Source organism: Microbacterium pratiae (assembly GCF_047302165.1).
Lineage (GTDB): Bacteria > Actinomycetota > Actinomycetes > Actinomycetales > Microbacteriaceae > Microbacterium.
In genome coordinates this window covers 2,210,218-2,437,189 of record NZ_CP154843.1, presented here as the reverse complement: position 1 = coordinate 2,437,189, position 226,972 = coordinate 2,210,218, and the positions used below count along the sequence as shown (strand labels likewise).

At 69.4% G+C, this 226,972-nt stretch carries 210 protein-coding genes, 7 tRNA genes and 1 pseudogene (2 of these 218 running past the window's edge); 97 read left to right on the top strand and 121 right to left on the bottom strand.

The features are described from left to right. Both AA0Y20_RS11565 and AA0Y20_RS11560 read left to right on the top strand, forming a co-directional pair. Positions 1-1,680, top strand: the 3' portion of a protein-coding gene (locus AA0Y20_RS11565; protein ID WP_412939345.1) for an ATP-dependent helicase. It extends 1,392 nt beyond the left edge of the window; only the last 1,680 of its 3,072 coding nucleotides appear in the window; its start codon lies beyond the left edge, outside the window; it ends in the stop codon at positions 1,678-1,680. Beyond that, positions 1,677-4,964, top strand: coding sequence for a UvrD-helicase domain-containing protein (locus tag AA0Y20_RS11560; protein WP_412939344.1), 3,288 nt, complete (start codon positions 1,677-1,679; stop codon positions 4,962-4,964). Before AA0Y20_RS11565 ends, AA0Y20_RS11560 begins: the two co-directional genes overlap by 4 nt. 28 nt (positions 4,965-4,992) lie before the next feature. On the opposite strand, the gene AA0Y20_RS11555 is transcribed toward AA0Y20_RS11560, so the two are convergent. Continuing rightward, a complete protein-coding gene (locus tag AA0Y20_RS11555) occupies positions 4,993-6,150 on the bottom strand; it encodes an aminoglycoside phosphotransferase (protein WP_413331544.1) in 1,158 nt (385 codons plus the stop codon). Positions 6,151-6,332: 182 nt separating this feature from the next. Here AA0Y20_RS11555 and nudC point away from each other — a divergent pair, with 182 nt between their 5' ends. Together nudC and AA0Y20_RS11545 are read left to right on the top strand one after the other, a co-directional pair. Beyond that, on the top strand, positions 6,333-7,235 hold the full coding sequence (nudC, locus tag AA0Y20_RS11550) for an NAD(+) diphosphatase (protein ID WP_413331542.1): 903 nt from the start codon (positions 6,333-6,335) through the stop codon (positions 7,233-7,235). After that, a complete protein-coding gene (locus AA0Y20_RS11545; protein ID WP_412939341.1) occupies positions 7,232-8,986 on the top strand; it encodes an ATP-dependent helicase in 1,755 nt (584 codons plus the stop codon). The genes nudC and AA0Y20_RS11545 overlap by 4 nt, the downstream gene beginning before the upstream one ends. Positions 8,987-9,017: 31 nt before the next feature. Here AA0Y20_RS11545 and AA0Y20_RS11540 read toward each other — a convergent pair. Next, positions 9,018-9,143 (bottom strand): annotated as a pseudogene (locus AA0Y20_RS11540) (hypothetical protein); the annotation flags it as partial. On the opposite strand from AA0Y20_RS11540, the gene AA0Y20_RS11535 reads away from it, so the two are divergent. Further along, the gene (locus AA0Y20_RS11535) at positions 9,102-9,296 is read left to right on the top strand and encodes a hypothetical protein (protein WP_413332504.1); all 195 of its coding nucleotides are present in this window, start codon (positions 9,102-9,104) and stop codon (positions 9,294-9,296) included. The pseudogene AA0Y20_RS11540 and the gene AA0Y20_RS11535 overlap by 42 nt on opposite strands. Positions 9,297-9,768: 472 nt before the next feature. Here the strand turns inward: AA0Y20_RS11535 and AA0Y20_RS11530 are convergent, their stop codons facing one another. Then, the gene (locus AA0Y20_RS11530; protein WP_412939340.1) at positions 9,769-11,193 is read right to left on the bottom strand and encodes a zinc-dependent metalloprotease; all 1,425 of its coding nucleotides are present in this window, start codon (positions 11,191-11,193) and stop codon (positions 9,769-9,771) included. Between the two features lie 125 nt (positions 11,194-11,318). Here AA0Y20_RS11530 and AA0Y20_RS11525 point away from each other — a divergent pair, with 125 nt between their 5' ends. After that, entirely contained in the window at positions 11,319-12,440 is a 1,122-nt protein-coding gene (locus tag AA0Y20_RS11525) for a PDZ domain-containing protein (RefSeq protein WP_412939339.1), read from the top strand. A gap of 41 nt (positions 12,441-12,481) precedes the next feature. Continuing rightward, complete coding sequence (locus AA0Y20_RS11520; protein WP_412939338.1) at positions 12,482-15,388, top strand: UPF0182 family protein; 2,907 nt, start codon at positions 12,482-12,484, stop codon at positions 15,386-15,388. 147 nt (positions 15,389-15,535) lie between these two features. On the opposite strand, the gene AA0Y20_RS11515 is transcribed toward AA0Y20_RS11520, so the two are convergent. Genes AA0Y20_RS11515 through mvk form a run of 6 tightly spaced genes read right to left on the bottom strand, consistent with a single transcriptional unit; the run spans position 15,536 to position 21,910 of the window. After that, positions 15,536-16,690: a hydroxymethylglutaryl-CoA synthase gene (locus AA0Y20_RS11515; RefSeq protein ID WP_412939337.1), complete on the bottom strand. Its 1,155-nt coding sequence runs from the start codon at positions 16,688-16,690 to the stop codon at positions 15,536-15,538. Then, positions 16,687-17,733, bottom strand: coding sequence for a hydroxymethylglutaryl-CoA reductase (locus AA0Y20_RS11510; protein WP_412939336.1), 1,047 nt, complete (start codon positions 17,731-17,733; stop codon positions 16,687-16,689). The genes AA0Y20_RS11515 and AA0Y20_RS11510 overlap by 4 nt, the downstream gene beginning before the upstream one ends. Beyond that, complete coding sequence (gene fni / locus AA0Y20_RS11505) at positions 17,730-18,809, bottom strand: type 2 isopentenyl-diphosphate Delta-isomerase (RefSeq protein WP_412939335.1); 1,080 nt, start codon at positions 18,807-18,809, stop codon at positions 17,730-17,732. Before fni ends, AA0Y20_RS11510 begins: the two co-directional genes overlap by 4 nt. Beyond that, positions 18,799-19,944, bottom strand: coding sequence for a phosphomevalonate kinase (locus tag AA0Y20_RS11500; protein ID WP_412939334.1), 1,146 nt, complete (start codon positions 19,942-19,944; stop codon positions 18,799-18,801). The genes fni and AA0Y20_RS11500 overlap by 11 nt, the downstream gene beginning before the upstream one ends. Next, positions 19,941-20,909 carry a diphosphomevalonate decarboxylase gene (gene mvaD / locus AA0Y20_RS11495; RefSeq protein WP_412939333.1) on the bottom strand — a complete coding sequence of 323 codons (969 nt, stop codon included), beginning with the start codon at positions 20,907-20,909 and terminating at the stop codon, positions 19,941-19,943. Before mvaD ends, AA0Y20_RS11500 begins: the two co-directional genes overlap by 4 nt. Then, on the bottom strand, positions 20,906-21,910 hold the full coding sequence (mvk, locus tag AA0Y20_RS11490; protein WP_412939332.1) for a mevalonate kinase: 1,005 nt from the start codon (positions 21,908-21,910) through the stop codon (positions 20,906-20,908). Before mvk ends, mvaD begins: the two co-directional genes overlap by 4 nt. Positions 21,911-22,054: 144 nt before the next feature. Here mvk and pyrR point away from each other — a divergent pair, with 144 nt between their 5' ends. The 27 genes from pyrR (at position 22,055) to pyk (ending at position 52,770) form a co-directional block, all read left to right on the top strand. After that, on the top strand, positions 22,055-22,585 hold the full coding sequence (gene pyrR, locus AA0Y20_RS11485) for a bifunctional pyr operon transcriptional regulator/uracil phosphoribosyltransferase PyrR (protein WP_412939331.1): 531 nt from the start codon (positions 22,055-22,057) through the stop codon (positions 22,583-22,585). Continuing rightward, positions 22,582-23,547: an aspartate carbamoyltransferase catalytic subunit gene (locus tag AA0Y20_RS11480; protein ID WP_412939330.1), complete on the top strand. Its 966-nt coding sequence runs from the start codon at positions 22,582-22,584 to the stop codon at positions 23,545-23,547. The genes pyrR and AA0Y20_RS11480 overlap by 4 nt, the downstream gene beginning before the upstream one ends. Further along, positions 23,544-24,854 (top strand): dihydroorotase, encoded by a 1,311-nt coding sequence (locus tag AA0Y20_RS11475; protein WP_412939329.1) that lies wholly within the window; start codon positions 23,544-23,546, stop codon positions 24,852-24,854. Before AA0Y20_RS11480 ends, AA0Y20_RS11475 begins: the two co-directional genes overlap by 4 nt. Beyond that, positions 24,851-25,375 (top strand): hypothetical protein, encoded by a 525-nt coding sequence (locus AA0Y20_RS11470; RefSeq protein WP_412939328.1) that lies wholly within the window; start codon positions 24,851-24,853, stop codon positions 25,373-25,375. The genes AA0Y20_RS11475 and AA0Y20_RS11470 overlap by 4 nt, the downstream gene beginning before the upstream one ends. Continuing rightward, positions 25,372-26,520 (top strand): glutamine-hydrolyzing carbamoyl-phosphate synthase small subunit, encoded by a 1,149-nt coding sequence (gene carA, locus AA0Y20_RS11465; protein ID WP_412939327.1) that lies wholly within the window; start codon positions 25,372-25,374, stop codon positions 26,518-26,520. Before AA0Y20_RS11470 ends, carA begins: the two co-directional genes overlap by 4 nt. Then, positions 26,520-29,807, top strand: coding sequence for a carbamoyl-phosphate synthase large subunit (carB, locus tag AA0Y20_RS11460; protein WP_412939326.1), 3,288 nt, complete (start codon positions 26,520-26,522; stop codon positions 29,805-29,807). Before carA ends, carB begins: the two co-directional genes overlap by 1 nt. Further along, a complete protein-coding gene (gene pyrF / locus AA0Y20_RS11455; RefSeq protein ID WP_412939325.1) occupies positions 29,804-30,673 on the top strand; it encodes an orotidine-5'-phosphate decarboxylase in 870 nt (289 codons plus the stop codon). The genes carB and pyrF overlap by 4 nt, the downstream gene beginning before the upstream one ends. Beyond that, entirely contained in the window at positions 30,666-31,562 is an 897-nt protein-coding gene (gene gmk / locus AA0Y20_RS11450) for a guanylate kinase (protein ID WP_412939324.1), read from the top strand. Before pyrF ends, gmk begins: the two co-directional genes overlap by 8 nt. A gap of 79 nt (positions 31,563-31,641) precedes the next feature. Further along, positions 31,642-31,896, top strand: a complete 255-nt coding sequence (rpoZ, locus tag AA0Y20_RS11445) for a DNA-directed RNA polymerase subunit omega (RefSeq protein WP_023950606.1) — start codon at positions 31,642-31,644, stop codon at positions 31,894-31,896. A 126-nt stretch (positions 31,897-32,022) separates the two neighbouring features. Beyond that, positions 32,023-33,216, top strand: a complete 1,194-nt coding sequence (gene metK / locus AA0Y20_RS11440; protein WP_412939323.1) for a methionine adenosyltransferase — start codon at positions 32,023-32,025, stop codon at positions 33,214-33,216. Continuing rightward, positions 33,213-35,177 (top strand): primosomal protein N', encoded by a 1,965-nt coding sequence (locus tag AA0Y20_RS11435; RefSeq protein WP_412939322.1) that lies wholly within the window; start codon positions 33,213-33,215, stop codon positions 35,175-35,177. The genes metK and AA0Y20_RS11435 overlap by 4 nt, the downstream gene beginning before the upstream one ends. Positions 35,178-35,185: 8 nt before the next feature. Then, positions 35,186-36,103 carry a methionyl-tRNA formyltransferase gene (gene fmt, locus AA0Y20_RS11430; protein ID WP_412939321.1) on the top strand — a complete coding sequence of 306 codons (918 nt, stop codon included), beginning with the start codon at positions 35,186-35,188 and terminating at the stop codon, positions 36,101-36,103. Beyond that, positions 36,100-37,452, top strand: a complete 1,353-nt coding sequence (locus tag AA0Y20_RS11425; protein WP_412939320.1) for an RsmB/NOP family class I SAM-dependent RNA methyltransferase — start codon at positions 36,100-36,102, stop codon at positions 37,450-37,452. The genes fmt and AA0Y20_RS11425 overlap by 4 nt, the downstream gene beginning before the upstream one ends. A gap of 17 nt (positions 37,453-37,469) precedes the next feature. After that, a complete protein-coding gene (rpe, locus tag AA0Y20_RS11420) occupies positions 37,470-38,147 on the top strand; it encodes a ribulose-phosphate 3-epimerase (protein ID WP_412939319.1) in 678 nt (225 codons plus the stop codon). A gap of 52 nt (positions 38,148-38,199) precedes the next feature. Then, positions 38,200-38,463, top strand: a complete 264-nt coding sequence (locus AA0Y20_RS11415; RefSeq protein ID WP_023950618.1) for a phosphoribosyl-ATP diphosphatase — start codon at positions 38,200-38,202, stop codon at positions 38,461-38,463. A gap of 40 nt (positions 38,464-38,503) precedes the next feature. Next, on the top strand, positions 38,504-39,346 hold the full coding sequence (hisG, locus tag AA0Y20_RS11410; RefSeq protein WP_412939318.1) for an ATP phosphoribosyltransferase: 843 nt from the start codon (positions 38,504-38,506) through the stop codon (positions 39,344-39,346). A gap of 1 nt (position 39,347) precedes the next feature. Further along, positions 39,348-40,112 (top strand): imidazole glycerol phosphate synthase subunit HisF, encoded by a 765-nt coding sequence (gene hisF / locus AA0Y20_RS11405; protein ID WP_412939317.1) that lies wholly within the window; start codon positions 39,348-39,350, stop codon positions 40,110-40,112. Then, positions 40,109-40,465 (top strand): phosphoribosyl-AMP cyclohydrolase, encoded by a 357-nt coding sequence (gene hisI, locus AA0Y20_RS11400; protein ID WP_412939316.1) that lies wholly within the window; start codon positions 40,109-40,111, stop codon positions 40,463-40,465. Before hisF ends, hisI begins: the two co-directional genes overlap by 4 nt. Beyond that, positions 40,462-41,067, top strand: coding sequence for a Trp biosynthesis-associated membrane protein (locus AA0Y20_RS11395; RefSeq protein WP_412939315.1), 606 nt, complete (start codon positions 40,462-40,464; stop codon positions 41,065-41,067). Before hisI ends, AA0Y20_RS11395 begins: the two co-directional genes overlap by 4 nt. Positions 41,068-41,114: 47 nt before the next feature. Beyond that, positions 41,115-41,342, top strand: a complete 228-nt coding sequence (locus AA0Y20_RS11390; RefSeq protein WP_023950623.1) for a DUF6704 family protein — start codon at positions 41,115-41,117, stop codon at positions 41,340-41,342. A gap of 1 nt (position 41,343) precedes the next feature. Then, on the top strand, positions 41,344-42,120 hold the full coding sequence (gene trpC, locus AA0Y20_RS11385) for an indole-3-glycerol phosphate synthase TrpC (protein WP_412939314.1): 777 nt from the start codon (positions 41,344-41,346) through the stop codon (positions 42,118-42,120). Next, complete coding sequence (gene trpB, locus AA0Y20_RS11380) at positions 42,117-43,376, top strand: tryptophan synthase subunit beta (RefSeq protein ID WP_412939313.1); 1,260 nt, start codon at positions 42,117-42,119, stop codon at positions 43,374-43,376. Before trpC ends, trpB begins: the two co-directional genes overlap by 4 nt. Next, positions 43,373-44,167 carry a tryptophan synthase subunit alpha gene (gene trpA / locus AA0Y20_RS11375; RefSeq protein ID WP_412939312.1) on the top strand — a complete coding sequence of 265 codons (795 nt, stop codon included), beginning with the start codon at positions 43,373-43,375 and terminating at the stop codon, positions 44,165-44,167. The genes trpB and trpA overlap by 4 nt, the downstream gene beginning before the upstream one ends. Before the next feature lie 43 nt (positions 44,168-44,210). After that, a complete protein-coding gene (lgt, locus tag AA0Y20_RS11370; RefSeq protein ID WP_412939311.1) occupies positions 44,211-45,185 on the top strand; it encodes a prolipoprotein diacylglyceryl transferase in 975 nt (324 codons plus the stop codon). Positions 45,186-45,238: 53 nt separating this feature from the next. After that, positions 45,239-49,819, top strand: coding sequence for a glutamate synthase large subunit (gene gltB, locus AA0Y20_RS11365; protein WP_412939310.1), 4,581 nt, complete (start codon positions 45,239-45,241; stop codon positions 49,817-49,819). Then, a complete protein-coding gene (locus AA0Y20_RS11360; RefSeq protein WP_412939309.1) occupies positions 49,812-51,278 on the top strand; it encodes a glutamate synthase subunit beta in 1,467 nt (488 codons plus the stop codon). Before gltB ends, AA0Y20_RS11360 begins: the two co-directional genes overlap by 8 nt. Before the next feature lie 43 nt (positions 51,279-51,321). Continuing rightward, positions 51,322-52,770: a pyruvate kinase gene (pyk, locus tag AA0Y20_RS11355; RefSeq protein ID WP_412939308.1), complete on the top strand. Its 1,449-nt coding sequence runs from the start codon at positions 51,322-51,324 to the stop codon at positions 52,768-52,770. Positions 52,771-52,828: 58 nt separating this feature from the next. Here the strand turns inward: pyk and AA0Y20_RS11350 are convergent. Further along, positions 52,829-52,909 (bottom strand) — tRNA-Leu (locus tag AA0Y20_RS11350). Positions 52,910-52,989: 80 nt separating this feature from the next. On the opposite strand from AA0Y20_RS11350, the gene AA0Y20_RS11345 reads away from it, so the two are divergent. Further along, entirely contained in the window at positions 52,990-53,607 is a 618-nt protein-coding gene (locus AA0Y20_RS11345) for an ANTAR domain-containing response regulator (protein ID WP_023950638.1), read from the top strand. Positions 53,608-53,669: 62 nt separating this feature from the next. On the opposite strand, the gene AA0Y20_RS11340 is transcribed toward AA0Y20_RS11345, so the two are convergent. Continuing rightward, positions 53,670-54,101 (bottom strand): hotdog fold thioesterase, encoded by a 432-nt coding sequence (locus AA0Y20_RS11340; protein ID WP_412939307.1) that lies wholly within the window; start codon positions 54,099-54,101, stop codon positions 53,670-53,672. A gap of 58 nt (positions 54,102-54,159) precedes the next feature. On the opposite strand from AA0Y20_RS11340, the gene polA reads away from it, so the two are divergent. The 6 genes from polA (at position 54,160) to AA0Y20_RS11310 (ending at position 62,126) form a co-directional block, all read left to right on the top strand. Beyond that, the gene (gene polA, locus AA0Y20_RS11335) at positions 54,160-56,799 is read left to right on the top strand and encodes a DNA polymerase I (RefSeq protein WP_412939306.1); all 2,640 of its coding nucleotides are present in this window, start codon (positions 54,160-54,162) and stop codon (positions 56,797-56,799) included. Between the two features lie 36 nt (positions 56,800-56,835). Then, complete coding sequence (locus AA0Y20_RS11330; protein WP_412939305.1) at positions 56,836-58,512, top strand: DUF885 domain-containing protein; 1,677 nt, start codon at positions 56,836-56,838, stop codon at positions 58,510-58,512. Positions 58,513-58,583: 71 nt separating this feature from the next. Further along, the gene (locus AA0Y20_RS11325; RefSeq protein WP_412939304.1) at positions 58,584-59,624 is read left to right on the top strand and encodes an LLM class flavin-dependent oxidoreductase; all 1,041 of its coding nucleotides are present in this window, start codon (positions 58,584-58,586) and stop codon (positions 59,622-59,624) included. A gap of 43 nt (positions 59,625-59,667) precedes the next feature. Then, positions 59,668-61,017, top strand: a complete 1,350-nt coding sequence (locus AA0Y20_RS11320; protein ID WP_412939303.1) for an MFS transporter — start codon at positions 59,668-59,670, stop codon at positions 61,015-61,017. Then, on the top strand, positions 61,007-61,777 hold the full coding sequence (locus AA0Y20_RS11315) for an SGNH/GDSL hydrolase family protein (RefSeq protein ID WP_412939302.1): 771 nt from the start codon (positions 61,007-61,009) through the stop codon (positions 61,775-61,777). Before AA0Y20_RS11320 ends, AA0Y20_RS11315 begins: the two co-directional genes overlap by 11 nt. An 88-nt stretch (positions 61,778-61,865) precedes the next feature. Continuing rightward, positions 61,866-62,126, top strand: a complete 261-nt coding sequence (locus AA0Y20_RS11310; protein WP_412939301.1) for a DUF6458 family protein — start codon at positions 61,866-61,868, stop codon at positions 62,124-62,126. Positions 62,127-62,155: 29 nt separating this feature from the next. Here the strand turns inward: AA0Y20_RS11310 and AA0Y20_RS11305 are convergent, their stop codons facing one another. The 4 genes from AA0Y20_RS11305 to AA0Y20_RS11290 all read right to left on the bottom strand — a co-directional run bounded on the left by AA0Y20_RS11305 (position 62,156) and on the right by AA0Y20_RS11290 (position 65,339). Beyond that, the gene (locus tag AA0Y20_RS11305) at positions 62,156-63,484 is read right to left on the bottom strand and encodes an MFS transporter (protein ID WP_412939300.1); all 1,329 of its coding nucleotides are present in this window, start codon (positions 63,482-63,484) and stop codon (positions 62,156-62,158) included. Positions 63,485-63,560: 76 nt separating this feature from the next. Next, positions 63,561-64,028: a hypothetical protein gene (locus tag AA0Y20_RS11300; protein WP_412939299.1), complete on the bottom strand. Its 468-nt coding sequence runs from the start codon at positions 64,026-64,028 to the stop codon at positions 63,561-63,563. A gap of 90 nt (positions 64,029-64,118) precedes the next feature. Continuing rightward, positions 64,119-64,424, bottom strand: a complete 306-nt coding sequence (locus AA0Y20_RS11295; RefSeq protein WP_412939298.1) for a hypothetical protein — start codon at positions 64,422-64,424, stop codon at positions 64,119-64,121. A 63-nt stretch (positions 64,425-64,487) separates the two neighbouring features. Further along, on the bottom strand, positions 64,488-65,339 hold the full coding sequence (locus AA0Y20_RS11290) for a phosphatase PAP2 family protein (protein ID WP_412939297.1): 852 nt from the start codon (positions 65,337-65,339) through the stop codon (positions 64,488-64,490). 88 nt (positions 65,340-65,427) lie between these two features. Here AA0Y20_RS11290 and AA0Y20_RS11285 point away from each other — a divergent pair, with 88 nt between their 5' ends. Next, positions 65,428-66,345, top strand: coding sequence for an AEC family transporter (locus AA0Y20_RS11285; RefSeq protein WP_412939296.1), 918 nt, complete (start codon positions 65,428-65,430; stop codon positions 66,343-66,345). A gap of 113 nt (positions 66,346-66,458) precedes the next feature. After that, positions 66,459-67,010 (top strand): HdeD family acid-resistance protein, encoded by a 552-nt coding sequence (locus tag AA0Y20_RS11280; RefSeq protein ID WP_412939295.1) that lies wholly within the window; start codon positions 66,459-66,461, stop codon positions 67,008-67,010. Positions 67,011-67,022: 12 nt separating this feature from the next. Here the strand turns inward: AA0Y20_RS11280 and AA0Y20_RS11275 are convergent, their stop codons facing one another. Beyond that, positions 67,023-69,005 carry a prolyl oligopeptidase family serine peptidase gene (locus AA0Y20_RS11275; RefSeq protein ID WP_412939294.1) on the bottom strand — a complete coding sequence of 661 codons (1,983 nt, stop codon included), beginning with the start codon at positions 69,003-69,005 and terminating at the stop codon, positions 67,023-67,025. Positions 69,006-69,007: 2 nt separating this feature from the next. Further along, positions 69,008-69,772, bottom strand: coding sequence for an SDR family oxidoreductase (locus AA0Y20_RS11270; protein ID WP_412939293.1), 765 nt, complete (start codon positions 69,770-69,772; stop codon positions 69,008-69,010). Positions 69,773-69,895: 123 nt separating this feature from the next. Here AA0Y20_RS11270 and AA0Y20_RS11265 point away from each other — a divergent pair, with 123 nt between their 5' ends. The 4 genes from AA0Y20_RS11265 to AA0Y20_RS11250 all read left to right on the top strand — a co-directional run bounded on the left by AA0Y20_RS11265 (position 69,896) and on the right by AA0Y20_RS11250 (position 72,540). After that, on the top strand, positions 69,896-70,381 hold the full coding sequence (locus AA0Y20_RS11265; RefSeq protein ID WP_412939292.1) for an NfeD family protein: 486 nt from the start codon (positions 69,896-69,898) through the stop codon (positions 70,379-70,381). Further along, positions 70,374-71,300 carry an SPFH domain-containing protein gene (locus tag AA0Y20_RS11260; protein ID WP_412939291.1) on the top strand — a complete coding sequence of 309 codons (927 nt, stop codon included), beginning with the start codon at positions 70,374-70,376 and terminating at the stop codon, positions 71,298-71,300. The genes AA0Y20_RS11265 and AA0Y20_RS11260 overlap by 8 nt, the downstream gene beginning before the upstream one ends. After that, positions 71,297-72,067, top strand: a complete 771-nt coding sequence (locus AA0Y20_RS11255) for a glycerophosphodiester phosphodiesterase family protein (protein WP_412939290.1) — start codon at positions 71,297-71,299, stop codon at positions 72,065-72,067. The genes AA0Y20_RS11260 and AA0Y20_RS11255 overlap by 4 nt, the downstream gene beginning before the upstream one ends. Before the next feature lie 110 nt (positions 72,068-72,177). Next, positions 72,178-72,540 (top strand): RNA polymerase-binding protein RbpA, encoded by a 363-nt coding sequence (locus tag AA0Y20_RS11250; RefSeq protein ID WP_412939289.1) that lies wholly within the window; start codon positions 72,178-72,180, stop codon positions 72,538-72,540. A 51-nt stretch (positions 72,541-72,591) separates the two neighbouring features. On the opposite strand, the gene lnt is transcribed toward AA0Y20_RS11250, so the two are convergent. The 9 genes from lnt to AA0Y20_RS11205 form a co-directional block, all read right to left on the bottom strand. Continuing rightward, a complete protein-coding gene (lnt, locus tag AA0Y20_RS11245; protein WP_412939288.1) occupies positions 72,592-74,151 on the bottom strand; it encodes an apolipoprotein N-acyltransferase in 1,560 nt (519 codons plus the stop codon). Between the two features lie 10 nt (positions 74,152-74,161). After that, entirely contained in the window at positions 74,162-76,636 is a 2,475-nt protein-coding gene (locus AA0Y20_RS11240; RefSeq protein ID WP_413331524.1) for a DEAD/DEAH box helicase, read from the bottom strand. Then, positions 76,633-77,412 carry a twin-arginine translocase subunit TatC gene (gene tatC, locus AA0Y20_RS11235; RefSeq protein ID WP_412939286.1) on the bottom strand — a complete coding sequence of 260 codons (780 nt, stop codon included), beginning with the start codon at positions 77,410-77,412 and terminating at the stop codon, positions 76,633-76,635. Before tatC ends, AA0Y20_RS11240 begins: the two co-directional genes overlap by 4 nt. A gap of 66 nt (positions 77,413-77,478) precedes the next feature. Continuing rightward, the gene (locus AA0Y20_RS11230; RefSeq protein ID WP_412939285.1) at positions 77,479-77,742 is read right to left on the bottom strand and encodes a twin-arginine translocase TatA/TatE family subunit; all 264 of its coding nucleotides are present in this window, start codon (positions 77,740-77,742) and stop codon (positions 77,479-77,481) included. A gap of 61 nt (positions 77,743-77,803) precedes the next feature. Continuing rightward, complete coding sequence (locus tag AA0Y20_RS11225; protein ID WP_412939284.1) at positions 77,804-78,763, bottom strand: helix-turn-helix transcriptional regulator; 960 nt, start codon at positions 78,761-78,763, stop codon at positions 77,804-77,806. Continuing rightward, positions 78,760-79,761 carry a helix-turn-helix transcriptional regulator gene (locus AA0Y20_RS11220; protein WP_412939283.1) on the bottom strand — a complete coding sequence of 334 codons (1,002 nt, stop codon included), beginning with the start codon at positions 79,759-79,761 and terminating at the stop codon, positions 78,760-78,762. The genes AA0Y20_RS11225 and AA0Y20_RS11220 overlap by 4 nt, the downstream gene beginning before the upstream one ends. Positions 79,762-79,796: 35 nt before the next feature. Further along, entirely contained in the window at positions 79,797-80,762 is a 966-nt protein-coding gene (locus tag AA0Y20_RS11215; RefSeq protein WP_412939282.1) for an FKBP-type peptidyl-prolyl cis-trans isomerase, read from the bottom strand. A 9-nt stretch (positions 80,763-80,771) separates the two neighbouring features. Next, complete coding sequence (locus AA0Y20_RS11210) at positions 80,772-81,782, bottom strand: tRNA (adenine-N1)-methyltransferase (protein ID WP_412939281.1); 1,011 nt, start codon at positions 81,780-81,782, stop codon at positions 80,772-80,774. Beyond that, positions 81,779-82,459, bottom strand: a complete 681-nt coding sequence (locus AA0Y20_RS11205) for an HAD family hydrolase (protein ID WP_412939280.1) — start codon at positions 82,457-82,459, stop codon at positions 81,779-81,781. The genes AA0Y20_RS11210 and AA0Y20_RS11205 overlap by 4 nt, the downstream gene beginning before the upstream one ends. 121 nt (positions 82,460-82,580) lie before the next feature. Between AA0Y20_RS11205 and AA0Y20_RS11200 the strand changes: the two genes are divergently transcribed. Next, positions 82,581-83,447, top strand: coding sequence for a PAC2 family protein (locus tag AA0Y20_RS11200; protein WP_412939279.1), 867 nt, complete (start codon positions 82,581-82,583; stop codon positions 83,445-83,447). Positions 83,448-83,477: 30 nt separating this feature from the next. Here the strand turns inward: AA0Y20_RS11200 and AA0Y20_RS11195 are convergent, their stop codons facing one another. From AA0Y20_RS11195 to AA0Y20_RS11180, 4 genes are all read right to left on the bottom strand, one after another. Then, positions 83,478-84,311: an undecaprenyl-diphosphate phosphatase gene (locus AA0Y20_RS11195; RefSeq protein WP_412939278.1), complete on the bottom strand. Its 834-nt coding sequence runs from the start codon at positions 84,309-84,311 to the stop codon at positions 83,478-83,480. Positions 84,312-84,321: 10 nt separating this feature from the next. Continuing rightward, on the bottom strand, positions 84,322-85,620 hold the full coding sequence (locus AA0Y20_RS11190; RefSeq protein ID WP_412939277.1) for a M20/M25/M40 family metallo-hydrolase: 1,299 nt from the start codon (positions 85,618-85,620) through the stop codon (positions 84,322-84,324). A 72-nt stretch (positions 85,621-85,692) separates the two neighbouring features. Further along, positions 85,693-85,777: transfer RNA gene (locus AA0Y20_RS11185), tRNA-Leu, on the bottom strand. Positions 85,778-85,873: 96 nt separating this feature from the next. Further along, on the bottom strand, positions 85,874-87,718 hold the full coding sequence (locus tag AA0Y20_RS11180) for a DEAD/DEAH box helicase (RefSeq protein WP_412939758.1): 1,845 nt from the start codon (positions 87,716-87,718) through the stop codon (positions 85,874-85,876). 78 nt (positions 87,719-87,796) lie between these two features. Here AA0Y20_RS11180 and AA0Y20_RS11175 point away from each other — a divergent pair, with 78 nt between their 5' ends. After that, positions 87,797-88,642 carry an SGNH/GDSL hydrolase family protein gene (locus AA0Y20_RS11175; RefSeq protein ID WP_412939276.1) on the top strand — a complete coding sequence of 282 codons (846 nt, stop codon included), beginning with the start codon at positions 87,797-87,799 and terminating at the stop codon, positions 88,640-88,642. Here AA0Y20_RS11175 and AA0Y20_RS11170 read toward each other — a convergent pair whose 3' ends face one another. Then, a complete protein-coding gene (locus AA0Y20_RS11170) occupies positions 88,643-89,434 on the bottom strand; it encodes a TrmH family RNA methyltransferase (protein WP_412939275.1) in 792 nt (263 codons plus the stop codon). It abuts the gene before it with no gap. A 55-nt stretch (positions 89,435-89,489) separates the two neighbouring features. Here AA0Y20_RS11170 and AA0Y20_RS11165 point away from each other — a divergent pair, with 55 nt between their 5' ends. The 3 genes from AA0Y20_RS11165 to AA0Y20_RS11155 all read left to right on the top strand — a co-directional run bounded on the left by AA0Y20_RS11165 (position 89,490) and on the right by AA0Y20_RS11155 (position 91,515). Continuing rightward, positions 89,490-90,338, top strand: a complete 849-nt coding sequence (locus AA0Y20_RS11165; protein WP_412939274.1) for a Sir2 family NAD-dependent protein deacetylase — start codon at positions 89,490-89,492, stop codon at positions 90,336-90,338. Between the two features lie 37 nt (positions 90,339-90,375). After that, positions 90,376-90,978, top strand: coding sequence for a histidine phosphatase family protein (locus AA0Y20_RS11160; protein ID WP_412939273.1), 603 nt, complete (start codon positions 90,376-90,378; stop codon positions 90,976-90,978). A gap of 66 nt (positions 90,979-91,044) precedes the next feature. Then, a complete protein-coding gene (locus AA0Y20_RS11155) occupies positions 91,045-91,515 on the top strand; it encodes an Lrp/AsnC family transcriptional regulator (protein ID WP_412939272.1) in 471 nt (156 codons plus the stop codon). Here AA0Y20_RS11155 and AA0Y20_RS11150 read toward each other — a convergent pair. Beyond that, positions 91,454-92,488 (bottom strand): DMT family transporter, encoded by a 1,035-nt coding sequence (locus AA0Y20_RS11150; protein WP_412939271.1) that lies wholly within the window; start codon positions 92,486-92,488, stop codon positions 91,454-91,456. The two genes, AA0Y20_RS11155 and AA0Y20_RS11150, sit on opposite strands and share 62 nt — an antisense overlap. A 74-nt stretch (positions 92,489-92,562) precedes the next feature. Between AA0Y20_RS11150 and AA0Y20_RS11145 the strand changes: the two genes are divergently transcribed. Continuing rightward, a complete protein-coding gene (locus AA0Y20_RS11145) occupies positions 92,563-93,123 on the top strand; it encodes a CGNR zinc finger domain-containing protein (RefSeq protein WP_412939270.1) in 561 nt (186 codons plus the stop codon). Here AA0Y20_RS11145 and AA0Y20_RS11140 read toward each other — a convergent pair. Then, the gene (locus AA0Y20_RS11140) at positions 93,083-93,982 is read right to left on the bottom strand and encodes an alpha/beta fold hydrolase (protein ID WP_412939269.1); all 900 of its coding nucleotides are present in this window, start codon (positions 93,980-93,982) and stop codon (positions 93,083-93,085) included. The genes AA0Y20_RS11145 and AA0Y20_RS11140 overlap by 41 nt on opposite strands. A 111-nt stretch (positions 93,983-94,093) precedes the next feature. On the opposite strand from AA0Y20_RS11140, the gene AA0Y20_RS11135 reads away from it, so the two are divergent. Beyond that, positions 94,094-94,795 carry a 3'-5' exonuclease gene (locus AA0Y20_RS11135; protein ID WP_412939757.1) on the top strand — a complete coding sequence of 234 codons (702 nt, stop codon included), beginning with the start codon at positions 94,094-94,096 and terminating at the stop codon, positions 94,793-94,795. Positions 94,796-94,879: 84 nt separating this feature from the next. On the opposite strand, the gene leuA is transcribed toward AA0Y20_RS11135, so the two are convergent. Next, positions 94,880-96,640: a 2-isopropylmalate synthase gene (leuA, locus tag AA0Y20_RS11130; protein ID WP_412939756.1), complete on the bottom strand. Its 1,761-nt coding sequence runs from the start codon at positions 96,638-96,640 to the stop codon at positions 94,880-94,882. Between the two features lie 205 nt (positions 96,641-96,845). Here leuA and AA0Y20_RS11125 point away from each other — a divergent pair, with 205 nt between their 5' ends. Then, entirely contained in the window at positions 96,846-97,448 is a 603-nt protein-coding gene (locus AA0Y20_RS11125) for a hypothetical protein (RefSeq protein WP_412939268.1), read from the top strand. Here the strand turns inward: AA0Y20_RS11125 and era are convergent. The 11 genes from era to lepA form a co-directional block, all read right to left on the bottom strand. Next, the gene (era, locus tag AA0Y20_RS11120; protein WP_412939267.1) at positions 97,445-98,344 is read right to left on the bottom strand and encodes a GTPase Era; all 900 of its coding nucleotides are present in this window, start codon (positions 98,342-98,344) and stop codon (positions 97,445-97,447) included. The genes AA0Y20_RS11125 and era overlap by 4 nt on opposite strands. Next, a complete protein-coding gene (locus AA0Y20_RS11115; protein WP_412939266.1) occupies positions 98,341-99,669 on the bottom strand; it encodes a hemolysin family protein in 1,329 nt (442 codons plus the stop codon). Before AA0Y20_RS11115 ends, era begins: the two co-directional genes overlap by 4 nt. Then, positions 99,666-100,130, bottom strand: coding sequence for an rRNA maturation RNase YbeY (gene ybeY, locus AA0Y20_RS11110; protein ID WP_413331517.1), 465 nt, complete (start codon positions 100,128-100,130; stop codon positions 99,666-99,668). The genes AA0Y20_RS11115 and ybeY overlap by 4 nt, the downstream gene beginning before the upstream one ends. Continuing rightward, positions 100,127-101,164 (bottom strand): PhoH family protein, encoded by a 1,038-nt coding sequence (locus AA0Y20_RS11105; RefSeq protein WP_412939754.1) that lies wholly within the window; start codon positions 101,162-101,164, stop codon positions 100,127-100,129. The genes ybeY and AA0Y20_RS11105 overlap by 4 nt, the downstream gene beginning before the upstream one ends. Positions 101,165-101,210: 46 nt before the next feature. Further along, positions 101,211-101,558 (bottom strand): HIT domain-containing protein, encoded by a 348-nt coding sequence (locus AA0Y20_RS11100; RefSeq protein ID WP_412939264.1) that lies wholly within the window; start codon positions 101,556-101,558, stop codon positions 101,211-101,213. Positions 101,559-101,602: 44 nt separating this feature from the next. Further along, entirely contained in the window at positions 101,603-102,331 is a 729-nt protein-coding gene (locus AA0Y20_RS11095) for a 16S rRNA (uracil(1498)-N(3))-methyltransferase (RefSeq protein WP_412939263.1), read from the bottom strand. A gap of 4 nt (positions 102,332-102,335) precedes the next feature. Further along, positions 102,336-103,457 (bottom strand): molecular chaperone DnaJ, encoded by a 1,122-nt coding sequence (gene dnaJ, locus AA0Y20_RS11090; protein WP_412939262.1) that lies wholly within the window; start codon positions 103,455-103,457, stop codon positions 102,336-102,338. A gap of 39 nt (positions 103,458-103,496) precedes the next feature. Next, the gene (gene hrcA, locus AA0Y20_RS11085) at positions 103,497-104,534 is read right to left on the bottom strand and encodes a heat-inducible transcriptional repressor HrcA (protein WP_412939261.1); all 1,038 of its coding nucleotides are present in this window, start codon (positions 104,532-104,534) and stop codon (positions 103,497-103,499) included. 80 nt (positions 104,535-104,614) lie between these two features. After that, on the bottom strand, positions 104,615-105,832 hold the full coding sequence (hemW, locus tag AA0Y20_RS11080; RefSeq protein WP_412939260.1) for a radical SAM family heme chaperone HemW: 1,218 nt from the start codon (positions 105,830-105,832) through the stop codon (positions 104,615-104,617). Next, the gene (locus AA0Y20_RS11075) at positions 105,832-106,491 is read right to left on the bottom strand and encodes a DUF1990 family protein (protein ID WP_412939259.1); all 660 of its coding nucleotides are present in this window, start codon (positions 106,489-106,491) and stop codon (positions 105,832-105,834) included. The genes hemW and AA0Y20_RS11075 overlap by 1 nt, the downstream gene beginning before the upstream one ends. Before the next feature lie 26 nt (positions 106,492-106,517). Beyond that, on the bottom strand, positions 106,518-108,368 hold the full coding sequence (gene lepA / locus AA0Y20_RS11070; protein ID WP_412939258.1) for a translation elongation factor 4: 1,851 nt from the start codon (positions 108,366-108,368) through the stop codon (positions 106,518-106,520). Between the two features lie 271 nt (positions 108,369-108,639). Here lepA and AA0Y20_RS11065 point away from each other — a divergent pair, with 271 nt between their 5' ends. From AA0Y20_RS11065 to rpsT, 3 genes are all read left to right on the top strand, one after another. Then, positions 108,640-113,529 carry an ExeM/NucH family extracellular endonuclease gene (locus AA0Y20_RS11065; protein WP_412939257.1) on the top strand — a complete coding sequence of 1,630 codons (4,890 nt, stop codon included), beginning with the start codon at positions 108,640-108,642 and terminating at the stop codon, positions 113,527-113,529. 114 nt (positions 113,530-113,643) lie between these two features. Next, on the top strand, positions 113,644-114,381 hold the full coding sequence (locus tag AA0Y20_RS11060; protein WP_412939256.1) for an alpha/beta fold hydrolase: 738 nt from the start codon (positions 113,644-113,646) through the stop codon (positions 114,379-114,381). 116 nt (positions 114,382-114,497) lie between these two features. Continuing rightward, positions 114,498-114,758, top strand: a complete 261-nt coding sequence (gene rpsT, locus AA0Y20_RS11055; protein ID WP_112614742.1) for a 30S ribosomal protein S20 — start codon at positions 114,498-114,500, stop codon at positions 114,756-114,758. Between the two features lie 62 nt (positions 114,759-114,820). Here rpsT and holA read toward each other — a convergent pair whose 3' ends face one another. After that, positions 114,821-115,861, bottom strand: a complete 1,041-nt coding sequence (gene holA, locus AA0Y20_RS11050) for a DNA polymerase III subunit delta (protein ID WP_412939255.1) — start codon at positions 115,859-115,861, stop codon at positions 114,821-114,823. Positions 115,862-115,903: 42 nt separating this feature from the next. Beyond that, on the bottom strand, positions 115,904-117,019 hold the full coding sequence (locus AA0Y20_RS11045; RefSeq protein ID WP_071918104.1) for a zinc-binding alcohol dehydrogenase family protein: 1,116 nt from the start codon (positions 117,017-117,019) through the stop codon (positions 115,904-115,906). A 92-nt stretch (positions 117,020-117,111) separates the two neighbouring features. On the opposite strand from AA0Y20_RS11045, the gene AA0Y20_RS11040 reads away from it, so the two are divergent. Further along, entirely contained in the window at positions 117,112-117,681 is a 570-nt protein-coding gene (locus AA0Y20_RS11040; RefSeq protein ID WP_137750341.1) for a TetR/AcrR family transcriptional regulator, read from the top strand. Between the two features lie 35 nt (positions 117,682-117,716). On the opposite strand, the gene AA0Y20_RS11035 is transcribed toward AA0Y20_RS11040, so the two are convergent. The 8 genes from AA0Y20_RS11035 to AA0Y20_RS11000 all read right to left on the bottom strand — a co-directional run bounded on the left by AA0Y20_RS11035 (position 117,717) and on the right by AA0Y20_RS11000 (position 128,859). Next, positions 117,717-120,044 carry a ComEC/Rec2 family competence protein gene (locus AA0Y20_RS11035; RefSeq protein ID WP_412939254.1) on the bottom strand — a complete coding sequence of 776 codons (2,328 nt, stop codon included), beginning with the start codon at positions 120,042-120,044 and terminating at the stop codon, positions 117,717-117,719. Continuing rightward, positions 120,041-120,655, bottom strand: a complete 615-nt coding sequence (locus AA0Y20_RS11030) for a helix-hairpin-helix domain-containing protein (protein WP_412939253.1) — start codon at positions 120,653-120,655, stop codon at positions 120,041-120,043. The genes AA0Y20_RS11035 and AA0Y20_RS11030 overlap by 4 nt, the downstream gene beginning before the upstream one ends. Before the next feature lie 68 nt (positions 120,656-120,723). Continuing rightward, positions 120,724-122,283 carry an amino acid permease gene (locus AA0Y20_RS11025; RefSeq protein WP_412939252.1) on the bottom strand — a complete coding sequence of 520 codons (1,560 nt, stop codon included), beginning with the start codon at positions 122,281-122,283 and terminating at the stop codon, positions 120,724-120,726. A gap of 11 nt (positions 122,284-122,294) precedes the next feature. Next, positions 122,295-123,668, bottom strand: coding sequence for a glutamate decarboxylase (locus AA0Y20_RS11020; protein WP_088379951.1), 1,374 nt, complete (start codon positions 123,666-123,668; stop codon positions 122,295-122,297). Positions 123,669-123,873: 205 nt separating this feature from the next. Continuing rightward, a complete protein-coding gene (locus tag AA0Y20_RS11015) occupies positions 123,874-124,389 on the bottom strand; it encodes a DUF4395 domain-containing protein (protein ID WP_412939251.1) in 516 nt (171 codons plus the stop codon). Position 124,390: 1 nt separating this feature from the next. Then, the gene (locus AA0Y20_RS11010) at positions 124,391-124,819 is read right to left on the bottom strand and encodes a TlpA family protein disulfide reductase (RefSeq protein WP_036304871.1); all 429 of its coding nucleotides are present in this window, start codon (positions 124,817-124,819) and stop codon (positions 124,391-124,393) included. A 73-nt stretch (positions 124,820-124,892) separates the two neighbouring features. Continuing rightward, the gene (leuS, locus tag AA0Y20_RS11005) at positions 124,893-127,520 is read right to left on the bottom strand and encodes a leucine--tRNA ligase (protein ID WP_412939250.1); all 2,628 of its coding nucleotides are present in this window, start codon (positions 127,518-127,520) and stop codon (positions 124,893-124,895) included. Between the two features lie 7 nt (positions 127,521-127,527). Further along, on the bottom strand, positions 127,528-128,859 hold the full coding sequence (locus tag AA0Y20_RS11000; protein WP_412939249.1) for an anthranilate synthase component I family protein: 1,332 nt from the start codon (positions 128,857-128,859) through the stop codon (positions 127,528-127,530). Positions 128,860-128,901: 42 nt separating this feature from the next. On the opposite strand from AA0Y20_RS11000, the gene AA0Y20_RS10995 reads away from it, so the two are divergent. The 4 genes from AA0Y20_RS10995 to AA0Y20_RS10980 are packed head-to-tail and all read left to right on the top strand — an operon-like array spanning position 128,902 to position 132,304. After that, positions 128,902-129,582: a DedA family protein gene (locus AA0Y20_RS10995; protein ID WP_412939248.1), complete on the top strand. Its 681-nt coding sequence runs from the start codon at positions 128,902-128,904 to the stop codon at positions 129,580-129,582. Between the two features lie 4 nt (positions 129,583-129,586). Further along, entirely contained in the window at positions 129,587-130,621 is a 1,035-nt protein-coding gene (locus AA0Y20_RS10990) for an App1 family protein (RefSeq protein ID WP_412939247.1), read from the top strand. Positions 130,622-130,677: 56 nt separating this feature from the next. Further along, entirely contained in the window at positions 130,678-131,385 is a 708-nt protein-coding gene (locus AA0Y20_RS10985; protein ID WP_412939246.1) for an SOS response-associated peptidase, read from the top strand. A gap of 37 nt (positions 131,386-131,422) precedes the next feature. Next, positions 131,423-132,304 carry a 3-methyladenine DNA glycosylase gene (locus tag AA0Y20_RS10980; RefSeq protein WP_412939245.1) on the top strand — a complete coding sequence of 294 codons (882 nt, stop codon included), beginning with the start codon at positions 131,423-131,425 and terminating at the stop codon, positions 132,302-132,304. 79 nt (positions 132,305-132,383) lie between these two features. Here AA0Y20_RS10980 and AA0Y20_RS10975 read toward each other — a convergent pair whose 3' ends face one another. The 11 genes from AA0Y20_RS10975 to rplU form a co-directional block, all read right to left on the bottom strand. After that, positions 132,384-132,836, bottom strand: coding sequence for a peptidoglycan-binding domain-containing protein (locus AA0Y20_RS10975; protein WP_412939244.1), 453 nt, complete (start codon positions 132,834-132,836; stop codon positions 132,384-132,386). 186 nt (positions 132,837-133,022) lie between these two features. Next, a tRNA-Ala gene (locus tag AA0Y20_RS10970) sits at positions 133,023-133,095 on the bottom strand. 27 nt (positions 133,096-133,122) lie between these two features. Beyond that, positions 133,123-133,512 carry a ribosome silencing factor gene (gene rsfS / locus AA0Y20_RS10965; RefSeq protein WP_412939243.1) on the bottom strand — a complete coding sequence of 130 codons (390 nt, stop codon included), beginning with the start codon at positions 133,510-133,512 and terminating at the stop codon, positions 133,123-133,125. Then, on the bottom strand, positions 133,509-134,783 hold the full coding sequence (locus AA0Y20_RS10960) for a hypothetical protein (protein WP_412939242.1): 1,275 nt from the start codon (positions 134,781-134,783) through the stop codon (positions 133,509-133,511). The genes rsfS and AA0Y20_RS10960 overlap by 4 nt, the downstream gene beginning before the upstream one ends. Next, complete coding sequence (gene nadD, locus AA0Y20_RS10955) at positions 134,780-135,376, bottom strand: nicotinate-nucleotide adenylyltransferase (RefSeq protein WP_094261568.1); 597 nt, start codon at positions 135,374-135,376, stop codon at positions 134,780-134,782. The genes AA0Y20_RS10960 and nadD overlap by 4 nt, the downstream gene beginning before the upstream one ends. Before the next feature lie 10 nt (positions 135,377-135,386). Continuing rightward, positions 135,387-135,614 carry a hypothetical protein gene (locus AA0Y20_RS10950; protein WP_412939241.1) on the bottom strand — a complete coding sequence of 76 codons (228 nt, stop codon included), beginning with the start codon at positions 135,612-135,614 and terminating at the stop codon, positions 135,387-135,389. Positions 135,615-135,661: 47 nt separating this feature from the next. After that, positions 135,662-136,924, bottom strand: coding sequence for a glutamate-5-semialdehyde dehydrogenase (locus AA0Y20_RS10945; RefSeq protein WP_412939240.1), 1,263 nt, complete (start codon positions 136,922-136,924; stop codon positions 135,662-135,664). Positions 136,925-136,976: 52 nt separating this feature from the next. Further along, the gene (gene proB / locus AA0Y20_RS10940; protein WP_412939239.1) at positions 136,977-137,801 is read right to left on the bottom strand and encodes a glutamate 5-kinase; all 825 of its coding nucleotides are present in this window, start codon (positions 137,799-137,801) and stop codon (positions 136,977-136,979) included. After that, a complete protein-coding gene (gene obgE, locus AA0Y20_RS10935) occupies positions 137,798-139,309 on the bottom strand; it encodes a GTPase ObgE (protein ID WP_412939238.1) in 1,512 nt (503 codons plus the stop codon). The genes proB and obgE overlap by 4 nt, the downstream gene beginning before the upstream one ends. 72 nt (positions 139,310-139,381) lie before the next feature. After that, entirely contained in the window at positions 139,382-139,639 is a 258-nt protein-coding gene (gene rpmA, locus AA0Y20_RS10930) for a 50S ribosomal protein L27 (RefSeq protein WP_023950785.1), read from the bottom strand. Positions 139,640-139,656: 17 nt separating this feature from the next. Beyond that, on the bottom strand, positions 139,657-139,965 hold the full coding sequence (rplU, locus tag AA0Y20_RS10925) for a 50S ribosomal protein L21 (protein ID WP_023950787.1): 309 nt from the start codon (positions 139,963-139,965) through the stop codon (positions 139,657-139,659). 232 nt (positions 139,966-140,197) lie between these two features. Here rplU and AA0Y20_RS10920 point away from each other — a divergent pair, with 232 nt between their 5' ends. Then, positions 140,198-140,470 (top strand): DUF4031 domain-containing protein, encoded by a 273-nt coding sequence (locus tag AA0Y20_RS10920; RefSeq protein ID WP_412939237.1) that lies wholly within the window; start codon positions 140,198-140,200, stop codon positions 140,468-140,470. A 34-nt stretch (positions 140,471-140,504) separates the two neighbouring features. On the opposite strand, the gene AA0Y20_RS10915 is transcribed toward AA0Y20_RS10920, so the two are convergent. After that, positions 140,505-142,919, bottom strand: a complete 2,415-nt coding sequence (locus AA0Y20_RS10915; protein ID WP_412939752.1) for an Rne/Rng family ribonuclease — start codon at positions 142,917-142,919, stop codon at positions 140,505-140,507. A 278-nt stretch (positions 142,920-143,197) separates the two neighbouring features. Between AA0Y20_RS10915 and AA0Y20_RS10910 the strand changes: the two genes are divergently transcribed. Continuing rightward, positions 143,198-143,797, top strand: coding sequence for a vitamin K epoxide reductase family protein (locus tag AA0Y20_RS10910; protein ID WP_412939236.1), 600 nt, complete (start codon positions 143,198-143,200; stop codon positions 143,795-143,797). Between the two features lie 61 nt (positions 143,798-143,858). Here the strand turns inward: AA0Y20_RS10910 and ndk are convergent, their stop codons facing one another. Genes ndk through ileS form a run of 4 tightly spaced genes read right to left on the bottom strand, consistent with a single transcriptional unit; the run spans position 143,859 to position 149,392 of the window. Continuing rightward, positions 143,859-144,275, bottom strand: a complete 417-nt coding sequence (gene ndk, locus AA0Y20_RS10905) for a nucleoside-diphosphate kinase (RefSeq protein WP_289329546.1) — start codon at positions 144,273-144,275, stop codon at positions 143,859-143,861. Between the two features lies 1 nt (position 144,276). Continuing rightward, positions 144,277-144,678 carry a DUF4233 domain-containing protein gene (locus AA0Y20_RS10900; protein ID WP_412939235.1) on the bottom strand — a complete coding sequence of 134 codons (402 nt, stop codon included), beginning with the start codon at positions 144,676-144,678 and terminating at the stop codon, positions 144,277-144,279. Next, positions 144,666-146,018: a bifunctional folylpolyglutamate synthase/dihydrofolate synthase gene (locus AA0Y20_RS10895; protein WP_412939234.1), complete on the bottom strand. Its 1,353-nt coding sequence runs from the start codon at positions 146,016-146,018 to the stop codon at positions 144,666-144,668. Before AA0Y20_RS10895 ends, AA0Y20_RS10900 begins: the two co-directional genes overlap by 13 nt. Further along, the gene (gene ileS / locus AA0Y20_RS10890; protein ID WP_412939233.1) at positions 146,015-149,392 is read right to left on the bottom strand and encodes an isoleucine--tRNA ligase; all 3,378 of its coding nucleotides are present in this window, start codon (positions 149,390-149,392) and stop codon (positions 146,015-146,017) included. The genes AA0Y20_RS10895 and ileS overlap by 4 nt, the downstream gene beginning before the upstream one ends. A 212-nt stretch (positions 149,393-149,604) precedes the next feature. Here ileS and AA0Y20_RS10885 point away from each other — a divergent pair, with 212 nt between their 5' ends. Continuing rightward, positions 149,605-150,288, top strand: a complete 684-nt coding sequence (locus AA0Y20_RS10885) for a hypothetical protein (RefSeq protein ID WP_412939232.1) — start codon at positions 149,605-149,607, stop codon at positions 150,286-150,288. After that, on the top strand, positions 150,285-150,791 hold the full coding sequence (locus AA0Y20_RS10880; RefSeq protein WP_412939231.1) for a GNAT family N-acetyltransferase: 507 nt from the start codon (positions 150,285-150,287) through the stop codon (positions 150,789-150,791). Before AA0Y20_RS10885 ends, AA0Y20_RS10880 begins: the two co-directional genes overlap by 4 nt. Before the next feature lie 10 nt (positions 150,792-150,801). Here the strand turns inward: AA0Y20_RS10880 and AA0Y20_RS10875 are convergent, their stop codons facing one another. Continuing rightward, positions 150,802-151,218: an OsmC family protein gene (locus AA0Y20_RS10875; RefSeq protein WP_412939230.1), complete on the bottom strand. Its 417-nt coding sequence runs from the start codon at positions 151,216-151,218 to the stop codon at positions 150,802-150,804. 45 nt (positions 151,219-151,263) lie between these two features. On the opposite strand from AA0Y20_RS10875, the gene AA0Y20_RS10870 reads away from it, so the two are divergent. The 5 genes from AA0Y20_RS10870 (at position 151,264) to AA0Y20_RS10850 (ending at position 156,466) form a co-directional block, all read left to right on the top strand. Next, positions 151,264-152,025, top strand: coding sequence for a methionine ABC transporter ATP-binding protein (locus AA0Y20_RS10870; RefSeq protein ID WP_412939229.1), 762 nt, complete (start codon positions 151,264-151,266; stop codon positions 152,023-152,025). After that, positions 152,022-152,693 (top strand): methionine ABC transporter permease, encoded by a 672-nt coding sequence (locus AA0Y20_RS10865; RefSeq protein WP_412939228.1) that lies wholly within the window; start codon positions 152,022-152,024, stop codon positions 152,691-152,693. Before AA0Y20_RS10870 ends, AA0Y20_RS10865 begins: the two co-directional genes overlap by 4 nt. A gap of 32 nt (positions 152,694-152,725) precedes the next feature. Next, entirely contained in the window at positions 152,726-153,547 is an 822-nt protein-coding gene (locus AA0Y20_RS10860; RefSeq protein ID WP_412939227.1) for a MetQ/NlpA family ABC transporter substrate-binding protein, read from the top strand. A gap of 104 nt (positions 153,548-153,651) precedes the next feature. Continuing rightward, entirely contained in the window at positions 153,652-156,231 is a 2,580-nt protein-coding gene (gene valS, locus AA0Y20_RS10855) for a valine--tRNA ligase (protein ID WP_412939226.1), read from the top strand. A 1-nt stretch (position 156,232) separates the two neighbouring features. Next, positions 156,233-156,466 carry a hypothetical protein gene (locus AA0Y20_RS10850; protein ID WP_412939225.1) on the top strand — a complete coding sequence of 78 codons (234 nt, stop codon included), beginning with the start codon at positions 156,233-156,235 and terminating at the stop codon, positions 156,464-156,466. Positions 156,467-156,485: 19 nt separating this feature from the next. Here the strand turns inward: AA0Y20_RS10850 and AA0Y20_RS10845 are convergent, their stop codons facing one another. Further along, positions 156,486-157,808: an MFS transporter gene (locus AA0Y20_RS10845; RefSeq protein WP_412939224.1), complete on the bottom strand. Its 1,323-nt coding sequence runs from the start codon at positions 157,806-157,808 to the stop codon at positions 156,486-156,488. A 6-nt stretch (positions 157,809-157,814) separates the two neighbouring features. Further along, positions 157,815-158,438, bottom strand: coding sequence for a helix-turn-helix domain-containing protein (locus AA0Y20_RS10840; RefSeq protein WP_412939223.1), 624 nt, complete (start codon positions 158,436-158,438; stop codon positions 157,815-157,817). 69 nt (positions 158,439-158,507) lie between these two features. Between AA0Y20_RS10840 and AA0Y20_RS10835 the strand changes: the two genes are divergently transcribed. Continuing rightward, positions 158,508-160,550: a M3 family metallopeptidase gene (locus AA0Y20_RS10835; RefSeq protein ID WP_412939222.1), complete on the top strand. Its 2,043-nt coding sequence runs from the start codon at positions 158,508-158,510 to the stop codon at positions 160,548-160,550. Positions 160,551-160,560: 10 nt separating this feature from the next. On the opposite strand, the gene AA0Y20_RS10830 is transcribed toward AA0Y20_RS10835, so the two are convergent. The 6 genes from AA0Y20_RS10830 to AA0Y20_RS10805 all read right to left on the bottom strand — a co-directional run bounded on the left by AA0Y20_RS10830 (position 160,561) and on the right by AA0Y20_RS10805 (position 165,795). Next, positions 160,561-161,157: a dihydrofolate reductase family protein gene (locus tag AA0Y20_RS10830; RefSeq protein ID WP_412939221.1), complete on the bottom strand. Its 597-nt coding sequence runs from the start codon at positions 161,155-161,157 to the stop codon at positions 160,561-160,563. Between the two features lie 56 nt (positions 161,158-161,213). After that, positions 161,214-162,482 (bottom strand): ATP-dependent Clp protease ATP-binding subunit ClpX, encoded by a 1,269-nt coding sequence (gene clpX, locus AA0Y20_RS10825; RefSeq protein WP_412939220.1) that lies wholly within the window; start codon positions 162,480-162,482, stop codon positions 161,214-161,216. A 171-nt stretch (positions 162,483-162,653) separates the two neighbouring features. After that, complete coding sequence (locus AA0Y20_RS10820; protein ID WP_412939219.1) at positions 162,654-163,319, bottom strand: ATP-dependent Clp protease proteolytic subunit; 666 nt, start codon at positions 163,317-163,319, stop codon at positions 162,654-162,656. Between the two features lie 23 nt (positions 163,320-163,342). Then, positions 163,343-163,927 (bottom strand): ATP-dependent Clp protease proteolytic subunit, encoded by a 585-nt coding sequence (locus AA0Y20_RS10815; protein ID WP_023950833.1) that lies wholly within the window; start codon positions 163,925-163,927, stop codon positions 163,343-163,345. 196 nt (positions 163,928-164,123) lie between these two features. Further along, positions 164,124-165,650 carry a trigger factor gene (tig, locus tag AA0Y20_RS10810; RefSeq protein ID WP_412939218.1) on the bottom strand — a complete coding sequence of 509 codons (1,527 nt, stop codon included), beginning with the start codon at positions 165,648-165,650 and terminating at the stop codon, positions 164,124-164,126. A gap of 71 nt (positions 165,651-165,721) precedes the next feature. Further along, positions 165,722-165,795 (bottom strand) — tRNA-Pro (locus AA0Y20_RS10805). Positions 165,796-165,931: 136 nt separating this feature from the next. Here AA0Y20_RS10805 and AA0Y20_RS10800 point away from each other — a divergent pair. Further along, positions 165,932-166,005, top strand: a tRNA-Gly gene (locus tag AA0Y20_RS10800). 35 nt (positions 166,006-166,040) lie between these two features. Here the strand turns inward: AA0Y20_RS10800 and AA0Y20_RS10795 are convergent. Further along, positions 166,041-166,577 carry a gamma carbonic anhydrase family protein gene (locus tag AA0Y20_RS10795; RefSeq protein ID WP_412939217.1) on the bottom strand — a complete coding sequence of 179 codons (537 nt, stop codon included), beginning with the start codon at positions 166,575-166,577 and terminating at the stop codon, positions 166,041-166,043. 109 nt (positions 166,578-166,686) lie between these two features. Here AA0Y20_RS10795 and AA0Y20_RS10790 point away from each other — a divergent pair, with 109 nt between their 5' ends. Then, complete coding sequence (locus AA0Y20_RS10790; protein WP_412939216.1) at positions 166,687-167,172, top strand: Dps family protein; 486 nt, start codon at positions 166,687-166,689, stop codon at positions 167,170-167,172. Positions 167,173-167,281: 109 nt separating this feature from the next. Here the strand turns inward: AA0Y20_RS10790 and AA0Y20_RS10785 are convergent, their stop codons facing one another. The 4 genes from AA0Y20_RS10785 to AA0Y20_RS10770 are packed head-to-tail and all read right to left on the bottom strand — an operon-like array spanning position 167,282 to position 170,994. Continuing rightward, on the bottom strand, positions 167,282-168,784 hold the full coding sequence (locus AA0Y20_RS10785) for an amidohydrolase (RefSeq protein ID WP_412939215.1): 1,503 nt from the start codon (positions 168,782-168,784) through the stop codon (positions 167,282-167,284). Continuing rightward, complete coding sequence (locus AA0Y20_RS10780) at positions 168,781-169,434, bottom strand: FMN-binding negative transcriptional regulator (RefSeq protein WP_412939214.1); 654 nt, start codon at positions 169,432-169,434, stop codon at positions 168,781-168,783. Before AA0Y20_RS10780 ends, AA0Y20_RS10785 begins: the two co-directional genes overlap by 4 nt. A gap of 4 nt (positions 169,435-169,438) precedes the next feature. Continuing rightward, positions 169,439-170,449 carry an Fpg/Nei family DNA glycosylase gene (locus AA0Y20_RS10775; protein ID WP_412939213.1) on the bottom strand — a complete coding sequence of 337 codons (1,011 nt, stop codon included), beginning with the start codon at positions 170,447-170,449 and terminating at the stop codon, positions 169,439-169,441. Then, positions 170,449-170,994 carry a ribose-5-phosphate isomerase gene (locus AA0Y20_RS10770; RefSeq protein WP_412939212.1) on the bottom strand — a complete coding sequence of 182 codons (546 nt, stop codon included), beginning with the start codon at positions 170,992-170,994 and terminating at the stop codon, positions 170,449-170,451. The genes AA0Y20_RS10775 and AA0Y20_RS10770 overlap by 1 nt, the downstream gene beginning before the upstream one ends. Positions 170,995-171,106: 112 nt before the next feature. Between AA0Y20_RS10770 and pepN the strand changes: the two genes are divergently transcribed. From pepN to AA0Y20_RS10735, 7 genes are all read left to right on the top strand, one after another. After that, positions 171,107-173,653 (top strand): aminopeptidase N, encoded by a 2,547-nt coding sequence (gene pepN / locus AA0Y20_RS10765; RefSeq protein WP_412939211.1) that lies wholly within the window; start codon positions 171,107-171,109, stop codon positions 173,651-173,653. 107 nt (positions 173,654-173,760) lie between these two features. After that, the gene (locus tag AA0Y20_RS10760) at positions 173,761-174,675 is read left to right on the top strand and encodes an ABC transporter ATP-binding protein (RefSeq protein WP_412939210.1); all 915 of its coding nucleotides are present in this window, start codon (positions 173,761-173,763) and stop codon (positions 174,673-174,675) included. Beyond that, positions 174,672-175,481, top strand: coding sequence for an ABC transporter permease (locus AA0Y20_RS10755; RefSeq protein WP_412939209.1), 810 nt, complete (start codon positions 174,672-174,674; stop codon positions 175,479-175,481). The genes AA0Y20_RS10760 and AA0Y20_RS10755 overlap by 4 nt, the downstream gene beginning before the upstream one ends. Before the next feature lie 10 nt (positions 175,482-175,491). Further along, entirely contained in the window at positions 175,492-176,754 is a 1,263-nt protein-coding gene (locus AA0Y20_RS10750; protein ID WP_412939208.1) for a sensor histidine kinase, read from the top strand. After that, positions 176,744-177,418, top strand: a complete 675-nt coding sequence (locus tag AA0Y20_RS10745) for a response regulator (RefSeq protein WP_412939207.1) — start codon at positions 176,744-176,746, stop codon at positions 177,416-177,418. The genes AA0Y20_RS10750 and AA0Y20_RS10745 overlap by 11 nt, the downstream gene beginning before the upstream one ends. Positions 177,419-177,464: 46 nt before the next feature. Beyond that, positions 177,465-178,589 carry a mechanosensitive ion channel family protein gene (locus AA0Y20_RS10740; protein WP_412939206.1) on the top strand — a complete coding sequence of 375 codons (1,125 nt, stop codon included), beginning with the start codon at positions 177,465-177,467 and terminating at the stop codon, positions 178,587-178,589. Beyond that, positions 178,586-179,056 (top strand): globin, encoded by a 471-nt coding sequence (locus AA0Y20_RS10735; protein WP_412939205.1) that lies wholly within the window; start codon positions 178,586-178,588, stop codon positions 179,054-179,056. The genes AA0Y20_RS10740 and AA0Y20_RS10735 overlap by 4 nt, the downstream gene beginning before the upstream one ends. Before the next feature lies 1 nt (position 179,057). Here AA0Y20_RS10735 and AA0Y20_RS10730 read toward each other — a convergent pair whose 3' ends face one another. Continuing rightward, on the bottom strand, positions 179,058-179,732 hold the full coding sequence (locus AA0Y20_RS10730) for a hypothetical protein (RefSeq protein WP_412939204.1): 675 nt from the start codon (positions 179,730-179,732) through the stop codon (positions 179,058-179,060). 20 nt (positions 179,733-179,752) lie between these two features. Here AA0Y20_RS10730 and AA0Y20_RS10725 point away from each other — a divergent pair, with 20 nt between their 5' ends. Beyond that, positions 179,753-180,691, top strand: coding sequence for an acyl-CoA thioesterase (locus AA0Y20_RS10725; protein ID WP_412939203.1), 939 nt, complete (start codon positions 179,753-179,755; stop codon positions 180,689-180,691). Here AA0Y20_RS10725 and AA0Y20_RS10720 read toward each other — a convergent pair. The 5 genes from AA0Y20_RS10720 to msrA all read right to left on the bottom strand — a co-directional run bounded on the left by AA0Y20_RS10720 (position 180,679) and on the right by msrA (position 184,640). Next, entirely contained in the window at positions 180,679-181,206 is a 528-nt protein-coding gene (locus AA0Y20_RS10720; RefSeq protein ID WP_412939202.1) for an acyl-CoA thioesterase, read from the bottom strand. The two genes, AA0Y20_RS10725 and AA0Y20_RS10720, sit on opposite strands and share 13 nt — an antisense overlap. Continuing rightward, positions 181,199-182,878 carry an energy-dependent translational throttle protein EttA gene (ettA, locus tag AA0Y20_RS10715; RefSeq protein WP_412939201.1) on the bottom strand — a complete coding sequence of 560 codons (1,680 nt, stop codon included), beginning with the start codon at positions 182,876-182,878 and terminating at the stop codon, positions 181,199-181,201. Before ettA ends, AA0Y20_RS10720 begins: the two co-directional genes overlap by 8 nt. Positions 182,879-182,934: 56 nt before the next feature. Then, on the bottom strand, positions 182,935-183,426 hold the full coding sequence (locus AA0Y20_RS10710; protein WP_412939200.1) for a DUF6993 domain-containing protein: 492 nt from the start codon (positions 183,424-183,426) through the stop codon (positions 182,935-182,937). Positions 183,427-183,464: 38 nt separating this feature from the next. After that, a complete protein-coding gene (ssb, locus tag AA0Y20_RS10705) occupies positions 183,465-183,953 on the bottom strand; it encodes a single-stranded DNA-binding protein (protein WP_412939199.1) in 489 nt (162 codons plus the stop codon). A 159-nt stretch (positions 183,954-184,112) separates the two neighbouring features. Then, positions 184,113-184,640, bottom strand: a complete 528-nt coding sequence (msrA, locus tag AA0Y20_RS10700; protein ID WP_412939198.1) for a peptide-methionine (S)-S-oxide reductase MsrA — start codon at positions 184,638-184,640, stop codon at positions 184,113-184,115. A gap of 116 nt (positions 184,641-184,756) precedes the next feature. Here msrA and AA0Y20_RS10695 point away from each other — a divergent pair, with 116 nt between their 5' ends. Continuing rightward, on the top strand, positions 184,757-185,023 hold the full coding sequence (locus AA0Y20_RS10695) for a hypothetical protein (RefSeq protein WP_412939197.1): 267 nt from the start codon (positions 184,757-184,759) through the stop codon (positions 185,021-185,023). Between the two features lie 32 nt (positions 185,024-185,055). Here the strand turns inward: AA0Y20_RS10695 and AA0Y20_RS10690 are convergent, their stop codons facing one another. Further along, entirely contained in the window at positions 185,056-186,465 is a 1,410-nt protein-coding gene (locus AA0Y20_RS10690) for a PLP-dependent aminotransferase family protein (protein WP_412939196.1), read from the bottom strand. A gap of 61 nt (positions 186,466-186,526) precedes the next feature. On the opposite strand from AA0Y20_RS10690, the gene AA0Y20_RS10685 reads away from it, so the two are divergent. Continuing rightward, positions 186,527-187,189 (top strand): YczE/YyaS/YitT family protein, encoded by a 663-nt coding sequence (locus AA0Y20_RS10685; protein ID WP_412939195.1) that lies wholly within the window; start codon positions 186,527-186,529, stop codon positions 187,187-187,189. Here AA0Y20_RS10685 and AA0Y20_RS10680 read toward each other — a convergent pair. After that, on the bottom strand, positions 187,170-187,319 hold the full coding sequence (locus AA0Y20_RS10680; protein WP_412939194.1) for a hypothetical protein: 150 nt from the start codon (positions 187,317-187,319) through the stop codon (positions 187,170-187,172). The two genes, AA0Y20_RS10685 and AA0Y20_RS10680, sit on opposite strands and share 20 nt — an antisense overlap. Before the next feature lie 173 nt (positions 187,320-187,492). Here AA0Y20_RS10680 and AA0Y20_RS10675 point away from each other — a divergent pair. Next, positions 187,493-187,565, top strand: a tRNA-Arg gene (locus tag AA0Y20_RS10675). A 13-nt stretch (positions 187,566-187,578) separates the two neighbouring features. Here the strand turns inward: AA0Y20_RS10675 and AA0Y20_RS10670 are convergent. The 7 genes from AA0Y20_RS10670 to AA0Y20_RS10640 form a co-directional block, all read right to left on the bottom strand. Further along, a complete protein-coding gene (locus tag AA0Y20_RS10670) occupies positions 187,579-188,283 on the bottom strand; it encodes a hypothetical protein (RefSeq protein ID WP_412939193.1) in 705 nt (234 codons plus the stop codon). A 66-nt stretch (positions 188,284-188,349) separates the two neighbouring features. Continuing rightward, on the bottom strand, positions 188,350-190,017 hold the full coding sequence (locus AA0Y20_RS10665; protein ID WP_412939192.1) for an extracellular solute-binding protein: 1,668 nt from the start codon (positions 190,015-190,017) through the stop codon (positions 188,350-188,352). 45 nt (positions 190,018-190,062) lie between these two features. Continuing rightward, positions 190,063-190,989, bottom strand: a complete 927-nt coding sequence (locus tag AA0Y20_RS10660; RefSeq protein ID WP_412939191.1) for a carbohydrate ABC transporter permease — start codon at positions 190,987-190,989, stop codon at positions 190,063-190,065. Next, positions 190,986-192,014, bottom strand: a complete 1,029-nt coding sequence (locus AA0Y20_RS10655; RefSeq protein ID WP_412939190.1) for an ABC transporter permease — start codon at positions 192,012-192,014, stop codon at positions 190,986-190,988. Before AA0Y20_RS10655 ends, AA0Y20_RS10660 begins: the two co-directional genes overlap by 4 nt. A 42-nt stretch (positions 192,015-192,056) precedes the next feature. Continuing rightward, positions 192,057-193,145 (bottom strand): Gfo/Idh/MocA family protein, encoded by a 1,089-nt coding sequence (locus tag AA0Y20_RS10650; RefSeq protein ID WP_412939189.1) that lies wholly within the window; start codon positions 193,143-193,145, stop codon positions 192,057-192,059. Further along, positions 193,142-193,870, bottom strand: coding sequence for a cupin domain-containing protein (locus AA0Y20_RS10645; protein WP_412939188.1), 729 nt, complete (start codon positions 193,868-193,870; stop codon positions 193,142-193,144). The genes AA0Y20_RS10650 and AA0Y20_RS10645 overlap by 4 nt, the downstream gene beginning before the upstream one ends. Beyond that, positions 193,867-194,997: a Gfo/Idh/MocA family protein gene (locus AA0Y20_RS10640; RefSeq protein ID WP_412939187.1), complete on the bottom strand. Its 1,131-nt coding sequence runs from the start codon at positions 194,995-194,997 to the stop codon at positions 193,867-193,869. The genes AA0Y20_RS10645 and AA0Y20_RS10640 overlap by 4 nt, the downstream gene beginning before the upstream one ends. 178 nt (positions 194,998-195,175) lie before the next feature. Between AA0Y20_RS10640 and orn the strand changes: the two genes are divergently transcribed. From orn to AA0Y20_RS10615, 5 genes are all read left to right on the top strand, one after another. Beyond that, a complete protein-coding gene (gene orn / locus AA0Y20_RS10635) occupies positions 195,176-195,799 on the top strand; it encodes an oligoribonuclease (RefSeq protein ID WP_412939186.1) in 624 nt (207 codons plus the stop codon). Between the two features lie 38 nt (positions 195,800-195,837). Next, positions 195,838-195,913, top strand: a tRNA-His gene (locus AA0Y20_RS10630). A gap of 27 nt (positions 195,914-195,940) precedes the next feature. Next, positions 195,941-196,291: a metallopeptidase family protein gene (locus tag AA0Y20_RS10625; protein ID WP_412939185.1), complete on the top strand. Its 351-nt coding sequence runs from the start codon at positions 195,941-195,943 to the stop codon at positions 196,289-196,291. Further along, a complete protein-coding gene (gene clpS, locus AA0Y20_RS10620) occupies positions 196,282-196,581 on the top strand; it encodes an ATP-dependent Clp protease adapter ClpS (RefSeq protein WP_412939184.1) in 300 nt (99 codons plus the stop codon). Before AA0Y20_RS10625 ends, clpS begins: the two co-directional genes overlap by 10 nt. Then, on the top strand, positions 196,578-197,045 hold the full coding sequence (locus AA0Y20_RS10615) for a DUF2017 family protein (RefSeq protein WP_412939183.1): 468 nt from the start codon (positions 196,578-196,580) through the stop codon (positions 197,043-197,045). The genes clpS and AA0Y20_RS10615 overlap by 4 nt, the downstream gene beginning before the upstream one ends. Here the strand turns inward: AA0Y20_RS10615 and AA0Y20_RS10610 are convergent, their stop codons facing one another. The 6 genes from AA0Y20_RS10610 to gatC all read right to left on the bottom strand — a co-directional run bounded on the left by AA0Y20_RS10610 (position 197,046) and on the right by gatC (position 202,659). Further along, entirely contained in the window at positions 197,046-197,558 is a 513-nt protein-coding gene (locus AA0Y20_RS10610) for an AAA family ATPase (protein WP_413331490.1), read from the bottom strand. It abuts the gene before it with no gap. 40 nt (positions 197,559-197,598) lie between these two features. Next, positions 197,599-197,919, bottom strand: a complete 321-nt coding sequence (locus AA0Y20_RS10605) for a hypothetical protein (RefSeq protein ID WP_412939181.1) — start codon at positions 197,917-197,919, stop codon at positions 197,599-197,601. Positions 197,920-197,959: 40 nt separating this feature from the next. After that, entirely contained in the window at positions 197,960-199,219 is a 1,260-nt protein-coding gene (dinB, locus tag AA0Y20_RS10600; protein ID WP_412939180.1) for a DNA polymerase IV, read from the bottom strand. A 115-nt stretch (positions 199,220-199,334) separates the two neighbouring features. Further along, positions 199,335-200,852 (bottom strand): Asp-tRNA(Asn)/Glu-tRNA(Gln) amidotransferase subunit GatB, encoded by a 1,518-nt coding sequence (gatB, locus tag AA0Y20_RS10595; protein WP_412939179.1) that lies wholly within the window; start codon positions 200,850-200,852, stop codon positions 199,335-199,337. Further along, entirely contained in the window at positions 200,852-202,354 is a 1,503-nt protein-coding gene (gatA, locus tag AA0Y20_RS10590; protein WP_412939178.1) for an Asp-tRNA(Asn)/Glu-tRNA(Gln) amidotransferase subunit GatA, read from the bottom strand. Before gatA ends, gatB begins: the two co-directional genes overlap by 1 nt. Before the next feature lie 5 nt (positions 202,355-202,359). Continuing rightward, positions 202,360-202,659 carry an Asp-tRNA(Asn)/Glu-tRNA(Gln) amidotransferase subunit GatC gene (gene gatC, locus AA0Y20_RS10585; protein WP_120262676.1) on the bottom strand — a complete coding sequence of 100 codons (300 nt, stop codon included), beginning with the start codon at positions 202,657-202,659 and terminating at the stop codon, positions 202,360-202,362. Between the two features lie 52 nt (positions 202,660-202,711). Between gatC and AA0Y20_RS10580 the strand changes: the two genes are divergently transcribed. Then, positions 202,712-204,409 (top strand): long-chain-fatty-acid--CoA ligase, encoded by a 1,698-nt coding sequence (locus AA0Y20_RS10580; protein WP_412939177.1) that lies wholly within the window; start codon positions 202,712-202,714, stop codon positions 204,407-204,409. A 96-nt stretch (positions 204,410-204,505) separates the two neighbouring features. Here the strand turns inward: AA0Y20_RS10580 and ligA are convergent, their stop codons facing one another. Together ligA and AA0Y20_RS10570 are read right to left on the bottom strand one after the other, a co-directional pair. Then, entirely contained in the window at positions 204,506-206,818 is a 2,313-nt protein-coding gene (ligA, locus tag AA0Y20_RS10575) for an NAD-dependent DNA ligase LigA (protein ID WP_412939176.1), read from the bottom strand. A gap of 9 nt (positions 206,819-206,827) precedes the next feature. Then, a complete protein-coding gene (locus AA0Y20_RS10570) occupies positions 206,828-207,502 on the bottom strand; it encodes a DUF4166 domain-containing protein (protein WP_412939175.1) in 675 nt (224 codons plus the stop codon). Between the two features lie 25 nt (positions 207,503-207,527). Here AA0Y20_RS10570 and AA0Y20_RS10565 point away from each other — a divergent pair, with 25 nt between their 5' ends. After that, positions 207,528-208,544: an epimerase gene (locus AA0Y20_RS10565; RefSeq protein WP_412939174.1), complete on the top strand. Its 1,017-nt coding sequence runs from the start codon at positions 207,528-207,530 to the stop codon at positions 208,542-208,544. Here AA0Y20_RS10565 and mnmA read toward each other — a convergent pair. Next, complete coding sequence (gene mnmA, locus AA0Y20_RS10560) at positions 208,501-209,598, bottom strand: tRNA 2-thiouridine(34) synthase MnmA (protein ID WP_412939173.1); 1,098 nt, start codon at positions 209,596-209,598, stop codon at positions 208,501-208,503. The genes AA0Y20_RS10565 and mnmA overlap by 44 nt on opposite strands. A 9-nt stretch (positions 209,599-209,607) precedes the next feature. After that, the gene (locus tag AA0Y20_RS10555) at positions 209,608-210,795 is read right to left on the bottom strand and encodes a cysteine desulfurase family protein (protein ID WP_412939751.1); all 1,188 of its coding nucleotides are present in this window, start codon (positions 210,793-210,795) and stop codon (positions 209,608-209,610) included. A 43-nt stretch (positions 210,796-210,838) separates the two neighbouring features. Here AA0Y20_RS10555 and glgX point away from each other — a divergent pair, with 43 nt between their 5' ends. The 3 genes from glgX to glgB are packed head-to-tail and all read left to right on the top strand — an operon-like array spanning position 210,839 to position 217,205. Next, on the top strand, positions 210,839-212,908 hold the full coding sequence (gene glgX, locus AA0Y20_RS10550) for a glycogen debranching protein GlgX (RefSeq protein ID WP_412939172.1): 2,070 nt from the start codon (positions 210,839-210,841) through the stop codon (positions 212,906-212,908). Between the two features lie 47 nt (positions 212,909-212,955). Beyond that, a complete protein-coding gene (locus AA0Y20_RS10545) occupies positions 212,956-215,040 on the top strand; it encodes a maltotransferase domain-containing protein (protein WP_412939171.1) in 2,085 nt (694 codons plus the stop codon). After that, complete coding sequence (glgB, locus tag AA0Y20_RS10540; RefSeq protein ID WP_412939170.1) at positions 215,037-217,205, top strand: 1,4-alpha-glucan branching protein GlgB; 2,169 nt, start codon at positions 215,037-215,039, stop codon at positions 217,203-217,205. Before AA0Y20_RS10545 ends, glgB begins: the two co-directional genes overlap by 4 nt. A 60-nt stretch (positions 217,206-217,265) precedes the next feature. Here glgB and AA0Y20_RS10535 read toward each other — a convergent pair whose 3' ends face one another. Next, positions 217,266-218,210 carry a tetratricopeptide repeat protein gene (locus AA0Y20_RS10535; protein ID WP_412939169.1) on the bottom strand — a complete coding sequence of 315 codons (945 nt, stop codon included), beginning with the start codon at positions 218,208-218,210 and terminating at the stop codon, positions 217,266-217,268. Beyond that, positions 218,211-219,995 (bottom strand): glycosyl transferase, encoded by a 1,785-nt coding sequence (locus AA0Y20_RS10530; RefSeq protein ID WP_412939168.1) that lies wholly within the window; start codon positions 219,993-219,995, stop codon positions 218,211-218,213. It lies immediately after the preceding gene. 155 nt (positions 219,996-220,150) lie between these two features. On the opposite strand from AA0Y20_RS10530, the gene AA0Y20_RS10525 reads away from it, so the two are divergent. Beyond that, the gene (locus tag AA0Y20_RS10525; RefSeq protein ID WP_412939167.1) at positions 220,151-221,221 is read left to right on the top strand and encodes an AI-2E family transporter; all 1,071 of its coding nucleotides are present in this window, start codon (positions 220,151-220,153) and stop codon (positions 221,219-221,221) included. Positions 221,222-221,224: 3 nt separating this feature from the next. On the opposite strand, the gene AA0Y20_RS10520 is transcribed toward AA0Y20_RS10525, so the two are convergent. The 9 genes from AA0Y20_RS10520 to rpsB all read right to left on the bottom strand — a co-directional run. Further along, on the bottom strand, positions 221,225-221,944 hold the full coding sequence (locus AA0Y20_RS10520) for an alpha/beta hydrolase (protein ID WP_412939166.1): 720 nt from the start codon (positions 221,942-221,944) through the stop codon (positions 221,225-221,227). Then, positions 221,941-222,222 (bottom strand): hypothetical protein, encoded by a 282-nt coding sequence (locus AA0Y20_RS10515; protein WP_412939165.1) that lies wholly within the window; start codon positions 222,220-222,222, stop codon positions 221,941-221,943. Before AA0Y20_RS10515 ends, AA0Y20_RS10520 begins: the two co-directional genes overlap by 4 nt. 11 nt (positions 222,223-222,233) lie before the next feature. Beyond that, the gene (locus AA0Y20_RS10510) at positions 222,234-222,899 is read right to left on the bottom strand and encodes a transglycosylase SLT domain-containing protein (protein WP_412939164.1); all 666 of its coding nucleotides are present in this window, start codon (positions 222,897-222,899) and stop codon (positions 222,234-222,236) included. A gap of 63 nt (positions 222,900-222,962) precedes the next feature. Beyond that, the gene (locus AA0Y20_RS10505) at positions 222,963-223,544 is read right to left on the bottom strand and encodes a DivIVA domain-containing protein (RefSeq protein WP_412939163.1); all 582 of its coding nucleotides are present in this window, start codon (positions 223,542-223,544) and stop codon (positions 222,963-222,965) included. Next, the gene (locus AA0Y20_RS10500; protein ID WP_412939162.1) at positions 223,541-224,551 is read right to left on the bottom strand and encodes a phosphatidate cytidylyltransferase; all 1,011 of its coding nucleotides are present in this window, start codon (positions 224,549-224,551) and stop codon (positions 223,541-223,543) included. Before AA0Y20_RS10500 ends, AA0Y20_RS10505 begins: the two co-directional genes overlap by 4 nt. A 5-nt stretch (positions 224,552-224,556) precedes the next feature. Then, a complete protein-coding gene (gene frr, locus AA0Y20_RS10495) occupies positions 224,557-225,111 on the bottom strand; it encodes a ribosome recycling factor (RefSeq protein ID WP_412939749.1) in 555 nt (184 codons plus the stop codon). 54 nt (positions 225,112-225,165) lie between these two features. Further along, positions 225,166-225,885: a UMP kinase gene (gene pyrH / locus AA0Y20_RS10490; RefSeq protein WP_412939161.1), complete on the bottom strand. Its 720-nt coding sequence runs from the start codon at positions 225,883-225,885 to the stop codon at positions 225,166-225,168. Positions 225,886-225,972: 87 nt separating this feature from the next. Further along, positions 225,973-226,800 (bottom strand): translation elongation factor Ts, encoded by an 828-nt coding sequence (gene tsf, locus AA0Y20_RS10485; protein ID WP_023950948.1) that lies wholly within the window; start codon positions 226,798-226,800, stop codon positions 225,973-225,975. 105 nt (positions 226,801-226,905) lie between these two features. Further along, on the bottom strand, positions 226,906-226,972 hold the 3' portion of the coding sequence (gene rpsB / locus AA0Y20_RS10480; RefSeq protein ID WP_412939160.1) for a 30S ribosomal protein S2. It continues 830 nt past the right edge of the window; only the last 67 of its 897 coding nucleotides appear in the window; the start codon falls outside the window, past its right edge — the gene reads right to left on this strand; the stop codon is at positions 226,906-226,908.

The window sequence follows — 226,972 nt, the reverse complement described above, 5'->3', positions numbered from 1 at the left end:
GAACTGGTCCGCGCAGCGATGCTCCAGCCCCTCGAGCTCGCCGTGCTCGATCTGCGCGAGGCCCGACGTGCCGCTCGGGTCGCCGACACGTTGCGTGCGACCGCCGATCTCATCGCGGACGGTGCGACGGCACACGAACTGCTCTGGGCCGCATGGGAGGGCTCCGGCCGCGAGCGGGGCCTGCGCGAGGCCGCGCGTGGCAACGGGCCGCTCGCCGCGCAGGCCGATCGCGACCTCGACGCCGTGGTCGCGCTCTTCCAGGCGGCCAAGCGCCACGGCGAGCGCGAGGACGGGACCACGCCCGTGGTCTTCCTGCGTGGAATCCTCGACGCCGACGTCGGCGACGACCGCTTCGTTCCGCCGCCGGTGAGCGGCGCCGTCCGCGTGCTGACTCCCGCCGCGGCTCTCGGCACCGAGTTCGACACCGTGGTGGTCGCGGGCGTGCAGGACGGCGTCTGGCCGAACCTGCGGGTGCGCGGCGGTCTGCTCGAGACCTGGCGGCTGCCGTTCGACGACCCGGCGGTCGCGGATGCGCTCGATCGTCGCCGGGGGGTGCTCCACGACGAGCTCCGTCTGTTCGCGCGCGCCGTGTCGCGGGCGCGCGAGCTCGTGGTGGTCACGGCGGTCGACGACGACGACACCGGGCCGAGTCCGTTCTTCGAGATGCTGCCGGACGCCGAGGGTGCGCCGCCCGAAGCGGCGCATCCGCTGACCCTGCGCGGTCTCGTGGCGCGACACCGCCGGACCCTGACCGACCCGCGTTCCGCCGACCGCGACCGCAGAGACGCCGCCGGCCAGCTGGCACTGCTGGCCGATGCGGGAGTCGCGGGCGCCGATCCCGGCGAGTGGTTCGGCGTGCTGCCTCCCACGACCACCGCGCCGCTGCGCGACCGCGAGATCGAGACGATCCGTGTGTCGCCGTCGCGTCTGGAGACCCTCGAGGAGTGTCAGTTGAACTGGGTGATCGCCGATCTCGGAGGCGACGCATCGAGCACCACGGCCGGAATCGGCACGATCGTGCACAGCGCACTCGAGGTCGCATCGCCCGACGAGGAGTCACTGTGGCAGGCGGTGGCGGCGCGCTGGAACGAGCTCGAGTTCGAGTCCGCCTGGCGCGAGCGCGCGGAACGGACGCGAGCCCGCGATCTCGTCCGGCGCCTCGCGCGCTACCTGCGTGACTTCGAACGCGACGGCGGACGACTGCTGGGAGCGGAGCCGCGGTTCGAGGTGGAGCTCGCGCACGACGACGCCGACGGGCGCATCGTGCTGAGCGGAGCCGTCGACCGCGTCGAGCTGCGTGCCGACGGAAGCGTGGTGATCGTCGACCTGAAGACCGGCAAGCGCGAACCGCAGACCGATCGCGCCGTGACCCAGCACGCGCAGCTGGCCGCGTACCAGCTCGCACATGAGCACGGTGCGATCCCCGCCGCAGCGGGACGGCCACCGGGGGGCGCGATGCTCCTCGTGCTGCGCCCGACCGCCGCCACGAAGGACTACGCCGCGCCCCGGCAGCCGCCGTTCGGGGACGAGGAGCGCGAAGCGTTCCTGGGCCGGGTGCGCGGCGCGGCTCGCGTCATGGGAGGGACGACCTTCGAGGCTCCGTTCGAGGAGCATTGCCGCGACGATCACTCGTTCGGTCTCTGCCGTATCCACACGATCTCCGCGGTGAGCGCAACGTGATCGTCTCTCCTGCTGCGCTGGCGGCGGCACTCGGTCAGTTCCCGCCCACGCCCGAGCAGAGCGCGGTGATCTCGGCGCCGCTCGCTCCCGCCCTCGTCGTCGCAGGTGCCGGCAGTGGCAAGACCGAGACGATGGCGGGCCGTGTCGTGTGGCTCGTCGCGAACGGACACGTCGCCCGCTCGGGCATCCTCGGGCTGACCTTCACCCGCAAGGCGGCGGGCGAGCTGAACGAACGGATCCGGCGTCGGCTCGACCGCCTCGCCGAGTTCGAGGACGCCGGTCTGCTGCCTCACCTCGATGCGCTGCACCGGCGCGGCGCACTCGACGTCTTCGGCGAACTCGAACGCTCGGGAGACCCGGGTGGTGCCCGGCGTCACGCCGCGCAGCGTCGTCTCGTCGACGACACCGGTGCGCGCACTCTCGACGTCGTGACCGACTCCCTGCTCGAGCGTCCGACGGTGTCGACCTACAACAGCTTCGCCGACGGCATCGTCCGCGAGAATGCGGTGCGCATCGGGCGCGATCCCGAGGCCGCCGTCCTGAGCGAGTCCGCTGCGTGGCTGCTGATGCGACGTGTCGTCCTCGACTCCGACGACGAACGTCTCGAGACACGCGACAACGCGCTGCGCAGCATCATCGACGGAGCGCTCCGCATCGCGCGCGACGGCGTCGACAATCTCGTGGACTTCGACGAGCTGGCACGTTTCGGGGACGCGTTCCAGGACGTCCGGGAACGCCCCTCGACACGGAGCGGGACGACCGTCTACGCCGACGTCGCGCGGGCCGCCGAGCACGTCGCGGGTCTTCCGCTCCTCGCCGATCTCGCCGTCGAGTACCAGCGCCGCAAGCTCCGCTCCGGCGTCATCGACTTCTCCGACCAGGTGGCGGGTGCGCTGACGGTCGTCCGCGGTCATCCCGCGGTCGCAGCGGATCTCCGCACCCGGTACCCCGTTGTCCTCCTCGACGAGTATCAGGACACCTCGGTCGTCCAGACGGAGCTGCTGAGTGCCGTGTTCGCTGACACGGCCGTGATGGCCGTGGGCGATCCGCACCAGTCGATCTACGGCTGGCGCGGCGCGAGCGCCGGCAACCTCGGCGACTTCGCGTCCGCCTTCGCCCCGGCAGGCGGCGCAGGGCGGTACTCGCTCGCGACGAGCTGGCGCAACAGCGAGCGGATCCTCGACGCGGCCAACGCCGTGCTCGCGCCGCTCGCGGAACGGTCTCCGGTGCCCGTCGACCGGCTGCAGCCCCGGCCCGGGGCCCCGGGCGGCGACGTCGACATCGTGTTCGAGACCGACCTCGACGCCGAGACTGACCGTGTCGCCGAGTGGTTCGAGGGGGTGCGGGCGGACCGGGAACGGCGGGGGATGCCGACGAGCGCCGCGATCCTGTTGCGCAGCAAGAAGCACATGGTGCGTTTCGCCGACGCCCTGGCACGACGAAACATCCCGCATCGCATTCTCGGCCTCGGGGGGCTGCTCAGCACGCCCGAGGTCGTCGACGTGGTCTCCGCTCTTCGTGTCATCAGCGATCCGACGGCGGGGTCGGCGCTGCTGCGGCTGCTCGGCGGCCCGCGCTGGTCGATCGGCCTGCGCGACCTGCGCGCGCTCGCGGAGCTGGCGCGGCGGCTCGCCCGCTCGGACGTCGCCCTGCAGCCGCTATCGGCCGAGAGCTCGACGGACGAGAATGCGTCGCTGATCGACGCGCTCGACTTCTTCGTCCGCGTCGGCCCGGATCACGGCTGGCTCGAAGGCTTCAGCGTTCCCGGTCGCGAGCGGCTCCGCGACGCGGCGGCGACGTTCTCGGGTCTGCGGCGCGCGGCGTCGATGCCGATCCCCGAGCTCGTGCGTCTGATCGAGGCCGAGCTGCGCCTCGACATCGAGTTGGCCGCGAACGAGAGCCGCGGTCCCGCCCGTGTCGCGTCGGACCAGCTCCGTGCCTTCGTCGACGAGCTCCAAGGCTTCCTCGCGACCGACGAGTCGGGGTCGCTGCCGAGTCTGCTCGCCTGGCTCGACCACGCCGAGCGGCAGGACGAGTTCGCGCCGCGGACCGAGCCGCCCGAGGACGACGTCGTGCAGATCCTCACGATCCACGGGTCGAAGGGGCTCGAGTGGGATGCCGTCGCGGTCGGACGGGTCGTCGAGGACGAGCTTCCCGCGCGATCGCGCGACAAGCAGGGTTGGCTCGGTTTCGGCGTGCTGCCCTACGCCTTCCGCGGTGACGCCCGCTGGTTGCCCGACCTTGCGTGGGAAGTCCACGCGGCGCCGACCCAGCAAGACCTGAAAGCGGCGCTCGCTGACTTCACGGAGGCCAACGTCGATCGGCAGCGAGAAGAGGAGCGGCGGCTCGCGTACGTCGCCGTGACGCGTGCGCGTGATGCTCTGCTGCTGAGCGGATCGTTCTGGTCGGGCACTCGCAACCCCCGTGGTCCGAGTCCGTTCCTCCGCGAGATCGCTGCTGCGCTGGGTCGAGAGCTCACCGATGCCGAGCCGGGGGAGAACCCCTACACCGACCGACGTCAGATCATGCAGTGGCCCCTCGACCCCCTGGGGGCCCGTCGCCCCCGGGTCGAGTCGAGTGCCGAGCTCGTCCGCGACGCCCGACGCGCCCCGCACCGAGACGAGGCCGAGCGCGATCTCGCGCTGCTGCTGGCAGAACGCGACGAGCGAGCCGCGGGTACCCGCCGCGCCGCCCCCACCCGCATCCCCGCCTCACGTTTCAAAGACTTCGCCGCCGACTATGCGGCCGCCGTCGAGGCGACGCTGCGCCCGCTGCCCGAACGCCCGTATCGCGAGACGCGGCTCGGCACCCGCTTTCACGCATGGGTGGAACAGCGCTCGGGGCTCACCGCTCGGGGTCCGCAGCCGGACGCGCCGCTGTGGGACCTCGACGACCCGGCCGAGGGCGGTGCCGGGCTCGACGCAGCCGACGACGAGCTCCGACGCCTGCAGGAGATCTTCCTCCGCTCCGAGTGGGCGGAGCTGCAGCCGATCGAGGTCGAGACGGAGATCGACTTCGCCGACGACCGGATGCTCGACGACGGTCTGCCGCACGTCATCATCTGCAAGCTCGACGCGGTCTACCGTCGCGCCGACCGCGGGGGCCGAATCGAGATCGTCGACTGGAAGACCGGGCGTCCGCCGAGAACGCCGGCAGAACGCGCGGAACGGATGCTGCAGCTCGAGCTGTACCGTCGCGCCTACTCGATCCGGCACGACATCCCCGAGTCGGAGATCGACGTCGCGCTGTTCTACGTGGCCGACGACCTGGTGCTCCGCGGCTGATCAGCCGGGGCGGACCGACCTCGGTCGGTCACTCGGCCGAAGACCACCGCCGCAAGGCGTTGCGCGCGGCTTCCGCGTGCTCGGGATCGTCCTCGCGGTCCGTCGGGTCGGCGGCCGTCGCCGAAGCCGGAACGGTCGGCGCTGCGCCGGTGTCGCCCCGGCGATCGCTGGAGGCGCCCTCGGGCGTCCAGTCGGACAGGTCGATCGGGATCGTCTCGATATCGGCCTGCTCGGCGGTGTCCTGGTCGGCCAGGTAGGCGGCGAGCAGGGCGGGGTCGTAGGTATCGGTCTGCATCGAGGTGTCGCCGGCCGTCACCGCGGTGGGCGTGCGTCCGAGCAGCTCGAGTGCGTCGTCGACGGTGCTGTAGTCCTCCGGGAGCAGCGGCTCGTCGCGGACGCCCTCGTCGAGGGCGGTGAGCAGCGCGACGGCATCCTCGATCACGCGCGCGGCGCCGGTCTCGTGTCCATGGGCGAGCCAGCGGGCGAACTCCAGCTCGGCGTACAGACGCGAACGCGCAGCCAGGGCTGCGTCCGGCGTGTGGTGAGCCGCTTCCGCGTACGCGGCGAGAACGTCGTCGCGTGCATCCGGCGCCGACGCGAGCCAACGGAGGTCCTCGGCCGGGTCGCCGACGCCGAGGCCGTGCCACGCGAGCAGGCCCGTTACCGTGGGACCCGCGGCGGTGTCGGTCAGGACGAACCGTCCGGGATCGACGCCGCCGAGGGTGACGGTGGCTTCGAAGCGCCACAGCCGATCCTCGCCGAGGGCCGTGCTCCACCGACGGAGCAGGCCGAACGGGAGCGATCCTGTCGCCTCCGCGCGGTCGAGCAGTCGTTCGGCGTCTTCGCGCACGTCGGTGCTCGTGCGCGTGCGCAGACCCGCATCGCGCGCGACGGCGTGCGGGAGCGCATGGATACGGGCGATCGCTGCGCCGAGCGACCACGCGGCGCCACGTCCGCTCGGGATGTGGCCGGCTTCGACGCGATAGCCCGGAACGTACTCCTGCACGACGGCCGTGAAAGCCCCCATGCGGGCGGTGCCGAGCACGGTGGGCGCCTCGAACGGCAGCAGCCCTCGTACGCCGGGGGTGAGGGCGCGGAGCGCGCGGGTGTCGGCGACGAGCTCGAGGTCGGCATCGACGTCGACGGGGACGCGCACCACGACGCGGCGGCCGTCCTCGAGGGTCACCAGAGCGCTGTCGTAGCGGCCATCTGCTCGCTCCGTCAGCTCCGCGGCCCCCACGACGGCGGCACCGGGGAGAGCCGAACTGACGGACGCGGCTAGAGTGAAGGGAGAGCGAGCCATGCCATCAGGGTAGGTCGGGCGGCCGCGCAGGCCGACGCGCCACGCCCGCGAGAGAGGTCCCCGAGATGCGAATGCAGCCGCCGGCGCTGGCCCGGTCCGTCTTCCAGCCCTCACCGGAGGAGCGGTCCGACGAGACCCTCATCGACCGCCTGCGCTCCGACCCGTCGACCCGCGTGCTCGAGGTGCGCGGCGACCGGGCCCGGCTGCGCGGCGATCGACTCGTGTGGGCAGCGCCCGAACACGTCGACGACGCCGCCGAGCCGGCCGAATGGGCCTTCCTCGGTCGCGCGGGCGACGGCTCCGCCCGGCTCATCGCAGCGCGGACCGTCGCCCCGCAGCCGGACGAGGAGACCGACTGGGCCTCGCTTCGCATATCGGGGGGAGACCTCGTCGACGAGGACGCGGGAGCCTTCGTGACGGCTGTCGCGCTGGGACGCTGGTTCGCCGACTTCCGGTTCTGCCCGCGCTGCGGCTCACCGGCACGACTGCGGTCGGCGGGATGGTCGCGCGTGTGCACCGGGTGCGGGCGCGAGCAGTTCCCGCGGACGGATCCCGCGGTGATCGTCGCCGTCAGCGACGTCCGGAACGAGCGCCTTCTTCTCGGGCAGAACGCCGCGTGGGCCGTCGACAACCGGTTCTCGACGTTCGCCGGCTTCGTGGAGGCAGGGGAGTCGCTCGAGACGGCGATCCGTCGCGAGGTCGCCGAGGAGGCGGGGGTCGTCGTCGACGACCTCGTCTACCGCGGTTCGCAGGCGTGGCCTTATCCGCGGTCGCTCATGCTCGGATTCCACGCCGTGGCGAACGATGCGTCGCAAGCCCGCCCCGACGGTGAAGAGATCGTCGCGGTCCGCTGGTTCGATCGCGAGGAGATCCGCGCGTCGCTCGCGGGCGCGGGGCCGGTGATTCTGCCCGGCTCGGCCTCGATCGCACGTCGCCTGATCGCCGACTGGTGCGGGGACAAGGGATGAGCGACCCCCTCTCCGGACTGGACGAGCAGCAACGCGAGGCCGCCTCGGCGCTCCGCGGGCCCGTGTGCGTCCTCGCGGGCGCGGGATCGGGCAAGACCCGCGTCATCACCCACCGCATCGCGCACGGAGTCGAGACCGGCGCCTACTCGCCGAGCCGCGTCATGGCGGTCACCTTCACGGCGAAGGCGGCGGGCGAGATGCGGGGGCGACTCCGTGCTCTCGGCGTCGGCGGCGTGGCCGCGCGCACGTTCCACTCGGCTGCGCTGGCGCAGCTGAACTACTTCTGGCCCCAGCTCGCCGGTGACGCCGCGCCGACGATCCTCGGAAGCAAGGTGCGACTGCTCGCGCAGGCGGCGGATGCGATCGGCCTCGACCCCGACCCCGCTGTCCTCCGCGACGTAGCCTCCCGGATCGAGTGGCGCAAGATCACCATGCGCTCCATCGAGCGCTACGCGCTCGACAGGCCGGAGCCGGTCGGTTCGCTCTCCCTCGACGCCGTGGTGGCTCTGCAACGTTCGTACGAGCAGCTGAAGGACGAGCGGCGGCAGCTCGACTTCGAAGACGTGCTCCTCGCGTGCGCGGGGATGCTGGAGGCCGAGCCGCGCATCGTCGCAGAGGTCCGCGAGCAGTACCGTCACTTCACCGTCGACGAGTTCCAGGACGTCTCGCCCGTGCAGCACCGGCTCCTCGAGCTCTGGCTCGGCGATCGCCGTGACCTCTGCGTCGTCGGTGACGCGAGTCAGACGATCTACTCCTTCGCGGGTGCCGACCCGTCGTATCTGCTGGACTTCGGGGTGCGGCATCCCGATGCCCGGATCATGCGGCTCGAACGGAACTACCGTTCCGAGGCCGGCGTCGTCGCGGTGGCGAACGCCCTCATGCGCGGCCGGCCGGGAGCCCTCGAGCTCTCGGCTCAGCGCGCGACCCCGGACCATCCCCGCCCCACGGTCCGGGCGTTCGCCGACGACACCGCCGAGGCCGACGGCGTAGCCGCGGCAGTCGCCGAGCAGCTCGCCGACGGGATCGATCCGCGCGACATCGCGGTCCTGTACCGGGTGAACGCGCAGACGGCGCCGCTGCTGGCAGCGCTCGCGCGGCGTGGCATCGCCGCGGCGGTGCTCGGCGGGAAGCGCTTCTTCGACATCGCCGAGGTGCGCCAGGCCGTGATGGCGCTCCGGGGCGCGTCCGTCGCCCCGACGTCGGGCGACCTCGTGGCCGACGTCCGATCGATCCTGCGTTCGCTCGGGCTGACCGACGAGCCGCCGCCGGCGGGCGGTCCTCTCCGAGACGCCTGGGAGGCGCGGGCCGCGCTGCTCCGACTCGCGGAGGAGGCGCCGGCGGGCACCACCATGCGGGCATTCACGGATGAGCTCCAGGTGCGTGCGAAGGACCAGCACGAGATCGCGACACGCACGGTGACACTGTCTACGCTCCACGCCGCGAAGGGCCTCGAATGGGACCATGTTCACCTCGTGGGGCTCGCGGAGGGGCTGCTTCCGATCGCTTACGCAACGGCGTTCGAGCAGGTCGACGAGGAGCGCAGGCTCACCTACGTCGGGGTCACGCGGGCAGCGCGCACGCTGTCGATCTCGTGGGCGCGGACGTCGGGACGCTACGAGCGGCAGGTGTCGCGCTTCGTCCGGGAGATCGGCACCAGCACGCTCGATGAGGTTCGTGCTCGCGCCACGTCGGCGCGTCGTCCGACGCCTTCATCGTCATCGAGCGGGTCCGCTCCCGCACGCGCGCGCTGACCAGCTGCGACGCGATCGCGCACGCCGCGGTGATCAGGACGGGATCGGTGGAGAGCCCGCGCCGGGCCAACAGCTGGGCGGCGAGCACGGGCCACGCGGCATCCTGGTCGCGACGATGCTCGTGGAGGCACGCCAGGCAGCCGGTGCGGCCGGGCACGACCAATGGCCCGACGGTGATCCGATCGCCGGCGAGCTCGAGGGGAAGGTGCCGGACGTCGTTCGCGACGAGAGCTGCGGCACGCCGAGGCTCGACGAGGCGGGAGGCGACCAGGATGACGACGCGCTCGGCGGTCGCCGCGGGTGTATCTGACGCTGATCGTCCGACTTGCGCCCCCGCCACGGCGAGAGCCTCGAGCACGGCGGCCCGATCCGCGGAGCCGACCTCTTCGCCGAAGGACACGTCGAGGAGCGGTCGGCACCGCGGCGCCGTGAGCACCGGACCGAGCACTTCGCGCAGATGCGCGATCTGGCCGTCGGCGGCACCCGCGTCGCGCGCGATCTTCGCGAACAGCTCGTCCGGGATCCCGGCGACGAGGGCATGAACCACGCGCTCATGCCAGGGCTCCGCCGGGTCGAGAACGACCGCACCCGGCTCATCGCCGAGCTGGAGGGCCGACGGAGATCGCCAGAGCGGTGGTGCCGATGCATCGAGACGGAGCATGCTGACGATTCTCGACCGCGCCGATCAGCGGATGCCCGCCTCTCCACAGGGCGCGCGACCGCCGCGGCGGTGCGCGTCCTGTGGAGGAACGGGACGCGCGTGGGGCGGTGCGAGCCGTCGGTCAGACGGCCGCAGGACCCTCCGGTCCGCCCTCATCCCGTCGATCCCGCGATTCGTCGCGAGCCTCAGGGGGCGTATCGCCGCCCGCTGCGGCGTCGTCGGCAGCGGCAGAGGCCAGCAACGCGTCGAGCGCGTCGTCCATCTCATCCCGTTCGGGAGCCTCGCCGCGATCGCGTGCCTGCAGTCGTGCGATCAGGGCCGCCGGATCGTCGACGTCGGCGGGTGTGGGCATGAGGTCGGGGTAGTCCCAGAGGCTGTCGCGAGAGTCGGCGCCGACGGCATCCGTGATGGCACGCCACATCGCAGCCGCTTCCCGCAGTCGGCGAGGACGCAGCTCGAGTCCGACGAGCGACGCCATCGCCTGTTCGGCGGGCCCGCCGACCGCTCGGCGACGGCGAACGGCCTCGGCGATGCGATCAGCCGCCGGCAGCCGGGTCGTCGCATCAGCGGAGACGACGTCGACCCAGCCCTCGATCGTCGCGAGCAGGTGCTCGAGCCGAGCGAGCGCGGCGGCCTGAGCCTCCGAGCGCTGAGGCAGCAGCACGCCGCTCTCGAGAGCCTGTCGGAGCTCATCGGGCTGAGACGGGTCGAAGCGCGAGGCCAGCTCTTCGAGGGCGTCGGTGTCGACGTGGATGCCGCGGGCGAAATCGGTGACCTGCGAGATGACGTGCAGGCGCAGCCAGCGGGCGTGCCGGAACAAGCGCGCGTGGGCGAGCTCACGCGTCGCGAGCGAGAGCGCCAGCTGCTCGTCGTCGATGCCGAGATCGCGACCGAAGTCGGCGAAGTTCTGTGGCAGGATCGCGGCCTCGCCGTCGGGCATGACCGGGATCCCGACGTCGCCGCCCGACACGACCTCGAGCGAGAGCTTGCCCACCACGGCGCCGAGCTGCGCGGCGAAGAGCGAGCCGCCGACGGTCCGCATCAGCCGGCCGGCACCCGCGATCATGCTCTGCATCTCCTCGGGCGCCTGCGACTCGAGAGCGGCCGTCAGCGCGTCGGCCACGGACGTGGCCACCGGCTCGGCGAGCTCTTGCCAGACCGGCAGCGTCGCCTCGACCCACGCGCCGCGAGTCAACGCGCGCGGCGGGGAGGGCAGGTCGGAGATGGTCGTGGCCTCGCTGAGCCAGAGGGTCGCGAGCGCGAAGGCGTCGGAGAAGTCCTGGCGGTCTCCCGAGCTGATGCCGTGGCCATCCTTGTTGGCCAGGTGGAGGGCCTGCGTGCGGGTCGCGCTCCAGTCGACCCCGCCGTCTCCTCCGGTCGCGAACGCACCCTGCAGATGCTGCATCACCTGCTGCAGCATCGCGGGATCGACGCCCATGGCCGAGAGGCGCTCGAGCTGCTCAGGTCCGAGCGTGCCGCCCTGACCCAGCAGGTTGCGGAGCATCTCCTGGAACTCGTCCTCGGGAGAGCGGTCGTCATCAGCCATGTCAGGCGCCTTTCAGCAGGGCGGTCAGCTCGCGTTCTACGCTAGCCGCACGACCTCGTCGCACGGCGTGAATGCACCGCGTTCGCTTTCGCCGGTCGCGAACGACCGGGACCAGAAAGCAGCACGTGTCACTTTTCGACGAGAACGCCTCCGCCCCCGCGCCCCGGCGCCGTATGAGTCGGGCCGCGCTCGCAGGCCTGTGGGCGGTGTCCTTCTCGCTCGTGGCTCTCCTGATCCTCACGATCGTCCCGACCTCGTTCGTGATCCAGCGCCCCGGTCCCGTCTACGACACCCTGGGGTCGGTCTCCGCCGGCGACGGCGAGCAGCGGCCGCTGATCAGCGTCGCGGGCGCCGAGACGTACCCGACGTCCGGCACGCTCGATCTGCTCACCGTCGAGGTGCTGGGAAACCGCGAGCGCACGCCGTCATGGCTCGAGCTGGCAGCCGCCTGGTTCGACCCGGCACGCGCCGTCGTCCCTATCGACGAGATCTTCCCGGAGGGCGTCACGACCGAGCAGCGCAACGACGAGAACGCCGCGCTCATGGTCGACTCGCAGAAGGAGGCCACGGCCGCGGCGCTCGGCGAGCTCGGGTACGACGTCACCTCGCTCGTCCGGGTGTATCAGCTCGCCGACGGGTCGCCCGCGACAGGGCTCCTCGAGCCCGACGACGTGATCCGATCAGTGGACGGCGAGCCCGTGGCGACCACCTCCGCGCTGCGTGACGCCGTCAACGCCGCAGGCGGGCGCCCGTTGAGCCTCGAGGTCGACCGAGCGGGCGAGCAGCGCACCGTCGAGGTCACCCCCACGCAGATGACGACGGACGGCGAGACCCGCTGGGTCATCGGCATCACGATCGCGCAGGACTTCGACTTCCCGATCGACGTCACGCTGCAGCTCGACAACGTGGGCGGCCCCAGCGCAGGGATGATGTTCGCCCTGGGCATCATCGACACCCTCACGCCCGGTGAGCTCACCGGCGGCGAACGGTTCGCGGGAACGGGCACGATCGACGCCGAGGGCAACGTGGGACCGATCGGCGGCATCCGTCAGAAGCTGTATGGAGCGAAGGATGCCGGCGCTGACTGGTTCCTCGCGCCCGAGAGCAACTGCAACGAGGTCGTCGGCCACATCCCCGACGGCCTCCGGGTGTTCTCGGTCGCTGACCTCGACGACGCCCTCTCGGTGGTCGAGGCCGTCAGCACGGGCGGCGATCTCGACGCGCTGCCTGCCTGCGCCGCGGGGTGAGGCACGGCTTACCCCCAGCGCGCGGCGCCTAGGATGGACGGGTGACCACGACCTCAGCGCCGAACCCGGCCACACCCAGCAGATCCCGCCGCGCCGTCGGCATCACCCTCGCCGTCATCGCGGCCGTGGTGGTGGCCTTCTTCGTCTTCGCGAGCCTCTACGCCGATTGGCTGTGGTTCCGTCAGCTCGGCTTCGACGGGGTCCTGGTGACCCAGTGGACCGCGCGGGCGATCATGTTCGTCGTCGGGTTCGTCGCCATGGCGGTGCCCGTCTGGCTCTCGATCCAGCTCGCCTACCGGTTGCGGCCGGTCTACGCACGACTGAGCTCGCAGCTCGACCGCTACCAGGAGGTCGTCGAGCCCCTGCGCCGTCTGGGCATGTGGGGCATCCCGACCTTCTTCGGGTTCTTCGCCGGCTTCGCCGCCTCGGCTCAGTGGGAGACGGTGGCGCTCTGGCTCAACGGCGGAAACACCGGCACGACCGATCCGCAGTTCGGGCTCGACACCGGCTTCTACCTCTTCACGCTCCCGTTCCTCTCGGCGGCGGTGGGCTTCGTCTCGGCGATCGTCATCGTGTGCCTCCTGGTGACGGCCCTCGTGTCGTACCTCTACGGCTCCGTCCGGGTCGGTCAGCGCGAGCTGCGGATCTCGAAGTCGGCGCGCATCCAGCTCGCCGTCATCGCGGGCATCTACCTGCTGGTCCAGGGCGTGAGCATCTGGATCGATCGGTATCGCACTCTCGTCACGCCGAACGACCGCATCACGGGTGCGGGTTACGTGGACGTCAACGCCGTCATCCCCGGTCAGACGATCCTCGCGATCGCCGCCGCGATCGTGGCGGTGCTGTTCTTCGTCACCGCGATCATCGGACGTTGGCGCTTCCCGCTCATCGGCACCGGCCTCCTCATCGTGACCTCCCTCGTCGTCGGCGTCGCCTACCCGTGGTTCGTCAACAACGTGCAGGTGCGCCCGAACCAGCTCACGCTCGAATCGCAGTACTACGAGCGCAACATCGAAGGCACCAAGGCGGCCTACGGCATCTCGGGTCTCGAGAAGACCGACTTCCAGGCCGTGACCGACGTCGAGCCGGGCCAGCTGCGTGCCGACGCCGACACGACGGCTTCGATCCGCATCATGGACCCCGCCATCATCGGACCGACCGTGCGCCAGATCGAGCAGTACCGCTCGTACTACCAGTTCGCCGAGCCCCTCGACGTCGACCGCTACGAGATCGACGGACAGTCGCAGGACACGGTGGTCTCGGTCCGCGAGCTCAATGTCAACCAGCTCGGTGACGCGGCCTCGTGGTACAACACGACCCTCGTGTACACCCACGGTTACGGCATGGTCGCGGCCAAGGGCAACGAGCGCACGGCCGACGGCAACCCGGTCTTCGTCGAGCGCGGCATCCCGGCATCCGGTGAGCTGACCAACGGTCAGAAGTACGAGCCGCGCGTCTACTTCGGCGAGTTCTCGCCGACGTACTCGATCGTCGGAGCCCCCGAGGGATCGTCGCCCATCGAGCTCGACTACCCGCGTGGTCAGGAGGGCGAGAGCCAGACGAAGACGACGTTCGACGGCGACGGCGGTCCCTCGATCGGTGACGTCTTCCACCGCCTGATCTACTCGCTGAAGTTCCAGTCCACCGACATCCTGTTCTCCGACGCCATCAACGAGGACTCGCAGATCCTCTACGACCGCGACCCGGCGACCCGCGTGCAGAAGGTCGCGCCGTACCTCGAGCTCGACAACGACCCGTACCCCTCGGTCGTCGACGGGCGCATCGTCTGGATCGTCGACGGCTACACGCTGAGCGCCAACTACCCGTACTCGTCGATCGTCAGCCTCAGCGATGCGATCTCCGACTCGTCGAACCCGCAGCCTCGCGTCGCGCTGGACAACATCAACTACATCCGCAACTCGGTGAAGGCGACGGTCGACGCGTACTCGGGCGAAGTGACGCTCTACGCGTGGGACGAGACCGACCCGCTGCTGCAGGCCTGGCAGAAGGTCTACCCGAACACGCTCAAGCCGATCAGCGACATGAGCGGCGACCTCATGAGCCACGTCCGGTACCCGACCGACCTGTTCAAGGTGCAGCGCGCGATGCTCGGTACCTATCACGTCGACACGGCGCAGTCGTTCTACTCGCGTGACAACGCCTGGAAGACTCCGAACGACCCGCAGCAGGACACGCAGCTGCAGCCGCCGTACTACCTCACGATGAAGATGCCGGGCCAGGACGCCCCGTCGTACTCGATGTTCTCGTCGTTCATCCCCGGCGGTCAGGACACCCGCAACGTGCTGATGGGCTACCTGTCGGTCGACTCCGACGCCGGTTCCGAGGCGGGCGTCGTCAGCGGCGAGTACGGCAAGCTCCGGATGCTCGAGGTCAACGCCGAGACGCCTGTGCCGGGTCCCGGACAGGTGCAGAACACGTTCAACGCGGATCCCGTGGTGTCGTCGTTCTCCAACATCCTGCGTCAGGGCCAGTCGGAGGTCATCAACGGCAACCTGCTGACACTGCCCGTCGGTGGCGGTCTGCTCTACGTGCAGCCCGTGTTCGTGCAGTCCTCCGGCGCGACGAAGCTCCCCACCCTGCAGAAGGTGCTCGTGGGCTTCGGCGACCAGGTCGCGTTCGAGGACACCCTGCAGGAGGCGCTCGACAAGCTGTTCGGCGGCGACTCGGGTGCGAGCACCGGCGACACGGACGTCGTGCCCGAGCCGAGCCCCGGCGACGAGACGACTCCGGACACCGGTACCGGCGGGACCGTCCCGACGACTCCGGCCGCGGACTACCAGGCGGCGCTCGACCAGGCCCGTGATGCTCTCGCGGAGCGCAACACGGCGATGCAGAACGCCGACTGGGCCGCGTACGGCGAGGCTGACGCCAAGCTGACGGAGGCGATCTCGCGTCTGCTCGAGCTCGGCGAGCAGGGCCAGAACTGACCCCACCCCGCATGCAGAGAGCGCCCCGACGACGTCGGGGCGCTCTCTGCATGCGAGCCTCGTTCTCGCTCCGCGGCGAGGATGCACGAACGCACGGTTCCAAGGGCTGGAACCGTGCGTTCGTGCGCTCTTGCGAAGCGCTGGGCGTCAGTCGCGCGTGTAGCGGCGCGCGCGGCCCGAGAGGCCCGCGAAATGGAACGGGCCGGGCGACTCGGGGACGATCTCCACGTCGACGGTGCTGTCGCGGTGCGCCGCGTCGTGCAGCTCGCGGTAGGTCGGCACGTCGACGGGCGTCCGTGCGGCGAGGATGGCCTCGGTCTCCGCGCCACGCGTCGCATCGCGGTAGCCCGGCTGCACGACGAGGGTGAAGAACTCGCTGACCGACCCCGAGCCGTAGCTGAAGAGCCCGATGCGCGACCCCGTCAGGTCGTTCTCGCCCTCGAGCAGGGCCGCCAGCGCGATGTAGAGCGACGCGGTGTAGGAGTTGCCGATCCGGCGGTTGTATCCCGTCGTCGCCGTCACCAGCTCGGGGTCGAGCTCGACGCCCAGGTGCTGCCCGAGCGCGCGGTGCGCCTTGACGGCCATCTTGGTGAACGGCTGGTGGTGGCAGAACCAGTCGATCTGGTCGATGTCGACGCCGCCGCGCGAGCGGTAGTCGTCCCACGCACCTGCGACGCCGTCCAGATAGGCGCTGACCGAGAGCTTCCCGTCAACGACAGCCGTCACGCTGTCGTTCGGGCGCCAGAAGTCGTCGACCTCGGCGGTGTACACGCCGGCCGCGGTCTCGAGCACGGCGATGGCCGGGTCTGCGGAGACGAGGAACGCGACGGCACCGGCACCCTGCGTGGGCTCGGCGGCGGTGTCGAGCTCGTAGCGCGCGACGTCGCTCGCGATCACGAGGACGCGCTCATCGGGGTTGCGCGCGATGAGCCCTGCGGCCGCCTGCAGCGCGGCGGTCGCGGAGTAGCAGGCCTGCTTCAGCTCGACGACACGCACCGACCGCGGCAGGCCGAGAAGCTCGTGCACATGCACACCGGCCGCACGCGACTGATCGATGCCGGTCTCGGTGGCGAAGAACAGGGTCCGGATGCCGTCGACGCCGTGGCGGTCGATGATGCGCTGGGCCGCCGCAGCGCCCATCGTGACGATGTCCTCGTCGAGGCCCGGGATGCTCATCTGCTCCTGACCGAGCCCGACGCGGAACTTCGCGGGGTCGATGTCGGCGCGAGCCGCGAGGTCGTCGAGCTCGACGACGTGCGAGGCGGTGGCGACGGCGAGGTCGTGGATGCCGATGGTGGTCACTTCGTGGAATCCTTCCGGCGCTCGAGGAGCAGATGCGACTGCATGAGCTCCCCGGGGTTGGTCTGGGCGGCGAGCAGCGAGAGCTCTCCGCAGAGGACGGTGGCGGCGATCAGGCCGGCGAGACGCCGGGCGTTATCACCGGAGGGGCGCTCGTCGCGGCAGCCGAGGCGGGCGAGCGCGTCGTCGACGGCCGGCAGGTCCTTGCCGTTGCCGACGGTGCCGACGATGAGGTGGGGGAGCGTGCACGAGAAGTACAGGTCGCCGTCCCCGCGGACTTCTGCCCAGGTGAATCCCTGCGAGCCCTCGACGATGTTCGCGGCATCCTGCCCCGTCGCGAGGTAGAAGGCCAGCAGCATGTTCGCGTAGTGGGCGTTCGCCGAACGCAGCGCGCCGGCGATCGTCGAGCCCACGAGGTTCTTCTGCACGTTGAGGTCGACGATGCGCTGCGCTGTCGAGCGCAGCTGCTTGTCGACGAGCTCGGCGGGGATGAGGATCTCGGCAATGACGTTGCGGCCGCGTCCGAGGATGCCGTTGACGGCGGTGGCCTTCTTGTCGGTGCAGTAGTTGCCCGAGATCGAACCGTACGAGAGCTCGGGATGCCACGAGAGAACCCGCTCCATGAGCGTCTCGGCGGCGAACGTCACCATGTTGTGACCCGACGCGTCGCCGGTCGTCAGCGCGAAGCGGACGTAGAGGAGGTTGCCGACGATCTCGGTGTCGAGGTCGATGAGCTTCGCGTGCCGGCTGCGTTCGGAGACGGCGGCGGCGAGCTCGTCGAAACGGGCGACGATCGCGCGGGACGCCGCGACGGCCGCGGCGGCGGACTCGGCGACGAACAGCGACGAGCGCGTCATGCGCTCATCGACGACGGTCACGCGGATGCCGTCCTCGACGAGACGCGAGATACGGGCGCCTCGTCCGACGGACGGCCACAGCGGCGACTCGTAGGTGGCGAGGGGAACTTCCTGCTCGGCCTCGACGTCACCGGTCAGCCGCAGCGGGCCCACCCAGCGGAGGGGGATCGGGGTGAACTCGGCACTCATCGCGCGTCCTTCCCGCCGGCGCGGCGCGCCAGGCTGTCGATGTCGATACCGCGGGCACGGGCGAACTCGGCCGCGCGTCCGTGGATGATCAGGTCGGTGCGGCGGAGGTCGTCCGGACGGGTCGCCCCCACCAGGGAGTGCAACGCCGTGAGGTGGTCTGACCATTCCCGGATGCGCGAGACGAGCGCCTCCGCACCACCGTCGAGCACCACGGAGAGGAAGGAGCCGGACGCCCCGACCGCGCGGGCGCCGAGCGCGAGCCCACGCGCGACGTCGAGCGGCGTGCGGACTCCGCCGGAGGCGAGCAGCACCGGCGCATCCGCCGGTGCCTCCAGCAGGCACTCGACGGCGGACTGGCCCCACCCGGCGAGGTAGGCGTAGTCGCGGCCCGAGCGGCGATCGTTCTCGATGCGCATGAAGTCGGTGCCCCCGACCCCGGAGACGTCCGCGAAGCGCACACCCATGCCGCCGAGGCGGGAGAGGGTCGCGGCGCTGAGTCCGAACCCGACCTCCTTGACCACGACGGGGACGTCGACGGCTGCGACGATGGCTTCGAGGGATGCCGGCCAGCTCGAGAACGACCGGCTGCCCTCGGGCATGACGGTCTCCTGCATCGCGTTGACGTGCACCTGGAGCGCATTCGCCTCCAGCGCGTCCACGGCGCGGCGTGCGTCTTCCGGCGACCGCTCGATGCCGACGTTGGCCATGACGAAACCGTCCGGGTTCTCATCGCGGATGACGCGGAAGGTGCCCATGAGCTCGGGGTTGTCGAGCGCGATGCTCAGCGAACCCGATGCGATGGCGACACCCGTCTCGCGCGCGGCGATCGCCAGGTCGCGGTTGATGGCGCCGGTCGAGGCGCTGCCTCCCGTCATGGCGTTGACGTAGAACGGGAGAGCCCAGCGAGCGCCCGCGACCTCCACGCCGAGATCGACGCGATCGGCATCGACGCCGGCGAGGGCGTGGTGGACGAACCGCACGTCGTCCCATCCGTTGGGGCGGGGCGCCTCCTTCTGCTGCGCGGCGGCGAGCCGGACGTGGTCGTCCTTGCGCTCGGAGGCCTGTTCAGCCGGCATGGTGCTCTCCTTCCGGCGGGTGCACGCCGATCGTGAGGTGTCGGATGTCATTGGTCTCCCAGACGCGGAGCATGCCGGCGACATCGGAGTGCGCCGGTGCGAGGACGATGCCGCAGTCGCCGCCGCCGGCGCCGGACGGCTTGCCGGCGGCACCGATCGCCTCGGCGGCATCGCACAGGACGCGCAGCCGGTCCGTCTCGATCGTCACACCGGTCCGGGCGCCGAGCTCCTGAAGCAGGCGACGGTTGCGCCGAATCGCCTCGAGTGCCAGAGCATCGTCGGACACGGTGCCTCCGGGTGTCTCGACGGGGTGAGCCGCGAGAGCTCGCCAGAGATCCCCGACGCACGCGCGCGAGGCCTCGAGGAAACCGGTGTGCGCGTCGCCGGCGACGTTCGTGCCGCGCGACACGCCGCTCACGAGCCGCTCGGTGGATGCGGGGTGACCGGTCCATCCCACGAGCAGGTCGAGGCTGGACGGGGGAGTGAGCCGGATGATCTCCGTGCCCTCCCACGCGTCCGAGCCGAGCACGGCGGCGACGCCGCGTTCGCTGCGTGCCGCGCGCAGTCGCTCGCGATCGGGCGATCGGTAGCCGATCCATCCGCCGTAGGTGCTCGCGGCGACGTCGCCTCCGGAGGCGTTGGGGGCGACCGCGATGGTCGCGAGCATCGCGAGCTCGAACCGCCCGCGGGCGTCGAGACCGAAACCGTAGAACTCATCGATCGCGGCGATCGTCGCCACGGTGACGGCCGCGGATGAGCCGAGCCCGAACTTCCGTCCGCTGGGATCGTCGAGACCGCTCTCGATGAACAGATCGAAGAAGCGCGGACGGAGTCCCCGCTCGGCACGCAGCCTCTCGGAGACCTCGATCGCCGCGATGACGTAGTCGTACGGATGATGCTCGCGGTCGAGGGTGAGCCCGTCCTGACCGCGCGTCCAGCGCACCGGCATCCGGCTGTACTCCGGCGAGTGGATGCTGCCCTCGTCGACGCTCTCGGTGAGCGACACCGTCAGGTAGCGGTCGACAGCGATGAGCACGGACGGCTCGCCCGGGGACACCACGGCGTACTCGCCGGCGACGAAGAGCTTGCCGGGCGCGTGCACGACGATCGCGCCCGTCGTCTCTGCGGGTGTCATTCGCCCGCTCGCGTGACCAGAGCCGCGGCGGGACCGGGGCGCGCGACGGCGAGCTCGGCGAGCCCGGTGAGTGCGGCGGTGACGGCGGGGACCGACTCGGGCCGCGCCAGCACGACGACGTTGGGGCCCGCATCGGCGGTCGCCCAGGCCTCGACGCCCGTCTCGCGCAGCGCAGCCACGCGATCGAAGATCTCGACGCTCACGGGGCTCAGGTAGCGGATCGGCGGGTCGCACGACTGGATCAGCGCGTGCATCCGCAGGGCGTTGACCTCGGTGACGCGTCCGAGGCGTTCGACGTCGCCGGAGCGACACGCCTCCGCCGCCGCATCGAGGCTCTCCGCCGTCGAGGAGACCCACGCCGGGTAGAACGGCGACGTGAGCACCGTGCGGCGCATCGCCTCGCGACTGGAGATCGGCTTCTCGCGCTTCTCGACCATCGCGACGACCATCGCGAGATCGGGTGCCTCGACCGGCTCGGCGAACGACGTCTCGTCGCTGTCGCCCGCGTGCCAGATCGCGAAGCCCGGGACGATCGAACGCGATGCCGACCCCGACCCGCGCCGTGCGAGGCGACTGAGGGCGCGTGCGTCGAGGTCGAGACCGTAGGCGTGTGCGGCGGCGACGGCGAGCGCCGCGAATCCGGAGGCGGACGACGCGAGGCCGGCGGCCGACGGCACGGTGTTCACCGTGTCGACGTGAGCAGCGGCGGTGCTGCCGGCGAGCTCGCGGACGATGTCGAGGAACCGCGACACCCGTTCGGCGGGTCCGTCGACCCGCTCGTCGCCATTGAAGACGAGCACGTCACGCGCCGCGTGCTCGTCGAGGGTCACGGTGGTGGTGGTGGGGAAGATGTCGAGCGTCATCGACAGGCTGCCCGTGGCGGGGAGATTCAACACGCTGTCGCGCTTGCCCCAGTACTTCACGAGCGCGATGTTCGGGTGGGCGATGGCTGTCGCGGTGCTCATGCCACTCCTTCGACGGTGGTGGTCCAGACCGCGGCGGCGCCGGCGCGGGTGAGTCGTTCGCCGAGTTCGGCTGCGGAGGCGGTGTCGCGGGCGAGTGCGAGCACGCAGCCGCCGCGCCCTCCGCCCGTCAGCTTGGCGCCCAGCGCACCCCCGGCCATCGCGGTGCGGACGAGGTGGTCGAGGGCGGGGTCGCCGACGCCGAGCCCGTTCAGCAGCACGTGCGCGCGATTCATCCCGCCGCCGATGGCGACGCGATCACCCGCGGACACGTCATCGCGCAGCGTCGTCGCGAGGTCGCCGAGCTCGTCCAGCGCGGTTTCCACGCCGCGCGGATCGGCCTCGCGGCGTTCGGCAACAGCGGCGACGGCCTCTCGGGTGCGACCGCGCACTCCCGTGTCGGCGATGACGAAGACGAGGTCCGTCCCGACGGAGACGGGTTCGATGCGGCCCTGGTCGAACCACACGGCCGCGCGGGCGCGCACCGTACGGGCGTCGAGTCCGCTCGGCGCACCGTGGGCGGCGCGCTCGGCGGTCTGGATCAGCTCGTGCATCGTCTCGTCGTCGGCGGCGAGCCCGCACGCGCCGAGTACCGCCTCGATCACCGCTGCCGACACCGCGGCGCTGGATCCGAGACCGCGTTCGGCCGGGATGCTGCTGTCGATCGAGATGTCGAGTGCGGCGCCGGGCCGTCCGGCGGCTGCGAGGGCGGCTCGCATGGCGGTCAGCGTGACGTTCAACCGGTCGGGAGCCTGTGCGATCGGACCGTGATAGAGCGTGCTGGCGAGGTGCCCGCGACCGTCCGTCGGCCGCGCATGGGCCTCGACACCGAGGGCGCGGACGGGGATCGCGATCGCAGGTCGTCCGTAGACGACGGCGTGCTCACCCAGGAGGATAGCCTTCGCACCGGCGCGGCCCGTCGCTCCGGGCTCCGCGGCCGAGCCGTGCGTTGCCACGTGCAGACGGGCGTCCGGTGCGATGGGGACGTCGGTCGGTGCAGTCATGGAATTTCGTCGAGCGTAACAGTCCGCCCCCGGACGGAGCCCGAGTGTGCGTCGATGCGACGGCGGCCGGTCGCGACCGCTATCATGGGCGCCGCACCCAGCAACCTTTAACACCGTCCTGTGAGGCGGAGAAGGGAGCGGCGGATGAGCACGCGAACCGTGCTGCATGAAGCCGACATCGCCCGGGCCCTGACGCGGATCTCGCACGAGATCCTCGAATCGAACAAGGGCCCCGCCGACCTCGTCATCCTCGGCATCCCGCGGCGGGGGGTCCCCCTCGCGACACGCATCGGCTCTCTCCTCGCGGAGATCTCCGGGACGGCCGTCCCGGTCGGAGCCCTCGACGTGACGATGTACCGCGACGACCTCCACCGCAATCCGACGCGGGCGCCGCAGCCCACGGAGATCCCGGCCGGCGGCATCGACGGCAAGGTGGTCGTCCTCGTCGATGACGTGCTGTTCTCGGGGCGATCGATCCGCGCTGCCCTCGACGCGTTGCAGGACGTCGGCCGCCCGGCGGCGGTCCGGTTGGCGGCTCTCGTCGACCGAGGCCACCGTGAGCTCCCGATCCGACCCGATTTCGTCGGGAAGAACCTGCCCAGCGCCCGTGACGAGCGGGTCAACGTGCGCCTGCGCGAGGTCGACGCCGTCGAAGAGGTGACGATCGGATCATGAGGCACCTTCTCGACACCAAGGGCCTCGACCAGCTCGATGCGCTCCGCATCCTCGACGTCGCCGAGGACATGTCCGCCACGCAGCAGCGCGAGGTGCGCAAACTCCCGACGCTCCGGGGCAAGACGGTCGTGAACCTCTTCTTCGAGGACTCCACGCGCACCCGGATCTCATTCGAGGCGGCCGCCAAGCGTCTCTCCGCCGACGTGATCAACTTCTCGGCCAAGGGCTCCTCGGTCTCGAAGGGCGAATCGCTCCAGGACACCGCCCAGACGCTGCAGGCGATGGGGGCGGATGCCGTCGTGATCCGCCACGGCGCGTCCGGGGCTCCTCAGACGCTGGCGACGAGCGGCTGGATCAGCGCCGGCGTGGTCAACGCGGGCGACGGGACCCACGCGCACCCGACGCAGGCGCTGCTCGACGCCTTCACGATCCGCAAGCGCTTCTTCGGCGAAGACAGCCGCGGCCGCGATCTCTCCGGCCTGCGCGTGACCATCGTCGGCGACATCCTGCACTCGCGTGTCGCACGTTCGAACGTCTGGCTCCTGACGACGCTGGGGGCCGAGGTCACCCTCGTCGCCCCGCCGACCCTCGTGCCGCAGGACGTGTCGGCGTGGCCGGTGCGCGTGGTCTACGACCTCGACGAGGCCATCGCGGACGAGCCCGACGCGCTCATGATGCTCCGCATCCAGCTCGAGCGGATGAACGCCGCGTATTTCCCGACTGAACGGGAGTATTCACGCACGTGGGGCCTGGATGCCGCGCGACTCGCGGCGCTTCCGGCCGATAGCATTGTCCTGCACCCCGGCCCGATGAACCGGGGGATGGAGATCTCCGCCGCCGCCGCCGATTCGCCGCGCTCGACTGTGCTCGAGCAGGTCGCGAACGGCGTCTCGGTGCGGATGGCCGTGCTCTACCTGCTGCTGGCGGGCGAGCGCACCGAAGCTGAGGAGGACGGACGATGAGCGAGAGCTTCCTCATCCGCGGAGCGCGCCTGTCGGGCGGCGACGCCGTCGACATGGTGATCGCCGACGGGATGATCACCGAGGTCGGCTCGGGCCTGAGCGCCGCCGGCGCGACGGTGGTCGACGCCGACGGACTCATCGCGTTGCCCGGGCTCGTCGACCTGCACACGCATCTGCGGGAGCCCGGTTACGAGGCCTCGGAGACCATCCTCTCGGGCTCGCGTGCGGCGGCCGCCGGCGGTTTCACGACGGTCTTCGCCATGCCGAACACCTCGCCCGTGGCCGACACCGCGGGTGTCGTCGAGCAGGAGCTCGCGCTCGGCGAGGCCGCCGGGTACGTGCACGTGCAGCCGATCGGCGCGGTGACGATCGGGCAGAAGGGCGAGCGACTCGCCGAGCTCGGCGCCATGGCCGCCTCGCGCGCTCGCGTCCGCGTCTTCAGCGACGACGGGCTCTGCGTGTTCGACCCGCTGATCATGCGCCGCGCCCTGGAGTACGTGAAGTCGTTCGACGGCGTGGTGGCGCAGCATGCTCAGGATCCGCGCCTGACCGAGGGCGCCCAGATGAACGAGGGCGTCGTGTCCGCCGAACTGGGCCTGACCGGGTGGCCGGCCGTCGCCGAGGAGTCGATCATCGCGCGCGATGTGCTGCTGGCCGAGCACGTCGGCTCCCGCCTACACGTGTGTCACCTCTCGACGGCCGGTTCGGTCGACATCATCCGGTGGGCGAAGAAGCGCGGGGTCAATGTGACCGCCGAGGTCACGCCGCACCACCTGCTGCTCTCCGAGGAGCTCGTCCGCGGCTACGACGCCCGGTTCAAGGTCAACCCGCCGCTCCGACGCGATGAGGACGTCCAGGCCGTGCGGGAGGGCCTCGCCGACGGGACGATCGACATCGTCGCGACCGACCACGCCCCGCACCCCGCCGAGGCCAAGAGCTGCGAATGGGCCGCGGCCGCGAACGGCATGGTGGGTCTCGAGTCCGCTCTGCGCGTCGTGCAGCAGGCGGTCGTCGACACGGGACTTCTCGGGTGGGAGGACGTCGCGCGCGTGCTCTCGACGGCTCCCGCCCGGATCGGTCGCCTGACCGACGCGGGCACGCCGCTCGAGGCGGGCCGCCCGGCGTCGTTCACGCTGTACGACCCGCGCCCGGTCCGCACCTTCACAGATGCCGACCTGCGCGGTCGCAGTGTCAACTCGCCCTACCTCGATCGTGAGCTGCCCGGGGACGTGCGCTGGACCCTCTTCCGCGGCACGGCGACGGTCGCCGACGGTGATCTGCTCGACGAGCCGGGGGCGCGCGCATGAGCCGTGAGGGCGCCCTGCTCGTCATGGTCGCCGTCGCCCTGCTGCTGCTCGCCCTCGGGGTGTGGGCGTGGCGACGACGAACGAGGCGCGACAGCGGCCTCACGGTGCCGGTCGGCGAACTGCCGGCCGGGGCCGTTCAGACGGCGGCGATCTCGGGACTCTACGTCGCGACGACACGCCACGACGAGCCGCTCGAGCGCCTCGCCATCCGCGGGCTCGGATTCCGCTCCCGTGTCGACGTCATCGTCGCCGCGGGCGACGCGGGTGGCGGCGTGGCCCTCGACCTGACCGGTCAGCCGCGCCTGTTCATCCCCGCCGAGCGCATCGTCTCGGTCGATCAGGCAACCGTCGCGATCGACCGCGTCGTCGAGAAGCAGGGCCTGACACGCCTGAGCTGGCTGATCGACGACGAGACGATCGTCGACAGCTACTTCCGACCCCAGACCGCGTCGGCCCGTGCGCTGGCCGACGCCATCCAGACCATCGTGACCCCCACCCAGACCCCAGGAGGCGACGCGTGACACTGTTCACCCGTGACCCCGCCGTGCTCGTTCTCGAGGACGGATCCCGCCACATCGGCCGCGCCTACGGTGCGCGCGGCACCACGCTCGGAGAGGTCGTCTTCGCCACCGGCATGACCGGATACCAGGAGACCCTCACCGACCCGTCCTACGCCGGCCAGATCGTGCTGCAGACCGCACCGCACATCGGGAACACCGGCATGAACGGCGAGGACGTCGAGTCCCGCCGCATCTGGGTCGCCGGATACATCGTCCGCGACCCCTCGCGCGTCGTGTCGAACTGGCGCTCGGAGAACTCGCTCGACGAATCGCTCGAGCGAGACGGCATCGTCGGCATCAGCGGCATCGACACGCGCGCCGTGACGCGTGTCCTGCGCTCGGCGGGCTCCATGCGCGGCGGCGTCTTCAGCGGCGACGCCGCCGACATCGACCCCGAGGAGCAGCTCCGCATCGTCCGCGAGGCGCCCGAGATGACCGGTCGCAACCTCTCGGCCGAGGTGTCGGTGCCCGCAGCGGAAGTGACGCCGGCGTCGGGGGAGCGCCTCGGCAACCTCGCCGTGCTCGACCTCGGCGTCAAGCAGGCGACCGTCAACAACCTCGCCGCCCGCGGCTTCGACGTGCACGTCCTCCCGCAGGACGTCACGCTCGAGCAGCTGCGCGCGATCGACCCGATCGCGGTGTTCTACTCGAACGGCCCCGGAGACCCCGCCGCGAGCGATCACCACGTCGAGCTGCTGCGGGGAGTGCTCGCCGACAAGCTGCCGTTCTTCGGGATCTGCTTCGGCAACCAGCTCCTCGGCCGTGCGCTCGGCTTCGGCACGTACAAGCTGCCCTTCGGCCACCGCGGCATCAACCAGCCCGTGCTCGACAAGCAGACCGGCCGTGTGGAGATCACCGCGCACAACCACGGCTTCGCCGTCGACGCTCCGATCGAGGGCGTCGTCGACAGCCCCGCGGGCTTCGGCCGCGTCGAGGTCAGCCACGTCGGCCTCAACGACAACGTCGTGGAGGGCCTTCGCGCCCTCGACCTGCCGGCCTTCTCGGTGCAGTACCACCCCGAGGCCGCGGCGGGTCCGCACGACGCCAACTACCTCTTCGACCGCTTCCGCGACCTCGTGATCGCGACCCAGGAGAACAAGAACTGATGCCCAAGCGCGACGATATCCAGAGCGTTCTCGTCATCGGGTCGGGGCCGATCGTCATCGGCCAGGCCTGTGAATTCGACTACTCCGGCACCCAGGCGTGCCGGGTGCTCCGCGAGGAGGGCGTCCGCGTCATCCTCGTCAACTCGAACCCGGCGACGATCATGACCGATCCCGACTTCGCCGACGCCACGTACATCGAGCCGATCACGTGGCAGGTCATCGAGACGATCATCGCCAAGGAGCGCCCCGACGCGATCCTGCCGACCCTGGGCGGCCAGACCGCGCTCAACGCGGCGATCGACCTGCACAAGCACGGCATCCTCGAGAAGTACGACATCGAACTGATCGGCGCGAACTTCGAGGCGATCAACAAGGGCGAGGATCGGCAGATCTTCAAGCAGCTCGTCATCGACTCGGGAGCGGATGTCGCCGACAGCCGCATCTGCCACACGATGGACGAGGTGCTCGCGGGCGCAGCCGAGCTCGGCTACCCGCTCGTCGTGCGTCCCTCCTTCACGATGGGCGGTCTCGGCTCGGGCTTCGCGTACAACGAAGAGGATCTGCGCCGTATCGCGGGAGCGGGTCTGCGCGACTCGCCGACCACGGAGGTTCTGCTCGAGGAGTCGATCCTCGGGTGGAAGGAGTACGAGCTCGAGCTCATGCGCGACTCGGCCGACAACACCGTGGTCGTCTGCTCGATCGAGAACGTCGATCCCGTCGGCGTCCACACGGGCGACTCCATCACGGTCGCGCCGGCCCTGACGCTCACCGACCGCGAGTACCAGAAGATGCGCGACATCGGCATCGACATCATCCGCGCCGTCGGCGTCGACACCGGTGGCTGCAACATCCAGTTCGCCGTCGACCCGCAGACGGGGCGCATCATCGTCATCGAGATGAACCCGCGCGTGTCGCGTTCGTCCGCGCTGGCATCCAAGGCGACCGGATTCCCGATCGCGAAGATCGCCGCGAAGCTCGCGATCGGCTACCGTCTCGACGAGATCCCGAACGACATCACGAAGGTCACCCCGGCGAGCTTCGAGCCGACGCTCGACTACGTCGTCGTGAAGGTGCCGCGCTTCAACTTCGAGAAGTTCCCCGCCGCCGACACGACCCTCACGACCACCATGAAGTCGGTCGGCGAGGCGATGGCGATCGGCCGGAACTACGCCACGGCGCTCCAGAAGGCGCTGCGCTCGCTCGAGAAGCGGGGATCGAGCTTCCACTGGGGCGACGAGGAGCGCACGGTCGACGAGCTGCTCGAGATCGCGAAGACCCCGACGGACGGGCGGATCGTGGTGCTGCAGCAGGCGATGCGCAAGGGCGCCACGGTCGAGCAGGCCTTCGAGGCCACCGCGATCGACCCGTGGTTCCTCGACCAGATCGAGCTCATCAACGAGGTCGCCGCATTCGTGGCCGATTCCGGCGAGCTCGACGAGCACGTCATCCGCACGGCCAAGGACCACGGGTTCAGCGACGCGCAGATCGCGCAGCTCCGCGGCATCACCGAGGAGGAGGTGCGCGGCGTCCGCCACGCGCTCGGCCTCCGCCCCGTCTTCAAGACGGTCGACACCTGCGCCGGCGAGTTCCCTGCGCTCACGCCGTACCACTACTCGTCGTACGACTCCGAGACCGAGGTCACGCCCTCCGAGCGCACCAAGGTCGTCATCATCGGCTCGGGCCCCAACCGCATCGGTCAGGGCGTCGAGTTCGACTACTCCTGCGTGCACGCGAGCTTCGCCCTGGCGGATGCCGGGTACGAGACGATCATGGTCAACTGCAACCCCGAGACGGTCTCGACCGACTACGACACGAGCGATCGGCTCTACTTCGAGCCGCTGACGCTCGAGGACGTCCTCGAGGTGCTGCACGCCGAGTCGCAGTCCGGCACGATCCTCGGCGTCATCTGCCAGCTCGGCGGGCAGACCCCGCTCGGGCTCGCGAAGGGAATCGAGGCCGCCGGATACAGCATCCTCGGCACCCAGCCGGAGGCCATCGATCTGGCCGAGGAGCGTGAGCTGTTCTCACGTCTGCTCGACGACGCCGGTCTCGTCGCGCCGCGCAACGGCACCGCGATCGATGTCGAGGGGGCCGTCGAGGTCGCCGAGTCGATCGGCTACCCCGTGCTCGTCCGGCCGAGCTTCGTGCTGGGCGGGCGAGGCATGGAGATCGTCTACGACACCGAGAGCCTGCGCGACTACTTCGTGCGCGTCGCCGACCAGGCGATCATCGGCCCGGGCCTCCCGCTGCTCGTCGATCGCTTCCTCGATGACGCGGTCGAGCTCGACGTCGACGCGCTGTTCGACGGCGAAGAGCTGTACATCGGCGGCGTGATGGAGCACCTCGAAGAGGCCGGCATCCACTCCGGTGACTCGAGCTGCACGCTGCCCCCCATGTCGCTGGGCCGCACCGAGATCGACCGGGTCCGCGAGGCCACCCTCGCGATCGCCCGCGGAGTCGGCGTGCGCGGACTGCTCAACGTCCAGTTCGCCGTGTCGGCCGGAGTGCTCTACGTCATCGAGGCGAACCCGCGCGCCAGCCGCACCGTGCCGTTCGTGTCGAAGGCGCTCGGCATCCCGCTCGCCAAGGCCGCCTCGCGGATCATGGCCGGGTCGTCGATCGGCGAGCTCAAGGCCGAGGGGCTGCTGCCCGCCGAGGACGGCTCGCGCGTCCCGCTCGATGCTCCGGTCGCCGTGAAGGAGGCCGTGCTGCCGTTCAAGCGGTTCCGCACCGCCGACGGCCGCACCGTCGACTCCGTCCTCGGACCCGAGATGCGCTCGACCGGCGAGGTCATGGGAATGGACCGTGATTTCCCGACCGCCTTCGCCAAGAGCCAGGCGGCCGCTTACGGCGGCATGCCGACCTCGGGCACGGTGTTCCTCTCGGTCGCCGACGACGACAAGCGCGCCGTGATCCTGCCGGCCCACCGGCTGCAGGAACTCGGCTTCCGCCTGATCGCCACGGAGGGCACCGCCGAGATCCTCGCGCGCAACGGCATCCGGGTCGAGGTCGTCGGGAAGTACTCCGAGACGCAGGGCTCGGGTGAGCGCAACATCGTCGATCTGATCAACGCCGGCGAGGTCGACATGGTCGTGAACACGCCTTCCGGCGGGGTCGCGCGCGCGGACGGCTACGAGATCCGTGCCGCCGCGGTGGCGGGTGACCGTGCCCTCTTCACCACGATGGCGGTCCTGGGCGCCGCGGTGAGCGCGCTGCCCGTGCTCCGTGCCGGCTTCGAGGTGAAGAGCCTGCAGGACTACGCCCTCGAGCGGGCGGGGCGCCGGTGACCGCATTCGGGGAGCGCCTCTCCGGCGCGCTCGAGACATACGGGCCGCTCTGCGTCGGCATCGATCCGCACTCCGCGCTGCTCGCGGACTGGGGCCTTCCGGCCTCAGCCGCGGGCGTGCGGGAGTTCGGACTGCGTGTGGTCGAGGCCGCGCGCGGCCGCGTCGGCGTCGTCAAACCGCAGGTCGCGTTCTTCGAGCGTCACGGATCGGCGGGCTTCGCGGCATTGGAAGACGTCCAGGCCGCAGCTCGGGACGCGGGCCTGATCGTGATCGCCGACGCGAAGCGCGGCGATATCGGCAGCACGATGGACGGCTACGCCGCGGCTTGGCTCGAGCCGGGCGCGCCGCTCGAGGCGGATGCCGTGACGGTGAGCCCGTACCTCGGCCCGGGGTCTCTCCGCGGCACGATCACGGCTGCGGCGCGTGCTGGAAAGGGCGTCTTCGTCCTCGCCGCGACCAGCAACCCCGAGGCGTTCGGCCTGCAGTCCGCGGAGGTCACCGCGGTCGAGGCGCAGCGCGGTCAGACGGTCGCGGACTGGGTCGCAGCCGGGGTCGGATGGGCCAATCGTGCCGCCGCGGAGGCGGGCGCTCTGGGGCACGTGGGCCTCGTCGTGGGGGCGACCGTCGACCGCGACGAGCTCGGCCTGACCGACGACTCGCTCCGTGCCGCGCCGATCCTGGCCCCCGGTTTCGGCGCGCAGGGCGTGGCGCTCGGCGCGCTGCGGTCGGTCTTCGGCGCGCATGCCGCCCAGGTCATCGCGAGCGCGAGTCGCAGCGTGCTGGCCGCCGGCCCCGACGGCATCGTCGGCGCGCTCGACGCTCATCGCCGCGAGCTCGCGGAGGCAGAGGAGGAACATCGTGGCTGACCGTCCCCACCCGCCCGAGGTCGACCGCGCCGCGGCCTCGCGCCGAGCCGTCGAAGCGCGCCGCGAGCGCGCCGCGCTGAAGAAGGACGTCGCGATGCGCGTCATCTCGCCCCAGGAGCTCCTGCGGCGGGCTCTGCGCGACCCCGATTCGGCGGCCGGTGCGATGCGGGTCACCGACTTCCTGACCGCGATCCCGGCGATCGGCGAGAACAAGCGCGACCGCATCCTCGCCGACCTCGACATCTCGCCCGTCAAGCGCCTCGGCGGGCTGGGGTCGCGGCAGCGGCTCGCGTTGCAGGGATTCCTCGACGCGCGCCTGCCCGAGCCGCAGCCGCGCGCCGGCCGATCGCGGCTGCTCGTGCTCGCCGGACCCACCGCCGTGGGCAAGGGCACGGTCGCCGGCCACATCCGCGACACGCATCCCGAGATCATGCTCTCCGTCTCCGCGACGACACGGGCCCCGCGGCCCGGCGAGGTCGACGGCGAGCACTACTACTTCGTGGACGACGCCGAGTTCGACCGCCTGATCGCCGAGGGTGAGCTGCTCGAATGGGCGACGGTGCACAACCGTCACCGTTACGGCACCCCGAAGGCTCCGATCGAGGCGGCTCTGGCGCAGGGTCGCACGGTGCTCCTGGAGATCGATCTGCAGGGAGCGCGCCAGGTTCGCGCCGCCGCGCCCGACGCGACCCTCGTGTTCCTGCTGCCGCCCAGCTGGGATGAGCTGGTCGAGCGCCTGGTGGGGCGGGGCACCGAGGACGCCGAGGAGCGCGCCCGCCGCCTGCGCACGGCGCGCGTCGAGCTGGCATCGCAGAACGAGTTCGACTACCGCGTCGTCAACGACACCGTCTCGCGGGCGGCCGACGAGGTCGCCGCGCTGGCCGACTGATCGCGTAGACTGGGGGGATGCCTGCGCCTGCGGCGCGGCAGCCGACTCTCCACCGACATCGATCCCGGAAGGATCCGCCATGGCCGGAAGCAACGAAGGCATCATCGACCCGCCCATCGACGCCCTGCTCGACAAGGTCGACTCGAAGTACCAGCTGGTCATCTACGCGTCCAAGCGCGCGCGTCAGATCAACGACTACTACTCCGACCTCCACGAGGGCAACCTCTTCGACAACGTCGGCCCTCTCGTCGACTCGTCCGTCGAGGACAAGCCCCTGACGATCGCTATGCACGAGATCCACGAGGACAAGCTCCGCCTGCGTTCGCTCGACTGACTCGGCGGCAGCCCCGTCATATTTCTGCCCGCGGCAGCCGGATGTCGGCCGCCGCGGGCAGAATCGTCTCCGTCCCGATCCCGCCCCGTCCCGATCCCGCCCCGTCACGTCCCACAGGGAGTCCCGATGAGCCAGCTGCGCCTGTTCACGTCCGAGTCCGTCACCGAGGGGCATCCCGACAAGATCTGCGACCAGATCTCCGACAGCATCCTCGATGCCCTGCTGACGGAGGATCCCGGCTCGCGCGTCGCGGTGGAGACCCTCGTGACGACGGGCCTCGTGCACGTAGCCGGCGAGGTTCGGACGGACGGCTACGCCGACATCCCCGGCATCGTCCGCGGCGTCGTCAACCGCATCGGATACACCTCGAGCGAGACGGGCTTCGACGGGGACTCGTGCGGTGTCACGGTGTCGATCGGCGAGCAGTCCTCCGACATCGCCGCCGGGGTCGACAACGCCCTCGAGCATCGCGAGCAGGGGTCGATCGATCCCACCGACGCGCTCGGCGCCGGCGACCAGGGCATCATGTTCGGCTACGCGACGAACGAGACGCCGCAGCTGATGCCGATAGCGATCTGGACGGCCCATCGGATCGCCGAGCGTCTGACGTCGGCTCGTCGCACGGGCGCGCTGCCGTTCCTGCGGCCCGATGGCAAGACCCAGGTGACGCTCGGCTACGACGGCGCCGTGCCCCGCACGGTCGAGACCGTTGTGCTCTCGACGCAGCATCAGCCCGATATCTCGCTTCCTGCGCTGCGAGCGGCCGTGCAGGCGGAGGTCATCGAGCCCGTCCTCGCAGAGACCGGCCTCGACATCTCCGACGTCGAGTACGTCATCAACCCGGCCGGCCCGTTCGTCGTCGGCGGCCCGAAGGGCGATGCGGGACTGACGGGCCGCAAGATCATCATCGACACCTACGGCGGGGCCGCTCGGCACGGTGGCGGCGCCTTCAGCGGCAAGGACCCGTCCAAGGTCGACCGTTCGGCGGCCTACGCGATGCGCTGGGTCGCGAAGAACGCCGTCGCAGCGGGACTCGCGGACCGCCTCGAGGTGCAGGTGGCGTATGCCATCGGGCGAGCGGCACCCGTCGGGTTGTATGTCGAGTCCTTCGGCACCGGCCATGTCTCCGACGAGGCGATCTCGGCGGCCATCCGCGATGTGTTCGACCTCCGCCCGCAGGCGATCATCGACCGCCTCGATCTGCTCCGGCCGATCTATGCGAAGACGGCGGCGTACGGGCACTTCGGTCGCGAACTGCCCGAGTTCACCTGGGAGCGCACCGACCGCGTCGAGGAGTTGCGCACCGCAGCGGGCCTGTGAGCAGCGAGGCCCGGCGTGTTGCGCGCGTTCTGATCGACTCACCGCTGCCGCAGCTCGACCGTCTGTTCGACTACGTCGTGCCCGACGCCCTCCGCGAGTCGGCAGTGCCCGGCGTCCGTGTGAAGGTGCCGCTCCGCACCGTCGGGCGCACCGTCGAGGGCTACCTCGTCGAGCTCGGACACGAGACCGATGGCGATCGCCCCCTGTCCGAGCTCGAAGACGTCGTGTCACCCGTCGAGGTGCTGCCGGAACGGCTCTACGCGCACGCGCGCCGGGTCGCGGACCGGGCAGCGGGGTCGGCGAGCGACGTCCTGCGCCTGGTGATCCCCAAGCGGATGGTGCGGGCCGAGAAGGCGTGGGCGGCGTCCGGCCCGCCCGAGGCCCCGGTCGTGACCGCCGACGCGCTCGCCTGGGCTCGTGAGACCGTCGCGGCATACCCCGAACTCGAGGCCGCGGTCGCGGCGGGCGAGCGCGTCGCGCTCGACGCGCCACCGCGGCCCGCGGACGATGTGCCCGCCTGGGCCGAGCTGTTGGCCGCGCTGGCCGTGCTGACGCTGGGTCGGGGGAGGAGCGCGGTGGTCGTGGTCCCGGACCATCGCGACGAGGCGCACGTCCTGGCCGTCCTCGCCCGTCGGGTCGACGATGACGCCGTCGTCCGCGACGATGCGCGGCGGTCGGGGCCCGAACGCTACGCCGGGTATCTCCGTCTGTTGGCACCCGTGCCGTGCATCGTCGTGGGCAACCGGTCGAGCGTGTACGCGCCGGCCCACGATCTCGGCGCGGTGCTGCTCTGGGACGACGGCGATCCGCTGCTCGCCGAGCCGCTGAGCCCGGGCGTGCACGCACGCGACGCCGCGCTCGTCCGACAGGAGCTGCAGGAGTGCGCCCTGGTCTTCGCCGGCCTGACGCGCACGACCGACGTCGAGCGTCTCGTGGCGCTCGGCTGGGTGCGCGAGGTGCCGGCTCGCCGCCGTGAGAGCGCCCGCGTGGTCCTCTCGGCGACGCGGGAGGGCGAGTCGCGGGGAACGCGGGTGCCGTCGGCGGCCTTCGCCGCGGCGCGTGAGGCGCTCGCGGACGGACCGGTTCTGGTGCAGGTCGCCCGTCCCGGGTACGCCCCCGTCCTCGTGTGTGCCGACTGCCGCACACCGGCCCGCTGCGCGCACTGCGCCGGCCCTCTGCGCGCCCGGCGGCCGGGAGCCGTGCCCGAGTGCGCGTGGTGCGGGCGCTCGGCTCCGGCATGGGCGTGCGCGTCCTGCTCGTCGCACCGTCTGCGCATGGCGTCCTCGGGCAGCGAGCGCACCGCCGACGAGCTCGGACGCGCTTTCCCGAACACCCGCGTCATCGTCTCCGACGGCGATCACCAGGTGACCCACGTCGATGCCAAGCCCGCGCTCGTCATCGCGACGCGCGGCGCCGAGCCCTTCGCCGCCGGCGGATACCGCGCCGTGATCCTGCTCGACGGCGATCGGATGCTGATGACCGAGCAGCTCCGCATCGCCGAAGCGTGTCTGCGCTGGTGGTCGGATGCCGCGGCTCTCGCCGCACCCGGCGCCCCCGTCCACCTCGTCGGTGTGGCCGGCCCCGCTGCGCGGGCGCTCGCGACCTGGACCCAGCCCGCCTATGCGCGAGCGGAGCTCGCCGAGCGGGCGCCGCTCCAGATGCCGCCGACGGTCCGCGTCGCGGCGGTGGAGGGAACAGCCTCCGCCGTCTCCGAGGCGATCGCGCAGCTGCGAGCAGACGTGCCCGCGCTCACCGACACATCGGTTCTCGGGCCGGTGCCACGCGACGACGCCGTCCGCGCCCTCGTCCGCTTCGAGTACGCGCTCGGACGTCCCGTGGCGGAATCGCTCCGGGCGTCGGTCGTCGCGGCAGCGTTGCGCGGGCGGCGGCGGCGCGGTGCTCCGGCGGGGCCGCGCAATACACTCAGAGTACGTCTCGACGTGCCCGATCTCGATCTGTGAGGAGCGCCATGCGCATCGTCTTCGCCGGGACACCGGAACCAGCCCTGCCGTCGCTGCGGCGACTCGCCGCATCACGGCACGAGATCGTCGGGGTCGTCACGCGGCGCGACGCGCCGCTCGGACGCAAACGGGTGCTCACCCCGTCGCCGGTCGTGGCCCTCGCGGCCGAGCTCGGTCTGCCGATCCTGAAGACCGACCGCCTCGACGCCGAAGCGACGCAGACGATCACCGCGTGGGGAGCCGACCTCGGCGTCATCGTCGCGTACGGGGGGCTCGTGCGCGAGCCGCTGCTGTCGGCGCCGCCGCACGGCTGGATCAACCTGCACTTCTCGCTTCTGCCCGCCTGGCGGGGCGCCGCTCCGGTGCAGCACTCGCTGATCGCGGGCGATCGGATGAGCGGGGTCAGCGTGTTCCGCCTCGTGCCCGAGCTCGACGCCGGCGATGTCTTCGCGCAGACTCGCCACCCGGTCGACCGCGGCGCGACCGCCGGCGATCTGCTGGCGCAGCTCGCCGATGTCGGCGCTCAGACCGTCGCGGCCGTCGTCGACGGGATCGCCGACGGAACGGCGACAGCCGTCCCGCAGTCGGGCGAGCCGTCGCTCGCCCCGAAGCTGACGCTCGGCGACGGACTCCTCGACTTCGCGCTCCCCGCGGACGTCGTGCTCGACCGCTTCCGCGGGACCACCCCCGAGCCGGGAGCGCACACGACCATCGCCGGCCAGCGCCTCAAGATCCTCGCGGCTCGGCGCGGCGCGGATGCGGACCTCGCCCCGCGGGAGATCCGTCTCGTCGGCAAGGAGGTCCTCGTGGGAACGGCAGACGGCACGATCGCCCTGCAATCGGTGCAGCCGGCAGGACGTGGTGCGATGCCGGCTCCGGACTGGTGGCGCGGTCAGCGCGTCGAGAGCGTCGAGGCGGGCTCGTGAACCCCGCCCGTCGCGTCGCATTCGACGTCCTGCGCGCGGTCGCCGACTCCGACGCCTATGCGAACCTGCTCCTCCCGCAAGAGCTCCGGCGCGCCGGGCTGACGCCGGCTGACGCCGGCCTCGCGACCGAGCTCACCTACGGGACCCTGCGCCGCCAGGGCACCTACGACGCCATCATCGAGCAGGCGTCGGGCCGCCCGATCGACACGATCGACCCGCCCGTCCTCGACGCTCTCCGCCTCGGAGTCCACCAGCTGCTGGCGACGCGCGTGGCGTCGCACGCGGCTGTCAACGAGAGCGTCGAGCTCGTCCGCCGCGCGGGTGCAGCGAACGCCGCGGGCTTCGCCAACGCCGTGCTGCGTCGCATCGCGCGCGACAATCCGGGGGACTGGCTGCAGCGCGTGGATGCCGGCGCCCGGTCGGACGACGAGCGACTCGGTCTGCGATACTCGCACCCCGTATGGGTCATCCGCGCCTTCCGTCGTGCCCTCGCCGCCGAGGGGCGCGTCGACGAGCTGGAAGACCTGCTGGCGGCAGACAACGTCTCACCGACCGTCACGATGACCGCGCTACCGGGTCTGGCCGAGATCCCCGCCGACCGTACGCGGACGCCGTACTCGCCGCTCGGGTTCCGTCTCGACGGGGGAGACCCCGAACCCCTGGTGCGCGGCGCGGCGGGCCGCATCCGGGTCCAGGACGAGGGCTCTCAGCTCGCCGCGCTCGCGCTGTCGCGAGCACGTCCGGTCCGCGCGGGCGAGCGCTGGCTCGACCTGTGCGCAGCCCCCGGCGGCAAGACGGCCGTCCTGGCTGCCGAGGCGCTGGGAGGCGGAGCCGTCATCGAGGCGAACGAGATATCGCCCGCCCGCGCCCGCCTCGTACGCTCCTCCGTCGCCGGGGTGCCGCTCGAGGTTCCCGTGTCGGAGGAGGACGGCCGGGAACGAGCGGGACGCGGTCGTTACGACCGCATCCTCGTCGATGCGCCGTGCACCGGACTCGGCGCACTCCGTCGCCGGCCGGAGGCGCGGTGGCGCAAGAGCCCGGCCGATGTCCCCGACCTCAGCGCGCTGCAGCGCGAGCTTCTCGGGGCTGCTGTCGATGCCCTCGCCCCCGGCGGGATCGTGGCCTATGTGACCTGTTCTCCCCACCTCGCCGAGACCGCTGTGGTCGTGGCGGACATCCGCGCCGCTCGGCCGGACGTTCGCGAGCTCGATGCCCGCGCGGTCATTCGTGCGGTCAGCAGGGGAGGGATCGATCTGCCCGACCCGCAGGACGGTTCGGGCCGCGCGCAGCTCTGGCCGCACCGGCACGGGACCGACGCCATGTCCATCACCCTGCTGCAGAAGCCGTGACCGGCGATAATGGGGGTGTGAGCGACGCCGACGCCCTGCGCATCAACCCCAGCATCCTGGCCGCCGACTTCGTGAACATGGAGGCTGAGCTCGGCCGCATCCGGTCGGCCGACTTCGTCCACGTCGACGTCATGGACAACCACTTCGTCCCGAATCTCACCTTCGGCCCGCAGATGGTCGAGCGGATCCAGGCGACGAGCCCGGTTCCGCTGGACGTCCATCTGATGATCTCCGATGTCGACCGCTGGGGCCCCGGCTACGCCGAACTGGGCGCCGCGAGCGTCACCTTCCATCTCGAAGCGGCGACCGACCCGGTGGCGCTCGCCCGTCGGCTGCGCTCGATCGGCTCGCGCGCCGGCGTCGCCGTGAAGCCCGCAACGCCGGTGGAAGGGCTGTTCGACGTCCTCGACGAGTTCGACCAGATCCTCGTCATGACGGTCGAGCCCGGTTTCGGGGGGCAGAGCTTCATGGCCGATCAGATGCCCAAGCTCCGCCGTCTGGCCGACGAGGCGCGCCGGCGTGGTTCCTCCGTCTGGCTCCAGGTCGACGGCGGCATCTCCGAGTCGACGATCGCTCAAGCGGCCGAGGCGGGAGCCGACACGTTCGTGGCGGGCTCCGCGGTTTTCGGCGCCGACGATCCGGACTCCGCGATCGCGAGCCTCCGCGATCGGGCACAGCGGGTCCACCGGCACTGATCCGTCGGCGCGCGCGGTCGGAGCCCCCGTCGCGGGCCGGTACCCTGGCTAGGTGAAGACGTTCGACGCGCTGTTCGCAGAGCTCACCTCTATCGCCGAGACCCGGCCCGAGGGCTCGGGCACGGTCGCGCAGCTCGACCGCGGTGTGCACGCCATCGGCAAGAAGATCGTCGAAGAGGCGGCCGAGGTCTGGATGGCGGCCGAATATCAGTCCGACGCCGAGACGGCCGAGGAGATCTCGCAGCTGCTCTACCACCTGCAGGTGCTCATGATCAGCAAAGGTCTGAGCCCCGAAGACGTCTACCGACATCTCTGAGCGACGCCCCGCCCTTCCGCTCCGAGACAGAAAGACCCCCATGCTGCGCATCGCCGTCCCGAACAAGGGATCGCTCGCCGAGACCGCCGCCGAGATGCTGGCCGAGGCCGGCTACATCGGACGCCGCGACTCGAAGGACCTCCACGTCATCGACCCGGTGAACGAGGTCGAGTTCTTCTACCTGCGTCCCAAGGACATCGCCACGTACGTCGGCTCGGGTGCATTGGACGTCGGCATCACTGGCCGCGACCTGCTGCTGGACGCCCGCATGCCCGGCGCGCGCGAGATCGAACGGCTCGGCTTCGCCGGGTCGACGTTCCGCTTCGCTGCCCCGACCGGGACGTTCACCGACGTGGCCGAGCTCGCGGGCAAGCGCATCGCCACGTCGTACCCCGGACTCGTCGATGCGTTCCTCGACGAGCGGGGCATCGCCGTCGACCTCGTGCCGCTCGACGGGGCCGTGGAGTCGGCGGTTCGCCTGGGCGTCGCCGATGCGGTCGCCGACGTCGTGGAGACGGGCACGACCCTCCGTCAGGCCGGCCTCGAGGTCTTCGGCCCGGAGATCCTCCGGTCCGAGGCCGTCCTGATCGCCGGACCTCAGGACGCCGAGGGCACCGAGCGTCTGCTGCGTCGTCTTCGCGGTGTGCTCGTGGCGCGGCGTTATGTGCTCGTGGACTACGACCTGCCGGCTGCTCTGGTGGACGAGGCCGTCGCGATCGCCGGCGGCATCGAGTCGCCGACCATCTCACCGCTGCGCGACCCCGAGTGGGTGGCGGTGCGCGTGATGGTGCCGCGCGCGAGCGTCAACACGACGATGGACGACCTGTACGCCATCGGCGCGCGTGCCATCCTCGTCACCGCGATCCACAACGCGAGGCTCTGACATGACGCTGGCACGCCGCGTCATCCCGTGCCTGGACGTCGCCGCGGGGCGGGTCGTCAAAGGCGTCAACTTCGAGAACCTGCGCGACATGGGCGATCCGGTCGAGCTCGCGCGACTCTACTTCGAGCAGGGCGCGGACGAGCTGACCTTCCTCGACGTCACCGCGACCGTCGACGGCCGTGCGACGACCTACGATGTCGTGCGCCGCACGGCGGAGCAGGTCTTCATCCCGCTCACCGTCGGTGGCGGTGTCCGCTCGGTCGACGACGTCGCGCGGCTCCTCTCGGTCGGGGCCGACAAGGTCGGCGTCAATTCGGCGGCGATCGCGCGTCCCGACCTCATCGGCGAGATCGCCGATCGCTTCGGCGCGCAGGTGCTCGTTCTCTCGCTCGACGTGAAGCGCGCGCCCGGAACCGACTCGGGCTTCGTCGTCACGACCCACGGCGGCCGCACGGCGACGTCGATCGACGCGCTCGCCTGGGCTCGCGAGGCGATCGAGCGCGGTGCGGGGGAGCTGCTGGTGAACTCCATCGACGCCGACGGCACGAAGGACGGGTTCGACCTCGAGCTCATCTCCCTGATGCGCGCGGTCTCCTCCGTCCCGGTGATCGCCTCGGGCGGCGCGGGAGCGACGGAGCACTTCGTCCCCGCGATCGAGGCGGGCGCGGATGCCGTGCTCGCGGCATCCGTGTTCCACTCGGGGCAGCTCACCATCGGCGACGCCAAGGACGCGCTGACCGAGCGCGGGATCGAGGTGCGGCGATGACCGAGAGCATCGACGACCGCCTCGCGCGGGTGTCGTTCGACGCGAACGGCCTCGTCGCCTCGATCGTCCAGCAGCACGACACGCGCGAGGTGCTCATGCTGGCGTGGATGGATGCCGAGGCGCTCCGCCGGACGCTCACGAGCGGACGCGTGACCTTCTGGTCGCGCTCGCGGCAGGAGTACTGGCGCAAGGGCGACACGTCCGGCCACATCCAGCTGGTGCGCGGTGCGCGGCTCGACTGCGACGGCGACGCGGTGCTCCTGCTCGTCGAGCAGGTGGGCGCGGCGTGCCACACCGGCACGCGAACCTGCTTCGACGCCGACGATCTCGACCCGGTCGTCGAGGTCTCATGACGCGCCGCTCGCGGATGATCGCCGTGCTCGCGGCCGTCGTGGGCGGTGGCCTCGCAGTCATCGGCGCGACTCAGCCGTGGCTGGAGGCGACGCTGCGCGACGGCGCTCAGGCGGTCCTCCCGGTGCCGGGCACCGAGGCGCTCCCGCTGGTCACTCCGCTGGGGCTGGCGGCTCTCGCGCTCGGGCTCGCGCTCTCGATCGTGGGCACGGTGCTGCGCTACGCCTTCGGTGTCATCGGCGTCCTCATCGGCGCCGCGCTCCTCGCCGAGTCGCTTCGGATCGCTCTGACAGCACCCCCCGAAGCCGTCGTGGGCGTCGTCGCCGATGCGACCGGTCTCGCGGGAGTCGAGGCGGTGGGCACCCTCGTCTCGGCGATCACGGTCACCGCGTGGCCGTGGATCACGGTCGTCGGCGCCGTCTTCGTGTGCGCGGGCGGCGTGCTCACCCTCGTCACCGCGCGGTCGTGGCGCAGCACCGCGCGCCGCTACCGCACGGATGCGGCCGCGGAGGTGCGTCGCCCCGGCGGTTCGCGGCCGCACGACTCCCACGATCCGATCGATTCGTGGGACGACCTCAGCCGCGGGTCCGATCCGACCGCCTGAGCCCCGGTAGACTGACCTCAGCCCGAGAAATCCCGCGAAGGAGAACAATGAGCAACATCGGCGACCCCGGCCACGGACACTCCCCGGCGGCGTGGACCGCTGTGGTGATCATGCTCCTGGCGTTCGCGCTGGGCACCCTGTTCTTCTGGCTCGACATGCCGGTGCTCGTGTGGGCGTCCGCCGGGCTGCTCGTCGTGGGTCTCATCGTCGGCTGGGCCATGGCGAAGGCCGGGTACGGCGCGTACGGCGACAAGTACACCCCGAAAGCGCACTGACGTGCTGGCCGGTCTCACGGCCGGCGCCGTCGAGGACGCCGAGGCCCGTGCGGCCGAGCGGCCCCTCGCCGTCGTCGAGCGCGACGCGCTCGCTCAGCGCCCGGCACGCGACGCCCTCGCGGCGCTCGCGCCGGCCGAGCGGGTCAAGATCATCGCGGAGGTCAAGCGGGCGAGTCCGTCGCGCGGTGACCTGGCTGCGATCCCCGATCCCGCTCTCCAGGCGGCGCGATACCAGGAAGGCGGGGCCTCCGTCATCTCGGTGCTGACCGAGGGGCGGCGGTTCAAGGGCAGCCTGGCCGATCTCGAGGCGGTCCGCGCCGAGGTGTCGATCCCGGTGCTGCGGAAGGACTTCATCGCGAACGCGTACCAGGTCTTCGAGGCGCGGGCAGCGGGTGCCGATCTGGTGCTCCTGATCGTCGCTGCCCTCGATCAGCCGGTGCTGGCCGAGCTGCACGAGCTCGTGCTCGAGCTGGGTATGACGCCGCTCGTCGAGACGCACTCGCTCGACGAGGTGCATCGCGCCGCCGACATCGGCGCGCGTCTCGTCGGGGTCAACGCACGAAACCTCTCGACCTTCGAGCTCGACCGGGATCTCTTCGGCCGGCTGGCGGAGCACCTGTCGGCGGATGCCGTCAAGATCGCCGAATCCGCCGTGCTGACACCCGACGACGTGACCCATTACCGTCGGGCCGGTGCCGACGCCGTCCTCATCGGCGAGGCGCTCGTGACGAACGACCCTGTGACCACCCTGCACGCATTCCTGGAGGCCGGCGCGTGAGTCTGCGAGAACAGCACGGTCCTTTCTTCGGCGATTTCGGCGGACGGTTCATGCCCGAATCGCTGATCGCTGCGATCGACGAGCTGACGGCCGTCTACGAATCGGCGATGGCCGACCCGGAGTTCGCCGCCGAGCTGACGCGTACGCTCGCGACCTACGCCGGCCGCCCCTCGGCTCTGACCGAGGTCCCGCGCTTCGCCGAGCACGCGGGCGGCGCGCGCGTCTTCCTCAAGCGGGAGGACCTCAACCACACGGGCTCGCACAAGATCAACAACGTGATCGGCCAGGCGATGCTGACGAAGCGCCTGGGCAAGACCCGGGTCATCGCCGAGACCGGCGCGGGCCAGCACGGTGTCGCCACGGCCACGGCTGCCGCACTGTTCGGCTTCGAGTGCACGATCTACATGGGTGAGGTCGACACCGAGCGTCAGGCCCTCAATGTCGCACGCATGCGACTGCTCGGCGCCGAGGTCGTGCCGGTGACGACCGGCTCGCGCACGCTGAAGGATGCGATCAACGAGGCGTACCGCGACTGGGTCGCCTCGGTCGAGACCACCAACTACATCTTCGGCACCGCCGCGGGGCCGCATCCGTTCCCCGCGATGGTCCGCGATTTCCAGAAGATCATCTCGGAAGAGGCTCGCGAGCAGCTGCTCGCCGAGACCGGGCGCCTTCCCGACGCCGTCGTCGCATGCGTCGGCGGCGGCTCGAACGCGATCGGCATGTTCGACGCGTTCCTCGACGACGCGGGCGTCGCGCTCTACGGCGTGGAGGCGGCCGGTGAGGGAGTCGACACCGAGCGCCACGCCGCGTCGATCGAGCGCGGGCGCCCCGGCGTCCTGCACGGGGCGAAGACCTTCGTGCTGCAGGACGAGGACGGGCAGACCATCGAGTCGCACTCCATCTCGGCGGGGCTGGACTATCCGGGTGTGGGACCCGAGCACGCCTGGCTCGCGTCGATCGGCCGTGCCTCGTACATCCCGGCGACCGACACGGAAGCGATGGAGGCCCTCAGGCTCCTGAGCCGCACCGAGGGCATCATCCCCGCGATCGAGTCGGCGCACGCGCTGGCCGGCGCACTGCGGATCGGGCGCGAGCTCGGCCCCGACGCGATCATCGCCGTCAACCTGTCCGGTCGGGGCGACAAGGACATGGATACGGCTGCGCGCTGGTTCGAGCTGTACGACGAGGGCGCCGAGCCCGTGGTCGAACCCGAACACGACGAGGCCGCGTCGGGCGAAGGAGTCGAGCTGTGACTTCTCGTGTCGCCGCCGCGATCGATGCCGCGCACGCCGACGGTCGTGGTGCCTTCGTCGGTTACCTGCCGCTCGGATTCCCCGATCTCCAGACGAGCATCGAGGCCGCCGTGACTCTCGCCGAGGCGGGAGCCGACGTCCTCGAGCTCGGACCTCCGTACTCCGATCCCGTGATGGACGGTGTCGTGATCCAGGAGGCGACGCAGACCGCCCTGGCCGCGGGTTTCCGTCTCCGCGACACGTTCACCGCGGTCCGCGCGATCGCGGAACGGGTCGACATCCCGATCCTCGTGATGACGTACTGGAACCCCGTGCTCCAGTACGGCGTCGACCGCTTCGCCGACGATCTCGCGGCGGCCGGCGGTGCCGGCCTGATCACGCCCGACATCACCCCGGATGCAGCACCCGAGTGGCTCGCCGCATCGGAGCGCACCGGCCTCGACCGCGTGTTCCTCGCCGCGCCCACCTCGACCGACGAGCGGCTGCGGATGATCGTCGAGGCCTCGACCGGCTTCGTCTACACGGTCTCGACGATGGGGATCACGGGCGAGCGCGCCGAGCTCGACGCGGCTGCGCGCACCCTCGTCACGCGTCTCCGAGAGCTCGGAGACGTGCACGCGTGCGTCGGCATCGGCATCTCCACGCCCGATCAGGTCGCCGGAGTCGTCGACTACGCCGATGGTGCGATCGTGGGAACAGCCCTCGTGCGCGCACTGCGCGACGGGGGCGTCGCCGGGCTCTCGGGGACCGCGCGTGCTCTGGCGGCGGGCACGGCCCGCGAGCGCGTCTAGACTTTTCCGGTCGCACGACCGCCGATTTCCGAGGGACGATCCGATGATCCACGCTGCACACACGCTCGTCGCGAGCATCCCGAGCCCGTCGGTGAGCTACATCGACCTGGGCCCTCTGCGCATCCACTTCTATGCGCTGTGCATCATCGCCGGCATCATCGTCGCGACGTTGATGACCAATCACCGCCTCACGCGCCGCGGCGCCGAGCCGTGGGTCGTCATCGACATCGCCCTGCTCGCCGTGCCGCTCGCGCTGATCGGCGCGCGTGCCTTCCACGTGCTGACCCACCCGGGGTTCTACTTCGGTCCGGACAAGAACCCGTGGGCCGTGCTGTTCATCTGGGAGGGCGGCATCGCCATCTTCGGCGCGCTCATCGGCGGCGCGGTGGGCGCCTACCTCGGGTGCAAGTGGACCGGCATCCGGTTCTGGAGCTTCGCCGACGCGCTCGCTCCGGGCCTCCTGCTGGCGCAGGCGATGGGCCGCTTCGGAAACTGGTTCAACCAGGAGCTGTTCGGCCTTCCTACCGATGTTCCGTGGGGTCTCGAGATCGACAGCACCAACCCCGCGTTCCCCGCCGGGCTGGCGCCCGACACGCTGTTCCACCCGACGTTCCTGTACGAGGTCATCTGGAACGGCCTCGGCGTGCTGGTCCTGTTGTGGGTCGGCCGTAAGGCATGGGCGCAGTGGGGCAAGCTCTTCGGCCTCTACCTCGTCTGGTACGGCGCGGGCCGTGTCGTCTGGGAGTCGATCCGGATCGATCCGAGCGAGATCATCCTGGGCCTCCGCACGAACGTGTGGGCGGCGATCTTCGCCATCGCCGTCGGCATCGCGATCATCGTGGTCCAGACGCGACGCCACACGGGCGACGAGTCTTCGCCTTATCAGCGAGGTCGCGAGTGGGTGGCTCCGAGCGCGCTACAATCGCAGAGCACCGAAGACTTCGTGGATCTGAGCGCACCCCCGACGCCCGAAGCTCACGCAGACAGCGCCACAAGCGCGGTCACCTCGAAGCAGTAGTTCCCCAGGGCCGACGTCGTCCCGGTTTCAGCACCAATGTGAGGACGGTCAGTATGGCCTCGAGCCCTCGACCCCAAAAGTCCGGATTCGGTTCCTTCCCCCCCAAGCAGGGCATGTACAACCCTGCCTTCGAGAAGGACGCCTGTGGTCTGGCGATGGTCGCCACTCTGCGCGGCGAGGCCGGGCACGACATCGTCGAGCTCGCCTTGACGGCCCTGCGCAACCTCGAGCACCGCGGCGCGATCGGATCCGATGCGGGAACCGGTGACGGCGCCGGCATCCTGACGCAGATGCCCGACGACTTCCTGCGCGCCGTGGTCGACTTCGACCTGCCGCCGGTCGGCGAATACGCCGCGGGGATGGCGTTCCTGCCGCGGGACGCGGACGAGCGGCACGCACTGAAGTCCGACATCGAGAAGCTCGCGGCATCCGAGGGACTGACCGTCCTGGGCTGGCGCGAGGTCCCGACCGAGGACGAGAACCTCGGCAAGCTCGCGTTCGCCGCCCGGCCCGCGTTCGAGCAGCTGTTCGTCTCGCGGCCCGCGGTGGGCGACGCGCCCGCCTTGGCCGGCATCGAGCTCGACCGCCGCGTCTACCGGCTGCGCAAGCGTGCGCGACACGAGCACGACGCGTACTTCGTGTCGCTCTCGAGCCGGACGCTCGGCTACAAGGGCATGGTCACGACGCTCCAGCTCGAGCCCTTCTATCCCGATCTGCAGGACGAACGGTTCGCGTCCGAGCTGGCTGTCGTGCACTCGCGCTACTCGACCAACACCTTCCCGTCGTGGCCGCTCGCGCAGCCGCTGCGCATGCTCGCCCACAACGGCGAGATCAACACCGTCAAGGGCAACCGCAACTGGATGCGCGCGCGTCAGTCGCAGCTCGAGTCCGAGCTGCTCGGCGATGTGCAGCCGCTGCTTCCGATCTGCACCGACGGCGCAAGCGACTCCGCGTCCTTCGACGAGGTGCTCGAGCTCCTCACCCTGACGGGGCGCAGCCTTCCGCACGCCGTCATGATGATGGTTCCCGAGGCGTACGAGAAGCAGACCGACATCGACCCCGACCTGCGGGCGTTCTACGACTACCACTCCATCCAGATGGAGCCGTGGGACGGCCCGGCGGCGCTCATCTTCACCGACGGCACGCTGGTCGGGGCGACCCTCGACCGCAACGGACTGCGTCCCGGCCGTTGGACCGAGACCACGGACGGACTCGTCGTCATCGGCAGTGAGACCGGCGTGCTCGATTTCGCCCCGGAGCGGATCAAGCGCCGCGGGCGTCTGCAGCCCGGCCGCATGTTCGTCGTCGACACGGCCGCGGGCCGGATCGTCGAGGACGAGGAGATCAAGCGCGAGCTCGCGACCCTGCACCCGTGGCAGGAGTGGCTCGACGCGGGACGCGTCCGCCTCAAGGACCTGCCCGAGCGCGAGCACATCGTGCATCCCATCGCCTCCATCACGCGCCGCCAGCGCACCTTCGGCTACACCGAGGAGGAGGTGCGCATCCTCCTGACGCCCATGGGCCAGGTGGGCGCCGAACCGCTCGGCGCCATGGGCAGCGACACGCCGGTCGCCGTGCTCAGCGAGCGCCCCCGGCTGCTGTTCGACTACTTCACCCAGCAGTTCGCGCAGGTGACCAACCCGCCGCTCGACTCGATCCGCGAAGAGGTCGTCACGTCGCTGTCGCTCGGGCTCGGTCCCGAGGGGAACCTGCTGGCGTGGGGTCCCGGACACACGCGCACGGTGACTCTCGACTTCCCGGTCATCGACAACGACGAGCTCGCGAAGATCCAGCACATCGACACGGCGCTGAAGGGGCGGTCGTCTGTGACGATCCGCGGCCTGTACCGCGTCGAGGCCGGTCACAAGGGCATGCAGAAGCGTCTCGCGCAGATGTGCGCCGAGGCGGACCAGGCCATCGAGGACGGCGCCGAGTTCCTCGTGCTGAGCGACCGCGACTCGAACAAGGACCTCGCGCCCATCCCGTCGCTGCTGATGCTGGCTGCTGTGCATCACCACCTCATCCGTCAGCAGACGCGCATGCGTGTCGGCCTGGTGGTCGAGGCCGGTGACGTCCGCGAGGTGCACCACGTCGCGACGCTGCTCGGCTACGGCGCATCCGCGGTCAACCCCTACCTCGCCATGGAGACGGTCGAGTACCTCGTCCGTGCCGGCTACATCACGGGTGTGTCTCCCGAGAAGGCCGTGAAGAACCTGATCTACGCGCTCGGCAAGGGCGTCCTGAAGATCATGTCGAAGATGGGCATCTCGACGGTGTCGTCGTACGCGGGGGCTCAGGTCTTCGAAGCGGTCGGTCTGTCGGACGAGTTCGTCTCGAAGTACTTCACAGGAACCGAGACGAAGCTCGGCGGCATCGGCATCGAGGTCATCGCGGCCGAGAACGCCGCTCGCCACGCGTACGCCTACCCCGAGGACGCCGCTGTGCGCGCTCACGAGCGACTGTGGACCGGTGGCGAGTACCAGTGGCGCCGCGACGGTGCGCCGCACCTGTTCAACCCCGACACGGTGTTCCGGCTGCAGCACGCGACCCGCACGCGCCGGTACGACATCTTCCGCGAGTACACGAAGCTCGTCGATGACCAGGCCGCCGAGCTGAAGACCCTGCGCGGGATGTTCAAGCTGCGCACCGGCGTGCGTCAGCCCGTGCCGATCGACGAGGTCGAATCGGTGGCATCGATCGTCAAGCGCTTCTCGACGGGAGCCATGAGCTACGGGTCGATCTCGAAGGAGGCGCACGAGACGCTCGCGATCGCCATGAACCGATTGGGCGCGAAGTCCAACACGGGCGAAGGCGGAGAGGACGTCGAGCGTCTGCTCGACCCTGAGCGCCGCAGCGCCATCAAGCAGGTCGCGTCCGGACGTTTCGGCGTCACGAGCATGTATCTCACGCATGCCGACGACATCCAGATCAAGCTCGCCCAGGGCGCCAAGCCGGGCGAGGGCGGTCAGCTGCCCCCGGGCAAGGTGTATCCGTGGATCGCCCGCACCCGAGGCGGCACGCCCGGTGTCGGCCTCATCTCGCCGCCGCCGCACCACGACATCTACTCGATCGAGGACCTCAAGCAGCTGATCTTCGACCTCAAGCGCGCCAACCCGGCCGCCCGGGTCCACGTCAAGCTCGTGAGCCAGTCGGGCATCGGCGCGGTCGCGGCGGGCACCGCGAAGGCTCTCGCCGACGTCATCCTCGTCTCGGGTCATGACGGCGGCACCGGGGCCAGCCCGCTCAACTCCCTCAAGCACGCGGGCACCCCGTGGGAGCTCGGCCTGGCCGAGACCCAGCAGACGCTCATGCTCAACGACATGCGCGACCGCGTCGTCGTGCAGGCGGACGGGCAGCTCAAGACCGGGCGCGACGTGGTCATCGCCGCGCTGCTGGGAGCCGAGGAGTTCGGTTTCGCCACGTCGGCGCTCGTCGTGGAGGGCTGCATCATGATGCGGGTCTGCCACCTCGACACGTGCCCCGTCGGCGTCGCGACGCAGAACCCCGTTCTGCGCGAACGCTTCACCGGCAAGCCCGAGTTCGTCGTGAACTTCATGGAGTTCATCGCACAGGAGGTGCGCGAGTACCTCGCGGAGCTCGGCTTCCGCTCGCTCGACGAGGCCATCGGACGCAACGACGTGCTCGACGTCGACGGCGCGATCGAGCACTGGAAGGCGAGTGGCCTCGACCTCGGACCGATCCTCACCGGACCGGCATTCGCCGAGGATGCCCCGCGTCGGCACCACCGCGACCAGGACCACGAGCTCGAGGAGCACTTCGACGTCCAGCTCATCGAGCGGACCCAGGATGTCGTCGCGCACGGCGGACATGTCGAGATCGATCTGCCGATCCGCAACACCGAGCGCGCCGTGGGCACGATGCTGGGCAACCGGGTCACCCTCGCGCACGGCGAGAACGGCCTGCCGGCCGACTCGATCGTGGTCAATCTCACGGGCTCGGCCGGACAGTCGTTCGGGGCGTTCCTCCCGGCCGGCATCACGCTGCGCCTCGAGGGCGACTCGAACGACTACGTCGGCAAGGGTCTGTCGGGCGGACAGATCGTCGTGCGGCCGCCGCGCGACGCCGCCTTCGACGCCTCCGAGAACGTCATCGCGGGCAACGTCATCGGCTACGGCGCGACGCAGGGAACCATGTTCCTGCGCGGCGTCGTGGGGGAGCGGTTCCTCGTCCGCAACTCCGGCGCCACCGCGGTCGTCGAAGGTGTCGGCGACCACGCACTGGAGTACATGACGGGTGGACTCGCCGTGATCCTGGGCGCGACCGGGCGCAATCTCGGCGCCGGAATGTCGGGCGGAAACGCCTACGCCTACCGTCTCGAGACGGCCAACGTGAACCGCGAGGCCATGGCCAGCGGTGAGCTCGTGCTCGAGGAGATGGGGTCCGGCGACACCGAGATCCTGCGCGACCTGCTCGAGCGACACGTCGCCGAGACGGGGTCCGAGTTGGCAGCGCAGCTGCTCGAGGACTTCGAGACCGAGGTCGCGAACTTCGTCCGTGTGGTGCCGCGCGACTACGCCGCGGTGCTCGAAACCCGACAGACCGCGGCCGCCGAGGGGCTCGACCCCGACGGCGACGAGGTCTGGAGCCGCATCCTGGAGGTGACCCGTGGCTGATCCCAAGGGCTTCCTGAAGACCACGGAGCGCGAGCTCCCCAAGCGCCGCCCGGTGCCCGTCCGCATCATGGACTGGCGCGAGGTGTACGAGCCCGGCGACACCGCCGTGCTCCGCCGCCAGGCGGGACGTTGCATGGACTGCGGCGTGCCCTTCTGCCACCAGGGCTGCCCCCTCGGCAACCTGATCCCGGAGTGGAACGACCTCATGTGGCGGGGCGAGGGGCGATCGGCGATCGAGCGCCTGCACGCGACCAACAACTTCCCGGAGTTCACCGGGCGGCTGTGCCCCGCGCCGTGTGAGAGCGCTTGTGTCCTCGGCATCAACCAGCCGCCGGTCACGATCAAGCAGATCGAGGTCTCGACGATCGACGAGGCCTTCGCGAACGGCTGGGTCGAGGCGGAGCCCCCGGGGCGCCTGACCGGCAAGACGGTCGCCGTCGTCGGATCGGGACCGGCCGGCCTCGCCGCGGCGCAGCAGCTCACGCGTGCCGGGCACACCGTCGCCGTCTACGAGCGCGATGACCGCATCGGCGGTTTGCTGCGCTACGGCATCCCCGACTTCAAGATGGAGAAGCGCCACATCGAGGCGCGTCTGCGCCAGATGCAGGACGAGGGCACGCGTTTCCGTGCCGGTGTCGAGATCGGCAAGGACATCTCGTGGGATGCCCTGCGCGCTCGTTACGACGCGGTCGTGGTCGCGACGGGGTCGACCCTGCCGCGCGACCTCGCGATCCCGGGCCGAGACCTCGCCGGCGTGCACTACGCCATGGAGTACCTCGTCGAGTCGAACAAGGCCGTCGCGGGCGACCAGGTCGCGAACCAGATCCACGCCGAGGGCAAGCACGTCGTCGTCATCGGCGGCGGCGACACCGGCGCCGACTGCATCGGCACGGCCCACCGGCAGGGCGCGCTCAGCGTCACGAATCTCGCGATCGGCAAGCAGCCGCCGTCGGACCGACCGGACGGTCAGCCGTGGCCGATGATGCCGACGGTCTTCGAGGTCGCCTCGGCGCACGAAGAGGGCGGAGAGCGCAGCTACCTCGCGTCGACCGTCGAGTTCCTCGGAAACGACGCCGGCGAGGTCCGCGCACTGCGGGTCGCGGAGACCGAGTTCGTCGACGGCCGCCGTGTTCCCAAGAGCGGGACCGAGCGCGAGATTCCCGCCGACCTCGTGCTGATCGCGATGGGTTTCACCGGCCCGGAGCGCTCCGAGCTCGAGGCCCAGCTGGGTACCGTGTTCACCGATCGCGGCAACGTCGAACGTGCCGACGACTACCAGACGACCGCGCCGGGCGTGTTCGTGGCCGGCGATGCCGGGCGCGGGCAGTCGCTCATCGTGTGGGCGATCGCGGAGGGCCGCGCTGCGGCTGCTGCGGTCGACCGCTACCTGATGGGCGACACCGACCTGCCGGCGCCGGTGCGTCCGACCGACGTCGCGATCGGGCTCCAGCGGGCATAGGCTGGACCCAACCCCCTCCCGACCCGAGACCACCGGAGATTCAGTGAGACGCGCCAAGATCGTCGCTACCCTGGGACCGGCCACAGCCAGCTACGAGATGGTGCGAGCCATCATCGACGCCGGCGTGGACGTGACCCGATTCAACCTCAGCCACGGAGACTATTCGGAGCACGAGGTCCGCTGGGCCAACGTGCGCAAGGCCGCCGACGACGCGGGCCGCCCCGTGGCGATCCTGGTCGATCTGCAGGGCCCGAAGATCCGACTCGGCAAGTTCGAGAACGGCCCCCACCAGCTCGCGGTGGGCGACATCTTCAAGATCACCACCGACGACATCCTCGGCACCAAGGAGATCGTCTCGACGACCTTCAAGGGCCTGCCGGGCGATGTGAAGCCGGGCGACTTCCTGCTCATCGACGACGGCAAGGTCCGCGTCGAGGTCGTGTCCGTCGACGGCGCCGTGGTCACGACGAAGGTCATCGTCGCCGGCCCCGTCTCGAACAACAAGGGCATCAACCTGCCCGGCGTCGCCGTGAGCGTGCCGGCGCTGTCCGACAAGGACGAGGCCGACCTGCGCTGGGGGCTGCAGCAGGGCGCCGACATCATCGCGCTGTCGTTCGTGCGCGACGCCGCCGACGTCGACCGCGTGCACGAGATCATGGCCGAGGAGGACCGCAAGGTCCCCGTCATCGCGAAGATCGAGAAGCCGCAGGCCGTCGACAACCTCGAGGAGATCATCGACGCCTTCGACGGCATCATGGTCGCGCGTGGAGACCTCGGTGTCGAGCTCCCGCTCGAGGCGGTGCCGATCGTCCAGAAGCGGGCCGTCGAACTCTGCCGCCGCATGGCCAAGCCGGTCATCGTCGCGACGCAGATGCTCGAGTCCATGATCGAGAACCCGGTGCCCACGCGCGCCGAGACGAGCGACGTCGCCAACGCCGTCCTCGACGGTGCCGACGCGGTCATGCTGTCGGGCGAGACGAGCGTCGGCAAGTACCCGGTCGGCGTCGTCGAGACCATGGCCCGCATCGTCGACTCGACCGAGACCCACGGTCTCGACCGCATCGCACCGCTGACCGCCAAGCCCCGCACGCAGGGCGGCGCGATCACGCTCGCCGCCATGGAGGTCGCCCAGTTCATCGAGGCGAAGTTCCTCTGCATGTTCACCGAGTCCGGTGACACGGCGCGCCGCATGTCGCGCCTGCGTCCCGAGATCCCGATGATCGCGTTCGCCACGGACCCGGCGATCCGTCGTCGCATGGCCCTCACGTGGGGCATCCGTTCGAGCCTGGTCGAAGAGGTCGCGCACACCGACCTGATGTACCACCAGGTCGACGACTACTTCCTGTCGAACGGCCTCGCCGAGGTCGGCGACAAGGTCGTCGTCATCTCCGGGTCCCCTCCCGGAATCCAGGGATCGACCAACGACATCCGCATCCACAAGATCGGTGACGCCGTCAACGGGCGCGCTCCGATCTACCAGGCGATCCAGTAATCGCCGCGTGAATGCCGAAGGGCGGGCACCTCTCCACGAGGTGCCCGCCCTTTCGTCGTGCCGGTGGTGGGAGTCGAACCCACACGTCCGAAGACAACCGAGTTTGAGTCGGTCGCGTCTGCCATTCCGCCACACCGGCGCACGCACATCGACAATACCGCCTCGCGCGACGTCGCCCGACGGAGACATGGCCGGAACGCCATACCGTAGGATCGAAAGGTGACAGAGCAAGAAGAGGCCCCCACGTCGGCCGCTCCCGCACCCCGCCGTGTCGTCGTGGCCGAGGACGAGTCGCTGATCCGGCTCGACATCGTCGAGATCCTCCGCGACAACGGGTACGACGTCGTCGGTGAGGCCGGCGACGGCGAGACCGCCGTTCAGCTCGCGACCGAGCTGCGCCCCGACCTGGTGATCATGGACGTGAAGATGCCCGTCCTCGACGGCATCTCCGCGGCCGAGCGTCTCGGCAAGGCGCATATCGCGCCCGTCGTCCTGCTGACCGCGTTCAGCCAGAAGGAGCTCGTCGAGCGAGCGACGGAGGCCGGCGCGCTCGCCTACGTCGTCAAGCCCTTCACCCCGAACGATCTGTTGCCCGCCATCGAGATCGCGTTGGCCCGCTACGAGCAGATCATCACGCTCGAGGCCGAGGTCGCCGACATGGTCGAGCGCTTCGAGACCCGCAAGCTCGTGGACCGGGCCAAGGGCCTGCTCAACGAGAAGATGGGCCTGAGCGAGCCCGAGGCATTCCGATGGATCCAGAAGGCGTCGATGGACCGCCGCCTCACGATGCAGGACGTCGCGAAGGCCATCATCGAGCAGCTCGCTCCCAAGAAGTAGCCGGCACCGCTGCCGCGACGACGAAGCCCCTTCCCGGATCGGGAGGGGGCTTCGTCGTCTTCTCAGGATGCGGCCGGAGCGTCCTTGATCATGTTCGTAATGCGAATGGTCGAGCATCGTCGGCCCTGCTCGTCCGAGACCACGATCTCGTGCACCGTGATCGAACGCCCGAGGTGCAGGGGGGTGCAGACGCCCGTGACGATGCCGCTCGTGGCGGAGCGCGTGTGGGTCGCGTTGATGTCCACGCCGACGGCGAGCCGCCCGGGCCCGGCGTGCATGTTGGCGGCCATGGAGCCGAGCGATTCCCCGAGCACAACGTAGGCCCCGCCGTGGAGGAGTCCCACCGGCTGGGTGTTTCCCTCGACGGGCATCGTGGCGACGCAGCGTTCGGTCGTGAACTCGATGAAGTCGATGCCCATCCGCTCCGCGAGCGCCCCCTTGCCGCGGCCCTGGGCCCAGGCGAGGCCGGTGTCGGTGTTGGTGTTCTCGGGCATGCTCCACCCCTCGGTCGCAGCGGGTCGTGGTGTCCGCGGTCGTCGTTAGGCTGGACGGGTGACGGACTCCGCAAAGCCTACCCTTCTCGTCGTCGACGGCCACTCGCTGGCCTACCGCGCCTTCTTCGCGCTCCCGGTCGACAACTTCACGACGAAGGACGGCCAGCACACCAACGGCATCTACGGCTTCCTGTCGATGTTCGTCAACCTGATCAAGGCCGAGAAGCCGACGCATCTCGCGGTCGCATTCGACACGTCGCGCCAATCGTTCCGCACGCGCGAGTACGCCGAGTACAAGGCGAACCGCTCCGAGTCGCCGGCAGAGTTCAAGGGGCAGATCCCGCTCCTGCAGGAGTGCTTGGCCGCCATGAACGTCACCGTCCTCACGAAGGAGGACTTCGAGGCCGACGACATTCTGGCGACGCTGGCGACGCAGGGTGCCGAGGCCGGCTTCGACGTCCTCGTCTGCTCCGGTGACCGCGACACGATCCAGCTCGTCACCGACGACGTCACCCTGCTCTACCCGAGCGTGCAGGGCGTCTCGCAGCTCAAGCGCTACACGCCGGAGACGGTCGTCGAGAAGTACGGGCTCCCGCCTCACAACTACCCCGACATCGCCGCGCTCGTCGGCGAGACGAGCGACAACCTCCCCGGCGTGCCGAAGGTGGGGGAGAAGACGGCGGTGAAGTGGTTGACGCAGTGGGGGTCGCTCGATGCACTGCTCGAGAACGCCGACAAGATCGGCGGTGTCGTCGGCGGCAACCTTCGTGAGCACCTCGACGACGTGCGCCGAAACCGTGCGCTCAACCGACTGCTCCGAGATGTCGAGCTCGGCGTGACGCCGGCCGACCTCGCCGTCGGCCCGATCGACGCCGAAGCAGTGCGCGACATCTTCGCGCGCCTAGAGTTCCGCACTCTGCTTCCGCGCGTGTTCGAGGCCGCCGGCGCCGACCCGGCGATGGCGGTCGAGACCGCGGCGCCATCGGTGCCTGCGCCGACGGCCGCCGAGCTGTCCGCCCCCGATCTCGCGGCCTGGGCCGCGGCTCGCGAGGGCGAGGTCGGGGTCACGGTCATGGTGGCCGGAGGCTTCCCCCAGCGCATCGGCCTGGCCAGCGCGGACGAAGCCGTCGAAGCGACGTGGAACGACGACGTCGCCGAGGCGCTGCGATCGTGGCTCGAGTCCGATGCGCCGAAGGTGCTCTCCGACGCGAAGCTCCAGGTCAAGGCGCTGCGTCGCGGCGGCGTACGCCTCGGCGGTCTCGTTCTCGACCCGATCCTGGCGGGCTGGCTTCTGCGGCCGAGCTTCCCCGACAAGACGCTGGCCGACCTCGTGCACCGCTACCTCGATGAGAAGCTGCCGGAGGCAGACCCGACGCAGCTCGTGCCCGAGACCGAGGGGGCCACGCCGGGCCAGCTGTCATGGTTCGTGCTCCGCGTCGCCGAAGCGGTGCGAGGAGAGATGCCGGCATCCGTCCTGTCCGTGCTCGCCGACATCGAGCTGCCCACACTCGACGCCCTCGCCGACATGGAGCTGGCCGGCGTCGCGGTATCGCATGAGAAGCTCTCGTCGTTCTCGGCCGAACTCGCCGCACGAGCCGACGACATCGCGCAGCGCGCGTACGCGACGATCGACCGCGAAGTGAACCTCGGGTCTCCCAAGCAGCTCCAGGAGGTGCTGTTCGAACAGCTCCAGCTGCCGAAGACCCGCAAGACGAAGACCGGTTACTCCACGGATGCCGCTGTCCTGGCCGACCTGCAGGAGTCGAATCCGCACCCGTTCCTCGAGCTGCTGCTCCAGCACCGAGAAGCGACGAAACTGCGACAGATCATCGAGTCGCTCGATACCGCGATCGCCGCAGACGACCGCATCCACACGACCTACGTGCAGACGGGAAGTCAGACCGGTCGGCTCTCAAGCACCGATCCCAACCTGCAGAACATCCCGATCCGCAACGAGGAGAGCCGCCGCATCCGGGCTGCCTTCGAGGTCGGCGAGGGCTACGAGACTCTGCTGACCGCCGACTACTCGCAGATCGAGATGCGGATCATGGCGCATCTCTCCGAAGATCCCGGTCTCATCGAGGCGTTCGTCTCGGGTGAAGACCTGCACCGCTTCGTCGGCGCGCGCGTCTTCGGCGTCGAGCCCGCCGACGTGACGCCCGCCATGCGTACGAAGGTCAAGGCCATGTCGTACGGGCTCGTCTACGGCCTCTCGGCGTTCGGCCTGTCGAAGCAGCTGCGCATCGAGCAGTCCGAGGCCAAGCAGCTCATGCTCGAGTACTTCGCGCGATTCGGGGCGGTGCGCGACTACCTGCGTTCGAGCGTCGAGCAGGCCCGCATCGACGGCTTTACCGAGACCATCTTCGGCCGCCGCCGCCCGTTCCCCGACCTTGCGAGCCCGAACCGGGTGCTGCGCGAGAACGCGGAGCGCGCGGCGCTCAATGCTCCGATTCAGGGCAGCGCCGCCGACATCATGAAGATCGCGCTGTTCCGCATCGCTCGTGAGTTCCGGGCGGAAGGGCTCCGGTCACGCGTGCTGCTGCAGATCCACGACGAGCTCGTCGTCGAGGTCGCGCCGGGGGAGTGGGATGCCGCGGAGCGCATCGTCCGCGAGCGCATGGGCGATGCCGCGGATCTGACGGTCCCTCTCGACGTGCAGATCGGCCGCGGCGGCGACTGGGACGTCGCCGGGCACTGACCTCATCGCGCGGGGGTGCCGCAGTAGGCTCGGAGGATGACCGAAGCACAGCGCACCCCCACGCCGATCGACCGGATCGCCGATGCGTGGGTCGACACCCTGGCCGAGCTCTCACCCGGGCTCGCGACGTACATCGGCCGTTTCGAGCACAATGCACGACTCGACGACTACTCGCCGGCCGGCACCGCCCGAGCCCTCGAGGCCGCTCGCAGCACCCTCGCCGCCCTCGAGGCCGCGGAGCCGACCGACGACGTCGATGTCGTCACGAAGGCCGATCTCTCCGGCGACCTGCGTCTCCAGATCGAGCTCGCCGAGGCCGGTGCGCACCTCCGCGACGTCAACGTGATCGCCTCGCCGGCGCAGGAGATCCGCAACACCTTCGACCTCATGCCGTCGGCGACGGTGGATGACTGGAGCGTCATCGCAGCCCGGCTCGCGGCGGTGCCGAGCGCGATCGACGGCTACATCGAGACGCTCCGCGAGGGCATCGCCCGCGGCGTCGTCCCGGCGCGTCGCCAGGTCTCCGAGGTCGCCACGCAGATCGGTCGCTACACGGCGGACACCGGCTTCTTCGCGACGTTCGCGGCCGATGCTGCGCCGACCGAGGGCGGTCTGCCCGCGTCCTTGGCTCGCGACCTGGCCGACAACGCGAACGCTGCCCGCGTCGCGTACGACGCCCTCGCATCCTTCTTCACCGGGGAGCTCCTTCCCGAGGCGGGCGAGACCGACGCGGTCGGGCGTGAGCTGTACGCGCTGCACTCCCGCCGTTTCCTCGGCGCCACGATCGACCTCGACGAGACCTACGAATGGGGCCTGCAGGAGCTCGCTCGTATGGTGGCCGAACAGGAGGCGATCGCCGATGAGATCCTGCCGGGCGCAACGGTCGAGGAGGCTGTCGCACACCTCGAGAAGGACGAGTCGCGCAAGCTACACGGCACCGAGGCGCTCCAGAAGTGGATGCAGGAGACGAGCGACCGCGCCGTCGAGGAGCTCGGGCGCACGCATTTCGACATCCCCGAGCCCATCCGCACCCTCGAGTGCATGATCGCGCCCACCAACGAGGGCGGCATCTACTACACGGGTCCGACCGACGACTTCTCGCGCCCCGGCCGCATGTGGTGGTCCGTGCCGGAGGGCGTCGACTCGTTCGATACCTGGCGAGAGCTGACGACCGTCTACCACGAGGGCGTCCCGGGTCACCACCTGCAGATCGCTCAGGCGGTCTACAACCGTTCGGAGCTCAACTCTTGGCGCCGGCTGCTCGCGGGGTCGAGCGGGCACGCCGAGGGATGGGCCCTGTACGCCGAGCGCCTGATGGAGCAGCTCGGCTACCTCGACGACCCGGCCGACCGGCTGGGGATGCTCGACGGCCAGCGTATGCGCGCCGCCCGCGTCGTGCTCGACATCGGTGTTCACCTCGGCAAGGAGCGTCCCGACGGCGAGGGCGTGTGGGATGCCGACTACGCGCTCGAGTTCATGAAGCGCAACGTCAACATGCCCGAGGAATTCATCCGCTTCGAGGTCAACCGCTACCTCGGGTGGCCCGGCCAGGCGCCCTCGTACAAGGTCGGTCAGCGCATCTGGGAGCAGATCCGCGACGACTTCGCGGCGCGGGCCGGCGACGGATTCGACGTGAAGGCGTTCCACATGAAGGCCTTGCGTCTGGGTGGTGTCGGGCTCGACACGCTCCGGATGGCGCTCGCACAGGGCTGAACGCGCGAACGGCGGGGCGGGAATAGATCTCCCGCCCCGCCGTTGTATGCGCATGAATGAAAGGTGGCCCCATGACCGCGACATCCGTCCAGTTCGCCCTCGACACGTTCGGCGACGTCACCCGTGGTTCCGACGGCGAGCTGCTGTCGGACGCGCAGACCATCCGCAACGTCGTCGACCAGGCTGTGCTCGCCGACGAGGTCGGCCTGAGCTTCTTCGGCGTGGGGGAGCACCACCGGCGCGAGTTCGCCGTCTCGAGTCCCGAGATCGTCCTCGCGGCCGCAGCGGCGCGCACGAAGGACATCCGGCTCGGAACCGCGGTCACCGTGCTCTCCAGCGATGACCCGGTTCGCGTCTACGAGCGCTTCGCCACCCTTGACGCCGTCTCGAACGGCCGGGCCGAGATCATTCTCGGTCGGGGCTCGTTCACCGAGTCGTTCCCGCTGTTCGGGTTCGATCTCGCCGACTACGAGATCCTCTTCGAGGAGCGCCTCGACCTGTTCGGCCGACTTCGGTCGGAGCAGCCGGTCACCTGGCAGGGCCGGACTCGTCCGGCGCTGACGGATGCGGACGTCTTCCCGAAGACGGAGAACGGCCTCCGCGCCTGGGTCGGCGTCGGCGGCTCGCCCGAGTCGGTGTTGCGTACGGCCCACAACGGGTACGGTCTGATGCTCGCGATCATCGGCGGCGGTGCCGCGCGGTTCCGACCCTACGTCGATCTCTTCCACCGCACACGCGACGCGATGGGTGCCGACCGGTTGCCCGTGGGTGTGCACTCGCCCGGACACGTGGCCGAGACCGACGAGCAGGCCTGGGAGGAGCTGTATCCCGCGATGAAGGTCAACCGCGACGCGATCGGCGCGGAACGCGGCTGGCCGCCGTACTCGCGTCTGCAGTTCCAGCATGACCTCGGTCCCGACGGAGCCGTCTACGCCGGGTCGCCCGAGACCGTGGCGCGCAAGCTCGCAGAGACGATCCGCACGCTGGGCCTCGACCGGTTCGACCTGAAGTTCTCGCACGGCACCCTCGCGCACGAGAGCATGATGCGCTCGATCGAGCTGTACGGCACCAAGGTGGCGCCGCTCGTGCGGGAGATGCTCGCCGACGACTGACCGAGTGGCGTCCGAGGTCGTCGCGGGTCAATAGCATGGTCGAATGACCGATACCGCGACGCCCTCGGTGGCGCGCCGCCTCGACGATCTGCCTTTCGGGCGCCGGCATCTCCGCATCCTGACCGGGTCGGGACTGGGATGGGCTCTCGACGCGATGGACGTCGGGTTGATCTCATTCATCATCACGGCGCTCATCGCGCAGTGGTCGCTCGACACATCGCAGGCATCGTGGATCGCCTCCGCCGGCTTCGCCGGCATGGCCATCGGTGCGAGCCTCGGCGGGCTGCTGGCAGACCGGTTCGGTCGGCGCTCCGTATTCGCCGTCACGCTCCTCGTCTACGGAGTCGCGACCGGTGCGAGCGCGCTGGTCGGGGGGCTCGCGATGCTGCTCGTCCTTCGCTTCGTCGTGGGACTCGGACTCGGCGCCGAGCTGCCGGTCGCGAGCACGTATGTCAGCGAGTTCGCCCCTGCTCGTATCCGCGGCCGCGTCATCGTGATCCTCGAGGCCTTCTGGGCCGTGGGCTGGACGGCGGCAGCCCTCATCGGCTATTTCGTCATCCCGCACGTCGAGGACGGATGGCGCTGGGCATTCGTGGTCGGAGCGGTCCCGGCGATCTACGCGCTGATCGTGCGTTGGGGGCTTCCCGAGTCGGCGCGCTGGCTCGAGCGCCGGGGGCGACACGACGAGGCCGACGCCGTCGTGCGCAGCTTCGAGACGTCCGGTCCGGTCGAGACTGCGGGCGTGAGCCGAGTCGTGGCCGCGCCCGTCGCCCCGGCGACGGCGGTGACGTCGACCGGCAGGCTCCGCGCGCTCTGGTCCTCCGAGTTCCGTGGCCGCACCGCGAGCCTGTGGCTCGTCTGGTTCTGCGTCAACTTCTCGTACTACGGCGCCTTCATCTGGATCCCGACGATCCTCTATACGCAGGGGTACGACCTCGTGCGCTCGTTCGGATTCACCCTGATCATCACCCTCGCCCAGCTGCCGGGCTACGCCGTCTCGGCGTGGTTGATCGAGGTCTGGGGGAGGCGACTGACGCTCTCGGTCTTCCTGATCGGCTCCGCGGCGTCCGCGGTCGTGTTCGGCACAGCCGGGAGCGAGGTCGTCATCATCGGGGCCGGCATGGCGCTGTCGTTCTTCAACCTCGGTGCGTGGGGCGCACTGTACGCCGTCACCCCCGAGATGTACCCGACGTCGCTGCGCGGGACCGGGGCCGGGTGGGCCGCGGGCGTCGGCCGCATCGCGTCGATCCTGGCCCCGCTGTCGGTGCCGCCGTTGCTCCTGTGGGGCGGTGCGCCTCTGCTGTTCGTGGTCTTCGCCGTGTTCTTCGTCCTCGCCGCCGCCGGTGCGTGGGGTCTCGCCGACCGCAGAGGAGAGTCGCTCGATGACCGCTGAATCAGAGGTCCGCTTCGTCGCGATCGGCGACTCCTTCACCGAAGGTGTCGGAGACGAGCTCCCCGACGGCGCGGTGCGGGGATGGGCCGACCTCGTCGCCGCGGGCTGGGCTGACGCGACGGGGCGACCCGTGCAGTACGCCAACCTCGCGATCCGAGGGAAGCTCGTCCGGCCCATCGTCGACGAGCAGCTCGAAGCGGCCCTCGCGCTGCGTCCGACGCACCTGTCGTTCAACGGCGGCGGCAACGACATGCTCCGGCCGCGCACATCGATCGCGCATATCGTCGACGCGTTCGCGCAGGTGCTCCGGCGCTGCGACGACGAGGGCGTGCGCCTCATCCTGCTGTCGGGAGCCAACCCGTCGGCTCAGCTACCCCTGGGAGGACTGATCAATCGGCGTGGCGATGCGCTGTCGGATGCCGTCGTCGACCGCATCGCCGACCGTGGTGACGTCATCCGCGCCCTCAACTGGTACGACCGCGCCCTGACCCACCCCTCGTACTGGTCGGCAGACCGACTTCACATGAACGCGCGCGGCCACCACCGCGTCGCCGCTCGAGTACTGGATTCGCTCGGCCTCGACGCGCCGGGGGAGTGGTGGTCGCTGCCTGTCGACGACCAGCCGTCGGTGCTCGCCCGTGGCGAGTACTTCCGCGAGCATCTCGCTCCCTGGGTGCGTCGCCGGCTCACCGGACGATCGTCGGGCGACAACCGGCAGCCCAAGTTCGGCTCGTGGATCGAGGTCGCGCCGCGCGCCTGACACGCCGCGAGAACCGGTGTCAAGCCGGTGCGTGGAACCCCGCACGCGCGCCAGTATCGACGGGTCCGCACACCCGAAGGGAACTGACATGAGCATTGGTGCCGGAATCGCCCTGTTCGTCATCGGCGCGATCCTCGCGTTCGCCGTGAACGTCGAGGTCGAGTGGGTGAACCTCGACCTCATCGGTTACATCCTGATGGGTGCGGGGGCCCTCGTGTTCCTCATCGGCCTCGTCCTGATGGTGCGCCGTCGTCAGACCGAGACGGTCAGCCGTACCGCCGTCGATCCTGCGAGCGGCCAGCGCGTCACCCGCAACAGCACGAGCACGTCGGGCGACCCCACCCTCTGAGACCGCTGCTGTGAACGGCCGCGCGGGGATCACTCCCGTCGCGGCCGTTTCGGTGCGTCCATCCCGATGTGGATGCGCGTGCGCTTGCGTTCGATCGCGATGAACGTGCCACCGATGAGCCACAGCGGCACTTGAGTGAGGAAGGCGAAGCGGAACGCTTCCAGCGAGTAGGTCGCCGGCGTTCCGGCTCCCTGCAGGTCCAGCGCCAGTCCGATGGTGAACACCGCGATCAGTGCGGCGAGGAATCCGCCGGCGTTGGTCAGCCCCGTAGCCGTGCTGAGGCGATGCGAGGGGTTGTGCGTCCGGGCGTGATCGAACGCGATCATCAATGCGGGACCGCCGGTCGCGAGCGCGACGGCGAGCACGACGAGCAGCCATCCCGGTGCGGTGCCGGGCCAGAGGATCACCGCTGTCCAGGCGATGAGCTGCACGGCCACCGCCGGGAGGACGAGTGCGCGCGATCGCAGGTTGGGGATACGGCGGGACAGCTCACCCATGATGGGGCCGAGCCCCATCCCCGCGAAGACGTAGAGCGTCGTGATGAGAGTCGCTTCGGCCTGAGTCCGGCCCTCTCCTGCCGTGAGGAACGGGATGCCCCACAGCAGGATGAACGCCGTGCCGGCGAACGGGGTCGTGAAGTGCGACCAGAACGCCAGTCGCGTGCCGGGGTGCGCCCAGGCGGCACGGATGCCGACGCCTGTGTCGACGCTCGAGGTGACCACACGGATGGCGCCGGTATCGGTGTTCACGCTGACGTCGCGGTCGACCTCCGGTGGGTGGTTGCGCACCAGCAGGAAGACGAGGATCGCGAAGAGGACGCCGAGCCCCGCCACGCTGCCGAAGGCGACCGACCAGCTCGTTGCGTGCAGGAGCGCCGAGAGCGGGATGACGGCGACGAGCTGGCCGGCCTGCCCGAGGATGCCGGTCATCTGCACCATGAGCGGTCCTCGTTGCGCCGGGAACCAGGTCGCGACGAGACGGAGGACCGCGGGGAAGATGGCGGCGTCACCGGCTCCGAGGAGCATGCGCGCGACGATCGCGACGCCGACGCTGGGGGAGAGGGCCATGGTCAGCTGCCCCACCGCCATGAGGATCATGCCGATCGTCATGATGGGCCGGGACCCGTATCGGTCGAGCAGGACGCCGATGGGGATCTGCATCCCGCCGTAGACGGCCAGCTGGACGACGGCGAACATCGACAGGGTCGCGGCATCCGCTTGGAAGCGCTCGGCGGCGTCCACGCCCACGGCCGCCAGCGACGTCCGGTTCGTGATGGAGAGAACGTATGCGGCGACGCCGGTTCCCCAGACGAGCCAAGCCCGGAGCCCGGGACCGCTCATTCGCGCCGCGACACTCATCGGGTGACCCTTCCGAGCGGGCGGGTCGTCGGAGAGATCACCCGTCTACGCTACTCCGCTGCCGCGCTGCAGGCGGTCACAGGACGTCTTCGAGGATGAGGTCGCGGAGCGAGCTGCGCCGGAGATCACGCGCTAAGACGACGGTGCCATCGCCGAGGTTGCTCCGGCCGCACAGGTGCTCGGCGATGCGGCTGGCGGCAAGGGCATGATCGTTCTTGCCGTCCAGCACGATCCCGATGGCGGTGAGATCGCGGCCGAGCGAGTTGCTCGAGTGGACGCTTGCGCGGTCGACGAGCTCGCCCGCGAAGACACGCCCTTCAGGCAGCCTCCCCGCCGCCTGGATCACGGCAACGAGGAGTCGGGGGGACAGGCGGCTCAGTTCGTGCTCGAGGAGTGCGTCGATGTCGGCGACGCGTTTATCGAGAGGCTCGTGCGCGGCTTCGGGCAACGACACTCCGAGGGTGAGGGCGTCGGTTCGGTGGTCGGTCGTGGCGACCCGCGTCAGCGCGTCGATGATGTCGGCATCCCAGCCCGCGATGTGCACGGCCGTCTCCCTTCGTCACGCTCGACAAGAGCGACAATGACCAATTACTGTACCAGCTGGACGGTAAAGTTTCCGGTCGCCGCTGCGGTCTCAGCGAGACGCGACGAATACCCGGCCCGGACCGATCGGGATCAGGGGAGGCCGATAGGTGAGGTCGGTGTCGCCGGGCTGCAGCACGGCACGCGCCTCGCCGAAGCGCCACGCGCGGTTGAAGAGGAAGACGGTGATCTCGACGACGTCGTCTTCAGGAACGAGCCAGGTTCCCACGCCCCATTGCGCCGGCTGTCCGCGGCCGCCGATCACGACGGTGGGGCGAGCCGCGGGGATGAGATGGAGTGCCGGCCGGCGGAGCTCGAGAGTGACGCGGCGTCCCGGACGCGTGGTCGCCATGTTCATCAGGTCATTCAACCAAAGGGAGAGGGCTCGCTCGGTCGACCTGACATAATGTGCATTATCGGATTACGCTGATCTGGCGAACGTCCTGCTCACGTTCCGTGCTGATGGCGTCCCGCTGCTCACCGCAAGAGCTCCCAGAACCGTGGAGATGATCGTCGCCACCGTGAGAACCGCTGTCGCCAGCGTGCGTTCCGAACCCGCCGCGTACGAAGCGCTCAACGCGACGGCCGCGAACGCCGCACCGATGATCAACACGGGTGCCAGGCCGCGCAGTCGACGCTGAGCGCCGCTCAGCACGGCGGCCGCCTGCCCGCGACGGTGACGCGCCACCGTGACGATCAGCGCGGCGATGGTGCACCAGAAGCCCACCACGAGGCTTGCGGTGACGACGTCGCTGGGTCGATGCCAACCGGCCGCGATGACGCCCATGCCTGCCACGGCCGCCCACACGACCAGCACGGGCGCGAGCACGAGCTTCATCCGATGGGGTGCCGCGAACAGCGCGGCACACGCGGCCGCGATGGCGATCGTCGCGTGTCCCGACGGCAGCGAGTTCCCGTACGCGCCCCAGCCGCTCGCCAGATCGGGCCGGGCGATCACCTCGTTCTTGAGCACTTGTGTGACGACGCTGGCGCCGACGAAGACGACCGACGCCGCCGCGGCCTCCGCGAATCGCCGACGGAGAATGGCCGCGATGATGCTGACGAGCATCGTGACGGCGGCGACGATGAGGATGTAGTTGGCACTGATGTGCTGCGCAGCACGCAGAACGGGGTTGCTCGAGGCGGTCGTCGCGACCATCGCAGCTTGGTCCGCGTGCTGACCCGTTGCCGTGAACACGCACACCAGGACCGTCACCGCGATGGCTGCCAGCTGGACTCCCGCCAGCTGCAGGTAGCGCACGCTGCGCTTCATGCCGATCACCTCGCTCTCGCCGTCGATCCACCGTACGAAGTCGAGCCTGTGAGCGGGGTCAACACGCCCACTCCCCTAGGCTCGAAGGGTGCAGGTCGTGACCGGATTCGTCGTCGTCGGAGTCGCGATCGTCGTCGGCTACATCATCGGCCGCATCGATCTGCTGGGCCCGCACGGTCGCCCCGTGCTCGCACGCCTCATCTTCTTCGTCCTGTCGCCGTTCCTGATGTTCGTGGTCCTCTCGCAAGCGGACGTGTCGACGCTGTTCTCCGCGCTGCTACCCGTGTCGGCGATCGCCGCGGTGTCGATGTTCGTCGTCTACGCGTTGATCGCCCGCCTCGTGTGGCGTCGCTCGGTCGGTGAGACCCTCATCGGCATGCTCTCGGCCGGGCAGGTGAACTCGAACAACATCGGGATCCCGCTGTCGCTCTACCTGCTCGGCTCCGCGGCCCTGCCCGCGCCCGTGATCCTCATGCAGCTGATCGTGTTCACTCCCATCACGATGGCCGTACTCGAGGCCGTCACGACCGGTCAGCGTCGGCCGCTGCCGATCCTGAAGCGGACCTTCGGCAACCCCATCGTCATCGCATCCGTCGGGGGCGTGATCGTGTCGGTGACGGGGCTCGAACTGCCACCGATCGTGCTCGATCCGCTGCAGCTCATCGCCGACGCCTGCGTCCCGGTGCTGCTCATCGCGTACGGGATGTCGCTGCACGGGCAACGTGTCCTGTCGGCGTCCGGGCGGCGCCGCGACATCCTCCTGGCGTCCGGACTCAAGCTCGTCGCCATGCCTCTCGTCGCCTGGGCAGTGGCGGCCTTCGTGTTCGGCCTCTCCCCCGCCGACACGCTCGCCGTGACCGTCCTCGCCGCCCTCCCGACCGCGCAGAACGTCTTCAACTTCGCGCAGCGCTACGACATCGGCGAGACGATCTCGCGAGACACGGTCTTCCTGACCACTCTGGGATGCGTGCCGATCCTGCTGGCCGCGACCATCCTCCTCGGCTGATCCCGCCCTCGTCGGGTGTTCCGGTGCTGCCTCGACCGCCCTGACAACGCTTCCGGGCGTCCACTAGCGTTGGGCAGAACGGGAGCACGAGGCTCTCGTGGAGGAGGACTGTCATGACGAGTACGGAGAACGTCGCCGGAAGGTTCGTCAGATCGCTGCGGACGTCGTTCATCGTCGCCGGCATCCTGACGCTGATCCTCGGTCTGCTCATCCTCATCTGGCCGGGCCGCACGGCACAGGTCCTGACCGGCATCATTGCCGCCTACGCGATCATCGCGGGTGTCATCTACGCGGCGCTCGGGATCTTCTCGCGCACCAAGCGCGGTTGGGCGCGCGTGGGACACATCGCCCTCGGGGTGTTCTTCGTGATCGTCGGCATCGTGGCGTTCGCCAACCTCGCCGCCTTCACGGTGTCGTTCGCGATCTTCCTCGGTGTGCTGGTGGGGATCACCTGGATCGTCGAGGGAGCGGTCTCGCTCTCGGTCGTGAGTGAGTCGTCGTCGCGAGGCTGGACGATCGCGTTCGCGATCCTCTCGATCATCGCCGGCGTGATGCTGCTGTTCACGCCGCTGTGGGGAGTCCTCGTGCTCTGGTGGCTGCTCGGCATCTCCGCAGTGGCGCTCGGCATCGTCAACATCATCCGAGGGCTGTCGTTCCGCCCCTGACGGGCGAGGGCGTCACACCGGAAGGTGCCGCCCCCACCAGTCGAGGATGGCCTCGAACCGCTCCACGCGGTGACGGGGCCGTCCCGAGCGGGTGAGCTCGTGGTCTTCACCGGGGAACACGAGCAGCTCGGCCTCCGTGCCCTGGCGGCGCAACGCCGTGTAGTACCGCGTCGCCTGCTCCAAGGGGCATCGGTAGTCCAGCTCGGAGTGGAGCACGAGCGTGGGCGTGGTGACCCGGTCGACGACGGCCATCGGGCTCTGCGCCCGGATCGCCTCGGGATCGGTGCCGACGTACTCGTCGCCGAAGAACGATCCGATGTCGCTCGTGCCCGCGAATGTCTCGGGATCGAGGAACCCGCGCTCGACGATGGCCGCCGCGAACCGGTGGTCGTGCGCGATCGTCCAGGCGGTGAGGTAGCCGCCGTACGAGCCGCCCATGATGCCGACGCGGTCGCGGTCGAGTCGCGTGTCCGACTCCACCGCGCCGTCGAGGAATGCGAGGACGTCGACGAGGTCGTCGGTTCCCATGCGCCCCCGGATGCTGCGCCCATGGGCGCGTCCGTAGCCGGCACTCCCCCGCGGGTTGCAGTAGACGACGGCATAGCCCGCGTCGACGAGAACCTGCGTCTCGTCGAAGAGATGGATGCCGTACGAGGCGTACGGGCCGCCGTGGATCTGCAGCAGGACCGGGAACGGCCCATCACCCGCGGGCGTCGCGACCCAGCCGTGCACGGGATATCCGTCGGGCGCCGTCACCTCGAGCTCGCGCGGCAGCACCGTGCCGGCACGACTGGCGCCGTCGCCGAATGCCGTGAGCAGCCGCGCTTCCACACCCTCGGAGTCGAGGAGGAGAATCTCACCCGCCGACCGGCTGGTGGCGACAGCGCAGACGATCCGCTCGCCCGCCGCATCCGCGCCGTGGCCGACGACTTCCACGCCGCCGCGGAGACGAGCGACGTCGCCATCGCGTGAGACGCGGAGCAGGTGCACCTCGCCGCGGGCGCGGTTCTGCACCAGGAAGTCGTCACCGACAGCCGTGATGTGCGAGCCCACTTCGCCGAGGTCGATGGTCTCGGGATCGGTGAGTCGACGCGGCTCATCCCCATCGACGACCCACAGCGCCACGCCGGGCGCGACGAAGTCGATCCCGCCGGGACCGGCATCGGAGGCCAGGATGGCGATGGTGCCGTCCGGGGCGACCGCGACGTCCGAGATCGACAGGACCGGCGGGACGATCACGCGCTCCCCCGTCCCGTCGACACGCACCGCGACGAGCGGCGAGCGGAGGTCGCGGTGCTCGTGCTCGATCTCGTCGGTCGTCGTGAGGATCTCCGCACCGTCGGCGGTGAATACGACCCCGTCGTGCGAGACCGCTCCCGAGGTGAGCTGCCGTGCCTCTGCGGGGACCCGCTTCGGGTCGGCGGAAGACGAGGACTGCGGATCGGGTGCGGGAGCGTAAGCGGGCTCGGAATCGAGATCCGGTGCCGCGACCACGAAGAGATGCGCCGGACGGTCGGCGATGTACCCGAGACCGTTCGCGTGCCACCGGATGCCGGTGATGCGTCGAGGCGACTCCGCCTCGGGGCCGAGCCCGTCCACCGTGCCGTACCGGCCGTGCTCGGGAACCCGCGCGGTGTAGGCGAGGAGATCGCCCGCGGGCGACCAAGCGAATGATCCGACACCGAGGGGCGCGTCGGTGACCTGGACCGGCTCAGAGCCGGACGACGCGATCACGTGGACCTGGGGCTTGCCGTCGGCGTCGCCGCGGAGGAACGCGATGCGGAGGTCGTCCGGTGAGAGCTGCGGCGAGGTGTCCGCGGTTCCGCGGGTCAGCCGGTGGGGCTCACCCGCCGGCAGATCGATACGCCACAACTGCCCGACGTTCCGGTTGGCCGCGAGATCGGGACGCGACGTCGCGAACACGGAGAAGGACCCATCCGTTGCCACCGCGGGACGGCCGACGGAGACCAGGGCTTCGATGTCGGTGGGGCGCATGCTCACTCTCCGCCGAAGGCCGAGGTGTCTCCGACGAGACGGGTGTTGTCCGAAGGGATCGGCTCGACAGCCGCGAGTGCGATCTCCGCGGCGAACTCCGAGACGTTGTAGAGCTTCCCGGCGGACTCGCGACGGGTCTCGATCGCGCCCGGGTTCGCGCGCTCGAGCAGCGTCGCCGTGATCGTTCCCTCGATCATGTCGCCCGACACGACGACGAAACCGATCCCGCGCTCGGTGAGCTCGCCGATGCGCTCGCGCAGTGCGTCTTCGCCCGCGCGCTTGGACAGGGCGACAGCCTCGTACTCGGGCATCGTCGGCGTGGTACGGATGAAGTGAGCCTGGTGACTCGTGACGAACACGACCCGCGAGCCGTCCTCGAGCAGCGGGAGCGCCGCGTCGAGGGTGCCGATCTGCGCGTCGCGGTTGAGAGTGAGGGCGTAGTCCTCGGCCATGCCGCCCTCCATGCCGCCCGACGCGTTCAACACGAGCAGATCGAGGTGGCCGAACGTCTCGCGGACGGCCGCGAACATCTCGTCGACCGACGCGCGATCGGTGAGGTCGGCGCCCACGACGAGGACGTCGCCGCCGAGCTCCCGAAGCTCGGCGGCGAGCTTCTCGGCACGGGGCGCCTTGTTGCGGAAGTTGATGACGACGTTCGCCCCTGCCTGTGCGAGGTAGCGAGCCGTGTCCGCGCCGATGCCGCGCGATGATCCGGTCACCAGTGCCGTGCGACCGGTGAGGGTTCCGGTGGGAAGGGGCTGAGTCATGGGGCGCTCCTGCGGGGAAGAAAGGCTGTCGGCGCGGCGGACCGCCGGCACCGGACGAGCCTATCAACCGGCCCGGATCGCACCCTCGACTGCTAGGTTCGGAGGAGAGACGAAGGAGCGCCGATGTTGCCCGATCTCACGCAATACCTGTGGATCGCGTGGCTCGTCCTCGCGCTGATCTTCGTCATCGTCGAGCTGCTGACACTCGAGTTCACGTTCCTGATGCTCGCCGGGGGCACGCTGGTCGGCGGCCTCGGTACGAACCTCCTGTCTGCTCCGTGGTGGCTGCAGGTCGCTGCTGCGGCTGCCGTCTCGGCGCTGCTGCTGTTCACCATCCGGCCGCTCCTGCTGCGGGCGCTGCACCGCAGCAGTCAGCACATACCGACGAACGTCGACGCCCTGGCCGGCCTCGGCGCCCGCGTCCTCGTCCCGTTCGTCGACGGGGCGGGATCCGTCAAGCTCGACAACGGCGAGACGTGGACCGCCCGTCTCGTCGACGACCAGGCGGAGGTCTCCGTGGGCTCCCGTCTCGTGGTGCGCGCCGTCCGTGGCGCGACGGTCGAAGTCATCTCCCCCTCCCCCGATTCGAAGGAGAACACCCGTGGTTGACGTCGGCGCTTTCGTGGGGCAGATCTTCGTGATCGTGCTGCTCGTCGTTCTCGCGATCTTCGTGATCGTCGTGCTGTTCCGCTCGATCCGCATCATCCCGCAGGCGTACGCGGGCGTGGTCGAACGGCTCGGTCGCTACCAGCGCACGCTCGCCCCCGGTCTGAACCTCCTGGTGCCGTTCATCGACCGGGTCCTGCCCCTCGTCGACATGCGCGAACAGGTCGTGTCGTTCCCGCCGCAGCCGGTCATCACCGAGGACAACCTCGTGGTCTCGATCGACACCGTCGTGTACTTCCAGGTGACCGACGCCCGTGCCGCGACGTACGAGATCAACAACTACCTCGGAGCCGTCGAGCAGCTGACGACCACGACGCTGAGAAACGTCGTGGGCGGCCTGAACCTCGAGGAGGCTCTGACGAGCCGCGACAACATCAACGGGCAGCTGCGCATCGTGCTCGATGAGGCGACCGGCAAGTGGGGCATCCGTGTCTCGCGCGTCGAGCTGAAGGCGATCGATCCGCCTGTCTCGATCCAGGACTCGATGGAGAAGCAGATGCGGGCCGAGCGTGACCGCCGCGCCGCCATCCTCACGGCGGAGGGGTCGAAGCAGTCGCAGATCCTGGAGGCCGAGGGCCGTCGCCAGGCAGAGATCCTGAAGGCCGAGGGCGACAAGCAGGCACAGATCCTGCGCGCCGAGGGCGAGTCCGCAGCGATCCAGTCGGTCTTCCAGGCGATCCACGACGGCAACCCCGACGACAAGCTGCTCGCCTATCAGTACCTGCAGACTCTCCCGAAGATCAGCGACAGCGCGTCGAGCAAGCTCTGGATCATCCCCAGCGAGTTCACCGAGGCCCTCAAGAGCATGAGTGCCGGGTTCTCGGCGCGTCGTGACGACCGGCCGGCGCCGCCCGCACCGTGACGCACGCGTACTTCGAATCGGGTCGCCCCCGGATCTTCGCGCATCGCGGATTCGTGCCGCCCGATTCCGAGGGGATCGTCGAGAACACGTTCGCCGCTTTCGCGGCGGCGCACGCCCTGGGCGTCCGCTACGTCGAGTCGGACTGCCATGTGAGCGCAGACGGCACTGTGATCCTCTTTCACGACGCCGACCTCTCGCGGGTCGCCGGAGACCCGCGAGAGGTCGCGGAGGTCGGAGACCGCGAGCTCGAGGACCTCATGGCCGACCGGGGCGGTCTCGTGACGCTCGCGCAGGCGCTCGAGGCGTTCCCGTCGCTGTTCTTCAATCTCGACGTGAAAGCCGAAGCGGCGGCGGACAGGGTCGGGGCGCTCGTGGCGCCGCACGCGGATCGCGTTCTGCTCACGAGCTTCTCGGAGAAGACGCGAAAGAAGGCTCTTCGAGCCGCGCGCGCTGCCGGAGGACGGCCCGCCACATCGGCCGGAACGGTCCGGATCGCGGCCCTCGTCGTCGCCGTCGCGTCAGGTGTGCCATGGTTGATAGGTCGTGCGTTGCGCGGCATCGACGCGGTACAGGTTCCCGAGCGCCGGGGCCCGGTTCGCGTCGTCTCCCCCCGAATGATCCGCGCGGTCCACCGTGCGGGCGTCGAGATGCACGTCTGGACGATCAACGACGCAGACAGCATGAGACGCCTGCTCGCGGCCGGCGTCGACGGCATCGTCACGGATCGGGCCGACCGGGCGTTGACCGTCGCGGCGGGAGAGCGCTGAATACTCCGACACGCTGAACATCGGCTGTGAAACCCCGATGTCCAGCCGTTGTTCGGATGATGCACACAGCCGCGCACGTTACAACTGATAGCCGACGAGAGGACCACACAATGGCAGACCGCAGCTTGCGCGGCATCCGACTCGGCGCCTCGAGCCTACAGAGCGAAGAGGGCGTCGTCTTTCACGACCGGGTCAACCACACGTACGTGTGTTCGCGCTGTGAGCACGAGACCGTCATGACGTTCGCCGCCGACGCGGAAGCGCCGGAGACCTGGGAGTGCCGCGCATGCGGCGCCGAGGCTCTGCTGCGCGTGGGCGACGGTGTCGTCGAGGTCGATCACTCGGGCGACAAGGCCGCTCGCACCCACTGGGACATGCTGCTCGAGCGCCGCACGATCCCCGAGCTCGAAGAACTGCTCGAGGAGCGTCTCGCGATGCTCCGCGAGCGTCGCGGCTCCCGTTTGAGCGCCTGAGCCTCCAGCTCCGCGCGACATGCCGTCGGTCCTTCGGGACCGACGGCATTCTCATGCTCCCGGCAGAGAGCGCGACCGGCGCCGCTTGATCGCGAGAGCCACGCCGCACGCCACGAGGGCCAGCACGCTCCCCCAGCCGATCACGACCTGCACGGCACCCCCGACGAGGACCGCGGGAGTGAGGCCGGTGCGGAGCGGGACCTCGGTGATCATCGCGCCGGCCTCGGCAGCGGGCAGGCCGTCCAGCTCCGTGCCGTCGGGCGCGATGACCTGACTCGTCCCCACGGTCGAGATGTTGACGACCGCGCGGCCGGTCTCGATGGCCCGCATGCGCGCGAACGCGAGCTGCTGGAGGTTCTCGTCGGTGTCACGGAAATCCGCATTGTTCGTCTGGAAGACGTAGAGCTGGGCGCCGTCGCGCGCGCCCGCCCAGATGACGTCGTCGTACAGCACGTCGAAGCAGATCGCGAGTCCCACACCGACCCCGGACACGTCCATGAACGGCGCATTGGTGCCGGGGGTGTATTCGCGCTGGATGAGACCGATGAGATCCGGCACGATCAGCTCGAAGAACCAGCGATCGGGCACGTACTCCCCCATCGGGACCGGGCGCGACTTGTCATGGATAGCGACAGGGTTCTCGGCGCCCGCCTCCCAGAGCATCGAGGTGTTGTACACGTCTTCGCCGCGCTGCGTGGCGGCGTTGACCAGCAGCGGCGCGTCGACGCGCTGCGACAGCCGGTCGAGGGTGTCGGCGACCGATGCGTTGGAGAGCGGGTCGGCGTCGATTCCGCCTTCGGGCCACACGAGCAGGTCCATGGGCTCGTCGATGATGGGCTGCGTGGCGGCGAGCTGTGAACGCAGCACGTCGTACGGCTCGTGCGGGTCGAAGTACCCGGTGGGGCCGTTGCCCTGAACCGAACCGACCCGGTAGGTCCCGGCATCCGTCGTCGGGAAGGCGGGAACGGCGACGAGCGCGAGTGCGACGACGACCGCCGGCATCACCGTGCGCACATCGCGCAGGCGGCCGACGCGCAGCCATTCGATGACGGCCGCTGTGACGAACACCATGAGGAACGTCAGGCCCGTCACGCCCGTCCAGGAGGCGATGTGTGCCAGCGGGCTCTCGGATTGGCTCATCCCGATGCGGCCCCAGGGGAACCCGGTGTAGGGCCACGAGCCCATGAACAGCTCGCGGGCCGTCCACAGACCCGCGACGAGGGTCGGCAGCGCGATCAGGCGGGCCCCATCCCCCGGCAGCAGCCGCGGGAGCCAGCGATAGGCGAGCGCGATCGGGATAGAACCGACCGCGAAGAAGACGGTCTCGATGCCGGCGAGGCCGAACCACGGAAGCGGACCGAGGTAGCGGGTGATCCAAGAGATGTGGATGAAGTAGAACGATGCGCCGAAGACCGCCCCGACGGCGACCGCGCCCCACGCCGAGCGTCCGATGAGCCCGACGAGCGCGAACGCGACGCCGACGAACGCCAGTGGCCACCACCCGATGTCGGGGAATGCGGCATCCAGGACCGCCCCGCCGACGACGGCACCGATGAGTGCCAGCCACAGGGGAATCAGTGGCCGCGTCGCGGCCGGGGACGAGTCGGGCACGTCAACGAGCCTAAACGCCGGAATAGGCGACGATGCCTCGACGGATGGCGTCGAGTGCGGCACGTGCCGTGCGAGCCAGATCGGCGTCTGCGACGAGCGAGAGCTGATCGAGGAGGTCGATCGTCTGCTTGGTCCACCGGACGAAGTCGCCCGCGGCCATGTCGGCCTCGAGCAGGACACGGTCGAGCATGACGCCACGCGCCCAGGAGTGCATCGCCTTCGCCAGGCCCGTCGCGACGGGCTCGGTGCCCGGCAGACGGTGATCCTTCTCGAGATCGTCCAGCACGGCCCACAGCTCCTGGGTCTCGGCCAACGCGGTGCGGAAGGCTCCCCGCGGCAGGCCGTACTCGCCGGGGCCGTCGCCCTCTCGGCGCGGCTCGTAGACGAGGCTGCAGGCCAGCGCCGCGAGACCCGCGGGGTCGAGGTCGCGCCAGAGCCCCCGGCGGAGCGACTCGGCGACGAGGAGGTCGCGTTCGCCGTAGATCCGCCGCATCGTCGCACCAGCCGCGGTGAGCGACGTCGCACCGTCCGCGTCGACCACGACGTAGTCGAGTGCGGTCAGGACGTCGACCACGCGGTCGAACACGCGCGCGACGGTACCGGTGCGTGCGTCGATCTGCTGCCGCACCTTCTGCACGTCGCGTCGCAACCGCCAGTAGCGCTCGGCCCAGCGGGCGTGATGCTCGCGGTCGGGGCAGTCGTGGCAGGGATGCCGCTGCATCCGCTTCCGGAGTGCGGCCATCTGCTCCTGCCGCCGCTGGCGGATGCGGGCCGGCGCGGTCCGGTCGTTTCGATTGAGCTTCTCGAGGTCGGTGAGCTCACGTCGGATGCCCGAGTACTCCGCGAAGTCGCCGCGTTCGCAGGTCATGGAGCGGGCGTACCCGTCGAGCGTCTGCTCCTTCTCCTTCACCTGACGTGCGAGTCCGACCACCGAGCGATCGGCCTGGAACTGAGCGAACGACGACTCCAGGATCTCGCGCGCCCGATCGCGTCCGAAGCGATCGATGAGGTTCACGGCCATGTTGTACGTGGGGCGGAAGCTGGAGTTCAGCGGATAGGTGCGTCGCGACGCCAGCGAGGCGACGGCCTGAGGATCGAGACCTTCGCTCCACTGGATGACCGCATGTCCCTCGACGTCGATGCCTCGACGACCGGCACGCCCGGTCAGCTGGGTGTACTCGCCCGAGGTGATGGCGACGCGCGCCTCGCCGTTGAACTTCTCCAGCTTCTCGAGCACGACCGTTCGGGCGGGCATGTTGATGCCGAGGGCCAGCGTCTCGGTCGCGAACACCGCTTTCACCAGCTTGCGCTGGAACAGCTCCTCGACGACCTCTTTGAACGCCGGCAGCATGCCCGCATGGTGCGCCGCGATCCCCCGCTCGAGGTTGTCTCGCCATTCCGTGTATCCGAGGACGGCGAGATCCTCCTCCGTGAGGGCACGCGTGCGCCGATCGACGATCGCGCGGATCTCCGCGCGCTCCTCCGCGCTCGTCAAGCGCAGCCCGGAGCGGCGCACCTGCTGCACCGCACCGTCGCAGCCCGCCCGGCTGAAGATGAAGAAGATGGCGGGAAGCAGGTTGGCACGCCCGAGCAGCTCGACGACAGCGGGACGATCGATGCGCTCGAGGCGCTGCAGCGCCGCGGGACGAGGCGGTGCGGAGCCCCCGCGGTGCTTGCGATGGGCTTCGCGTCCTCCTCCACTGCGGTAAGCGTGCGCGCGGCGGTTGTTCTCATAGCGCTGGCCCTGCGGCGACCGCAGCCGGGTGAGCTCCTGATTGACCTGGGCCGTCGCGACCCCGGCCCGGTCGTCGAACAGCGGCAGGAGGTCGCCCCGCACCAGCACATGCTGCTCGAGGGGCACGGGGCGGATCTCGGACACGACGACCGCGGTGTCGCCGCGGACCGTGTCGAGCCAATCGCCGAACTCTTCCGCATTCGAGACCGTCGCCGAGAGCGCCACCATGCGCACCGACGGGTGGAGGTGGATGATGACCTCTTCCCACACGGCCCCGCGGAATCGGTCAGCGAGGTAGTGGACCTTGTCCATGACGACGTAACGGAGTCCCCGCAAGGCCGGCGAGTCGGCGTAGAGCATGTTGCGGAGCACCTCGGTGGTCATGACCACGATGCGCGCATTGCCGTTGATGTTGGTGTCGCCGGTCAGGAGCCCGACCTCGTCCTCGCCGTAGACGTCGACGAGCTCCCGGAACTTCTGGTTCGACAGAGCCTTCATCGGCGTCGTGTAGAAGGCCTTCGTGTCGGGTTCGAGCATCGCGAGGTGCATCGCGAACTCGCCCACGATCGTCTTGCCGGCCCCGGTCGGCGCGGCGACGAGAACACTCCTGCCGTCCTCGAGCGCGTGGCAGCCTGCGACCTGGAACGGATCGAGGTCGAAGCGCTGCATGTCGGCGAAGGCCGCGGTCAGCGGATGCGCACGCGCGGACTGAGCCGCCAGGAAGCGCTCGGCCGGGCTGATGTCGCTCACGGGAGCGGGTCGGTCGTCGGGGGCGGGCCGGGAACGGTGAGCTCGGGTGCGCGACGCGACCGTCGCAGGTCGAGCAGGAGGGAGAGACCCGCAGCGGCGAAGTACAGCACGGTCAGGATCGACGCGAGCATCAGCATGCTCACGATGTCGGCGGCGGGTGTCGCAAGGCCGGAGAAGACGACGGCGATGAGAATGGCGACGCGCCACCCCTTGAGGATCGCCTTTCCGCTCATGATCCCGGCGAAGTTCAGCGCCACGAGGAAGACGGGGATGATGAACGCGACGCCGACCACGAGCAGGAGCTTGAAGACGAAGTCGTAGTAGTACTTGCCTTCGTAGAAGTTCGCCGACGACTCCGGCGAGAACGTCGCCATGATCTCGACGATATGCGGCATCACGAGCCAGCCGGTGTAGACACCCGCGAAGAAGAGCGGCACGGCGGCCGACACGAAGCCGATCGTGTAGCGGACTTCTTTGCGCGTCAGCCCGGGCATCAGGAAGGCCCAGATCTGCCAGAGCCAGATCGGCGCGGACAGGATGATGCCGACCGAGAAGGAGATGCGCAGCCGCATGTCGAACGGGCCGGTGATGGTCGAGTACATCAGCTTGACGGCTTCGGTGTCACCGCGTTGCTCTGCGACGACCCGGATCGGCTCGGTCATCGCCCAGATGATCCAGTCGGTGAGGAAGAACGACACCACCATCGACACCACGAGCGCGAGCGCCGAGATGATCAGGCGTCGCCGAAGCTCGACGAGGTGCTGCCCGAGGGACATGCGCTTGTCGCGCCGGGGCGCACCGTCCGCCCCTGAGCGCGTGCGCTCAGCCGTCACCACGCGGGATCAGGGGGTGGGAGCTGCGGGACCGCTCTTGGGGTCCGCAGGCTTCTCGACGGGTGCGACGTCAGCGGTCGTCGAGGTGGCGGTGCCGGCGGTGGCGGTGCCGGCGGTGGCATCGTCGTCCTTCATGGCCTTCATCTCGCCCTTGAAGATGCGGGCGGACTGTCCCATGCTCTTCGCCAGTGCCGGCAGCTTCGCGGCGCCGAAGAGCAGCAGAATGACGATGAGTAGGATCCACAGGTGCGGACCTGCGAACAGATTGCTCATTGAGTCTCCTCATCGATGGTTTCGCACAGTCTAACCCCCGGGGCCAGTGCGGGAGCCCGCTTCAGCGGTACTGATCCAGCGCCGCCTGAGCCCAATCGCGAGCTGCCCGGCGGGCCTCCGGCGGGGCGACGACCTCGACGGTTCCGCCGCTGCGAGCGACCAGGCGCTTGAGTGAGCGCGGGTCGGCGACCCGGATGCGGGCGGTGCGCGTGCCGCCCTCCTCGAGCACCTGGGCGTTGGCGATGAACTCCCCGATGATCGATGTCGCATGCGCCGGATACCGGATCTCCGCGACGACCTCGTCGTCGCCCGGCTCGAACAGGCCGGGCACGGGCTCCGACGAGTGGACGGCCGGGATGTCGGTGAGCGCAGGCGCGGTGACGCGGTCGAGGTGGAAGGTGCGCATGGCGCGCCTGGTGTGACACCACCCCTGGAGATACCACTGACCGGCGGAAGTCGTCACCTTCACGGGATCCACGGTGCGCGTGGTCGGCTGCGCATCCGGCGCGGTGTAGGTGAAGGCGAGGGCGACCTGTGAGCGGAGGGCTCGCGCGACCGTCTCGCGCACATCGTCGACAGGCCCGGGTGCGACGATGACGTCCGCGGGGGTCTGCCCCGCACCGCGCGCGAGCTTCGCCAGGAGTCCCTGCACCACGCCGCTGTCGCCGACTCCCGGAACCGCGGCGGCGAGTTGGAGTCCGGCGAGCAGCGCCGCCGCCTCGCGCGCGGTGAGCCGAGGGGAACGCTCGAGGCCCACGGTGTTCGTGATCACGATCCGGTCCTCGCGGTCGAGGAGGTCCCAGTCGATGTCGAACAGATCGTTCGCCATCTGCCAGAAGCCGCCCTCGCCGGGGAGACCGATGACCGTCAGCTTCTCGACCATCGCGCGCATCTGCTGCGGTTCGACGTCGAAATCGCGCGCGGCATCGGTCACCGTCACCTCGCCCTGCGCGATGAGGTACGGGACGAGCTGGAGGATCAGGGCGGCGCGATCGGTGGCCACGACCGGCTGCGCGGTCATGACGCCACCGCTGACCGGTCACGAGCCGTGCGCAGCCTGCGCACGACGGCATCCCTCAGCTCGTCCGGTTCGAGGACCATCACCTCAGGGCCGTAGGAGGCGAGTTCGTCGGCGAAGACCTCGAGGTCGACGTAGGGCACCTCGAGGCGACGACCGCCGGCTGTGCCGGGACGAGCGCGGCGCCGAAGGCGCAACTCCGCCTCGGTCCCCGGCACGACGGTCACCGCCGCATTCTGGCGGACGGCGACGTCACGAAGGCCCGCTAGCGCCCGTTCCCCGGCGCCGGCCCGGAGCGACTCGTCGAAAACCTGTCGTGTCACGACGACCTCACCGAGGATCCGCGAGAGCAGGAAGGTCCGCTCGGCCTCGACACCGGTGTCCCACCCGAAGAGGTGCCAGCGCGCCTCGTATTCGACGAGCGCGAGCGGGCGTACTCGCCGACGCCGAGGACGCTCGGAACCGGGACGCAGATAGTCGAACTCGACCTCGCGGGCCTGCTCGATCGCTCGCTGGAGCGGGAGGAACGCCGCGTCGTGCAGATCGAGCCGCGGAGCGAACCCGATGATCGGCTCGTCCACCTCGATGCCGAGCGATCGGATCTTCCGAAGTCCCGATCGAGCCCCCGCCGACAGCGTGTGCTCGCCCCAGACTCCCCCGGCCAGAGTGAGCACGGCGAGCTCGGCCGGGGTGAAGGTGATGTCTGCCGGCAGCTCGTACTCGGTCGGGGGGATGCGGTAACGCGCCTCGCGAAGGTCGTCCGGGTCGGCGTAGTCGCCGATCGTCTCGATCGGTACGCCGAGGCCGCGCAGGTTCTCTTTGTCGCGTTCGAACATCTTCTCGAGCGCCTCGCGTCGTGCCCCGGACTCGGCCTGTTCGCGGTAGCCCGACACGGACCCGAGGATCGTGTCCTTCGTGACGCCCTGCTCGGTCGCCATGAGGGCGACGACCAGATTGACCAGGCGTTCCTCGGGCGGAACGCGATGGGGCGTGACGGACATGCGTTCGATTCTAGGCGTGCGCGCCGTGCCCCGACTCAGGACGCGGCGTCGAGGCCGAGGATGTCGACGACGAACACGAGCGTGGAGTCGGCGGGGATGCTGCCCTGCGCGGTGTCGCCGTAACCCTGGTCGGGCGGGATCACCACGAGGATCTGCGAGCCGACGGTCTGGCCCCGCAGTGCCTCGGCGAAGCCGGGGATCGTCTCGTCGAGCGTCATGGGCTGAGCGCCGCGGCCCCACGTGCTGTCGAACACCTTCTCGTCGGCCCAGGTCACACCGGTGTAGTGCACGCGGACCGGCACATCGCCCGTGACTTCTTCGCCGTCGCCCTTCTTCAGCACCTCGACCGCGAGATCGCTGGGCGGGTCGTTGTCGGGGATGAGGATGCCGGGGCGGCCGTCGGGGGCGACGACGACGGAAGGCATGCCCGCGCGGTCGTTGAACTGCTGAGCACCGTCGGCGGCCGCGAGGTAGACCTTCTGCAGGTCGAGCACGACGACGGTCGTGGCATCCTCGGCCATGCCGAATCGTGCGCGCGTGTCCGCCGTCACCTCGTCGGGTCCGAGGGCCATCACGACACGGGATCCTTCGGTGGCGCAGTGCAGAGCGTCGACGAGCCCGGGGAACGTCGCCTCCCAGCTATCGAGGGGGTACACCTCCGACAGCTGGCCCGTGTAACCCGAGGCCGCGATCGGCGCGCCCGAGGAGCCGTCGATGACGGTCAGATCGAAGACGACGTCCTGGGCGTCGCTCGTGATGGCGCGGCCGTCACCAGCGACGGTGTCACGCGCCGAGAGGCCGTCGACGTGGACGGGGGCCGACAGCGCGACGGTGGGCTTCGTGCCGACCGGGGTGTCGGAGATGTCGACTAGATCGAGAGCCGACGAAGCCGAGACGTCCCGCGCGCACGAGGCCGAGGCCGATGACGACGGCGTCGCACAGGCCGTCAAGGCGACCACGGTCAGGGAGAGAGCGCCGGCTGCGGCGATGATCCTACGCACCGCAGCAGTCTACGCGGAGTCGTCGTCGTGCCCGTCCGAGCCGGAGACCGAGCCGCGCGCCGCACGCTGAGCCTCGCGCACGCGCTTGCGCAGGTTCTTGTCGGTGATCTCGCGATCTCCGACCGCCCCCGGAGTCCAGATCTCGACGTCGGCGTCGTCGTAGGACGGCTTCTTCAGCGCGCGCTTCCGGACATCGGGCGGGATCGCACCCGGAGCGAGCCGGCGGGCCGTGATCAGGAACCCGGTGTGCGCCACCATCCGATGATCCGGGCGGACGGCGAGCCCTTCGACGTGCCATCCCCGGATCATCGTCTCCGAGGCGTCGGGGTCGGTGAACAGGCCGGTGCCGCGGAGATACTCGGCGACGCGGCTCAACTGAGTGGCCGTGGCGACGTAGCAGAGGACGACGCCTCCCGGTGCCAGCGCGTCCGCCACGACGTCGATGCACTCCCACGGGGCGAGCATGTCGAGGACCACGCGGTCGACGCTGCCGGGCTCGACGGCGGTCGGCAGGCTCTCGACGAGATCGCCCACGACCACGGACCAGTTGGCAGGAGTGCTCCCCGTGAAGGTCGCGACGTTCGCCTCGGCCACCTCGGCGAACTCGGCGCGTCGCTCGAACGACACGAGACGCCCCGTCTCGCCGATCGCGCGGAGCAGCCACAGCGAAAGCGCCCCCGAGCCCACGCCGGCCTCAACGACGGTCGCGCCGGGGAAGATGTCGGCGGCGGCGAGGATCTGCGCCGCATCCTTCGGGTAGACGATCGCCGCTCCGCGCGGCATGGACATCACGAAGTCGCGCAGCAGCGGCCGGAGCGCCAGGTACTCGTGCCCGCCGCTGTTGGTCGCGACGGAACCGTCGGGCTGACCGACGAGCACGTCGTGCCGGAGCACGCCGTGGTGGGTGTGCAGCTCGCCACCCTCGCGCAGGGTGATCGTGTGCATCCGCCCCTTGGGGCCGGTCAGCTGCACGCGATCGCCGTACCGGAACGGGCCGCGGGGCTGAAGGTCGTCGGTCATGCGGAGGCTCCGAGTCGGTGGAGGGAGAAGAGGTCGGACAGGTCGGACACGGAGCGTCCCGAAAGGGAGTCCCACAGTGCGTGGGCGCCGAGCCCGTCGAGCGGCACCATGAGCGGCACACCGAGGGCCACGGCTCCCGAGGCGACGGCGGACCGCAGTCCGTTCGGGGAATCCTCGATGGCGACGGTGTCGGCGACGTCGACGCCGAGCGCCTCGCACGCCTGCAGATACGGGTCGGGATGCGGCTTGGGGCGCGCCGCCTCGTCACCCGCTACCACGACGTCGAATGCCTCGAACGGGATCGACGACACGACGGTGTCGGCCATGCTGCGCATCGACATCGTGACGAGGGCGGTCTTGATGCCGGCCTCGCGGAGCTCGGACAGCAGCTCTCGCGCGCCCGGGCGGAACGGGGTGCCGCCGAGTCGCAGCTGGGCGGAGACGGTCGCGGTGAGGTGGGCGATGATCTCGTGCGTCTGCATCGCGACCCCGGCATCCTGCAGGATACGTGCGGAGTCCTCGAGACCGAGCCCCACGAGGCCGAGCGCCTGCTGGTGCGTCCACACTCCCCCGTAGCTCTCGACGAGCGGACCCTCTGCGGCCATCCAGTACGGTTCGGTGTCGACGAGCGTGCCGTCCATGTCCCAGAGGACCGCGGCGGGGGAACGAGAAGTCATCCGGACCATGTTACCGACGCGGGCCCGTCACGCCGCGTGGCCGACCCGCTCGCGTCGGCCTCGGCGTATCGTGGAGCAGACCCGCTCGCGCCGAGCGAGCCGGCTCGGAACGGAGGACGGGTTGAACAGTCTGGGACGCCGCGTCCTCGTGGTCGCATTCGACGGATGGAACGACGCCGGCGAGGCGGCGACGGCGGCGGCGACGCAGCTGCGCGAGTCCCGGCCCTACGACGCCGTCTATTCGGTGGATCCCGAGCTCTACTTCGACTACATGTACACCCGGCCGCACATCGAGGCCGACGCCGATGGACGGCGCTCCCTGAAGTGGCCGGACGCGACGATCTGGCGCCCGCGCGCGACGGCCCGAGGCACACGCCTGTGGATCCTGAGCGGTGCCGAGCCGGCTCGGGCGTGGAAGTCGTTCGCCGCTGAGCTCGTGGATGCCGCGCTGCGCGAGGACATCACCGGAGTCGTCGCTCTCGGCTCGATGATGAGCGACGTGCCCCACACCCGTCCGATCACCGTCTTCAGTGGGAGCGACAACGACGAGTTGCGGACAGCGCTGGGTCTCGAACGGTCGACATACGAGGGCCCGGTCGGCATCCTGTCGGTCATCGCCGCCGCAGCGGAGGAGGCCGGGATCCCCACCGCGGCGTTGTGGGCGAGCGTGCCCCACTACGTCGCCGGACACTCGCCGTCGCCCAAGGCGACGCTCGCACTGCTCGACAAGCTGGAGGGCATCACCGGCGCCAAGGTCGCCCGCGGCTCGCTGCCCGGCGACGCGCTCGCCTGGGAGGCGACGATCGACGCCGCCGCGGCCGACGACGAGGAGATGACGGAGTACATCCGTCAACTCGAGCAGACGCGAGACACGTGGGACTCCCCCGAGGCTTCCGGGGATGCCATCGCGCAGGAGTTCGAGAAGTACTTGCGGCATCGCGGCGACGGCGGTGAGGGCCGTGGCCTGGGCCGCGGCCCGCATCGCTGAGACGCGGGCCGCGACGCTCGTCCGTTCGCCTCAGTAGGCCTGGAGCACGCCCAGCGAGAGCAGGACGATGAGCACGGCTCCCAGCCCCACGCGGTAGAGCACGAAGGGCAGGAAGCTGCCGCGCTTGAGGTACTGCATCAGGAAGGCGATCACGGCGAGACCCACGCCGAATGCGACGACGGTCGCGACCGCGGTGTCGACGAGTGAGAACACCGACGCGCCCGGCTCGCGGATCGCCTGCAGCAGCTCGTAGAGACCGCTTCCGAACACCGCCGGCACGGCGAGGAGGAAGGCGACCTCCGCGGCGGCCGGGCGCGTGTATCCGAGTGCGAGCCCCATCGTGGTGGTGGCTCCCGAGCGTGACACACCGGGGATGAGGGCGAGCGCCTGCGCGAAGCCGAGGGCGAGACCGTGCCCGTATGTCAGGTCCTTCTCGGTACGGGCACGGCGGCCGAGCGCGTCGGCGGCACCGAGGATGAGTCCGAAGACGATCAGGACGATGGCGACGAGCCACAGGTTGCGGAAGGTGTCGCGGATGACGTCCTGGAAGAGGAAACCGAGGACGCCGATCGGGAGCGTTCCGATGATGACGATCCACCCGAGTCTCACGTCGGCGTCGTCGCGCGGAACGGAGCCGTTGAACGATCGGAACCACCGGCCGATGATCCGGGTGATCTTCTTCCAGAAGTAGACCAGCACGGCCAGTTCGGTGCCGATCTGAGTGATGGCGGTGAAGGTGGCGCCGGGATCCTGCGCGGACGGAAGGAACTCCCCCACGATGCGCAGGTGAGCGCTCGAGGAGATCGGCAGGAACTCGGTCAGACCCTGGACGATGCCCAGGATGATGGCCTCGAGGAGCTGCATGGGCGGCCTTTCAGTACGTGCGGATGAGATCGGTGAGCACGCGCTGTCCGAAGACGAGCGCGTCGATCGGGACGCGTTCGTCGACACCGTGGAACATACCGGTGAAGTCCATGTCGGCCGGGAGGCGCAGCGGCGCGAATCCGAATCCCGCGATGCCCAGTTCCGACAGCGCCTTGTTGTCGGTGCCGCCGCCCATCAGATAAGGGAGCACGGGCACGCCGGGATCGTGTCGGCCCAACGCGCCGACCATGGCGTCGACGAGCGAGCCCTCGAAAGGAACCTCGAGGCCGATGTCACGGTGGACGATCTCGATCCGGATGTCGTCGCCGACGATGCGCTGGATCTCGGCCAGCACGGCGTCCTCCTGGCCGGGCAACGTGCGCACGTCGATCGCGGCCGACGCGGCGTCGGGGATGACGTTGTGCTTGTAGCCCGCCGTCAGGCCCGTCGGGTTCGTCGTGGTGCGGAAGGTCGACGCGAGGAACGCGGACGTCGGGCCCGTGGCTCCGACGACGTCGTCGGGGTCGGACGCACTGCGCCCGCTGAGCGCCGACAGGTCGTCGACGAGTCGTCGCGTGGTGTCGGTGAGCTCGATCGGCCATCGCGCCCGGCCGAGTGCGGCGACGGCCTCGGCCAGTCGGGTGATCGCGTTCTCGGGGTGCAGGCGACTGCCGTGACCCGCTCGCCCGGTGGCGTGGAGCCGGAGCCAGACGAGAGCCTTCTCGCCGACCTGCAGCAGGTATGCGCGGTGCCCGTCGACGCCGATCGAGTATCCGCCGACCTCGCTGATCGCCTCGGTCGCGCCGGCGAACCACTCGGGACGGTCGCGCACGACGAGCTGCGAGCCCTCGACGCCGCCGTTCTCCTCGTCAGCGAAGAATGTGACGATGAGATCGCGCTCGGGCTGCTCGCCCGCGCGCAGGAGCTCGGCTACGGACGTGAGGATCATGGCGTCCATGTCCTTCATGTCGACGGCACCCCGGCCCCACAGCATCCCGTCGCGGACGACGCCCTCGAACGGGTCGACGCTCCAGTCCTCGGCGACCGCCGGGACGACGTCGAGGTGGCCGTGCAGGACGAGAGCGGGCTTCGAGGCGTCGCGTCCCGGGATGCGCACGGACACGTTCGTGCGCCGCGGGATCGGCTCGTAGTATTCCGGCCGCAGCCCGAGGGTCTCGAGGTAGGCGCCCACGTACTCCGCGGCCTCGCGTTCACCGCGGGATCGCCCCTCGCCGAAGTTGGTCGTGTCGAAGCGGATCAGGTCCCGCGCGACGCGGGCGACCTCGGGCAGATCGTCGTACTCGGACATGCTCTCCACGGTAGTCGGGAAACACCGCCGGAAATGACGAAGGGCTCCGTTTCCGGAGCCCTTCTCTCACTGTGCGCGAGGGGGGACTTGAACCCCCACGCCCTATACGGGCACTAGCACCTCAAGCTAGCGCGTCTACCTATTCCGCCACCCGCGCAGTGTTTTTCAGTTGTTCCCAACCGAGGAACAACACTAACACGTCGCCGGCGGGGCGAAGAATCGTCGGCACGCCGGGCGTGGCGCGGACGCGATCTCACGACCTCACGCGGGACCGCAGGACGGCGATACGTGCCTGGAGCTGTGCGACCGTCGCGTGCGATACGGCCGGCCCTCCGCACACGCGCCGCAGCTCGGCGTGGATCTGCCCGTGCGCTTCGCCGCTCTGGCGGGCGTACAGACCCACCAGGCTGTTGAGGAGTTGGCGCTGTTCCTTCAGCGAGCGATGAAGCGGCTCGGGCAGTGTCGACTCAGCCGCGGGAGCGCCGTCGCCCGGTGCGGCACCCGTCGCGCTCTCCCGTGCCTCGCGGGTGTGCCGGTGCTTCGTCTGACGTGACTGTCGCTGCATGAGCAGCTCATGGACGTGCTCGGGCTCGAGCAGCCCGGGGATGCCCAGGAACTCCTCCTCCTCGGGAGTGCCGGGAACGGCGAGCTGACCGAACTCGGCACCGTCGAAGAGCACCCGGTCGAAGTGGGCGACCGAGCCGAGCGCCTGATAGCTGAACTCCTGCGTGAGTTCGTCCGAGGCCTTGTCCTCGCTCTCGGCCTCGGCGAGCAGCGTGTCCTCGAGACCATCGTCGTCTCCCGCCTCGCGGTCGAGCGCGTGGTCGCGCTGACGCTCCATCTCGGCGGCGAGGTTGAGCAGGACGGGCACGTTCGGAAGGAACACGCTGGCGGTCTCGCCGCGGCGACGCGCTCGCACGAAACGGCCGATCGCCTGTGCGAAGAACAGCGGCGTCGAGGACGACGTGGCGTAGACGCCCACCGCGAGCCGCGGAACGTCGACACCTTCGGACACCATGCGGACCGCGACCATCCACCGGGTCGTCGACTGCGCGAAGATCTCGATGTTGCCCGACGCCGCCGTGTCGTCGGAGAGGACGACTGTCGGCGCCTCACCGGTGATCTGGTGGAGGATCTCCGCATACGCCCGCGCCGCCGTCTGATCGGTCGCGATGACGAGGCCGCCGGCGTCGGGCACGTCCTGGCGCACCTCGGTCAGCCGGCGGTCGGCCGACCTCAGGACCGCGGGGATCCAGTCGCCCTCCGGATTCAGCGCGGTGCGCCACGCCTGCGAGGTGATGTCCTTCGTGTTGTCCTGCCCGAGGTGGGCCTCGAACTCGTCACCCGTCTTCGTCCGCCACTTCATGTGGCCGGCGTAGACGAGGAACAGCACGGGGCGCACGACGCCGTCGGCGAGGGCGCGTCCGTAGCCGTAGTTGAAGTCGGTCCTGGAGAGACGGATGCCCTTCTCGTTCGGGTGGTACTCCACGAACGGGATCGGAGCCGTGTCGCTGCGGAACGGCGTTCCCGAGAGCAGCAGCCGGCGCGTCGCCCTCCCGTAGGCCTCGCGGAGCGCATCGCCCCAGCTCAGCGCATCGCCGCCGTGGTGCACCTCGTCGAGGATCACCAGGGTCCGGGCATCCATCGTCACGCGCTGGTGGACGGATGCCTTGACCGCGACCTGTGCGTACGTCACCGCGACGCCGTGATACTGCCGTGACGGCATCCCGTGGCGGTTGCTGAAACGGGGATCGAGGCGGATGCCGACTCGACCGGCGGCATCCGCCCACTGCGTCTTGAGGTGCTCGGTAGGCGCGACGACGACGATGCGGTCGACGACGTCGCGCCGCAGCAGCTCGGATGCCAGGCGGAGGGCGAACGTCGTCTTACCGGCGCCGGGGGTCGCGGCGGCGAGGAAGTCGCGCGGTCCGCGCCCGACACCCTCCGGTCCGTCGGCGCCGAAGTACTGGTCCAGCGCCTCGGCCTGCCAGGCACGCAGGCGTTGGGCGGTACCCCACGGCGCGCGCTGCGGGAACGAGGGTGACAGGTGCTCGGCGGCGAAGCTTCCGAAATGCTCCTGGGGGTCCTCTGTCACGATGGACCACCTTAAACGACCCCACCCACACGATCGCCCGGCACGAGATACCGTGGCAGGTACGGAGCTTCAGGAGGCGTCATGAGGAACAACGAGGCATCCCAGGATGCGCGTCGCACGCCGTACGTGCCGAACGAGACGGCTCACCCGTGGCGCCGCATGGTCGCGATCGGCGATTCGTTCACCGAGGGCATCGGCGATCCCGAGCCGGGAAGCCCGGGCGGGCATCGGGGGTGGGCGGACCGCGTGGCCGAGGTACTCAGCTCGCAGGTGCCCGACTTCGCGTACGCCAACCTCGCGGTCCGCGGCAAGCTCATCGGGCAGATCGTGGCCGACCAGATCGAGCCGGCCCTCGAGCTCAAGCCCGACCTGATCACCTTCTCTGCCGGCGGCAACGACGTCATCAGACCCGGATCCGACCCCGACGCCGTGGCGCAGCAGTTCGAGGATGCCGTCGTCAGGCTGTCGTCGACGGGCGCGACCCTCGTGCTCTTCACCGGCATCGACACCGAGTTCACGCCGGTCTTCCGGGGCATCCGCGGCCGGGTGGCGATCTACAACGAGAACATCCGTGCGATCGCCGATCGCTACGACGCGATCGTGGCAGACCAGTGGGCGCTGAAAGAAGTTCAGGACATGCGCTTCTTCGACGACGACCGGCTGCACTACAACTCGCTCGGACATCACGAGGTCGCACGCATGGTGCTGCGAGCCCTCAACGTGCCGAACGACCTGCAGCCGATGCAGCCCGACACGACGCCGGTGCTCACCTGGCGTGCGGCGCGCGCGAACGACCTCGTCTGGGCCCGCGAGTACCTCATGCCGTGGGTGCTGCGCCGGCTTCGGCATCAATCGTCGGGCGACCACATCACCGCCAAGCGGCCCGAGCCGCTGCCTGTTCTGCGGCGCGCGGAAGAGCCCGACTGATCAGCGCAAGGCCCACAGCGACACGGCGGCAGCCGCGGCGACGTTGAGGGAGTCCACTCCCCCGGCCATCGGGATCGTGACCACGGTGTCGGCGGCGGCGAGGGCGCGGCGAGTCAAGCCGTCACCCTCCGTCCCCATGAGCAGCGCCACCCGATCGGGCCGCGCTGCGGCGAACTCGTCGAGCGGCACGGCACCCTCCGCGAGGGCGAGGGCCGCGAGATGGAGGCCGGCATCGCGAAGCAGCGGACCCGCCTCCGGCCATGCCGGCAGCCGGGTCCACGGCACCTGGAAGACCGTCCCCATGCTGACGCGCACGCTGCGACGGTAGAGCGGGTCGGCGCAGCGCTCGCTCACGAGCACGGCGTCCGCGCCAAGCCCCGCGGCGGCCCGGAACGCCGCTCCGACGTTGGTGTGATCGACGATGTCCTCCAGCACGAGCACGAGACGCGCGCCCGCCACGACCTCGGCGACCGCTGGAGCTGCGGGGCGGTGCATCGCGGCCAGGGCGCCCCGGTGCACGGCGTAGCCGGTGACCTGCTCGGCTACCTCGTCGGAGACGACGAAGACGGGCGCCTCTCCCGCGAGGTCGACCACGTCGGGCAGCCACTTCTCCTGCACGAGGAACGAGCGCGCCCGATGTCCTGCCGCGTGGGCGCGTGCGATGACCTTCGCCGATTCGGCGATGTACAGCCCCCCGGCAGGCTCCAGCACGCGGCGCAGCGCGACGTCGGTCAGGTCGCGGTAGTCGGCGAGTCGGGGGTCGGCGGCGTCGTCGATGAGGATCACGGGCACGCCTCCAGCCTGGCACGTCGCCCGGGTGCCGGGCGGACGCTCGTAGAGTAGGACTGTGACGAAACCCGACCTCGAGACGCCCGCGGGCGACGAGATCGAGAACGCCCTGGACGTGCTCGCGGGACGCCGCATAGCGGTGCTCACCGGTGCCGGCGTATCGACCGACTCGGGTATCCCCGACTATCGCGGTGCGGGTGCGCCGGTTCGCACCCCGATGACGGCCCAGCAGTTCCTCGCGAGCCCGGATGCGCGTCGGCGCTACTGGGTCGGCAGCCATCTCGGCTGGCAGGCCTTCGCGGCGGCGCGGCCCAACGACGGCCACGCGGCGTTGGCCGATCTCGAACGGTCCGGCATCGTCGCGGGCGTCGTCACCCAGAACGTCGACGGTCTGCACCTCCGGGCCGGAAGCAGCCGGGTGGTCGAGCTGCACGGCACGATGCGGCGGGTCTTCTGCCTGCACTGCGGACAGGTTTTCGACCGGCGAGACCTGGCCGAGCGCGTCGAACGGGACAACCCGTGGATCACGGTCCCCGAGAACGTCGAGCTCGGTCCCGACGGCGACGTGCTGCCCGCCACCAGCGACGGCTTCATCGTTCCGACGTGCACCGTCTGCGAGGGGATGCTGAAGCCGGATGTCGTCTTCTTCGGCGAGTTCGTGCCACGCGAGAAGTTCGCCGAGGCCGAGCAGCTCGTGCGTACCAGCGAGGCGCTGATCGTGGCGGGATCGTCTCTCGTGGTCAACTCCGGAGTCAGGCTCGTGGAGCGCGCCCGGCGCCGCAAGCTCCCCGTCGTGATCGTCAACCGTGGAATGACACGAGCGGATTCGAAGGCGACCGTGAAGATCGACGGTGGGACCAGCCACGTCCTCCGCGTCTTCGCAGACGCACTCGCGTCTCGTCGGTGAGGTCGAGGCCGCTCGCTGGTCCGCGTAGGGTCGGAGGGTGACCATCCTGACCCTCGTGCGCCATGGTGAGACCGACTGGAACCGCGAACGGCGGATTCAGGGCTCCACCGACATCCCGCTCAACGACACCGGACGAGAGCAGGCCCGCGCGGTCGCGCTCGCTCTGCGGGAGTCCATCGCCGGCGATGCGGTGGTCGCCTCGAGCGACCTGTCGCGCGCGGCCGAGACGGCGCAGATCATCGCCGACGTGCTCGGCGCCGGCGCGCCGCCCGCGTACCCGGAGCTGCGCGAACGCAACTACGGGGATGCCGAGGGTGTCGGGGTCGAGGAGTTCCATGCGCGCTGGGGCGAGTGGGCCGTCGCCGACGTTCCGAATGCGGAGCCCTGGCCGGTGGTGCGCGAACGAGCCCTCCGCGGGCTCGACCGGGCCGTCCGCGACGCCCGTGCCACCACCGCGCCCGTCGCGGTGCCGCTCATCGTCGTCGCTCACGGTGCTCTCATCCGCGAGGTCATCCGTCATGCGACCGCCGAGGAGTTCCCGCTGCAGGGTGTTCGTCTCGCCAACGGCTCCGCTCACACCTTCGTCGTGGAGCGCGAGCGTCTGCGTCTCATCGACTCCCCCGCGCTCGCGACGATCTGACCGCGACCGTGGCGTCGCGCCGCCGTGATGCGGAGAGGGGCTCCGAGCGGTGTATCGTCCAGCATCATGACCACGCACGACCGCGTCGACCTCGCGCTGCTCGACGCCCTCGCCGATGACCCCCGCGCAACCGTGGTCGCCCTCGCCGAGCGCCTGGGCATGTCGCGCAACACGGTTCAGGCGCGTATGGCCCGGCTGGAGCAGTCGAGCGTCTTCCTCTCCTACGAGCGTTCGATCTCGATGCGCGCCCTCGGATTCCCGATCGAGGCGCTCATCAGCGTGGTGCTCCGCCAACCCGACCTTCCCCGAATCGCGCAGGAGCTCGCGACCATCCCCGAGCTGCTTCAGGCGCAAGGCCTCAGCGGTCAGGTCGATCTGATGATCCGGGTGGTCGCGCGCGACACGCAGCATCTGTTCGCCATCGACGCGCGCATCCTCGCCATCGACGGGGTCGAGCGGACCGAGACGTCGCTCATCATGGACGACGTGATCCCGCACCGGGTGAAGCCGCTGCTCGCTGAGGGGCGCGCGGGCTGACGGCGTCCGGTGCACGATCGGTGTCGAGCCGCACGAGGACGACCCCGACGAGGATGAGTGCGCCGCCGGCGAACTGGACCGGTGCCGGCGCCTCCGCCAGGAGCAGCCAGGCGAAGCCCAGTGCGAACAGCACCTCCGAGAGGCCGATGAACGACGCGAGGCGAGATCCTGTGCGCGGGACGGCGGACACTCCGAGGGCGTACGCCGTCCCCGTGGCCACGCCGACCCACAGCAGGACGACGACCGGCGGCAGCTGCATCCCGACCACGTCGGCGAGCACCCCGCTCGTGGTGAGGGGCAGGAACCCGGTCAGGAGGAGCACGCCGATGATCGCGGTTGCGACGACCATCCCTCCGGCGGCCAGCACGAGGGGCGGCAGGGTGTCGCCGGTGCGCTCCGCCATGACGAAGTAGACGCAGGTGCAGAGCGCGGCGCCGAGGGCGAGCAACGTGCCCCAGAAGTCGAAGCGGGTCCCGGCGATGTCGACGACGAGCACGAGTCCCGCCATCGCGACGACGGAACCGGCCATCACGGTCCGGGACGGCCGCCGGCGCGTGGTCATCCAGACCCACAGCACCAGCAGCACGGGCGCGAGGTACTGGATGAGGAGGGCGACGGCGACCGGCATCCGCTGCATCGCCGAGAAGTAGAACAGCTGACAGCCGACGACCGGCATCGCGCCGAATGCGATCAGGGCGAGACCGTGCCGGCGAAGGAAGCGGCGTTCGCGAGCGACCGCGCGGATGAGGAACGGCGAGAGGATGAGGGCTGCGACGCCGATCCGGATGAAGAGGGCGGCGCCCAGTGACCATCCGTTCTCGAGCAGTGGCTTCACCAGCGGTCCGCTCGACGAGAACGCCAGCGCCGAGGCGACGGCCATCGCCATACCTGCTGTCCGCCGGCCCGGCGCGCTCGCGGGCGCTGCCTCCGATACGCCTGCGATGATGGGCAGGGGCGCGGTGGGGTTCGTCATCGGCAGCCTCGGTGGTCAGGGGTGAAAGTTATCTACACTCGTGACAGTAATGCTCGCGATCGTCAGGAGTCAACGTGGTCTTCATCCATGACACCGAATTGTCGCTGCGCGCGACGGCCGCGCTCGTCAACACACTGCCGCTCACGAGCGGAGACGCCGCCGACACGCTCGCCGACGGTGACGATCTGGATGCATTCCTCGCCGAGTTCGCCTTCACCGGCGCGATCGTGCGCGACGACGCCGAACTCCAGGCGATGCGCGGCATCCGGTCCCGGCTCAGGGAGCTCTGGGAACTGGACCGGGACTCCGCCGTTCCCCACGTGAACGCGATGCTTCGGGACGGCCATGCCCAGCCCCAGCTGGTGATCCACGACGGCTACGACTGGCATATTCACGCGACTCCCGATGACGCACCCCTGGCCACGCGCGTGCTCGTCGAGGCCGGCATGGCCTTCGTCGACGTCATCCGCGCCGACGCCTACGACCGCGTGCGGGTCTGCGCCGCCGATGACTGCGCGGCGGTCTACGTCGACTTCTCGAAGAACGGATCGAAGCGCTACTGCGACACGGGCAACTGCGGCAACCGGATGAACGTCAACGCGTACCGTCGCCGGAGAGCCCGAGAAACCGCCTGATCGCGGTCGCGGCCTCGCGGGGCTTCTCGTAGTGGATGAGGTGCCCGACGCCGTCGATCTCGACGAGCTCGGCCGAAGGGAACAGCTCGCGCAGCCGCCGTTCGGCCGCGATCGGCGTGATGTCGTCCTGAACGGCAGCGACGAGCAACGTCGGCTGTGAGATCCGGGGCGCGAACGCGCGGACGTCGTTGGAGACGGACGTGACGAACGCGTCACGCAGCACATCCCGATCGGCGAAGCTCGAGAAGTACGTGTCGTGCTGCGCGTGAACGAAGCGCCGCAGCGTCCGATCGCGCGTCTTGACCATCGCGAGGCTCATCACCCGGACGATCAGCCGGTTGCGCAGCAGCGCCTCTCCCCACCGGCGGGGCAGGCGCGCGCCGACGGCGTAGTAGCCGACGGCGAGGCGAGTGAAGACTCCGCGCGGTCCCTCGAGCGCGGGCGCGCCGATGGGGTTGATGAGAATCAGCCGCGGGGTCGCGAGCCCGCCCGCCACCGCAGCGGCCGAGACGATGGAGCCGAAGGAGTGACCGACGACGACCGCGCCGGGAGCCACAGCGGCAGCGAAGGCCGAGAGCCAGTCGGCGTAGGTCTCGAGGTTGTGTTCGCGCCCCGGCAGCGCGGGAGTCTCGCCGAAGCCGGGCAGGTCGGGCATGATCACGCGCACGTCGCCGAGATGCGCGACGACGGGCTCGAGGCCGTGGTGCTCCCCCCGGAATCCGTGCACGGCCACGAGCGTTCGAGGGGCGTCATCGCGCCCATAGACCCAGTACGCGGTCGTCCCGCCGAGAACCTCGGTCTCGAAGCGGCGCACCGGGATGCGTGCGAGCAGGGAGTCGTACGGAGAGACGGTCGGCACCCGTCGAGTCTACGGAGGCGGCGCGTCGGATCCTGAGTGTCGGACCCGAGCCGTAGCCTCGATTCCGTGGAGCCGGATCGCCCCCTCGTCGTCGCAACGCCAGAACTCGACCTGTGGCCCTCCACGGCACCCGAGTGGTGCCAGGTGGTCGGGGTCTTCGATCTCGAGACGACGGGCGTCGACGTGACGTCGGACCGCATCGTGACGGCGCATGTGGGTGTCCTCGACGCCGACGGGACGCCCGTACGCGCCGACAGCTGGCTGGCCGACCCGGGCATCGACATCCCCGAGGGTGCTGCGGCGATCCACGGCATCTCGACCGATCATGCTCGCCGGCACGGACGCCCCGCCTCGGAGGTCGTCGGAGAGGTCGTCGCCGCCCTGCGCGGTCTGTTCGACGCCGGCATCCCCGTGGTGGCGTACAACGCGCCCTTCGACTTCTCGATGCTGAAGTACGAGGCCCTTCGGCACGGGCTCGATCCGATCCTCGCGCCCTCCCCCGTCATCGACCCGCTCGTCATCGACAAGCGATACGACCGTTACCGCCGCGGCAAGCGCACCCTCTCGGTCGTCGCCGAGCATTACGCCGTCACGCTCACCGGTGCACATGAGGCTTCCGCAGACGCGATCGCGGCGGGCCGCGTCGCGCAGATGCTCGGCGAGCGGTTCGCCGAAGGGCTGCCGTCGACCGCCGCTGAGCTGCACACGCGCCAGATCGGCTGGGCCCGGGCTCAGGCCGAGAGTCTCGCCGAGTACTTCGTCAGCATCGGGCGGATCGACGCCGACGTCGACGGGTCGTGGCCCATCCGCTGATCGATGCGAGCGCGTGCCGCACACCGCACGCCGACGGGGTGCGGCCCCGATGGGGAGGCCGCACCCCGACGAGTGCTAAGGCGCTCAGACCGCGGTCAGCTCCGACGAGCGCTCGCGGGTGCGGATCGCGCGGTTGACGCAGGATACGACGGCCTTGAGGCTCGCGGTCGAGATGTCGCCGTCGATGCCGACGCCCCAGAGTCGCTGGTCATCGACCTGCAGCTCGACGTAGGCCGCTGCCTGGGCGTCGCCACCCGAGCTCAGCGTGTGCTCGACATAGTCGTAGAGCGAGATGTCGAACCCGCGGTCGCGGAGCACCGCGAGGAACGCTGCAATCGGGCCGTTGCCGACACCCGATACCTCGTCGTGGGCGTCACCGTCGCGCAGCGTGACGTCGAGCCGGACGTCGCCCGACATGTCGCTCTGCGTGCGGGTGCCGAGCAGCTCGAACCGGCCCCACTTGTCGTCGTCGGCCGATGCGGGCAGGTACTCGTCGGTGAAGATCGACCAGATCTGCTCGCTCGTGACCTCGCCGCCCTCGGCATCCGTCTTCTCCTGCACGACCCCCGAGAACTCGATCTGGAGCTTGCGCGGCAGATCCAGCGCGTGGTCGGTCTTGAGCAGGTAGGCGACGCCGCCCTTGCCGGACTGCGAGTTCACCCGGATCACGGCTTCGTACGAGCGTCCGAGGTCCTTGGGATCGACGGGCAGGTAGGGCACCGCCCACTCGATCTCGTCGATCGAGACGCCGTCGGCAGCCGCACGTGCGGCCATCGCCTCGAAGCCCTTCTTGATGGCGTCCTGGTGCGAGCCGCTGAAGGCGGTGAAGACGAGGTCTCCGGCCCAGGGGCTGCGCTCGGGCACCGGCAGCTGGTTGCAGTACTCGACCGTGCGCTTGATGCCGTCGACGTCGCTGAAGTCGATCTCCGGGTCGATGCCCTGCGTGAACAGGTTGATGCCCAGCGCGACCAGATCGACGTTGCCGGTGCGCTCACCGTTGCCGAACAGGCAGCCCTCGATACGGTCGGCGCCGGCCATGTAGCCGAGCTCCGCAGCGGCGATCGCCGTGCCCCGATCGTTGTGGGGATGCAGTGAGAGCACGACGTTCTCACGATGTGCGAGGTGGCGGCTCATCCACTCGATCGAATCGGCGTACACGTTCGGCGTCGCCATCTCGACCGTCGCAGGCAGGTTGATGATGACCTTGCGGTCGGGCGTCGGCTCGAGCACCTCGATGACCTGGTTGCAGACGTCGACCGCGAACTCGAGCTCGGTACCGGTGTAGCTCTCGGGCGAGTACTCATAGTAGACCGCCGTCTCGGGGATGGTCTTCTCGTACTGCCGGCACAGACGCGCACCCTCGAGCGCGATGTCGATGATGCCCTGGCGGTCGGTACGGAAGACGACCTCCCGCTGCAGGATGCTCGTCGAGTTGTAGAGGTGCACGATGGCCTGCTTCGCGCCGGCGATCGCCTCGTACGTGCGCTTGATGAGGTGCTCGCGAGCCTGGGTGAGGACCTGGATCGTGACGTCGTCGGGGATCAGGCCGTCGTCGATCAGCTGGCGGACGAAGTCGAAGTCGGTCTGGCTCGCGCTCGGGAACCCGACCTCGATCTCCTTGTAGCCCATCTTGACGAGCAGTTCGAACATGACGCGCTTGCGCTCCGGGCTCATCGGGTCGATGAGCGCCTGGTTGCCGTCGCGCAGATCGACGGCGCACCAGCGCGGCGCTGTCTCGATGCGCTTCGCAGGCCAGGTGCGGTCGGGCAGATCGACACGGATCTGCTCGTGGAACGGCCGATACTTGTGGGTCGGCATGCCCGAAGGCTTCTGGTTGTTCTCCATGGTGGTCTCGCTCTTCCTCATCGGGTGTGGCGGGCCAACGCGAAGCTCCGCGACGAGAGAGGCCCTAGAACGAGGACTCGTCGCGGCGACTAAGGAGAAGCAGTCGGCCGAAGCGCATGCGCCCAGGTTACACCCCGCTCATCCGTCGGAAGCACACGGGCGTGCCGCCGCCGAGACGATGGCGTCGCGCGCGACACTGTCGGATATGAGAACTGCGCGCGCGGGCCTGTCCGCCCTCATCATGTGTGCGGTCGCCCTGACCGCGGGATGCGCCTCGACCCCCGCGGCCGGGCCGACCTCCCTCGACCCGGCGCCGCCGGCCGGTGATGTCGTGGCTCAGGGAACCGTGCTCGACAACGGTTCCGGCGCTCAGCTGTGTCTCGGCGCCGTCGCGGAATCGGCACCGCCGCAGTGCTCGGGCATCCCGCTCGCGGGCTGGGACTGGGCTGCTCTGAGCGACGCGACCACCATGTCGGGCTCGACGTGGGGCACCTACGCGGTACAGGGACGCTACGACGGATCGTCGCTCACGGTCACCGCGCCCGCGGTGCCGCTCGCGCTGTACGACCCGCTGCCTCTGCCCGACCCGACGGGCGGCACACCCGGCACCGTGGACGACGCGACACTGCGCGATGTCGAACAGCGGGTGCACGACACCCTCGGCGACGCGGTGCTCGCCTCGGGCGCATACGACGGCCGCCTCTGGGTCACGGTCGTCTGGGACGACGGGACGCTCCAGGATGCCGCAGACGCCGAGTTCGGTGCGGATGTGGTCGTCGTCCAGTCGGCGATGCGCGAGATCGGCTAGAACCCGAGACGTCCCAGCTGCTTCGGATCCCGCTGCCACTCCTTCGCGACGCGGACACGCAGCGAGAGGAAGACGCGGGTCCCGAGAAGGGGCTCGATCTGCGCGCGAGCGCGAGCGCCGACATCCGCGAGCCGTGAGCCCTTGCGGCCGATGATGATCGCCTTCTGGCTGTCGCGCTCGACGACGATGTTGGCGTAGACGTCGGTCAAGTCGGAGCCTTCGCGGGGCGCCACGTCCTCGACGGTGACCGCGATCGAGTGGGGCAGTTCGTCACGCACGCCTTCGAGGGCCGCCTCGCGGATGATCTCGGCGATGCGGTCCTCCGTGGACTCGTCCGTCACCACGTCGTCGGGATACAACGCGGGTCCCTCGGGCATCAGCCCGAGCAGCTCGTCCGCGAGCACGTCGAGCTGGTCGGCCGTCACGGCGGACAGCGGGATCACGGCGGCCCAGTCCTCGCGGAGGCTGTCGACCTCCATCAAGCGCTCCATGATCTCGTCGCGGCTCGCCAGGTCGGTCTTGGTCACGATGGCGACCTTCTTCGCGCGCGGGTACCCGTCGAGCGAAGCGGCGATGCGCCGGTCGCCGGGCCCGACCTTGTCGACCGCCGGCACCAGGAAGCCGATCACGTCGACGTCGCCGAGCACCTGCTCGACCAGATCGTTCAGGCGCTGACCGAGCAACGTGCGCGGCTTGTGGATCCCCGGGGTGTCGACGATGACCAGTTGACCGCCGGGCCGGTTGAGGATGCCGCGGATCGCGCGCCGGGTCGTCTGGGGCTTGTCACTCGTGATCGCGACCTTCTCCCCCACCAGGGCGTTCGTCAGAGTGGACTTCCCGACGTTGGGTCGACCGACGAAGGTCACGAACCCCGAACGGGTCTCTGCTGCGGTCATCTGCCGTCTTCTCCTCTTCGTGCCACGCGGACCTCTCCGGTGCGCGGGTGCGTCATGTCGTTCGTCTCGTCGGCGGGGGCTCGTTCGACGAAGACCGTCGCGAGGCCCCGCCCGCGTCCGCGCGAGACACCGCCGGTGATCGTGATGCCGTCGACGGTGACGGTCGCCCCGGGCATCGGGACACGACCGAGCGTCTTGCCGAGCAGCCCCCCGATGGAGTCGACGTCCTCGTCGTCGAGCTCGATTCCGAAGAGCTCGCCGACTTCGTCGAGGCCGAGACGTGCGCTCACGCGGTAGCGTCCGGGCTCGAGCTCGACGACTTCGGCGGCGCCGCGGTCGTACTCGTCGGCGATCTCTCCGACCAGCTCCTCGATGAGGTCCTCGAGCGTGATGAGGCCGGCGACTCCGCCGTACTCGTCGACGACGAGGCAGACGTGGACGGCATCCCGCTTCATCTGCTGCAGCAGCGACTCCGCCCGCATGGACTCGGGGACGAACACCGCCGGTCGCGCGACCCGGCCCACGGGCACGTCGCGCCACCCGGTCGCCTCGCCGTAGGAGAACTGGACAAGGTCCTTCAGGTAGACGACCCCGACGATGTCGTCGCGCTCATCGTCGGTCACCGGCACGCGCGACACTCCCCGCTCGAGGAAGAGCGCGAGCGCCTCGTGCGTCGTGGCGGTCTGCGGCACCGTGACCATGTCGGTCCGCGGCACCATCACCGATCGGACGAGCGTGTCCGTGAAGTCGAAGACGGAGTGGATCAGGTCGCGATCGTCCGCCTCGATCAGGTCTTGCGAGACAGCCTCGTCGACCATGCTCAGCAGCTGTTCCTCGGATGCGAACGACGTGCCACGGGCTACCCCCGGCGTCACACGGTTGCCCACGATCACGAGGAGGTGCGCGAGAGGCCCGAGCACGATGCGCGCACCGCGCACGATCGGGGCGCAAGCGATGAGGAGTCCTCGGGCGTGCTGGCGGCCGACCGAACGCGGGCTCGCGCCGACGAGGACGAACGACACCGCCGTCATCAGGAGGGCCGCGACCAGGATCGCCCACCAGAGGTTCTCCAGTGCCAGGGTCAGCGCCGCCGTGACGAAGACCGCCGCTGTCGACTCCGCGAGGATACGGATGAAGACGACGGCGTTCGCGTGCGCCGTCGTGTCTTCTGCGATGCGGCGAAGAGCCTGCTGCCGGCGACTCGCCTCGGCCCAATCGGCGAGGTCCGTGCGTGAGGTGACCCCGAGCGCGGCGTCGAGTGCGGCCATCAGGCCCCCGAGCGCGACGAGGAACACCGCGCCGAGGACGAGGAGGAAGACGGTCACGCGCGGCGGCGCTCGCTCGCGTGGAAGGCCGCGATCAGCTCGCGCTGGAGTCCGAACATCTCGCGCTCCTCATCGGGCTCGGCGTGATCGAAACCGAGCAGGTGCAGCAGCCCGTGCGTCGTGAGGAGGATGAGCTCGTCGAGGGTCGTGTGCCGCGCCGCCTGCGCCTGGGTCTCTGCGACCTGTGGGCACAGCACGATGTCGCCGAGCAGCCCCGGGGGCGTCGGAGCGTCCTCGGTGCCCGGGCGGAGCTCGTCCATCGGGAAGCTCAACACGTCGGTCGGCCCGGGCTCGTCCATCCACTGGACGTGCAGCGACTCCATGGCGCCCTCGTCGACGAGGAGGATGGCGAGGTCCGCATCCGGGCTCACGTTGAGCTGCGCGAGGTTGTGCTCGGTCAGCCGCAGCAGCACGGTCTCGTCGACGGGAACGCCGGACTCGTTGGTGATCTCGATGGTCATGAACGTCCTCGTTTCGGGAGTCGGTCGCGCGGACCGACGGGCCGTGTCGCGGTGCGCCGCTCGGCCCGGTTTGCGAACTCGCTCGCCTCGTCCCGCTCGCGGCGCGCGGCGAGACGCTGCTCGTCGTACTCGCTGTACGCGTCGACGATGCGGCCGACGAGCGTGTGCCGCACGACGTCCTCGCTGGTGAGGGTGGCGAAGTGGATGTCGTCGATGCTCTTCAGAACACGCGTCACCGTGCGCAGCCCGGACGTGCCCTGGGGCAGATCTACCTGGGTGATGTCGCCGGTGACGACCATACGGGTGCCGAAGCCGAGACGCGTGAGGAACATCTTCATCTGCTCGGGCGTGGTGTTCTGAGCCTCGTCGAGCACGACGAACGAATCGTTCAGCGTGCGACCGCGCATGTACGCGAGCGGCGCGACCTCGATCGTGCCGGTGGCCATGAGCTTCGGGACGAGCTCGGGGTCGAGCATCTCGTTGAGCGCGTCGTAGAGCGGCCGAAGGTATGGGTCGATCTTGTCGGTCAGGGTTCCGGGGAGGAAGCCCAGACGCTCTCCGGCTTCGACCGCGGGACGCGTCAGGATGATGCGGTTGACCTCTTTGCGCTGCAGCGCCTGCACGGCCTTGGCCATCGCGAGATAGGTCTTGCCGGTGCCGGCGGGACCGATGCCGAAGACGATGGTGTTCTCGTCGATCGCATCGACGTACGCCTTCTGCCCCAGCGTCTTCGGCCGGATCACCTTGCCGCGCGACGAGAGGATCGCCTCACCGAGCACCTCCGAGGGCCGGGGGCCCTCGTCGCCCTTCCGGCGCTGGAGGATGCGGCTGGAGGTCGACACGTCGCTCGGGTCGAGACCCTGCCCGGCCCGTGCCATCGCGATCAGCTCATCAACGAGCGACTTCGCTGCGGCGACATCCTCGGTCGAACCCGTGAGGGTGATCTCGTTGCCGCGCACGAGGACGTCGACGTCGGGGTGCTCCCGCTCGACGACGCGCAGGAGGCGGTCTTGAGGTCCGAGAAGCTGGACCATGGCGACACCGTCGGCGAGGATCGTCGCGACGGCGGGTTCGGAAGCATCAGCCACCGAGGCTCCCTTCGGAGAGGCCACCGGCGAGGACGTGCGCGTGAACGTGGAACACGGTCTGTCCCGCGCCAGGGCCGGTGTTGAAGATCAATCGGAAGTCGCCGTCGGAGTGTTCGGCGGCGACGGAGTTGGCGAGCCCGATGAGCTCGCTCAGCAGAGCAGGATCACCGGCAGCGAGCTCCACCACGGTGCGGTAGCGCTCGGTCTTGGGGATCACCAGCAGGTGCACAGGCGCCTGCGGAGCGATGTCGCGGATCGCGAACGCGTTCTCGGTCTCCGCGATGATCTCGGAGGGGATCTCGCCGCGGAGAATGCGCGTGAAGACAGAGGGATCGCTCATGCGTCCAGTCTATCGACGGGGTCCGGCGGCGGGTCGGCCCGGTGTCACCAGCGGCCCAGGGCGACGTTGACGACCCCGAGCGCGGCGGGACCGGCCGTCGAGGTCCGCAGCACCGTCTCGCCGAGACGGACGGTGATCGCACCGGCGGCGACGAGGGCGTCGAGCTCGTCGGCTGCGATCCCGCCCTCCGGGCCGACCACGAGCGACACATCACCGTCGCCGAGATCGACGGCGCTGAGCCGTCGCGTCGCGGTCGGCTCGAGCACCAGCACCCGCTCGGAGGAGCATCGCGCAGCGATCTCGGCAGTGGACACCGGCGCGTGCACGGCGGGAAGCCACGCGCGATGCGCCTGTTTCGCCGCCTCGCGCGCGATGGTCGTCCACCGCTGAACCCCGCGCTGGACCTTGGGCCCGCTCCACCGCGAGACGCTTCGAGCGGCCTGCCAGGGGAGGATGGCGTCGACGCCGAGCTCGGTGCAGGCCTGCACAGCCAGCTCGTCACGATCCCCCTTCGCCAAGGCCTGGATCAGCGTGATGCGGCGCCCGGGCGCGGGATGATCGATCCGCGAGAGCACGTCGATGCTGACCAGCTTGGGGTCGACGGCCGTGACGGTGCCTTCCAGCCACGCGCCCGCACCGTCGCCGACGGTCACCGCTTCTCCGGCGCGCACGCGGCGCACCCCCGCCGCATGGTGAGCTTCGGCGCCGGTGAGCGTGACCGAGTCTCCCGGTTGCGCGAGGACCGGCGGATCGACGAGGAAGTGCAGGGCCACGCCGTCAGCTGCTCCGGAACCGGTCGCGGAGTTTGGCGAACAGGCCCTGGTGGAACTCCGCCAGCTGCGGAGCCGGCGACTTCGTGCGCTTCTTCAGCTCTTCGATCAGTGCCCGTTCCTTGGCGTCGAGCCGTGTCGGGGTCACGACGTGCACGCCGACGCGCAGGTCACCGCGGTTCGAGCCGCGGAGCGGCGTGATGCCACGGCCCTTGATCGTGAGGACGTCGCCGGACTGCACGCCCGGGCGCAGCTCGAGGTCGACGGGTCCATCGAGCGACTCGATCGTCGTGCTGGTGCCGAGGACGGCGTCCGGCATCGACACCTCGAGCGTCGCGAGGATGTCGTCGCCTTCGCGGCTGAACACGTCGTGAGGGTTGACCGTGACCTCCAGATACAGGTCGCCGTTGGGGCCACCCGCGGGACCGACCTCGCCGGATCCGGGTAGCTGGAGGCGGAGGCCGGTCTCGACACCGGCGGGGATGTCGAGAGACACGGTTCGCCGAGCCCGGACGCGTCCCTGTCCCTGACACGTCGTGCACGGGTACGGGATCGTCGTGCCGTAGCCCTGGCAGACGTTGCAGGGCTGCGAGGTGACGACGTTGCCGAGCAGGCTCCGCACGGTGCGCTGCACATTGCCGGCACCGTGGCAGACGTCACAGGTGACCGGCTGCGTTCCCGGCTGACAACACGAACCCTGACACGTGTCGCAGAGCACGGCGGTGTCGACCTCGATGTCACGATGCACACCGAAGACCACGTCGCCGAGCTCGAGGGTGACCCGTACGAGGGCGTCCTGCCCGCGTTCCCGCCGCGAGCGCGGGCGCCCTGCCCGGCCTCCGCCCCCTGCTCCGCCTCCGAAGAAGGTCTCGAAGATGTCGCTGAAGCCTCCGAAGCCCGCAGCGCCACCGAAACCGCCGGCGGAGTCGCCGCCCATGTCGTAGCGCTGACGCTGTTCGGGATCGCTGAGGACGTCGTAGGCGTGCGTGACGAGCTTGAACCGCTCGGACGCGTCCTCCCCCGGGTTCACGTCGGGGTGCAGCTCTCGTGCCAGGCGTCGGTACGCCTTCTTGATCTCGTCGGGCGACGCGTCGCGCGCGACGCCCAGGACCTCGTAGTGGTCAGCCACGGATCGCCTTTCCGCCCGTGCGGGCGTGGATGGGGTGGGTCAGCGGGATTTCTCGTCTTCGTCGAGAAGTCGGCTGAGATAGTGCGCGACGGCGCGGACCGTCGCGAGGTTCGTCGGGTAGTCCATGCGGGTCGGACCCATGAGGCCGACCCGTGCACGCGAGCCCGGGACGTCGTAGTCGCTCGTGACGACCGAGGCCTCGGAGAGCCCGTACGCCTCGTTCTCGCGACCGATGCGCGCGGCGACGCCGCGGTCGTCGGCGACCATCTCGCCCATGAGCCGCAACAGCGTCACCTGCTCTTCGATGGCCTCGAGCAGCGGGTAGATGCTGCCGCGGAAGTCGGCCTCTCGCCGCGCGAGCGTAGCGGTGCCGGCCATGACGAGGCGGTCTTGACGGAACGTCTCCAACTCCTCGACCAGGATGCGCGCGATCTCGTGCACCGCGTCGCCGATCGGATCGCCGGTCGATTCGCTCTCCGCGAGCGCCGACACGGCGGTGACGGCATCTCGTACGGCGACGCCGGTGACGGCTGCGCGGAGAGTCGCCTTGGCCACGGCGAACTGTCCTTCGTCGAGGAGCGAGCGCACCACGCCCACCCGCTGCGAGACGCGGCCGGTGTCTGTCACGACGATGACGACGAGACGTCCGCCGCCGAGGTCGACGAGCTCGAGGTGGGACACCTGCGCCCGCGCGAACGACGGGTACTGCACCATCGCGACCTGGCCGGTCAGCTGGGTCAGCGCACGCACCGTCCGAACGAGCAGATCATCGAGATCGGTGGGGCCGTCGAGGAAGGTCGTGATAGCCGAGCGCTGGGCGGCGCTCAGGGGGCGCAGACCCGCCAGGTGATCGACGAAGACGCGGTAACCCTTGTCGGTCGGAACGCGCCCCGAGGACGTATGGGGGGCGGCGATGAGCTCCTCGTCCTCGAGAAGAGCCATATCGTTGCGGATCGTCGCGGCCGAGACGCCGAAGGCATGGCGTTCGACGATCGACTTGCTTCCCACGGGCTCGCGGGTGTCGACATAGTCCTGCACGATCGCCCGCAGCACCTGCAGTCCGCGTTCTGAGACCATGTCCGTCACCTCCTGTTTGGCACTCGATGTCTGCGAGTGCCAATTCTATCGTGTGGACGGCCCCGGTCGTCTCCGCCCGATCACTCGGTGAGGGCACGCACCACAGCGTCGGCCATGAGGCGTCCGCGGCGCGTGAGGACGATACGACCGCGCACGGCCGCAGCGCCCTCCACGAGGCCGTCGGCGATGAGTGAGGCGACCGCGCGCCGGCCGCCGGCATCCAGCTCGTCGATCCCGAGCCCCTCGACGATCCGCGAACGCAGAAGGACGGATTCCAGGCGCCGCGCCTCGGCATCCGGGCGCTCGCGGCCGGCCGCGGGCGAGTCTCCTGCCGCCAGCCGCTGAGCGTACGCGGCAGGGTGCTTCACATTCCACCAGCGGAGACCGGCGACGTGACTGTGGGCACCCGGCCCGTATCCCCACCAGTCTGTTCCCCGCCAGTAGGCCAGATTGTGACGCGAGCGCTGGTCTGCCGATCGCGCCCAGTTCGAGACCTCGTACCAGGAGAAGCCGGCGGCGGCGAGACGCTCATCGGCCAGCTCGTACATGTCGGCCTGGAGGTCGTCGTCGGGAGCGGGCACCTCACCGCGGCGGATCTGGCGCTCGAGGCGCGTTCCCTCCTCGATGATCAGCGCGTAGGCCGAGACGTGATCGGGCTCGAGCGAGACCGCGGTCTCGACGGAGCGCCGCCAATCGTCGAGGCTCTCCCCCGGTGCGCCGTAGATCAGGTCGACGGACACATCGAGTCCGGCCCCGCGCGCGGCGGCGACGGCTGTGGCGACGTTGGCGGGATCGTGCGTTCGGTCGAGGGCCGCCAGGACATGCGGCACGGCGGACTGCATGCCGATCGACAGCCGCGTCACACCGGCAGCCGCCAGCTCGTCCGCGACTCGGGGGTTCATCGTGTCGGGGTTGGCCTCGACAGTGACCTCCGCGCCGGGAGCGATGCCGAACGTGTCGCGAACTCCGCCCAGCATGCGTGCGAGATCCCCGGGCGGGAGCAGGGTCGGCGTGCCGCCGCCGAAGAACACCGTGCGAGCGGCGCGGCGAGGGCCGCGGGCATCGATCAGGGCGGCCGAGAGCGCGATCTCGCGCAGCACCTCGTCGGCGTACGCATCCTGCCGCGCTCCGCGCAGCTCGGTCGCCGTGTAGGTGTTGAAGTCGCAGTAGCCGCATCGCACCCGACAGAACGGGACGTGCAGATATACCCCGAACGGAGCGTCGGGGTCGATGACGAGGTCCTCCGGCAGGGTGCCGCCGACCGGCACCGGATCGCCGATCGGCAGTGCCGCCCCCATCAGGCGCCGGGCGTCGCGTACAGCGGCGAGATCGCGCGGAGGTAGCCCTGGAACAGCAGCCGACGACGGCGGCGCACCAGACCTTTCAGCATCCGGTAGGCGAGCGCGGTCGGACGGTCGAACGCCCGCACCACGAACCACACCTCGTCGTTGTCACGCCATTCCAGAAGGAACGATTCCTCACCGCTGACGACGGAACCGCCCACGGTGCCGAGGGCGAACGCGACCCGGCGCGGCTCTTCATCGACGAAGATCACCCGGAGCTCGGCATCCGCGCTCTGGCCCGACACGCGGCCGTGCACCTGCAGTGTCGTCCCCGCCCCCACGTACGGCGTGCCGTCGGCGGCGAAGCGCTGCTCGTGCTCCATGCTGCTCGGAGCCACCGCGTTGCCCTCGTCATCGAACGCGACGCCCGTGTACATCGGCCCCGATGCGGGCCGGACATCACTCACGCGCAGGCCAGCGCCTCGAAGTGCCGACCACGACATCAGCAGGTCTGCGGCGGTCTCGAAGCGGGCCTGACCGCTGCCGATGCGCCAAGCGTCCTCGGCGGGGACACTCTGCTCGGGCGGGTACGCCATCAGGTCGTGCGCGCGCGTGGCGCCGACCGCCGCGTAGTCGACGGTCTCGTCTCGGAAGGTCCCGCGTCGCTGATGCATGGGTCTCCTCGTTGCTCCCGGTGGGGCTACTTCTTGTCCTTGCCTTCGACGTCGCCCGACAGGGCGGCGATGAACGCCTCCTGCGGCACCTCGACGCGGCCGACCATCTTCATACGCTTCTTGCCCTCTTTCTGCTTCTCGAGGAGCTTGCGCTTGCGTGTGATGTCACCGCCGTAGCACTTCGCGAGGACGTCCTTGCGGATGGCTCGGATGTTCTCGCGGGCGATGATGCGCGCGCCGATGGCGGCCTGGATCGGCACCTCGAACTGCTGGCGCGGGATGAGCTTGCGCAGGCGCTCGGTCATCATCGTGCCGTAGGCGTAGGCCTTCTCGCGGTGGACGATCGAGCTGAACGCGTCGACCTTCTCGCCCTGCAGCAGGATGTCGACCTTCACCAGGTCGGCGGTCTGGGATCCCGCGGGCTCGTAGTCGAGGCTCGCGTAGCCCTGGGTCCGCGACTTCAGGTGGTCGAAGAAGTCGAAGACGATCTCGCCGAGCGGCATGTTGTACCGCAGCTCGACGCGGTCCTCGCTCAGGTAGTCCATGCCGAGCAGCGTGCCGCGACGCGACTGGCAGAGTTCCATGACGGTGCCAACGTAGTCCTTCGGGGCGAGGATGCCGACCTTCACCACCGGCTCGGAGACCTCCGCGACGCGCCCGTCGGGGTACTCGCTGGGGTTCGTCACCACGACCGTCTCGCCGGTGTCGGTCGCGACCTCGTAGGTCACCGAGGGTGCCGTGGTGATCAGGTCGAGACCGAACTCGCGCGACAGGCGTTCCGTGATGATCTCGAGGTGCAGCAACCCGAGGAAGCCGCAGCGGAAGCCGAAGCCGAGTGCGACGGAGGTCTCGGGCTCGTACTGCAGCGACGCGTCCGACAGCTTCAGCTTGTCGAGAGCCTCGCGGAGGTCGCCGTAGTCGCTGCCGTCGATCGGGTAGATGCCCGAGAACACCATCGGCTTCGGATCGGTGTATCCCGGCAGAGCCTCCGTCGCGGGCTTCCGATGATTGGTGATCGTGTCACCGACCTTGGACTGGCGGACGTCCTTCACGCCGGTGATGAGGTAGCCGACCTCGCCGACGCCGAGTCCCTTGGTCGGAATCGGCTCGGGGCTCGACACGCCGATCTCGAGGAGCTCGTGCGTCGCGCGCGTCGACATCATCTGGATGCGCTCGCGGGGCTCGAGCTTGCCGTCGACCATGCGGACGTAGGTGACGACGCCGCGGTAGGCGTCGTAGACGGAGTCGAAGATCATGGCGCGCGCGGGAGCGTCCGGGTTGCCGACAGGGGCGGGGATGCGGTCGACGATGCGATCCAGCAGCTCCTCGACGCCCATGCCGGTCTTGCCGCTGACGCGCAGGACGTCTTCCGGGTCGCCGCCGATCAGGTTCGCGAGCTCCGCCGCGTACTTCTCGGGATCGGCAGCCGGCAGGTCGATCTTGTTCAGCACCGGGATGATCTGCAGATCGTTCTCGAGCGCGAGATACAGGTTGGCCAGCGTCTGAGCCTCGATGCCCTGCGCGGCGTCGACGAGCAGGATGGCTCCCTCGCACGCGGCGAGGGAGCGACTGACCTCGTACGTGAAGTCGACGTGGCCGGGCGTGTCGATCATGTTGAGCGCGAACGTGCCGGAGTCCTTGGACCACGGCATCCGGACCGCCTGGCTCTTGATCGTGATGCCGCGCTCGCGCTCGATGTCCATGCGGTCGAGGTACTGGGCGCGCATGTCGCGGTCGGCGACGACGCCGGTGATCTGCAGCATCCGGTCGGCCAGCGTCGACTTGCCGTGGTCGATGTGGGCGATGATGCAGAAGTTGCGGATGAGCTCGGGCGGCGTTGCGGCAGGCGCGAGCGGCTGGAGTGCGCGCGGAGACATGTCCCGGAGAGTCTACCCGGGGCCGCGCGACGGCACTGCCGCGAACCCTCGCGCGCGGGATGGTACGAGGTCGGAGCTCGGACACGCCAGCTCTCAGCCTGGTGATAAACAATTAACCACTCCGCTACTTGCCGAACACATCGATGACGTCGAATGCTCAGTGCGGCGGCCGGTGGTTGCGCGATATCCCACGCGCCCGGTCCGCCCCCGGGAGAGCACCGTGATCACAGCAGACCCTGTCGCGCCCGCGCGACGCCCCTGGCAGAGATGGGTGGCCTCGAGCGCCGCCGTCGCGATCGTGGCGGGAGGTGTGGGGTGGGCCGCGGTGCCTGCGAGTGCCGCGGCCGGCACCGACGCGCCCGTCGTGATCAACGAGATCTACGGCGGCGGTGGCAACAACGGCGCTCCGCTGAACCGCGACTTCATCGAGCTGCGCAACACCTCGGATGCCGCTGTTTCGCTTGACGGCTGGAGCGTCCAGTACGCGTCGAGCACGGGAGCCAACTGGCAGGTGACAGCTCTCGCGGGTGCCTCGATCGAGCCCGGTGGGCACCTGCTGATCGGCCAGGCCGTCGGCGGCGACGCGGCACTGCCGGGCTTCACGGCCGACATCGAGGGATCCATCCCGATGAGCGGCACCCAGGGCAAGGTCGCGCTCGTGAACTCGACAGCCGCACTGAGCGGCGGATCGGGCCTCGCGCAGAACGACACGGTCGTCGACTACGTCGGGTGGGGCAACGCCACCGATTTCGCCGGTTCCGGCGCGGCACCGGCGACGACCAACGCGACGAGCATCGCTCGGGACGACCAGGGCGCGAACAGCGCCGACAACGGGGCCGACTTCACGGCCGGTGCGCCGACGCCCCAGGGCGCAGCCGGGACGATCCCCGAGCAGCCCGGTGAGCCGGAGCAGCCGGGAGAGCCCGAGCAGCCCGGTGAGCCGGAGCAGCCCGGCGACCCCACGACGGTGACGATCGCCGAGATCCAGGGCACGGGCGGTCGTTCGCCGCTCGACGGCCAGACGGTGACGACCGAGGGCATCGTGACCGCCCACTACCCCACCGGGGGGTTCGACGGCTACGTCATTCAGACCGGCGGCACGGGCGGCACGATCGATTTCCAGACGCACATGGCGTCGGATGCCGTGTTCGTCTACTCGCCGCAGGGCGTCGGCGAGGTCTCGCTGGGAGACACCGTGCGCGTCACCGGTGTCGTTGGCGACTACTTCGGCCTGACGCAGGTGAACGTGCCCGCCGGCGCGGCATCCCGGATCGATCCAGCCTCGCCCGTGGAGCCGGCGACCGTGGGGTGGCTCACGGATCCCGCGCAGCGCGAGTCGCTCCAGTCGATGGTGATCGCTCCGCAGGGCGACTTCGTCGTGGCAGACAACTACGAGCTCAACAAGTTCGGCGAACTCGTGCTGGCCACCGGCACGGAGCCCTTCCGGCAGCCGACCGACGTGGGCCGGCCGGGCTCGCCCGAGGCGGCCGCGGCCGTCAGCGATCGGGATGCGCGTCGCGTCGTATTGGACGACGGCTCGCGGACGAACCTCGGCGCCGCGAAGCTCACGCCGCCGTATGTCTCGACCACCGAGCCGGTCCGCGTCGGGGCGAGCGTCACGTTCGACGAGCCCGTCGTCCTCGACTACCGCAACAACACGTGGAAGTTCAACCCGATCCGTCACATCGTCGGCGACGGCACTCGTGACGACGGCATCACCGTCGAGAACACGCGCACGGCAGCACCCGCCGCGGTCGGCGGGGACGTCTCCGTCGCCTCGTTCAACGTCCTCAACTACTTCACGACGCTTGGCGTCGAGGACACCCGCTGCGAGAGCTACACCGACCGGGAGGGCAACGGCACGAACGTCAGCGGCGGCTGCACGCAGCGCGGTGCCTGGGATTCCGCATCGTTCGTGCGCCAGCGGGCCAAGATCGTCTCGGCCATCACGGCACTCGATGCATCCGTGGTGGGTCTCATGGAGATCGAGGACTCGGCGCGCCTCGGCGATGAACCCGACGCCGCCGTCGCTGCACTGGTGCGGGCTCTCAACGCCGCCGCGGGGTCGGAGCGCTGGGCATACGTCCCGTCGTCCTCGGAGCTGCCCGCAGCCTCGACCCGCGACGCGATCTCCAACGCGATCGTCTACCAGCCGGAGGAGGTCACTCCGATCGGTGCCGCCCGTGCCCTCGGCGACCAGTCCGGCAACGGCCAGGCGTTCCAGAACGCCCGCGAGCCGATCGGGCAGAGCTTCGCTCCGGCCGGGGGTGGCGAGGAGTTCTTCTTCGTCGTCAACCACTTCAAGTCGAAGGGGTCGGGCGATTCCGCCACGGACGGAGACGTCGACGCGAACGACGGCCAGGGAGCGTGGAACGCCTCTCGCGTGCGGCAGGCGGAGGCGCTCGACGCCTGGGTCGAGCAGGCGCGCGGCGATGTCGACGCCGTGGTTCTCGCCGGTGACTTCAACTCGTACTCACGCGAGGACCCGCTCGAGGTCCTGTACGAGGCGGGCTACGTCGATGCCGGCATCGCCTACGACCTCGCGCAGCCGACCTACCAGTACACGGAGCTCGCCGGCTCGCTCGACCACATCCTCATGAACGAGGCCGCGTTCGAGCGCTCCACCGGTGCCGACATCTGGAACATCAACGCCGCCGAGTCGATCTTCTTGGAGTACAGCCGGTACAACTACTTCCCGGTGGACTTCCACGATGACGGTCCCTACCGTTCGTCCGACCACGACCCCGTCAAGGTCGGTCTTGCGGCGGAGGCTGCGGCCCCGGACGAGCCGATCGATCTGACACTGCTCGGGATCAACGACTTCCACGGCCGCATCACCGGCGTCACGCCGGCCAAGCCCGCCGCCGGCGAAGTCGAGGCTCAGCCAGAGGTGCCCGGAACCGTCGGCTTCGCCGGAACGATCGAGGAGCTGCGTGCCGCCGCACCCGACGCTGTGCTGCTGTCGGCCGGCGACAATATCGGGGCTTCGCTCCCGGCGTCGTCCCTGGCGCAGGACGAGCCGACGATCGACGTGCTGAACGCTCTCGATCTGCGGGCGAGCGCCGTGGGCAACCACGAGTTCGATCGCGGCTTCGCCGATCTGCGCGACCGTGTCATCCCGCGCGCCGACTTCTCGCACCTCGGGGCGAACGTCTACGCCGCCGGCACGAGCGAGCCGCAGTTCGACGAGTACGAGCTCATCGAGTCTCAGGGCCTCACGATCGGCGTCATCGGCGTCGTGACGGAGGAGACCGCGTCGCTGGTGAGCGGGGCGGGCATCGCCGGACTCGAGTTCGGCGACCCCGTCGAAGCGGTCAACCGTGTCGCGGCCGACCTCACCGACGGCATCGGCGATCAGGCCGACGTCATCGTGGCGCTTTATCACGAGGGTGCGGCCGACAGCGCGGCGGATGCGAGCCTCGATGAGGCCGTGGCCGACAGTGCGGTCTTCGCTCGCATCGTCACCGAGACCTCACCCGAGGTCGACGCCATCTACACCGGCCACACCCACAAGCTGTACGCGTGGTCGGCGCCGATCCCGGGAACGGACCGCACGCGACCGATCGTCCAGACCGGCTCGTACGGCGAGTTCGTCGGCAAGATCGTCCTCTCGGTCGACCCGACGAGCGGCGAGGTCGTCTCGCACACGCAGGAGAACGTCGGGCAGACCGAGACGCCCGCCGCGGACCTGATCGCGACCTACCCGCGCGTCGCCGAGGTCGACGAGATCGTCCGGCAGGCGCTGGCGAACTTCGCCGAGATCGGCAACACGCCGGTCGCGACGATCTCCGCCGACATCACGAGCGCCTACTCGGGCGGCTCCTACGTCGACGGCGCCTACGCCGGCGGCAAGCGCGACGATCGAGCGTCGGAGTCCTCGCTCGGGAACCTCGTCGCGGAGTCGATCCGATCGAACCTCGCGAACCTGCCGAACGGTGCGCAGATCGGCGTGACCAACTCGGGCGGGCTCCGGGCCGACCTCTTCGACACGCAGGCCGAATTCGGTGCGAGCGCCGTCGCCGGGGTGCCCGATGGCACGATCACGTGGGGGCAGGCGTACGCGGTGCTGCCGTTCAACAACACCATGGCGCTGGTGACGCTCACGGGTGCCGACTTCGTGCGCGTGCTCGAGCAGCAGTGGCAGCGCGACAAGGACGGCAAGGTGCCGTCGCGCCCGTACCTGCAGCTGGGACTGTCCGACAACGTGACCTACACGTTCGACGACACCCGGCCCGAGGGAAGTCGGATCACCTCGGTCACGGTCGACGGGCAGCCGCTCGATCTCGACGCGGAGTACCGCATCGGTACGCTCTCGTTCCTGGCGACCGGCTCGGGAGACAACTTCCGCGCCTTCGCAGCGGGCACCGACTACGTCGACACCGGCTTCCTCGATCACGAGGCCTGGATCGAGTACCTCGGCGACCAGCAGCCCGTCGCGCCGTCGTTCACGAAGCACGCCGTTCGTGTCCAGGGCGTCCCCGAGACCGCGGCTGCGGGCTCGACGCTCGAGCTGACCGTGTCGAACCTCGATATGACGAGCCTCGGCGCACCTCAGAACGGTGCGGTGGATGTCTCGCTGAACGGTCAGGCGATGACGACCGCAGCGGTCGCGGGCGGAAGCGCTGTCGTCTCGGTGCCGCTTCCGGCGGATCTCTCGGACCGCGTCGCCGAGCTCGTCCTGACGACGGATGCCACGGAGACGACGGTCGCCATCCCCGTTCGGATCGGCGAGCCGAGCACCAAGCCGGGTACCGGGCCGGGAGAGGGCGCGTGGGCGCAGGTGGAGCTCTCAACCACGCGGGTCGAGCAGGGCGGGTTCATCGATGTGCGGGTGTCGGGCCTCGGGCCCGGCCAGCAGATCGGTGCGACCCTGTTCAGCGAGCCGATCGAGGTACGCGGCATCCCGGCCGCAGACGGCTCCGGTGTCACCTCGTTCCGAGTGGCGATCCCCGCGGACTTCGCCGTGGGAGACCACACGCTGCGGATCTCGACGGCCGGCGAGGAGCCGTTGGAGTTCGCGATCACCGTGGTCCGCTCGGGGCAGCTCGCGGTGACCGGCGCGGAGACGCCGCTGGGCGTCCTGCTCGCGGCAGCGATGCTCCTCGTCGCGGGCGGCGTCATCGCTGTGTCGCGGCGACGAGGCGCCGTGTCGGAGCGATGAGTTCGCACGCACGCTGATGCGGGGTGGGGGCGGCCGGGATGACCGGTCGCCCCCACTCATTCATCTGCACGCCGGGCGCTCCCCCGCACGGGGTCGGGTCCGTAGGGTGGAAGCATGACCGCGCAGGTGGTGCTCGTGCACGGGATCCGGACCTCGGCCACCATGTGGCGCGCGCAGGTCGCCCATCTCGAACAGCGGAACATCCCCGTGACCGCGCTCGACCTGCCCGGGCACGGCACTCGGATGGCCGAGACTTTCACTCTCGACGGTGCGTTCGCCACGATCGACGATGCGGTCCGGGATGCCGCCGAGCGCGGTCCGGTCCTGCTCGTCGGTCACTCGATGGGCGGGCTGCTCAGCACCGCCTACGTCGGCCGAGAGGAGCGCCCTCCGGTGTCGGCCTTCATCGCCGCATCCTGCACTGCGATCCCCCGTGGATTCGGCCTCGCGGTGTACCGAGCCCTGGCCCTCGGGTTCGACCGCCTGCCCGGCCGTGGCCAGCGGATCACCGATTGGGTCCTCGACCGCACGCTCCCCGTCGAGACCCGGCCGGACTTCGGCGCCGGCGGATACGCCTACGACGCGCAGGACGTCGCACTGGCCAGCCTGTCGGTGCTCGACCTGCTCGCGGCCATCCGACGGATCGACGTCCCGACCTGGTTCGTGAACGGTCAGTACGACCAGCTGCGGGCGAATGAGCGGCTGTTCGCGAAGCTCGCGCCCGAGGCGGAGCTGATCGTCGTCCCCCGCACCAGCCATCTCGTGACGGCCATGCGACCGCGCGTGTTCAACGCCGTCATCGATCTCGCCCTCGCGACCCTCGCGAATACCGGCTCCCGCGACGCGACCTGATAGACTCTCAAGTCGGCTTGCCGTGTGGGTTCCTCCCTCACACGACCGCCGTGCGGCATCCCTCTACTGTCGCTCGGCACATCCACCGAAAACTCCGAACGAAAGATACGTCGAACGTGGCGAACATCAAGTCGCAGATCAAGCGCAACAAGACCAACGAGAAGGCGCGCGAGCGCAACAAGGCCGTCAAGAGCGCGCTGAAGACCGAGGTGCGTCGCACCCGTGAGGCCATCGCCGCCGGCGACAAGGCAGCAGCCGAGAAGGCGCTGGCCAAGGCCACGAAGAAGCTCGACAAGGCCGTGAGCAAGGGCGTCATCCACGAGAACCAGGCTGCGAACCGCAAGTCGGCTATCGCGAAGCAGGTCGCCGCTCTCTGAGCCGCTGATGCCGAAAGGCCCGTCCCCGTGTGGGGCGGGCCTTTCGCTTTCCCGCTGCGCGGTCAGGACCCGTAGGGTGACCGCGTCGCGATGACGGTGACGAGCCGCTCGACCGCGAACACGGGGTCGCGCGAGGCGCCCTTCACCTCGGCATCCGCGCGGGCGGCCGCTTGGATCGCGGTCGCGAGGGCGGATTCCGTCCAGCCGACGAGGTCGCGCTTGGCGCGGTCGACCTGCCAGTCCTTCATGCCGAGCCGGGCAGCGAGCGCGGCGGACGGCTCGCGGGTGCCGACGACGCGGGCCATGGTGCGCAGCTTCGAGGCGATCGCGGCGACGAGCGGCACGGGGTCGGCCCCGCTGGCCAGAGCATGCCGCAGCGTGACGAGCGCCTCGCCGTAGCGGCCGGCGATCGCGGTGTCGGCGACGGCGAAGGCAGTCGTCTCGACGCGGCCCCCGTAATACCTCTCGACGACCTGGTCGCCGATGTCACCGGGCACGTCCGAGATGAGCTGCTGACAGGCGGCCGCGAGCTCGGTCAGGTCATCGGCGAACGCGGAGACGAGGCTGCGCAGAGCGGACGGGGCGATGCGCTTGCCCGCGGCCTTGAACTCGCCCGCAGCGAAGTCGAAGCGATCGGAGTCGCGCTTGATCGCGGGAACCGAGATCTCGACCCCGTCCCCGGTGCCCGCACGGATCGCCTCGAGAAGCTTCTTGCCTCGGACGCTCGCACCCGTGTGCCGCAGAACGATCGTGGCGCCCTCCTGCGGGTTCTCGAGATACGCGAGAGCCTCGGTGAGGAAGGCGTCGGAGCACTTCTCGACGCCCGCGACGCGCACGAGGCGCGGCTCGCCGAAGAGCGAGGGCGAGGCCATTCCCAGCAGGGTGCCGGCGGAATAGTCGTCGGCGCGGATGTCGGAGACCTCGAGGCTCGGGTCTTCGGCCTTCAGATAGTCGCGGAGCCCGGCGATGGCGCGCTCCGCGCACACCTCTTCGGGGCCCGCGACGAGCACGATCGGGGCCGGTTCCGGCGAACGCCAGGACAGCTGCCGGATGGCCGATTTCGCGGCGCCGCGGGCGGCAGGACGTCGGGGGCTCGGCGGCATGCTCCCAGCCTAATCGCGACCACCGACCCCGATCGGTGGTCGCTACAGGCGGACGACGAGCTTTCGGGCGGAGACGCCTGCGTGAAGCAGATTCAGCGCGTGTTGAATGCTCTCCAGGCCTTCCCCAACGATTTCGGCCTCGGGGGCGCAGACATGCCGGCCCTCGGCGAGAGCCCCGGGCAAGTACTTCTCCCACAGCATGGGTCCGACGCTGCTGGTCATGAGAGAGCTCCCCCACACGAACCTGGCGGTGATGCCGTGGCGGCGAGCCCGAGCCTGCGTCGCGAGCTGGGACAGCCCGATCGTCGTCATCGTCCGCAGGAACGCGATGCTCGGGCCACCGCGGCGGGGAAGCGTCGTGAAGGCGACCGGCGGGCTCAGGAGAGCGACGCGACGGGCACCGGCCGTGGCTGCGATCCTCACCGCGGCATCGCCCGAGCCCGCCCCGATCGCGACCACGCCGGCGAGGGGGCGGTCTCCGACGCCCGAGACGATGGCTGCGACGGCTCCGGGCTCGCGATAGTCCACGACGAGCTCCGCGCCGAGCTCGCGCATTCGGGACTCGTTATGCGGTGAGGCGGTGGTGATGACGCGATAGCCCGCCGCGACCGCCAGCTGGATCGCGTTGCTCCCCACGCTCGTCGAGCCGCCCCACACGACCAGGGTCTCCCGCGTCGGTGCTGCGTCAGCGGTCGGGGTGCGGAGTGCGAGCTGATCGTCCTGGAAGAGTGCCGTGGCCGCCGTCGAGACGGCGAGCGGCAGCACCGCGGCCTGCTCGAACGAAAGACCGTCGGGCAACGGGGTCGCGAGATCTTCTCGCACGACGACGTAGAGCTGGAACGCGCCCTCCGCCTCATGGCGTCGGCCGCGCTCCATCCCGACCGCGTAGGCGGCGACGCGGTCGCCCACCGCGAAGCGCGTCACGCCCTCCCCCACGGCGGCGACCTCGCCCGCGACATCCTCTCCGAGCACCGCGGGATAGCCCAGCCAGCGGTACATCAGATCGCCGGTCCATTGCTTGACGTCATCGAGCGGGTTCACCGCGACCGCCCGGCTGCGGATGAGGATCTCGCCCGGGCCCGGCTCGTGCAGCGCGGCGGGCCCGACGACGAGATCGGCTCGCGGAGACGGGAGCCAAGCGGCGGCGTTCGATGACATGGGGCGGGCTCCGTTCCGAGAGGTGATGACATTGTGTGTCATCAATGCGTCCGCTAATGATGACACACAATGTCATCGGGTAGGCTCGCCCCATGCCACGCTGGGCCCCCGACGCCGCACTGCGCCTGGAACAAGCCGCCATCGAGCTGTTCCGGTCGCAGGGGTATGCGGCCACCACGGTGCCGCAGATCGCGGAACGGGCGGGTCTGACCACGCGGACGTTCTTCCGTCACTTCCCCGACAAGCGCGACGTGCTGTTCCTCCGTGAGCGCGAGTTTCCGGATGTCGTTGCCGACCTGCTCGCCGCCGCGCCCGACGGGCTCGACCCGATGGCACTGGCCATGCATGGGTTGCTCGCCGTCATGCCTGAGCTCGAGGCCTGGCGCGACGCGATCCGCGAGCGCCGATCGATCATCGCGACCGATGCGCATCTCATCGAGCGCGAGCGATCGAAGTCCGCGGTTCTGGCGCAGGCGATCCGCGACGGGCTCCGGCGGCGCGGTGCCGATCACATCGACGCTCTGCTCGTCTCCCAGACAGTCGTGGGGCTCTTCGACACCGCGCTCGAGCTGTGGACCGCCGAGGACTGCACCGCGACGCTGACCGCGATCATCACCGACTCGTACGCGCGTCTGGCCCAGCTTGTCGCCCCGCCCGAGTAGCCGCTGGCCCGGGCGACGCGGACGGAATCCGCGTTTCATCCCGGTGGCGGGACGCGCTGGCGCCACACCCGGATGCCGCCATCGGTCACGGTGAGTGCTGCTGCTCCGGTTTCGTCGGTGCGGACGATCTCCTGCCCGAGCGAGCGCAGGAGGGCGATGGTCTCCTCGCGCGGATGGCCGTAGGAATTCTCCCCCACCCCGATCAGCGCGACACGTGCGCCGAGCCGGCCGTACAGCGACTCGGCTTGGTCTGCGCTGCCATGGTGCGACACCTTGACGACGTCGTATGTCGACCGCAGCGCGGCGCCGAGGGTCAGCTGGGGCGTCTCCGAGAGATCGCCGAGAAGCAGGACGGCGGGAATCCCGCCGCCGCGGACATCGATCACGACGCTCGAATCGTTGCCGGGCGCGAACCCGCTCGCGCTCCTGCGCGGCCACAGTACTTCCCAGTCGGCGCCGCCCAGCGCCCCCGCCATGCCGGCGGAAGCCGTGCGGACCGACGCTCCGGCTGCGGCGAGTCGCGCGAGCAGCTGATCCTCCTGCGAGTCCGCGACCGGGCCGTGGAGGACGGCGCCGACGCGCCCGATGACCGCGTCGGTGCCGCCGACGTGGTCGAGGTCGAAGTGGGTGAGAACGAGGAGATCGATGCGGCTGACCCCGAACCGGTCCAGACACGCACCGAGTGCCTCGGGGTCGGGGCCGGTGTCGACGAGCGCGACAGCGTCGCGCGAGCGCAGGAGAACCCCGTCGCCCTGGCCCACGTCGCAGACAGCGATCGCCCAGTCATCGGGGGTCCGCGCCCGCTCGAGCGGTACCGTCACGAGGCCCGAGCCGACCACCCCGCCCAGGGCGAGAGCGACCAGCGCCGTCGAGGCGCGACGAACCCGGCGAGGGGTGCCGGGAAGCACAGCCAGCAGCAGGGCGGTGCAGAGGGCCGCCGCGAGCACGACACCCGGCGCGTCGGGGAACCAGGCGATCGAGTTGCCGGGGACGTTGTCGACCGCCTGTGCGGTGGCTGCGATCCAGGCGCACGGGACCCAGGCGATCGCGGTCAGGCCGTTCGCCAACAGCGGCGCCCCGACGCTCAGGCACGCCGCGAGCCCGGCGATGGTCGCCAGCGGTGCCGCGGGCGCGGTCAACGCGTTGGCGAGCACGGCGTACACCGGCAGTCGCGGATCGATCATCACCAGGATCGGAGTGCACGCGAGCTGCGCGGCGGCGGGTACGGCGATGGCGAGCGCGAGGGGGCGCGGCATGAAACGTCGTAGCGAGTCGCTCACGGGGCCGGCGAACAGGATCAACGCTGCGGTCGCGGCCGACGACAGCGCGAACCCGATGCTGCCTGCGAGCCAGGGATCGGCGATCAGGCAGATGACGATCGCGAGGCACAGAACGGACGCCCCCGCACCAGCGCGCCCGAGCAACGCTGCGAGCATCGATATAGCGGCCATGGCGGCCGCCCGCACGACGCTCGGCTCTGGTGAGACGAGGATCACGAAGCCCGAGAGCGCCGCGAGCCCGATCGTGACGCGCCACGGACGGCGCAGCCCCAGCATCCCGGCGCCGAGGAACGCTATTCCGACGACGAGCGCGCAGTTCGCCCCGGAGACCGCGGTAAGATGCGAAAGCGACGCCGTCTTCATCTGCACATCGAGCTCGGCAGTGACCCCGGCCGTGTCTCCGACCGCGAGGCCTGCGACGAGGCCCGCGCCCGGCTGCGGCAGCGAAGAAGCCTGTGTGAGCAGCGCCGTCCGGAGCGTGGAAGCCAGTGCGAGAGGACCCCGCGGCTGCGCGACGACCTCCGGCGGATCGCTCGCCGTGATGATGAGGACCGCCCGCTCCCCCGACCGGGCGGGCGCGGCGGAGCCGGTGAGCAAGACGGTGGCACCCAGATCGAGACCGACGGAACGCTCGGCTGTGCGGACGACCACTGGCACCCGGGTCGCGGTGACGTCGCCGCCGGCGCGGACGCTGGTAGCCACGGCATCGAAACGCCAGCCCGTCGCAGAGCTCTCGATCTTTCCCGTGACATCGGCCTCGATCGCCACCACCCGCCCGCCGGTGAGGGGCAACGCGAGGACCCGATCTCGGTCGGGCACGCTCATCGCGGTGTGCGACACGGCAGCCGCCGCGAAGGCGAGCGTGACGGTGGCGATGGCGATGCCGGTCCGCCGTGGGCGTGAGTCGTCGCAGAACCGGCGACGGAGGATCGTCACCGCCAGCATCCCCGTCGCGGCCGTCCAGAGCGCGGCCGCCAGGATTCCCGCGACGTCGGGATCGTTCGTCGTCACGAGTGCGGCGACCCAGACACCGACCGCGACGGGCAGCAAGCGGAGGTCGCGACGGCGGATGCGGCCGCTCACACGCGCACCCGGTCCCGCAGTGACTCGAGCACCTTCTCGCCGATCCCCGACACCGCCAGCAGGTCTTCGACGCTCGTGAATCGCCCGTTCTCTTCGCGCCAGGCGATGATCCTCTCGGCCAGCGCAGGGCCGACCCGTGGGAGGGTGTCGAGCGCAGCGGCATCCGCGGTATTGAGATCGACGAGGCCGTCTGCACCGGCCCCGCCGGACGACCCACCGTCTGCCGATTCGGGGGGCGCTTGACCGGGCTCGGGGACGAAGAGCTGCTCGCCGTCGGTGACGGTGCGCGCGAGGTTCACTCCAGCCGGATCAGCGGTGTCGCTGAAACCGCCCGCCGCGGCGACGGCGTCGATCACGCGCGCGTCGGCTTCGAGGCGATACAACCCGGGGCTCACGACGGCGCCGTGGACGTGGACGTAGACGGCGGCGGTGCCGGTGTCGCCGTGAGCCTCGACCGTCGGGCTCACGGCCGGGGTCACCACCGACGCCGGCGCCGCGAGAGAGCGGATCATGCCGATCGCGACGGTGACCGCCGCCGCTGCGAGGACGAGGACGATCAGCGCCCCGACGCTCCAGCGGCGCCGGGCCGGAGCGGGGTCGGGAGCAGTCACGCCGTCAGGCTAGGCGGGATGCTCCCGACCGTTCCCTTCCCCGTCGTCGCTGCGGAACAACCTGCGCGTCACCCCGTGTGGGGAGAGCCCGGCGACTCGTCCGGGCGCCGTCGACTTGTCGGCAGAGATCCCGAATCCACTCCGGCGGGTGGATCCGCCTCATGGGTGACCGGAACGCTCTTGTCCTCCGCGGTGCGCATGTCCCACGACGGCTTGCGCACGGCGTAGAAGATGAGCGGCGGAGCCCCGAGGACGATGATCACCAGCCCGACGATCCAGGGATAAAGCGCCGGAGAGAAGGCGCTGAACCCCGACGGCGGGATGAACGAGAACACGAACGCGGCGAGGCTCGCGAGGAACCCGACACCGGCGACCAGCCCCATGGCCGGTACCCGATACGTGCGCTTCACGCCCGGCTGCGTCCGTCGGAGCACGAGCGCAGCGGCGAACATCATCATGTACATGATCAGGTAGAGCGCCGCGGCCATGTCGATCAGTGCCACGAATGCCGCGCTCACGTTGGGAACGATGATGAAGATCGCCGCCAGGATCGTGACGATCGTGCCCTGCAGCATGAGGATGCCCGACTGCACGCCGGCCTTGTTCTTCTTCTGCAGCAGCGGCGGGAGCAGCCCGGTCTCCGCTGCTGCGAGCACGCCCTTGGACGGGCCCGCGATCCAGGTGATCACCGAGGCGAGCGCGCCCGCCGCGATGAGCGCCGACATCGCGGCCGTCGCCCACTGCCCCACGCCCCAGTGCTGGAAGTACTCCTGGAAGGCGAGCATGATGCCATTCGTCAGCCCGAGCTCCTCCTGCGGCACCGCAACCGAGATGGCGAGGGTCGGCAGGATGAACACCAGCAGGATCAGGATCGACGAGATGAGGATCGAACGCGGGAAACCGCGGCCCGGGTCTTTCATCTGATTCACGTGGACCGCGTTGACCTCCATGCCGGCGTAGGCGAGGAAGTTCGACACGATCAGCACGATCGATGCGATGCCGGTGAACGGCGGGATCACCGCGTCGGGCGTGAGCGGCACCTGGCTCTTCTCGCCGCCGAAGACCCAGATCGCTCCGAAGACGATGAGGATGGCCGCCGGGAGCAGCGTGCCGAGGATGCCGCCCCAGGAGCCCAGTTTTGCGAAGAGATTCCCGCCGCGGAGCGTCACCAGCGTCGAGCCCCAGTACAGCACGAGGATCACCACTGCCGTGAAGAAGCCCGAGCTCGACAGTGACGGATCGAGGAAGACGAACGCGAGCGCGGCCGCGATGAACGCCAGCTGCGTGGGGTACCACACGACGTTCTGGATCCATTGGAGCCAGACGGCGGTGAAGCCCCAGCGGTTGCCCATCGCTTCACGGATCCAGACGTAGATGCCGCCTTTCCAGCCCGTTGCGAGCTCTGCCGCGACCAGTGCTGTCGGAATCAGGAAGAAGATCGCCGGGAGGATGTACAGGGTCACGCTGCCGAGGCCGAAGACCGCCATCGCCGGCAGCGAGCGAAGACTGGCGACGACCACGAGCGTCAGCAGCGCGAGTTGGCCGACACCGAGGTAGGTCGTGACGCTCGACCGAGGCGCGAGGGGATGGTTCGGCGTCGTACGGGAGGATGGCTGAGACGTGGACATGACGACGCGCCTCAGTGGTGGAACGCCGAATTCGCGGCGGCCGTGGGCATGGGCGACTGCAGGCCGTCGAGGTACGCCACCTCACGCTGGATGTCGGCCAGCAGCGACTGAGCGAGGTCCATGCTCAACCCATTGCGCACGACGATGCGCTGCACCGTGATGTCGGTGAGATCGTCCGGCATCGGATAGGCCGGCACCAGCCAGCCGCGCATCCGCAGTCGATCCTGCAGGTCGTACAGCGTCCAGTTGTCGGTGTGTCCCTTCTTCAAGCGCCACGCGAACACCGGGATGTCGCTTCCGTCGTTCCACAGCTCGAACGCATCGAGCGCGCCGATCCCGGCGGCGAGATACTTCGCGACGTCCTGCGACTCCTGTTGAACGGCACGGTATCCCTCGAAGCCGAGCCGGAGGAACAGGTAGTACTGGAGCAGCACCTGAGCGCCCGGCCGCGAGAAGTTCAGCGCGAACGTCGGCATCTCGCCACCGAGATAGCTCACCTGGAAGACGAGGTCTTGGGGCAGCCACCGCGCTTCGCGCCACACGACCCAGCCGAGGCCCGGATACACCAGGCCGTACTTGTGGCCCGAGGTGCTGATTGAGTGCACCCGCTCCAGCCGGAAGTCCCAGACCAGGTCGGGCTGCAGGAAGGGGGCGATCATCCCGCCCGATGCGCCGTCGACGTGAATAGGGATGTCGAGACCGGTGTGTTCCTGGATCGCGTCGAGCGCAGCAGCGATCTGCGCGACGGGCTCGTACATCCCGGTGTACGTCACGCCCATGATCGCGACGACGCCAATCGTGTTCTCGTCGACGTATTTCTCCAGGTCGTGGCCGTCGAGCGTCTTGTGCTCCTCCGTGATCGGAACGAACCGGGGCTCGACGTCGAAGTAGTTGCAGAACTTCTCCCAGCACACCTGCACGGCGCTCGACATGACGAGGTTCGGAGTGGACGCGTCCTTGCCCTGGGCACGGCGGAGCTGCTGCCAGCGGCGCTTGAACGCGAGCCCGCCGAGCATGCACGCCTCCGAAGAGCCGATGGTCGAGGTGCCGATGCTGTGCCCGGCATCCGGCGAGTTCCACAGATTGGCGAGCATCCGCCAGCAATTGTCCTCGATGGCCGCGGTCTGCGGGTACTCATCCTTGTCGATCATGTTCTTATCGAAAGACGAGGTGTAGACGTCCTTCGCCTCGTCATCCATCCACGTGCTCACGAACGTGGCGAGGTTCAGACGCGCATTTCCGTCGAGGATCGTTTCATCCTCGACGATCTGCTTCGCGGTCGCGGGAAGCGATTCGTTTTGGGGAATCACGTGCCGCGGCGCACCCTTCGCCTCCGTGGGCCTGGTGAACAGAGGGGCTGCGGGGCTGATCGTTTCGTCGTTCATTTCGTCTCCTCATTGCACGCCGAATAGAGGCGGCGAGGGGTCGACCGTGTCCCCGCGGTCGAAGCCGCCCCTGTGAATGCCACCCAAGTTAGGACGGGCCTCCAGGCGTCACAAGGGGGGTCGACGACACCGCGAATCGACCCCGAACCTGGAGTTCAGAAACCGGATCAGGCGCAGAAATCGGAGGAGGTACGGTCAGAGCGGGCTACGCCCGCGCACGCCCGAGAAGACCCGCCCGCTGCAGCAGCAGATACATCTGGCAGCCGAGGCAGAAGCCGAACGCGGCATTCAGGAATGCGGCTGCGAACGCCAGCGCAGCCGCGATGGGCAATGCCCACGGAACGCCTGCGAGATGCAGCAGCAGCCCTGCCGCGGTCACCGTGAGGCCCACACCCTGCGCGAAGCGCGGCGGACGCGCGTCCTCGAACTCTCGCGGGGGTGACAGGCGCGGCCGCACGACGCGGCGGAAGAGCACCGCCCAGGGCGCGGTCCGCGGTGACACGACGCCCCACAGGAACAGGAGCGCCGCGAGGAGCACGAGCAGGAAGCCCCCATCGGCGACCCGATCGGCGAGTGGCGCGGCTCCGAGGCGCCACTCGGCACCCGTCGGCGCCGTCGCGATTCCGAGCAGCGATGCGAGGAAAGCCGCGAGCAGCAGGACGGCCGTGATGGATGCCGCGAAGCGTGGCGCACGGACGTCGAGACGTTCGATCGCGGTCATCTCACGCCTCCTGCAGCAGACGGGTGAGCTCGGTCTCGAGCGCGGACCGATCCGGGACTCCACCCGTGCGCTGACGCACCCTCCCGGTGCCGTCGAGCACGAGCACCGTGGGTGTCTGCATGACGTCGAACCGGCGAGTGAGGTCGGGACGATGCGTCAGGTCCACCTCGACGTGTCGGACGCCGTCGTGGTCCCCCGCGAGCGACGTCAGCACGCGCCGCGCCGCGGGGCACCGAGAGCACAGCTCGGTGCTGAACTGCAGCAGGGTCGCGGACTGGCCGAAGGCCGGCGTGCCGACCATCGAGGGAGTCAGGAGCTCACCGTCTGCGACGTCGTGCGTACGACCGCGCGAGCGCCGGGCGATCATGCCGATCGCTGCGACGAACGCGACGAGCACGATGGTCAGGACGACGGCGGGAAGCGGCTGCACGATCGCCACGGTAGTCCGCGGGTGACGGCGGCGGGGGAAGTGTGTCACCCTGTGACGACTCCCCCCGCCGTCGTCAGCGAGCGGTCGTGAAGCTGACCACCTTGGGAGCGCGAACCACGGCTCGGGCGATCTCGCGGCCGTTCAGGGCGCGGACCACCTTCTCGTCGGTGCGGGCGAGTGACTCCAGCTCATCCGAGGAGATCTTCGCCGACACGTTGAGCGTGCCCCGGACCTTTCCGTCGATCTGGACGACCGCGGTGACGGACTCCTCGACGAGAAGCGTCGGGTCGGGCTGGCGCCAGACGGCGAGGCCGACGAAGGGCTCGTGCCCGAGGGCCTCCCACATCTCCTCCGCTGTGTGCGGAGCGAACAGATCGAGGATGACGGCGACCGCCTCAGCCGCTTCGCGAACTGCCGGGTCGCTTGCGCCGGCGCCGCTGTCGATGACCTTGCGGGTGGCGTTCACGAGCTCCATGAGCCGCGCGACGACGACGTTGAACTTCGTCTGCTCGACGAGCCCCGGGGCGTCTGCCCACAGGCGGTGCGTGACCCGACGCAGCGCGGCATCCCCCTCGGCCCAGACGACGTCGATCTCGCTGTCCACGTCCGCGGCGACCCGCAGCGCACGGGCGAGGAACTTCGCCGCGCCCGTCGTGGAGACATCCGCCCAGTCCTTGTCGTCCTCGACCGGACCCGCGAACGCGAGGGCCACACGCAGGACGTCCGCGCCGTGCTGCTCGAGCTCCTCCTGGAAGAGCACGAGGTTGCCCTTGCTCTTCGACATCTTCGCGCCGTCGAGGATGACCATGCCCTGGTTGATGAGGCTCGAGAACGGCTCGGTGAACTCCACCTGGCCCATGTCGAACAGGGCCTTGGTGATGAACCGCGCGTAGAGCAGGTGCAGGATCGCGTGCTCGACGCCGCCGATGTAGAAGTCGACCGGGCCCCATTTGTCGGCCTCGCGAGGCGCGAACGGCTGGCCGGCGTCGTTCGGCGACAGGAATCGCAGGAAATACCACGAGCTGTCGACGAAGGTGTCCATCGTGTCCGGGTCGCGGCGCGCGGGATCCCCCGTCTCCGGGTCGGTCGTGGTGACCCAGTCGGTCGCGGCACCGAGCGGCGACGCGCCCTTCGGCGTGAGATCGAGGCCAGCCACGGACGGGAGGCGAACCGGAAGCTCCTCGGCGGGCACCGGAACGATCCGGCCGTCCTCGGTGTGGATCATCGGGATCGGCGTACCCCAGAAGCGCTGACGCGAGATCAGCCAGTCCCGCAGGCGGTAGGTCTTGGCCGCACGGCCGGTTCCGCTCGCGGTCAGCTGCTCGATGGCGCGCCCGATCGCGTTGCGCTTGCTCAGGCCGTCCAGTGCACCCGAGTTGATCATGCGTCCGTCACCCGTGAGGGCGACACCGGTGCGGGCAGGGTCGAGGTCATCGATCGCGGGGGCGGAGTCGACGGGCACACCCTCGTCGTCGAGCTCGATGACGGGCATCGCACCCGTCACGGGGGCCGTCGTGTCGACGACGACCCGGACGGGCAGGTCGAACGCTCGCGCGAAGTCGAGGTCACGCTGATCGTGCGCCGGGACGGCCATGACCGCACCGTGGCCGTAGTCGGCAAGCACATAGTCGGCAGCCCAGATCGGCAGCCGCTCACCGTTGATGGGGTTGATGGCGAACCGGTCGAGGAAGACACCCGTCTTCGGACGGTCTGCGGTCTGCCGGTCGATCTCGCTCGTCTTCTGGACGGTCTGCAGGTACTCGCGGAAGCGCTGCTGCACCTCCTCGGACGAACCCGCCGCAAGCTCACCCGCGAGGTCGGAATCGGGGGCGACGACCATGAACGTCGCGCCGTGGAGCGTGTCCGGTCGGGTCGAGAAGACCGTGACCTTCTCGTCACGACCCTCGATCTCGAAGTCGATGTCGGCACCGACCGAGCGCCCGATCCAGTTGCGCTGCATCTGGATGACCTTCTGCGGCCAGAAACCCTCGAGCTGATTCAGATCGTCGAGCAGGCGATCGGCGTACTCGGTGATCTTGAAGTACCACTGCGTGAGCTTCTTCTTGACGACCTCGGCGCCGCACCGTTCGCAGTGCCCATCGACGACCTGCTCGTTGGCGAGCACCGTCTGGTCGTTGGGGCACCAGTTGACCGGGCTTTCCTTGCGGTACGCCAGACCCTTCTCGTACAGCTTCTGGAAGAGCCACTGGTTCCAGGTGTAGTACTCGGGGTCGCTCGTGTGGAGCACACGGCTCCAGTCGAACGAGACGCCGTACTGGTGCAGGCTCTGCTTCTGCTGGGCGATGTTGTCGTACGTCCACGCGCGAGGATCGGCGCCGCGCTTGATGGCGGCGTTCTCGGCGGGCAGACCGAAGCTGTCCCAGCCGATCGGGTGCAGCACGTTGTAGCCGCGGTGGCGCCAGAAGCGCGCCACGATGTCGGAGTAGAGGTAGTTCTCGGCGTGCCCCATGTGGAGGTCGCCCGAGGGGTACGGGAACATCGCCAGGACGTACTTGCGGGGGCGCTTGTCATCGTCGCCGCCGGCACGGAAGGGATCGGCGTCTGCCCAGGCACGCTGCCACTTCGCCTGAACGGCGTGGGCGTCAAAAGCGGCGGAATCGGGCGTGTTTGCGCGATCAGTGGAGCTGTCGGTCACGGGTGAACCTATCTGGGAATGCGAGAAAGGGCGCGAGAGCACCATCCCCAGGCTACCGGACCCGTTCGCGCCACCGGGGCGGCAGGTCCGCGCCCAGCGCGCCCAGCGGTGCGCGTGCCTTCAACGCGACCTCATCGACCTCCGCCTCCGGGTCCGAGCCCCAGGTGATGCCCCCGCCGGCACCGACGTAGGCGTCCGCGCCGTTCACGACGATCGACCGGATGATCATCGCGAGATCGGCGTCGCCGTCACGACCCACCCACCCGAAGCAGCCCGCATACGTCCCCCGCGGTGCGTGCTCCAAACGGTTCAGGATCGTCATCGCCGAGCGCTTCGGCGCGCCCGTCATGCTCCCGGCGGGGAACGTGGCGTCGAACACCTGCGACAGCCGCACCCCTCGCCGGATGGCGCCCGAGACCGTGCTGACGAGCTGGTGCACGGCCGGATAGCTCTCGACCTCCAGCAGGCGCTCGACCACGACGGAGCCCGGTTCGCTGACGCGTTGCAGGTCGTTGCGCATGAGATCGACGATCATGACGTTCTCAGCGCGCTCCTTCGGGCTGTTCACGAGGTCTCTCACCAGCCGGTCATCGGATGCCGCATCGACGCCGCGCGGCCGCGTGCCCTTGATCGGACTGGTGATCACGGTGCCGGCGGAGAGTCCGAGGAAACGTTCGGGGCTCGCACTGATCAATGCGCGCGGCCCCGACCGGATCAGTCCGCCGTGATGCGACGACGACGCGGCTCGAAGCCGCCGGAACACCGCGAGCGGGTCGATCTGACCAGCGTCGCGCACCGAGAACCGTGTGGTCAGGCAGAGCTGGTACGCGTCACCTCGACGGATCGCGTCGCGGCAGTCCTCGACGAGTGCCGCATAACGCTCGGGCGTGACGCGTGCTTCCGAGGCGAGATCGCGGGTGCCGGCAATGACTTCATCGGCGCGTGAGGACGCCGCTGTGCACCAGGCGTCGACCTGCGCTGCGAACTCGACCATCGCGTCGTCGGGCGCCGCCACCCACACGCGTCGCGTGGTGTGGTCGAACGCCACGAACCGGTCGACGCGCAGCCAGAGAGCGTCCGGCTCGGCGGCATCCCTCTCGGCCGGGGCGCCCGCCCGGGCTGCGGCGCCGTCGTACCCCGCCCAACCGACCCAGCCGCCGACGAAGGGGCCGACGTCGCCCGCACGGGGCCGGGCGGCTCCGAGGGAGCCGTCCACCACCGGATCGGGCGCGCAGGCGGGCTCGCCCGAGCCGATCCAGCTCCACCCCGAGACGGCGTCGACTCCGGCGTCGAGCCAGAAGACGTGCTCGCCGGGCAGGTCGCCGACGAGCTTCGCAGGATCGATCCAGCCGTCGAGGCAGCGGAAGCTCGTCGTCTCGGGCACGATCACAGGCTACGTCTTAGGTCACGCCCCTAGGCTCGGAGCGTGAACGAGATCCTCGACTGGATTCTGAACACCGTGCAGAGCATCGACCCGGTGTTGCGCACGGTCGTCGCGGGTATTGCGATCATGCTCGAAACGAGCGTGCTCATCGGGCTCGTCGTGCCGGGCGACACCGTCGTCATCGTGGCCGCGACCGCCGTCGGGAGCGTGGGCGAAGGCTTCGTGCTCGGCGCCGCCGTCGTCGTCGGCTCGCTCGCGGGTGAATCGATCGGGTTCGCGCTCGGGCGCTGGCTCGGTCCCCGCATCCGCTTCTCACGACTGGGGCGCCGCATCGGCGAGGAGAACTGGGTGCGCTCGGAGCTCTACCTGCGTCGTCGCGGTGGGCCGGCGATCTTCCTCTCGCGGTTCCTGCCCGTCCTGCACTCGCTGGTGCCGTTGACTGTGGGGATGAGCGGCTTCTCGTATCGCCGTTTCCTGGCGTGGACCGCCCCGGCGTGCATCATCTGGACGTCCCTCTACGTCGGCGTCGTCGCCGCAGCGGCGAAGACCTATCGCGCGGTCTCCGACAACATCCAGTACGCCGGCTACCTGTTCGTCGGCGTCATCGTGCTGTTCCTGGTGCTGGCCTATCTCGTGAAGCGTCTGATCACGCGCCGCGAGGCGCGTCATCTGCGGCTCGAGGAAGAGAAGACCCGACTCGCGGACGGGGACGTGAAAGACTGAAGCGATGGCTTCCTCACCCGCACCACGGAAGAAGATCCTGTGGTTGGCGCGCCTCGAGCGCCGCTTCCACTCGTGGCGGGAACGTCGCGCCCGCGCGCGGGGTCAACGGCCGACCGTCGCCGCGTATCCCGGCTACGGCGGCGACGGCTGGGTCCGCGTGCTCGGACGAGTCCTGATCGCACCTCAGAAGAGCCCCGCGAAGGGCGGCGAGTACGCGTCGGTCCGGGGATGGCGAAGCTTCGCGTCGGTACCGGTGGCGTTCGCACAGGTGAAGGTCACGATCGCGGGGACGACGCACGACGTCATCGCCGATCGCGGCGGGGTCGTCGACGTCGAGCTGCCCGGATCGCTCGAGCCCGGCTGGCAGACGATCACGATGACCGTCGAGGGCAGCGATGTCATCGAGACCCGCGTCTTCGTGATCTCCGGCGACATCGACTTCGGGATCATCTCCGACATCGACGACACCGTCATGGTGACCGCTCTGCCGAGACCCTTCGTCGCCGCCTGGAACTCGTTCGTGCTCGATGAGCATGCGCGCCAGCCGGTTCCGGGCATGGCGGTCATGCTCGAACGGTTGACGCGCGATCGCCCCGGCAGTCCTGTCATCTACTTGTCCACCGGCGCTTGGAACGTCGCCCCGACGCTCATCCGCTTCCTCCGGCGTCATGTGTTCCCATCCGGCCCGATGCTCCTGACCGACTGGGGACCGACCCACGACCGGTGGTTCCGCAGCGGACGCGATCACAAGGCTGAGAACCTGCGACGACTCGCGAAGGAGTTCCCGCATGTGCGGTGGCTTCTCGTCGGCGACGACGGCCAGCACGACGACGCTCTGTACACCGAGTTCGCGAGTGAGAACCCGGATCGTGTGCGGGCGGTCGCGATCCGACGACTGTCGCCGGCCGAAGCCGTCCTCGCGGGCGGGCGCACCGCGGTGAACGACCATTCCGCGGCGCAGGTGCCCTGGGTCACCGGATCGGACGGCGCCGCCCTCCTCGACCGTCTCGCGGACGTCGGTGTCATCGCGCGCGACTGAGTCGTGATCGAGTGCCGCGCGCTCCGGATGTCGCAGGCGCGCCTTACGCTGAAGGCATGTGCGGTCGTTTCGTCGTAGCCCGCGTCGGTTCCGAGCTCGCGAGCGTTCTGCACGCCGAGATCGTTCCCGACGATCTGCCCTCTCCGTCGTTCAACATCGCGCCCACGGCACAGGCGACGATCGTGCTCGACTCGGTCAAGACCGAGCCTCCGACGCGTCGCCTCGCCTCCGCCCGCTGGGGCCTCGTGCCCGGCTGGGCCAAAGACCCGTCGGTCGGGACCCGCGCGTTCAACGCCCGGTCCGAGGAGGCGGCGGAGAAGCCGACGTTCCGCGATGCGCTGGTCTCGCGCCGCGCCGTCATCCCGGCATCGGGCTACTACGAGTGGCGGGAGCAGGACGGCGCGAAGACGCCTCATTTCATCAGGCCGGAGAACGGTGAGCCGCTCTTCTTCGCGGGGCTCTACGAATGGTGGAAAGACCCGTCGCGTCCCGCTGACGACCCCGGCCGGTGGCTGTTGAGCTTCACCATCCTGACGCGTTCCGCCGTCGGTGGTCTGGCCGAGATCCACGACCGGATGCCGCTGATGATCGACGCGGAGTACGCCGACGTCTGGCTCGACCCCACCACCGAATACCCGGCCGACCTCCTCGACGCGGTGGCCGACGCGGCACCGGCCGTCGTCGATACGCTCACGTGGTTCGCCGTCGGCTCTGCGGTGGGCAACGTGCGCAACGACGATGCATCGCTCATCGAGCCGGCGTGACGCACTCTCCCAGCGCGCCGGTGTCTATCCTCGAGAGGTGACGCTCCGCCTCTCCGACCCCGTGCATTTGGCACCCGCGCCATGGCACCAGCTCGCCGACGCGCATGCGGAGCGGGCCGACGCGCTGACCGAGGCGCACCGGCGGCGGGCTTCGCGCGCCGAGAAGCATCCGGTCGAGGACTTCCTGTTCACGTACTACTCCTACAAGCCCGCGGTGCTGCGGCGCTGGCATCCGGGCCCGGGTGTCGTGCTCGAAGGCGGCGCGGACCAGCGCGGCGGCTGGCGCTGGTACGAGATCGCCCACGGTCGCGACGTGCGTGTCGCCGACGAGCAGTTCCGCCAGGAGCGCGCCTCGCTCTATCGCGGGGTGACGGGCCTCCTCCGCGCCACTCGCGACCGCGCCGGCGTCTTCGGGTGCTTCGGCCTGCACGAGTGGGCGATGGTCTATCGCGCCGATTCAACGCGTCACGAGATCCCTCTTCGGCTGGGCTCCGCGGGAACGGACGCCGTCGTCGAGGCCCATGACCTCCGCTGCACGCACTTCGACGCGTTCCGTTTCTTCACGCCCCAGGCGGTTCCTCGCAACCGCGAGCCCCTCGACCGGGAGGGCGCCGTGGGACGCGAGCAGCCGGGATGTCTGCACGCCGGAATGGACGTCTACAAATGGATGCTGAAACTCGGCCCTCTCGTGCCGGGACATCTGTTGCTGGACGCATTCGTCCTCGCTCGCGACATCCGCGAACTGGATATGCGCGCGTCACCGTACGATCTGCGGGAATGGGGCTACTCCCCCATCGCTATCGAGACGGCCGAGGGCAAAGCCGAGTACGTGCGTCAGCAACGGCTGCTGAGCGCCCGCGGTCAGGCGCTGCGCACATCGGTCCTCGATGTGCTGGACTCGGCCGCTGCGCGATCCTGATCCCCTCACGCACACGTATTCGAGGCCCCGGATGCAGGAAAGCAGCCGAGGCCTCGAATACGCCGTGGATCTTTCTCAGTCAGAGGCCGAGCTGCGATCCGCGCGTGCAGATCGATCCGCCACCCCACCATTTGAGGTGCGACCGCGTCGTCGCTCCGTAAACACCGTCGACCCCGATACCCTCGACGCTCTGCGCGTACATCAGCGCGTTGTAGGTCGCGGGCCCGAACGCTCCGTCCTCGGCGAGGCCCCGTCCGTAGCAACGGTTCAGCGTCTGCTGCAGCACGGTCACCGCGACGCTGTTGTTCCCCGACTCGAGGATGCAGTTGTATGTGTTCCCCGCGCGCGGAATCTTGTACCACGCGCCGTTCCCCGGAATGATGTTCTCGTAGCTGTAACAGTACGAGGAGGCACGCGCCGACGCATCGGGCGATTCCCCGGCGGAACTCGTGCCCGCGTATGCAGAGGCCGGCGCCGCTGCCAGGCTGCTTCCGAGCAACACGAGAGCGGCCGCAATCGCCGCCCGCTTCATGGAGACAGTAAACGTCATCATTGACTCACATTCATTTACAGGCCTCGCTTATGCTGCTGAGGCGCATCCGGTGAATTCGATGAACGATACAGGTCGTGTGGCGTCGACATAAGGGCCCCATCGCGCAGGATGCCGGATGACACGAAAAAGCCCCGCCGGTGGCGGGGCTTTTTCATATCGTATGGGTGGACCTGAGGGGACTCGAACCCCTGACCCCCTGCATGCCATGCAGGTGCGCTACCAGCTGCGCCACAGGCCCGTGGTTACCGCTCTCGCGGCAACTCATTTAGCTTACAACATCTCCGGGAGTGCTCGTGACCACGGTGGCCTCGATCGGGATGATCGGGCAGTCCTTCCACAGTCGCTCGAGCCCGTAGTACACACGCTCCTGCTCGTGGAAGACGTGCACGACGAGGTCGCCGAAGTCGAGCAGCACCCAGCGCGACTCGGTGCGTCCCTCACGCCGCAGGCGCTTGTGACCGGCTTCGAGCATGCTCTCCTCGACCGCGTCCGCGATTGCTGCGACGTTGCGCTCGCTGTTGCCGCTGACCAGCAGGAACGCGTCGACGAGCGGGAGGGGCTGCGACACATCGAGGGCGACGAGGTCCTCGCCGCCTTTCGATTCCGCGGCCGCCGCCGCGACGGCGACCATGTCGATGACTGCTTGTGAACTCATCCGAAGACTCCTGTGAAAAGCGAGACGAGCAGAACGCCCGCCAGGGCGAGGGCGAGGGCCCCCGCGGTGATGGCGAGGGCGACCGTCCAGCGGCTGCCCTTCTCCGGCGCCGGCGGACGGATGACGTCCTCGGCGCTCTTGATGGTCGAGATGGCCGCGCTTGCGGCGATGGGAGTGGGAGAGGACGAAGCCGGCAGCTCGCCGTCGACGAGAACTGCGTCGACCTCCTTGCCGTCCGCCACTCCCGGAACGACTCCGGTCGATCCGAAGCTCTCGGGAAGGGTGAACGTGCCGGTGATCAGCACCTCGCCGGTGGCCGTGACGGGGGCGACCAGGGGCCCCCCGTCGGGGTTCTCGGCCAGGATGAGCGCGTTAGGAGTCGTGAAGGCCCCGGTCGCGGCGGCACTGCGCGAGAGCAGCTGATCGAACGACGTGGGAACGTCGGTCGCCGTCGACTCGCCAGCGAGCAGGTCGGCGCCGAGGTCGTTCGACACGACGTGCCGCTCGGGCTCCTCGTGGTCGTCGACGCGTTCGTCGGCTGCGGGCTCGGACGAGGCGGCGGGTTCGTCGTCGACGGCCTGGAGGGCCTCGGACGCGGCGGCGTCGTACTCGACGACATCCGGCTCTCGCGACGAGAGTGCGGACGGCTCGGAATCAGGAGCGTCGTCGTCGCGGGATTCAGCGTCGGCATCCGCATGCACGTCGTCTTCATGCACGTCGTCTTCGAGCACGTCACGATCGTGCTCCTCTGCGTCTGCCTCTGCCTCGGCTTCAGCGCCATCCTCGGGCGCGTCAGAGGATTCTTCGGAATCCCCATCGATGTCCGGTTCAGCGTCGGAGTGCGCCGGTGCGCCGTCATCCGCCGGTCCGCCGGTCTCGGCCTCGTCGACACCATCGGGCACCGGCTCGGCCGGCGCCCCTGCCGCGTCGGCTTCCTCATGATCGGTGGGAACCGTCGGATGCTCGCCGGTAGCCGTCACGACCGGGATGGACGCAGTACGGATCTTCTCCTGCAGACGTGCCTGACGGCGGGTCAGCGCCGGTGATCCGAGGTCGACGGATGCCTGCGGCACGGGCGCCGGAGGAACCTCGACCGGGTCCGCGGCTCGCGGCAACGGCACGGGGGCGGGAGTCTGCTCCCCTCCGATCGCGGAGGCGTCGTCGGTGGCGTCGGGGTCGACGATGATCGGGTTGGAAGCCGTGTTGCGCAGCTCACGCAGTTGCCGGCGCGTCAGCTGCGGAGTCGGTGGCTGTTGCTCGTTGTCGCTCATGCCTTGCTCCGATAGAGATGATGCTTCGCAATGTATTGGACGACCCCGTCTGGAACGAGGTACCACACCGGATGTCCGCGTCCGACTCGCGCCCGGCAGTCGGTGGATGATATCGCCAGAGCGGGGATCTCGAGCAGGCTCACATCGTCGCTGGGCAGTCCGGCACTCGAAAGCGTGTGACCAGGACGAGAGACGGCGACGAAGTGGGCGAGCTCCCACAGTTCATCATGGTTCCTCCAGCTGAGAATCTGCGCGATGGCATCAGCTCCGGTGATGAAGAAGAAGTCGGCGTCGGGGCGCTGAGCCTTCAGGTCCCGCAGCGTGTCGATCGTGTAGGTGGGGCCGTCGCGGTCGATGTCGACCCGACTGACCGTGAACATGGGGTTGGATGCGGTCGCGATGACCGTCATCAGGTACCGGTGCTCCCCCGGCGACACGAACGACTTCTGCCACGGCGTCCCCGTCGGAACGAAGATGACCTCGTCGAGGTCGAACGACTGCGCGACCTCGCTCGCGGCCACCAGGTGTCCATGATGAATCGGGTCGAACGTGCCGCCCATCACGCCGATACGCGGCGCACGCGTTCCCGTCATCGGAGCAGCCTCAGTGGTGGCCGTTCTCCGACTGCGTCAGTTGGTTCCCGTGCGCGGCGGCGTACGCCTCAGCCTTGCCGGAGTGGCGGTTCGCGACGTTGCGGTACGAGAGCGTCACGAGACCGAGGGAGAGGAAGATGACCAGGGCGATGACGCCGAAGATCATCGTCTCCGCCTGCACGTTGCCGTGGTGCTCGGTCTGCTCGGCGGCGAATGCGGTGATCGTGGCGAGGGTCATCAGGGCTCCGTTCGTTTCGCGCGGCGGCGCATGTCAAGTTTAGGCGGTCAGGCGCGCGTCTGCCCGGCGCCGCGCGCGAGCCACTTCGTGCTGGTCAGCTCGGGAAGTCCCATGGGGCCGCGAGCGTGCAGTTTCTGCGTGGATATCCCGACCTCGGCTCCGAAACCGAACTCCCCGCCGTCGGTGAAGCGGGTCGAGGCGTTCGCCATCACGACGGCGGCATCGACCTCGGCCAGGAAACGCTCGGCGTTCACCTCGTCGGCGGTCACGATGGCCTCGGTGTGCATCGTCGAGTAACGACGAATGTGCTCGAGGGCCTGGTCCAGATCGTCGACCACGCGCATCGAGAGATCCAGGCTCATGTGCTCGGTGGCCCAATCGTCCTCGGTCACCGGCACAGCCTGCGGCACGAGGCGGCGCACGTCGTCATCGCCGTGGATGATGACGCCCGCACCGGTGAGGGCCTCCGATACGGCCGGGATGAGGCGATCCGCAGCAGCCCGCACGACCAGCACGGTCTCGACGGCGTTGCAGACGCTGGGGCGCTGCGCCTTCGCGTTCACGACGATCTCGCGAGCCCAGTCCAACGGCGCCGTCTCGTCGAGGACGATGTGGACGACCCCCGCCCCGGTCTCGATGACGGGGACGGTCGATTCCGTCACGACCGTCTCGATGAGCTGAGCGCTGCCGCGAGGGACCAGCACATCGACGAGACCGCGAGCGCGCATGAGGAAGCGCGCACCCTCTCGGCCGAAATCATCGACGGTCTGGATGCCGTCGGGATCCACCCCCGCCCGCTCCAGCGCGTTCCTCATCGACGCGATGAGTGCTGCGTTCGTCGATTGCGCCGCCGACCCACCGCGGAGGACCACGGCGTTCCCGGAGCGCAGCGCGAGCGCGGTGATGTCGACGGTGACATTGGGCCGTGCCTCGTAGATCGAGGCGACCAAACCGAAAGGCACGGCGACCTTCTGCAGCCGCACGCCGCCGGGGAGCTCGCGCTCATCGAGGACGCGGCCCACGGGGTCGGGAAGGCGTGCGACGTCACGAACGGCGCTCGCGAGCGCCGCGACACGCTCGTCGTCGAGGACGAGACGATCGCGCAGACCGGCGGAGATACCCGCTGCATCCCCGCGGTCGAGATCATCGCGGTTCGCCGCGACGATACGCGCGGTGTCAGCGATCAGCGCATCAGCGATCGCGTCGAGGAGCGCTGTCTTGGCGGCGTCTTCCAACAGGCCGATCGAGCGGCTCGCACGTTTCGCAGCGCGCAGACGATCGGAGACGTCGGGTGCGACGAGGGTGGTCATCCCGCCAGTCTAGCGACGGGCAGGACGGCCGACCCGAGCCCGAACCTCGACCTCAGGCCACGCCGATGGCGCCGGTGCCCGACGGGAGGACCGGGGCCGGGTTCGCCTCGAACCACGTCCCGACCGGGGCTCCGGCGAGTACCTCGCTCGCGAGATCGATGCTCGTCACGAGCGCCGCGACGCCGCCCTCGGCAGCCAGCCGAGCCGCGGAGGCCTTCGTCGCCGCTCCGCCCGTTCCGACGCTGTTGACGACCGTCGCCCCGAACTCGTAGGCACTCAGATCATCGTCGAACGCGACCGTGTCGATCGCACGCGCGCCCGGTTCGCTCGGCGGCCGCGTGTACAGACACGCGATGTCGCTGAGCAGCACGAGGGCATCCGCACCGATGAGGCGGGAGACCAGGGCCGCAAGCCGGTCGTTGTCTCCGAACCGGATCTCATGGGTCGCGACGGTATCGTTCTCGTTCACGATCGGCAGGATGCGCAGCCCGAGAAGACGCTCCATGGCCCGTCGCGCGTTCGACCGGTGCGTGGGGTCGTCGAAGTCGCCCGCGGTCAGCAGGACCTGCCCAGCCACGATGCCGTACTCCCGCAGTGCGTCCTGGTATCGGTACACGAGCACGTTCTGGCCGACCGCCGCGGCCGCCTGCTGGGTGGCCAGGTCCGTCGGGCGTTCATCGAGACGGAGGTAGGGCATGCCGGTCGCGATGGCACCCGACGACACGAGCACCACCTCGGTCCCGCGGGCGTGGGCCTCAGCGAGGGCGTCGACCAGCGAGTCGATCTTGCCGGAGTTCGCACCGCTGATCGACGACGAACCGACCTTCACGACCACGCGTCGTGCGCCGTTGAGCTCGGCGCGTGAGAGCAGGCTCACGCGTCGTCCTCGTCAGCACCTCGCGTCTTCTCGGCCCGGCGCTCCGCCTCGAGCTCCGCACGGGCCTCCGCCTTGGCGTCCATGCGCTCGTGGTAACGCTCACGGCGCTGGTTGGACGTTCGACGCGGGTTGAGGTCGAGACGCGGATCGGTGCCTCGCGGCGCGGACATCAGCTCCGCTGCAGACGACAGCGACGGATGCCAGTCGAACACGATGCCGTCGCCCTCGCCGATGACGACCGTCGAACCCGGCGTCGCACCGAGCCGGAAGAGCTCGTCCTCGATGCCGAGCTTGTCGAGGCGGTCGGCGAGGAAGCCCACAGCCTCTTCGTTCTGGAAGTCCGTCTGCTGCACCCAGCGCACGGGCTTCGCGCCCAGGATGCGGTAGAGGTTGCCGTAGGTGCCGCCCTCCACGCGCACGGTGAAGTCGCGTTCGGCGCCCTTCGGACGGATGACGATGCGCTCTGCGGGCACCTCGGCCGCTGCCGAGACGCGGTGCTCGGCGACGAGCTCGGCCATGGCGAACGACAACTCGCGCAAGCCCTGCCGGCTGACGGTCGAGATATCGAACACGCGGTAGCCGCGGGCTTCCAGGTCTGGGCGCACCAGCTCGGCGAGATCGCGCGCCTCGGGCACGTCGGTCTTGTTGAGCGCGATCAACTGCGGACGCTCGAGCAGGGGGACCTGGCCCTCGGGAACGGGGTACGCGCCGAGCTCGGCGAGGATCACGTCGAGGTCGCTGATCGGGTCGCGACCGGGCTCGAGCGTGGCGCAGTCGAGCACGTGCACCAGGGCCGAGCACCGCTCGACGTGACGGAGGAACTCGAGACCGAGGCCTCTTCCCTCGCTCGCGCCTTCGATGAGCCCCGGAACGTCGGCGATCGTGTACCGCACGTCGCCCGCCTGAACGACACCGAGGTTGGGATGCAGCGTCGTGAAGGGATAGTCGGCGATCTTCGGGCGGGCAGCGGACATCGCGGCGATCAGGCTCGACTTGCCCGCGGACGGGAATCCGACGAGGGCGATGTCGGCCACGGTCTTCAGCTCGAGCTGGACGTCGCCTTCCCAGCCGGGGGTGCCCAGAAGCGCGAACCCGGGAGCCTTGCGCTTCGGAGACGCCAGCGCGGCGTTTCCGAGCCCGCCCTGACCGCCGGGTGCGGCGACGAAGCGCATGCCGGGAGTGACCATGTCGACGAGCGTCTCGCCGTCGGGGCTCTTGACCACGGTCCCGACCGGCACGGGAAGCTCGAGATGCTCCCCCGCCGCGCCCGAACGGTTGTCGCCCATACCGAAGCCGCCGTTGCCGCCGGAGCGGTGCGGCGAGTGGTGGTAGGACAGCAGGGTCGTCACCTGCGGGTCGGCGACGAGGACGACGTCGCCGCCGTCACCACCGTTGCCGCCGTCGGGGCCGGCGAGCGGCTTGAACTTCTCACGGCGCACCGACACGCAGCCGTTGCCGCCCTTGCCGGCGCGCAGATGCAGCGTCACTCGGTCGACGAACGTCACCATGCGGTGCCTCCTGAAAACAGGGCGAGGGGCGAGCCGAAGCCCGCCCCTCGCCGCGAAGTGGTCTGGTCCGAATTACTCGGCGGCCGCCACGATGTTGACGACCTTGCGGCCACCCTTCGTGCCGAACTCGACAGCACCGGCCGCGAGCGCGAACAGGGTGTCGTCGCCGCCACGGCCGACGTTGGCGCCGGGGTGGAAGTGGGTGCCGCGCTGGCGAACGAGGATCTCGCCGGCGTTGACGGCCTGGCCGCCGAAGCGCTTCACGCCGAGGCGCTGTGCGTTGGAATCACGACCGTTACGGGTGGAGCTTGCGCCCTTTTTGTGTGCCATCTCTGCGTCTCCCTGGCTTACTTGATGCCGGTGATCTTGACGCGCGTGAGGTCCTGACGGTGGCCCTGGCGCTTCTTGTAGCCGGTCTTGTTCTTGAACTTCTGGATCACGATCTTCGGGCCGCGCTCCTCACCGAGAACCTCAGCGGTGACCGTGACCTTCGCGAGCTTGTCAGCGTCGGTGGTCACGGCGTCGCCGTCGACGAGGAGAACGGCGGGAAGCTCGAGCTTGTCACCGATCTGAGCCGCCTGACGATCGAGGACGACGATCGTGCCGACCTCGACCTTCTCCTGACGGCCGCCGGCGCGCACAACTGCGTAAACCACTTCACACCTGTTTCTTCTGTGGAGCGCACGGCTCCGGTTGTCTTTGCGAGACTGGAAAGTCTTGGTGCGCGTGCCCCAGGTGATCCTGTGGCTGAGCCGCTATCGTGACGGGACGTCGACGGACTCGCTGCACCAAGGGTCCACTTTACCGGATGCCGGCAGATCCGGCAAAAGGACGGCCGGGTGTGTCGCGACCGAGGCCCGCGGTGCAACCGCTTCGTAGGATCGGAGAATGGCGATTCTCATCGACGACCCCCGGTGGCCGGCGCACGGCCGCCTCTGGTCGCACCTCGTCAGCGACTCGGATCTCGACGAGCTGCACGCTTTCGCGCGGCGTCATGATCTGCCGGCTCGAGCATTCGATCTCGACCATTACGACGTCCCCGATTCGGCGTTCGACCGCCTGGTCGCCGGCGGCGCGCTCCCGGTCTCGGGCCACGAGCTCGTCCGGCGTCTCATCGCGTCGGGGCTCCGCATCACAGCGCGCGAACGCCGCGGCATCTGACTCGATCCCGCGGCGTTCGTCTCGTCGCTGAGGGTCAGTCCTCCGAGGCCGGCGACGCCGACACAGGAGTTCCGCTCAGAGCTGCCGTGGTCACGCGACGGCGCCCGCGTCCCTGGCCGGGCGCCTTGGGCTCGGGCAGCGCATTGAGCACGGAATCGAGCAGCAGGTCCTTCTCGGTCCGCGGCGCCTTGGACTCGGCCTTCTTGCGTCGCGGCTTCTTCGGACGCTCGACGGGCGCGGGCTCGACCTCGGCCGGGGCCGCGATGATCTCGGCGTCTTCTTCAGCGGCGGTCGCCTGAATCGTCGAAGCGGCGATCTGCGCGAGCGCGGACTTCGCACCCTCGGTGATCACGTGGGTCCCGCCGTTCGCCGGCGCCGGTGCCGGGTTCGCGCCGCCTCGTCCGTTGCGACGAGCGGAGCCGTTGCCGCCGCCGTTGGCGCTCTGAGCGCCGGAGCCGCGGTGCTTGACGACGGGGTCGTGGTGGACGATGACGCCGCGACCGGCACACACCTCGCAGGCCTCGCTGAAAGTCTCGAGGAGCCCCAGCCCGAGCTTCTTACGGGTCATCTGCACGAGGCCCAGCGATGTCACCTCGGCGACCTGATGCTTCGTCCGGTCTCGGCTCAGGCACTCGATGAGACGCCGCAGCACGAGATCACGGTTCGACTCGAGCACCATGTCGATGAAGTCGACGACGATGATGCCGCCGATGTCACGCAGGCGCAGCTGGCGGACGATCTCCTCGGCCGCCTCGAGGTTGTTCTTGGTGACGGTCTCCTCGAGGTTGCCGCCCGAGCCGACGAACTTCCCCGTGTTGACGTCGACGACCGTCATGGCCTCGGTCCGGTCGATGACGAGCGAGCCGCCGGAGGGCAGCCACACCTTGCGGTCCAGCGCCTTCTCGATCTGCTCGGTGACCCGGAACGCGTCGAAGGGATCCTGCTCGTCCTCGTACTTCTCGATGCGCTCCAGAAGATCGGGCGCGACTCCCGTGAGGTACGACGTGATCGTCGAGTGAGCCTCGTCACCCTGGATGAGCATGCGCGAGAAGTCTTCGTTGAAGACATCACGGACGATCTTGACGAGGAGGTCGGGCTCGGAGTGGAGAAGGGCGGGGGCCTGGATCTTCTCGAGCTGCGAGCTGATGTGCTCCCACTGCGAGGTGAGACGCTGCACGTCACGCGTGAGCTGCTCCTCGGTCGCCCCCTCGGCGGCCGTACGCACGATGACGCCGGACGACTCGGGAAGGACCTCCTTGAGGATGCGCTTCAGCCGCGCACGCTCGGTGTCGGGAAGCTTGCGGGAGATGCCGTTCATCGCCCCGCCCGGGACGTAGACGAGGTAGCGGCCCGGAAGCGAGATCTGACTCGTGAGCCGCGCACCCTTGTGCCCCACGGGATCCTTCGTGACCTGCACGAGGACACGGTCGCCGGACTTGAGCGCGAGCTCGATGCGGCGCGGCTGGTTGCCCGTCTCGACGGCATCCCAGTCGACCTCGCCGGAGTACAGCACCGCGTTGCGCCCGCGGCCGATGTCGACGAAGGCCGCTTCCATGCTCGGCAACACGTTCTGCACCCGGCCGAGGTAGACGTTGCCGATGAGCGATGCGTCCTGGTTGCGCGCGACATAGTGCTCGACGAGCACGTTGTCCTCGAGGACCGCGATCTGGATGCGGCCGTTCTTCGACCGGACGATCATGACCCGGTCGACGGCCTCGCGGCGGGCGAGGAACTCCGCCTCGGTCACGACGGTGCGACGGCGACCGGCCTCCCGGCCGTCGCGACGGCGCTGCTTCTTCGCTTCGAGTCGCGTCGAGCCCTTGATCCGCTGCGGCTCGGTGATGAGCTCGACAGCACGCTGGCGCGGAGCCGGCTCGTTGCCGTCGTCCCCGTTCGCCCCTCCGCGGCGACGACCGCGACGGCGCGAGCTGCTGGAGCCCGACGAGGAACCCGAGTCATCGTCGTCGTCGTCATCCGGCAGTGCCGGCAGCGCGGCGATCTCGGGAGCGTAGAAATGCAACGCGGTGGAGACCGCCGACACGAAGTCCGCGGGCAGGAGGCCGAGCGACACCGCCGTCGGCGGGCCCGAGTCAGCGGGGGCGACCTCGTCGCTGGCCGCCGGCTCTCCGGAACCGGTCTGCTCCTCTGCCGGGGCGGGCTGGTCCGCCGGCGACGTCTCCTCAATCGCCGGCGCGACAGTCTCTGCCGGCTCATCGGGCGTGACCGGCTCATCCGGAACCGCGGGAACCACGGCGTCCTCGGCTGACCCCTCGCCCTCGCTTTCACCGGGGACGGGCTCGGCTTCCGCGTCGTCGGCGGCGCGCCCGCTGTCGATGTGCTCCTCGGTCGCGTCGATGGACGCCACCGCGTCAGCCAGTTCGGCTGCGGCGGGGTCTACCGCGTTCTCGGACTCATCGGGGGTCTGGTTGTCATTGCGATCGTCGGCCATCACTGGCGTACTCCTCTTCGGGCGGAACCGCGCGCCGCCCGGCACATCTCTGGCGGCGTCGCTCCCGGAAGGACGAGCCGCGAACTCACTCGGTGTGCAGCCGGCTCTCGGCGCGGCCTGCGTGGGCAGCCATTGCCCGAAGTCTCTCGTGAAGCACAGTCGCAGCGCGGCTGCGTGCGTGCATCGACATTCATTATCGCACTACCCGCGAGGCTTCGTGGGACGCGGCCTCCGCGGCTCTCGGCGGGGTCATCGGGTGCGGTGGGATAATCGCCCTCATGTCCGCTTCCCACAGCCACGCCCGCCCCGTCGCTCTCGCCGTCTGGCTGATGATCGCAGGCGTGATCGGCTGGATCGCCGCCTTTGCTCTGACGACCGAACGCCTCCACCTGCTCGAGGACGCGACCGCGACGGCATCCTGCGACTTCAACATCGTCGTGCAGTGCGGTGTCAATCTCGCGTCCCCGCAGGGCTCGGTGTTCGGATTTCCGAATCCCCTGCTCGGGCTGACGGGATGGGTCGCACCGGTCGTCGTCGGGGCGGCGATCCTCGCCGGGGCCCGATTCGCACGATGGTTCTGGATCCTGTTCTGGGCGGGGATGGCCTTCGCGTTCGGGTTCGTGGTCTGGCTCATCTCGCAGAGCATCTTCGTCCTCGGCACGCTCTGCCCGTGGTGCATGGTCACCTGGTTCGTGACGATCCCGAGCTTCTACGCGGTCACGCTCCACCTCCTGCGCTCGGGCGTCGTCCCGCTGCCGCGGCGGGGACGGGCCGTCGCGGGCACCCTGTCGGGCTGGGTTCCGCTTCTCGCGGTGCTGAGCTACGTTGCGATCGCCGTGATCGCGCAGATCCGGCTCGATTGGATCGGGTTCCTCTGAAACGACGGCGCCCGCGAGCCGACGTCATGACGTCGAGTCGCGGGCGCGATGTCGCAGCGGGTCAGCCGAACCAGATCTGCAGCTCGCGAGCGGCCGATTCGGGGCTGTCCGAACCGTGCACGAGGTTCTGCTGGACCGCCAGGCCCCAGTCGCGACCGAAATCGCCACGGATCGTTCCCGGCGCGGCCGTGGTGGGGTCCGTTGTCCCGGCGAGCGAGCGGAATCCCTCGATGACGCGGTTGCCGGCGAGACGGATAGCGACTGAAGGCCCGCTCTGCATGAACTCGAGCAGCGGCTCGTAGAACGGCTTTCCGGCGTGCTCGGCGTAGTGCTTCTCGAGCAGCTCACGGTCGGCCTCGACGAGACGGATGTCGACGAGCGCGTATCCCTTCGCCTCGATGCGAGCGAGGATCGCGCCGGTGAGGCCGCGGGCCACGCCGTCGGGCTTGACGAGGACGAGGGTCTCTTCGGTGGGCATGTCAGTCTCCGTTCGATTCGTCGGCTGCCCGGGCGGCGTTGCGCCGGTCGAGAGCAGCCCCCTTGATGGTCGCATACGCGTACATGCCCCCGAAAACCGCTGCGACGATTCCCAGCGCGGGCACGAGGAAGACCCCGAGAGCCAGAATCACCTGGAGCGACCAGCCCACGGCGATCCCCCAGCGATGCCGGAGAAAGCCGGAGGTGACGATCATGACGACCGCGAGCACCGATCCGGCGACGACGCCCCACCAGTCCGGCACGCCATCGGGAAGCGCCCCCAGCCCGTACACCGTCAGGCCGCCGAGGAAGACGACGATCGACTCGAAACCGAGCACGACGGAGGCGAGCGACTCCGCGGCTCCCCGACGACGGCGCTCGCGAGGCCGGCTCACGCCTGCCATCCCGACTTCCAGTCCTCTGCGGCGGCCAGAGCGATCGCCTCGCCCGCGAGCACGACGGAGCCGGCGATGACGACCCCCCGCCGCTCCGCGCCCGCGGCCCACTCGCGTGCCGCCTCCGCTGCCTCGACCAGATCGCGGTGCTCGGTGACGCCGAGCCCGCGCTCCTCGGCCAGGTCCGCGACGAGGGTCGGTTCCGAGGCGCGCTCCGAGTCCGGTGCGGTGGCGAAGACGTGCGCGGCTACCGGCGCGAGGGCGTCGACGATGCCGGCGGCGTCCTTGTCACCCAGAACGCCCAGCACGACGCCCCACTCGTCGAAGTCGAACGACTCGCGGAGCGCAGCCGCGAGGGCGGTCGCACCGTGGGGGTTGTGTGCGCTGTCGACGAGGACTGTCGGGCTGATGCCGAGCAACTGCAGCCGACCGGGAGAGGTGACGGCGCCGAGACCGTCAGCCACGACCTCCGCATGGAGAGCGTGGTCGTCGGCCCCGATGAGAGCCTCGACAGCGGCCACCGCGAGCGCGGCGTTCTCGGCCTGATGAGAGCCGTACAGCGGCAGGTAGAGCTCGGGGTACTCCCCCGCCCGCCCCCGGACGCTGATCTGCTGGCCGCCCACGGCGAGGCTGTGCCCCGACAGGCCGAAGTCCTCCCCGGCGAAGCCGACGGTCGCCCCGACGTCTGCAGCGCGTGCGCGGATCTGCTCGGCGGCCTCGGGGGTCTGCACGGCCGAGACGACGGCCGCACCGGGCTTGATGATGCCGGCCTTCACCGCTGCGATCTCGGCGATCGTCTCGCCGAGACGGTCGGCGTGATCCATGGCCACCGGGCCGATCACCGCGACGTCGCCGTCGGCGGTGTTCGTCGAATCCCACGACCCGCCCATGCCGACCTCGATCACGGCGACGTCCACCGGCGCGTCGGAGAACGCGACGAAGGCGAGCACGGTGAGCAGCTCGAAGTACGTCAGCGGCGCATCGTCCGCGGCGTCCAGCTCGGCGTCGACGAGGTCGACGAAGGGCTCGATCTCCTCCCAGGCGTCGGCGACCGCGGCGTCGGCGATCGGCTCGCCGTCGATGAGGATCCGCTCGGTGAACCGCTCGAGATGAGGGCTGGTGAAGAGCCCGGTCCGCAGTCCGTGCGCGCGCACGAGGCTCTCGATCATGCGGCTCGTGGACGTCTTGCCGTTCGTTCCCGTCACGTGGACGACGCGGTAGGTGCGCTGAGGGTCGTCGAGCAGCTCGAGCACGCGCCGGGTCCGCTCGACGCGGGGCTGCACCCACTGCTCTCCCTGACGCTGAAGCAGCGCCGCGTAGACGGCGTCGGCACGGGCCTGGTCGGTCATGCGCTCTCTCCTGTCAGACGGGTGACGCCCACCGTGAGGTCCCCGCGGTTGGCGTAGGTCTTCGCTGCCACGACGGCTTCGAAGCCGGGCTCGGCCGCGACGACGGAGCCCGCGGACGCGGCGACGGTCGATGTGCGAGAACGCACCGCCCACTCGCGCGCGAGGGTCTCGCCCGCCACGTCGGCTGCGTCGAACGCCGAGGCGACCGCCCCGGCATCCTCCTCGGAATCGAAGGTCAGGCTCAGACGGATGCGGTCGCTGACCTCGAAGCCGGCCGCCTTCCGGGTGTCCTGCACCGCACGGATCACGTCTCGCGCCAAGCCCTCGGCCTCGAGCTCGGGGGTCGTGGTGGTGTCGAGGAGCACGAAGCCGCCGCCCGAGAGCAGTGCGATCGCGGTGCCATCCGCCACCCCGCCCGCCTCGAGGGTCAGGTCGTACTCGCCGGGCTCGAGGGCGACGCCGTCGACGGTCACGGCACCGTCCTGCTCCGTCCACAGGCCCGCGCGAGCACCCGCGATGACGTGCTGCACCTGCTTGCCCAATCGCGGTCCGGCCGCGCGCGCATTGACCGAGAGGCGCTGGCTGATGCCGTACGAGGCCGCGAGGTCGTCCGTGAGTTCGGCCACCGCGACGTTCTTGACGTTGAGCTCGTCGCGGAGGATGTCGGAGAACTGCTCCAGGGATGCCGCATCGGTGGTCGCGACCGTGAGCTGAGGCAGCGGCAGGCGGACGCGCTTGCCCTCCTTCTTCCGCAGCGCATTGGCCACCGACGACACCTCGCGGACGGCGTCCATCGCCGAGCGGATGTCGGCTGCCGGGGCGAACTCATCGGCGTCGGGCCAGTCCTCCAGGTGGACGCTCCGGCCGCCGGTCAGCCCCTGCCACACACGCTCGCTGATGAGCGGGAGGAGCGGCGCGGCGACGCGGGTCAGCGTCTCGAGCACCGTGTAGAGGGTGTCGAACGCCTCGGTCGACGAGGCGTCGCCCGGGACGACCCCCACCCAGAACCGGTCGCGGGAGCGACGGATGTACCAGTTGGTGAGCGCCTCGGCGAAGTCGCGCAGCTTCGCTGCGGCCATCGTGGAGTCGAGGGCCTCCAGGTCGGCTGCGACATCGCGCACCAGGTCGCCGGTCAGCGCCAGGATGTAGCGGTCCAGCACGTTCGCGGAGTCGGTGCGCCGCCGCGCCTCGTACCCGGCGCCGCTCTCGCCGCCGGCCGCGTTGGCGTAGGTGGCGAAGAAGTACCAGGTGTTCCACAACGGAAGCAGGAACTCCCGCACGCCCGCGCGGATGCCCTCTTCGGTGACGACGAGGTTCCCGCCGCGCAGAACCGACGAGCCCATGAGGAACCATCGCATCGCGTCGGAACCGTCGCGATCGAACACCTCCGACACGTCCGGGTAGTTGCGCAGCGACTTCGACATCTTCTGACCGTCGCTGCCGAGCACGATGCCGTGGCACGCGACCCCCGAGAAGGCGGGACGATCGAACAGGGCACCGGAGAGCACGTGCATGACGTAGAACCACCCGCGGGTCTGGCCGATGTACTCCACGATGAAGTCGGCCGGGGCGTGTTCGTCGAACCATTCGCGGTTCTCGAACGGATAGTGCACCTGCGCGTAGGGCATCGATCCCGAGTCGAACCACACGTCGAAGACATCCTCGATACGGCGCATCGTCGAGCGGCCCGTCGGATCGTCCGGGTTCGGACGCGTGAGGTCGTCGACGAACGGACGGTGCAGATCGATCTCGCCGGCCTCGTTACGGGGCAGGCGCCCGAAGTCACGCTCGATGTCGGCGAGCGAGCCGTAGACATCGGTTCGCGGGTACTCGGGGTCGTCGCTCTTCCAGACCGGGATGGGCGAGCCCCAGAAGCGGTTGCGGCTGATGGACCAGTCGCGTGCGCCCTCGAGCCACTTGCCGAACTGCCCGTGCTTGACATTCTCAGGTGCCCAGGTGATCTGCTCGTTGAGTTCGAGCAGGCGGTCCTTGATCGCCGTGACGCGCACGAACCAGCTCGACACGGCCTTGTAGATGAGCGGATTGCGGCAGCGCCAGCAGTGCGGGTAGGAGTGCTCGTAGCTGGCCTCGCGAAGAAGACGGCCCTCGGCCTTCAGAAGGCGGATGAGCGGCCGGTTCGCGTCCATCCACAGCTCGCCCGCCACGTCGGTGACCTGCGGCAGGAAGCGGCCGCCGTCATCGAGGCTCATGATGAGCGGGATGCCGGCGGCGGCGGTGACGCGCTGGTCGTCCTCGCCGTAGGCCGGGGCCTGATGGACGATGCCGGTGCCGTCGGTGGTCGTGACGTAGTCGTCGACGAGCACCCGCCACGCGGAACCGGTACCCCAGGTCTCGGCATCCGCGTAGTAGTCGAAGAGGCGGTCGTACTGGACGTCCGCGAGCTCGCTGCCGAGGACCGTCCGCTCGATCGCGGCGCGTGCCTCGTCGACATCGCCGTAGCCGAGATCTTTCGCGTAGCCCGCGAGGAGGTCTTCGGCGAGGAGGTAGCGGTGGGCGTCGGCCTCGACGCGATCCTCATGGACGTCGGCGGCACCGGCCGGGCCACCGGGCAGGACGACGTAGCGGATGTCGGGGCCGACGGCGAGAGCGAGGTTCGTCGGCAGCGTCCACGGCGTCGTCGTCCAGGCGAGGGCGCGCACGCCCGTGAGCCCGAGCGTCTCCGCCTTGGCGCCGACGAACGGGAAGGTGACGGTCACCGAGGGGTCCTGGCGCATCTTGTAGACGTCGTCGTCCATGCGCAGCTCGTGATTCGACAGGGGCGTCTCGTCGCGCCAGCAGTAGGGCAGCACGCGATGGCCCTCGTAGGCGAGGTCCTTGTCCCACAGCTCCTTGAAAGCCCAGAGCACCGACTCCATGAACCCGGTGTCGAGCGTCTTGTAGCCGCGCTCGAAATCGACCCACCGCGCCTGACGGGTGACGTAGTCCTCCCACTCGCGCGTGTACTCCAGCACCGAGGAGCGGGCCTTGTCATTGAACGCGGCGATACCCATCGCCTCGATCTCGCTCTTCTCGGTGATGCCGAGCTGCTTCATGGCCTCGAGCTCGGCGGGCAGACCGTGGGTGTCCCATCCGAAGACGCGGTCGACCTTCTTGCCCCGCATCGTCTGGAACCGGGGGAAGACGTCCTTGGCGTATCCGGTGAGGAGATGCCCGTAGTGGGGCAGCCCGTTCGCGAAAGGCGGGCCGTCGTAGAACACCCACTCCGGCGCGCCTTCGCGTTGCGCGATCGAGCTGCGGAAGGTGTCGTCACGTTCCCAGAACGCGAGCACCTCGCGCTCGACCTCGGGGAACCGGGGGCTCGGCACGACGCTGTCGGCGGCGGGGCCGAAAGCAGAGGACTTCGGATAGGTCATGGCTTCTCTCGCAGGGTCGGACTTCCTGCGAGGACGATCGTGCGACCGCGGTACCACCCCGCTTGCCCCGGAGGGCCACTCTCCCAGCGGCTGTGACGGGCCTGCCCCGCTCGGTTCTACTGAGCGGATGACCGCTGTTCTTCCGAGAGCTCCCCGGTGATGGCCGGATCGGTGCTGATGTGACCATCATACCGTCGGCCTACGCTGAACGTATGGCTCGACCGCGTTCTCGTCCTGCGCCCCCTCGCGTCAGCGAACCCGACCTTCCCCGGCATCTCGAGCGCGCCGCCCTGTCGCGGCACGGCGATCTCGTCGAGGCCTCGATCGCCGTCGGCAGCGGCTCTGTCGACGGCGCTCACGCGCGACTGAGTGAGAGCACGGTCGAGCCCGCCGCACCCGACCGGCTCGATCTGACCGGCGCAGTTCTGAGCGACGTGGTCATCGCCGATCTGGCGACAGCCGAGCTCCGCGCCGGCGACGGCAGCTGGCGCACCGTGTCGCTGAGCGGCGGGCGGATCGGCACCCTCGACGCGCAGCGCGCGCGCTTCGACGGGGTGATCCTGCGCGGTGTTCGGATCGACTACCTGTCCGCGGCCGCGTCGACGCTGCGCGACCTCGAGATCGTCGATTGCCGCATCGGGACGCTCGACGCACCCGGCGCTCTCCTCGAACGGGTGCGATTCACGAACACGACGGTCGACGAGTTCGACACCCGGGCGCTGTCCAGCACCGATCTCGACCTCCGTGGTCTCGAGGCGCTCGCGTTCACGGACATCCGCGCTCTCGCGGGCGCCACCGCGTCGCGGCGCCAGGTCGAGGCGCATGCTTCCGCGTTCGCCGCAGCGCTCGGGTGGGACGTTCGCGACGACAGCCCGGCCGAGGACACTCGCCGATGATCGCCCGGACCGATCGCCTCGTGCTCCGCCCGATGACCGTGGACGATCTCGACCCCCTTCGCCAGATTCTCACCGACCCCATCGCGATGACGGCGTACGAGGGGGCATTCGACGACGACGAGAGCGCGCAGTGGCTCGCGCGCAACCTGCGGCGGTACGACGACGACGGGTTCGGCCTGTGGGCGGTCGACCTGCCCGGATCCGGGATGATCGGGCAGTGCGGCATCACGCGCCAGTTCGTCGGCGACCAGGAGGTCCTCGAGGTCGGTTACCTGTTCCAGCGGGCGCACTGGCATCGCGGCTATGCGACCGAGGCTGCGGCAGCCGCGCGCGACTGGGGTTTCCGCGAGCTCGGCGCCCCGTCCATCTGGGCCAAGATCCGCGACACCAACATCGCCTCGATGAACGTGGCCATCCGGCTCGGGATGACCGTACGCCGCCGGTTCGTCGTGCACTACCGAGGCGTGGACATGCCCCATCTGGGCTTCGCGGTCGACCGCTGACGACCTCTCGTCACGTCGTCGTCCAGGCTTCGCCGCGCACGTCTGCCAGCGGTGAGTCGTGCAGCAGCCGCGAGATGGGGCAACGGTCGTGGGCCGCGGCGGCCAGCTGCGAGGCCTCATCCTCGCTCAGGCCCTCACCCGACACGAAGGCCGTCGCGACGAACTCATAGCCGGCGCGCCCCTCGGCGTCGCGCAGGCTGACCTCCACCCTCGCCTTCGTCCGGTGGCGTCCCCCGACGATCGCCTGCGCGGTGGCATCGAGGCAAGTCGACCAGGCCAGCGCGAGCAATTGCTCGGGATTGCTGGCATCGACGGAATGTCCCGGCTGGAGCGGGTTGGAGACGACCACCTCGAGGCCGTCCGGCACGCGGCTGACGCCCGTTCCGCCGTCGTCGTTGAATGCGGAGGTGCGGTACCGGGTGACCATGCCTCGACTATAGTTGAACGTCGTCCAACTATCTGAGGATGCCTCGTGCCCGCGACCGCCGCCCCCATCTCCCTGAGCAGGGTCGACGTCACGTACCCCGGCGGCCCTCGCGCACTCGCGGCTGTCGACCTCACCGTCTCGTCGGGCGAGATCTTCGGGGTGATCGGCGAGAGCGGCGCCGGCAAGAGCACGCTGCTCGCACTCCTCACCGGCGAGATCGTCGCCACGAGCGGCGCCGTGCGTGTGCTCGGCCAGGATCCGACGAGCCTCGGTCCCGCGGCTCTCCGCGCACTGCGCCGCCGCATCGGGGTCGTGTTCCAGGGCGTCCACCTGCTCGCGAACCGCACGGTCCGCCAGAATGTCTCGCTGGCGCTCGATCTGCGCGACCGTCGGGATCGGTTGCCCGCGCTCGCACATCGGAACGCCGTCGACGAGATGCTCCGCTTCGTGGGGCTCGGCGGCCGCGAGGACGCGTACCCGGCCCAGCTGAGCGGCGGCCAGCGTCAGCGGGTGGGCATCGCCCGGGCGCTGGTCGCGCGTCCCGACATCCTCTTGTGCGACGAGCCGACGTCGTCGCTCGACGCCACGACGACCGACGGCGTCCTCGCCCTCCTCCGAGAGGCCCGCGAGCGGTTCGGCACGACAGTCGTCGTCGTGACGCACGATCTGTCCGTCGTGCGACGCATCTGCGACCGCGTCGCCCTCTTCGAGGGCGGCCGCCTCGACGACATCCTGAGCGTCGAGCCCGAGGCCGACCTGGGCCGCGAGAGCTATCTCGACCGTGCTCGGCGGGAGCTCGGGGCATGACCGGCCTCGGCGAGTCCCTCGAGCGGCGCGGGGGCGACCTGCTCGAAGCGCTCGGGGAGACCGGCTACATGCTTCTCGTGTCGCTCGGAGCGGCGGTGGTCACCGGGCTCCCCCTCGGAATGCTGGTCTACCTCACCCGACGGGGCGGTGCGGCGCCGAACCGGTTCGTCTGGTGGATCGGCAACCTCTTCATCAACGTCGTGCGCTCCTTCCCTTTCCTCCTGCTCGTCGTGTTCCTCGTCCCCGTGACACGCCTCGTGTACGGGACGACGTTCGGCACGCCGGCGGCCACGTTCTCCCTCTGCTTCGTCGCCGTCGCGATCTACGCGCGTCTGGTCGAGCAGATCCTGCGCGAGATCAGCCCCGGCATCCCTCGCGTCGCGCGCACGATGGGCGCGACGCTCCCCCAGACCATCGTGCGCTTCCTCCTTCCGGAAGCCTTTCCCGGCCTGGTCTACGCACTCACGTCGGCGACGATCAGCCTCCTGTCCTACTCCACTGTCCTGGGCGTCGTCGGCGGGGGCGGCATCGGCGACTTCGCGCTGCGCTTCGGCTACCAGGAGTACGACTACCCGTTGATGTACTTCACGATCGCGGTCATCCTCGTCGCCGTGCTGGTCATCCAGTCCGTCGGCCACCGGCTCTCGATCCGGCTCGACCACCGTTGACCCTCACCCGTCCGCTCTCACAAGGAGAACCCATGCCCGTCCGCACCCTTCGCACCCGTATCGCCACGGCGGCCATCGCCGCCCTCGCGGTGACCGGTCTCCTCGCCGGCTGCGCCGGTACGCCCGGTGACACAGATTCCGGCGTCACGACGCTGCGCGTGGGCGCCGTCACCGCGCCCGCGACGGACATCGTCGCGGCCGCCGGCGCCGCGATCGCCGACGGGTACGAGATCGAACTCGTCCCGGTGTCGGACTACGTCACGATCAACAACATGCTCGCAGCCGGTGACATCGACGCGAACTTCTCGCAGCACGAGCCCTACATGGAGGAGTTCAACGAGAAGAACGGAGCGTCGCTCGAGGCTGTGCAGCCCGTCTACAACTTCGTCATCGCCTTCTATTCCAAGACGCTGATCGACATCGGCCAGCTCCCCGACGGCGCCACGGTCGCGATCCCCAACGACTCCTCGAACACCGCGCGGGCCCTCAAGCTGCTCGCCGACGCCGACGTCATCGGACTCGCCCCGGGCGTCGACCCCTACACCGCGACGCTCGACGACATCACGGACAACCCGAAGAACCTGCAGTTCCTGTCGTTGGAGATCAATCAGCTGAACACGGCGTACGACGAGGCGGATCTGGTGTTCCAGTGGCCCTCGCACATCGCCGCACTCGGTCTCACCCCGCAGGACGACGGTCTGCTGACCGAGCTCGACGACCGCTTCGCGCTTCAGCTCGTCGTCCCGTCCGCCGAGGCGGACTCCCCCGCCACCCAGGCGCTGATCGACGCGTTCACGAGCGATGAGGTGCGCAAGGTCATCGAGGGCAACGACACCATCGAAGCCGCCTTCTGACGCGAGGGGTGGGGCACCGGCGCGGTGCCCCACCCCCGGTAGACTCGGATGACGCACACTCAGGCACGCTCACACAGTGCCGCACATATCGGCGAGGAGTTCCCATGACAGCGCACATTCCCGAGAAGCCCGCTCTGGAAGGCCTCGAGCAGAAGTGGGACGCCGCGTGGGCCGATCAGGGCACCTACCTGTTCGCTCGTGCTCGCGCCGCTGAGACGGGACGCGGCGGAGTGTTCTCCGTCGACACCCCGCCCCCGACGGCATCCGGGTCGCTGCACATCGGTCACGTCTTCTCGTTCACCCACACCGACCTCAAGGTGCGGTTCGAGCGCATGCGCGGCAAGAGCGTCTTCTACCCGATGGGCTGGGATGACAACGGCCTACCGACCGAACGTCGCGTCCAGAACTACTACGGCGTGCGCTGTGACCCGACGCTCCCCTACGACGAGTCGTTCGTTCCGCCGTTCGAAGGCGGCGACAACAAGTCGAGCCGCGCGGCCGACCAGGTGCCGATCAGCCGCCGCAACTTCATCGAGCTGTGCGAGAAGCTGACGATCGAGGACGAGAAGCAGTTCGAGTCGCTCTTCCGTCAGCTCGGCCTCTCGGTCGACTGGACGCAGACGTACCGCACGATCTCCGACGACACGATCCGCATCAGCCAGCTCGCTTTCCTGCGCAACCTCGAGCGCGGCGAGGCCTATCAGGCGCTCGCGCCGACGCTGTGGGACATCGACTTCCGATCCGCCATCGCTCAGGCCGAGCTCGAGGATCGCGAGCAGCAAGCGTCGTACCACCGCGTCGCGTTCCACAAGACCGACGGCAGCGGAGACATCCACATCGAGACGACCCGGCCGGAGCTGCTGCCGGCCTGCGTGGCACTCGTCGCCAACCCGGATGACGAGCGGTACCAGCCCTACTTCGGCAAGACGGTCCGCAGTCCTCTCTTCGATGTCGAGGTGCCGGTCCTCGCGCATCACCTCGCGCAGCCCGACAAGGGATCGGGTATCGCGATGATCTGCACCTTCGGCGACGTGACCGACATCATCTGGTGGCGCGAGCTCGACCTGCCGAACCGCACGATCCTCGGCCACGACGGCCGCATCGTCGCCGACGCGCCCGACGTCATCGTGACTGATGCCGCGCGGGCCGCGTACGCCGAGCTAGCGGGCAAGACCGTCTTCAGCGCGAAGAAGCGCATCGTCGAGCTGCTGCAGGAGTCCGGTGAGCTGCTCGAGGTGTCTAAGCCCTTCAGCCACCCCGTGAAGTTCTTCGAGAAGGGCGACCGCCCGCTCGAGATCGTCTCGACGCGTCAGTGGTACCTGCGCAACGGCGCACGCGACGAGGAGCTCCGCACGCGCCTCATCTCGCTCGGCCAGGAGATGTCGTGGCACCCCGACTTCATGCGAGTGCGTTACGAGAACTGGACCAACGGCCTCACCGGCGACTGGCTCGTCTCGCGCCAGCGGTTCTTCGGCGTGCCGATCCCGATCTGGTACGGGCTCGATGAGAACGGCGAACGAGACTACGACCGGGTCATCACACCGGACGCCGCGCAGCTCCCGGTCGACCCGACGACGGATGTGCCTGCCGGCTACACCGCCGATCAGCGCGGCGTGCCGGGCGGATTCGATGCAGAGCGCGACATCTTCGACACCTGGGCGACGTCGTCGCTGACCCCGCAGCTGGCGGGCGGCTGGCAGCGCGACGAGGAGCTCTGGGAGCTCGTCGCCCCGTTCGACCTGCGTCCCCAGGGGCAGGACATCATCCGCACCTGGTTGTTCTCCACGATGCTCCGGAGCGCGCTCGAAGACGGACGGGCGCCATGGTCGGATGCCGCGATCTCCGGCTTCATCGTCGATCCCGACCGCAAGAAGATGTCGAAGTCGAAGGGCAATGTGGTCACGCCCGCCGACATCCTCGCCCAGCACGGCACTGACGCGGTCCGTTACTGGGCGGCATCGAGCCGCCTGGGTTCCGACGCCGCATTCGACCCGCAGAACCCCACGCAGGTGAAGATCGGGCGCCGCCTCGCCATCAAGGTCCTCAACGCCGCCAAGTTCGTGCTCTCGTTCCCGGTGCCCGACGGCGCCACGGTGACCCACGATCTCGACGCGGCCATGCTGGCCACACTCGACCGAGTGATCGTCGATGCCACTCGCGCGTTCGAGTCCTACGACCACGCCCGCGCCCTCGAGATCACCGAGGCGTTCTTCTGGACGTTCTGCGATGACTACCTCGAGCTCGTGAAGGAACGTGCGTACGACCGTTCCGACGCGGGGCAGGCGTCGGCTGCTCTGGCGCTCCGCCTCGCACTCTCCTCACTGCTGCGCCTGCTCGCTCCCGTGCTCGCTTTCGCGGCGGAGGAAGCGTGGTCGTGGTTCGAGGACGGCTCGGTGCACACCGCATCGTGGCCCGAGGCGAGCGGCATCGACGGCGACCCGGCCGTCCTCACCGCAGCGAGCGCGGCGCTGATCGGCATCCGACGGGCGAAGACCGAGGCGAAGGCCTCGCAGAAGACGCCGGTCTCGGTGCTGTCGCTGCGAGCGGATGCCGCCACCGTCGACCGTCTGCGGCGTGCCGAAGGCGACCTGAAGGCCGTCGGACGCATCGCTCGGCTCGAACTGCTCGACGGTGACGGCGAGCTCGTCGTGGAGCACGTCGAGCTCGCCCCTCAGGAGGCCTGACGTGCGCCTCGGGACCCGCTGGACGAGCGGCGACGAGCCGCCCGCCTCTCTGCCCGCCGCATTCCGCGACCAGGTCCGCGCGGTGGACCGCGTCCTCGATGTCGACCCCCGTCCGAAATGGACCCTGACCTGGCTCGAGGGGCGCCCGGTGGCGGAACTGGAGACGGGTGTCGTGGTCTCTCTCGACGCCACAGGCGAGGCGGTCGTGGGTCAGATAGACGACGACACGTTCTGACGCCTCGCGCTCCCGCCGCTCACTCGGACGCGGCGGGAACGCCGTGCGCGGATGCGGATCGGATCAGACGCGTGCAGACAGCCGTCGCGATGAGGCACACGATCCCTGATGCGATGAAGGGCAGCCGAAGGTCGATCGACGCGACCAGCCCGCCGAGAACCGTGGCCACGGGGAAGAGCCCCCACGTGAGCGTCCGGATGATGCCCAGCGTTCGTCCGAACAGCGCGGGCGGGATGATCTGCTGGCGCAGGGCGCCCCACGGGACGTTCCACAGCGAGACGGCGAACGCCATCCCGGCGTAGGCGATGACCGCGACGATGAGGTTCGGCGCGAAGCCGACCGCGATCATGCATGCCGCCGCGGCGAGGTTCGCACCCCACATCACGTTGCCCCGGCCCCATCGTGAGACGAGGCGGGCGGCGACGAGCGATCCCGCGAGAGCACCCATCCCCACGCCGGCGGTCACGAAGCCGATAGCGATCTCGGGGACACCGTGGACGTCGAGGAAGTAGAGCAGCGTCGGTGCTTGCGCGAAGGCGAAGGCGCAACCGACCACGGAGGTGAACACCACGAGCGCGCGCAGGAACCGGTGGCGCCAGAGGTACCGCAGCGCCGCCCCCGCAGGCACCGGCTCGCTGGTTGTCGCGGGCATCGGCTCCGGGACGACACCGGGGACGACCTCACCCTGCTCCGGTCCGACGACAGCAGCGGTCGCACGGGACCGAGCCGCCGAGAGCGGCAGCAGGAGCGCGAGGGCGATGGGCACGAGGTAGCCGGCCGCGCCGAGCCAGAGGGGCAGCGCGAGCGACACGGCGAAGAGGACGCCGGCGACCGGTTGCGCGAGGAAGCTGTCGATGGTGATCTGGGCCGCCTGGATCCGGCCGTTGGCTCGATCCAGCTGATCACGGGCCACGACGGCCGGGATGACCGCGTTCGTCGCATTGTCGAAGAGCGTCTCACCGAAGCCGAACACGAGCGTGCCGACGAGGAGCCAGACGATGTCGAGGCCGCCCGTGACCGTGAGCACCGCCAATCCGACGGCGGCGATACCGCGCACGGTGTTCGCCACGGCCATGACCCGACGCCGGTCGAACCGGTCGACGATGACACCGGCGGGCACACCGAACACGAGCCAGGGGACGAAGGCCGCGGCCCCGAGCAACGAGATCAGCAGCGGGTCGCGAGTCAGCGTGGTCGCGATGAGGGGCACCGCGGTACGGCCCAGACCGTCCGCGAGGTTGCTGAACGCGGCTGCTGTCCAGAGCCGTGAGAAGTCACGCCCGAGCGGACGCGGGGGCCTCGACCGGGGTGCGTCGGTCGAGGAGTCGGTAAGGGTGCTCATGATCGATCAGTCGCTCTCTGTCGTGATCGGGAACGCCTCGGCACGGAGCGAGACGATGCGGCGGTCCGCGGTGGGGGTGGGCTCAGCATTCGGGTCGATCCGGTACTCGTCGACGACGTCGTCTATGACGCGCTGGATCCGGGCGTTCACCTCGCCCAGCTGCTCCACCGTCAGCGACACGGTGGCCGAGGTGATCAGGGCGTTCTCCGCCCACGGATCGAGTTCGTCGCGCAGCGTGCTCCCGACGAAGCGCATCAACTGCTCGTGACGACGCTCGAGGAATTCGCCCATCACCACCTGCGACGCCGCTCGTCCGGCCGGGGTGCGCAACGTGTCGGGGCCGGGGAACGACACCCCTCCCGACGGCCGTTCCCACCACCGCTCCCGAGCGGTACCCCGATCGGGGACCTCTCTGATGAGGTCGTGCTTCGCCAGGGCACGCAGGTGGTAGCTCGTCGAGCCGGATGACTCCCCCGTCATCGCGGCCAAGGTGCTCGCGGTCTGGGGCCCCTGCTGGCTCAGGATGTCGTAGAGGCGCACGCGCACGGGATGCGCGAGGGCCCGGAGGGCGCCGGAGTCGAGCGCGCGGATCTCGCGGCGGCCGCGGCCATCGTCTCTCGTATCGGTCATGGATCCGAAGATAGCTTTGCAACGCTTTCTTTGCAACACGTTCTTTGCGAATCGACGTAGGCTGGAGGCATGTCGGCATCCTCGAATCCGCTCCTGTCCGCACCGAGCCTCCCGGGTGGGCTTCCCGATTACCGCGACATCGCGGTCGACGACTATCTGCCTGCGTTCGAGGAGGGCTTCTCTCAGCAGCGCTCCGAGATCGATGGCATCGCGAACTCCGCCGAGGCGCCGACCTTCGAGAACACCGTGCTGGCATGGGAGGAGAGCGGCCGGCTTCTCGGTCAAGTCGCGCGCATCTTCTACACGGTCAGCTCGGCCGACGCGACGCCCGCCGTACAGGCGGTCGACGAGCAGCTGGCGCCGCTGATGTCCGCGCATTCGGACGCCATCCTCCTCGATCCGCGCCTGTACTCCCGGATCGTGCGTCTGCACGAGGCACGCGATTCCCTGGGCCTGACGGAAGAACAGCGCTATCTGCTGGAGCGGAGGTTCGTGCAGATGACCCACGCCGGCGCGGGACTCGACGCGACCGCGAAGCAGCGCCTCACCGAGCTCAACAGTCGGCTGTCCATGCTCACCACGACCTTCGAGAAGAATCTGCTCGCAGACACGAACGACCTGGCGGTCGTCTTCGATGCGCGCGACGACCTCGACGGACTGAGCGACGGTGAGCTTTCTGCTGCCGCGCGAGCCGCGGCCGACCGCGGCCTGCCCGGTGCCTTCGTCATCACACTGACGCTCTTTACGGGCCACCCCGCCCTCGCTTCCCTGACGAACCCCCGGTCTCGACAGCGGATCCTCGACGCGTCGCGAGCCCGCGGCTCGCGACCTGGACCGCACGACAACCGCCCTGTTCTCCTCGAGATCGTGCGGCTGCGTGCCGAGCGCGCCGAGCTGCTCGGCTTCCCGTCGCATGCCGCTTACGTCACATCGGACCAGACCGCGGGCAGCCCAGAAGCCGTCGCGTCACTCCTCCGCAAGCTCGCGGCACCCGCGGCACGGAACGCACGGCGTGAGAAGGAGGCCCTCCAGTCCGTCCTCGATGGCGATGCGGTCCGGGCCGCCGACTGGGCCTACGCGACCGAGCGTGTCCGCGCGGGGACGCTGGATATCGACACCGCGGCCCTGCGCCCGTGGTTCGAGGCGGAACGCGTGCTGCAAGACGGCGTGTTCTTCGCCGCGACGCGGCTCTACGGCATCACGTTCCGCGAGCGCGACGACCTTCCCGCTTATCACGACGACGCGCGCGTGTTCGAGGTGTCGAACGAGGACGGCTCGCACCTGGGACTGTTCATCCTCGACCTCTACACGCGCGACACGAAGCGCGGCGGCGCCTGGATGAACTCGATCGCTTCGCAATCCGAACTGCGTGGGACGGCGCCGATCGTCGTCAACAATCTCAATGTGCCGAAGCCGGCCCCGGGCACCCCGACGTTGCTGACGCTCGACGAGGTGACGACCCTGTTCCACGAGTTCGGGCACGCCTTGCACGGTCTGTTCGCCACGGTGACATATCCGACATTCGCGGGAACCAACGTGTACCGCGACTTCGTCGAGTTCCCGAGCCAGGTCAACGAGATGTGGATCTACCGGCCCGAGGTGCTGTCGAACTACGCCCGACACGTCGAGACCGGCGAGCCGCTCGACACGGCCGTCGTCGAACGGCTCGAGGCTTCCGGGGCTTTCAACCAGGGCTTCCTGTCGAGCGAGTATCTCGCCGCCGCGTGGCTGGATCTCGCGTGGCACTCGCTCGCCGCCGACGAGGCTGCGGCCGTGACCGACGTCGCCGCCTTCGAAGCCGCGGCTCTGGCCGACATCGGACTCGACGACGCCGCCGTGCCCGCACGCTACTCGTCCGCCTACTTCGCTCACATCTTCTCGGGCGGCTACAGCGCGGGGTACTACTCGTACATCTGGAGCGAAGTGCTCGACGCCGACACCGTCGAGTGGTTCGAAGAGAACGGTGGCCTCACCCGCGCGAACGGCGATCGCTTCCGCCAGCGGTTGCTCGGTGTCGGCGGCTCGCGAGACCCTCTCGAGGCCTACCGGGATTTCCGCGGCCGCGATGCCCGAATCGAGCCGCTCCTGGCGCGCCGCGGCCTCGTCGCCTGACGCACCTCGCTCACGCAGGTACGACCGGTGGCGGCGCAGAATCGCCTCCACCGGTCGGCTTCACGTCGTAGACGAGGCGCGCGAACGCTCCCACCTGCGCCGCCGATCGCAGCGAGAGCCGGTCGGACTCGATGCGGCGCGGGAGCAACGGGGCTCCCCCGCCGAGCGTCACGGGAGCGAACGACACGGCGATCTGGTCGAGTGCGCCTGCGTCGAAGAACTGCCCCGCGAGGTCTCCCCCGCCGACGACCCAGATGTCGCGACGCCCGGCCGCGTCACGGATGCGCGGCAGAACCTCGGAGACCGGTCCGGACACGAACCGGATGTCAGCGCCGGCCGGGCGGGGCAGATCGCGTGAACTGAAGACGAACGTGGGACGATCACCGTGGAACTCGTGCCATCGCTCGGGGTGCGCCAGGAGATCGGACTCAGCGAGGAGCCATTCGTAGGTCGTGGATCCTTCGACCAGCACCCCTGCGTCGGCGGGAATCAGACTCGCGTCTGGCTGATCGCCTCCGTCGACCGCGAACAGCCAGGAGAGTGAGTTGGCGGCGTCGGCGATGAAGCCGTCGAGCGAACTCGCCGTATCGAAGATGATGCATTGCATGCCGTGATGCTAGACGGCACCCGCGACATCGCCGCGACCGTCGGACCAGCGTCGCGTCAGGCGCTCTTGCGCTTCTGTCGCAGGACCAGCGTCGGCGCGGCACGCTCCTCGACCGCAGCTCGGGTCACGATGACCTTGTCGACGTCGTCGGCGGACGGGATCTCGAACATGATCGGCCCGAGAACGTCTTCGAGGATCGCACGCAGGCCGCGGGCACCCGTCTTCCGGGCGACGGCGAGGTCGGCGATGGCCCGAAGCGCGTCATCCTCGAACTCGAGCTCCACGCCGTCGAGCTCGAACATCCGCTGGTACTGCTTGACGAAGGCGTTCTTCGGCCCGGTGAGGATCTCGATGAGCGCCTTCTGGTCGAGCGGTGCGACGGAGGTGACGACGGGCAGACGCCCGATGAACTCCGGGATCAGGCCGAACTTGTGCAGGTCTTCCGGCTCGACCTCGCGGAAGAGATCGAGCTCTTTGTCCTTCTCCTGCAGCGGCGCCCCGAAGCCGACGCCGTGCTTGCCGACGCGGGACGAGATGATCTCCTCGAGGCCGGCGAACGCTCCCGCCACGATGAACAGCACGTTCGTCGTATCGATCTGGATGAACTCCTGGTGGGGGTGCTTACGCCCTCCCTGCGGAGGCACGGAGGCGACCGTGCCTTCGAGGATCTTCAGAAGAGCCTGCTGAACGCCCTCGCCCGACACGTCGCGCGTGATGGACGGGTTCTCGGCCTTCCGCGCGATCTTGTCGACCTCGTCGATGTAGATGATGCCGGTCTCGGCTCGCTTGACGTCGAAGTCGGCCGCCTGCAGGAGCTTGAGCAGGATGTTCTCGACGTCTTCGCCGACATAGCCGGCCTCGGTCAGCGCCGTCGCGTCGGCGACGGCGAAGGGGACGTTGAGCCGCTTGGCCAATGTCTGCGCGAGGTACGTCTTGCCGCAGCCGGTGGGGCCGAGGAGCAGGATGTTGCTCTTGGCGATCTCGACGTCGTCGGCGCGCTGCTCGGCCGGCTGAAGCGTCGAGTGCGCGCGCACGCGCTTGTAGTGGTTGTACACCGCCACCGAGAGGGCACGCTTCGCGGGGTCTTGCCCGACGACGTACTCCTCGAGGAAGGAGAAGATCTCGCGCGGCTTCGGAAGGTCGAACTCGGCCACCGACTCGTCGCCCGATTCGGCCATGCGCTCTTCGATGATCTCGTTGCACAGCTCGACGCACTCGTCGCAGATGTAGACGCCGGGTCCTGCGATCAGCTGCTGAACCTGCTTCTGGCTCTTTCCGCAGAACGAGCACTTGAACAGGTCGGCACTCTCACCGATGCGAGCCATGTACCCCTCCTGGATGCCGGAATCCATCGCTCACCTGAGAGCGTGGTGCTCCGAGCCTAACCTCTCCCGCAGACATCCCCGCGGATTTGCGCGGCGTTCGGGTCGAACCGCCGTGATGACGCGTATGGCCCCGGTGATTCACCGGGGCCATACGACGTCGAGGCGCGCTGCTCAGGACGTGAGTGCGGCCGGGGTGCGCTTGCGCGAGGTGAGCACCTGGTCGACGATCCCGTACTCGAGCGCCTCGTGCGCGGAGAGGATCTTGTCGCGGTCGATGTCCTTATTGACCTGCTCCTGGGTGCGGTTGGTGTGACGCGCCATGGTCTCTTCGAGCCACGTACGCATCCGCAGGATCTCGGCCGCCTGGATCTCGATGTCCGACGCCTGTCCGTGACCGGCCTCGCCGACCGCGGGCTGGTGGATGAGGATCCGCGCGTTGGGAAGCGCCAGGCGCTTGCCAGGGGCTCCGGCTGCGAGCAGGACGGACGCCGCCGAGGCTGCCTGACCGAGCACGACCGTCTGGATCTGGGGCGACACGTACTGCATCGTGTCGTAGATCGCGGTCATGGCGGTGAAGGAGCCGCCGGGCGAGTTGATGTACATGATGATGTCGCGGTCGGGATCCTGCGACTCGAGAACGAGCAGCTGAGCCATGACGTCATCTGCCGACGCATCGTCGACCTGCACGCCGAGGAAGATCACGCGGTCCTCGAAGAGCTTGTTGTAGGGGTCCTGACGCTTGTAACCGTAGGCGGTGCGCTCCTCGAACTGCGGCAGGATGTACCGGCTCGAAGGCATCGCAGCGCCGTGGGGAATGCCGAAGGCGGGTGTGTTCATCGTTGTCTTTCTCCTTCGGACGATCAGTTCTCGGTGCCGCCGCCGCCGACGACGTCGGTGGCCGACTCACGGATGTGGTCGACGAAGCCGTACTCGAGGGCCTCCTGGGCGGTGAACCACCGGTCGCGGTCACCGTCGGCGTTGATCTGCTCGACAGACTTTCCCGTCTGCGCGGCGGTGATCTCCGCGAGACGACGCTTCATGTCGAGGATGAGCTGCGCCTGCGTCTGGATGTCGCTGGCCGTGCCGCCGAACCCACCGTGGGGCTGGTGCAGCAGGACCCGCGCGTTGGGCGTGATGTAGCGCTTGCCCTTGGTGCCGGCGGTCAGCAGCAGCTGACCCATCGAGGCGGCCATTCCGATGCCGACGGTGACGATGTCGTTCGGGACGAACTGCATCGTGTCGTAGATCGCCATGCCCGCCGTGATCGATCCGCCGGGCGAATTGATGTACAGGTAGATGTCCTTCTCGGAGTCCTCGGCGGCGAGCAGGAGGATCTTCGCGCAGATCTCGTTCGCGTTCTCGTCGCGCACCTCCGACCCGAGCCAGATGATGCGGTCCTTGAGCAGTCTGTCGAAGACGCTTGTTGCGATGAGGGGGTCAGCCATGTGTGCTCCTGATCCGAAGTTTCGTGACGTGTCGAATCTACCGACGCCGCCGCATCACCCTGACCGTGTTCGCCGTGGGCATAGCCGTGTCCGAACCGGCTGCGGGTACGCGGCAGAGCCGGGGGTACGCAGAAGGGGACGGATGCCGCAGCATCCGTCCCCTTCTGCGGGTCATGCGACCGGAGGGATCAGAAGATCACTCCGCAGCCGCCTCGTCGGCCGCCTTCTTCTTGGCCGGCGCCTTCTTCGCAGGCGCCTTCTTGGCGGGAGCCTTCTCGTCAGCGGCCGGAGCCTCGTCGGCGGCATCCGCCTTCTTGGCGGGGGCCTTCTTGGCCGGCGCCTTCTTGGCGGGCGCCTTCTTGGCCGGCTTCTCGTCGGCGTCGGCCGCCTCGTCGGCGATCTGCTGCGCCTCCTCGACGACCTCGTCGCCCGCGGCCTCTTCGCCCTCGACGGTGATGAAGCCCGTCAGATCGACCGGCTTGCCGTCGGTGTCGACGACGGTGACCTTGCCCAGTGCGACCGCGAGAGCCTTGTTACGAGCCACCTCGCCGACCATCACCGGCAGCTGGCCGTTCTGCTGGAGCGCGTTGACGAAGTCCTGCGGCGCCATGCCGTACTGCGCGGACGCCTGGATCAGGTACTGGGTCAGCTCGTCCTGCGACACCTGGACCTCATGCGTCTCGGCGATCTTGTCGAGGACCATCTGCGTGCGGAACTGCTTCTCGCTGGCCTCGGTCACCTCGGCGCGGTGCGTGTCGTCCTCCAGACGACCCTCGCCCTCGAGGTGGGCGTGCACCTCGTCCTCGACCAGTCCGGCCGGAACGGGGATCTCGACCTTCTCGAGGAGGGCGTCCACGAGCCTCTCGCGCGCCGCTGCGCCCTGCGTGAACAGGCTCTGCTGCGAGACGCGCTCGACGAGGCTCTCACGCAGCTCGGCGATCGTGTCGAACTCGCTCGCCATCTGCGCGAAGTCGTCGTCGGCCTCGGGGAGCTCGCGCTCCTTGACGGCCTTGACCGTCACGGCCACCTCGGCCTCCTCACCCGCGTGGTCGCCGCCGACCAGCTTCGAGCGGAACGTGGTGTCCTCGCCGCCGGTGAGCGACTCGATCGCCTCGTCGATCCCCTCGAGCAGCTCGCCCGAGCCGACCTCGTACGACACGCCCTCGGCGCGGTCGATCTCCGTGCCGTCGATCGTGGCGACGAGGTCCAGCTCGACGAAGTCACCCTTCGCGGCGGGACGGTCGACGGTCACGAGCGTGCCGAAGCGGCCGCGCAGACGGTCGAGCTCCTCGTCGATCGCGGCGTCGTCGGTGGCGACGGGCTCGACCTCGATGGTGATGTCCTCGTATGCGGGCAGCTCGAACTCGGGACGGACGTCGACCTCGACCTCGACCTTCAGGTCGCCCGAGAAGTCCTTGTCGCTCGGCCAGTCGACGACCTCGGCCGACGGGCGGCCGAGCACGCGCAGCTCGTTCGCGGCGACTGCTTCGCGGTAGAAGCCGTCGAGGCCCTCACTGACCGCGTGCTCGATGACCGCACCGCGGCCGACACGCTGGTCGATGATGGGCGCGGGCACCTTGCCCTTGCGGAAGCCGGGGATCTGCACGTCCTGAGCGATGTGCTCGTACGCGTGGGTGATGCTCGGCTTCAGCTCGTCCGGGCTGACCGTGATGTGGAGCTTCACCCGCGTGGGGCTGAGCGTCTCGACGGTGCTGGTGACCATGCCTGTCGTTCTCCTTTATCCGGCCGCGCACATGCGCGTCCGTTCGGTGGTCTGGGTTCGTGGGGCCGTTGTCGGGGCGACAGGATTTGAACCTGCGGCCTCCCGCTCCCAAAGCGGGCGCTCTACCAAGCTGAGCTACGCCCCGGGCGCGCAGCACACGTGCGTCGGAAAACGGCCGTGGTCAGTCTAGCCGACGGAGTCCGCTAGACTGTTCGAGTTGCCGAGCCGCGGACGACGTCCACCGGAACGGCAGCGAACCTCATCCGGTTTCCGCCGGATGCGGGGCTGTAGCTTAGTGGTAAAGCCTCTGTCTTCCAAACAGATGATGCGAGTTCGATTCTCGTCAGCCCCTCCAAAACTCCTCCTCGCCTCAGGCGAGGAGGAGTTTTCTCATTCTGTCGCGACGACCCCGTGCTCGGCTGCCAGCTCCAGATAGGTCGCAGCGTTCCGGCGGAGCCCGTCCCGCTCGTCCGCCGTCAGCGCACGGCGCACCTTCGCGGGCACGCCGGCCACGAGAGACCCCGGCGGGACGACCGTGCCCTCGAGGACGACGGCTCCCCCGGCGACGAGGGACCCGGCCCCGATCACGGCGCCGCTGAGGATCGTGCTGTTCATGCCGATGAGACAGCCGTCCTCCACCGTGCACCCGTGGACGACCGCGTTGTGCCCGATCGAGACGTCGTCCCCGATCCGGGCCGGGGACGTCGCATCGACGTGGATCACGACACCGTCCTGGACGTTGCTGCGATCGCCGATCACGATGCCGGACCGGTCGGCGCGGATCACGGCGTTGTACCAGACGCTCGACAGCTCGCCGATGACCACGTCGCCGACGAGCCGCGCTCCGTGCGCGACGAACACCGTCGGATGCAGGCGGGGCCGGGACCCGCCCACGGGAAGCAGAGACGCGGAGGAAGCGACGGGCACGGCCTCACGTTACCCCTGGTGAGCCCAGCCTTCTCTTGCTTGCGGAATGTTCGAGCGTGAGTAGCGTTTGGACAGATGCAGGCCACGACCTGCCAGAAGGAGCGCAGACATGACCGACACGAACATCACCACCCCCGCCCTCACCGCCGACCCCGAGGTCGCCGCCGCTGCCGCGCAGTTCCTCACCCCGGTCGTGCACAAGATGCAGGCGCTCGTCGTCAACGGCAAGCAGGCGCACTGGAACGTGCGCGGCTCGAACTTCATCGCGATCCACGAGCTCCTCGACTCCGTGGTGGCCCACGCCCAGGACTACGCGGACACCGCGGCCGAGCGCATCGTCGCCCTGGGCCTGCCCATCGACTCCCGCGTCTCGACCATGGCCGAGAAGACCAGCACCGCCGTCCCCGCCGGCTTCGCCCAGTGGCAGGACGAGATCAAGGCCATCGTGTCCGACATCGACGCAGCTCTCGTCGACCTTCAGGCCGCGATCGACGGCCTCGACGAGGTCGACCTGTCGAGCCAGGATGTCGCGATCGAGATCAAGCGCGGCGTCGACAAGGACCGCTGGTTCCTCCTCGCCCACCTCGCCGAGTAACGCTCAGCGCCGACGGAACGGCGCGGAGATCGGATCCGGGCAGCAGAACGCGCCCCACCGATCACCGCGCCGTTCCGTCGTCCTCGCGGGCGATCCGGTCGAACCGGCGTCAGCCGATATGCGTCACGCGACCGGCGAGCAGAGTCGCGCCCACGGCGGTCGCCCGCAGGGCGGACGGGGTGGCTGCCACGAGCGGGTCGCGGTCGACGACGACGAGGTCGGCCACGGCGCCCGGCTCGATCGCGGAGCCGGTCTCGGAGCCGCCTGCCGTGGAACCCGCGAGAGCAACCGCGGCGGAGATCCGCTGGTGGGGTCGCCACGGCTCGCGCTCGTCGCGTGTGCGGAACACGGCGTCAGACATCGTGGTCCACGGGTCGAGATGAGCGACGGGTGCGTCCGAGCCGAGCAGCAGGTTGGCTCCCGCGTCGACCAGTTCCCGCAGGGGGTATCCCACAGCCGTCTGGCCCGCCCAGAACTCCTCGGCCATGTCACGGTCGTCGACAGCGTGCGACGGCTGCACGCTGGCCCCGACGCCGAGGCGCGCGAAGCGCGGGATATCGGCGTGAGCGACGAGCTGCGCGTGCTCTATCGTGCCGATGGCTCCCGTCATCGCGAACGCGTCGAGGGCATGCGAGTTCGCGACGTCGCCGATAGCGTGCACGGCGCACGCGATGCCCCGGCCGGTGGCCCGCCGCATCAGGTCGACGAGCACGTCCGGTGGAACGGTCATGACCCCGAAGTCCGTCTCGACTCCGGGGTAATGGTGTGAACAGGCCGCGGTCCGAGTGCCGAGGGATCCGTCCGTGATGACCTTGAATGGCCCCATCCGTACGAGTCCGCCCGGGTCGATCGCATCACCCGTCTGCAGCCCCGCCTCGATGGCGCGATCGAGCATGCCCGCATAGACGCCGAACGACACGCGCACGGCGTCGAATCCCTGTGCCAGCCGACGGTCCCAGGATTCCGCGTTCCACGCCATGTCGAGGTCGACGATGCCGACCACTCCCCGCGCGGCTGCAGCGGACATGGCCTCCGTCACCGCGCTGTCCGCGGTCGCGGGGTCGAGCGCATTGAGCCGTCGGGAGATCTCGAACGCGGGCTCCTCGCGCAGTACGCCATCCGCCGACGACATCTCCTCCCGCCGGAGAGCCGCACTGTTGAGCCAGACGCTGTGCACGTCGGAGTTGATGAGATAGGTCGGCGTGTCGCCGGTCGTCGCGTCCAGCAGCTCGAGGGACGGACGATCCGGCCACAGGGCGTCACGGAACCCCGAGCCGATGCGGCGCCCGTCCTGACCTGTCTGCGAACGCCCCATCACGGCGGCTGCTTCCGCCGCGCTCGAGATGCCCTCGAGATCGACCCGACGCGCCGTGAGCGCCCACTGCACGGTGTGGACGTGGTGGTCCCAGAGACCCGGGAGCAGCCAGCCCCCCGCGGCATCGAGGACGACGCCCCGCTTCGGCAATGCCCCGGCGGGCGCGATGTCGACGACCGTTCCCCCGTCGAGGTGCACGTCGACGGGGTCGGTGCCGAACGGATCGGTCCGGCCCGGGCCGGTCAGCCGGGCACCGGCGATGACAGCGACGTGCTCGCCGTGTGCCGGAGAACTCACGACCGTCCTTCGCGCGCTGCGCGCATCGCCCCGTGCGCTCGCCGCATCTCGCCCGCCAGTCGCGGGTCGGCGTAGGGCGTGACGCCCTCGTCGAGCTTCTGGATGATCGTGTCGACGACCGCATCCGGCCGGTTCTGACTGAGCTTGCGTTTCGCCTCGACACGCGTCGGCGACAGCCGGAATCCGACGGTGCCGCGCTCGAGGCGCCGCACGAAGTCCTCGTCGTTCGGCGCCGCCCACATGCCGCGCGGCTCTCCGATGCCCGCCTCGAAGCGATCGACGAGACGCTCCAGCACGCGGAGGTTCTCGTCGGCGGAGAGGATCTCGGGTACGCCGGAGAGATGCACCGAGACGAAGTTCCAGGTGGGCACCGCGGGCGCGTCGCCGTACCACTGGGGCGACACGTAGCCGTGCGGCCCCTGGAACACGACGAGCATCTCGCCGTCACCGAGGCCGAGGATCGCATCGTCCGGACGCCCGACGTGCCCCACGACGGTGAGGTCGTCGCGTTCTTCGTCCAGGAGCACGGCGTAGTGCGACGCGACGAGTCCGCCGGTAGCCGCGCTGACGATCGTGGCCCAGGGGTTCTCTTCGATGACGCGACGGATCTCGGCGGCGTCCGTCATCGCGAAGCTCGGATTCTGCCTCATGTGCTCACCTCTGACAGTTCGGGCACCAGTACAGCTTGCGCGACGCCATCTCCTCGAGGACGATCGCCGTTCCGCAGACGCGGCAGGGCAGGCCGGCGCGGTGATAGACCCAGTGCCGGTCGTCACGATGGGCCATGGCCCGGCGCCACGCCTCGGGATCGAGGTCGTCCATCGTCATCATCTGACCCGTCTCGACACCGATCGCGAGAAGCCGCACCCAGTCGTGCCAGAGCCCCCTCACGGTCTCCTCCGGGACATCGCGGCCCGGAGTGTGCGGATTCAAGCGCGCACGGAAGAGCATCTCGGCGCGATAGACATTGCCGATCCCGCTCACGACGCTCTGGTCCATGAGAAGCAGGCCGATCGCCGTCGGCTTGCGACGAACGGTCGCGGTGAATCGCTCCTCGCCCTCTGCCACGTCATCCACGAGCGGGTCGGGACCGAGCTTGTCGATCGTCGCCTGCACCTCTTCCGGTGTCTGCAGCTGACAGGCGGTCGGTCCCCGAAGGTCGGCGCAGGTCGCGTCGGTGAGGAGGCGCAGCCGCACCTGGCCGACGACCGGCGGCGGCCATTCGTCGTCGCCCGTCGCCGCGCCGTCCTCACCGAGCCCCGTGGTCTGCTCGCTCATGCGGACCCTTCCTCGGGCTCGTCGCGGCGCACCGATCGAGCTGAGGGAGTTCTCCCCGGCGTCGTCGTAGATCGGCGCGAGCTCGGTGCCGCGCTGATTGGTGTGGCCCATGCGACCGTTCGCCGAGGCGATGGTCGGGTCGACGACGATCTCGCCCGCGAAGTCCCAAGCCCCGTACATCCCGAGGTGAACGCGCAACCAGACGTCGTCCTCGAACGCGAGGAACATCTGCTTGCCGACCGCCCGCGCCTCGATCGCCTCGCGACCGTCGAGCACCGCCGCGCCCTCGACGAATCGGCCCTGCGGGCTCGACGCCGCGACGACGCGGCCGACGACGTTGCGCTCGAACTGCCGGGCGATCCGGTGGACGGAGTGGCCCTCGGGCATCAGCCCGCTTCCGGATCGAACGAGTCGGTGGCCGGGAGGGGCGAGGTGGTGCCCTCCGCACCTGCTCGCGGGTCGGGAAGCAAGCTGCCGTCGGCCTCGTACGCAGCGAGCTGGGCGATGCGGCGCGCGTGACGCTCCTCGCCGGTGAACGGAGTCGCGATGAAGCGATCGATGAAGGTCACGGCCTCGTCGAACGTGTGCTGGCGGGCGCCGATCGCGATGACGTTCGCGTCGTTGTGCTCCCGCGCGAGCTCGGCGGTCGGGATGTTCCACACGAGCGCGGCCCGCACGCCGTGAACCTTGTTGGCCGCCATCTGCTCGCCGTTACCCGAGCCGCCGAAGACGACACCCAGAGCCTCGACCCCGGCCTGCTGGTCGCGGACGACCGCCTCCGCAGCGCGGATGCAGAACGCGGGGTAGTCGTCGACCGGGTCGTACTCGATCGGCCCGTGGTCCACGACGTCGTGGCCGGCTTCGGCGAGGTGATGCTGGAGCTGAGTGGAGAACTCGAGACCGGCGTGGTCGGTCGCGATATGGATGCGCATGGCACCATCCTATGAACGTGCGGGCCCCGAAAGCGTAGGCTGGCACGGTTGCCGTCGGCGCCAGCAGCGCGCGGCCTCGAATCCTCACCCCGACCCTGGGAGCAGAACGCACGTGCCTGGAGAGAACCTCACCCGCATCGAGGCGCAGGAGCGCCGCGCGATCGTCGACACGCAGAGCTACGACATCGCCCTCGATCTGACCGTGGGCGCGGAGGTCTTCCGCTCGCGCACGGTCATACGTTTCGCCGCCACCGAGGGCGCCTCGACCTTCATCGACCTGATCGCTCGCGACGTCCGGGAGATCACGCTCAACGGCCGGGCGATCGACGCCTCCGCGTTCAGCGACTCGCGCATCGCTCTCGACGACCTCGCGGCTCAGAACGAGCTCATCGTCGATGCGGACTGCCTGTACACGAACACCGGCGAGGGGCTGCACCGCTTCGTCGACCCCGTCGACGGCGAGGTCTACCTCTACTCGCAGTTCGAGGTGCCCGACTCGCGTCGCGTCTTCGCCGTCTTCGAGCAGCCCGATCTGAAAGCCGAGTTCCGCTTCACGATCACCGCCCCCGCGGAGTGGAAGGTCGTCTCCAACTCCCCCACGCCCGAGCCTGTGCCCGGTGACGGCGGCACGGCGACCTGGGCGTTCGAGCCCACCCCGCGGATCTCCTCCTACATCACCGCCCTGGTCGCGGGCCCCTACGAGCAGGTCTTCTCCGAGCTCACCAGCGCGGACGGTCGCGTCATCCCGCTCGGCGTCTACGCGCGCAAGAGCCTCTGGCAGTACCTGGACGCCGACTACGTCTTCGAGAAGACGCGTCAGGGCTTCGCCTACTTCGAGCAGAAGTTCGGCGTGCCCTACCCGTTCGCGAAGTACGACCAGCTCTTCGTCCCGGAGTTCAACGCCGGGGCGATGGAGAACGCGGGCGCGGTGACCTTCACCGAGACCTACGTCTTCCGCTCGAAGGTGACCGACGCCGTGAAGGAACGGCGCGTCGTGACGATCCTTCACGAGCTCGCTCACATGTGGTTCGGCGACCTCGTCACCATGAAGTGGTGGAACGACCTCTGGCTCAACGAGTCGTTCGCCGAGTGGGCGTCGACCATCGCGACCGCCGAGGCTACGGAATGGACCGAAGCCTGGACGACCTTCAACGCGATGGAGAAGACCTGGGCCTACCGCCAGGACCAGCTCCCGTCGACGCACCCCGTCGTGGCGCGTATAAACGACCTCGAAGACGTCCAGGTGAACTTCGACGGCATCACGTACGCGAAGGGCGGCTCGGTGCTCAAGCAGCTCGCCGCCTGGGTCGGCGTCGAGGCCTTCTTCGCCGGGGTGTCGGCGTACTTCCGCAAGCACGCATGGGGCAACACCGAGCTGTCCGACCTGCTCGTAGAGCTCGAGGCCACCAGCGGACGCGAGCTGGAGTCCTGGTCGAAGAAGTGGCTCGAGACGGCCGGTGTGAACACGCTCGAGCCCGAGATCGCGACCGACGCCGACGGCATCATCACCCGATTCGCCATCGTTCAGACGGCGCCCGCCGATTACCCCACGATCCGTCCTCACCGTCTCGGGGTCGGCTTCTACTCGCTCAAGGACGGCGCGCTCGTGCGCGTCCATCACGTCGAGCTCGACGTCGACGGCGACCTGACGGAAGTACCGGAGCTCATCGGCCGCGGGCAGCCCGACCTGGTTCTCCTGAACGACGGAGACCTCGCGTACGCCAAGATCCGCCTCGACGAGCGGTCGCTGCGCACGGCGGTCGAGCACCTCGCGAAGATCAGCGATCCTCTCGCGCGTTCTCTGGTCTGGGGCGCCGCGTGGGATCAGACGCGCGACGCCGAGGCATCCGCGACCGATTACATCGATCTCGTGCTCCGCAACATCGGCACCGAGACCGAGTCGACCACGGTGCGCACGACGCTCGGACAGCTGCAGCTCGCCGCGAACTCCTACGTCGCCCCGCAGACCCGCGACTCGGCCCGCGCTCGCGTCGCCGACGGCCTGTGGGCGCTCGCGCAGCAGGCTGAGGCGGGAAGCGACAGCCAGCTGCAGTTCGTGACCGCGTTCGCGTCCGCTGCGTCGACTCCCGCGCACGCGGACATCGTCCGCGCGCTGCGCTCGGGCGACACGGTCCTGCCCGGGCTCGAGATCGACGCCGACCTGTCGTGGGCGCTCCTGGTGTCGCTGGCCGCATCGGGTGCTGTCTCGGCTGCGGACATCGATGCCGCGCTCTCCGCCGACAACACCGCGAAGGGCGGCGAGTTCGCGGCCCAGGCCCGCGCAGCGCTCCCCACGGCCGAGGCGAAGAAGGCCGCATGGGCTTCCCTCATCCACAACGACGACCTCCCGAACACGGTCGTACGGTCCGCTGCGGTCGGGTTCACCCACCCCGCGGGTGTTGCCCACCTCTCGGAGTTCGTGGACGAGTACTTCCGGATGCTGCTGCCGGTCTGGGAGTCGCGCACGTACCAGATCGCGCAGTACCTGATCGTCGGACTGTACCCCGCCGCCCTCGCCGACACCGCCCTTCGCGACGCGACCCGCGCATGGCTCTCGCAGAACGTCGAGGCACCCGCGGCGCTCCGCCGGCTCGTCGCCGAGAACCTCGCGGGCGTCGAGCGTGCGCTCGCCGTCCAGGAGCGCGACGCGCAGGACTGACGTCATCCGCAGTGACGATGGGCGTCGTACTCCGGTACGACGCCCATCGTCGTATCCGGCACTTCCGACGGACGACAGCGCGATGCCCCCGTCGATAGCGTGGGCGCATGATCGTTGCAGATGGCCTCACGAAGAGGTACGGAGACAAGACAGCCGTCGACGGGGTGAGCTTCACCGTGCAGTCCGGCAAGGTGACCGGTTTCCTCGGCCCGAACGGTGCCGGCAAGTCCACCACGATGCGGATGATCGTCGGCCTCGACCGGCCGTCGTCCGGACGCGTCACGATCGACGGACGCGACTACCGCTCGCTGCGGTCACCCCTCACCCAGGTCGGCATCCTGCTCGATGCGAAGGCCGTGCACACGGGCCGGAGTGCGCGCAATCACCTCCGGGCGATGGCCGCGACCCACGGCATCCCCCGCTCCCGTGTCGACGAGGTGATCGAGATCACGGGGCTCGCTTCGGTGGCCGGCAAGCGCGCCGGCAAGTTCTCGCTCGGCATGGGACAGCGACTGGGAATCGCGGCCGCCCTGCTCGGCGACCCGCAGACCCTCATCCTCGACGAGCCCGTCAACGGTCTCGATCCCGAAGGCGTGCGCTGGGTCCGGCAGTTCGTGCGCGGCCAGGCGGCACAGGGTCGCACGGTGCTGCTCTCGAGCCACCTCATGAGCGAGATGGCACTCACAGCCGACCACGTGATCGTCCTCGGCCGGGGGCGCGTCCTGGCCGACGCCAGCATCGACGAGCTCGTCCGCTCCTGGACGAGCAACACCGTCGTCGTGCGCACGCCTCGCGCTGACGAGCTCACGCGCCTCATCGCCGGCCCCGACGTCGCCGTCACCACGGGCGAGCCCGGGCTCCTGCAGGTCGCCGGACTCAGCGCGGCCGTGATCGGCGACACCGCCGCCGCACACGGCATCCCGCTCCATGAGCTGACGCCGCGCGTCGGATCGCTCGAAGACGCCTATCTCGCCCTCACCGAGGGTTCGGTCGAATACCAGACGAAGGGAGCCGTGCGATGACCACCACGGCCGTCCAGACCCCGGCGCCCGCACGCGCCACGCCGTCGAACGCCCGCCTGTCCTTCGGCCGACTCGTCCGCAGCGAGGCCATCAAGCTCCTCACGCTCCGGTCGACCTGGTGGTCGCTCGGAGTGACCGCGGTGCTGGCGATCGGCATCTCGCTCCTCATGGCGTGGGCGTCGCAGGAGTTCAGCGGCGACTTCAACCCGGTCGGGGCGATCGTCGCGCCGATGCAGTTCACGATGCTCGTGGCGGGCATCCTCGGCGCCATGGCCATCACGGGCGAGTACTCGACCGGGATGATCCGCTCGACGCTGACCGCCGAACCGCGCCGCGGCGCGGTCCTCGTCGCGAAAGGCGTCGTCGTCGCGCTGCTGCTCGCCGCCACGACGGTCGTCACCACGATCGTCTCCGTCATCGCCTCCGCCCCGATCTTCGGCGATCGAGCCATCGACTGGTCGGATGCCGAGACGTCCGTGATCCCCCTCGCCCTCGGCGTGCTCGCCATGGCGACCTTCGCGCTGCTGGGTCTCGGCTGGGGCTTCATCATCCGGAACGGTGCAGGAGCGATCGCTGCGACCGTCGGCATCCTGTTCGTCCTCCCGATCGTGCTGAGCATGTTCTCGTTCGCCGGCGAGTCGTGGGCGTGGATCGTCGACCTGGCGCAGTACCTGCCCTCGAGCGCCGCGCAGACCGTGACCTCGCCCGGGTCGGAGGAGTTCGCGAAGGGACTCGTCACTCTCCTCGCCTGGCCCGCGGTGACGCTGCTCGGCGGCTGGGCCGTCCTCCGCTCGACCGACGCGTAGAGTACGACGGGTGTCTCCCGGAAGCCGTGGCTCATCGTCGCATGACGACGAGCTGCGGCTTCCGCGTCCTCCCGGAGTCCTGCGGCGGTTCTGGGCTCGGCACCCGGTATTCGCCGACGTCCTGACGGCGCTCCTGTGCCTCGCGTTCTCGCTGGTCCCGGCGACCAGCTTCACCGACCGCCTGGACGAAGCGGTCGGCATCGCACGCCTCTGGCCCGTGACCGGGCCCGTGGTCATGGTCGTCGTCGTGCTGGGCTGCGTCTCGCTGCTCGTGCGCCGTCGCTACCCGACGGTCGTCTTCGTGGGCGCCGTCGTGGTCGCGCTGGCCTACCTGCTCGCCCCGCTTCCGACCGGCGGGCCGATGCTGGGCATCGCCGCGTACACCCTCGCTGTCCACCGCAGCGTGCGCTCCTGCATGATCGGGGTCGGTGTCGGCCTCGGCGTCATCGCGTCGGTGATCGCGGCGCTGGCGTTCACCGGCGAGATCGGCGCCGCGGTCGCGTGGAACTCTCTCGTCAGCGAGGCGCTCGCAGCCCTGATCGGGTCGCTCATCGGCGCCAACGTCGGCAATCGGCAGCGCTATGTCTCCGCTCTCATCGACCGATCGCGCCAGCTCGTCGTCGAACGGGATCAGCAGGCGCGGCTCGCAGCGGCCGCCGAGCGGGATCGCATCGCCCGCGAGCTCCACGACATCGTCGCGCACTCCCTCACCGTCATGGTCGCTCTGGCAGAGGGCGTCGCAGCGTCGAACGACATCGACCGGGCACGGCCGGGTGCGACCGCCATCGCTTCGACGGGGCGCGAGGCGCTGCGCGACATGCGCGCCACCCTCGGCATCCTGCGCGACGACGATGACGCCCCGCTCGCCCCCGTGAGCCGTGACACGACCGTGGAGACGGTCGACTCCGCTCGCGCCGCCGGCTTCGACGCGACGCTGACCGTATCGGGCGACCGCCCCGCGCTCAGCAGCGCCGTGCAGCTCGCGATCTCGCGCATCGTGCAGGAGGGCGTCACGAACGCGATTCGCCACTCCCGCGGCGCGGAACGCATCGACGTCCGGATCGCCTACCGTTCGGATGCCGTGGAGGTGCATGTCGTCGACGACGGCGAGCCGGTCGTGTCCGCGCCGACCGCGCCGTCGGGATATGGCCTGCGCGGCCTCCGCGAGCGCGTGGTCCTGGCGGGCGGCACGGTGGCCGCGGGCCCCGGACCGGGCCGCGGTTGGCGCGTGCACGCCCGCATCCCCCTCGAACAGGAGAATCATGAACGCTGATCCCGCCGCGCTCATCCGCGTGCTGATCGTCGACGACCAGCAGCTCATCCGGCTGGGATTCCGGATGGTGCTCGAAGCCGCGGACTGCATCCAGGTGGTCGGCGAGGCCGCTGACGGCGCGGGGGCGCTCGATGCCGTCGCGGCGACGTCTCCGGACGTCGTACTCATGGATGTCCGGATGCCCGGCGTGGACGGCATCCAGGCGACCGCCCGGATCCGGGCGGAGCATCCGCACGTCGCCGTCCTGGTGCTCACGACCTTCGACCTCGACGAGTACGCATTCGGCGCGTTGCGAGCGGGTGCCGGCGGCTTCCTCCTGAAGGATGCCCGCCGCGACGAACTCGTCGCGGCGGTACGAGCCGTGGCGGCGGGCGAGGCCACCCTCGCGCCGCGGATCACCCGTCGCATGATCGAGCTCGTCACAGCGACAGGTCTGCCCGCTCCGCAACCCGTCGCGCCGGCGTCGCTCACCGCCCGCGAGGCCGACGTCCTCGCGGCCATGGCGCGCGGTCTCACGAATCTCGAGATCGCTGCCGAGCTCTTCCTCAGCGAGTCGACCGTGAAGACGCATGTGGGCCGGATCCTCACCAAGCTCCCGGCACGAGACCGCGTCCACGCCGTGCTCATCGCGCACGGGCTCGCCGATCCCGCAGTCGACTCCTGACGGCCCTCTCGGGAAGGCCATGGGGCGCCTGGTTAGGATCGGAACGATGACCACCGTGACCCCTCCGATCCCCCTTGCGTGGGAGTTCCCCGTCGACGATTTCTTGAGATTCCTGTCCGAAGCCGGATGGAACATCGTCGCCGTCGCGGGCATCGTGCTGGGTGCCTTCGCGCTGTCATGGGTGATGCGCCGCCTCATCGGACGCATCGTCGATCGCATCGTGCGCGGAGCGAAGAACCGCGCCGAGGCCGAAGACACCCGCGCGATCGACATGTCGCCGCTCGCTCAGGTGCGCATCGTGCAGCGTACGCGCACCCTCGGGTCCATCCTGACCAACATCGTCAACGTCACGATCGTCATCGTCGCGCTCCTCATGGTCGTCGGGGTCTTGAGCCCCGGCATCCTCGGCTCGTTCACGCTGCTCTCCGCTGCGATCGGTGCCGGGCTGGGCTTCGGGGCTCAGAACATCGTCAAAGACGTGCTCAACGGGATGTTCATCGTCGCCGAGGACCAGATCGGAATCGGCGACGTCGTCGACCTCGGTCTTGCGACCGGCATCGTCGAGTACGTCAGCGTGCGCGTCACCCACGTCCGCGATGTCAACGGCACGCTCTGGTTCGTCCGCAACGGTGAGATCACCCGGATCGGAAACATGTCCCAGGGCTGGTCGCGGGTCATCATCGACCTGGCGGTGCCGGCGGATGCCGATGTCGAGGTCGTCGAGAAGTCGGTGATCGAGGCCGCGAAGGAGCTCGCGCGCGAGCCCAAGTGGCGAAGCCGCATCATCGAGAAGCCCGAGCTCTGGGGGCTCGAGTCGATCGCCGGTGACGCGCTCGTGATCCGCGTCGTCGTCAAGACGCGTCCGAATGCCAAGGACGACGTCGCTCGCGCACTCCGGGTACGACTCAAGAATGCTGTGGATGAGCTCGGGGTCAAGATCCCTCAGCTCAACTCGACCATCCTGACCGGATTCGAAGGTGCCCAGAGCATCCGGGGCGCGAATCCCCCGCGCACCAAGCCGCAGCCGGTGACTCCGCCGACCGTGAAGGCGCGGCCTCAGTGGCGTCCGAAGCGCAACCGCGGCGTGGACAAGAGCACGGACACGTCCACGACCCACGACTCGCCCGCCGATCCCGGCGAGGCACCCGATGACCGGAAGGGCACCCCGTGAGCGACCAGGTCAGCTTCTACGACGAGGTCGGAGGTCATGAGACGTTCGTCCGACTGGTCGACGTCTTCTACCGGGAGGTCGCTGCCGATGACGTCCTGCGGCCGATGTACCCCGAGGCCGATCTCGCGCCCGCGGCGCATCGCCTCACGACGTTCCTCGAACAGTACTGGGGTGGACCCAGCACGTACGGCGAAGAACGGGGACACCCCCGGCTCCGCATGCGGCATCGTCCGTTCCACGTCGATCCCGACGCGCGCGACCGGTGGCTCCGCCACATGCGCACCGCACTCGACGAGCTGTCGCTCGCTCCGCTTCACGAGGCGACGCTGTGGGACTACCTCGAACGTGCTGCGTACGCGATGGTCAACACCTTCGAGCCCGCGGGGATCGGCCCGCGGGCATCGGGCAGCCGGCCGGCGCTCGACCTGAACCCGGCTCCCGCTGCGGACGCGTCGCCCCGGGAATGACTCAGCGCGCGGGCCCCGTCGATCGGACGGGCGTCAGGCCCATCGCGACCGGCCCGCGAGTGAGCACGTGACCTCGAGCGAATGACACGCGCGTCCAGGCATCGGTTCGGCGTACAGCGGGCTGCTCGGCTCCCGCGATGAACCCCAGGCCGACTGCGGCGAAGGCCACCCCGAGAGGCAGGCCCGCGAGGTCGTCGTCGGGAATCCCCCACACCGACGAGCGGACGAGGTGCACGACGTCGTCGCCCGCGCCCGTCGGCAGTTGACGCGCGACAGCGGCGATGCCCCACTGTGCGCGGAGCGACACGCGCGCGGAGTCGAGGGTGCCGTCCTCGCGCCAGCCGGAGCGCGGCGGAGAGACGCCGGACCATGCGGCCGTGACCCCGCTGTCCGGAAGCCGGACGGCGCGGTCGTCGTCAGCGTCGGGGGCGAGCGCAGCCGCATCGACCGTGAGGTCGCACTCGAGCTCGGGATCGACCCGCGCCGTGCGGAGCGCAAGGACGAAAGGGGTGGGGTCGGTCAGCGATCGCGGCGCGAGCGGCGCGCACGAGAGAGCCAGCACCCCCGCTCTCGCCTGCAGCCGGACGACTCCGTCACCGTGACGGCCAGCGCGGCCGGCGAACGTCAGGACGTCGCGCGCGACCTCGGGATGCGGGAAGAGGAGACGCTCGGACATCCGTCCTAGACTACCCAGCGATGCCCGCACACAGCTCAGAGCCCGCACCCGACCTTCCCGCGGAAGAGACGGATCCCGTCGCCGCGATGCTCAGCGTGCTCGACCTGTCGTCGAGCGAGGCGCGGACGACCGAGGACATCTTCACCGGCAGGTCGCAGGTGATGCCCCAGGGTCGCGTCTTCGGCGGGCAGGTGCTCGCCCAGGCGACGATGGCGGCGATGCGGACCGTGCCCGAGGCGCGCGTGCCGCACTCGATGCACGGCTACTTCCTGCGCCCGGGCGACTCGTCGCGGAACATCACGTTCTCAGTCGACCGCATCCATGACGGGCGATCGTTCTCGACGCGCCGCACGCAGGCGTTCCAGAACGGGATGCCGATCTTCTCGATGATCGCCTCGTTCGAGGACGAGGACCCCGGAGTCGAGCACGCCGAGCCGATGCCCGCCGGGATGCCACAGCCCGAGGACCTCCCCGCGCTCGAGGAGCAACTGAGCGGGATGCACCCGCTGAGCCGGCGCATCTTCTCCGCGAGCCCCATCGAGCTGCGCCACGTCACCGCGCCGATCTACCTCGAACCCGATCCTGCGAAGACACCGCGCCAGGCGGTCTGGGCACGCACCCGCTCAGCGCTGCCCGACGACCCCGCGGTGCACCGAGCTGCGCTGGCATTCCTCAGTGACCTCACCATTCAGGAGCCGGTGCTGCGGGCGCACGGGCTGGCATGGGCCACGCCCGGGCTGAAAGTCGCGAGCCTCGACCACGCGATGTGGTGGCACCGGCCGGCGCGTGTCGACGACTGGCTCCTCTACGTCCAGGAGTCGCCCAGCGCGCGCGGCGGACGTGGCCTGTCGACGGGACGGATCTACGATCGCGCCGGCACGCTCGTCGCGAGCGTCGCGCAGGAGATCATGGTGCGGGTCCCGGACACCACGAATCCCGAGGACGATCAGCGCCGGTGAGAGTAGGTGATGGGCTCCCCCACGACGGGTGCCCATGCCGATCGCATCTCGTCGCTCAGGCGGACGGGCCGGCCGGTCTCGGTGGACACCATCACCACGACGGCCGTGGAACGGGCGTAGCAGGTCTGCGCCTCGTCATCACGAGGGCTGTACACCTCGTAGCAGACATCGATGCTCGACCCCCCGATGCGACCGATCCAGAGCTGGACGTCGAGCGGGCGCTGACCGTACGGAACCGGCGCGAGGTACTCGATCTCCTGCCGTGCGATCAGGGTCATCGTCTCGGCCGAGAGGCTCAGCGCGTCGAGGATCGCGGTGGATGGGCCGGAGAGCCCCGCCTCCGGCTTCCAGAACGCACGCAGGCGCGCCTCTTCGAGCAGCTTGAGCATCGACGTGTTGTTGACGTGTCCGAGCGCGTCGAGGTCTCCCCACCGGAGATGGATGGGGATACGGACGCGGGTGGCCCCGGCGGTCTCCACCACCGAGGCCACCGCGTGCGACGAGTGATCAGTCACGCGTGAGCTTGCGGTACGTCGACTTCGCGGGGTTGGCTGCATCCGCACCCAGCCGCTCGATCTTGTTGGCTTCGTACGCCTCGAAGTTGCCCTCGAACCAGTACCACTGGGACGGGTTCTCCTCGGTGCCCTCGTACGCGAGGATGTGCGTCGCGATGCGGTCGAGGAACCACCGGTCGTGGGTGATGACGACGGCGCAGCCGGGGAACTCGAGCAGCGCGTTCTCGAGCGAGCTGAGGGTTTCGACGTCGAGGTCGTTGGTGGGCTCGTCGAGCAGCAGCAGGTTGCCGCCCTCCTTGAGCGTCAGCGCGAGGTTGAGACGGTTGCGCTCACCACCGGAGAGCACACCCGCCTTCTTCTGCTGGTCGGGTCCCTTGAACCCGAACTTCGACACGTACGCCCGCGAGGGGATCTCGGTCTTGCCGACCGTGATGATGTCCAACCCGTCCGAGACGACCTCCCAGAGCGTCTTCTCGGGATCGATGTTGCCGCGCGACTGGTCGACATAGCTGATCTTGACGGTCTCGCCGATCTTCAGGTCGCCGCCGTCGAGTGGCTCCAAACCAACGATCGTCTTGAAGAGCGTGGTCTTTCCCACACCGTTCGGCCCGATGACGCCCACGATGCCGTTGGGCGGGAGGTTGAAGCTGAGGCCGTCGATGAGCACTCGGTCGCCGAACGCCTTGTGCAGCTTCTTGGCGTCGATCACGACGCTGCCGAGGCGCGGGCCCGCGGGGATCTGGATCTCCTCGAAGTCGAGCTTGCGCGTGCGCTCGGCCTCGGCGGCCATCTCCTCGTAGCGAGCCAGACGAGCCTTCGACTTGGTCTGGCGCCCCTTGGCGGAACTCCGCACCCACTCGAGCTCGTCCTTCAGCCGCTTGGCGAGCTTCGCGTCCTTCTTGCCCTGGATGTCGAGGCGCTCGGCCTTCTTCTGCAGGTACGTCGAGTAGTTGCCCTCGTAGCCGATGAGGCGGCCGCGGTCGACCTCGGCGATCCATTCCGCCACGTTGTCGAGGAAGTACCGGTCGTGGGTGATCGCGATGACCGCACCCTTGTACGCCTGCAGGTGCTGCTCGAGCCAGAGCACGCTCTCGGCATCGAGGTGGTTGGTGGGCTCGTCGAGAAGCAGCAGGTCGGGCTTCTGCAGCAGCAGACGCGCGAGCGCCACACGACGCCGCTCACCACCCGACAGCGGTGCGACCGGAGCGTCGGCGGGCGGCGTGCGAAGTGCTTCCATCGCCTGGTGCAGCTGAGAGTCGAGGTCCCAGCCATCGGCCGCGTCGATCTCCTCCTGCAGCGTGCCCATCTCGGCGAGCAGCGCGTCGAAGTCGGCGTCGGGGTCGGCCATGAGGGCCGAGATCTCGTTGAAGCGGTCGAGCTTGGCCTTGATCGCGACGCCCGCCTCGATGTTCTCGAGCACGGTCTTGGTGTCGTCGAGCTCCGGCTCCTGCATGAGGATGCCGACCGTGAACCCCGGCGACAGCTTCGCCTCGCCGTTGGACGGCTGGTCGAGCCCCGCCATGATCTTCAGGATCGTCGACTTACCGGCACCGTTGGGGCCGACCATTCCGATCTTGGCACCGGGGAGGAATGCCATCGTGACGTCGTCGAGGATGAGCTTCTCGCCGACGGCCTTGCGGGCGCGGACCATGGAGTAGATGTATTCGGCCATAACGACTCGAGTCTAGTCGGGGCGGCCGCCGCCTTAGGGCCCTCAGGACCCGCGAGTCACCAGTCGATGGGGCGGGTCTGCCCGATCAAGCAGCCGCCGCTCGGCAGCTCCGGGAGCACGGTGGCGGTCGGTGCCGGAGTCGACGGGCCGACCTGCCCCACGAGGCACTCCCCCGCCCACAGCACGGAGAACTGGAGGCTGTCGACGGGATCGTCGACGGACGTGCGATCCGCCGTGACCTGCATCGTCGACTTGTCGAAGCCGGCCGCCACGAGAGCGTCGACATACGCACGACCCGCGACGCTGTCCGGGGATGCGGCGACCTGATTCATCACCTCGGTGAAGAGCGGGAGGTTGTCGGTCGCCGTGCTCTCGGGTGACAGCGGCGCAGGCCCCTCGGAGATCGTCGGCGCGGGGGTCTCGATGGTCGTCGTCGCCGGAGGCTCATCGGGGAAGAGCATCGAGCAGCCCGCGATGGAAGCGGCCACGACCAGAGCGCCGAACGTTCCCACCAGGGCGCGGGTCGACCGAGAACGAAGCACGCGCATGCCTGAATCCTAGACGGCGCGGCCCGTCGTCCCGACTCTCAGAACGGAGTCGGGTCGCTGAGGCCCGAGAGGGACGGCTCGGCGACGGACCATTCGCCATCGGCCACCGACGGCCCGTCGGGCGCAGGCTGGCTGAGGGGCGCAGGGGAATTCTGACCGGACGCATCCGAGCGCGGGCTCCGCTGGAACGACGCGGTACCCCATTTCAGGTCGGGCCCGATCGCGTCGGCGTCGATCTCGACCTCGATCCCCCGTTTCTCACCGGCCTCCCATTCCTTCAGCCGAAGGCGTCCGTCGACGATGATCCGCTGACCCTTGCGGAGGGAAGCGAAGGCGTTCTCCCCGAGCGCGCGGAACACGCTGATCCGGTACCAGTTGGTCGTTCCATCGACCCACTCGCCCGACTGCGCGTCGCGATAACGCTGGCTGCTCGCGAGGCGGAAGCTCGTGACCGGGATGCCGCTGCCGGTGCGACGCTGCTCGGGCTCGGTGGCGATGTTGCCGACGACGGTGATGCGATCTGACATGTCTGCTCCTCAGCACGCGGGGCACGGGAAGGGATGCGCTCCGGCACCCGAGTGCCCGTCGGATGCCGGAGCTCCTCCAGCCTCCGGCTCAGGACCACAAGCACGAGGGCGGCCCCGCACATCAGTGCAGAACCGCCCAGGGCACGGGGTGGGGAGGAGTCAGCTCCGCGCGTACTCCGCGAACCGCGCGCGCACCTTGTTCACCTTGGGGACGGCGACCGCGAGGCAGTAGCCCTGTCCGGGGTTCTTCGCGAAGAAGTCCTGGTGGTAGTCCTCCGCCGGGTAGAACGTGTCGGCGCGTTCCATCGTCGTCACGACGCCACCGCCCCACATCTCATCAGCGCGATCGCGCGCGGCGGTGAAGAGCTCGACCTGGGCGTCGTCGAGCGGGAACATGGCCGAGCGGTATTGGGTGCCGACGTCGGCGCCCTGCCGGTTGAGCTGACGCGGGTCGTGCATCGTGAAGAAGGCGTCGAGGATGACGTCGGCGGGAATGACCTCGGGGTCGAAGGTGACCGACACCGCCTCGGCATGCCCGGTCGTTCCCGTGCAGACCGCTTCGTAGCTCGGGTTCGGAACGTGCCCGCCGATGTAGCCCGACACGACCTCTGACACACCGTCGAGCGCGCGATATGCAGCATCGAGGCACCAGAAGCAGCCGCCGGCGAGGATGAAGGTGGTGGTCATGGAAGGCTCCGTTCTCTCGCTTGCGCGAGGTCTCACCATAGCCAACCATCGCTGCCACCCACGTGTTCCCGCGGATGTCGGAGGCCCTCCCTAGCCTCGGTGGTGAGGAGGAGACCATGGCATCGATCCAGGCGCAGCCCACCCGACCCCCGACAGCGACAGTGCCGTCACGGCCGGCTGAGAGACTCGTCCCGCTCGGGACCGACCGTTGGCGCGTCATCGAGCGCGATGGTCACGTCCGCGGCCTCATCGAGCGCGTGGCGACTCCGCGCGGAGAGCGATTCCGCGCCCTGCGCTACCACCTACCGTCCCGTTCCTTCATCGCCATCGGGGAGTTCTGGCGCATGAGCGAGGCCGCCGACACACTTCGCTTGTCCCGCTGACCGCCGACGGGTCGCGTTCTGACCTGTCGACGTCACACGAGAGCGTCGAATGGGGCAGGTCCCGCCGTCCGGGACCCGCTCGTCACACGCTCCCACACCGTCCCGAGGACCTCGACGGCGCTCTGCAGGTCAGCGGGCGACGCGGTGAAAGGCAAGCGCAGACGGTTCTCATGCCCGCCGTCGACGGCGAAGCGCTGGCCGGCACTGAGATAGACACCCGCCGCGCGTGCGCCCAGCACGAGAGGTCCGCTGAGAGGCGCCGGGAGGCCGATCCAGAGCGCGACCCCGCCGTCGACCTCGGGGACGTCCCAATCGGGCAGCCTCTCGCGCAGGCTGGTTCGCGCCGCGCGGTAACCACGCGACAGGAGTTCCGCACGTTGCGGCAGGATCTCCGGCATCCGCGGGATCAACCTCGCCGCGACCTCCTGCTCGAACTCCGGCGTGCCGAGGTCGCGTGCCGGCCGCGCCGCGTGGAGTCGCCGGATGACCTCCGGCTGGGCGCGGACCCACCCCACGCGCAGCCCGCCCCATACGGTCTTCCCGAGCGAGCCGATCCGAACCACGTCGTCTCCTCTCAGCACCGGGGCGGCGGGCGCGCCGAACGAGAGCTCGGCCGTCGTCTCGTCCACCACGAGCGTGCATCCGCGCCCCGCGACATCCTCCAGCGCCGCCTGCTCGAGAAGCGTCATCGAACGCCCGGTCGGGTTCTGGAGCGTCGGCATCAGGTAAGCCAGTGTGGGGCGGGTCCGCCGTGCCGCCTCGTCCAGGCGGTCGAGATCCCAGCCGTGCTCGGTCGTGACCGGAACAGCCACCAGTCTCGCTCCGGCGGCGCGCAGGGCCTCGGCGGCGTGAGGATAGGTCGGCGTCTCGACGAGCACACGGTCGCCGCGGGCCACGAGCACCTCCGCGATGAGATGGATCGCGCTCTGCGCGCCGGCCGTGACGAGGATATGATCGCGCGACGTCGGGATGCCGCGCACGGTGTACCTCTCTGCGATCACCTCGCGCAGCGCAGCCGAGCCGAGCGTGTCGTACCCCGTCCGCGACACGAGCCTCGCGGCATCCGACGCCGTCTCGGCCATGACGCCGGCGAGACCCGGCCACGCGCTCGGGCTCGCCTGTTGCAGATCGATCGATCCGGGCTCCACGGAGACCGTCCCGCCACCACGCATCGGCTGGGCGGTCGTCACGCTGCCCGAACCGCGCAGGCTCTCGATGTGTCCGCTCGCGCGCAGGCTCGCGTAGGCGCTCGCCACCGTCGTACGACTCAGCCCCAACGTGTGCGCGAGCCCGCGCTCCGCCGGCAGCAGCGTGCGCGCCGCGATGCGGTTGTCCAGGCACAGCAGGCGGATCCCGTCCGCGAGAGCTTCGTACGCCGGTTCACGGGTGCGCCAACCACCGAGTGCGGCTTCCAGCGTTCGGGCGGAGATGCGGGAGTGCATACGGCCACAGTACGGTAATTGGCCTCTTCCGCTACGGCCAATCCTGGGATGCAATGGTCAGGTGTTCCTCCGCCTCTCGCAGCTCATCGTCGGCCTCATCCTGTTCGGCGCCGGGTGCGCCGTCATGGTCGATGCCGGCATCGGCCTGGACCCATGGACGGTGTTCGCCGAGGGCGTGAGCACGAGAACGGGCATCGGCATCGGATGGGTCGTGAGCATCACCGGCTTCCTGGTGCTGCTTCTCTGGATCCCACTGCGGCAACGACCGGGAGTTGGCACGATCGCGAACATCCTCGTGGTGGGAGGCGCGATGCAGTTCACCCTCCCCCTGCTCAGCACCCCCGACCCCTGGGCGGCGCGGGTCGTCATGTTCCTCGTGGGAACCGTCCTCGTCGGGGTCGCCTCCGGGATCTACATCGGAGCCCGGCTGGGGCCTGGCCCGCGCGACGGTCTCATGACCGGCATCCATCAACGATGGGGGTGGCCGATCTGGGTCGGCCGTCTGACCGTCGAGGCGACCGTGCTCGTCACCGGCTGGCTGCTGGGCGGCACGGTGGGCCTCGGCACGGTTCTGTTCGCCGTTCTGATCGGTCCGATCGTGCACGTGACCCTGCCGATCTTCGACCGGCGTGTCCGCGTCCGCCCCGGCCCCACCACCGATCCCGGCGCGCCCGACGCGATGCGGGCGAGTGCCGGACCCGCCGTCAGTGCTCCCGGAACGTAGGCCAGTCCGCTCCCGGCGCCATGTGCGCGTGCAGGGCGTTCTTGGCGATCTCCATGGTCGGATAGACGCCGAGCTCCGCATCCGCCCCCGCCATGGTGACGACGTACTCGTCGTCACGGCGGCGGATCATTCCTGCGACTCCTCCGGCCCCGTACGCCACCCACAGTGCTGTCGATCGTGTCTGCGCGTTCATCATCGAACCCCTTCCGACCTCCGAAGGCTACGCCCCCGGGTGCCGCGGTGCCAGAGGCCGGGGTACCCGGCCCGACAGAACGTCCGCCGCGCGATAGCGTAGGAGCATCCGCCTCCGTAGCTCAGTGGATAGAGCAGCGGCCTTCTAATCCGTTGGTCACAGGTTCGAATCCTGTCGGGGGCACTTCGCATGCGGCTCAGGGCCGGCGCGTGAACCTCGCTGCGGTGGCGGTGACCATGGGCCGCGCCATGAGCGCGAGCAGCCCCGCGAAGGCCCAGAGGGAGAGCAGCAGGACGACCTCGGTCAGAGCGACGACCAGGAACGCCGCCACGATGAGCAGCGAGAGGACACCCAGCGAGAATCGCCACTGGGACGCGAGCTGCACCACGGCGACTCGCGCAGCGTCCCGCGCCCGGAAGTCGAACGCCGCGGTGAGGACGATCATGTGCCCGCCCCAGACGAGCGTGAGCGCACCCAGCACGCCATAGACGGGCCGAAGGACCCACCCGCCGTCGACGTCGTCGAGGTGGATGAGGTTGAAGACGAGGAGCGCCCCGACGAGGGCCAACGGCGTCGCCCACCGGAGCGTCGCCAGGAAGTCACGGCGATATGCACGGAAGAAGTGGCGGCCCGGCGACAGGTCGGTTCGCGGAACCATGGCCGCAGCCGCGCCGGCCACGAGGGCCGGTGCAAGCGGCAACAGCGCCAGGACGAACAGGGGCATGTTCGAGGTGTCGCGGTCGAGCAGCAGCACCGCGGCGACGGATGGCGAAACCGCGGCCATCAGTTGGATCTCCAGGACGATCTGGCGGTAGATGAACGCTGCGCCGCGTGACAGCGGCCCGTTGCCGACCTCATCGGCCGCGTCGACGCGGCGACTCGTGCTGGTCTCGACAGCCATTCCCTCAGCTCCTTCGCTCGGTGGCGAGACGCGGCCGACTGCCGGAGGGCGGCCGGCCGCGTCTCGTCAGCCCTGATTCTGCGTGCGCTCGAGAGCCGTGTTGAACGTCTCGATGAGCTGAGACGATCCCAGGCCCTCGAGCTGAGCCACATACGCGTCCCAGTCGTCATCGATCGAGCGCTGGCCGGTGATGAACGACGCGGTCGCAGCGTGCACGGCGTCGGTCAACTGCGTCTGCAGCAGAGAGGTGTGCTCGAGCTCGATCTCGTTGAGAAGCGGGGCGGGTGCCGTCGGGAGCTGCTCCTTCTTCTCGAGCTGCTCCGCGGTCCACGCGGCGATCTCGTCCGTCATCATCGACAGCACCAGCTCCTGGGACGAGCCGTTCGCGAGCACGAACACACCGTTGCTGTAGCCGTAGTCGGCGTTCAGCAGCTTCGGCGCGCCGGCGTTGATCGAGCTCCAGGCGATGTCGTCCATGAGCGTGCGCGTGCCGTCCGCGTCGCGCGTGAACGTCTCCCCCTCGACGCCCCACTGCGCGAACTCGAGTCCCTCGTCGGAGTAGTACAGCCAATCGACGAACTGCAGCAGGGCCTTGAAGTACGGCTTGTCGGCAGCAGCGCTCGAGATGAGGATGCCCGAGGTGAACCGACCGCTGGGGAGCTTGTCGCCCGCGGGTCCCCCGGGGAGCGAGAGCAGCCGCACCGGGACATCGCCCTGCCCCGAATCGGCGAACTTCTGGCGGTACTCGGCGATCGTCTGCGTGTTGCCGGAGATCGCCGCGGACTTGCCCGAGATGAACTTCTGTACCGCTTGGTCGTCGCTCTGCGTGATCTCCGGGTCGAGGACGCCCGCTTCCACCAGCGCGGCCGCGTCGGACACGACCTCTTTGTAGCCGTCCGACGCGCCCGTGAACACGTACTCGCCGGCGTCCTGGTCGTACCAGGTGTTGGCGTATCCCCAGCCGGCGGCAGTCGGGTAGTTCGGCGCCATGATGCTGAGCAGCGAGCCGAGCGGCGTGGCGTCCGTCCAGCGGTCCGACATCGCGTAGTCGAGCTCCGGGTTGGCCGCTTTCACCCGCTGGAGCTGGTCGAGATACTCGTCCCAGGTCGCCGGGTCTTCGGTGATGCCCGCCTCCTGCCACAGATCCTCGCGGATGGCCACCGAGTACTGGACGTCCGGCACCTCGCGCACACCCGGCAGGTGGTAGATCTTCCCGTCCTCCTGACGACGGTTCTGCAGGTCGGCGTCGAGATCCCAGTCGGCGATCTTCTGTCGGAGGTTCGGCATGTATTCGAAGTAGTCCGACACCGGCAGGATCGCGCCGCCCGACACGAACTGCGTCTCGGACCCCGCGTAGGTCGACGAGATGATGTCGGTCGCCTCGCCGCTGCCGATGAGGAGCGACTTCTTCTGGTCGAAGTCCGCCATCGGGATGTCGGTGCGGGAGAACGAGACGTTGTGGTCGTCCTTCAGATGCTGGAACAGCGACCAGTCGTCCTTGACCGGGTAGTTGGGGTGGTCTCGATACATGAGCGAGAAGTCGACGGGCTCGGTCGCCACGAAGGTGACGCCGGCTTCGAAGTCGTCCATCGCGCCGACGGACTGGGCTTCGCCGATCGTTGCGCCGCCGTCGCCGACGGCATCCTCGGTCGTGGGACCGGAGCAGGCCGCGAGCACGACCGCCGCGGCCGCCAGACCCGCCACGCCGACAAGGGTGTGTCGAGTGTTTGTCATGGTGTTTCTCCTCTGTGTGAACGCCGTCGTTCGACGTAGGGGACGTCAGCCCTTGACCGACCCGAGCATCACGCCCGAGACGAAGTAGCGCTGGATGAAGGGGTACAAGCAGATGATGGGCAGGACCGTGAGGAGCATGGTGACGGCCTGGATGTTCGCGGCGACCTGCGCCGACTCTCCGCCGATCGCTTCCTGCACTCCCGTTGCGGCGGCGATGAGGTTGCGCAGATAGACGGTCACGGGGAACAGCGACTTGTCGTCGAGGAAGAGGAACGCGTTGAACCACGAGTTCCAGATGCTGACCGCGTAGAACAACGTCATCGTCGCGAGCACCGCCTTCGATAACGGCAGCACGACGCGGAAGAAGATGCCGTAGGTCGTGAGGCCGTCGATCGCGGCAGCCTCCTCGAGCTCCTCGGGGAAGTTCTCGAAGAAGGACTTCATGACGAGCAGGTTGAACACGCTCAGCGCCCCGGGGACGACGACCGCCCAGATGCTGTTCCGCCAGCCGAGGTAGTTCGCGATGAGGATGTAGTTGGGAATGAGCCCGCCGCCGAAGAACATCGTGAAGACGGCGATGCCGACGAAGAACGTGCGCCCCTTCAGGTAGGGCTTGCTGAGGGCGTAGGCATACGTCGTGGTGATCGCCATCGCGATGAGGGTCCCGACGATCGTGTAGAGGAAAGTATTGCCGTAGTTCGTCCAGAACGTTCCGTCGTTCATCACGACGCGGAAGGTGTCGATATTGAATCCCCGCGGAACGATGTTGACCTCGCCCGCGGCGATGTAGCCCTCCGACGAGAACGCCTTCGCGACGAGATTGACGAACGGATAGAGCGTCACGACGCAGACGAGCACGAGTGCGACGGCGTTCACGACGCGGAACGCACGGTACCCGCCCGACTCGCGGATGATGCCGGTCTCGCGACGCACGCGCGCCGCGTCGGGCTTCGGGGGCAGGGCTTCGGTCACCACAGCGATGTACCAACCAATCGACGAGAGAGGGCGTTCGCGCCGAGGACCAGCACGAGGCCGATGACCGCCTCGAACAAGCCGATCGCGGTTCCGTACGAGAACTGGGCCGACTGGATGCCGACGCGGTAGAGGTAGGTCGAGATGACATCCGCCGTCGAGTAGATGAGCGGATTCTGCAGCAGGAGGACCTTCTCGAATCCCACGGCCATGAACGAGCCGATGTTGAGGATGAGGAGCACCATCATCGTCGGGCGGATTCCCGGCAGTGTGATGTGCCACGTCTGCTGCCACCGGTTCGCCCCGTCGATGCGCGACGCCTCGTACAGCTGATCGTCGATCGTGGTCAGCGCCGCCAGGTACAGGATCGTGCCCCACCCGACGGTCTGCCACACCTCAGACGAGACGTAGATCGTGCGGAACCATTCCGGCCGTTGCATGAACGGCACCGGATCGCCGCCCATGGCGTCGACGACCTGATTGACCGTTCCGTTGAGCGCCGTGAGCTGCAGCACGAGACCCGCGACGATGACGACGGACATGAAGTGCGGCAGGTAGGAGATGGTCTGCACGATGCGCTTGAACCGTCGCGACCGCAGCTCGTTAAGCATGAGCGCGAGGATGATCGGGAGCGGGAACGTGATCAGCAGCGTGAGGCCGCCGAGGACCACCGTGTTCCAGAACACCGTCCAGAACTGCTGGTTCGAGATGAAGGCCTCGAAGTAGTAGAAGCCCACCCACTCGTCGCCGAAGATCGAGCCGCCGGGGCGGAAGCGCCGGAAGGCGATGACGTTCCCGAGCATCGGCACGTATCTGAAGACGAGCAGGAAGACCACGGGCGCGAGCAGGAATGTGTAGAGGCGCCAGTCCCGGGCGAGCGCGCGGCGCCAGGTCTGCTTCGCGCGGGGAGCGCGATCGCGTCGGAACAGTCCCCGTTTCACCGGCGCTGTCGTGATCGTGCGCGTCGCGGTGCCGGCGGGCGGGGCATCCCCGAGCCGCACGGGCGGGTGGACGGATTGCGTCATTCGAAACTCCACATCGTCGTGGCTCTCGTGAGCGGGTCGCGGCTAGGGCGTGAGCGCGCCCACGGCGGACGGCGACTCGACGACCGTCGCGCCGGCCTGCGCGTGCAGACTCAGCTCCGCGGCCATCAGCGCGTGAGCCTGGCTCATGGCGGTCTCGGTTCCGTCGATGCAGTCGCGGATCAACCGCCCGAAATACGGGAACCCGGTCATGCCGTTCGCGTCGAAGCGGTGCTGCTTGTCCTGGTTGACGAGGAAGAGCTGGCCGCCGCCGTTGTCGGTCGCGATGTCGATGTACTTGCGCAGCTCGATGTACCCATCGGTACCGAGCAGGATCGTCCGCCCGTCACCGAACACGCCCAGGCCGTCGGGAGTGAACCAATCGACGCGCACGTAGCCGGTCGCGCCGTTGTCGAGGATCACGTGCGCATCCCCGAAGTCCTGGAGACCGGGGTTCTCGGGATGCGCGTAGTTCGCGATCGTGGACGTCGACACCCGACCGCCCGAAGCGCGGGTGTAGTGCAAGATCTGATCGAAGTTGTGACTGCCGATGTCGCAGAGGATGCCGCCGTACTGGGCCGGGTCGTAGAACCAGTCCGGGCGCCCGCCGCCGATGCGATGAGGCCCGAAGCACACCACCTGGACGACGCGTCCGATCGCTCCCCGCTCGATGAGCTGGTCGGCGAGGATCGCGGCCTCCGAGTGGACGCGCTCGCCGTAGTACACGGCATACAGCAGGCCCGTCCGAGCGGTCGCCTCGCGGACGGCATCCAGCTGCGCGAACGTCGTGAGCGGCGCCTTGTCGACGAACGCGTGCTTCCCGGCCTCGATGGCACGCAACCCGATCGGAGCGCGCTGCGATGGGATCGCCGCCGTCGCGACCAATCGCACCGCGGGATCGTCCAGTACCTCCTGCTCACTCGACGCGATCCGTGCTGTCGGATACTGCTTCGCGAAGGCGGCTGCGCGTGCGGTGTCCTCGTCGAAGACCCACGTCACGGTCGCACCGGCGCCGATCAGGCCATCGGTCATCCCGAAGATGTGCCCGTGGTCGAGGCCGACGGCGGCGAAAGCGAACTCCCCCGGCTCGACGACCGGGCGCGGGAGGGGATCGAAAGTGAATGAATGGCTCATCGGGGGTTCTCCTGGTCTGTCACGTCGTAGGCGCGGATGCGGCCGCACATGCCGAATGCGCGTTCACCGGACGCCGCCGGAGCGACGTGGACGCGGCCGTCGCGCAGATGGGTCAGCTCACCGCGAGCGGTCGCTTCGGTGAGCGTCAGCGAACGCTCCGCCTCCGCGAGCGCGCCCTCCCGGACGATCGATCCCCATCCGGCGGCGCGGCTGCGGACGAGGGCTCCGGCCAGTTCGTAGAACTCGTGGAGGGGTGCCATATCGCCGGCGACCGCGGCAGCCCGCAGACGCTCGAAGCCGGTGACGGCGAGGTCACGACGACGAGCTGCGCGCGCGGCCGGCCCGTCGCCCCTGCCGAGTGATGCCGCCTCGCCGTACGCGGCCGGGTCGCCGACGACCTCGGCCGGGAACGTCATCACGGCGTCGCCCGCCTCCGGCAGACCCGCATTGCTCATCAGCACGAAGACCCTGAGCCCGCCGGTGTTCACCGCCCGGTGGATCGTGCCGGGCGTGAACCAGACGACCGACCCGGGCTCGAGCGGCGTCTCGCGAAAACCGTCACGGTCGATCGTCTGGAGAGCACCGCGACCGCCGACGACGAGATAGGCCTCCGTCGATACGAGGTGCATGTGCGGGCTGCCGCCGCACGCCCCGTCCACGGTGACGTCGTCGTAGATGTCGAGGTGCGACAGCGACGTGCCGCCGGGGAACGAGGACGTGGTCACGATGCCGCCTCCACGAGCGACGCCTGCTTCTCGGAGAAGCGCGGAGCTCGATCCACGAGATGGCCCGCACGGTAGTACGGGTCACCGGCCGCGAGCGGCAGCTCGACGAACGTCCGCTCGATGCCCGCCTTATAGACGGCGGTGACGACCTCGATCGCGTTGCGACCATCCCAGCCGTCCGCCTGGGGGGCACGTCCGTCGCGGATCGCGGCGAGCAGATCTCCGATCTGTCCCGCGTGCCCGGTGTGCGCGAGCGGCGCCCGGCCTGCGACCACGCGTTCGATCGCGGCCACGAGGTCGGGATCGCCGCCCGGCGTGGGGAATCCCCCACCGTCGGCGCGCTCGGCGATCACCCGCCACGGTTGCGACACCCTGGCTTTCGCACCCTGGATGACGATCTCCTGCTCTTCGCCGTGATGCACCACCGAACTGGTGAGCTGCGCGAGGCCCCGCTCATAGCGCAGCACGGCGACGGAGAGGTCCTCGACCTCGCTGTTGTCGTGCTGCGCGTTGGCGAGCATCGCGGTGATCTCCGTCGGGCGGCCCAGCAGCCACAGCAGCAGGTCGATGTGGTGGATCGCGTGGTTGAGGGTGGAGCCGCCACCCTCTTTCTCCCAGGTCCCCCGCCACCACAGGTCGTAGTACGACAGCCCGCGCCACCAGGCCGAGTCCACGCGCACCGAGGAGATCGAGCCGAGCAGCCCCGAATCGACGACAGCCTTCAGGATCGCGAGGTCGTCGCGGAACCGGTTCTGAGCGACCACCGAGAGCACCTTGCCCGACCGCTCCTGGGCGGCGAGCATCGCGTCGCACTCTTCCAGAGACGGCGCCATCGGCTTCTCGACGAGGACGTTCACACCGGCTTCGAGGGCCGCGATCGCGAGCGCCGCGTGCGTCGACGGTGGCGTCGCGATGCTGACGAGGTCCAGCTCGGCCTCCGCGATCATCCGCAGCGGGTCGTCGTAGCCGATGGCCGCGGTCAGCCCGAACTCAGCGGCTTTCTGCGCGGCTTTGCCCGGCATGACATCCCCGAGCGCGACGATCTCGCACTCCTCGGGGAACGCGAGGTACCCGCCGATGTGGGCGCTGGCGATACCACCGGTGCCGATGATCCCGATTCTGAACATGCTTCCTCGCACTTCTACTACGTATTACTACGACGTAGTAGTCATGATGGTCATATGTGTGTCGCGCGGTCAAGAACTTTCTGAGAACAGGCTCGGGACCGCGCTGTCCGCCCGGCCGCGACCGCAGCGAGAACTCGCAGGGGCCGCCGTGTCGTGGCCGGTCACTAGGATGGGCGACATGGTGGGAACAGCCGAGAACGACCGTCTCGTATGGATCGATTGCGAGATGACGGGGCTGGATCTCAGCATCGACGAGCTCGTCGAAGTAGCCGTCATCGTCACGGACTACGAGCTCCGCCCGCTCGACCCGGGCTTCCAGCTCGTGATCCGCCCGAGCGAGGCGGCGCGAGCGAACATGGGCGACTTCGTCACGGCGATGCACGAGAGCTCGGGCCTGCTGACCGAACTCGACTCGGGTGCGGCGCTCGCCGACGCCGAGGCCGCGGTTCTCGAGTACATCCAGCGATTCGTACCCGAGGGCAAGGCGGCCCTGGCCGGCAACACGATCGGAACCGATCGGATGTTCCTCGCGAAGTACATGCCGCGCGTCGACTCGTGGCTGCACTACCGGAACGTCGACGTCTCCAGCATCAAGGAGCTTTCGCGGCGATGGTTCCCCCGCGCGTACTTCCAGGCGCCGGCCAAGGACGGCGGACACCGAGCGCTGGCCGACATCCGCGAGTCGATACGCGAGCTCGCGTACTACCGCTCCGCGGTGTTCGTGCCCGAGCCCGGACCGACCAGCGACGAGGCACGCGCAGCCGCCGAGGCCGCCGTGTCGTCGTATGCCCCATCCGTGTAATACAATCGTCTGGTTGCCCGGTTTCACCGGGAGACATGGTGGCTATAGCTCAGTTGGTAGAGCACCGCGTTGTGGTCGCGGGGGTCGCGGGTTCAAGTCCCGTTAGCCACCCCACGTAAACACCCCGGTCCGGGAGTGCGGATGATCGAGATGGATGCCGCGGAGTTCGAGCTCCTCGTCACCGATGAACTCGACCGTCTTCCGGACGACATGATCGACGGACTCGACAATGTCGTCTTCGTCGTCGAAGACCGCCCGGAAGACGGCAGTCTCGATCTGCTGGGCCTCTACGACGGTTTCGCCCTGACCGAGCGAGACCGGTACGGTCAGGGCGAGCTGCCCGATCGCATCATCGTCTACCGCGAACCGCACCTCCACGTGTGCGAGGATCTCTCCGGCCTCCGCGACGAGATACACACGACACTCGTCCACGAGATAGCTCACTTCTACGGCATCGATGACGATCGCTTGCACGAGCTGGGATGGGCCTGATGAGCACCACCCTTCCCGACATCGACATCGAGATCGATCTCCGTGCTGCCCCCGACGAACCGTGGCAGACGGTCGTGTGGAACGATCCGGTGAACCTCATGTCCTACGTCGTGCATGTCTTCCGGACCTACTTCGGATACTCACGCGATCGCGCGACCCAGCTGATGCTCGCCGTCCATCACGACGGCCACGCGATCGTCGCCGAAGGCCCCCGCGAGGCGATGGAGGCGCACACGCGCGCGATGCACGAGTTCGGCCTCTGGGCGACGGTCCGACGGGCGGACGCATGACCGCCTCCGTCGTCTTCGCCCTGCCCGCACCCGAGGCGGACTACCTGCGAGAGCTCGTGGAGCAGTACCTCGAGCTCGTCACAGCACCCGAAGATCCCCGCGACACGGCGGCGAAGCGTCTCTCCCCCGATGCCTATCCCGACGATGAGGCTGCCGCGGCGGAGTTCCGCGAGCTCACCCGAGACGATGTCGCGGCGACACGTGCCGCCGATGCGCGTCTGGTCCTCGCGACGCTGGGTGACGGCCCGATCCCCCACGATGACGCGGCGTCCGGTCAACCGCTGACACTCGACCCGCAACAGCAGACCGCCTGGCTCCGGACGCTCGCCGGCCTCCGGCTCGTGCTGGCGGAGCGCATCGGCATCAGCGACGAGAGCATCATGCCGGTCGGCGATCCTCGCTTCGACGTCTACGAGTGGCTCGGGTATCGCCAGGAGATGCTCCTCCAAGCGCTCGACGGCTGATCAGACGAGCTCGACGACGTGCGTCGCGAGGCCCCGAGGATCGTTCCGGGCGATGTGGTCCAGCTCCTGCGCAGCCCAGCGCTCCCAGTGCGGGCGGTAAGTCTCACCGTCGCGGGTCAGCGCGCGACGTCGACGGACCTCGCTCGGCGCGTCCAACCAGATACGGACGGTCGCGAAGCCGGCTGCGGCAGAAGTCAGCGCGCCGCTGCCTTCGAGGACGATCGTCTCGTCCGCGGCGACGACACGCTCCGTTCCGTAGCGGTCCGTCTCCCAATCCCACTGCTGCCAGCGCGCTGTCGCTCCCGTGCGGCGAGGGGCGAGCACACGGGCGACCGCGTACTCGGCGCCCGCGGCGAGGCCGTCCCATCCGGGATACAGCTCGTCGAGCGCGACCAGCTGCGGTGTCCGCGCGCCGATCCACCGGCGCTGGAGTTCGCGTGCCAGCGTGGACTTCCCGGCTCCGCTGCGGCCGTCGATGATGACGACGTCGCCCGGCGAGACCGCGTCGAGCACGATGCGAATGAGCGCCGCAGATGTCAGGCGCGCGGCGACCCTACTTCTTGAGGGCGCGGATGACACGGCTGAGAGCGCGGCCCACGACCCACACGAAAGGGATGCCGACAGCCACGAGCGACACGAGGTTCGGCTCGAAACGCAGATCGTCGCCCTTGCGCACGTAGGCCCCGACCGGGATGGCGTAGCCGCCGCCACCGCCACCGCTGTTGCCCTCGTCATCCTCGCCGGCACCGAAGCCGGTCCACGACAGCGCGACGGGGATGAGCTTGATGCCGTCGACATCCTGCTGTTCGCCGTACACGCTGGTGACGCCGAGATTCGCGGTCTGCTTGCCGAGTTCGAGTGCGAGGTTGGGCATGGACCCACCGTACCCCTCGCCGGGCGCCTCGGTACAGGTGTCAGTGTTCGTGATCGGGTCGCGGATTGGTCGGCATGGCGCCGACATCGCGGCGCGGCCCGAGGACACTCGCTCGTGTGACCGCACCTCTCCCGAAGCGGGCCCGCGCTCCATCGAGCGCGTCGTCGACGCGCCGCCACTCCTCGTCGTCGTCCCACAGGGCCAAGCCCCCGGTGCCGTCCGGTCGGAGCTTCTCAGCGCGCACACCGATCAGCCTCACCGGCTGCGACAGTTCGACGGTGCTGAGCAGTTCGATCGCGGCTGAGCCGATGCGCTGACCGACATTCGTCGCCAACGGCAGCGTTTGCGAGCGGGAGTAGGTCGAGAAGTCGCTCAGACGAACCTTTATCGACACGGTCGCGGCCTCCCAGCCGCCCGCACGCAACCGGGCGCCGACCCGGTCGGCGAGGCGCCTGAGCTCGGAGCGCAGCACGGTGAGGTCGGTGACGTCGCGCGAGAACGTCTCCTCGTGCGAGATGCTCTTCTCGGCCCGCTCCGTCTGGACCTGGCGAGCATCGTGGCCCCGCGAGAGATGCCACACCCGCTCGCCCATGGCCGGACCGAGGGCCCTGTCGAGAACCGACCTGGGGGTGTCCCACACATCTGCGACCGTGCGGATGCCCCGAGTGAGCAGCGCCTCGGCTGCTTTCGGCCCGACGCCCCACAGCGCTCCGACAGGACGTCCGCCGAGGAATCGGAGCGTCTGCTCCTCCGTGACGACGAGCAGGCCGTCGGGCTTGGAGATCGTCGACGCCATCTTCGCGACGTGCTTCGTCGCTGCGACGCCGACGCTGCACGTGAGGCCGGTCTCGCTCAGGACGCGCCGGCGGATGAGCTGCGCGATCTCGCGCGGGCTCCCCCAGAGCCGACGGGCGCCGCTCACGTCGAGGAAAGCCTCGTCGATCGACAGCGGTTCGACGAGCGGGGTGATCGATCGGAAGATCTCCATCACGCGCCGCGAGAGCTCGGTGTAGCGCTCGAACGACGTCGGCACGACGATCGCCTGCGGACACAGCTGCAGTGCGCGCGCGACCGGCATCGCAGACCGCACGCCGAAGCGACGCGCTTCGTATGAGGCGCTCGAGACCACTCCGCGGCGCTCGACTCCGCCGACGATGATCGGCTTGCCCGCGAGCGAGGGATCGTCCAGCACCGCGACCGCCGCGTAGAACGCATCCATATCGACGTGCAGGATGCGGGTGCCCGTGTCGTCCGCGTCCGGCGGCGACACCATGCGTCCCGTGCCGTCGCCGCGTCCCATGCGTCTATTCTCGCGGGTACCGCCGACACCGGTCGTATGCCCGCACATGGAGACGGCACCGCCGCCTCGGAGGAGGTGTCGGCGGTGCCGTTCCCGGTATGCGGAGAAGTCGGACCTACTGTGCCGCGCGCTCGAGGATCAGCTCGCGCACACGTGCGGCGTCGGCCTGGCCCTTCATCGCCTTCATGACGGCGCCGATGACCGCTCCCGCGGCCTGGACCTTGCCGTCCTTGATCTTCGCCAGGACGTCCGGCTGCGCGGCGAGGGCCTCGTCGATCGCGGCGATCAGCGCACCGTCGTCGGAGACCACGGCCAGCCCACGAGCATCCACGACTTCCTGCGGCGAGCCTTCGCCGTCGATGACGCCTTCGAGAACCTGACGGGCCAGCTTGTCGGTCAGGGTTCCGGCATCGACCAGCTGCTGCAGCGCCGCCACGTCAGCGGGTGACACCAGTGCCTGCGGCTCCGCGCCACGCGCATTCGCGACGCGCGTGATCTCACCGGTCCACCACTTGCGTGCCGAGGAGGGGGATGCCCCCGCAGCGACCGTCGCGTCGACTTCGGCGAGGAGGCCGCCGTTGACGACATCCTGGAACTCGAGATCCGTGAAGCCCCATTCGCCCTGCAGACGGCGGCGTCGGGCGGCCGGCGGCTCGGGCAGTGCCGCGCGAAGCTCCTCGATCAGCTCGGGTGACGGCGCGACCGGCAGCAGATCGGGCTCCGGGAAGTACCGGTAATCGTCGGCGTCCGACTTCGGACGGCCCGGCGAGGTCGTTCCGGTGTCCTCGTGCCAGTGCCGAGTCTCCTGCGTGATGGTCCCGCCCTCGGCGAGGATCGCGGCCTGACGCTGGATCTCGTAGCGCACCGCGCGCTCGACGGAACGCATCGAGTTGACGTTCTTCGTCTCGGTGCGCGTGCCGAGCTTCTCCTGCCCCCGCGGGCGCAGCGACACGTTCGCGTCGCACCGCAGGTTCCCGCGCTCGAGACGCGCCTCCGAGATGCCGAGACCGATCACGATGTCGCGGATGGTGCGGACGTACGCCTTCGCGATCTCGGGCGCGCGGTGCTCGGCGCCGAAGATCGGCTTGGTCACGATCTCGACGAGGGGCACTCCGGCACGGTTGTAGTCGACGAGCGAGAACTCGGCGCCCTGAATGCGTCCGGCCGCGCCGCCCATGTGGCTGAGCTTGCCGGCGTCCTCCTCCATATGCGCCCGCTCGATGTCGACCGTCACGGTGGTGCCGTCGGAGAGCTCGACCTCGACCGCGCCCTCGAACGCGATCGGCTCGTCGTACTGCGAGATCTGGTAGTTCTTGCCGAGGTCCGGGTAGAAGTAGTTCTTCCGCGCGAAGCGGCTCGAGGGTGCGATCGAGCAGCCGAGCGCGAGACCCAGGCTGATCGACGACCGGATCGCCGTCTCGTTCACGACAGGGAGCGCCCCGGGCAGACCCATGTCGACGGGCGCGACGAGGGTGTTCGGAGCGGCGCCGTGGTTCTCGGGATGAGCGGGGTTCGCCGCCGGGGAGAACATCTTCGTGCGCGTGTTCAGCTCGACGTGGACCTCGAAGCCGAGGACGGGCTCGAACAGCTCGAGCGCCTTGTCGTAGTCCATCAGTGCGACCTTGGCAGCCATCAGCGTGCCCCTCCCAGGATCGGTGCGCGGTCGAGCAGCGGGCCGCCCCAGCTGTCGACCAGCAGAGTCTCGAGCGCGGCGCCGACGCGATAGAGCTGCGCGTCCTGGCGCGCCGGCGCGATGAACTGGATGCCGACCGGCAGGCCGTCGTCATCCGACAGCCCCGACGGAATGGAGATCCCCGGAACGCCGGCGAGATTGACCGGAATGGTCGTCACGTCGTTGAGGTACATCTGCAGCGGATCGTCGATCTTCTCGCCGAGACGGAACGCGGTCGTGGGTGCGGACGGAGTCGCGATGACGTCGACCTGCGCGAACGCCTCGTCGAAGTCGCGCTGGATGAGCGTCCGCACCTTCTGCGCACTGCCGTAGTAGGCGTCGTAATAGCCCGCCGACAAGGCGTAGGTGCCGAGGATGATGCGGCGCTTGACCTCGTCGCCGAATCCGGCTTCGCGCGTCGCCGACATGACGTCCTCCACGGTGCCGCCCGGGACATCGACGCGCAGCCCGAAGCGGACCGAGTCGAACTTCGCGAGGTTGCTCGACGCCTCGGCCGGGAGGATCAGGTAGTACGCCGCGACCCCGTACTCGAAGTGAGGCGCACTGATCTCGACGATCTCGGCCCCCTGGGCCTCCATCGCCGCCAGCGAGGCGCGGAACGAGGCGCTGACGCCCGGCTGGAAGCCCACGTCGGCCAGCTCGCGGATGACTCCGACCTTGAGCCCGCGGAGCACGTCGCCCCGGGCGCCCTCGCGTGCCGCGGCGGCGAAGGACGGCCACTGCTCCGCGAGCGACGTCGAGTCGTGCGGATCGTGCCCGCCGATGACGTCGTGCAGGAGCGCCGAGTCGAGGACGGTGCGCGAGACGGGGCCGACCTGGTCGAGGCTGGAGGCGAGCGCGATGGAGCCGTAGCGGCTGACGCCGCCGTACGTCGGCTTGACACCGACCGTGCCCGTGACGTGCGCGGGCTGACGGATCGAGCCTCCGGTGTCGGATCCGAGGGCGAGGGGTGCCTCGAACGCGGCGACGGCGGCGGCGGAACCGCCACCGGAGCCGCCGGGGATGCGGTTGAGATCCCACGGGTTGCGGGTCGGCCCGTACGCGGAGTGCTCGGTCGAGGACCCCATCGCGAACTCGTCCATGTTCGTCTTGCCGAGCGGGACCAGCCCCGCAGCGCGAGCACGCGCGACGACCGTCGCGTCGTACGGCGACATGAACCCTTCGAGGATCTTCGACCCGCTCGTCGACGGCATGTCGGTCGTGACGAGCACGTCCTTGATCGCCAGCGGGACGCCCGCGAGTTCGCCCAGTTCCTCACCGGCGGCGCGGCGCGCGTCGATCTCGCCCGCGACACGGAGGGCGTGGTCCGAGACGTGCAGGAAGGCATGAACGTCGCCGTCGACGGCGGCGATGCGGTCGAGGTGGGCCTGCGTCACCTCGACACTGCTGACGCTGCCGTCGGCCAGACGGGCGGCCAGCTCGGCGGCGGTCGAACGGATCATGTCGCTCACTGTTCCTCCCCCAGGATCGCGGTCACGCGGAACCGGTCATCCGCACGCTCGGGCGCATTCTGCAGCACCTGCTCGAGCGTGAGCATGTCGCCCGGGACGTCTTCGCGGAAGACGTTCTCGAGGGCGATCGGGTGGCTCGTGGCCGGGACGTCCGGCGTCGCCACCTCCGACACCTTCGCGATGTTGTCGACGATCGCGTCGAGCTGTCCGGTGAGACGCTCGACCTCCTCGTCGTTCAGCTGGATCCGGGCGAGCACGCCGAGGTGGCGCACGAGATCGGGGGTGATTTCTGACACCCGTCGATTCTAGTTGGGGCCCGATCGCTCGCGAGACCCGTAGGGTGTCAGCGTGACGACCTACGACCCGCCACGTCCCTGGATCGCCAGCTACGCCGACGGGGTGCCGGAGGACCTGGCCCCCATCGAGGGTTCGCTTGTCGACATCGTCGCGACGTCCGCGCGCGAGCATCCGGATGCGCCCGCCCTCGAGTTCTTCGGCCGCACGGTGTCGTACCAGCAGCTGCAGGAGCGGATCGAGCGAGCGGCCGCGTACCTGCGGGATGCCGGTGTCCGCCGCGGCGACCGTGTCGCGATCGTGCTCCCGAACTGCCCGCAGCACATCGTCGCGTTCTACGCCGTGCTGCGTCTCGGCGCGGTCGTCATCGAGCACAATCCGCTCTACACGCCGCGCGAGATGCGCAAGCAGTTCGAGGACCACGGCGCGAAGGTCGCCATCGTGTGGAGCAAGCTCGTCTCGGTGCTGCTCGAGTTCCCGGACGATCTCGCGCTCAACGCCGTCATCTCCGTCGACATCACCACAGCCATGCCTCTCGGCATGAGGGCCGCGCTCCGACTTCCGGTCGCGAAAGCGCGCGAGTCACGCGAGGCTCTGACCGCTCCCGTCGCCCGTAGCAGCGTGCACGGCTTCTGGTCGGACGCCGAACGGCACGACCCGCTCCCCGCGAGCCACGTCGGCCCGACGACGGGCGACCTCGCTCTCATCCAGTACACGAGCGGCACGACCGGGAACCCCAAGGGAGCCGCCCTCACGCATCGGAACCTCCTGGCGAACGCCGCGCAGGCACAGGCATGGACACCGACCATCCAACGCGGCGACGGCTGCGTCGTCTACGCCGTGCTGCCCATGTTCCACGCATACGGGCTCACGCTCTGCCTGACCTTCGCGATGTCGATGGGGGCCCGTCTCGTCCTCTTCCCGAAGTTCGATCCGGCCCTCGTGCTGGCCGTGCACAAGCGGCATCCGGCCACTCTCCTTCCGCTCGTGCCCCCGATCGCCGAGCGTCTGCTGGCCGCAGCCGATGCGGCGGGCGTGTCGCTCGCCGGCACTCAGGTCGCGATCTCCGGAGCGATGGCGCTGCCCCACGAGCTCGTCGTCCCCTTCGAGGCATCGACCGGCGGATACCTCGTCGAGGGCTACGGGCTCTCGGAGTGCTCGCCCGTGCTGATGGCCAACCCCGTCGCGGAGAACCGCGTCCCCGGCACCGTCGGCCTTCCGCTCCCCGGTACCGAGTGCCGCGTCGTGGACCCGGACGAACCGACGCGCGACGTCGAGCCCGGCGGTCGCGGCGAACTCCTCGTTCGCGGCCCGCAGGTGTTCACCGGCTACTACGGCAAGCCCGAGGAGACCGAGAAGGTGTTCGTCGACGGCTGGTTCCGAACCGGCGACATCGTCACGATCGACGAGGCGGGCTTCGTCCGGATCGTCGACCGGATCAAGGAGCTCATCATCACCGGCGGCTTCAACGTCGCCCCCACCGAGGTCGAGATCGCCTTGCGGCAGCACCCTCAGATCGCCGATGCTGCGGTGGTGGGCCTGCCCAGCGATCACTCCGGCGAAGACGTCGTCGCCGCCGTCGTTGCCGCCCCCGGGGCGACGATCGACGAGGCCGACGTCCGCGACTTCTGCCGCGGCATCCTGACCCCGTACAAGGTGCCGCGCAGGGTGGTCGTCGTCGACGAGCTACCGAAGTCCATGATCGGCAAGGTGCTGCGTCGCCAGGTCCGCGATCGGCTGCTGGCCGGCTGACACCGGCCACGCTTCAAGTTCGCGCTGGACCGGCGCCGATCGGGATCACGACGGCCTGATCGGGCCGGGTGATCCCGTCGCGATGACGCTCGCCGCTCACGAGTCGAGAGCCGCCGGCCCCTGCTCGACGAGGACACGGAACTGCGCGGCGTCGATGATCCGCACGCCGAGCTGTTCGGCCTTCGCCAGCTTGGAGCCTGCGCCCGGCCCCGCCGCCACGAAGTCGGTCTTCTTCGAGACGGAGGACCCGGCCTTGCCGCCGGCCGCGAGGATCGCCTCCTGCGCGCCTTCACGGGTGTAGCCCTCGAGCGATCCCGTCGCCACGACGGTGATCCCCTCGAGGACTCCTCCCTCGACGGCGGCAGCACCGGGCCCGGGATGACCCGGTACCTCGAGGCGCGCTCCGGCCACTTCCCACCGTTCGACGATCTCGCGGTGCCAGTCGACCTCGAACCAGTCGATCAGGGAGTCGGCGATGATCCCACCCACGCCTTCGACGGCCGCCAGCTCGTCGCGCGACGCAGCCCGGATCGCCGCGATCGAGCCGAACCACTGGGCGAGCGCTCGGGCCGCGATCGGACCGACGTGACGGATGCTGAGCGCGACGAGGAACCGCCACAGCTCTTTCGTCTTCGCCTTCTCAAGCTCATCGAGGAGCTTCAGCGCCTGCGCCGAGGGCTGCGGGCCGGTCAGCCCTTCCTTCTTCTCCGCGGACGACGGGTTGCGCCGGAAGGGGGCACGCCGCACGGGTTCGCCCGTCTTGTCATCGACGCGCGGCTCGCCCGTCTCGGAGTCGCGGACGAGTACCTCGATCGGTACGAGCTGGTCGAGGGTGAGCTCGAAGAGGGCGGCCTCGGTCACCAGCGGTGGTGTCGCGTCGCCGAGCGGCTGCGTCAGCGCTGCCGCGGTGACCTCGCCCAGCGCCTCGATGTCGAGGGCACCCCGAGATCCGACGTGCTCGACACGGCCACGGACCTGCGCCGGGCAGGAGCGCGCGTTCGGGCAACGGAGGTCGATGTCACCCTCCTTCGCGGGGCGGAGCGGCGACCCGCACTCGGGACAGTTCGCGGGCATCACGAACGCGCGCTCCGTACCGTCACGAAGCTCGACCACGGGTCCGAGCACCTCGGGGATGACGTCGCCCGCCTTCCGCAGGACGACGGTGTCGCCGATGAGGACGCCCTTCGCGCGGACGACGTCCTGGTTGTGGAGCGTCGCCTGCCGCACGACGCTGCCCGCGACGCGGGCGGGGGCCATCACGGCGAATGGAGTGGCGCGGCCCGTGCGACCGACGGAGACGACGATGTCGAGCAGCTTGGTGTTGACCTGCTCGGGCGGATACTTGTAGGCAATCGCCCATCGCGGCGCGCGGCTCGTGGCACCCAGCTCGTCGTGCAGCGCCAGCTCGTCGATCTTCACCACGACGCCGTCGAGCTCGTGCTCCACACTGTGACGGTTCTCGCCGTAGTGAGCGACGTACCCGAGGACACCGTCGATGCTCTCGTGCGTCTGCGAGTGCGGGCTGATGGGCAGACCCCACTCAGCCAGGAGCGCGTAGATCTCGCTCTGCGAGGACACGGGCGGGTTCTGCCAGGCGCCGATGCCGTGCACGTAGAGCCGGAGGGAGCGGACACGGGCCTCCGACGCTTCGAGCTCGAGGCCCGTCTTCTTGTCGAGCTGCTGGCGCAGGCCGCCGCTTGCGGCGTTGCGCGGGTTCGCGAAAGCAGGGAATCGGCGCTCGGCACTGATGCGGGCACGCTCTTCGTCGAACGCGCGGGATCGGGACCGCGCCTCGTCGACCACCCGGTCGCGCATCTCGGCCTGGAGGGCGTTGAGTCGGGCGAACTCGGCGACGGGGATGAAGATCTCGCCGCGCACCTCGACGATCGGCGGGTGCCCGGTGCCCTCGAGCCGCTCCGGGATCCCGGCCACACGCAGGGCATTGACCGTCACGTCCTCGCCCACGCGACCGTCGCCGCGCGTCGCCGCCGAGGTCAGCACACCGTTCTCGTAGCGGAGGCTGATCGCCAGTCCGTCGATCTTGAGCTCGGAGAGCCAGCGCACGGGGCGCCCGGCCGCTGCCGCCGCCTTGACGCACCAGTCGGTCAGCTCTTCGGGAGAGAAGACGTTGTCGAGACTCAGCATGCGCTCGGCATGAGTGACCGGTGCGAACAGCGTCGACTCGGCGGCACCGACGGTCTGGGTGGGCGAATCCTGGGACTGCAGCTCGGGATGCAACCTCTCGAGCGCATCGAGGCGATGCATCCAGCCGTCGTACGTCGCATCGTCGACGACCTCGGCATCGCGCCCGTAGTACGCGTCGCGTGCCGTAGTGATCCGCTCGATCAGATCGCGGGCTTCTGCGCGCGCCTCGTCGAGGGTGATCTCAGGGAGTTCTCGGTCTGCCACCCCGTCAGTCTAGGCAGGGGGTACGACGCCCCTGCCGGGCTTCCCGTCCAGCGGCTGGATGCGGTACGCGAACGTGCCTTCGTAACGGAACAGCTCGCCCAGGAGCCAGGCGCGGACCCTCACGTCCACGTGCTGCGATGTCCCGTTCGCACGTCCCGCCGTCTCGGTGACCTCGACTCCCGCGACCCTCGGGAGCGGCAGCCGGACGCGGCCGAGATGCAGGGCGAGCCCCACGGATCGTAGCCGCATCCCGCTGGCTTCCGCCCGGGCACGCAGCCGCACCTCCAGCCCGCCGCGACATCCGAGCCGATCGATGATCTCCCCCGAACGACCAATGCTCATCGCGTCCACCATGCGTCGCTGCGCACCCGGGAAGAAGAAGTCGCGCTCGGCGCGGAGCGAGCCGTCTCGTTGCGGCATGTTCGTGATCGCGAACGGCACGGCGGCGCCGCGCTCGGGGAACATCACCCCGCGCCCCGCGAACAGGCGCACCACGGGCCTCAGCCAGCGGGGTCCGCAGTAGCCCGCGTCGTCGTAGACGCCCTGACCGATGCCCACGCATCCGGCGGGTATGGCGCCGAAGTAGACCCGGAGCGAGGGCGGCATCCGCGACAGATCGGCACCGAGGGCCCGCTCGTAGACCGAACGGCCATCTTCTGCGGTTGCGGGTACTCGACTGAACATGTTCAGAACGTACTACGATGGCGTCATGAGCGACACCCCGCGCCGCGCCGTGGTCGCCGGCGCCTCCGGTTTCATCGGTGCGGCCGTGGTCGAGCGACTCACCTCGGATGGCTACACCGTCGACACGATCGGGCGCACGTCGGACACGACCTGGGGCGATTCCTCCGGTATCGACCGCCTGGTGGACGGCGCGGACCTGTTGGTCAACCTCGCCGGCAAATCCGTCGATTGCCGGTACACCGATCGCAACCGCGATGAGATCCTGCGGTCACGTGTGGCGACCACCCGCGAGCTGTGGGCGGCCGTCAGCCGCGCCGCGCATCCGCCCCGACTCTGGGTGAACGCCTCGACCGCCACGATCTACCGCCATGCCGTCGACCACCCCAACTCGGAGGCCGAGGGGCAGCTCGGAAGCGGCTTCTCCGTCGACGTCGCACGGTCGTGGGAGGCTGCGTTCTTTGCCGGCGAGCTGCCCGGCACCCGCCGCGTCGCCCTGCGTATGGCCATCGTCCTGGGCGCAGGGCCCGCGACGTCGATGCTCTTGACGCTCGCGCGTCTGGGACTCGGTGGACCGCAGATCGACGGTCCGATCATCCCGCACCGCCGCTATCGCGGAATCGGCGATCATCCCACCGGCAGCACTCCCCCGTGGCATCGCACCCGAGGGCGGCAGCGCTTCAGCTGGGTGCACATCGACGATGTCGTGGGGGTGCTGCGCTGGGTGGACGAACACGACGACATGACGGGGGTCGTCAACGTCGCGAGCCCGCACGCCTCGGACAACCGCACCCTCATGCGCGAGCTGCGCTCGATCGTCGGGATGCCGCTCGGCATTCCCTCGTGGCGCTGGATGATCGAACCCGCGATGTGGCTGCTGCGGACGGAACCGGAACTCATCCTGAAGAGCCGATGGGTCGTCCCCGAGCGCCTCGTCGCCGCGGGGTACCGATTCCGTTACACCGAGCTGGCGGACGCCCTCCGCGCCGCCGCCGGATCGATCAGGCGTCGACCGGAACGGCCGAGACGGTCCGGTCGATCGTGAACTGTCCCAGCACGCGCGTGCCCTCGTAGACGACGGCGGTCTGCCCCGGAGCCACGCCGTCGAACGGCGTGGCGGGAACGACGACGATCTCGCTCTCGGTGATCTCCGCACGCGCGGGCACGGGGTCCGCGTGGGCGCGGATCTGCACTTCGCAGTCGAAGACACGCCCGGATGGCGCTCGCCCGGCCCACGTGAAGCGGCCGCCGGCGATCTCAGCCGTCGCCAGCGCCTCCTTCGGGCCGACCACGACGCGGTTGTCGACGGGGCGCACCTCGAGCACGAAGCGGGGCTTGCCGTCCGGCGCCGGAACACCCAGCTGCAGCCCTCGGCGCTGACCCACGGTGAACGCATGCGCACCCTCGTGACGCCCGACCACCGCTCCCGTGCGGTCGACGATCTCACCGGTCTCCGCCCCGACCTTCTCGGCGAGCCACCCGCGGGTGTCGCCGTCGGGGATGAAGCAGATGTCGTGACTGTCGGGCTTCTGCGCCACCGTCAGACCGCGCTCCGCAGCTTCCGCGCGCACCTCGGCCTTGGAGGGCGTCGACCCCAGCGGGAAGTACGTGTGGGCGAGTTGGTCCGCGGTGAGCACACCGAGGACGTACGACTGGTCCTTCGCGGCATCCGACGCGCGGTGCAGCTCGCGCCCCTCGGGGCCATCGACCAGGAGTGCGTAATGACCGGTGCACACCGCGTCGAAGCCGAGCTCGATCGCGCGCTCGAGGAGCGCCGCGAACTTGATCTTCTCGTTGCACCGCATGCACGGGTTGGGCGTCCGGCCGGCACGGTACTCCGAGACGAAGTCGTCGATGACGTCGTCACGGAAGCGCTCCGAGAAATCCCAGACGTAGAAGGGGATGCCGAGCAGGTCGGCGGCGCGGCGGGCATCCATCGCGTCCTCGATCGTGCAGCAGCCACGGCTGCCCGCACGGAGGGTGCCACCCGCTCGGGAGAGGGCCAGGTGCACGCCCACGACGTCGTGTCCGGCGTCGACGGCCCGAGCCGCGGCGACCGCGGAGTCGACGCCGCCGCTCATCGCAGCCAGTACTCGCATCGCTTCAGTCTACGTGCGGCGCACACGCCCGGCGCGGGCGGCGGCTGCACGTCGATGCACCTCGGGGAGCGCGGTCAGGAACGCATCGACGTCCGCGTCGGTGCTCGTGCGCCCGAGGGTCAGACGCAGCACGGCGCGTGCATCGTCGGCGTCACGACCCAGGGCGAGCACGACGTGCGACGGCTCGGTCACCCCGGCCTGACAAGCCGAGCCCGTCGACACCGCGATCCCGACCGTGTCGAACAGGAACAGGAGCGTCTCCCCGATCGTGCCCGGGAAGAGCACGTGGACGTTGCCCGGCAGCCGATCCCGCAGATCGCCCAGGATGACCGCCGAGGGCACGAGTGACCGGATGCCGTCGACGAGACGGCCACGCAGGCGCTCGAGGCGGACAGCCTCCTGGTCGCGCTCGGCCTCAGCGACGCGCAGTGCCGCCGCGAACGCCGCGGCCCCGGCGACATCCTGGGTGCCCGCGCGGAGCCCGCGCTGCTGGCCGCCGCCGTGGGCGAGCGGCGTGAGCTGCGCGTGGCGCGACACGACGAGGGCGCCGGTGCCCACCGGGGCACCGACCTTGTGACCGGAGACGGACATGGCGACCAGGCCGGCAGACCCTGCACCCCCGCCTCGCCACGCGGCGAAGTCGAGGGTCACCGTGCCGAGCGCCGCGACCGCATCCAGGTGAAGCGGAACCCCCGCCTCACGCGCCGACCCGGCGAGGGCCGCCGGGTCATTGCGCGTCCCCACCTCGTTGTTCGCCACGAGGGCGGTCGCGAGTGCGGCTCCGGGCAGTGCCTCGGCGAACAGCGCGGGATCGATACGACCGACGGAATCAAGCGGGACGGGCCGGACGGTCGCTCCCCAGCGCGACGCGAGCCACGCGACCGCGTCGATCGTGGCGTGATGCTCTCCGTCGGGCAGCACGATCGGGCCCGTCGCAGGCCCGGCGTCGGCGAGCCAGAGCCCCTTGACGGCGAGATTGATCGCCTCGGTCCCCCCGGACGTGAAGACGACCTCGATGGGCTCGCAGCCGAGTGCCGCCGCGACCGCATCCCGAGCATCCTCGAGGAGACGGCGAGCCGCCTGCCCGGCGCCGTGCACCGACGATGCGTTGCCGAGTGTCTCCTGTGCCGACAGCCACGCGTCTCGCGCCTCCGGCCGGAGCGCGGTCGTCGCAGCGTGGTCGAGATAGACGACCATCCCACCTCCCGGGCGTTCACCGTCGCTCATTACTGTAGATCGCATGCCCGACAGCATCAGCCCGGCCGGACTTCACGATTCCCGCTTCGCCGACCTCGGCGTCACCATCGAGGACGGCGGCGGGACGATCCGCGTCTGGTCCGGGCGAGCGACGACGATCGACGTGGTGCTGTTCGACGATCACGACCTCGACTGGGCGATCGACGAGCGCCCCCTCACGCCCGTCGGGGGCGGCATCTGGGAGGCTCGCATCGAGACTCTGCGGCCCGGTGCCCGTTATGCCCTCCGCGTCGACGGGCCGCACGGCCCCGGCGACGTGTTCAACCCCGAAACGCTTCTCCTCGACCCGTATGGCCGGGGCCTCGTCTCGGGAGGCCCCGGCGACCACCGCTCGGTCGTCGTCGACTCGAGCTTCGACTGGGGCGGCATCGCCAAGCCCCGGGTTCCCCGCGATCGCACGGTCATCTACGAGGCACACGTCAAAGGCCTGACGAAACGGCACCCCGACATCCCGCCCGCGCTTCACGGCACCTACGCGGGACTCGGCCACCCGGCGATGATCGACCACCTGCAGGCACTCGGCGTGACGAGCGTCGAGCTGCTCCCCATTCACGCGTTCGAGAGCGAGCCGCGGCTGCTCGCTCTCGGATTGGCCAACTACTGGGGATACAACACGCTCGGCTTCTTCGCCCCCCACACGGCTTACGCCACGCAGGATGCGCGCCGCAGCGGGCCCACGGCGGTCCTGAAGGAGCTCAAGCGCACGGTGCGCGCGCTCCACGCCGCGGGCATCGAAGTGATCCTCGACGTGGTCTACAACCACACCGCCGAGCTCGAGCTCGGCGGGCCGCGCTCGAGCTTCCGCGGAATCGACAATCGCGCCTACTACCGCCAGCGCGAGGACGGCGCGTACATCGATGTCACCGGGTGCGGCAACGCGGTCGACACGTCGACGGACGCCGCGGCCCGGCTGATCCTCGACTCGTTGCGCTACTGGAGCAACGAGGTGCAGATCGACGGGTTCCGCTTCGACCTCGCCGTCACGCTCGGTCGCGACGGTCAGCACGTGTACGACGCGCAGCACCCGTTGCTGCGGGCCATCGCGGAAGACCCGATGCTGCGCGACGACAAGATCATCGCCGAGCCGTGGGATGTCGGGCTGGGAGGCTGGCACACCGGCGGCTTCGGCGACGGCTGGCAGGAGTGGAACGACCGCTACCGCGACGGCGTCCGCAACTTCTGGCTCGGCGACATCGACTACCTGCGGCGCGCCGGCACCTCGCCATCGGGCGTCGGCGGGCTCGCGACCCATCTCGCGGGGTCCGCACCGCTCTTCGGGGCGGAGCGCGGTCCTCTCGCCGGAGTGAACTTCATCACCGCCCACGACGGCTTCACCCTGCGGGACCTCGTCTCGTACGACGTCAAGCACAACGACGCCAACGGGGAGGAGGGCCGCGACGGCGCCGACACGAATCGCTCGTTCAACCACGGCGCGGAGGGCGAGACGTCACTCGACAACATTCTCGCGGCACGCCGTCGCGCGATGCGCAACCTGATCGGGACGCTCCTCCTCTCCGCGGGGGTGCCGATGCTGACGGCGGGCGACGAGATGGGGCGCACCCAGCTCGGCAACAACAACGCGTACTGCCACGACAGCGCCCTCACCTGGGTCGACTGGCAGCTGGCGGATTGGCAGGTCGACCTCCTCGGGCATGTCAGGACCCTCACACGGCTGCGCGCCGAGAACCCCGCGCTCCGGCCGGTGCGCTACGCCGATGCCGATGACGAAGTGCCCGAGGCATCCGTCATCCACTGGTTCGACGCTGAGGGCGCACCCATGACGCAGGCGTCCTGGACCGACCCGGAACAACGTACGCTCCAGTACGTCGCGACCTCCACGCCGGCGCACGAACCGGACAACTGCGTCCTTCTCGTGATCCACGGGCGAGAGGACGACGCCGAGGTCGTCCTACCGCCGGCCGGTTCGGCGTCCTCGTACGTCTCCCTCTGGTCGAGCGCGGACGAACAGCCCCTCGACCGGGGCGCGCGCTTCGCGCCGGGCGACCGGCTCGCCGTCTCGGGTCCGACACTGCATTTGCTCAGAGCCGAGTAGGACGCAAGCCCGTTTTTCGATCTTCCTGGCCGCGATAGGTTCGAGCCGTGGCATCAACGACGCGCACGACCTCACCCGTCCCGTTCCGCAGCACCGGCGAGATCCCCGGCCGGCCCGCATCCCCCGTCCCCTCGATCGGCGACACGGTCATCGGACGCATCCCCCTTCAGCGGCCCGCCCCCGCGGTCCCGGGCGGCCGCTTCCGGCCGTCGGCCTTCGCCGGCGAGGCCGTGCCGTTCCGGGTCACGGCGTTCCGTGAAGGTCACGATGCGATCGGCGTGCATCTGCGCCTGACCTCACCGGATGGTCGCGAGTCGCTGCACCGCCTGACGCCGCTCAACGACGGGTTCGACCGCTGGTCCGTCCTCGTCGCTCCGCTGGCGGAGGGCGTCTGGCGGTTCCGCTACGAGGCGTTCGGCGACGAGTTCGCCACCTGGCAGCACGCCGCCGCCATCAAGATCGCGGCCGGGGTCGACGTGGACCTCATGCGCGAGGCGGGAGCGCTCCTGCTCGCACGTGCCGCCGCCGAGAAGTCGCGCCCGGCCACCGAACGCAAGCTGCTCGACCGGGCTGCATCGCGGCTGCGAGACACCGGCGCAGACGCCGCGGATGCGCTCGCGGTGGTGCGCGACTCGGACATCGCGCGCGCTTTCGCCGACCGTCCACTGCAATCGCTGGTCACGATCGGCGACGAGCGCGAGCTCCTGGTCGAGCGCGAACGTGCCGGAGTCGGCGCATGGTACGAGTTCTTCCCCCGCTCCGAGGGCGCCGAATCGCGTCCCGACGGCAGCGTCCGCAGCGGAACCTTCGTCACCGCGCGCGATCGCCTTCCCGCCGTCGCAGCCATGGGGTTCGACGTGCTGTACCTCCCCCCGCTCCACCCGATCGGACGCACCCACCGCAAGGGCCCCAACAACACCCTGACGGCCGGTCCGAACGACCCCGGCTCACCCTGGGCGATCGGCGGCCCCGAGGGCGGTCATGACGCCGTCCATCCCGACCTCGGCACCCTGGCGGACTTCCGCGGGTTCCTCGGCGCTGCCTCCGATGCCGGGCTCGAGGTCGCGCTCGACCTGGCCCTGCAGGCGTCGCCTGACCACCCCTGGGTCACCGAGCATCCCGAATGGTTCACGACGCTCCCGGACGGATCGATCGCCTACGCGGAGAACCCCCCGAAGAAGTACCAGGACATCTATCCGATCAATTTCGACAACGACCCGGCCGGCATCCGGGCCGAGGTCCTGCGCGTCGTCCGGCACTGGATCGGGCAGGGAGTACGCATCTTCCGGGTCGACAACCCGCACACCAAGCCCCTGCAGTTCTGGGAATGGCTCATCGCGACTGTCGCAGACGAGACCCCCGGCGTCGTCTTCCTCGCGGAGGCCTTCACGCGTCCCGCCCCGATGCAGGGGCTCGCGATGGCCGGCTTCCAGCAGAGCTACTCGTACTTCACCTGGCGCAACACCAAGGAGGAGCTCGAGGAGTTCCTCACCTCGGTGGCTCACGACACGGCTGACTTCATGCGCCCGAACCTCTTCGTGAACACCCCCGACATCCTCACCGAGTACCTGCAGTACGGCGGGCGCCCCGCCTACAAGATCCGAGCCGCGATCGCCGCGACGGCCGGCGCGTCATACGGCGTCTATGCCGGATACGAGCTCGTCGAGAACGTGGCCCGCCCCGGCTCGGAAGAGAACATCGACAACGAGAAGTACGAGTACAAGCTCCGCGACTGGGAAGGTGCCGAGGCACGCGGCGAATCGCTTGCCCCCTTCCTGACCAGACTCAACGAGATCCGCCGCGCCCACCCCGCGCTCCGGCAGTTGCGGAACCTCTCGTTCCACTGGTCGGACGATGATGCCATCGTCGTCTTCTCGAAGCACCTGCCCGCCGCGCTGACCGCCGACGGGGTCGCCGACACGATCCTGGTCGTCGTCAACGTCGACCCCCACTCCGCACGCGAGACGACGGTGCACCTCGACGCCTCCGTGTGGGGCGTGGCACCCGGCGACGAATACGAGGTCGAGGATCTGCTCAGCGGGTCGGTCTGGACCTGGAACGACCACAACTATGTGCGCCTCGACGCGTTCGTCGAGCCGGTGCACATCCTCCACGTGAAGGAACGCCGATGAACGCCCCCGCAGACCACGTGCTCGACTCGGTCGCCACCGGCTCGTACCACGCGCCCCACGATGTGCTGGGTGCCCACCAGACGGCGGACGGGTGGATCATCCGGGTCCGACGACCGTTGGCACGCACCGTCACCGCGGTGTTCGCGAAGCAGCCGGAGGCATCGTTCCGTCACCTTCGCGGCGGGGTGTGGGAGGCGGCGCTCGACGAACGGCCCGATGCCTATCGCATCGTCGCGACGTACGACGATGCCCCCGCATGGGTGGCCGACGACCCGTACCGCCACCTGCCGACGATCGGCGAACTCGATCTTCATCTCATCCGTGAGGGTCGCCACGAAGAGCTCTGGCGTGTCCTCGGTGCTCACGTCCGCATCCACCACGGCGTGCCCGGCGTCTCGTTCACGGTCTGGGCGCCCAACGCCCGAGCGGTCCGCGTGATCGGAGACTTCAACGGGTGGGACGGCCAGGGGCACGCGTTGCGCTCGATGGGCGACTCCGGTGTGTGGGAGCTCTTCGTTCCCGCGCTGGCAGCCGGTGCGGTCTACAAGTTCCAGATCCTCACCGCCGACGGGGCGTGGATCGACAAGGCAGACCCCATGGCCCGCCAGTCCGAGGTGCCGCCTGCCACGGCGTCGATCGTCGCCGAGAGCACGTACGAGTGGGAGGACGACGCCTGGCTCGAGCGGCGAGCTTCCTCGACCCCCGTCTCTCAGCCGATGTCGGTCTACGAAGTGCATCTCGGCTCGTGGCGAACCGGTCTCGGCTACCGCGAGGCCGCCGAACAGCTCATCGACTACGTGCTGGAGCAGGGCTTCACCCATGTTGAGTTCCTGCCGCTCGCCGAGCATCCCTTCGGCGGGTCGTGGGGTTACCAGGTGTCCGGGTACTACTCCCCCACCAGCCGTTTCGGTTCCCCCGACGACCTGCGGTATCTCATCGACCGGCTGCACCAGGCCGACATCGGCGTCATCATGGACTGGGTCCCGGGACACTTCCCGAAGGACGCGTTCGCGCTCGCGCGCTTCGACGGGCAGCCGCTCTACGAGCACCCGGACCCGCGCCGCGGCGAACACCGCGACTGGGGCACCCTGATCTTCGACTACGGCCGCAGCGAAGTGCGGAACTTCCTCGTCGCGAACGCCCTCTACTGGTTCGAGGAGTTCCACGTGGACGGCCTTCGGGTCGATGCCGTCGCCTCGATGCTCTACCTCGACTACTCGCGTGAAGAGGGGCAGTGGGAGCCGAACGTGCACGGCGGCCGCGAGAACCTCGAGGCGATCGCGTTCCTGCAAGAGGTCAACGCGACCTCGTACAAGCGCTACCCGGGCATCGCCATGATCGCCGAGGAGTCCACGAGCTTCCCGGGCGTGACCGCTCCGACCGAATGGGGCGGCCTCGGCTTCGGCTTCAAGTGGAACATGGGGTGGATGAACGATTCGCTGCAGTACATCAAGCGCGACCCGATGTATCGCGGTCATCACGAGGGCGAGCTGTCGTTCTCGTTCGTCTACGCGTTCAGCGAGAACTTCGTGCTGCCCATCAGCCACGACGAGGTCGTGCACGGGAAGGGAAGTCTCTTCACCCGGATGCCCGGCGACCACTGGCAGAAGCTCGCGAACATGCGCGCCTACCTCGCGTACATGTGGGGGCACCCGGGCAAGCAGCTGCTGTTCATGGGCCAGGAGTTCGGCCAGATGTCGGAATGGTCCGAGTCGCGTGAGCTCGACTGGTGGATGCTGGACCAGCCGGCGCACCGTGGCCTGCACGCGTTCGTCGCGGACATGAACCGCACCTACCGGGAGCAGTCCGCTCTGTGGTCGCGCGATTCGGACGGTGAGGCGTTCTCCCGCCTGGGCGCGCCCGACTGGAACCCCAACGTCATGGCGTTCACTCGCCGCGACCATCACGGCAACACCGTCGCCGTGATCTGCAACTTCTCGGGAGTGCCACTGCACGACTACACCCTCGAACTCCCCGCTGACGGCGCGTGGCGCGAGGTGCTCAACAGCGACGCGGAGGTCTACGGCGGCTCGGGGGTCGGTAATTTCGGAACGGTGCACGCCAGCGACGGGCGCGCGACGATGGTGATCCCGCCCCTCGGTGTGCTGTGGCTGCACCACGCCCCCGACGCGCCGACGGTGGTCCGGGCGGACACGGCGGACTGAGCGAAACGACAGGGGCCCGGCTCGTCACCAGCGTGACGGGCCGGGCCCCTGTCGTTCGTGTCAGAACAGCAGCGACGTCAATCGCCGTCGTGCGGCCAGGACGCGCGGGTCGGCGTCCCCGACCAGACCGAAGAGTTCGAGAAGCCGGTCGCGCACGGTTGCACGGGCGTCGCCGTCGACGGCGGCGAAGAGGTCGAGGAGACGCGCGAAGGCGTCGTCGACGTGTCCCCCGGCGACGTCGAGGTCGGCGACGCGGAGCTGAGCGTCCACATCGTGCGGAGCAGCCGCTGCGGCGGCGCGGGCCTCGCCGAGGTCGACGCCCTGGACGCGGTCGAGCAGCTTGACCTGCCCGAGTCCTGCCTGCGCGTCGGCGTCACGGGGGTTCTCCGCGAGCGCACGCTCGTACGCGCTGATGGCCCGCGGGTAGTCGCCCGCCTCGATCGCGGCGAATGCCTCTGCGTGCAGCGGAGGGAGCGGCGGTTCCGCGGCCTCTTCGGGCGCGTCCGAGGCCTCGCCCACGGGGACGGTTCCGGTGACGCCGTGCTGAGCGGCCAGCTGGAGCAGCTGCGCGAAGACCTCGCGAACCTGCTGCTCGGGCACGGCCCCCGTGAACAGCGGAACCGGCTGGCCGGCGACGAGCGCCACCACCATCGGGATCGACTGCGCGCGGAACCCCTGCGCGAGCTGCGGGTTCGCATCGACGTCGACCTTCGCCAGGACCACGCGTCCGGCGAGCTCGGTGACGACCTTCTCCAGAACGGGACTCAGCTGCTTGCACGGCCCGCACCACTCCGCCCAGAGATCGACGACGACCGGGACGGTGCGGGAGAGTTCGAGGACGTCGCCGAACGACTGGTCGGTCACATCGAAGATCAGTCGAGACGCACCGCCCGCAGGCGGTTCGGCAGCCGTCGTTCCGCCCGGCGCGGGCGCCGCGGGCCGGTTACGCAACGACGACAGATCCAGGGCTCCACGGAGCACGGCACTGGGGGACGGATCGCTCATTCAGACAACCTTCGCTGAGAGGACATTGGATCGATATCCGAGGAACTGGATCGGCTCGGACGAGCCCGCACCGGGCACGAAGAAGAAGAGCTGGTCGGCGTACGTCGTCGTGAAGCCCGTGGACGATTGCGAGACGCCCGTCAGCGCGCTGGCCACCGGGTTGGTGTCGGGCACGTTGATGACGGCATCCGGGTTGCTCGGCGTGAACGTGTGGTCCTCCGTGATCGTGACCGCGACGACGGCACCGCTCTCGAGAGTCTGGAGGGCGATCGGTGCCTGCGTCCCCGCCTGGGTGGTGAACGAGACGGTCCCGGTCTCGGCTCCGGTCTGGTTGAAGTCGTTGACGATCTGCTCACGGTTCGAGGTGACCCCGGACCGGAAAGCATCGCCCTCGGCCTCGAACAGGTTCGCGAACGGGCTCGCATCGCCGTTGGTGAGGAGATCCGCATAGGCGGCGGCGAGATCCTTCGGAGGCAGCACGAGGAACGGCGAGTCGGGGGCGACCTGCGCGGCGCCGAGATACGCCGGCGCGAGTTCCGGGAACGAGTCGGTGGCGAGCTCGGCGATGTACCCCAGCTTGTAGTTCGACCAGGGGTCCTGCTGGCTGACCGTCATGATCGTGTCCGCCGCGCCCTCGCCGCCTTCGACGACCGCGAGGAACGTCCGCGGCCATTTGTCGAACGTCTCGGGCAGCAGGATCTCGAGCGGCTCCGATGGGACGGGAGGCAACGGCGCGCGGTCGGCGATCTTCGACCGGAGCGTGTAGTTCGTCTCGCGCTCGGCCAGTGCAGGACCCGCGAGTCGCGTGCCCGCGAGAGCGGCATCTGCGCTGGCGTCGGCGGTGGACACGTCCTCCGCGATGCGCGTCAGGATGCGCTCGGCCTGCTGCTGCGTCACGGCCGGGGGCGCCTGGTCGGGATCGGCCACGACCGTAGCGGTGGGCGAGGGCGTCGGGCTGGGCGCGAGCTGCGGCCAGGCGTCTGCGGAGCACCCCGACAGCGCGACGATCGACACGAGCGGGAGAGCGAGAAGAGCCTGGCGGCCACGGGTCAGACGGCGTCGCGGCGGTGTCGACGAGATGACACCCTTCGCCTCGTCGTCGACCGCGAGATCGATCGGCTGTGTGGCGGTCATCGGAAGACCCTTCCGTCGCGGTCCCCGCGAGCGGCGGAGGTGACGCCAGCCGAGCGCGTACATGACGATGCCGAAGGCGAGGAGGATGCCGCCCCCGACGATCAGCGGACCGGCCCACGGGGTGTTCGACTCGATGGGCCACGTCACCTGGATGTCGGCGGGTGCGGGAGCCGACCCGTCCGACGCGATGAGGACGCTCATGTCCTCCGGCAGCTGCAGCGACGTCGTCAGCGCGTCATCGCGCTGGAACTCCTCGAGCCAGAGGTCCGAGCCGACGGGCGAGGGCATCTCCGCGACGGCACCGTCAGCGCCGGGAGCGGGGGCGGATGCCGCGGCGACCTCGGTGGTCGTGATCGCACCGTCCTCGTCGACGCCGAGCTGCGTGTAGTCCGTGCGGGCGAGCCAGGCCGTCACGTCGGACGAGCGGCCGTAGGCAGCGAAGACGGTGCCCGCGCCCTGGACGCTGAGCGACTGCGCGCCGGGTCGCGATGTGAGGACGGAGCCGTCGATCAACGTGAACGGCGCATCTGCCGACACCGTCACGGATTCCGTCACGGACTCGGGTCCGCGCAGGACCGTCCGCTGCGCGATGCCCGCACCGATCATGACGGTCGCCAGGACGAACGCGACAACAGCCCACACGAAACGCACGAAGAAACACCTCTCCACATCCGGAACGGGACCACCGAACGCTTGATCGACGTTCCAGAGTATCCAAAACGACCTGAAAAGGTCGTGAAAGGGGCGCCTCCCGCCGAAAGCCCGCCCGGATCGTAAAGTGAGGTGACTCGACCCCGGAGGCGTTCGTGAAGTTCCAGAACCCGTTTCGCACCGCACTGATCGCCACGCTCGGCGTCGGTGTCGGCATCGTGATCATCGGGGGCATCCAGACCCTCTCGACCATCCTGCTGTATGTGGGGACCGCGCTGTTCCTCGCGCTCGGGCTCGATCCCGTCGTCTCCTGGCTCGAGAGACGACGACTGCCCCGCTGGGCCGCGCTGCTCATCACGTTCGCCGCGCTGCTCGCGGCCTTCGCCGGCATCATCCTGATGGTGGTTCCGATCATCGTTTCCCAGATCTCGCAGCTGGTGGCGGCGATCCAGGACCTCGTCACGAACGGCGACTGGGACCCGGTCAACGCCGTCAAGGACTGGCTGACCGTCACGTTCCCGCAGCTGAACGTCGACGAGCTGTTCCAGTACCTCTCCGACTGGTACAGCTCACTCGACATCGGGGCGATCGGCGGATCGATCACCGGCTCGATCATCCTGATCGGCGGCGGGATCATCAGCGGCTTCACCGGCGCCGTCATCGTGCTGATCCTGACGATCTACTTCACGGCGTCCACCCCCAACCTGAAGGCCGCCGTGTACCAGCTGGTGCCGGCTTCGCGGCGTCCTCGCTTCGTCGATCTCGCCGAGCAGATCACGGCGTCCGTCGGCTTCTACGTCATGGGCCAGGTCTCACTGGGCGTGATCAACGGCGTCCTCAGCGCGATCTTCCTGAGTGTGATCGGGGCGCCCTACCCGGCCGTGCTCGCCGTCGTCGCCTTCTTCTTCTCGCTCATCCCGCTCGTGGGAACCCTGACGGGGTCGGCGATCATCGTCCTGACATGCCTGATCCCCGGTCTGGCCGAGCCCCAGACCGCCCTGGCGGCGGCGATCTGGTACCTCGTCTACATGCAGGTCGAGGCCTACTTCATCTCACCGCGCATCATGAACAGGGCGGTCTCGATCCCCGGTGCCGTCGTCGTCATCGCCGCGCTCGCGGGCGCGGCGCTGGGACAGCTGCTGGGAGCGCTCGTCGCGATCCCGGTGGCAGCCAGCATCCTGATCATCTACCGCCAGGTCGTCATCCCGCGGCAGAACGAGCGCTGACCCTCAGTCGTCGTCCCACTCGTCTGCGAGCGGCAGCGCATCGGGATTGACCGCCGCGACGATCTCGGTCAGCACACGTCGCGTCTGGTTCTCCCCCACCCACAGGTGCTTGCCGCCGTCCACGGCGACGAGCGTCGCGTGCGGGATCGCCGCGAACCGCTCGCGGGCTTCGGCCGGTCGGAGGTAGTCGTCGAACTCGGGCACGACGATGACGACGCGTCGCGCGTCACCGGCCCACGCGGCGACCTCGTCGGGTGTGGCGCGGTGCAGCGGCGGCGAGAGCAGGATCACGCCCTCGATGTCGTGGTCACGGCCGTACTTGAGCGCGAGCTCGGTGCCGAAGGACCAGCCGACGAGCCAGGGCCGAGGCAGGCCCCGCTCGCGGACGAACGTCATCGCCGCTGCGACGTCGAAGACCTCGCCCACGCCACCGTCGAACGAGCCCTCGCTCGTACCGCGCGGCGACGTGGTGCCTCGGGTGTTGAAACGCAGCACCGCGAGGTCGGCGAGAGCGGGTAGACGCCCGGCAGCCTTCCGCAGGATGTGCGAGTCCATGAAGCCGCCCGCGGTCGGGAGCGGATGCAGGGTCACGAGCGTCGCGACCGGCTCGCGGTCCTGCGGGAGCGCGAGCTCGCCGACGAGCGTGAGGTCGTCGAGAGTGTGGAGCTCGATGTCCTCACGCCGCGCGGGGAGCTGAACGGGCCCCCGGATCTCGAAGCTCATGCGATCCTCCAACATGCCGAATGCCAATGCCGCCGGGCGGCGAGGTCGGCAGCATCCCCCAGGACACCGTCGGCTCGCCAGGCCACGAGGTGAGCCGCCCCCGACGCGATCTCGCGTCCGCAGCCCGGGCACGTGTACGTCTTCTGCGCCTGCGCCGCCGACACCGGCTGAACGGTCCACTCGACGCCACGACGCGTCTCGGAGCGCTTCCATCCGCTCAGCAGCCGATCGAGCGAGTCGTCGCGTGGATCCGGCCGTCTTCTGTTGGAACGGGGCATGACGACTACCGTCACCACCAGTGGTTGCTGGACCAGAACGCGTACGCATCGCCCCAGCTGCCGTAGCGGCCGACGGCGTACCCGTTGGCCCACTTCAGGTTGTCGACCGGGTCGTAGCCGCTTCCGGGAACCTTGCTGCAAGGGTAGGCCTGCACCAGCCCGCACGCCCCCGAGGAGGCGTTGGTCGCGTTGGGGTTCCAGCTGCTCTCACGCGACACGATGTAGTCGACGTACCCCCAGTCGCTCTCGGGGATGCCGGCAGCGCTCAGCCAGTCCGTCGAGGATCCGCCGCCGCTGTACATGACGGGAGCCGATCGCGACGCGCCTGCACTCTCGCCGTCTGCGGGAGTGGGCGTCGGCGTCGGGGTCGGCGTGGGTTTGGGTGTGACGTAGACGGTGAAGCCGCTGCGGTCCAGCTGCGCCGGTGCGAGTGTTCCGCCGTCGGTCGCGAGAGCCTGGGCGTCGCCGCGCGAGTCCGCCCAGAGCGACACCACCTCTGCGGGCTTCTCCTGCGCCGCCGCGAGCGCCGTGCCGAGCGGGGCCAGCGCGCCGCCGGCCATCCCGAGAGCCGCCACGGCGGCGAAGACGGCGGAGACGTTCCGCCGGCGCGACCAACGCGCGGGCGGCTGCGACGCCGAGGCACGGACGACCGGGGGGCGCGTCGCGCGCGTGGTCACAGTCGAACGGGAAGTCACAATGCCCCTGAGTTTAGCGATGCGGTGCGCATGTCTCCATCAGACTCACCCGATGGCGAGGATGACGGACACGACGCCGTCCAGCACGGCGTCGACCTGCGCTTCACGGTAGCCACCGCGCTGCATCCGGAAGGCGACGGAGCGCACCTGCTCCACGGTCAGGGGTTCGCCGGATTCGAGGTAGCGCGTGATGCGGTCCGCTACCAGGTCGACCTCGTCGATGCGGTAGCCGTACGACAGCAGGCCGACGCGGTCGAATCGCCGACGCCCGGGCCGCGACAGCCGGTCCAGGATCTCCTGCGCGAGGTTTCGCGAGCGTCCCACCCACGCGCGGGCGCCAGCGCGCGACAGCGCGCGCTCCCGCTCGCGCGCGGCGAAGGCGTCCTCGATCCGTCCGATCGCCGCGTCTACGGCCGCGACGGCGTAACCGCCCCGGACGAGGGGGAACGCGGTTGCTCGGATCGTGGCGGAGTCGAGGTCGTCGGCGTCGGCGTCGGCGTCGGACGATTCGAAGGCTTCGCGCGCGCGCCGCAGGAAAGCGTCGACCGCCGCACGGTCGTACCCGCGCACCCGGCCGTGCACCTCGGGAAACGCGCTCGTGGACAGGGAACTCTCGGTCGAAGTCATGGCATCACCAGGGGGGACAGAGCGTGGAACAGGACGAGAGCGAAGACGGTGGAAGGAAGGATCGAGTCGAGACGGTCGAGCACTCCCCCGTGTCCCGGCAGCCATGAGCTCATGTCCTTGATGCCGAGATCGCGTTTGATCATCGATTCGGCGAGGTCGCCCACGGTTGCCGAGCCGAGGATCACGAGCCCGATGATCAGGCCGGTCCAGGCGGGCAGCCCCAGAAGCAGCCAGGCGAACCCGACCGCGACGAGCATGGCGACGACACCCGCACCCGCGAATCCTTCCCACGTCTTCTTGGGGCTGATACGCGGAGCCATCGCATGCTTGCCGAACGCCAGACCCGCCGCATACGCGCCGGTGTCGGCGCCGACCACCACCGCGATCATCGCGAGCACCCAGAACTCACCGCCGTCCTCGCGCAGGAGGATCAGCAGAAGGCTGCCGAGGAACGGCACGTAGAGCTGGACGAAGCCGCTGATGAGCACATCGCTCAGGACCTCTCCGTATCGGCGGCTCTCGGTGCTGACCATCTGGGCCATCAGGCGCCATACGACCACGGCGACCACGGCGGCGAACACGACGACCCAGTGGGTGCCCGCGTCGAGCAGGAAGCCGGCCGCCAGCACTGCCGCTCCGGCGACGAGCTGGGGCCCGACATCGACCCGACGCCCCGCGGCCTGGAGCGCGCGAACGAGTTCGAAGACGCCCAGGAGCGCGACCGGGATGGCGAAGAGGACGAAGACCCACTTCACGAAGATGAGCGAGCCGATGACGACGACGCCGATGGCGATGCCGATGAGGATCGCGAGGAACAGATTGCGTCCGGTACGCGCGTTGATGCGCTCGTTCGCCTGCTCGAAATCAGCTCGGGCCTTGCCGATCTGGTGTTCGAACTCCGTCCGCGCGGCGCGCACCTGATTCTGGAACGCCGAATCTCCGTGCTCGCGTGAACGGGAACGCTCCCGCTCGGATCGAGACGGGGCGTCGTCGCCGGGTGCGCTCATCGGTCTCAGACCTCGAGAAGCTCGGCCTCTTTGCGCTTGAGCGCGTCGTCGATGAGGTCGACGTGGGCGCGAGTCAGGCCGTCGAGCTCCTTCTCAGCGCGCACGAGCTCGTCCTCGCCGACCTCGCTCTTCAGAGCGTCGAGCTCGTCCTTCGACTTGCGCCGGATGCCGCGCAGGTGGACCTTGTGGTCCTCGCCCTTGGAGCGGACGAGCTTGACGTACTCCTTACGGCGCTCCTCCGTGAGCTCGGGCATGGTGACGCGGACGAGGTTGCCGTCGTTCGTCGGGTTCACGCCGAGGTTCGGGGTGTCGCGGATGGCCTGCTCGATCGCCTTCAGCGCCGACTTGTCGTACGGCGTGACGATGATCGTCCGGGCCTCCGGCGTGTTCAGCGACGCGAGCTGCGCGAGCGGAGTCGGCGACCCGTAGTAGTCGACGAGGATCTTCTGGAACAGAGCCGTGTTGGCCCGCCCCGTTCGCACGGTGGAGAAGTCCTCCTTCGCCGCGTCGACGGCGCGTTCCATGCGGGCTTTCGTGTCAGCGAGGATCTCGGGGATCACGTCACTCCATTCGTCGGTACGTCCGGTCAAGTCTAGTCTGCGGGCGGGCGCGCCTCACACGGTGACGAGCGTGCCGATGCGCTCGCCCAGGAGGGCACGCGTCACGTTGCCGGCCGGCTCCATCCCGAACACGCGCATATCGATGCGGTTGTCCATGCAGAGGCTGAAGGCCGTGGAGTCCACGACCTTGAGACCGCGCTGCAGCGCCTCGCCGTAGGTGATGCTCTCGATCCGCTGCGCCGTCGGGTCCTTCTTGGGATCAGCGGTGTAGACGGCGTCCACGCCGTTCTTCGCGACGAGCACCTCGTCGGCCTTGATCTCGAGCGCGCGCTGGGCGGCGACGGTGTCGGTGGAGAAGTAGGGCAGACCGGCGCCGGCGCCGAAGATCACGACGCGGCCCTTCTCCATGTGGCGCTCCGCGCGGCGCGGGATGTACGGCTCGGCGACCTGCGTCATCGAGATGGCGGACTGCACACGCGTCGCGGCACCCGCCTGCTCCAGGAAGTCCTGCAGCGCGAGGGCGTTCATCACGGTGCCGAGCATCCCCATGTAGTCGGCGCGGCCACGGTCCATGCCGCGCTGGCTCAGTTCGGCTCCGCGGAAGAAGTTCCCGCCGCCGACGACGATGGCGACCTCGACCCGGTCGACCGCCTCCGCGATCTCGCGGGCGATCTGGCCGACGACGTCGGGGTTGACGCCGAGCTGGCCGGCTCCAAATGCCTCGCCCGACAGCTTCAGCAGGACGCGGCGGCGCCCGGTCTTCTCATCGTTCATCGTGTCCCTCTCGTCGCTGTGTTGCAGAGTATCGCCCGGATGGGCATGGAAAAGGCCCGCATCCGAGGATGCGGGCCTTTCGGGCAATTACGCGCCGACCTTGAACCGAGCGAAGTCGGTGATCGTGATACCGGCGTCCTTGGCGACCTGAGCGACGGACAGCTTGTTGTCCTTCGCGTAGTCCTGGTCGAGCAGGGCGACCTGCTTGAAGAACGCGCCCACGCGACCCTCGACGATCTTCGGGAGGGCGGCCTCGGGCTTGCCCTCGTTGCGGGAGATCTCGGTGACGATCTCGCGCTCCTTCTCGACGTCGGCCTCGGGAACGTCCTCGCGCGACAGGTAGCTGGGGTTCGCGAACGAGATGTGCTGCGCGATCGAGCGCGCGGTCTCCGCGTCCGAGCCCGAGTACGCCACGACGACGCCGATCTGCGGGGGCAGGTCCTTGCTCGTCTTGTGCAGGTAGATCTCGAACGCGTCGCCGGTCAGGGTGCGCACGCGACGCAGCTCGACCTTCTCGCCGATGATCGCGGCCTCATCGTTGATGAGCTGCTCGATCGTCTGGCCCGACGCGTCGGCGGCAAGGGCAGCCTCGACGGAGTCGGCGGATGCCGCAGCGGCGGCGTCGGCGACCTTGTCGGCCAGTGCGATGAAACGGTCGTTCTTCGCGACGAAGTCGGTCTCGCAGGCGAGCTCGACGAGCGTGACCTTGCCGTCCTGCTCGCGCGCGACGACAAGGCCCTCGCTCGTGGAGCGATCGGCACGCTTCGCGTTGCCCTTCGCGCCCTTGAGGCGGAGGATCTCGACGGCCTTCTCGACGTCGCCGTCGGCCTCTTCGAGGGCCTTCTTGGTGTCGACCATTCCGGTGCCGAGCTGCTCGCGCAGAGCCTTGATGTCGGCGATGGTGAAGTTTGCCATGAGTGGCGGCTCCTTCTGTCTGTGGGAAATCTCGTGGATGCCGATCGGCGCGGCCGGGCTCAGCCGCGGCCGCGCCGATCGTAGCGGGTCAGGAAGACGCGCTGATTACTTCTCGGTCGCCTCGGCGGCGACGGTCTCGGCCTGAGCCTCGGCGCCGGCCTCGTCGGCGGGC

What these genes read in the sequence shown, in the direction of transcription:
- AA0Y20_RS10515 (WP_412939165.1), bottom strand. Translation starts at nt 222,222, where the DNA reads ATGCCCCGTTCCAACAGAAGACGGCCGGATCCACGCGACGACTCGCTC.
- AA0Y20_RS10520 (WP_412939166.1), bottom strand. Translation starts at nt 221,944, where the DNA reads ATGAGCTTCGAGATCCGGGGGCCCGTTCAGCTCCCCGCGCGGCGTGAG.
- AA0Y20_RS11500 (WP_412939334.1), bottom strand. Translation starts at nt 19,944, where the DNA reads ATGACACCCGCAGAGACGACGGGCGCGATCGTCGTGCACGCGCCCGGC.
- fmt (WP_412939321.1), top strand. Translation starts at nt 35,186, where the DNA reads ATGCGCATCGTCTTCGCCGGGACACCGGAACCAGCCCTGCCGTCGCTG.
- AA0Y20_RS10815 (WP_023950833.1), bottom strand. Translation starts at nt 163,927, where the DNA reads ATGGCTGACCCCCTCATCGCAACAAGCGTCTTCGACAGACTGCTCAAG.
- AA0Y20_RS11220 (WP_412939283.1), bottom strand. Translation starts at nt 79,761, where the DNA reads ATGTCCGTCACGCCCCATCGCGTTCCGCCCGAGGAACGCCTGGTCAAT.
- AA0Y20_RS11025 (WP_412939252.1), bottom strand. Translation starts at nt 122,283, where the DNA reads ATGTCCACGTCTCAGCCATCCTCCCGTACGACGCCGAACCATCCCCTC.
- metK (WP_412939323.1), top strand. Translation starts at nt 32,023, where the DNA reads ATGAGCCAGCTGCGCCTGTTCACGTCCGAGTCCGTCACCGAGGGGCAT.
- glgB (WP_412939170.1), top strand. Translation starts at nt 215,037, where the DNA reads ATGAACGCCCCCGCAGACCACGTGCTCGACTCGGTCGCCACCGGCTCG.
- AA0Y20_RS11195 (WP_412939278.1), bottom strand. Translation starts at nt 84,311, where the DNA reads ATGCAGCTCCTCGAGGCCATCATCCTGGGCATCGTCCAGGGTCTGACC.
- tatC (WP_412939286.1), bottom strand. Translation starts at nt 77,412, where the DNA reads ATGTCCCTCGGGCAGCACCTCGTCGAGCTTCGGCGACGCCTGATCATC.
- AA0Y20_RS10900 (WP_412939235.1), bottom strand. Translation starts at nt 144,678, where the DNA reads ATGGCAGGCGTGAGCCGGCCTCGCGAGCGCCGTCGTCGGGGAGCCGCG.
- AA0Y20_RS10845 (WP_412939224.1), bottom strand. Translation starts at nt 157,808, where the DNA reads ATGAGCACCCTTACCGACTCCTCGACCGACGCACCCCGGTCGAGGCCC.
- AA0Y20_RS11305 (WP_412939300.1), bottom strand. Translation starts at nt 63,484, where the DNA reads ATGAGTGTCGCGGCGCGAATGAGCGGTCCCGGGCTCCGGGCTTGGCTC.
- ssb (WP_412939199.1), bottom strand. Translation starts at nt 183,953, where the DNA reads ATGTCAGATCGCATCACCGTCGTCGGCAACATCGCCACCGAGCCCGAG.
- AA0Y20_RS11190 (WP_412939277.1), bottom strand. Translation starts at nt 85,620, where the DNA reads ATGTCCGAGTACGACGATCTGCCCGAGGTCGCCCGCGTCGCGCGGGAC.
- lepA (WP_412939258.1), bottom strand. Translation starts at nt 108,368, where the DNA reads ATGTCTCCGCGCGCACTCCAGCCGCTCGCGCCTGCCGCAACGCCGCCC.
- AA0Y20_RS11100 (WP_412939264.1), bottom strand. Translation starts at nt 101,558, where the DNA reads ATGAGCGATCCCTCTGTCTTCACGCGCATTCTCCGCGGCGAGATCCCC.
- AA0Y20_RS11510 (WP_412939336.1), bottom strand. Translation starts at nt 17,733, where the DNA reads ATGAGTGCCGAGTTCACCCCGATCCCCCTCCGCTGGGTGGGCCCGCTG.
- AA0Y20_RS11230 (WP_412939285.1), bottom strand. Translation starts at nt 77,742, where the DNA reads ATGAGCAATCTGTTCGCAGGTCCGCACCTGTGGATCCTACTCATCGTC.
- AA0Y20_RS10910 (WP_412939236.1), top strand. Translation starts at nt 143,198, where the DNA reads ATGTCCGCTTCCCACAGCCACGCCCGCCCCGTCGCTCTCGCCGTCTGG.
- lgt (WP_412939311.1), top strand. Translation starts at nt 44,211, where the DNA reads ATGATCCACGCTGCACACACGCTCGTCGCGAGCATCCCGAGCCCGTCG.
- AA0Y20_RS10745 (WP_412939207.1), top strand. Translation starts at nt 176,744, where the DNA reads ATGAACGCTGATCCCGCCGCGCTCATCCGCGTGCTGATCGTCGACGAC.
- gatB (WP_412939179.1), bottom strand. Translation starts at nt 200,852, where the DNA reads ATGGCTGCCAAGGTCGCACTGATGGACTACGACAAGGCGCTCGAGCTG.
- AA0Y20_RS10975 (WP_412939244.1), bottom strand. Translation starts at nt 132,836, where the DNA reads ATGAAGCGGGCGGCGATTGCGGCCGCTCTCGTGTTGCTCGGAAGCAGC.
- AA0Y20_RS10960 (WP_412939242.1), bottom strand. Translation starts at nt 134,783, where the DNA reads ATGAGCGACAACGAGCAACAGCCACCGACTCCGCAGCTGACGCGCCGG.
- rpmA (WP_023950785.1), bottom strand. Translation starts at nt 139,639, where the DNA reads ATGGCACACAAAAAGGGCGCAAGCTCCACCCGTAACGGTCGTGATTCC.
- AA0Y20_RS11265 (WP_412939292.1), top strand. Translation starts at nt 69,896, where the DNA reads ATGTTGCCCGATCTCACGCAATACCTGTGGATCGCGTGGCTCGTCCTC.
- AA0Y20_RS10880 (WP_412939231.1), top strand. Translation starts at nt 150,285, where the DNA reads ATGATCGCCCGGACCGATCGCCTCGTGCTCCGCCCGATGACCGTGGAC.
- AA0Y20_RS10730 (WP_412939204.1), bottom strand. Translation starts at nt 179,732, where the DNA reads ATGTCCGAGCGTCTCCTCTTCCCGCATCCCGAGGTCGCGCGCGACGTC.
- AA0Y20_RS11250 (WP_412939289.1), top strand. Translation starts at nt 72,178, where the DNA reads ATGGCAGACCGCAGCTTGCGCGGCATCCGACTCGGCGCCTCGAGCCTA.
- AA0Y20_RS10640 (WP_412939187.1), bottom strand. Translation starts at nt 194,997, where the DNA reads ATGTTCAGAATCGGGATCATCGGCACCGGTGGTATCGCCAGCGCCCAC.
- AA0Y20_RS10820 (WP_412939219.1), bottom strand. Translation starts at nt 163,319, where the DNA reads ATGAACACACCCGCCTTCGGCATTCCCCACGGCGCTGCGATGCCTTCG.
- AA0Y20_RS11060 (WP_412939256.1), top strand. Translation starts at nt 113,644, where the DNA reads ATGACCGCGCAGGTGGTGCTCGTGCACGGGATCCGGACCTCGGCCACC.
- AA0Y20_RS11150 (WP_412939271.1), bottom strand. Translation starts at nt 92,488, where the DNA reads ATGACGAACCCCACCGCGCCCCTGCCCATCATCGCAGGCGTATCGGAG.
- AA0Y20_RS11280 (WP_412939295.1), top strand. Translation starts at nt 66,459, where the DNA reads ATGACGAGTACGGAGAACGTCGCCGGAAGGTTCGTCAGATCGCTGCGG.
- AA0Y20_RS10840 (WP_412939223.1), bottom strand. Translation starts at nt 158,438, where the DNA reads ATGACCGATACGAGAGACGATGGCCGCGGCCGCCGCGAGATCCGCGCG.
- AA0Y20_RS10770 (WP_412939212.1), bottom strand. Translation starts at nt 170,994, where the DNA reads ATGCGCATCCATATCGCGACCGACCACGCCGGTCTCGAGTTCTCCACT.
- AA0Y20_RS10650 (WP_412939189.1), bottom strand. Translation starts at nt 193,145, where the DNA reads ATGAGCCATTCATTCACTTTCGATCCCCTCCCGCGCCCGGTCGTCGAG.
- pyrR (WP_412939331.1), top strand. Translation starts at nt 22,055, where the DNA reads ATGAGCACGCGAACCGTGCTGCATGAAGCCGACATCGCCCGGGCCCTG.
- AA0Y20_RS11545 (WP_412939341.1), top strand. Translation starts at nt 7,232, where the DNA reads ATGAGCGACCCCCTCTCCGGACTGGACGAGCAGCAACGCGAGGCCGCC.
- AA0Y20_RS11205 (WP_412939280.1), bottom strand. Translation starts at nt 82,459, where the DNA reads ATGACTTCTCGTTCCCCCGCCGCGGTCCTCTGGGACATGGACGGCACG.
- hisI (WP_412939316.1), top strand. Translation starts at nt 40,109, where the DNA reads ATGACCGAGAGCATCGACGACCGCCTCGCGCGGGTGTCGTTCGACGCG.
- AA0Y20_RS11395 (WP_412939315.1), top strand. Translation starts at nt 40,462, where the DNA reads ATGACGCGCCGCTCGCGGATGATCGCCGTGCTCGCGGCCGTCGTGGGC.
- hrcA (WP_412939261.1), bottom strand. Translation starts at nt 104,534, where the DNA reads ATGGTCTCAGAACGCGGACTGCAGGTGCTGCGGGCGATCGTGCAGGAC.
- AA0Y20_RS10950 (WP_412939241.1), bottom strand. Translation starts at nt 135,614, where the DNA reads ATGACCCTCGCCACGATCACCGCATTCGCCGCCGAGCAGACCGAGCAC.
- AA0Y20_RS11045 (WP_071918104.1), bottom strand. Translation starts at nt 117,019, where the DNA reads ATGTCATCGAACGCCGCCGCTTGGCTCCCGTCTCCGCGAGCCGATCTC.
- obgE (WP_412939238.1), bottom strand. Translation starts at nt 139,309, where the DNA reads ATGGTGACGTTCGTCGACCGAGTGACGCTGCATCTGCGCGCCGGCAAG.
- AA0Y20_RS10500 (WP_412939162.1), bottom strand. Translation starts at nt 224,551, where the DNA reads ATGAGCGCACCCGGCGACGACGCCCCGTCTCGATCCGAGCGGGAGCGT.
- AA0Y20_RS10775 (WP_412939213.1), bottom strand. Translation starts at nt 170,449, where the DNA reads ATGCCCGAGGGCCACTCCGTCCACCGGATCGCCCGGCAGTTCGAGCGC.
- hisF (WP_412939317.1), top strand. Translation starts at nt 39,348, where the DNA reads ATGACGCTGGCACGCCGCGTCATCCCGTGCCTGGACGTCGCCGCGGGG.
- AA0Y20_RS10915 (WP_412939752.1), bottom strand. Translation starts at nt 142,919, where the DNA reads ATGGCCGACGATCGCAATGACAACCAGACCCCCGATGAGTCCGAGAAC.
- hisG (WP_412939318.1), top strand. Translation starts at nt 38,504, where the DNA reads ATGCTGCGCATCGCCGTCCCGAACAAGGGATCGCTCGCCGAGACCGCC.
- mvaD (WP_412939333.1), bottom strand. Translation starts at nt 20,909, where the DNA reads ATGAGCACCGCGACAGCCATCGCCCACCCGAACATCGCGCTCGTGAAG.
- pyrH (WP_412939161.1), bottom strand. Translation starts at nt 225,885, where the DNA reads ATGAACGATGAGAAGACCGGGCGCCGCCGCGTCCTGCTGAAGCTGTCG.
- glgX (WP_412939172.1), top strand. Translation starts at nt 210,839, where the DNA reads ATGCCCGACAGCATCAGCCCGGCCGGACTTCACGATTCCCGCTTCGCC.
- AA0Y20_RS10885 (WP_412939232.1), top strand. Translation starts at nt 149,605, where the DNA reads ATGGCTCGACCGCGTTCTCGTCCTGCGCCCCCTCGCGTCAGCGAACCC.
- mnmA (WP_412939173.1), bottom strand. Translation starts at nt 209,598, where the DNA reads ATGCGAGTACTGGCTGCGATGAGCGGCGGCGTCGACTCCGCGGTCGCC.
- AA0Y20_RS10780 (WP_412939214.1), bottom strand. Translation starts at nt 169,434, where the DNA reads ATGAGGCAGAATCCGAGCTTCGCGATGACGGACGCCGCCGAGATCCGT.
- AA0Y20_RS11275 (WP_412939294.1), bottom strand. Translation starts at nt 69,005, where the DNA reads ATGCGCCCCACCGACATCGAAGCCCTGGTCTCCGTCGGCCGTCCCGCG.
- dinB (WP_412939180.1), bottom strand. Translation starts at nt 199,219, where the DNA reads ATGGGACGCGGCGACGGCACGGGACGCATGGTGTCGCCGCCGGACGCG.
- ndk (WP_289329546.1), bottom strand. Translation starts at nt 144,275, where the DNA reads ATGCCCACCGAAGAGACCCTCGTCCTCGTCAAGCCCGACGGCGTGGCC.
- tig (WP_412939218.1), bottom strand. Translation starts at nt 165,650, where the DNA reads ATGGTCACCAGCACCGTCGAGACGCTCAGCCCCACGCGGGTGAAGCTC.
- ettA (WP_412939201.1), bottom strand. Translation starts at nt 182,878, where the DNA reads ATGGCCGAATACATCTACTCCATGGTCCGCGCCCGCAAGGCCGTCGGC.
- holA (WP_412939255.1), bottom strand. Translation starts at nt 115,861, where the DNA reads ATGCCGCCGAGCCCCCGACGTCCTGCCGCCCGCGGCGCCGCGAAATCG.
- AA0Y20_RS11210 (WP_412939281.1), bottom strand. Translation starts at nt 81,782, where the DNA reads ATGACCGACGACCTTCAGCCCCGCGGCCCGTTCCGGTACGGCGATCGC.
- nadD (WP_094261568.1), bottom strand. Translation starts at nt 135,376, where the DNA reads ATGACGGGAACGCGTGCGCCGCGTATCGGCGTGATGGGCGGCACGTTC.
- AA0Y20_RS10710 (WP_412939200.1), bottom strand. Translation starts at nt 183,426, where the DNA reads ATGCGCGTGCTTCGTTCTCGGTCGACCCGCGCCCTGGTGGGAACGTTC.
- AA0Y20_RS11125 (WP_412939268.1), top strand. Translation starts at nt 96,846, where the DNA reads ATGAGAACTGCGCGCGCGGGCCTGTCCGCCCTCATCATGTGTGCGGTC.
- rpoZ (WP_023950606.1), top strand. Translation starts at nt 31,642, where the DNA reads ATGGCCGGAAGCAACGAAGGCATCATCGACCCGCCCATCGACGCCCTG.
- era (WP_412939267.1), bottom strand. Translation starts at nt 98,344, where the DNA reads ATGACCGCAGCAGAGACCCGTTCGGGGTTCGTGACCTTCGTCGGTCGA.
- AA0Y20_RS10615 (WP_412939183.1), top strand. Translation starts at nt 196,578, where the DNA reads ATGACCGCCTCCGTCGTCTTCGCCCTGCCCGCACCCGAGGCGGACTAC.
- carB (WP_412939326.1), top strand. Translation starts at nt 26,520, where the DNA reads ATGCCCAAGCGCGACGATATCCAGAGCGTTCTCGTCATCGGGTCGGGG.
- AA0Y20_RS10985 (WP_412939246.1), top strand. Translation starts at nt 130,678, where the DNA reads ATGTGCGGTCGTTTCGTCGTAGCCCGCGTCGGTTCCGAGCTCGCGAGC.
- AA0Y20_RS11295 (WP_412939298.1), bottom strand. Translation starts at nt 64,424, where the DNA reads ATGAACATGGCGACCACGCGTCCGGGACGCCGCGTCACTCTCGAGCTC.
- rsfS (WP_412939243.1), bottom strand. Translation starts at nt 133,512, where the DNA reads ATGAGTTCACAAGCAGTCATCGACATGGTCGCCGTCGCGGCGGCGGCC.
- AA0Y20_RS11475 (WP_412939329.1), top strand. Translation starts at nt 23,544, where the DNA reads ATGAGCGAGAGCTTCCTCATCCGCGGAGCGCGCCTGTCGGGCGGCGAC.
- AA0Y20_RS10945 (WP_412939240.1), bottom strand. Translation starts at nt 136,924, where the DNA reads ATGACCACCCTCGTCGCACCCGACGTCTCCGATCGTCTGCGCGCTGCG.
- AA0Y20_RS11325 (WP_412939304.1), top strand. Translation starts at nt 58,584, where the DNA reads ATGACCGCGACATCCGTCCAGTTCGCCCTCGACACGTTCGGCGACGTC.
- AA0Y20_RS11105 (WP_412939754.1), bottom strand. Translation starts at nt 101,164, where the DNA reads ATGGTCCAGCTTCTCGGACCTCAAGACCGCCTCCTGCGCGTCGTCGAG.
- fni (WP_412939335.1), bottom strand. Translation starts at nt 18,809, where the DNA reads ATGCCGGCTGAACAGGCCTCCGAGCGCAAGGACGACCACGTCCGGCTC.
- AA0Y20_RS10505 (WP_412939163.1), bottom strand. Translation starts at nt 223,544, where the DNA reads ATGACTTCGACCGAGAGTTCCCTGTCCACGAGCGCGTTTCCCGAGGTG.
- AA0Y20_RS10565 (WP_412939174.1), top strand. Translation starts at nt 207,528, where the DNA reads ATGAGCGACACCCCGCGCCGCGCCGTGGTCGCCGGCGCCTCCGGTTTC.
- AA0Y20_RS10990 (WP_412939247.1), top strand. Translation starts at nt 129,587, where the DNA reads ATGGCTTCCTCACCCGCACCACGGAAGAAGATCCTGTGGTTGGCGCGC.
- AA0Y20_RS11320 (WP_412939303.1), top strand. Translation starts at nt 59,668, where the DNA reads ATGACCGATACCGCGACGCCCTCGGTGGCGCGCCGCCTCGACGATCTG.
- AA0Y20_RS10920 (WP_412939237.1), top strand. Translation starts at nt 140,198, where the DNA reads ATGGCGATTCTCATCGACGACCCCCGGTGGCCGGCGCACGGCCGCCTC.
- AA0Y20_RS11015 (WP_412939251.1), bottom strand. Translation starts at nt 124,389, where the DNA reads ATGACCGCGATCGAACGTCTCGACGTCCGTGCGCCACGCTTCGCGGCA.
- leuA (WP_412939756.1), bottom strand. Translation starts at nt 96,640, where the DNA reads ATGGAGAACAACCAGAAGCCTTCGGGCATGCCGACCCACAAGTATCGG.
- tsf (WP_023950948.1), bottom strand. Translation starts at nt 226,800, where the DNA reads ATGGCAAACTTCACCATCGCCGACATCAAGGCTCTGCGCGAGCAGCTC.
- AA0Y20_RS11390 (WP_023950623.1), top strand. Translation starts at nt 41,115, where the DNA reads ATGAGCAACATCGGCGACCCCGGCCACGGACACTCCCCGGCGGCGTGG.
- nudC (WP_413331542.1), top strand. Translation starts at nt 6,333, where the DNA reads ATGCGAATGCAGCCGCCGGCGCTGGCCCGGTCCGTCTTCCAGCCCTCA.
- AA0Y20_RS10670 (WP_412939193.1), bottom strand. Translation starts at nt 188,283, where the DNA reads ATGGCTGTCGAGACCAGCACGAGTCGCCGCGTCGACGCGGCCGATGAG.
- gatA (WP_412939178.1), bottom strand. Translation starts at nt 202,354, where the DNA reads ATGATCCGTTCGACCGCCGCCGAGCTGGCCGCCCGTCTGGCCGACGGC.
- AA0Y20_RS11315 (WP_412939302.1), top strand. Translation starts at nt 61,007, where the DNA reads ATGACCGCTGAATCAGAGGTCCGCTTCGTCGCGATCGGCGACTCCTTC.
- AA0Y20_RS11535 (WP_413332504.1), top strand. Translation starts at nt 9,102, where the DNA reads ATGCTCGTGGAGGCACGCCAGGCAGCCGGTGCGGCCGGGCACGACCAA.
- AA0Y20_RS10695 (WP_412939197.1), top strand. Translation starts at nt 184,757, where the DNA reads ATGGCATCGATCCAGGCGCAGCCCACCCGACCCCCGACAGCGACAGTG.
- AA0Y20_RS10625 (WP_412939185.1), top strand. Translation starts at nt 195,941, where the DNA reads ATGATCGAGATGGATGCCGCGGAGTTCGAGCTCCTCGTCACCGATGAA.
- AA0Y20_RS11330 (WP_412939305.1), top strand. Translation starts at nt 56,836, where the DNA reads ATGACCGAAGCACAGCGCACCCCCACGCCGATCGACCGGATCGCCGAT.
- ybeY (WP_413331517.1), bottom strand. Translation starts at nt 100,130, where the DNA reads ATGACCATCGAGATCACCAACGAGTCCGGCGTTCCCGTCGACGAGACC.
- AA0Y20_RS11175 (WP_412939276.1), top strand. Translation starts at nt 87,797, where the DNA reads ATGAGGAACAACGAGGCATCCCAGGATGCGCGTCGCACGCCGTACGTG.
- ileS (WP_412939233.1), bottom strand. Translation starts at nt 149,392, where the DNA reads ATGACCTATCCGAAGTCCTCTGCTTTCGGCCCCGCCGCCGACAGCGTC.
- AA0Y20_RS11290 (WP_412939297.1), bottom strand. Translation starts at nt 65,339, where the DNA reads ATGAAGCGCAGCGTGCGCTACCTGCAGCTGGCGGGAGTCCAGCTGGCA.
- AA0Y20_RS10860 (WP_412939227.1), top strand. Translation starts at nt 152,726, where the DNA reads ATGCCCGTCCGCACCCTTCGCACCCGTATCGCCACGGCGGCCATCGCC.
- orn (WP_412939186.1), top strand. Translation starts at nt 195,176, where the DNA reads ATGGTGGGAACAGCCGAGAACGACCGTCTCGTATGGATCGATTGCGAG.
- AA0Y20_RS10760 (WP_412939210.1), top strand. Translation starts at nt 173,761, where the DNA reads ATGATCGTTGCAGATGGCCTCACGAAGAGGTACGGAGACAAGACAGCC.
- mvk (WP_412939332.1), bottom strand. Translation starts at nt 21,910, where the DNA reads ATGACTGCACCGACCGACGTCCCCATCGCACCGGACGCCCGTCTGCAC.
- AA0Y20_RS10790 (WP_412939216.1), top strand. Translation starts at nt 166,687, where the DNA reads ATGACCGACACGAACATCACCACCCCCGCCCTCACCGCCGACCCCGAG.
- msrA (WP_412939198.1), bottom strand. Translation starts at nt 184,640, where the DNA reads ATGACCACCACCTTCATCCTCGCCGGCGGCTGCTTCTGGTGCCTCGAT.
- AA0Y20_RS11225 (WP_412939284.1), bottom strand. Translation starts at nt 78,763, where the DNA reads ATGACCGCGCAGCCGGTCGTGGCCACCGATCGCGCCGCCCTGATCCTC.
- valS (WP_412939226.1), top strand. Translation starts at nt 153,652, where the DNA reads ATGACAGCGCACATTCCCGAGAAGCCCGCTCTGGAAGGCCTCGAGCAG.
- AA0Y20_RS11310 (WP_412939301.1), top strand. Translation starts at nt 61,866, where the DNA reads ATGAGCATTGGTGCCGGAATCGCCCTGTTCGTCATCGGCGCGATCCTC.
- AA0Y20_RS10755 (WP_412939209.1), top strand. Translation starts at nt 174,672, where the DNA reads ATGACCACCACGGCCGTCCAGACCCCGGCGCCCGCACGCGCCACGCCG.
- AA0Y20_RS10680 (WP_412939194.1), bottom strand. Translation starts at nt 187,319, where the DNA reads ATGATCCGCCGCCGTGACGACGAGTACGTCGTCACCATGGCGGGGGCG.
- AA0Y20_RS10535 (WP_412939169.1), bottom strand. Translation starts at nt 218,210, where the DNA reads ATGAGCGATCCGTCCCCCAGTGCCGTGCTCCGTGGAGCCCTGGATCTG.
- AA0Y20_RS10725 (WP_412939203.1), top strand. Translation starts at nt 179,753, where the DNA reads ATGCCCGCACACAGCTCAGAGCCCGCACCCGACCTTCCCGCGGAAGAG.
- AA0Y20_RS11020 (WP_088379951.1), bottom strand. Translation starts at nt 123,668, where the DNA reads ATGAACGACGAAACGATCAGCCCCGCAGCCCCTCTGTTCACCAGGCCC.
- AA0Y20_RS10665 (WP_412939192.1), bottom strand. Translation starts at nt 190,017, where the DNA reads ATGACAAACACTCGACACACCCTTGTCGGCGTGGCGGGTCTGGCGGCC.
- AA0Y20_RS10895 (WP_412939234.1), bottom strand. Translation starts at nt 146,018, where the DNA reads ATGACCGACCAGGCCCGTGCCGACGCCGTCTACGCGGCGCTGCTTCAG.
- AA0Y20_RS10740 (WP_412939206.1), top strand. Translation starts at nt 177,465, where the DNA reads ATGACCACCGTGACCCCTCCGATCCCCCTTGCGTGGGAGTTCCCCGTC.
- AA0Y20_RS10655 (WP_412939190.1), bottom strand. Translation starts at nt 192,014, where the DNA reads ATGACGCAATCCGTCCACCCGCCCGTGCGGCTCGGGGATGCCCCGCCC.
- AA0Y20_RS10690 (WP_412939196.1), bottom strand. Translation starts at nt 186,465, where the DNA reads ATGCACTCCCGCATCTCCGCCCGAACGCTGGAAGCCGCACTCGGTGGT.
- clpS (WP_412939184.1), top strand. Translation starts at nt 196,282, where the DNA reads ATGGGCCTGATGAGCACCACCCTTCCCGACATCGACATCGAGATCGAT.
- leuS (WP_412939250.1), bottom strand. Translation starts at nt 127,520, where the DNA reads ATGGTGCTCTCGCGCCCTTTCTCGCATTCCCAGATAGGTTCACCCGTG.
- AA0Y20_RS11340 (WP_412939307.1), bottom strand. Translation starts at nt 54,101, where the DNA reads ATGCCCGAGAACACCAACACCGACACCGGCCTCGCCTGGGCCCAGGGC.
- AA0Y20_RS10865 (WP_412939228.1), top strand. Translation starts at nt 152,022, where the DNA reads ATGACCGGCCTCGGCGAGTCCCTCGAGCGGCGCGGGGGCGACCTGCTC.
- AA0Y20_RS11155 (WP_412939272.1), top strand. Translation starts at nt 91,045, where the DNA reads ATGACCACGCACGACCGCGTCGACCTCGCGCTGCTCGACGCCCTCGCC.
- AA0Y20_RS11470 (WP_412939328.1), top strand. Translation starts at nt 24,851, where the DNA reads ATGAGCCGTGAGGGCGCCCTGCTCGTCATGGTCGCCGTCGCCCTGCTG.
- AA0Y20_RS10555 (WP_412939751.1), bottom strand. Translation starts at nt 210,795, where the DNA reads ATGGTCGTCTATCTCGACCACGCTGCGACGACCGCGCTCCGGCCGGAG.
- AA0Y20_RS10875 (WP_412939230.1), bottom strand. Translation starts at nt 151,218, where the DNA reads ATGGTCACCCGGTACCGCACCTCCGCATTCAACGACGACGGCGGAACG.
- AA0Y20_RS10835 (WP_412939222.1), top strand. Translation starts at nt 158,508, where the DNA reads ATGTCGGCATCCTCGAATCCGCTCCTGTCCGCACCGAGCCTCCCGGGT.
- hemW (WP_412939260.1), bottom strand. Translation starts at nt 105,832, where the DNA reads ATGGGGGCGGCACTGCCGATCGGCGATCCGGTGCCGGTCGGCGGCACC.
- AA0Y20_RS11480 (WP_412939330.1), top strand. Translation starts at nt 22,582, where the DNA reads ATGAGGCACCTTCTCGACACCAAGGGCCTCGACCAGCTCGATGCGCTC.
- clpX (WP_412939220.1), bottom strand. Translation starts at nt 162,482, where the DNA reads ATGGCTCGCATCGGTGAGAGTGCCGACCTGTTCAAGTGCTCGTTCTGC.
- AA0Y20_RS10570 (WP_412939175.1), bottom strand. Translation starts at nt 207,502, where the DNA reads ATGTTCAGTCGAGTACCCGCAACCGCAGAAGATGGCCGTTCGGTCTAC.
- AA0Y20_RS10830 (WP_412939221.1), bottom strand. Translation starts at nt 161,157, where the DNA reads ATGCAATGCATCATCTTCGATACGGCGAGTTCGCTCGACGGCTTCATC.
- AA0Y20_RS10605 (WP_412939181.1), bottom strand. Translation starts at nt 197,919, where the DNA reads ATGCCCAACCTCGCACTCGAACTCGGCAAGCAGACCGCGAATCTCGGC.
- AA0Y20_RS11040 (WP_137750341.1), top strand. Translation starts at nt 117,112, where the DNA reads ATGCCACGCTGGGCCCCCGACGCCGCACTGCGCCTGGAACAAGCCGCC.
- AA0Y20_RS11530 (WP_412939340.1), bottom strand. Translation starts at nt 11,193, where the DNA reads ATGGCTGATGACGACCGCTCTCCCGAGGACGAGTTCCAGGAGATGCTC.
- AA0Y20_RS11270 (WP_412939293.1), bottom strand. Translation starts at nt 69,772, where the DNA reads ATGACTCAGCCCCTTCCCACCGGAACCCTCACCGGTCGCACGGCACTG.
- gltB (WP_412939310.1), top strand. Translation starts at nt 45,239, where the DNA reads ATGGCCTCGAGCCCTCGACCCCAAAAGTCCGGATTCGGTTCCTTCCCC.
- AA0Y20_RS11075 (WP_412939259.1), bottom strand. Translation starts at nt 106,491, where the DNA reads ATGCATCAGCGACGCGGGACCTTCCGAGACGAGACCGTCGACTACGCG.